191 protein-coding genes, 1 pseudogene, 1 riboswitch and 2 other annotated features (1 of these 195 cut by a window edge) are annotated in these 230,686 nt (G+C 67.7%); of the genes and pseudogenes, 81 read left to right on the top strand and 111 right to left on the bottom strand.

What is annotated here, in order from left to right:
• Positions 1-2,004: the 3' portion of a sensor histidine kinase gene (locus tag JS278_RS15505; RefSeq protein WP_147243250.1), read on the top strand. The gene continues 306 nt to the left of window position 1, outside the view; only the last 2,004 of its 2,310 coding nucleotides appear in the window; the start codon falls outside the window, past its left edge; its stop codon occupies positions 2,002-2,004.
• A 24-nt stretch (positions 2,005-2,028) separates the two neighbouring features.
• Here JS278_RS15505 and JS278_RS15500 read toward each other — a convergent pair whose 3' ends face one another.
• From JS278_RS15500 to trxA, 3 genes are all read right to left on the bottom strand, one after another.
• Positions 2,029-2,466 carry an OsmC family protein gene (locus tag JS278_RS15500; protein WP_114046389.1) on the bottom strand — a complete coding sequence of 146 codons (438 nt, stop codon included), beginning with the start codon at positions 2,464-2,466 and terminating at the stop codon, positions 2,029-2,031.
• Between the two features lie 156 nt (positions 2,467-2,622).
• A complete protein-coding gene (locus JS278_RS15495; protein WP_114045975.1) occupies positions 2,623-3,276 on the bottom strand; it encodes a hypothetical protein in 654 nt (217 codons plus the stop codon).
• Positions 3,273-3,599, bottom strand: coding sequence for a thioredoxin (trxA, locus tag JS278_RS15490; RefSeq protein ID WP_114045974.1), 327 nt, complete (start codon positions 3,597-3,599; stop codon positions 3,273-3,275). Before trxA ends, JS278_RS15495 begins: the two co-directional genes overlap by 4 nt.
• Before the next feature lie 290 nt (positions 3,600-3,889).
• On the opposite strand from trxA, the gene JS278_RS15485 reads away from it, so the two are divergent.
• Complete coding sequence (locus JS278_RS15485; RefSeq protein WP_114046388.1) at positions 3,890-4,726, top strand: pseudouridine synthase; 837 nt, start codon at positions 3,890-3,892, stop codon at positions 4,724-4,726.
• Here JS278_RS15485 and JS278_RS15480 read toward each other — a convergent pair.
• The 3 genes from JS278_RS15480 to JS278_RS15470 all read right to left on the bottom strand — a co-directional run bounded on the left by JS278_RS15480 (position 4,692) and on the right by JS278_RS15470 (position 8,720).
• Complete coding sequence (locus tag JS278_RS15480) at positions 4,692-5,969, bottom strand: glycosyltransferase (RefSeq protein ID WP_114045973.1); 1,278 nt, start codon at positions 5,967-5,969, stop codon at positions 4,692-4,694. The genes JS278_RS15485 and JS278_RS15480 overlap by 35 nt on opposite strands.
• On the bottom strand, positions 5,966-8,266 hold the full coding sequence (locus JS278_RS15475) for a DMT family transporter (protein ID WP_114045972.1): 2,301 nt from the start codon (positions 8,264-8,266) through the stop codon (positions 5,966-5,968). Before JS278_RS15475 ends, JS278_RS15480 begins: the two co-directional genes overlap by 4 nt.
• 76 nt (positions 8,267-8,342) lie before the next feature.
• Positions 8,343-8,720, bottom strand: coding sequence for a hypothetical protein (locus JS278_RS15470; protein ID WP_114045971.1), 378 nt, complete (start codon positions 8,718-8,720; stop codon positions 8,343-8,345).
• A gap of 452 nt (positions 8,721-9,172) precedes the next feature.
• On the opposite strand from JS278_RS15470, the gene JS278_RS15465 reads away from it, so the two are divergent.
• The 4 genes from JS278_RS15465 (at position 9,173) to JS278_RS15450 (ending at position 12,841) form a co-directional block, all read left to right on the top strand.
• Positions 9,173-10,090, top strand: coding sequence for a sensor histidine kinase (locus tag JS278_RS15465; protein ID WP_181833768.1), 918 nt, complete (start codon positions 9,173-9,175; stop codon positions 10,088-10,090).
• The gene (locus tag JS278_RS15460) at positions 10,087-10,770 is read left to right on the top strand and encodes a response regulator (protein ID WP_114045969.1); all 684 of its coding nucleotides are present in this window, start codon (positions 10,087-10,089) and stop codon (positions 10,768-10,770) included. Before JS278_RS15465 ends, JS278_RS15460 begins: the two co-directional genes overlap by 4 nt.
• A gap of 261 nt (positions 10,771-11,031) precedes the next feature.
• Positions 11,032-11,604 (top strand): NADPH-dependent F420 reductase, encoded by a 573-nt coding sequence (locus JS278_RS15455; RefSeq protein WP_114045968.1) that lies wholly within the window; start codon positions 11,032-11,034, stop codon positions 11,602-11,604.
• 19 nt (positions 11,605-11,623) lie between these two features.
• Positions 11,624-12,841, top strand: a complete 1,218-nt coding sequence (locus JS278_RS15450; RefSeq protein ID WP_114045967.1) for a multidrug effflux MFS transporter — start codon at positions 11,624-11,626, stop codon at positions 12,839-12,841.
• An 84-nt stretch (positions 12,842-12,925) separates the two neighbouring features.
• Here the strand turns inward: JS278_RS15450 and JS278_RS15445 are convergent, their stop codons facing one another.
• The 4 genes from JS278_RS15445 to nhaA all read right to left on the bottom strand — a co-directional run bounded on the left by JS278_RS15445 (position 12,926) and on the right by nhaA (position 17,921).
• Entirely contained in the window at positions 12,926-13,531 is a 606-nt protein-coding gene (locus JS278_RS15445; protein WP_114045966.1) for a hypothetical protein, read from the bottom strand.
• 124 nt (positions 13,532-13,655) lie between these two features.
• Positions 13,656-14,261 (bottom strand): TetR/AcrR family transcriptional regulator, encoded by a 606-nt coding sequence (locus tag JS278_RS16250; protein ID WP_220150002.1) that lies wholly within the window; start codon positions 14,259-14,261, stop codon positions 13,656-13,658.
• Positions 14,261-16,369 carry an MDR family MFS transporter gene (locus JS278_RS15435; protein WP_220150001.1) on the bottom strand — a complete coding sequence of 703 codons (2,109 nt, stop codon included), beginning with the start codon at positions 16,367-16,369 and terminating at the stop codon, positions 14,261-14,263. The genes JS278_RS16250 and JS278_RS15435 overlap by 1 nt, the downstream gene beginning before the upstream one ends.
• Positions 16,370-16,679: 310 nt before the next feature.
• Complete coding sequence (nhaA, locus tag JS278_RS15430; RefSeq protein ID WP_114045965.1) at positions 16,680-17,921, bottom strand: Na+/H+ antiporter NhaA; 1,242 nt, start codon at positions 17,919-17,921, stop codon at positions 16,680-16,682.
• 274 nt (positions 17,922-18,195) lie between these two features.
• Between nhaA and JS278_RS15425 the strand changes: the two genes are divergently transcribed.
• Positions 18,196-19,920 carry an NAD-dependent malic enzyme gene (locus JS278_RS15425; protein WP_114045964.1) on the top strand — a complete coding sequence of 575 codons (1,725 nt, stop codon included), beginning with the start codon at positions 18,196-18,198 and terminating at the stop codon, positions 19,918-19,920.
• Between the two features lie 31 nt (positions 19,921-19,951).
• Here the strand turns inward: JS278_RS15425 and JS278_RS15420 are convergent, their stop codons facing one another.
• Entirely contained in the window at positions 19,952-20,266 is a 315-nt protein-coding gene (locus JS278_RS15420; RefSeq protein WP_114045963.1) for a hypothetical protein, read from the bottom strand.
• Between the two features lie 139 nt (positions 20,267-20,405).
• Here JS278_RS15420 and JS278_RS15415 point away from each other — a divergent pair, with 139 nt between their 5' ends.
• On the top strand, positions 20,406-20,717 hold the full coding sequence (locus JS278_RS15415) for a hypothetical protein (protein ID WP_114045962.1): 312 nt from the start codon (positions 20,406-20,408) through the stop codon (positions 20,715-20,717).
• A 73-nt stretch (positions 20,718-20,790) separates the two neighbouring features.
• A complete protein-coding gene (locus JS278_RS15410; protein WP_114045961.1) occupies positions 20,791-21,096 on the top strand; it encodes a hypothetical protein in 306 nt (101 codons plus the stop codon).
• 81 nt (positions 21,097-21,177) lie between these two features.
• Here the strand turns inward: JS278_RS15410 and JS278_RS15405 are convergent, their stop codons facing one another.
• Complete coding sequence (locus JS278_RS15405) at positions 21,178-21,459, bottom strand: acylphosphatase (RefSeq protein WP_114045960.1); 282 nt, start codon at positions 21,457-21,459, stop codon at positions 21,178-21,180.
• Between the two features lie 188 nt (positions 21,460-21,647).
• Positions 21,648-23,810 (bottom strand): acetate--CoA ligase family protein, encoded by a 2,163-nt coding sequence (locus JS278_RS15400; RefSeq protein ID WP_114045959.1) that lies wholly within the window; start codon positions 23,808-23,810, stop codon positions 21,648-21,650.
• Positions 23,811-24,380: 570 nt separating this feature from the next.
• Here JS278_RS15400 and JS278_RS15395 point away from each other — a divergent pair.
• The 3 genes from JS278_RS15395 (at position 24,381) to JS278_RS15385 (ending at position 27,712) form a co-directional block, all read left to right on the top strand.
• A complete protein-coding gene (locus JS278_RS15395; protein WP_114045958.1) occupies positions 24,381-25,802 on the top strand; it encodes a phosphoglucomutase/phosphomannomutase family protein in 1,422 nt (473 codons plus the stop codon).
• Positions 25,803-25,962: 160 nt separating this feature from the next.
• On the top strand, positions 25,963-26,790 hold the full coding sequence (locus tag JS278_RS15390) for a hypothetical protein (protein ID WP_147243249.1): 828 nt from the start codon (positions 25,963-25,965) through the stop codon (positions 26,788-26,790).
• A 55-nt stretch (positions 26,791-26,845) separates the two neighbouring features.
• A complete protein-coding gene (locus tag JS278_RS15385) occupies positions 26,846-27,712 on the top strand; it encodes a CPBP family intramembrane glutamic endopeptidase (protein WP_181833767.1) in 867 nt (288 codons plus the stop codon).
• Positions 27,713-27,975: 263 nt separating this feature from the next.
• Here JS278_RS15385 and JS278_RS16120 read toward each other — a convergent pair whose 3' ends face one another.
• Entirely contained in the window at positions 27,976-28,113 is a 138-nt protein-coding gene (locus JS278_RS16120) for a hypothetical protein (protein ID WP_181833766.1), read from the bottom strand.
• A 49-nt stretch (positions 28,114-28,162) separates the two neighbouring features.
• Positions 28,163-29,430, bottom strand: a protein-coding gene (locus tag JS278_RS15380; RefSeq protein ID WP_425451451.1) for an IS3 family transposase whose coding sequence is annotated in 2 segments (ribosomal slippage) — positions 28,163-29,142 and positions 29,142-29,430 — 1,269 coding nt in all. Because the reading frame shifts where the segments join, the coding sequence is not laid out codon by codon here.
• Positions 29,021-29,149, bottom strand: a sequence feature (AL1L pseudoknot). It overlaps the preceding gene by 129 nt.
• Here JS278_RS15380 and JS278_RS15930 point away from each other — a divergent pair.
• Positions 29,429-31,192, top strand: a complete 1,764-nt coding sequence (locus tag JS278_RS15930; protein WP_147243248.1) for a hypothetical protein — start codon at positions 29,429-29,431, stop codon at positions 31,190-31,192. The genes JS278_RS15380 and JS278_RS15930 overlap by 2 nt on opposite strands.
• Before the next feature lie 10 nt (positions 31,193-31,202).
• On the opposite strand, the gene JS278_RS15365 is transcribed toward JS278_RS15930, so the two are convergent.
• The gene (locus JS278_RS15365) at positions 31,203-32,075 is read right to left on the bottom strand and encodes a hypothetical protein (RefSeq protein WP_147243247.1); all 873 of its coding nucleotides are present in this window, start codon (positions 32,073-32,075) and stop codon (positions 31,203-31,205) included.
• A 491-nt stretch (positions 32,076-32,566) separates the two neighbouring features.
• Here JS278_RS15365 and JS278_RS15360 point away from each other — a divergent pair, with 491 nt between their 5' ends.
• A complete protein-coding gene (locus JS278_RS15360; protein WP_147243246.1) occupies positions 32,567-34,432 on the top strand; it encodes a restriction endonuclease in 1,866 nt (621 codons plus the stop codon).
• 419 nt (positions 34,433-34,851) lie between these two features.
• Here the strand turns inward: JS278_RS15360 and JS278_RS15355 are convergent, their stop codons facing one another.
• Complete coding sequence (locus JS278_RS15355) at positions 34,852-36,273, bottom strand: FtsX-like permease family protein (protein ID WP_114045951.1); 1,422 nt, start codon at positions 36,271-36,273, stop codon at positions 34,852-34,854.
• Entirely contained in the window at positions 36,270-37,055 is a 786-nt protein-coding gene (locus JS278_RS15350) for an ABC transporter ATP-binding protein (RefSeq protein ID WP_114046386.1), read from the bottom strand. The genes JS278_RS15355 and JS278_RS15350 overlap by 4 nt, the downstream gene beginning before the upstream one ends.
• A 156-nt stretch (positions 37,056-37,211) precedes the next feature.
• On the opposite strand from JS278_RS15350, the gene JS278_RS15345 reads away from it, so the two are divergent.
• Positions 37,212-38,675, top strand: coding sequence for an NAD-dependent succinate-semialdehyde dehydrogenase (locus tag JS278_RS15345; RefSeq protein WP_114045950.1), 1,464 nt, complete (start codon positions 37,212-37,214; stop codon positions 38,673-38,675).
• Between the two features lie 16 nt (positions 38,676-38,691).
• Here JS278_RS15345 and JS278_RS15340 read toward each other — a convergent pair whose 3' ends face one another.
• Positions 38,692-39,126 (bottom strand): hypothetical protein, encoded by a 435-nt coding sequence (locus JS278_RS15340; protein ID WP_114046385.1) that lies wholly within the window; start codon positions 39,124-39,126, stop codon positions 38,692-38,694.
• The gene (locus JS278_RS15335; RefSeq protein ID WP_114045949.1) at positions 39,126-39,818 is read right to left on the bottom strand and encodes a hypothetical protein; all 693 of its coding nucleotides are present in this window, start codon (positions 39,816-39,818) and stop codon (positions 39,126-39,128) included. Before JS278_RS15335 ends, JS278_RS15340 begins: the two co-directional genes overlap by 1 nt.
• A gap of 162 nt (positions 39,819-39,980) precedes the next feature.
• On the opposite strand from JS278_RS15335, the gene JS278_RS15330 reads away from it, so the two are divergent.
• Both JS278_RS15330 and JS278_RS15325 read left to right on the top strand, forming a co-directional pair.
• Positions 39,981-41,111, top strand: a complete 1,131-nt coding sequence (locus tag JS278_RS15330) for a 6-phosphofructokinase (protein WP_114045948.1) — start codon at positions 39,981-39,983, stop codon at positions 41,109-41,111.
• A 101-nt stretch (positions 41,112-41,212) separates the two neighbouring features.
• Positions 41,213-42,871 (top strand): NAD-dependent malic enzyme, encoded by a 1,659-nt coding sequence (locus tag JS278_RS15325; RefSeq protein ID WP_114045947.1) that lies wholly within the window; start codon positions 41,213-41,215, stop codon positions 42,869-42,871.
• A 25-nt stretch (positions 42,872-42,896) separates the two neighbouring features.
• On the opposite strand, the gene JS278_RS15320 is transcribed toward JS278_RS15325, so the two are convergent.
• The 7 genes from JS278_RS15320 to JS278_RS15290 all read right to left on the bottom strand — a co-directional run bounded on the left by JS278_RS15320 (position 42,897) and on the right by JS278_RS15290 (position 50,641).
• Positions 42,897-43,568 (bottom strand): helix-turn-helix transcriptional regulator, encoded by a 672-nt coding sequence (locus JS278_RS15320; protein ID WP_114045946.1) that lies wholly within the window; start codon positions 43,566-43,568, stop codon positions 42,897-42,899.
• The gene (locus JS278_RS15315; RefSeq protein WP_114045945.1) at positions 43,565-46,285 is read right to left on the bottom strand and encodes a multicopper oxidase domain-containing protein; all 2,721 of its coding nucleotides are present in this window, start codon (positions 46,283-46,285) and stop codon (positions 43,565-43,567) included. The genes JS278_RS15320 and JS278_RS15315 overlap by 4 nt, the downstream gene beginning before the upstream one ends.
• Positions 46,278-47,357, bottom strand: coding sequence for a hypothetical protein (locus JS278_RS15310; RefSeq protein WP_114045944.1), 1,080 nt, complete (start codon positions 47,355-47,357; stop codon positions 46,278-46,280). The genes JS278_RS15315 and JS278_RS15310 overlap by 8 nt, the downstream gene beginning before the upstream one ends.
• 173 nt (positions 47,358-47,530) lie before the next feature.
• Positions 47,531-47,899, bottom strand: coding sequence for a DUF488 domain-containing protein (locus tag JS278_RS15305; RefSeq protein WP_114045943.1), 369 nt, complete (start codon positions 47,897-47,899; stop codon positions 47,531-47,533).
• Positions 47,896-48,384 (bottom strand): DUF309 domain-containing protein, encoded by a 489-nt coding sequence (locus JS278_RS15300; RefSeq protein ID WP_114045942.1) that lies wholly within the window; start codon positions 48,382-48,384, stop codon positions 47,896-47,898. Before JS278_RS15300 ends, JS278_RS15305 begins: the two co-directional genes overlap by 4 nt.
• Entirely contained in the window at positions 48,329-50,362 is a 2,034-nt protein-coding gene (locus tag JS278_RS15295; protein WP_114045941.1) for a heavy metal translocating P-type ATPase, read from the bottom strand. The genes JS278_RS15300 and JS278_RS15295 overlap by 56 nt, the downstream gene beginning before the upstream one ends.
• Positions 50,363-50,401: 39 nt before the next feature.
• Positions 50,402-50,641: a heavy-metal-associated domain-containing protein gene (locus JS278_RS15290; protein WP_114045940.1), complete on the bottom strand. Its 240-nt coding sequence runs from the start codon at positions 50,639-50,641 to the stop codon at positions 50,402-50,404.
• A 124-nt stretch (positions 50,642-50,765) separates the two neighbouring features.
• Here JS278_RS15290 and JS278_RS15285 point away from each other — a divergent pair, with 124 nt between their 5' ends.
• Positions 50,766-51,455, top strand: a complete 690-nt coding sequence (locus JS278_RS15285; RefSeq protein WP_114045939.1) for a Crp/Fnr family transcriptional regulator — start codon at positions 50,766-50,768, stop codon at positions 51,453-51,455.
• Positions 51,456-51,581: 126 nt separating this feature from the next.
• Positions 51,582-52,115, top strand: a complete 534-nt coding sequence (locus JS278_RS15280; protein WP_114045938.1) for a Dps family protein — start codon at positions 51,582-51,584, stop codon at positions 52,113-52,115.
• Positions 52,116-52,224: 109 nt separating this feature from the next.
• Here the strand turns inward: JS278_RS15280 and JS278_RS16115 are convergent, their stop codons facing one another.
• From JS278_RS16115 to JS278_RS15240, 9 genes are all read right to left on the bottom strand, one after another.
• Complete coding sequence (locus JS278_RS16115) at positions 52,225-52,398, bottom strand: hypothetical protein (RefSeq protein WP_181833765.1); 174 nt, start codon at positions 52,396-52,398, stop codon at positions 52,225-52,227.
• 12 nt (positions 52,399-52,410) lie between these two features.
• The gene (locus JS278_RS15275; RefSeq protein ID WP_114045937.1) at positions 52,411-52,698 is read right to left on the bottom strand and encodes a GNAT family N-acetyltransferase; all 288 of its coding nucleotides are present in this window, start codon (positions 52,696-52,698) and stop codon (positions 52,411-52,413) included.
• A 113-nt stretch (positions 52,699-52,811) separates the two neighbouring features.
• Complete coding sequence (locus tag JS278_RS15270) at positions 52,812-54,263, bottom strand: GNAT family N-acetyltransferase (RefSeq protein ID WP_114045936.1); 1,452 nt, start codon at positions 54,261-54,263, stop codon at positions 52,812-52,814.
• Positions 54,260-55,357 carry a glutathione S-transferase family protein gene (locus JS278_RS15265; protein ID WP_114045935.1) on the bottom strand — a complete coding sequence of 366 codons (1,098 nt, stop codon included), beginning with the start codon at positions 55,355-55,357 and terminating at the stop codon, positions 54,260-54,262. Before JS278_RS15265 ends, JS278_RS15270 begins: the two co-directional genes overlap by 4 nt.
• Before the next feature lie 33 nt (positions 55,358-55,390).
• Positions 55,391-56,440: a glutathione S-transferase family protein gene (locus JS278_RS15260; RefSeq protein ID WP_245935147.1), complete on the bottom strand. Its 1,050-nt coding sequence runs from the start codon at positions 56,438-56,440 to the stop codon at positions 55,391-55,393.
• Entirely contained in the window at positions 56,422-58,122 is a 1,701-nt protein-coding gene (locus JS278_RS15255) for an ABC transporter substrate-binding protein (protein WP_114045934.1), read from the bottom strand. The genes JS278_RS15260 and JS278_RS15255 overlap by 19 nt, the downstream gene beginning before the upstream one ends.
• Positions 58,123-58,196: 74 nt before the next feature.
• Positions 58,197-59,963: a dipeptide ABC transporter ATP-binding protein gene (locus tag JS278_RS15250; RefSeq protein WP_245935146.1), complete on the bottom strand. Its 1,767-nt coding sequence runs from the start codon at positions 59,961-59,963 to the stop codon at positions 58,197-58,199.
• A complete protein-coding gene (locus tag JS278_RS15245; protein WP_114045933.1) occupies positions 59,960-60,811 on the bottom strand; it encodes an ABC transporter permease in 852 nt (283 codons plus the stop codon). Before JS278_RS15245 ends, JS278_RS15250 begins: the two co-directional genes overlap by 4 nt.
• Positions 60,812-60,813: 2 nt before the next feature.
• Complete coding sequence (locus JS278_RS15240; protein WP_114045932.1) at positions 60,814-61,833, bottom strand: ABC transporter permease; 1,020 nt, start codon at positions 61,831-61,833, stop codon at positions 60,814-60,816.
• Between the two features lie 758 nt (positions 61,834-62,591).
• Here JS278_RS15240 and JS278_RS15235 point away from each other — a divergent pair.
• On the top strand, positions 62,592-63,017 hold the full coding sequence (locus JS278_RS15235; protein WP_114045931.1) for an iron chaperone: 426 nt from the start codon (positions 62,592-62,594) through the stop codon (positions 63,015-63,017).
• Between the two features lie 61 nt (positions 63,018-63,078).
• On the opposite strand, the gene modB is transcribed toward JS278_RS15235, so the two are convergent.
• From modB to JS278_RS15220, 3 genes are read right to left on the bottom strand one after another with little or no spacing between them, the layout of a single operon-like run.
• On the bottom strand, positions 63,079-65,079 hold the full coding sequence (gene modB, locus JS278_RS15230) for a molybdate ABC transporter permease subunit (RefSeq protein WP_342767043.1): 2,001 nt from the start codon (positions 65,077-65,079) through the stop codon (positions 63,079-63,081).
• Positions 65,080-65,136: 57 nt separating this feature from the next.
• Positions 65,137-65,952 carry a molybdate ABC transporter substrate-binding protein gene (gene modA / locus JS278_RS15225; protein ID WP_114046381.1) on the bottom strand — a complete coding sequence of 272 codons (816 nt, stop codon included), beginning with the start codon at positions 65,950-65,952 and terminating at the stop codon, positions 65,137-65,139.
• A gap of 13 nt (positions 65,953-65,965) precedes the next feature.
• Positions 65,966-66,373, bottom strand: coding sequence for a TOBE domain-containing protein (locus tag JS278_RS15220; protein ID WP_114045930.1), 408 nt, complete (start codon positions 66,371-66,373; stop codon positions 65,966-65,968).
• A 95-nt stretch (positions 66,374-66,468) separates the two neighbouring features.
• Between JS278_RS15220 and JS278_RS15215 the strand changes: the two genes are divergently transcribed.
• The 6 genes from JS278_RS15215 to JS278_RS15190 all read left to right on the top strand — a co-directional run bounded on the left by JS278_RS15215 (position 66,469) and on the right by JS278_RS15190 (position 72,033).
• On the top strand, positions 66,469-66,966 hold the full coding sequence (locus JS278_RS15215) for a MogA/MoaB family molybdenum cofactor biosynthesis protein (RefSeq protein ID WP_114045929.1): 498 nt from the start codon (positions 66,469-66,471) through the stop codon (positions 66,964-66,966).
• Between the two features lie 157 nt (positions 66,967-67,123).
• Positions 67,124-68,935: a substrate-binding and vWA domain-containing protein gene (locus JS278_RS15210; RefSeq protein ID WP_114045928.1), complete on the top strand. Its 1,812-nt coding sequence runs from the start codon at positions 67,124-67,126 to the stop codon at positions 68,933-68,935.
• A gap of 10 nt (positions 68,936-68,945) precedes the next feature.
• Positions 68,946-69,995: a hypothetical protein gene (locus JS278_RS15205; protein ID WP_114045927.1), complete on the top strand. Its 1,050-nt coding sequence runs from the start codon at positions 68,946-68,948 to the stop codon at positions 69,993-69,995.
• A gap of 53 nt (positions 69,996-70,048) precedes the next feature.
• Positions 70,049-71,449, top strand: a complete 1,401-nt coding sequence (locus tag JS278_RS15200; RefSeq protein WP_114045926.1) for a toxic anion resistance protein — start codon at positions 70,049-70,051, stop codon at positions 71,447-71,449.
• 46 nt (positions 71,450-71,495) lie between these two features.
• Positions 71,496-71,726: a ribbon-helix-helix protein, CopG family gene (locus JS278_RS15195; protein WP_114045925.1), complete on the top strand. Its 231-nt coding sequence runs from the start codon at positions 71,496-71,498 to the stop codon at positions 71,724-71,726.
• A complete protein-coding gene (locus tag JS278_RS15190) occupies positions 71,716-72,033 on the top strand; it encodes a type II toxin-antitoxin system PemK/MazF family toxin (protein WP_114045924.1) in 318 nt (105 codons plus the stop codon). Before JS278_RS15195 ends, JS278_RS15190 begins: the two co-directional genes overlap by 11 nt.
• Positions 72,034-72,059: 26 nt before the next feature.
• Here the strand turns inward: JS278_RS15190 and mobA are convergent, their stop codons facing one another.
• Positions 72,060-72,698, bottom strand: a complete 639-nt coding sequence (mobA, locus tag JS278_RS15185; RefSeq protein ID WP_114045923.1) for a molybdenum cofactor guanylyltransferase — start codon at positions 72,696-72,698, stop codon at positions 72,060-72,062.
• 198 nt (positions 72,699-72,896) lie between these two features.
• On the opposite strand from mobA, the gene JS278_RS15180 reads away from it, so the two are divergent.
• Positions 72,897-73,124 (top strand): AbrB/MazE/SpoVT family DNA-binding domain-containing protein, encoded by a 228-nt coding sequence (locus tag JS278_RS15180; RefSeq protein ID WP_114045922.1) that lies wholly within the window; start codon positions 72,897-72,899, stop codon positions 73,122-73,124.
• Between the two features lie 93 nt (positions 73,125-73,217).
• Here the strand turns inward: JS278_RS15180 and JS278_RS15175 are convergent, their stop codons facing one another.
• The 4 genes from JS278_RS15175 to JS278_RS15160 all read right to left on the bottom strand — a co-directional run bounded on the left by JS278_RS15175 (position 73,218) and on the right by JS278_RS15160 (position 75,837).
• On the bottom strand, positions 73,218-73,847 hold the full coding sequence (locus tag JS278_RS15175) for a flavin reductase family protein (RefSeq protein WP_114045921.1): 630 nt from the start codon (positions 73,845-73,847) through the stop codon (positions 73,218-73,220).
• Positions 73,847-75,058 (bottom strand): cytochrome P450, encoded by a 1,212-nt coding sequence (locus JS278_RS15170; protein ID WP_114045920.1) that lies wholly within the window; start codon positions 75,056-75,058, stop codon positions 73,847-73,849. Before JS278_RS15170 ends, JS278_RS15175 begins: the two co-directional genes overlap by 1 nt.
• 223 nt (positions 75,059-75,281) lie before the next feature.
• On the bottom strand, positions 75,282-75,581 hold the full coding sequence (locus JS278_RS15165; protein WP_114045919.1) for an addiction module antidote protein: 300 nt from the start codon (positions 75,579-75,581) through the stop codon (positions 75,282-75,284).
• Positions 75,574-75,837, bottom strand: a complete 264-nt coding sequence (locus JS278_RS15160; protein ID WP_281269236.1) for a type II toxin-antitoxin system RelE/ParE family toxin — start codon at positions 75,835-75,837, stop codon at positions 75,574-75,576. Before JS278_RS15160 ends, JS278_RS15165 begins: the two co-directional genes overlap by 8 nt.
• A gap of 230 nt (positions 75,838-76,067) precedes the next feature.
• On the opposite strand from JS278_RS15160, the gene JS278_RS15155 reads away from it, so the two are divergent.
• The 9 genes from JS278_RS15155 to JS278_RS15115 all read left to right on the top strand — a co-directional run bounded on the left by JS278_RS15155 (position 76,068) and on the right by JS278_RS15115 (position 86,559).
• Complete coding sequence (locus JS278_RS15155) at positions 76,068-77,384, top strand: nitrate/nitrite transporter (RefSeq protein WP_181833764.1); 1,317 nt, start codon at positions 76,068-76,070, stop codon at positions 77,382-77,384.
• Between the two features lie 18 nt (positions 77,385-77,402).
• Positions 77,403-81,176: a nitrate reductase subunit alpha gene (locus JS278_RS15150; RefSeq protein ID WP_114045917.1), complete on the top strand. Its 3,774-nt coding sequence runs from the start codon at positions 77,403-77,405 to the stop codon at positions 81,174-81,176.
• Positions 81,176-82,711 (top strand): nitrate reductase subunit beta, encoded by a 1,536-nt coding sequence (gene narH, locus JS278_RS15145; protein ID WP_114045916.1) that lies wholly within the window; start codon positions 81,176-81,178, stop codon positions 82,709-82,711. The genes JS278_RS15150 and narH overlap by 1 nt, the downstream gene beginning before the upstream one ends.
• 80 nt (positions 82,712-82,791) lie before the next feature.
• Entirely contained in the window at positions 82,792-83,418 is a 627-nt protein-coding gene (gene narJ / locus JS278_RS15140) for a nitrate reductase molybdenum cofactor assembly chaperone (RefSeq protein WP_114046379.1), read from the top strand.
• Entirely contained in the window at positions 83,415-84,131 is a 717-nt protein-coding gene (gene narI / locus JS278_RS15135; RefSeq protein WP_114045915.1) for a respiratory nitrate reductase subunit gamma, read from the top strand. Before narJ ends, narI begins: the two co-directional genes overlap by 4 nt.
• Before the next feature lie 103 nt (positions 84,132-84,234).
• Positions 84,235-84,867 (top strand): helix-turn-helix transcriptional regulator, encoded by a 633-nt coding sequence (locus JS278_RS15130; protein ID WP_342767042.1) that lies wholly within the window; start codon positions 84,235-84,237, stop codon positions 84,865-84,867.
• Positions 84,864-85,904 carry a GTP 3',8-cyclase MoaA gene (moaA, locus tag JS278_RS15125; protein WP_114045913.1) on the top strand — a complete coding sequence of 347 codons (1,041 nt, stop codon included), beginning with the start codon at positions 84,864-84,866 and terminating at the stop codon, positions 85,902-85,904. The genes JS278_RS15130 and moaA overlap by 4 nt, the downstream gene beginning before the upstream one ends.
• Positions 85,905-85,906: 2 nt before the next feature.
• Positions 85,907-86,146, top strand: a complete 240-nt coding sequence (locus JS278_RS15120) for a MoaD/ThiS family protein (RefSeq protein WP_114045912.1) — start codon at positions 85,907-85,909, stop codon at positions 86,144-86,146.
• A gap of 2 nt (positions 86,147-86,148) precedes the next feature.
• Entirely contained in the window at positions 86,149-86,559 is a 411-nt protein-coding gene (locus tag JS278_RS15115; protein WP_114045911.1) for a molybdenum cofactor biosynthesis protein MoaE, read from the top strand.
• 32 nt (positions 86,560-86,591) lie between these two features.
• Here the strand turns inward: JS278_RS15115 and JS278_RS15110 are convergent, their stop codons facing one another.
• A complete protein-coding gene (locus tag JS278_RS15110) occupies positions 86,592-87,287 on the bottom strand; it encodes a hypothetical protein (protein WP_114045910.1) in 696 nt (231 codons plus the stop codon).
• Positions 87,288-87,373: 86 nt separating this feature from the next.
• On the opposite strand from JS278_RS15110, the gene JS278_RS15105 reads away from it, so the two are divergent.
• Together JS278_RS15105 and moaC are read left to right on the top strand one after the other, a co-directional pair.
• A complete protein-coding gene (locus JS278_RS15105) occupies positions 87,374-88,621 on the top strand; it encodes a molybdopterin molybdotransferase MoeA (protein ID WP_245935145.1) in 1,248 nt (415 codons plus the stop codon).
• A gap of 44 nt (positions 88,622-88,665) precedes the next feature.
• Positions 88,666-89,097 (top strand): cyclic pyranopterin monophosphate synthase MoaC, encoded by a 432-nt coding sequence (gene moaC / locus JS278_RS15100; RefSeq protein WP_245935330.1) that lies wholly within the window; start codon positions 88,666-88,668, stop codon positions 89,095-89,097.
• A gap of 17 nt (positions 89,098-89,114) precedes the next feature.
• Here moaC and JS278_RS15095 read toward each other — a convergent pair whose 3' ends face one another.
• Both JS278_RS15095 and JS278_RS16625 read right to left on the bottom strand, forming a co-directional pair.
• Positions 89,115-89,615 carry a MogA/MoaB family molybdenum cofactor biosynthesis protein gene (locus JS278_RS15095; RefSeq protein ID WP_114046378.1) on the bottom strand — a complete coding sequence of 167 codons (501 nt, stop codon included), beginning with the start codon at positions 89,613-89,615 and terminating at the stop codon, positions 89,115-89,117.
• Positions 89,616-89,653: 38 nt separating this feature from the next.
• Entirely contained in the window at positions 89,654-89,785 is a 132-nt protein-coding gene (locus JS278_RS16625) for a hypothetical protein (RefSeq protein ID WP_281269206.1), read from the bottom strand.
• On the opposite strand from JS278_RS16625, the gene JS278_RS15090 reads away from it, so the two are divergent.
• From JS278_RS15090 to JS278_RS15060, 6 genes are all read left to right on the top strand, one after another.
• Positions 89,784-91,232: a catalase gene (locus tag JS278_RS15090; RefSeq protein ID WP_114045907.1), complete on the top strand. Its 1,449-nt coding sequence runs from the start codon at positions 89,784-89,786 to the stop codon at positions 91,230-91,232. The two genes, JS278_RS16625 and JS278_RS15090, sit on opposite strands and share 2 nt — an antisense overlap.
• 83 nt (positions 91,233-91,315) lie before the next feature.
• On the top strand, positions 91,316-91,975 hold the full coding sequence (gene yczE / locus JS278_RS16110) for a membrane protein YczE (RefSeq protein ID WP_181833763.1): 660 nt from the start codon (positions 91,316-91,318) through the stop codon (positions 91,973-91,975).
• Positions 91,976-92,089: 114 nt separating this feature from the next.
• Positions 92,090-93,604 carry an ATP-binding protein gene (locus tag JS278_RS15075; protein ID WP_114045905.1) on the top strand — a complete coding sequence of 505 codons (1,515 nt, stop codon included), beginning with the start codon at positions 92,090-92,092 and terminating at the stop codon, positions 93,602-93,604.
• Positions 93,605-93,700, top strand: a riboswitch (TPP riboswitch).
• Entirely contained in the window at positions 93,691-95,286 is a 1,596-nt protein-coding gene (locus tag JS278_RS15070; protein WP_114045904.1) for a bifunctional hydroxymethylpyrimidine kinase/phosphomethylpyrimidine kinase, read from the top strand. Its footprint overlaps the riboswitch before it by 10 nt.
• A 58-nt stretch (positions 95,287-95,344) precedes the next feature.
• Positions 95,345-96,004, top strand: a complete 660-nt coding sequence (locus JS278_RS15065; RefSeq protein WP_114045903.1) for a thiamine phosphate synthase — start codon at positions 95,345-95,347, stop codon at positions 96,002-96,004.
• A 157-nt stretch (positions 96,005-96,161) separates the two neighbouring features.
• Complete coding sequence (locus JS278_RS15060) at positions 96,162-97,097, top strand: SMP-30/gluconolactonase/LRE family protein (RefSeq protein WP_114045902.1); 936 nt, start codon at positions 96,162-96,164, stop codon at positions 97,095-97,097.
• Here JS278_RS15060 and JS278_RS15055 read toward each other — a convergent pair whose 3' ends face one another.
• The gene (locus JS278_RS15055) at positions 97,098-98,117 is read right to left on the bottom strand and encodes a LacI family DNA-binding transcriptional regulator (RefSeq protein ID WP_114045901.1); all 1,020 of its coding nucleotides are present in this window, start codon (positions 98,115-98,117) and stop codon (positions 97,098-97,100) included.
• Positions 98,118-98,279: 162 nt separating this feature from the next.
• Between JS278_RS15055 and JS278_RS15050 the strand changes: the two genes are divergently transcribed.
• From JS278_RS15050 to JS278_RS16105, 4 genes are all read left to right on the top strand, one after another.
• A complete protein-coding gene (locus JS278_RS15050) occupies positions 98,280-99,293 on the top strand; it encodes a Gfo/Idh/MocA family protein (protein ID WP_114045900.1) in 1,014 nt (337 codons plus the stop codon).
• Between the two features lie 34 nt (positions 99,294-99,327).
• A complete protein-coding gene (locus JS278_RS15045; RefSeq protein ID WP_114045899.1) occupies positions 99,328-100,128 on the top strand; it encodes a TIM barrel protein in 801 nt (266 codons plus the stop codon).
• Between the two features lie 42 nt (positions 100,129-100,170).
• Positions 100,171-101,634 carry a sugar porter family MFS transporter gene (locus tag JS278_RS15040; RefSeq protein WP_114045898.1) on the top strand — a complete coding sequence of 488 codons (1,464 nt, stop codon included), beginning with the start codon at positions 100,171-100,173 and terminating at the stop codon, positions 101,632-101,634.
• A gap of 255 nt (positions 101,635-101,889) precedes the next feature.
• Positions 101,890-102,876 (top strand): hypothetical protein, encoded by a 987-nt coding sequence (locus tag JS278_RS16105; RefSeq protein ID WP_181833762.1) that lies wholly within the window; start codon positions 101,890-101,892, stop codon positions 102,874-102,876.
• Positions 102,877-102,979: 103 nt separating this feature from the next.
• Here the strand turns inward: JS278_RS16105 and JS278_RS15030 are convergent, their stop codons facing one another.
• From JS278_RS15030 to JS278_RS14985, 10 genes are all read right to left on the bottom strand, one after another.
• Positions 102,980-106,237, bottom strand: a complete 3,258-nt coding sequence (locus tag JS278_RS15030) for a LamG-like jellyroll fold domain-containing protein (protein ID WP_114045897.1) — start codon at positions 106,235-106,237, stop codon at positions 102,980-102,982.
• Between the two features lie 194 nt (positions 106,238-106,431).
• Entirely contained in the window at positions 106,432-107,508 is a 1,077-nt protein-coding gene (locus JS278_RS15025; RefSeq protein WP_114045896.1) for an ABC transporter permease, read from the bottom strand.
• Positions 107,505-108,515 (bottom strand): ABC transporter permease, encoded by a 1,011-nt coding sequence (locus JS278_RS15020; protein ID WP_245935144.1) that lies wholly within the window; start codon positions 108,513-108,515, stop codon positions 107,505-107,507. The genes JS278_RS15025 and JS278_RS15020 overlap by 4 nt, the downstream gene beginning before the upstream one ends.
• Entirely contained in the window at positions 108,512-110,134 is a 1,623-nt protein-coding gene (locus JS278_RS15015) for a sugar ABC transporter ATP-binding protein (protein ID WP_245935143.1), read from the bottom strand. Before JS278_RS15015 ends, JS278_RS15020 begins: the two co-directional genes overlap by 4 nt.
• Before the next feature lie 4 nt (positions 110,135-110,138).
• Positions 110,139-111,215 carry an ABC transporter substrate-binding protein gene (locus JS278_RS15010; RefSeq protein WP_114045894.1) on the bottom strand — a complete coding sequence of 359 codons (1,077 nt, stop codon included), beginning with the start codon at positions 111,213-111,215 and terminating at the stop codon, positions 110,139-110,141.
• Positions 111,216-111,512: 297 nt separating this feature from the next.
• Entirely contained in the window at positions 111,513-112,532 is a 1,020-nt protein-coding gene (locus tag JS278_RS15005; RefSeq protein ID WP_114045893.1) for a LacI family DNA-binding transcriptional regulator, read from the bottom strand.
• 102 nt (positions 112,533-112,634) lie between these two features.
• Positions 112,635-113,927 (bottom strand): CHAP domain-containing protein, encoded by a 1,293-nt coding sequence (locus tag JS278_RS15000; protein WP_114045892.1) that lies wholly within the window; start codon positions 113,925-113,927, stop codon positions 112,635-112,637.
• Positions 113,928-113,995: 68 nt separating this feature from the next.
• Complete coding sequence (locus JS278_RS14995) at positions 113,996-115,738, bottom strand: hypothetical protein (protein ID WP_114045891.1); 1,743 nt, start codon at positions 115,736-115,738, stop codon at positions 113,996-113,998.
• On the bottom strand, positions 115,707-116,012 hold the full coding sequence (locus JS278_RS16245) for a hypothetical protein (RefSeq protein ID WP_220150000.1): 306 nt from the start codon (positions 116,010-116,012) through the stop codon (positions 115,707-115,709). The genes JS278_RS14995 and JS278_RS16245 overlap by 32 nt, the downstream gene beginning before the upstream one ends.
• Positions 116,013-116,254: 242 nt before the next feature.
• A complete protein-coding gene (locus JS278_RS14985) occupies positions 116,255-118,096 on the bottom strand; it encodes a hypothetical protein (RefSeq protein ID WP_114045890.1) in 1,842 nt (613 codons plus the stop codon).
• Positions 118,097-118,345: 249 nt separating this feature from the next.
• Between JS278_RS14985 and JS278_RS14980 the strand changes: the two genes are divergently transcribed.
• Positions 118,346-119,881 (top strand): C69 family dipeptidase, encoded by a 1,536-nt coding sequence (locus JS278_RS14980; protein ID WP_114045889.1) that lies wholly within the window; start codon positions 118,346-118,348, stop codon positions 119,879-119,881.
• Between the two features lie 115 nt (positions 119,882-119,996).
• Here the strand turns inward: JS278_RS14980 and JS278_RS14975 are convergent, their stop codons facing one another.
• From JS278_RS14975 to JS278_RS14965, 3 genes are all read right to left on the bottom strand, one after another.
• Positions 119,997-120,845 carry an aldo/keto reductase gene (locus JS278_RS14975; protein WP_114045888.1) on the bottom strand — a complete coding sequence of 283 codons (849 nt, stop codon included), beginning with the start codon at positions 120,843-120,845 and terminating at the stop codon, positions 119,997-119,999.
• 143 nt (positions 120,846-120,988) lie between these two features.
• Positions 120,989-121,672 carry an MgtC/SapB family protein gene (locus JS278_RS14970; RefSeq protein ID WP_114045887.1) on the bottom strand — a complete coding sequence of 228 codons (684 nt, stop codon included), beginning with the start codon at positions 121,670-121,672 and terminating at the stop codon, positions 120,989-120,991.
• Positions 121,673-122,105: 433 nt separating this feature from the next.
• Complete coding sequence (locus JS278_RS14965; RefSeq protein WP_114045886.1) at positions 122,106-124,265, bottom strand: alpha-galactosidase; 2,160 nt, start codon at positions 124,263-124,265, stop codon at positions 122,106-122,108.
• A 172-nt stretch (positions 124,266-124,437) separates the two neighbouring features.
• Between JS278_RS14965 and JS278_RS14960 the strand changes: the two genes are divergently transcribed.
• Positions 124,438-125,469 carry a LacI family DNA-binding transcriptional regulator gene (locus tag JS278_RS14960; protein ID WP_114045885.1) on the top strand — a complete coding sequence of 344 codons (1,032 nt, stop codon included), beginning with the start codon at positions 124,438-124,440 and terminating at the stop codon, positions 125,467-125,469.
• Between the two features lie 36 nt (positions 125,470-125,505).
• On the opposite strand, the gene JS278_RS14955 is transcribed toward JS278_RS14960, so the two are convergent.
• The 5 genes from JS278_RS14955 to JS278_RS14935 all read right to left on the bottom strand — a co-directional run bounded on the left by JS278_RS14955 (position 125,506) and on the right by JS278_RS14935 (position 131,877).
• Positions 125,506-126,228: a glycerophosphodiester phosphodiesterase family protein gene (locus JS278_RS14955; protein WP_114045884.1), complete on the bottom strand. Its 723-nt coding sequence runs from the start codon at positions 126,226-126,228 to the stop codon at positions 125,506-125,508.
• A gap of 320 nt (positions 126,229-126,548) precedes the next feature.
• Complete coding sequence (locus JS278_RS14950; RefSeq protein WP_114045883.1) at positions 126,549-127,367, bottom strand: carbohydrate ABC transporter permease; 819 nt, start codon at positions 127,365-127,367, stop codon at positions 126,549-126,551.
• A 1-nt stretch (position 127,368) separates the two neighbouring features.
• The gene (locus JS278_RS14945; protein WP_114045882.1) at positions 127,369-128,304 is read right to left on the bottom strand and encodes a carbohydrate ABC transporter permease; all 936 of its coding nucleotides are present in this window, start codon (positions 128,302-128,304) and stop codon (positions 127,369-127,371) included.
• 64 nt (positions 128,305-128,368) lie between these two features.
• Positions 128,369-129,628 carry an ABC transporter substrate-binding protein gene (locus JS278_RS14940; RefSeq protein WP_114045881.1) on the bottom strand — a complete coding sequence of 420 codons (1,260 nt, stop codon included), beginning with the start codon at positions 129,626-129,628 and terminating at the stop codon, positions 128,369-128,371.
• A gap of 11 nt (positions 129,629-129,639) precedes the next feature.
• Positions 129,640-131,877, bottom strand: coding sequence for an alpha-galactosidase (locus tag JS278_RS14935; protein WP_114045880.1), 2,238 nt, complete (start codon positions 131,875-131,877; stop codon positions 129,640-129,642).
• 269 nt (positions 131,878-132,146) lie between these two features.
• On the opposite strand from JS278_RS14935, the gene JS278_RS14930 reads away from it, so the two are divergent.
• Entirely contained in the window at positions 132,147-133,151 is a 1,005-nt protein-coding gene (locus JS278_RS14930) for a LacI family DNA-binding transcriptional regulator (RefSeq protein ID WP_245935142.1), read from the top strand.
• A 35-nt stretch (positions 133,152-133,186) separates the two neighbouring features.
• Here JS278_RS14930 and JS278_RS14925 read toward each other — a convergent pair whose 3' ends face one another.
• Positions 133,187-133,660 carry a hypothetical protein gene (locus tag JS278_RS14925; protein WP_114045879.1) on the bottom strand — a complete coding sequence of 158 codons (474 nt, stop codon included), beginning with the start codon at positions 133,658-133,660 and terminating at the stop codon, positions 133,187-133,189.
• A gap of 401 nt (positions 133,661-134,061) precedes the next feature.
• Positions 134,062-134,655: a hypothetical protein gene (locus tag JS278_RS15925; RefSeq protein WP_147243245.1), complete on the bottom strand. Its 594-nt coding sequence runs from the start codon at positions 134,653-134,655 to the stop codon at positions 134,062-134,064.
• Between the two features lie 715 nt (positions 134,656-135,370).
• Here JS278_RS15925 and JS278_RS14915 point away from each other — a divergent pair.
• On the top strand, positions 135,371-135,784 hold the full coding sequence (locus JS278_RS14915; RefSeq protein ID WP_147243244.1) for a hypothetical protein: 414 nt from the start codon (positions 135,371-135,373) through the stop codon (positions 135,782-135,784).
• 54 nt (positions 135,785-135,838) lie between these two features.
• Here JS278_RS14915 and JS278_RS14910 read toward each other — a convergent pair whose 3' ends face one another.
• The 5 genes from JS278_RS14910 to JS278_RS14890 all read right to left on the bottom strand — a co-directional run bounded on the left by JS278_RS14910 (position 135,839) and on the right by JS278_RS14890 (position 138,122).
• Positions 135,839-136,324 carry a GNAT family N-acetyltransferase gene (locus JS278_RS14910; protein WP_114045876.1) on the bottom strand — a complete coding sequence of 162 codons (486 nt, stop codon included), beginning with the start codon at positions 136,322-136,324 and terminating at the stop codon, positions 135,839-135,841.
• Entirely contained in the window at positions 136,321-136,608 is a 288-nt protein-coding gene (locus JS278_RS16100) for a type II toxin-antitoxin system TacA family antitoxin (RefSeq protein ID WP_181833761.1), read from the bottom strand. Before JS278_RS16100 ends, JS278_RS14910 begins: the two co-directional genes overlap by 4 nt.
• A gap of 185 nt (positions 136,609-136,793) precedes the next feature.
• Complete coding sequence (locus JS278_RS15920; RefSeq protein ID WP_147243243.1) at positions 136,794-137,210, bottom strand: hypothetical protein; 417 nt, start codon at positions 137,208-137,210, stop codon at positions 136,794-136,796.
• 70 nt (positions 137,211-137,280) lie between these two features.
• The gene (locus tag JS278_RS14895; RefSeq protein WP_114045873.1) at positions 137,281-137,778 is read right to left on the bottom strand and encodes a hypothetical protein; all 498 of its coding nucleotides are present in this window, start codon (positions 137,776-137,778) and stop codon (positions 137,281-137,283) included.
• Between the two features lie 122 nt (positions 137,779-137,900).
• A complete protein-coding gene (locus JS278_RS14890; protein WP_114045872.1) occupies positions 137,901-138,122 on the bottom strand; it encodes a hypothetical protein in 222 nt (73 codons plus the stop codon).
• Positions 138,123-138,374: 252 nt separating this feature from the next.
• Here JS278_RS14890 and JS278_RS14885 point away from each other — a divergent pair, with 252 nt between their 5' ends.
• Positions 138,375-139,574 (top strand): ImmA/IrrE family metallo-endopeptidase, encoded by a 1,200-nt coding sequence (locus tag JS278_RS14885; protein WP_220149999.1) that lies wholly within the window; start codon positions 138,375-138,377, stop codon positions 139,572-139,574.
• A gap of 17 nt (positions 139,575-139,591) precedes the next feature.
• Here the strand turns inward: JS278_RS14885 and JS278_RS14880 are convergent, their stop codons facing one another.
• From JS278_RS14880 to JS278_RS16505, 3 genes are all read right to left on the bottom strand, one after another.
• A complete protein-coding gene (locus JS278_RS14880) occupies positions 139,592-140,305 on the bottom strand; it encodes a hypothetical protein (protein WP_114045871.1) in 714 nt (237 codons plus the stop codon).
• Between the two features lie 399 nt (positions 140,306-140,704).
• The gene (locus JS278_RS14875) at positions 140,705-142,612 is read right to left on the bottom strand and encodes a GmrSD restriction endonuclease domain-containing protein (RefSeq protein WP_114045870.1); all 1,908 of its coding nucleotides are present in this window, start codon (positions 142,610-142,612) and stop codon (positions 140,705-140,707) included.
• Between the two features lie 273 nt (positions 142,613-142,885).
• Positions 142,886-144,022 (bottom strand): ISAs1 family transposase, encoded by a 1,137-nt coding sequence (locus JS278_RS16505; RefSeq protein WP_245935063.1) that lies wholly within the window; start codon positions 144,020-144,022, stop codon positions 142,886-142,888.
• Between the two features lie 353 nt (positions 144,023-144,375).
• On the opposite strand from JS278_RS16505, the gene JS278_RS16695 reads away from it, so the two are divergent.
• The 8 genes from JS278_RS16695 to JS278_RS14830 all read left to right on the top strand — a co-directional run bounded on the left by JS278_RS16695 (position 144,376) and on the right by JS278_RS14830 (position 166,203).
• Entirely contained in the window at positions 144,376-147,285 is a 2,910-nt protein-coding gene (locus JS278_RS16695; protein WP_114045869.1) for a helicase-related protein, read from the top strand.
• 184 nt (positions 147,286-147,469) lie between these two features.
• The gene (locus tag JS278_RS14860; RefSeq protein ID WP_425451448.1) at positions 147,470-152,077 is read left to right on the top strand and encodes a class I SAM-dependent DNA methyltransferase; all 4,608 of its coding nucleotides are present in this window, start codon (positions 147,470-147,472) and stop codon (positions 152,075-152,077) included.
• Positions 152,074-158,547: a DEAD/DEAH box helicase gene (locus JS278_RS14855; RefSeq protein ID WP_114045867.1), complete on the top strand. Its 6,474-nt coding sequence runs from the start codon at positions 152,074-152,076 to the stop codon at positions 158,545-158,547. Before JS278_RS14860 ends, JS278_RS14855 begins: the two co-directional genes overlap by 4 nt.
• The gene (locus JS278_RS14850; protein ID WP_114046375.1) at positions 158,540-160,867 is read left to right on the top strand and encodes a UvrD-helicase domain-containing protein; all 2,328 of its coding nucleotides are present in this window, start codon (positions 158,540-158,542) and stop codon (positions 160,865-160,867) included. The genes JS278_RS14855 and JS278_RS14850 overlap by 8 nt, the downstream gene beginning before the upstream one ends.
• Positions 160,854-162,881, top strand: coding sequence for a GNAT family N-acetyltransferase (locus JS278_RS14845; RefSeq protein ID WP_114045866.1), 2,028 nt, complete (start codon positions 160,854-160,856; stop codon positions 162,879-162,881). Before JS278_RS14850 ends, JS278_RS14845 begins: the two co-directional genes overlap by 14 nt.
• Before the next feature lie 1,623 nt (positions 162,882-164,504).
• On the top strand, positions 164,505-165,515 hold the full coding sequence (locus JS278_RS14840) for an McrC family protein (protein WP_114045865.1): 1,011 nt from the start codon (positions 164,505-164,507) through the stop codon (positions 165,513-165,515).
• A gap of 18 nt (positions 165,516-165,533) precedes the next feature.
• Entirely contained in the window at positions 165,534-165,887 is a 354-nt protein-coding gene (locus tag JS278_RS14835) for a type II toxin-antitoxin system RelE/ParE family toxin (RefSeq protein ID WP_114045864.1), read from the top strand.
• A gap of 1 nt (position 165,888) precedes the next feature.
• Positions 165,889-166,203 (top strand): helix-turn-helix domain-containing protein, encoded by a 315-nt coding sequence (locus JS278_RS14830; protein ID WP_114045863.1) that lies wholly within the window; start codon positions 165,889-165,891, stop codon positions 166,201-166,203.
• A gap of 636 nt (positions 166,204-166,839) precedes the next feature.
• On the opposite strand, the gene JS278_RS16095 is transcribed toward JS278_RS14830, so the two are convergent.
• Entirely contained in the window at positions 166,840-167,010 is a 171-nt protein-coding gene (locus tag JS278_RS16095) for a hypothetical protein (RefSeq protein WP_181833760.1), read from the bottom strand.
• A 220-nt stretch (positions 167,011-167,230) separates the two neighbouring features.
• On the opposite strand from JS278_RS16095, the gene JS278_RS14825 reads away from it, so the two are divergent.
• On the top strand, positions 167,231-170,671 hold the full coding sequence (locus JS278_RS14825; protein ID WP_114045862.1) for an AAA family ATPase: 3,441 nt from the start codon (positions 167,231-167,233) through the stop codon (positions 170,669-170,671).
• Positions 170,672-170,788: 117 nt separating this feature from the next.
• On the opposite strand, the gene JS278_RS14820 is transcribed toward JS278_RS14825, so the two are convergent.
• Positions 170,789-171,724: an NAD-dependent epimerase/dehydratase family protein gene (locus tag JS278_RS14820; protein WP_114045861.1), complete on the bottom strand. Its 936-nt coding sequence runs from the start codon at positions 171,722-171,724 to the stop codon at positions 170,789-170,791.
• Between the two features lie 117 nt (positions 171,725-171,841).
• Here JS278_RS14820 and JS278_RS14815 point away from each other — a divergent pair, with 117 nt between their 5' ends.
• Positions 171,842-172,522, top strand: coding sequence for a TetR/AcrR family transcriptional regulator (locus JS278_RS14815; protein ID WP_114045860.1), 681 nt, complete (start codon positions 171,842-171,844; stop codon positions 172,520-172,522).
• 18 nt (positions 172,523-172,540) lie between these two features.
• Here JS278_RS14815 and JS278_RS14810 read toward each other — a convergent pair whose 3' ends face one another.
• The 9 genes from JS278_RS14810 to JS278_RS14770 form a co-directional block, all read right to left on the bottom strand.
• On the bottom strand, positions 172,541-173,272 hold the full coding sequence (locus JS278_RS14810) for a hypothetical protein (RefSeq protein ID WP_147243241.1): 732 nt from the start codon (positions 173,270-173,272) through the stop codon (positions 172,541-172,543).
• A 223-nt stretch (positions 173,273-173,495) separates the two neighbouring features.
• Positions 173,496-174,266 (bottom strand): alpha/beta fold hydrolase, encoded by a 771-nt coding sequence (locus JS278_RS14805; protein WP_147243240.1) that lies wholly within the window; start codon positions 174,264-174,266, stop codon positions 173,496-173,498.
• Between the two features lie 8 nt (positions 174,267-174,274).
• The gene (locus tag JS278_RS14800) at positions 174,275-175,588 is read right to left on the bottom strand and encodes a M20/M25/M40 family metallo-hydrolase (RefSeq protein ID WP_114045857.1); all 1,314 of its coding nucleotides are present in this window, start codon (positions 175,586-175,588) and stop codon (positions 174,275-174,277) included.
• Entirely contained in the window at positions 175,585-176,991 is a 1,407-nt protein-coding gene (locus JS278_RS14795; RefSeq protein WP_114045856.1) for a M14 family metallopeptidase, read from the bottom strand. Before JS278_RS14795 ends, JS278_RS14800 begins: the two co-directional genes overlap by 4 nt.
• A gap of 72 nt (positions 176,992-177,063) precedes the next feature.
• A complete protein-coding gene (locus JS278_RS14790; protein WP_114045855.1) occupies positions 177,064-177,651 on the bottom strand; it encodes a TetR/AcrR family transcriptional regulator in 588 nt (195 codons plus the stop codon).
• 802 nt (positions 177,652-178,453) lie between these two features.
• The gene (locus JS278_RS14785; protein WP_114045854.1) at positions 178,454-179,815 is read right to left on the bottom strand and encodes a hypothetical protein; all 1,362 of its coding nucleotides are present in this window, start codon (positions 179,813-179,815) and stop codon (positions 178,454-178,456) included.
• Positions 179,816-179,955: 140 nt separating this feature from the next.
• Entirely contained in the window at positions 179,956-180,741 is a 786-nt protein-coding gene (locus tag JS278_RS14780; RefSeq protein WP_114045853.1) for a DUF805 domain-containing protein, read from the bottom strand.
• A 157-nt stretch (positions 180,742-180,898) separates the two neighbouring features.
• On the bottom strand, positions 180,899-182,233 hold the full coding sequence (locus JS278_RS14775) for a xylulokinase (RefSeq protein ID WP_114046374.1): 1,335 nt from the start codon (positions 182,231-182,233) through the stop codon (positions 180,899-180,901).
• 137 nt (positions 182,234-182,370) lie between these two features.
• Positions 182,371-182,997, bottom strand: a complete 627-nt coding sequence (locus JS278_RS14770; protein WP_114045852.1) for a M23 family metallopeptidase — start codon at positions 182,995-182,997, stop codon at positions 182,371-182,373.
• A gap of 143 nt (positions 182,998-183,140) precedes the next feature.
• Between JS278_RS14770 and JS278_RS14765 the strand changes: the two genes are divergently transcribed.
• The 3 genes from JS278_RS14765 to manA all read left to right on the top strand — a co-directional run bounded on the left by JS278_RS14765 (position 183,141) and on the right by manA (position 186,964).
• On the top strand, positions 183,141-183,950 hold the full coding sequence (locus JS278_RS14765) for a carbon-nitrogen hydrolase family protein (RefSeq protein ID WP_114046373.1): 810 nt from the start codon (positions 183,141-183,143) through the stop codon (positions 183,948-183,950).
• 382 nt (positions 183,951-184,332) lie between these two features.
• Complete coding sequence (locus tag JS278_RS14760) at positions 184,333-185,511, top strand: MFS transporter (protein WP_114045851.1); 1,179 nt, start codon at positions 184,333-184,335, stop codon at positions 185,509-185,511.
• Between the two features lie 106 nt (positions 185,512-185,617).
• Entirely contained in the window at positions 185,618-186,964 is a 1,347-nt protein-coding gene (gene manA, locus JS278_RS14755) for a mannose-6-phosphate isomerase, class I (protein WP_181833757.1), read from the top strand.
• 3 nt (positions 186,965-186,967) lie between these two features.
• Here manA and JS278_RS14750 read toward each other — a convergent pair whose 3' ends face one another.
• The 4 genes from JS278_RS14750 to JS278_RS14735 all read right to left on the bottom strand — a co-directional run bounded on the left by JS278_RS14750 (position 186,968) and on the right by JS278_RS14735 (position 191,555).
• Positions 186,968-187,954 carry a Gfo/Idh/MocA family protein gene (locus JS278_RS14750; RefSeq protein ID WP_114045849.1) on the bottom strand — a complete coding sequence of 329 codons (987 nt, stop codon included), beginning with the start codon at positions 187,952-187,954 and terminating at the stop codon, positions 186,968-186,970.
• A 137-nt stretch (positions 187,955-188,091) separates the two neighbouring features.
• The gene (locus tag JS278_RS14745; RefSeq protein WP_342767041.1) at positions 188,092-189,318 is read right to left on the bottom strand and encodes an ATP-binding protein; all 1,227 of its coding nucleotides are present in this window, start codon (positions 189,316-189,318) and stop codon (positions 188,092-188,094) included.
• 141 nt (positions 189,319-189,459) lie between these two features.
• A complete protein-coding gene (locus tag JS278_RS14740; RefSeq protein WP_114045847.1) occupies positions 189,460-190,290 on the bottom strand; it encodes a phosphoenolpyruvate hydrolase family protein in 831 nt (276 codons plus the stop codon).
• Between the two features lie 41 nt (positions 190,291-190,331).
• Complete coding sequence (locus JS278_RS14735; protein ID WP_114045846.1) at positions 190,332-191,555, bottom strand: Tm-1-like ATP-binding domain-containing protein; 1,224 nt, start codon at positions 191,553-191,555, stop codon at positions 190,332-190,334.
• Positions 191,556-191,664: 109 nt separating this feature from the next.
• Here JS278_RS14735 and JS278_RS14730 point away from each other — a divergent pair, with 109 nt between their 5' ends.
• On the top strand, positions 191,665-193,029 hold the full coding sequence (locus JS278_RS14730) for an aminotransferase-like domain-containing protein (RefSeq protein WP_342767028.1): 1,365 nt from the start codon (positions 191,665-191,667) through the stop codon (positions 193,027-193,029).
• 95 nt (positions 193,030-193,124) lie between these two features.
• Here the strand turns inward: JS278_RS14730 and JS278_RS14725 are convergent, their stop codons facing one another.
• The 9 genes from JS278_RS14725 to JS278_RS16230 form a co-directional block, all read right to left on the bottom strand.
• On the bottom strand, positions 193,125-196,397 hold the full coding sequence (locus JS278_RS14725) for a DUF5107 domain-containing protein (RefSeq protein WP_181833756.1): 3,273 nt from the start codon (positions 196,395-196,397) through the stop codon (positions 193,125-193,127).
• Between the two features lie 34 nt (positions 196,398-196,431).
• Complete coding sequence (locus JS278_RS14720; protein WP_114045843.1) at positions 196,432-197,697, bottom strand: cellulase-like family protein; 1,266 nt, start codon at positions 197,695-197,697, stop codon at positions 196,432-196,434.
• Between the two features lie 71 nt (positions 197,698-197,768).
• Positions 197,769-198,662 (bottom strand): carbohydrate ABC transporter permease, encoded by an 894-nt coding sequence (locus JS278_RS14715; protein ID WP_245935141.1) that lies wholly within the window; start codon positions 198,660-198,662, stop codon positions 197,769-197,771.
• Complete coding sequence (locus JS278_RS14710) at positions 198,659-199,555, bottom strand: carbohydrate ABC transporter permease (RefSeq protein ID WP_114045842.1); 897 nt, start codon at positions 199,553-199,555, stop codon at positions 198,659-198,661. Before JS278_RS14710 ends, JS278_RS14715 begins: the two co-directional genes overlap by 4 nt.
• 45 nt (positions 199,556-199,600) lie before the next feature.
• Positions 199,601-200,872, bottom strand: coding sequence for an ABC transporter substrate-binding protein (locus JS278_RS14705; RefSeq protein ID WP_114045841.1), 1,272 nt, complete (start codon positions 200,870-200,872; stop codon positions 199,601-199,603).
• A gap of 169 nt (positions 200,873-201,041) precedes the next feature.
• Positions 201,042-201,938: an AraC family transcriptional regulator gene (locus JS278_RS14700; RefSeq protein ID WP_181833755.1), complete on the bottom strand. Its 897-nt coding sequence runs from the start codon at positions 201,936-201,938 to the stop codon at positions 201,042-201,044.
• Positions 201,931-204,015 carry a glycoside hydrolase family 2 protein gene (locus JS278_RS14695; RefSeq protein WP_220149997.1) on the bottom strand — a complete coding sequence of 695 codons (2,085 nt, stop codon included), beginning with the start codon at positions 204,013-204,015 and terminating at the stop codon, positions 201,931-201,933. Before JS278_RS14695 ends, JS278_RS14700 begins: the two co-directional genes overlap by 8 nt.
• A 145-nt stretch (positions 204,016-204,160) precedes the next feature.
• Positions 204,161-204,760 (bottom strand): DUF4143 domain-containing protein, encoded by a 600-nt coding sequence (locus tag JS278_RS16235; protein ID WP_220149996.1) that lies wholly within the window; start codon positions 204,758-204,760, stop codon positions 204,161-204,163.
• A 158-nt stretch (positions 204,761-204,918) separates the two neighbouring features.
• Entirely contained in the window at positions 204,919-205,296 is a 378-nt protein-coding gene (locus tag JS278_RS16230; RefSeq protein ID WP_220149995.1) for an AAA family ATPase, read from the bottom strand.
• 248 nt (positions 205,297-205,544) lie between these two features.
• Here JS278_RS16230 and JS278_RS14685 point away from each other — a divergent pair, with 248 nt between their 5' ends.
• The 4 genes from JS278_RS14685 (at position 205,545) to JS278_RS14670 (ending at position 207,987) form a co-directional block, all read left to right on the top strand.
• Positions 205,545-205,895 carry a VOC family protein gene (locus JS278_RS14685; RefSeq protein WP_114045839.1) on the top strand — a complete coding sequence of 117 codons (351 nt, stop codon included), beginning with the start codon at positions 205,545-205,547 and terminating at the stop codon, positions 205,893-205,895.
• A 90-nt stretch (positions 205,896-205,985) separates the two neighbouring features.
• On the top strand, positions 205,986-206,198 hold the full coding sequence (locus JS278_RS14680; RefSeq protein WP_114045838.1) for a hypothetical protein: 213 nt from the start codon (positions 205,986-205,988) through the stop codon (positions 206,196-206,198).
• A 161-nt stretch (positions 206,199-206,359) separates the two neighbouring features.
• Positions 206,360-206,695 carry a hypothetical protein gene (locus tag JS278_RS14675; RefSeq protein ID WP_114045837.1) on the top strand — a complete coding sequence of 112 codons (336 nt, stop codon included), beginning with the start codon at positions 206,360-206,362 and terminating at the stop codon, positions 206,693-206,695.
• Between the two features lie 51 nt (positions 206,696-206,746).
• Positions 206,747-207,987 (top strand): IS3 family transposase gene (locus tag JS278_RS14670; protein ID WP_245935140.1). Its coding sequence is split into 2 segments (ribosomal slippage): positions 206,747-207,026 and positions 207,026-207,987, totalling 1,242 coding nucleotides; the frame shifts between segments, so codons are not numbered across the junction.
• Positions 207,025-207,159, top strand: a sequence feature (AL1L pseudoknot). (Overlaps the previous gene by 135 nt.)
• A gap of 66 nt (positions 207,988-208,053) precedes the next feature.
• On the opposite strand, the gene JS278_RS14665 is transcribed toward JS278_RS14670, so the two are convergent.
• The 8 genes and pseudogenes from JS278_RS14665 to JS278_RS14635 all read right to left on the bottom strand — a co-directional run bounded on the left by JS278_RS14665 (position 208,054) and on the right by JS278_RS14635 (position 216,747).
• The gene (locus JS278_RS14665) at positions 208,054-209,127 is read right to left on the bottom strand and encodes a hypothetical protein (protein ID WP_220149994.1); all 1,074 of its coding nucleotides are present in this window, start codon (positions 209,125-209,127) and stop codon (positions 208,054-208,056) included.
• A gap of 338 nt (positions 209,128-209,465) precedes the next feature.
• The gene (locus tag JS278_RS14660) at positions 209,466-210,473 is read right to left on the bottom strand and encodes an ABC transporter permease (protein WP_114045835.1); all 1,008 of its coding nucleotides are present in this window, start codon (positions 210,471-210,473) and stop codon (positions 209,466-209,468) included.
• The gene (locus JS278_RS14655) at positions 210,470-211,999 is read right to left on the bottom strand and encodes a sugar ABC transporter ATP-binding protein (protein ID WP_114045834.1); all 1,530 of its coding nucleotides are present in this window, start codon (positions 211,997-211,999) and stop codon (positions 210,470-210,472) included. Before JS278_RS14655 ends, JS278_RS14660 begins: the two co-directional genes overlap by 4 nt.
• A gap of 4 nt (positions 212,000-212,003) precedes the next feature.
• Positions 212,004-212,831, bottom strand: a complete 828-nt coding sequence (locus tag JS278_RS14650) for an ABC transporter substrate-binding protein (protein ID WP_220149993.1) — start codon at positions 212,829-212,831, stop codon at positions 212,004-212,006.
• Positions 212,832-213,023: 192 nt separating this feature from the next.
• Positions 213,024-213,965 (bottom strand): LacI family DNA-binding transcriptional regulator, encoded by a 942-nt coding sequence (locus JS278_RS14645; RefSeq protein WP_245935139.1) that lies wholly within the window; start codon positions 213,963-213,965, stop codon positions 213,024-213,026.
• 30 nt (positions 213,966-213,995) lie between these two features.
• Positions 213,996-214,070 (bottom strand): annotated as a pseudogene (locus tag JS278_RS16825) (hypothetical protein); the annotation flags it as partial.
• 275 nt (positions 214,071-214,345) lie between these two features.
• On the bottom strand, positions 214,346-215,272 hold the full coding sequence (locus tag JS278_RS14640) for a sugar phosphate isomerase/epimerase family protein (protein WP_114045832.1): 927 nt from the start codon (positions 215,270-215,272) through the stop codon (positions 214,346-214,348).
• Positions 215,273-215,316: 44 nt separating this feature from the next.
• A complete protein-coding gene (locus JS278_RS14635; RefSeq protein WP_114045831.1) occupies positions 215,317-216,747 on the bottom strand; it encodes a sugar porter family MFS transporter in 1,431 nt (476 codons plus the stop codon).
• Between the two features lie 217 nt (positions 216,748-216,964).
• On the opposite strand from JS278_RS14635, the gene JS278_RS14630 reads away from it, so the two are divergent.
• From JS278_RS14630 to JS278_RS16490, 4 genes are all read left to right on the top strand, one after another.
• Positions 216,965-218,134 carry a Gfo/Idh/MocA family protein gene (locus JS278_RS14630; RefSeq protein ID WP_114045830.1) on the top strand — a complete coding sequence of 390 codons (1,170 nt, stop codon included), beginning with the start codon at positions 216,965-216,967 and terminating at the stop codon, positions 218,132-218,134.
• 80 nt (positions 218,135-218,214) lie between these two features.
• The gene (locus tag JS278_RS14625) at positions 218,215-219,228 is read left to right on the top strand and encodes a LacI family DNA-binding transcriptional regulator (protein WP_114045829.1); all 1,014 of its coding nucleotides are present in this window, start codon (positions 218,215-218,217) and stop codon (positions 219,226-219,228) included.
• Positions 219,229-219,290: 62 nt separating this feature from the next.
• On the top strand, positions 219,291-219,641 hold the full coding sequence (locus JS278_RS14620; protein WP_114045828.1) for a VOC family protein: 351 nt from the start codon (positions 219,291-219,293) through the stop codon (positions 219,639-219,641).
• Positions 219,642-219,692: 51 nt separating this feature from the next.
• Positions 219,693-220,484 (top strand): hypothetical protein, encoded by a 792-nt coding sequence (locus tag JS278_RS16490; RefSeq protein WP_245935138.1) that lies wholly within the window; start codon positions 219,693-219,695, stop codon positions 220,482-220,484.
• Here the strand turns inward: JS278_RS16490 and JS278_RS16485 are convergent.
• The gene (locus JS278_RS16485) at positions 220,462-220,797 is read right to left on the bottom strand and encodes an acetamidase/formamidase family protein (RefSeq protein ID WP_245935137.1); all 336 of its coding nucleotides are present in this window, start codon (positions 220,795-220,797) and stop codon (positions 220,462-220,464) included. The genes JS278_RS16490 and JS278_RS16485 overlap by 23 nt on opposite strands.
• Before the next feature lie 574 nt (positions 220,798-221,371).
• On the opposite strand from JS278_RS16485, the gene JS278_RS14610 reads away from it, so the two are divergent.
• The 5 genes from JS278_RS14610 (at position 221,372) to JS278_RS14595 (ending at position 227,960) form a co-directional block, all read left to right on the top strand.
• Positions 221,372-222,673 carry a replication-associated recombination protein A gene (locus JS278_RS14610; RefSeq protein WP_114045827.1) on the top strand — a complete coding sequence of 434 codons (1,302 nt, stop codon included), beginning with the start codon at positions 221,372-221,374 and terminating at the stop codon, positions 222,671-222,673.
• 140 nt (positions 222,674-222,813) lie between these two features.
• Complete coding sequence (locus JS278_RS16090) at positions 222,814-222,981, top strand: hypothetical protein (protein WP_181833754.1); 168 nt, start codon at positions 222,814-222,816, stop codon at positions 222,979-222,981.
• 500 nt (positions 222,982-223,481) lie between these two features.
• Positions 223,482-224,966: a phosphatase PAP2 family protein gene (locus JS278_RS14605; protein ID WP_114045826.1), complete on the top strand. Its 1,485-nt coding sequence runs from the start codon at positions 223,482-223,484 to the stop codon at positions 224,964-224,966.
• A 246-nt stretch (positions 224,967-225,212) separates the two neighbouring features.
• Positions 225,213-226,580, top strand: a complete 1,368-nt coding sequence (gene dcuC / locus JS278_RS14600) for a C4-dicarboxylate transporter DcuC (protein WP_114046369.1) — start codon at positions 225,213-225,215, stop codon at positions 226,578-226,580.
• A 39-nt stretch (positions 226,581-226,619) separates the two neighbouring features.
• A complete protein-coding gene (locus tag JS278_RS14595) occupies positions 226,620-227,960 on the top strand; it encodes a lyase family protein (RefSeq protein ID WP_114045825.1) in 1,341 nt (446 codons plus the stop codon).
• Here JS278_RS14595 and JS278_RS14590 read toward each other — a convergent pair.
• Positions 227,941-228,798, bottom strand: coding sequence for a MurR/RpiR family transcriptional regulator (locus tag JS278_RS14590; protein ID WP_114045824.1), 858 nt, complete (start codon positions 228,796-228,798; stop codon positions 227,941-227,943). The genes JS278_RS14595 and JS278_RS14590 overlap by 20 nt on opposite strands.
• A 153-nt stretch (positions 228,799-228,951) precedes the next feature.
• Here JS278_RS14590 and JS278_RS14585 point away from each other — a divergent pair, with 153 nt between their 5' ends.
• Positions 228,952-229,662 (top strand): exonuclease domain-containing protein, encoded by a 711-nt coding sequence (locus tag JS278_RS14585; protein WP_114045823.1) that lies wholly within the window; start codon positions 228,952-228,954, stop codon positions 229,660-229,662.
• Positions 229,663-229,741: 79 nt separating this feature from the next.
• Here the strand turns inward: JS278_RS14585 and JS278_RS14580 are convergent, their stop codons facing one another.
• Positions 229,742-230,545, bottom strand: a complete 804-nt coding sequence (locus JS278_RS14580) for an ABC transporter ATP-binding protein (protein ID WP_114045822.1) — start codon at positions 230,543-230,545, stop codon at positions 229,742-229,744.
• Positions 230,546-230,686: the final 141 nt, after the last annotated feature.

Here is a 230,686-nt window from a genome sequence, read left to right as displayed (position 1 = left end):
GGCGTGCTCGTCGCCGCCCTGATCTGGCAGGTGACGCCGGGCCAACTCGCTCCTTCGCTGGCCCATTCCGCCATCCTCGCGGCCGCTGCGTCCTGGGCCTGCCTGGCCTGGCCGGTCGCCGTCGCCGACATCGCTGCGACCGTCGTGCTCGGTGGCTTCGTGCTGGTCGGCACCGACGCCCTGGGCTCGCTCAGCTGGGCGAACTCGGCCTACTACGGCGCCATCGGCATGGTGGCCACCATGAGCTGGACGGCCGTGGTCACCACGGTGCGGATGGCCCAGCGGGCCAGCCGCGAGTCGCGCCGCTCCGCCGAGGAGCTGATCCGCTCCGAGGAGGCTCTGGCGGAATCCAACCGCTGGGACGCCCTCATCCACGACAAGGTGCTCAACGCCCTGGGCACCGCCGCCAAGGCGATCCGGCCCGCCATCGAGAGGCCGGCCCGAATCCTGGCCCAGGACGCCCTCGACGCGCTGCGGCAGACCGGCGACCGGGAGCATCCCGAGCGGCTCGACCAACAGATCCGGCGGGCGGCCCACGCGCTCGGCCTGCACGCGGACATCCGGATCGAGGGGACGCCGTCGGGCATGGTGGCCGAGAGCTTCCAGCGGGCGGTCGGGGAGGCCCTCACCAACGTGGCACGGCACTCCGGCGTCACCGAGGTGACGGTCACCGGCGCCTTCAGCGCCGAGCGGGCCGAGCTGGTGGTCCGCGACGAGGGATGTGGATTCGACCCCGGCCTGGTGCCCGAGAACCGCCGGGGGCTGCGCGGATCGGTGCTCGAGACCATGGAGGCCCGCGGCGGTCGCGCCGAGATCGACAGCGGCCCCGGACGGGGCACCACGGTGACGATGAGCTGGCACGCCCCCGAACCCTGGACGGTGCGCATCAACGAGCTGGGCTACTTCCGGGCGATGGTGGCGTTCTTCATCCTCGCCCTGGCCATCAGCCTTTCGCTGGGCGTGCCGTGCAGCCCCTACGTCATCGACTGGCGGCTCGAGGATCTCGGCCTCACCGTGCTGGTGCTGTGTGCGGCCGGGGCGATGGTCTGGCCGCACCTGAACTGCTGGAAGTGCGCCCTGCTGGCCGGCGCGACGGTGAGCGCGCAGGCCATGATGCTGGGCAATCTGAACCTCACCCCCGAGATCGGCTGGCAGGAGTGGTTCATCGGATTCAGCCTCGGCGTCTTCACCCCGCTGGCCTGGCGCACCCGGCGCCGCCGCTGGTGCCTCTATGCCGCCCTGAGCTACCCGGCGGTGACGATCGGCGGCGCGCTGCTCGGCGGCTACGACGTCGGCTGGCTGATGTTCAGCAGGTTCAGCTCCTTCACCTTCCCGATCGCCATGTCGATGGCCGCGGCCTGGGCGGCCGGCAGCATGGACGCCGCCCTGGCCAGCGTGCGCGATTCGCGCACCAGGACCCTCGACGCGTTGCGGCGCGGTGCCCGGGCCGAGGCCGTCCGGGCGGAGACCGAGCGGCGTCTGGCCACCATCGAGGGAGGCCCGCTCAGGATGCTCGGGAGGCTGGCCGCCGGTGAGCGGATCGATGCCGCGGTCCGCCGTGAATGCGTGCTCCTGGAGGCCTCCACCCGCGACCTGCTGGTGGCCCCGTACATCGTCGACGAGGCGATGCGAGGCCTGTTCCGAGCCGCCCGGGAACGTGGGGCGACCGTCGTCATCACCGGATCGGACGCCGTCGACGCCGAGCATCAGGTGGTGGCGAAGACCTTCCAGGAGGCCTGCGGGGTCCTCGCCTCGTCCGCCGGCCGGGGCGCCCGGCTGACCTGCCGCTGGCATCCCGGATCGCCGCTGGGGGAGGCGACCGTGGCGCTGTCGGTGCCCTCCGGCACGGTGGCTTCGGCGGCGGGGCGGCATGCGGCGAGACCTGCGGCGCGGCTGGATGCTCTGGACATGCCGGACGAGGTCGCGACGGAGATCATCGATGCCGACGACGATGTGCTCATGACACTGCAGACAGCGGACGTGCGCCACCCGGTGGCCCCATGAACGCCGGCCGGGAAGGCCTGGACGTCAGTCGAGGGGCTCGCCGTCGGCCTTGAAGACGACCGGGGTGGCGGACTCGATGGTGCGCGAGACCGTGCAGGTCTTGTCGCGGGAGAGCTTCACCAGACGCTCGACCAGGCCGGCGGCCTCGCGGCCCTCCTCGGTGTCGGGGAAGTGGACGGCGAAGTCCAGGCCCACCGGATCGAGGCGGGAGGCGCCATCCGCATCGATGATCCTCTGGCCGGTGACCGTGACGTCGAACTGCTCGGGATCGGTGCGGCGGCTGGTGACCTGGTCGACGTCCACCGAGGAGCATCCGCCGATCGCGGCCAGAAGCAGCTCCACGGGGGAGAACTCCTCGTCGGCACCCGTTCCGAAGCGGATCTGCCCACCGCGGGCGTTCGTGGCGAGATAACGCCCGGTGGACCTGCGGGTGACGGTCACCTTCTTGGTGGCTGACGGCATCATGGCCTCTGTTTCCCCGGACCTGTGCCCGGAATGACGCTGACACTTCTCCCGGTCAGGAAGATGATCTCCGGCCGCCCGCAGCTCGGGCAACTCCCCCATTGTGCGCCCCGGGCAGACGGAACGCCATACAGGGGGCGGCGCGACGTCCCCTCGCTATGACGCCGCTTCCTCGCCGGTGGTCCAGGCCAGATCGGCGAGGTCCTGGCGGGACTGGTCGAGGAGGCCCATCACGAGGACCGCCGTGTCGTCCCTGAGCACCACGCAGCCGGTGTAGTTGTTGTCGGAACTGGTGCCGCACTGGGCGGTGCCCGATCCCTTGGAGAGTTCCTGTTCGGTCACCGCATTCATGGCGGCGTCCTTCATGAACTGCTTGAGATCGCTCTCGGGGCGGGTCATCAGGATGACGACGGCGTCCTTGCCGTCCTTGGCATAGGTGGCCGAGACGGTCGTGCGCCCGCTGCCGGCCGAGGGGCTGCTGGCCGAGTTCGGATCACGGGTGTAATTGCCGACCTGGACGGGGAGGGCCAGCTCCCAGGTCGACGAGGGCCGCGTCGTCGGGGTGGTCGGCTGGCTGGAGTTGATGAAATAGGCGGCGATGCCGGCCACGACGACCACCAGGACCACCACGAAGGTGCCGATCAGCAGGGCTCGCCGTGACGGCCCCGAACTGGAATCGGGCTCGGCCGCGCGGCTCGGACGTCGTCGCCGCGAATCGGAATTCTCGGGCGGACCGCCCGCACCTGCGGTGATGTCCTCGGGCTCCTCGGCGAACCGCCTTCCGCGGTCGGGGCGCTGTCTGTCGTTCATCCCGCACACTCATCGAGGACGCGGGCCAGAGCCCTGCGGGACGTCCCGCCCTGAAGGGATCTCACGACCCGGCCGTCCCGCCACACCTGGATGGTCGGCAGGGACAGTATCGCCTGGTCCGCGGCGATCGCCTGGTTGACGTTGGTGTCGACCTTCGCGAAGGTGACGCGGTCCCCGTAGGCGGCGGACAGCTCGTCGATGACGGGGGAGAGCTGCTTGCACGGCGCGCACCAGTCGGCCCAGTAGTCGACCAGCACGGGCGTCGGGGAGTTGACGACCAGCGATTCGAATGTGGCGTCTGTGACCTCGATGACCTGGCTCATGCACCAAACCTCTCCGGTGGGGGACCACCTGATCCTAGAGGACCGAGCGCGGGGCCCCAAGGACCGGGAGGCGATCGTGCGCGAGTCGCCGGTCCGGATCCTGCAGATCCGGGCGGTCAGCGGAGTGAGGCGAGGACTCGGATAGATTCTGCTGCGTGCCACCACGCTCCCCCCTGCCTCAGCGCCACGGGCTGGAATCGGCCTGGGTGCGCACCCCCGACCAGGGGGAGTGCCGGCGCCTGGCGGCAGATCTGGGGCCGGATCCCCGTGCCGGTGCGCCCTGGGCCGTGATGCGCGACTTCCTGGTGTGGAAGCTGCCGCGGATCGGTGCGGCGCGGATCGACGAGATGCTGGCCGAGGGCCTCTTCGTCGATGTGGACGGGCGTGCGGTCACGGCGTCGACCCCCTTCACGGCCCAGACCTTCGTGTACTTCCATCGCGACCTGCCGACCGAGACCCCGGTGCCCTTCCCGATCGGCATCCTGTACCGCGACGACCGGATTCTGGTGGCCGACAAGCCGCACTTCCTGTCCTCGATCCCGCGCGGCGCCCATGTCCTGGAATCGGTGGTGGTGAAGCTGCGCATGCAGCTGGGTATGCCGGAGCTCACCGTCGCCCACCGTCTCGACCGGGTCACCTCCGGGGTGCTGCTGCTCACCTGCCAGCGCCGCTGGCGCCGCCCCTACCAGGAGCTCTTCGAGCATCGCGGCGTCCACAAGACCTATCGCGTGGTCGCGCCGGTTCTGGATCTGCCGGCCGGAGGTGTCGAGGTCTCCAGTCACATCGTCAAGGAGCGCGGGGTGCTCCAGGCCCGGGAGGTCGACGGCGCCGAACCGAATGCCCGGACCCGGATCCGGCTCCTGGGCCGCCGGAGGGCCGGCGGGCGGGAGCTGGGACTCTACGAGGCCGAGCCGCTCACCGGCAAGACCCACCAGATCCGGCTGCACTTCGCCCGGCTCGGCGCCCCGATCCTCAACGACCCCTTCTACCCCGACCTGCTCGACGTCGCCCTGGACGATTTCTCGCATCCGCTCCAGCTCCAGGCCCACCGGATGTCCTTCATCGATCCGGTCGACGGCACCGAGCGGGTGTTCACCTCGCGGAGACCGCTGGCGGCATGGCGATGAGCTCCGCCATGGCGGCCGGGCGGCTCGGACGGTCAGAAGCTTGACGGTCCGCAACCCGTCCCGCAGGCTGCCGGCCCGTCGTCCGGGAGGACAGCGGGGTGAGACGACGGACCTGCCGGTACAGCCCCTCGAAGGTGTCCAGGGTGTGCTCGATCCCGTGCGGCGCGACGATCCGGCGTCCCTCCTCGGCCATCCTGTGGCGCAGCCCCGCATCGCCCAGCAGGGTGGCGAGCCGTCCGGCCAGGGCTGTCGCGTCACCGGGCCGGTACAGGAAGCCGTTCTCGCCGTCATGGACCAGATGGGGCAGCGCCATCGCGTCGGCGGCCACCACCGGCATCCCGGTGGCCATCGCCTCCAGAGTCACCAGGGACTGCAACTCCGCGGTGCCGGGCATGGCGAACACGCTCGCCCGGCCGTAGGCCTCGAGCAGCTCGTCGTCCGGCAGCTTGCCGAGGAACCTCACCCGGTCGGGGTCCAGATCCAGGTCGCCGGCCAGCCGCTCCCAGCCGGCGCGCGCCGATCCGGCGCCGACGATCTCCAGGCGTCCGGGCACGTCGTCGGGCAGCAGCGCCATCGCGGTGATGGCGTCCTCCAGATGCTTCTCCGGATCCAGCCGCCCCACGAAGAGCACCACCGGGCCGCCCGACATGACCCGGGGGATGCGGCGGTAGCGGTCGAGATCGATCCCGTTGGAGACCGCCAGCCCGTCGATCCCGGTGTTGGCGTACATGAGATCGACCGCCCGCCGCGTGGGCGAGGTGACGGCGTCGGCCTGGAGATAGACCCGCCTCAGATCGCGCCACAGCGCCGTGGCCATCGCCGGGCGCAGCGCCTGGGGGCAGGGCAGGTGGTCCAGCACGTTGGCGGGCATGAGGTGGTTGGTGGCCACGATCCCGATGCCGCGCCGCCGGGCCTCGACGAGCAGCGCGCGGCCCAGGAAGAAGCCGCTCTGGACGTGCACGGCGTCCGGCCCGGCGTCGTCCAGGAGCTGGCCCGCCGTGGCGCGCAGACCGGCCGGCAGGGCCACCGGGAAGTCCTGGTAGCCGGCGTAGCGGAAGGAGCGGAACCGGTGGACGACGACGCCTGCCTCGTCGATCATCCTGCCGGGGGCGCCGGTCGGGGAGGGGCAGGCCAGATGGATCTGGTGCCCGCGCGCCGCCAGCCCGTGGGCCAGCCGCCGGGTGAACTGGGCGGCGCCGTTGACGGTGGGTGGGTAGGTGTCGGTTCCGATGAGGATCCTCACGATGCGTTCTCCAACTCAGCCGGGCTCGTGATGTGTCGTGATCCCGCCCGGTCGTGGACGCCTGCCCGGCGGTAGACGTCCAGGACGGATGCGGTGAAGTGGTCTGCGGTGAACAGTTGACGGGCGGCCAGGGCCCGGCGGGAGGCCTCGATGACCGGGCCCGGGGACAGCGCCAGCGCGGCGAGAGTGCTCGCCAGGTCGGCGTCCTGCTTGTCGGCGATCTGCCTGCCGAGGACCTGCCCGCCGAAGGCTGGAATCCCGGCGCCGGGCAGGCCTTCGGCGGCGACCAGCCCCTCGGTGAGGGCCGGATCGCACCAGATGACGCCGCGCAGCGCGGTCACGGACTCGGCGATCGTCATCGGCTGGTTGTCCCAGCCGATCGAACTGAGCACGGTGACATGGCTGCGTCTCAGATGGGTGCCGATGAGTTCGTTCGGCAGGGCGCCGGTCAGGTGGATCCCGGGCCTGGCGTCGATCATCCGCGCCACCCGGCAGAACTGCGGGCCGGTGCCGATGAGGTCGACCCGCAGGTTGTCGGGCCCGACGGCGTCCAAGGCGGTCAGCGCCGCCTCGACGAAGGGCACGACCCGCTTCTCCGGGGCGAAGCGTCCGATCCACAGCACGCGCAGCGGGCCGTCGACCCTTGTCAGAGGCGCAGCATCCGGGTTTGCGGGAGCCGAGTTGGGCACGACGTCGATACGTGGCAGGTCGGACTTGCGCAGTCTGGCCGCCTGGTGCGCAGAGGGTGAGGCCACCCGGTCGACCCGGCGGGCCAGGGTCAGGGTCATATTGCGCAGGGCGGAGTCCCCGGGGCGCTCCGCAAGAATCTCCGCGGAGGGTTCCAGGCCGGTGACCATGCGGTGGAACCGCGGGACGACGCCGACCAGGATCCGCTGCACCGGCGCCCGGGTCTGCCAGAAGAAGGTGTGGACGGTCGCGACGGTCGGGATGCCCAGCTCCTGGGCCGTCTGGACGGCGGCAGCGGCCAGACCGAACTCGGAGTGGACGTGGACGACGTCGACGCCGTGGGCGGTGAAGGCCTGGCGCAGCCGGGCGCGCAGGCCTGCGGTGTTGCGGATCACCGGCAGGCCCAGGCCGGGGAGGGTGAGCGCGGCTCTGACCGGCATGGCGGTGACGCCGTCGCGCTCCCCGAGCCGGTCGAGTCGCCTGCTGGGTGGGTTGACCGCCAGCACGCGGGCCACGGTGGCCAGGGAGCGGACCTGGTCGGCGTAGGCGTTCTCGGCGCCGCCCAGGTGGGCCAGGGAGTAGTCGGAGACGACGGCGACGCTGAGGTCGTCGCGCCGAACATGGGGGGTCATGGATGCCTCCGGGGTGATCGTGGGTGTCGTGGTTGCGATGCGAGATCGGGATGTCTGAGGCCGTGGTGTCTGAAACCGGGAGAGGGAGGCGATGCCGAGGGCCGCGACGGCACCGCAGGCGGCCATGGCCGCGATGACCGGGGCCCCGGCGTCGGCCCCCTCGCCCAGGGCGACCATCCCGAAGACGACCGCGACGATCGGATCGATGGTGGTCAGCGCCCCGACGGTCACCTCGGCCCGGCCGGCCGCGTAGGCCTGCTGGACGATGAACCCGCCGATCAGGGCGGCCGCGACGATGCCCGCCGTGGTGAGCAGCACCGGGGCCGAGATGATCGCCTGCCCGCCGGCCAGCAGGGTGGAGACGAGCTTCACCAGGGCGGCGGTGACGCCGTAGAGGACGGCCCCGGAGGTGGCCAGCAGCAGGGCCCGGTCGCGGGGCCGGGCCAGCCGGTGCGACGCCGCCAGGACCAGCCCGACGATGGCGGCCACCATGGCGATGACGCCGGCGCGGCCCAGATCGGGGGCCTGCGGCGGGCCCGCGTGGCCGGCCGACAGCGCCGTGAATCCGGCCAGTCCGGCGATGGTGACCAGGATCGCCGCCCAGACGGCTTTTCGAGTGCGAGGGGGACGGGGACGGTGGCGGGAGCCGTCGATGCGTGCGGCCAGCAGCACCGACCACACGACGGCCAGCACCCCGACCGGCTGAACCACTGAGACCGGCGCCAAGAAGATGGCCGCGACGTTGAGCAGGGTACCGGTGACGATGATCGCCATCCCCGCCAGCCAGCGGCGATCGGTGAGCAAGGAGGTGATCTGGCGCAGGGTCATCGAGCCCGTGCCGGGCCGCCCTGATGTGACCGAGCTGTGTCGGACAACCGCGCTGTGCTGCACGACCGAGCCCGCCGCCAGGCCGAAGGAGCCCAGCACGGCCATCAGGACGGCCAGCGCGACGGTGATCTGCGGGGTGATCGGGCTCATACCTGAAGCCAACCGCCGATGCGTGGCCCTGCCATTGAAGCTGTCAGGTGAACCGTGGTGGGGTTAACCCGACAGCTCAGGCCAACCATTCCCGGATGGCCTCCTCCCAGGCCTTGTTCCGGTTGGTCTCCATGAACCCCTTGTGGTCGATCAGCAGGTAGATCCGGCCCTCGGTCGTGTCCACGATCAGGGGTTTTCCCGCGTCCAGCAGGCCGCCGACGAATCGACCGTACAAATCCGTGTAGGTGCGTGCGAGCCCGATGACCGCGGATCGGGGGAGTCTCAAGGGCCCGTCGGACCAGTCGTTCAGCACCAGGCGGTCGGTAGTCAGCTCAACGGTCCCCCGGTGACGGAACAGCACCTTCTGGCTGATCCCGCCGGCCGCCCTGTCACCGGCGGTCGCGGCTTCGAGCTCGGTTGCGTAGGCTCCCACATATTCAGCACTGCGAGTCATGGTTCTCTCCTGTCATTGAATGCGAATACCTCACAGTGTGGCCCGATCCGGAATGGGTTCATATTCGTCATCGGTGTGTGTTCACCCATACTTTCGGACGTGTTCACTCATACCTTGGTATGGGGTTTGACAGGGTCCGCCGATCCGGGTGGATCGACTGCACGGCATTGGTATGCTGGAGGAGTATGAGGCAGTCTCCGGTGGCGCGATCGCGTGCGCGCGATGCGGCCTCTAACGTGGTGATGACGGTGCTGGCCCTGATATTCGGCGTCGTCGTCGCGGGATCCCTTTCGTCCGGTCTGGCTCGATATCCAAGGTTTCTGAATATCATTGATGCAGGGTTGGCCGTCATCGGATTCGTGCTCATGTGGTGGCGACGTCGATATCCTCTATGTTTCGCGTTCTATGTCTTGGTGGTGTCGACATTCACTACATTCATAAGTGGGTTGGTCATGGTGGCTGTCTTCACCGTCGCGGAATATCGACGGGCGCCGTGGGCCATCGCCCTGTCGGTGCTGTTCTCCATGGCGGCCTGGCCCAACCTCATGCTGTACGGCAACCCTGCATCCTCGACAGGCCCCTGGATCCTCGTCACCCTTGTGCTGACCCTGTCATTCACCGGATGGGGGATGTACCTGAGGACCCGTCGCCAGCTCCTGGCGACCCTTGTCGACCGATTGGACCGGGCCGATGAGGAGCGGATCGCGGCGGTCGACCGGGCTCGGGCCGCGGAGAGGCGCAGGATCGCCCGCGACATGCATGATGTCCTGTCGCACAGATTCGCGGTGCTCGGTATCCACGCCGGCGCACTGGAGATGCGGCCGGACGCACGACCGGAAGAGATAGCCTCCTCGGCACGAGTGATACGCGAGACGGTCCACGACGGACTCGACGAGCTTCGCACCGCGATCCGGGCCCTGCGGGAGGAGCCGGAGGATCCTGCCAGAGCACCGGCTGCCCGTCTGAGCGACGTGCCGGAACTCGTCGATCGGGTCCGCCACACCGGGGGCGATATCGGGTTCAGCGCCGATGGGGTGGATCTCGGCCGGGCCGGTTCCCAATGCGGGATCGCGGCATACCGGATCGTCCAGGAGGGCCTCACCAATGCGGGGAAGCACGCGCCTGGAGCCCCCGTCCGGGTGGTGCTCGCCATGGCCGGCGACTCGCACCTGAGCATCGTCGTGGAGAATGAATGGACCCCCCCTCAGGAAGGGCGACCGTCCGGCGCCGGGGTGGGGCTTCTTGGCCTGTCGGAGAGGGTGGCCGCTCTGCACGGGACACTGGAGTACGGGTCGACGCAGCGGGGCGGATTCCGGATCTCCGCAGAGCTGCCTCTCACCTGGGAGGCGACAGATGAGGAACGGTCATGACTGACACGTCGGTGCGGGTGCTCCTGGTCGATGACGACGCCCTGGTGCGGTCCGGCCTGTCACTGATGCTGGGCGGCAGGCAGGATCTGCGTATCGTCGGCCAGGCCGGCGACGGGCGGGAGGCCGTCGCGGCTGTCGCCGCGGGAGGCATCGACGTCGTGCTGATGGATGTGCGGATGCCGGTGCTCGACGGGATCGAGGCCACTCGCGAGATCACAGGCAGCGGCGTCACGACGGACGTCCTCATCCTGACGACCTATGCCGAGGATGAACTGGTGCTCCGTGCTCTGGCGGCCGGAGCGGCCGGGTACATCGTCAAGGACAGCCCGCCGGATGAGATCGTGCGCGCCGTCCACAGCGTCGCCGCCGGAGACTCGGTGCTGTCGCCGGGGGTCACCCGTGCGGTTGTCGGCGCCCTGGGGCTGAGCGGCTCGGGCGGCGTGGGGGATCCCGATCGGCTGAGCGCACGCAGCCGGCTGGACGCCCTCACATCGCGGGAGCGGGAGGTCGCGGTGCGCCTGGCTCAGGGCGATTCCAACGCCATGATCGCCGCTCGGCTGTACATGGGGGTGCCGACCGTCAAGGCGCACGTCTCCAGCATTCTCACCAAGACGGCGACCACGAACAGGGTTCAGGCGGCGCTGCTCATCCACGACGCCGGGCTCGATCCGGAGCTCTGATCGTGTCCCGGCGATGTCGGGCCGGAAGGACTATCGTCCGGTTGCCCCCCGGTCCCCGTCGCTGGTTCCGGGAACCCCCGGGGCGGTTCGCCTGACCCGGGCCGCGCACCGATGTCGCCGGACCGCTCCCGAGATCGGTCCTGACGTCGGTGAAGAATCGCGGTTCAGGATTGATCCGGCCCTGTCTCTGGTTAGGGTCTGTACTGGTTGACGTATCACCGATCTCGTCGCCGGGCATCGCCCGGGAGAGGAAGCAGCATCATGACAAAGGTCACCATCTTCGGCGCGGGCAATATGGGCTCCGCGATCGCCTCCGTCCTCACCGCCGGCGGGGCCGAGGTCTCCCACATCACCAGCAGCGCCACCGGCGCGACCATCGACGGCGACGTCGTGATCCTCGCGGTGCCCTACACCGCCTTCGACGACATCGTCGCGAAGTACGGCCAGCAGCTCGCCGGCAGGGTCGTCGTGGACATCACCAACCCGCTGGACTTCACCACCTTCAAGCTGCTGCCGGCCGCCGACTCCTCGGCAGCCGCCGAGCTTGCCGCCAAGCTGCCGGACTCGACGGTCCTCAAGGCCTTCAACACGAACTTCGCCGCGACACTGGCCACCGGCCGGGTCGGTGAGGACATCACGACCGTCCTGGTGGCCGGTGACGACACCGACGCCAAGGCCCGGCTCGGTGAGCTGGTGACCGGAGGCGGTCTGAACGTCGTCGATGCCGGCGACCTGGGCCGTGCCCGTGAGCTCGAGGCGGTCGGCGTCCTCCAGATGGGTCTTGCGGTGGCCGGGCAGATCGGCTGGACCGGCGGCTTCGCCACCATCAAGTGAGTCGGGCTAGAGTCCTTCGGTGACCGATCCCCAGCAGTCCCAGGAGCAGCACTCCGCCATCCCGACCCTGAGCACCAGCCTGCTGGCCGCCCTGGCACTGCTCTCGGCGGCCGGGCCGCTGGGCACCGACATGTATCTGCCCACCCTGGTGAGGATGGCCGAGGAGCTTCACACGACCTCCTCGATGACGCAGTTCACGCTGAGCGCCTTCATGATCGGCATGGCCGCCGGCCAGCTGATCATCGGGCCGCTGTCGGACTCCTACGGGAGACGCCGGCTGCTCATCGGCGGATCGGTGGTCTTCTTCCTCACCTCGGCCGCCGCGGTCTTCGCGAACTCGATCGGGCTGCTCATCGGCCTGCGCTTCCTGATGGGAGCGGCCGGTGGTACCGGATCGGTGCTGTCGCGGGCCATCATCCCCGACCTGGCCCACGGCCGGGCGGCGGCCCGCGGGTTCTCGGTGATGATGGCCATCCAGGGGTTCGCCCCGGTGATGGCCCCGATCCTCGGCGGTCTGCTCGCCGAGCCCATCGGCTGGCGGGGCATCTTCGCCGTCCTCGCCGGGTTCAACCTGCTCATGGTGGCGGCCGCCGTGTTCATGGTCCCTGAATCGCTGGCCGCCGCACGGCGCGTCCCCGGAGGGCTGCGCCGCCTTCTCCCCAGCATCGCGATGATCTGCCGGCGCCGGGTCTACGTCGGCCACGCCCTCACCATGGCCGTGATGTTCGGAGTGATGTTCTCCTACATCTCGGCCTCGCCCTTCGTCCTCCAGCGCCAGCTGGGCCTGAAGTCGACGATGTACTCGCTGGCCTTCGCCGCCAATGCGGTGATGGTGACCCTGGCGTCGATCCTCAACACCCGGTTCATCAAGCACTTCAGTCTGCGCGCGATCGTGCGTACCGGTCTGACGCTCGGGCTGGTGGGATCGGCGGGGCTGCTCCTCAACGGCCTGTTCGGGCCGTGGCTGTGGGTCACCCTGCCGTTGCTGTCGGTCACCGTCTTCGGGCTGGGCCTGGTGATGGGCAATGCCACGGCTCTGGGCGCCGCCGAGGTGCGCGACGCCGCCGGGGCCGGATCGGCGTTGATGGGCGCCCTGCAGTTCCTGATCGCCGGGATCGTCTCACCGCTGGTCGGGCTCGGTTCCAACCCGGCCCTCACGATGGCCGTGGTGATGCTGATCTGCGCCGTGCTGGCCAATTCGGCCCACTACGTGGTGGCACGGCCGGCCTCCGACTGAGAGAGTCCGGATATCACTGGCTGGAGGGGTCGATCCACCAAGAATGTCCCGGATCCGCTGCCCGGGTGAGTGATATTCGCACCCTCACATCACTGACAGCCGCGGATCGGCGTCCAGAGCGTCGGCCAGTTCCCGGGTACCCGCCACGACGATGAATCCCAGGTCGGGCGGGGCCGAGACGATCCAGGAGTGGTCGTCGGGCCAGATGAGATCGGGAGCGTGGCGGAAGGGCACCGGCCCGCGGTCTCGTGCCCACTGGATCACCGGGGCCAGCGGGCCCCGGAACAGCAGATAGCGGTGCCCCGACAGCTCCAGACGCTGGTGGGTGAGATCGTCCATCCAGGCCGCCCGCTCGGCTCGCCGGCGGTCCCCGGAGCTCGAGATCCGGGCCCCGATGTGGACCGCCCCGGCCACCGCGCGGCCGAGTCGACCACCGGCCGGCGATCCGGTGCCGGGCACCTCCGCCGCCCCGCCGAAGATGCCCGGGTGCCCCTCCCACAGACCGAGACAGACCTCCCGCTGAAGATACGCCGGGGTCACCGCACGCAACTGCTCGACCAGCGCCAGGAGTGTGTCGCGGGTGATCCCCTCATCCCCGTGCGGAATCCTGCGGTACACCTCGAATCCCGTCGGGACGGCGTCTCTGAGCCAGGAGGCGAACCGCAGATCGTCGGTGCGGGTGGGGATCATGCCCCCAGTCTGGCGCGTCAAGGGGGGCCAAGAGAATCGACGGGTGCGCATATCACTAGCTGGAGGGCCGGCTACGACATGAATGGTGTGAATTCGGGCCTCGGGCTAGCAAAATGCGCACCCCTCACTCCGTACCGAGCCTCCCGATCTCCCTGACCGTACGGCGAAGCGATTCCGCGAGGTCGTCGACGGGGGAGGAGCCGGAGTGGATCACCACGCCGAAGGCGGTGAGCACCAGCGAGACCGCCAGCTCGGCGGTCCGTTCGTCCCCGCAGCGCTGCGCCGCCAGGGCCATGAGGTCCTTGCGGATCGCGCTCATCTGCGGGCCCACGTCGTCGAGCAGCGCGGGATGGTCGGCCACCAGCAGGCGCAGAGGGCCGATGTCCGGGGGGACGGCGACGTGGGTGGCCAGCAGGTCGCACAGCTCGCCGACCGGGTTCCCGGTGCCGGCCAGGAAACCGGCCCGCTCCTCCTCGCCCAGCGGATCGACGGTCACCCCGAGCACCGCCGCGGACTTCGAGGAGTAGTAGTTGAAGAAGGTCCGCGGCGAGATGTCCGCCTCGGCGCTGATCTCCTCGACGGTCACCCGGTCCAGTCCCATCTCCGCCGCCAGGTGCAGGGCGGCGTCGTGGATGGTGGCGCGGGTGCGTCTCTTCTTCCGCTCCCGCAGGCCGCCCACCTCAGAGCGGTCGGTGACCCGTGACGGCGTCCCGACCCCGTTCCGGGCCATCAGGCCGGCTCCGGCACGGCCCCACCCGCCGACGACTCGTTGCGCGCCCGATGCTCGGCCCGCTCCTCCAGCGCCGAGCGCTCGCGCAGCGGCGGCACCTTGAAGAACCAGGTGAGGATGAAGGCGAGCACGATCACCGACAGCCCGACCCAGTAGACCGTCTTCGCCGAATCGTCGAAACCGGTCATGAAGGGCTTGGTGAGCGCCGCATCGGCCCCGTTGAGGAAGGAGGTGTCGGAGGTGGATGCCGAGGACTGGCCGGTGCTCGCGGAGCCGCTGTTGATCTGCCTGGTCAGCTCGGGCACGACGGCGTCGACGACATGCCTGCGCTGGTCGGCGTTGGAGTAGTCGACGGCCAGCCTGCCGTCGATCACGCTGACATGCTGCGTGGTGGCCACCGCCTGGAGGGCCTTCTGCCGGGCGGCGGGGGTCAGCTTCGCCACCTGTTGGTCGATCACGGCCTGCAGGCGCGCCTTCTGGGCGGCTGACGCCGTGGCGCCGGCCTGTCCAGCGGCGGCTGCCTGGGCGGCAGCCTGCTTCTTGACGGCGGTGGTCACCTGGGCGCGCACCGCCTTGTCCACCTGGGCGTCGACCTTGGTGGTGGCCTGGTCGAGGCCCTTGGCGTAGTCGGCCTCGACCTTCGTGGTGATCGGGCTCCACATCTTGTTCATGATCGCCTTGTTGTTCGAGGCGGTCGCGACCTTCGGGTCGAGGGCGGCATTGAGCGCCGCGGTCATCGTCGGCTCGTCTCCCATGGCGTTCGTGATGTTCGTCGGCATCACGGAGAACAGCACTGACAGCAGCACCGCGGTGCCCATCGTCCCGCCGATCTGGCGGAAGAAGGTCGACGAGCTGGTCGCCACGCCCATGTCCCGGCCGGGCACCGCGTTCTGGCTGGCCTGGGTGAGAGCCTGCATGAGGAAGCCCAGTCCCAGACCGAGCACGAACATGCCGATCATCATGTGCCACAGCGGGCCTCCGACGGCCCACAGCAGCAGCAGGTAGCCGCATGCCGTCACCGCGGTGCCGACCTTCGGGAACCAGCCGTAGCGACCGGTGCGCATGATGATCTGGCCCGCGCTGATCGAGGAGGTCATGATGCCCAGCACCATCGGCAGGGTGGCGAATCCCGACTCGGTCGGCGTCAGTCCCTCGACGATCTGCAGGTAGAGCGGGATCGTCATCATGGCTCCGAACATCCCGAAGCCGACCAGCATGCCGAGCACAGACGCCCAGGAGAAGGCGTGGTAGCCGAACAGCCTGAGCGGCAGGATGGCGTCGTCGCCGACGGCGCGCTCGATGAGGATGAAGGAGACCAGGCCGACGGCCGAGACGACGTAGCAGGCGATCGAGCCGAGCGAGGTCCAGCCCCAGGACCGGCCCTGTTCGGCCACCAGCAGGAGCGGCACGAGGGCGAGGACCACGGTCGTGGCGCCCCACCAGTCCACCCGCGGCCGGTCGGTGGCCTCGAAGTGAGGCAGGTGGAGGAAGAGGAAGACCATCGTGATGGCGAGGATGCCGACCGGCACGTTGACCAGGAACACCCAGCGCCAGCCGGAGACCCAGAGAATCTGGTTCGCGTCGGAGAAGACGCCGCCGATCAGCGGCCCGATGACCGTCGAGATGCCGAAGGTGGCGAGGAAGTAGCCCTGGTACTTGGCGCGCTCCCGGGGGGCGAGCATGTCGCCCATGATGGCCAGCGGCAGAGACATGAGGCCGCCGGCGCCGATCCCCTGGAAGGCGCGGAAGCCCGCCAGCATGAGCATCGAGGTGGAGAAGGCCGAGGCCAGCGAGCCGAGGATGAAGATCCCGATCGCCAGGAGGAAGAGTGGACGCCGGCCGAACAGGTCGGAGAGCTTGCCGTAGATCGGCGTCATGATCGTCGAGGTGATGAGGTAGGCGGTCGTCACCCAGGCCTGCTGATCCAGTCCGTCGAGGTCGTCCCCGATGGTGCGGATCGCAGTGGAGACGATCGTCTGGTCCAGTGAGCTGAGGAACATGGCCGTCATGAGGGCCACGACCACGAGCATGATCTGGCGCTGGCTCATGAGGGGAGTTCGCTGCCCGGGCGCCGCGGGCACGGCTTCCGGGACGTCGGTTGAGGCCATCCGAGTACCTGCGATTCGTGAGGACAGGCACACCGGGGGGCCTTGGATCCGCAATGGTCGGCGAGGGCTCCCCGCGTCCCCGCGGATTGGGTCCGGCGCGGGTGCGTGCCGAACTGCCCTAGAACGTAGCTCAATATTGCAGTAGCTGCAATATTTCGGGGGATGTCGTCGCGGATTTCCTCCTCCAGCGGACAGAGGAGGGGAGGAGGGGGCGAGGAGCCGCGGCATTCACCGTAGTGGGACGTGGGTCTGTCGGGTGCGGCCGAAGCCCGGGCGCGCTCCTCCCGGGCACCTGCCCCAAGAGTCGGCCTCAGATCGGCCTGATGTCCTGATCGGGAATGCCGTCCTCGTTCATGTCCGGGCCACGGGCGGACCGGGAGTCGTGACGGAGCACGACGGCGCCGAGGATCGCTGCGATGAGCGAGCCCACCAGGATCGCGGCGCGAGCCTCGTCGATCGCGGTGCTGTCGGGGAAGGAGAGCCCGGCGATGAGCATCGAGACGGTGAATCCGATGCCGCACAGCAGGCCGACCGGCAGCAGGTCTCGCAGCCCCACGGCGTCGGGAAGCCGCAGCCCGGTCCACCGGGCCAGTGCCGCGCTGGTGAGCATGATCCCGACCGGCTTGCCGATCACCAGCGCTGCCGTCACCGCCCACACCAGCGGATGGGCGAACAGGCCCGCCTCGCCGTCGGATCCGGTCAGCGAGATCGGCACCCCGGCCGCGAAGATCGCGAAGACCGGAAGGGCGATGACATTGGAGAGGGGCTGGACGAGCTGGCCCAGCCGTGTCGCCCGCGACGCCATCTCCGGGGCCCGGCGCACGGCCGGCACCACCAGCCCGAGCGCCACGCCGGCGATGGTGGCATGCACCCCCGAGGCGTGCATGCTCCACCAGGCGATCAGTGCCACCGGGATGAGCAGCCACCAGCGCATTCGAGGACGTCGCACCAGCCAGGCGAAGACCGCCACCGCCGCCCCTGCTCCCAGCAGGGCGAGGAGATTGAGGCCGTGGGAGTAGAAGATCGCGATGACGAGGATGCCGATGAGGTCGTCGACGACGGCCAGGGTGAGCAGGAAGACCCGCAGTCCCGAGGGCAGGCCGCGTCCGGCGATCACCAGCACCGCCAGGGAGAAGGCGATGTCGGTGGCGGTCGGGATCGCCCAGCCGTGCAGGTACTGGGTGCTGGACGTGGCCACGATGACCGCGGTGTAGATGATGGCGGGCACCGCGACCCCGCCGCAGGCCGCCAGGATCGGGACGGCCGCCTTCCGGGGGTCGTGCAGGCTGCCGACCCGGATCTCAGAAATGAGCTCGAGACCCACGGTGAAGAAGAAGACCGCCAGCAGCCCGTCCTGAGCCCATTCGCCGACGGACAGATCCAGTCCGATCGATCCGGGGCCGGCAACGGTCTGCGAAAAGGCCCGGAAGGCCGATCCGGTGGGTGCATTGGCCAGCGCCAGGCCGACGACCGCGCCGATCAGGACGAGGACGCCGCCGGTGGTCTCCCGGTTGAGGAAGGCTCTGACGCGGGTGATGTTCGAGGTGGTCATCGGGCTCCTGATGCTCCGGGCATGGTGCTGCCGTCGTCACCCCGAGGTCACGGGGCGGTCGACCAGGCTTCCCGACACACCGTCGCCGAGACTAACATCCTGGTGCCGCACTTCCCCGCAGAACTCGGGCCTCACCGAAATCCGCACCCCGGCCCGTGCCCGGCATGACGCCGTGGTTGGATTGTCGTGACATCCTTCGCCGCCGATGGTCGTCGCCCCGGATCACGGGCGCCCCTTGGCGGAGGCAGGTCCGATCACGCGGAGATGAGCGACGATGACGACGGGATACCAGCCGAACGAATTCGAGTTCGGGCGCGATGACGACGGCGAGTTCGTCCGGGTGATGGCCCGGGGTCATCAGGTGCTCTCCTCGCCGGGCATCAACCAGGGGTCGGGATTCAGCCTCGAGGACCGCACCGCCCTGGGGCTCAACGGCCTGCTGCCGTCGGGGGTGACGACCTTGTCCGGCCAGCTCAAGCGGGTCTACGCCCAGTACCGGGCCCAGCCCGACGCGCTGAGCAAGTACCTGTACCTCAACTCCATGCACGACCGCAACGAGGTGCTCTTCTTCGCCCTGCTCACCGAGCACATCGAGGAGATGATGCCGATCGTCTACACCCCCACCATCGGGCAGGCGATCGAGGAGTACTCCCACTGGTACCAGCGTCCCCGCGGGGCCTTCCTGTCGATCGACAGCCCGGAGAAGGTGGAGGAGGCCCTCGCCGCGATGGGCCACCGGTCCGAGGACGTCGATCTCATCGTCGTCACCGATTCCGAGGGGATCCTGGGAATCGGCGACCAGGGCGTCGGCGGCATCGCGATCACCGTCGGCAAGCTCGCGGTCTACACCGCGGCGGCCGGGATCCACCCCCACCGCGTCCTGCCCGTGGTGCTGGACACCGGCACCGACAATCTCGAACTGCTCAACGACGACTCCTACCTGGGGGCCCGCCATGCGCGGGTCCGCGGCCAGCGCTACGACGACTTCGTCGACCGCTTCGTCGTCGGCGCCCACAAGCTCTTCCCGAAGGCGATGATCCACTGGGAGGATTTCGGCGCCGGCAACGCCACCCGCATCCTGGCCAAGTACCGGGAGGAGTACTGCACCTTCAACGACGACATCCAGGGCACCGCGGCCGTGGTCGCCGCCGCCGTGATGGCCGCCGTCAAGGCCTCGGGGACGCCGTTGAGCGAGCAGCGGATCGTCGTCCACGGTGCCGGCTCGGCGGGCATCGGCATCGCCTCCCTGCTGCGCCGTGTGATGATCCAGCAGGGGGTGGACGCCGAGGAGGCCAGATCCCACGTCTGGGGGCTGGGTTCCCGGGGACTGCTGCGCGAGGGGCTGAGGCTGCGCGACTTCCAGCAGCCCTGGGCCCGCCCGGCCTCCGAGCTGAAGGGCTGGACGCTGGACCGGAAGGGCCGTTACGAGCTGGCCGACGTCGTCCGCAACGTCCACCCGACCATCCTCATCGGCTGCTCGGCCCAGCCCGGCGCCTTCAGCGAGGAGATCGTCGGCGAGATGGCCGGCTACTGCGACCGGCCGATCATCATGCCCCTGTCGAACCCGACCCGCAAGGCCGAGGCGGTGCCCTCCGACCTGCTGGAATGGACCGACGGGAAGGCTCTCATCGCCACCGGGTCCCCCTTCGAACCGGTGCGCCACCGAGGCACCACCTACCGGATCGCGCAGGCCAACAACGCCCTGGTCTTCCCCGGGATAGGGCTGGGCGCGATCACCTCGCGGGCCTCCCGGGTCTCCGAGGGCATGATCGCGGCCGCCGCGACGGCACTGGCCCGGACCGTCAACGCCCGGACCCCGGGCGCCTCCCTGCTGCCCGACATGACGGCGTTGAGATCCATCTCGGCGCGGGTGGCGCTGGCCGTCGTGGAGGCGGCGCAGAACCAGGAGCTGGCGACCGTGGAACTCGGGACCAATCCCGTCCAGGCGATCTACGACGCCATGTGGCAGCCGCGCTATCCGCGCGTCATCGCGGCCTGAGGACCGTTTCCCGGTGCGCTCGTCCCCTGGCTCACGCGATCCTGCGTGCGCCGAGGACCTCCCGCGACTCGACTGACGGCGTCGCGGTGATCTCTGCGATCCGCCGCCCCGGACCGGCCCTGCGGGAGCGTCTCCGTGATGTGATCATCTGGGTGAGCCGACTCGCCGAGAGCCCGACGGTCTGGGCGATGGTGCCCAGCGGAACCCCGGATTTTCGGGCATCCTGGACGGCGCCCAGGAATCGGTCGGACGCCATGCTCTCGATCTTTCGAAGCCCCTGCAGCAACGCCGCTGACTCCCAGACCGCTTCGAGCGCGGCCTGCTGCTTCTCGTCAAGATCAGCCATGGGGCCAAGTCTAGGCGGGGCCGACGACGACGCCCGGTAACCACTGCTGTGAATGTCCTGAGCAGTGGGTGCGGCGGGTTTGCGCGATGCGTCACTCTGGAATCAGCAACAGCGGCAACGGTTCCGGGAGGCGACCCCGATGACGCAGCACCAGGATGGCATCGTCGACGTGCTCGACGTCGTGGTCGGGCGCGTGCTGGCGGAGATCGCAGCGGTCGACACCGATCCCGGGATCCGGCCGGACGCCTTCATCCGCGAGCGCTACCGGGGGTCTCGGGTCTCGGCCGGCGGCGGTGAGGTGGTGCGGCTGGAACTGGCCAGCGGCGTCGTCGCGACGATTCTGGTGCGCGGCCTGCGGATGGACATGGTGATCGAGGTGCGCGGGCGTCGCGCTGATCTCGAGGTGCCCCAGGGGAGGTTCGCCGACGCCCTGCTCAGGTTCGTGTCCTGAGAGGGGATCACCGCCCGGCAGCCTCTAATGTGGGAGTGCAGGTGAGATGCGGTGCGGATGCGAGGAGAGGGCGATGGCTGAGGAATTCACAGCGGATCGGGCGGAGATCGGAGCCCTGCTGGCAGAGGACCTGCCGCTGCTGCTGAGGGCGCTCCAGCTGTGGCTGGTCCAGCTGCAGAAGGTCATCGAATCCCTGGAGGGTGATCAGGGCCTGGACGAGGAGAGGCGTCGCCGGCTGGAGGTGCACCGGGCCGAGCGCACCCGGGTCCTGGACCTGGTGGCGTCGATCAGTGCCTCCATCACCGGGAAGAAGAAGGGTGATCTGACCAGGGAGGACGTCGCGGCGTCGCGGCGCTTCATCGCCGAGAGCTGGGGCTGAAAGGGAGTTGGCGGCTGCTGGTCGGGGTCCGCTGGGCAGGGCCCGCTGGGCACAGCAGCCGGCCGGCGGGTGGGGGTCCGCTCAGCCGGTGATCTCGAAGCCGCTCAGGCCCACGACGTCCCGCTCGTTGGTGTGCAGCCCGGTGACGGTGGCGCTGCTGGGGCCGTCATGGAGCCATTCGACCATGGCGTTGACGGCGTGTGCGGGCCCTTCGAGCTCGCACTCCACGGATCCGTCGTAGCGGTTGGCGACGGTGCCGCTGACGCCGAGTTGCTGGGCCTTGGCCTGAGTGAAGTACCGGAAGCCGACGCCTTGGACGATGCCCTTGACGACGGCGTGGACGTGAATGGTCTGGTCGCTCATGACCCCATGGTGCCCCGGAAAACCTCCTCCCGGAACTTCCCCGGAGACCTTTCGTCCTCCCGGACCTTCCCCCGGAGACCACTTCGGCAGTGAGTGTGCACTCTGGCAGTGGAATACCGCTGCCGAAGTGAAAACTCACTGCCGAAGTGGAGGAGGATCGGTGTCAGGAGGGGAGGCCCCTCCGCCGGTCAAGCCGGCAGAATCCCCAGGTGGGAGTACTTGGCCGGGGGGTTGGCCAGGGCGTCGCGATCGATGACGGCCCGGGCGTCCAGGGCGATGGCCCCCGACGGCGAGACGGTCAGCGGGTTCATCTCGGTCTCGGTGATCTCCGGGTGCTCGGCCACCAGGGTCGAGAACCGGGTGATGACCTTGACCAGGGCGTCGACGTCGGCGCCCTCGGCACCGCGGTAGCCCTTGATGAGCGGCCAGATGCGCAGCGACTCGACCATCCGGCGGGCCAGCCCGGCATCGACCGGGGCCAGCTGGAGGGCGGAGTCCTTGAGGATCTCGGCGGAGGTGCCGCCGGCGGCCACCATGATGGTCTGGCCGAAGGAGGCGTCGCGGGTGGATCCGAGGATCAGCTCGGCGTTGCCGGCCGAGACCATCTGCTCGATGACGACGCCCTCGATGCGGGCGTCCGGCTTGGCGGCCGTGGCGTTGGCCACGATCTGCTCGTAGGCCGCCCTGACCTCCTCGGCGTTCTTCGGGCCGACGACGACGCCGCCGACATCGGTCTTGTGGGTGATGTCGGGGGAGGCGATCTTCGCCACCACCGGGTAGCCCATCTCGTCGGCCAGCTTCGCGGCCTGATCGGCGCTGGTGGCCAGCCTCGGCAGCGCGACCGGGATGCCGTAGGCGTCGAAGAGCTCCTTGGACTCGGTCTCGGGCAGCAGTCCGGTCTCGGGCACCGAGGCGATCAGCTGGGCGGCCTTCTCGCGGTCGGGCGTGAAGTCGTCGGCCGGGGCGGGGATCGACGCCGCGGCGGCATCGACGGCGTCCTGGGAGGCGACCTCGTTCATGAAGGCGTCGACGGCGTTCTCCGGGAACTCGAAGGTCGGGATGCCCGCGGCGGCGAGCTTCGCGGTGGCCTTCTCGTTCTCCGCGCCGCCGCCCATCCACACGGCCAGCACGGGCTTGGTGGTGGTGGCCGCGGCGGCGATGACGGCGTCGGCCGAGCCGATGATGTCGGTCATGGCCTGCGGGGTGAGGATCACCAGGATGCCGTCGGCGTCGGCCTCGCCGACCGCCGCGCTGATGGCGGCCTCGTAGCGCTTGGCCGGGGCGTCGCCCAGCACGTCGATGGGGTTGGCGTGCGACCAGGCAGTCGGCAGCACCTCGTTGAGGGCGTCCAGGGTCGTCTCGGAGACCTCGGCCAGGCGTCCGCCGCGCTCGGCCAGGGCGTCGACCGACATGACGCCGGGGCCGCCGGCGTTGGTGACCACGGCCAGGGTGGGCTTGCGGGCGGGCCGGTCGGCGGCCAGCAGCTCGATGGTGTGGTACAGGTCGGAGATCCGCAGCACCCGGGTGACGCCGACCCGCTCGAAGGCGGCGTTGTACACCGAGTCGGCGCCGGCCATCGCGCCGGTGTGGGAGACGGCGGCCTTGGCGGAGGCGGCGAAGCGTCCGGCCTTGTAGACGATGAGCGGCTTCCTGGCGGTGAACTTCTTGGCCGCGGCGGTGAAGGCCTGGGCGTTGGAGATCGACTCGGCGTAGACGACGGCCGCGTGGGTGTCGTCGTCATCGGCGAGGTAGTCCAGCATGGCGGCCAGCTCGACGTCGGCGGCATTGCCCAGGGTGGCGATCTTGGAGAAGCCGATGCCCTTGCCGATCGCCCATTCGATGAGGGCGGCGGTCAGGGCGCCGGACTGGGAGACCAGGGCGATATTGCCCGGCTTGGGGGTGTGCGCCGCGAAGGTGGCGTTGAGCCTGCGCTCGGGCACCTGGAGGCCGAGGCAGTTCGGGCCGAGCAGGCGCATGCCGTTCTTGCGGCAGACCGCGACGACCTTGTCCTCCATGGCGCGGCCCTCGGGGCCCACCTCGCGGAATCCGGCGGCCAGGCAGACGATGCCCTTGATGCCGGCCTCGGCGCACTGCTGGACGACGCCGAGGACGCCGGCGGCGGGCACGCAGAGGATGGCCATGTCGGCGGACTCTGGAGTCTCCAGGACGCTCGGGAATGCCGGGACGCCGCCGATCGACTCGTGCTTGGGATTGATGGGATAGACGACACCCTGGAAATTGCTCTCCAGCAGGTTGCGCACAACCATGTGTCCGAGATTCGTGGGTTTGGTGCCGGCTCCCACCACTGCGACTCGGTGCGGGGCGAACAGACAATCCAGCTCAGCGCTCATCGGGCAAAGACCTCCATGTCATAATTTGTCACCCGGCGTCGGGTGCACGATCACTGGCACGGTATCACCGCGATTCCCCCGGCTTTCGAGGGGGTCGGGAGTTGGGCCGGTAGGGCGCGTAAACGCCCTCATCAGCAGCTTGAAGCGGATTGTTATCTGACAAATTATGTCGGCTTCTCATGTCCTGCCGGGGGTGACATGCCCTCACCCGGATGAGGCTGGCGATCGTTCTCGCCGAAGACCGATTCCAGGGACGTGTGGTATTGACACCGACCGGGCGAGCGAATTCGGAACGGTTGGCAAACGCATCCCGAGGGTCGTCGTCACCGTACCGGGCCGGTCCGGCGGCCACCGGGCGGGCGCCCGGCGAGATGTCCTCCCGAAATGTCAGGTCCTCGAGCGTCATACCGCGGATGGACCCGTGAGCCGACGAGCCGTGTCGACGGGGCCATGCCCTGCGCCGCCCGGCCGAACAGTTCGTGCGCAGACCGCTCAGCCCCGATGCGCGAACGGACGGTTCGGTGGCGCCGGATGTGAGCGTCCTGGCGATGCGCGGATTAGCGTTGAGGCATGGCTGATGAGATCGAGTTCGGTACCGGAGGGTGGCGGGCCGTCATCGCCGACACCTTCACCAAGACAAATGTCCGCCGCGTCGCCCAGGGACTGGCCGATCGCATCCACGACGAGCAGGTCGACGACCGCCCCGTAGTCATCGGTTACGACCAGCGCTTCCTCTCCCCGGAGTTCGCCTGGTGGGCCGCCGAGGTGCTCGCCGGAAACGGCATCGGCGTCCGCGTCATCGACCGTCCCGCCCCCACCCCCATGATCATGTGGACCGTCCGCGACAAGGGGTGCGCCTACGGGATGGCGATCACCGCCTCCCACAACCCGGCCACCTACAACGGCATCAAGATCTTCACCGAGGGCGGCCGCGACGCCGAGGTGGAGGTCACCGCCCCCCTCCAGGAGCACGTCAACCGGTTGACCGACGCCGACATCAGGTCCGTGGGCCGGGCCGAGGCGGTGGACAGCGGACTGGTGACGGTGCAGACCTCGATGAACTGGTACATCGACTCGATCCTCGACCAGGTGGATCTGGACACCATCCGTCACGCCCACCTCAAGATCGTCCTCGATCCGATGTTCGGCGTCTCCAAGACCTGCCTGCAGACCATCCTGCTCACCGCCCGCTGCGACGTCGACACCATCCACGAGCGCCGCGACACCCTCTTCGGCGGGCGCCTGCCCTCCCCGAACTCCAAGACCCTCAAGGCCCTGGCCGGCGTGGTGGTGGAGCGCGACGCCGATCTGGGAATCGCCACCGACGGAGACGCCGACCGTCTGGGCATCATCGACGACCAGGGCAATTTCCTGCATCCCAACCAGATCCTGGTCCTGCTGTACTCCTACCTGCTGGAGGAGAAGGGCTGGACCGGGCCCTGCGTGCGCAACCTCGCGACCACCCACCTGCTCGACCGGGTCGCCGAGGCCCACGGGCAGACCTGCTACGAGGTGCCCGTCGGCTTCAAGTGGGTGTCGGCCAAGATGGCCGAGACCGGTGCGGTGATCGGCGGCGAATCCTCGGGAGGACTCACCGTCAAGGGCCATATCGCCGGCAAGGACGGCGTCTACGCCGGCACCCTGCTGGTGGAGATGATCGCCAGGAAGGGCAAGAGCCTGTCGCGGATCTACGCCGACATCGAGGAGCGCTACGGCCACCTCGAGATGATCGAGGACGACTTCTCCTTCGCGCCCGAGGCCAAGGAGGGCCTCAAGAAGCGCATCTACGTCGACCAGGACCTGCCCGACTTCGGCGTCGAGATCGACCACGTCTCCGACATGGACGGGGTGAAGGTGTACTTCAGGAACGGAGGATGGATCATCGTCCGCTTCTCCGGCACTGAACCCCTGCTGAGGGTCTTCTGCGAGATGCCCGACGCCGCCTCGGCGCAGCGGTGCATCGACGCCGTGGTGGCGAAGTACAGGCTCTAACAGGCGAGGTGCGGAGGGACGGTGAGGCCAGATCCCAGATCGCTTGCCGATCTTGGTCTTACAGATCACAAGTAATCACATAAGGGCACCCGCTGTAGCGTCTGTTGAGACCGGTGGATCAGGTTTCTGGTTGAGGTGGTGATGGGGGTGTACTCGTGGGGTGAGTACGTCATGGAAGCAGGGTCCGGGTAGGGCCGAGTCGTCGGAGGAGCGGGAGACGCGGGCGGTGTTGTTGGAGGCCTCGCGTCGGGTGTTCGTGCCGATCCCCAAGGTCTTCGTGCAGCATCCTCGGCGTCCCGGGGTGGCCGACCGCCACGGGCCCCTGGCCGAGTTCGTGAGGGCGGGGGACCGGCGGGGCTTGTTGGCACTGCTGATGGTGCATGGGGCGATCAGCAGTGGGGCCGGTCCCGGGGGATTCAGTAAGGCGTTGCCGTTGATGGTGTGGGCCAGGGCCTTTGGCACGACGGTGGACGCTGAGCCGGTCTCGGCGCGGTCGGCGGCGACCCGGATCCTGGCCCGGTTGGAGCGCCGTCGGCTGATCGAGCGGCGCCGTGTGGGCCAGGAACGGCGGGTCCAGGTGAGGCTGTTGGCTGCTGACGGGTCGGGCCGGGCCTACACGAGGCCGCGGGGCACCAGTCCGGGCCAGCGGTTCCTTCGGCTCTCGCACCGGTTCTGGACCGAGGGGTGGGATCAGGAGCTGTCATTGCCGGGGATCGCGATGCTGCTGGTGGCGCTCCACGAGCGGCCGGGGTTCGCCCTGGCCACCGCACACATGCCTGCCTGGTATGGATTCTCGGCCGATACCGCCGAACGGGGGTTCGCCGAGCTGCGTGATCACGGCCTGTTGAGGGTGGAACGGCGATCTCGGCGCGATCCCCTGACCACCGAGTTCGTGACCTGGTTCAACCAGTACACCCTGGTGGCGCCGTTCGACCCCGCCACCGTACAAACCGACCAAGACAGGAAGATCCATGGCAATGACCGATAAGAAGAGCACCCGGTGGTACATGGGCGCGATCCTGGCTGGGACAGGAGTCTTTCTGGTGGCCCTGGCCGTCGAGCTGGTGGCCCAGGGCATCGCGTTCGGTATCAGGTGTCTGGTGCCGGGGTGGGCAGACAGTGAGGCATCACCGGCATGGGGCCGACTCGTCGGGGCTTTGGTCGGTGCCGTGGTGGCTGTGGGGGGTACGCGGCACTTCGTTGAAGGTCTTCGATTCGAGTGGCCGTCGCATCGCCGGGGCAGCCCTCGCGCGATCCTCGACGTGCTTCGGCAGGCCATCTCCAAGGTGGCGATAAGACAGCTGTGCGGCGGCTTCCTCATCGTACTGGCGGTGATGACGCTCTCGGTCGGGGCGATCAGCCTCGGAGGCGGCTGGACGTTCGGCGACAGGGCCTGGTCGTGGGGGATCCTCTACGGGCTCGGTGCTGGGTTGGGTGCCGCAGTGATCGAAGAAGTCTTCTTCCGCCGGACCCTGCTACGGGTGGCTCTCAGTCGGTGCCGCCGGGTCGTGGCGCTGGGAATCAGTGCCGCGGCCTTTGGGCTGCTTCACGGGGTGCCCCGATTGCTCGGGGGCATGGCATGGGGTGATGCCGCGTGGCTGACGATCGCAATCACTCTGGGGCCTGGAATGGTGCTGGGGGCGGCCTGGCTGGCCACCCAGCGGCTGTGGCTTCCGATCGGGATCCACGTGGCCTGGAACATCGGCGAGTACTCGATCCTGGGGATCAACGTGCCTGGTGATGCCGGCGGCCGGGGCGTGTTCGCCTCGACGTGGTCGGGGACCACATGGTTGACCGGCGGCCAGCTGGGACTTGATGCGTCACTGGTCACCCTGATCGCGCTCTTGATCGTCGCGGCCTTCCTGATGTGCTGGGCTCGTCATAACAGGCGCCTCGAACGGGCATCGTGAACCCCCAACGCTCCCGAACGTCTGGTTCTTCAGGGAACCGGGGCGCTGCGGGGTCTGGCACAGTCGCCGGGGCGGCTGGCGCTCCCAGGCCTCGAAGGCGGAGGGACTATAGATTTGGAGCTATTGGTGGAGCTGGGGGCGTTCCCGGCTGCCGGACATCCTGAGCGCTGTGACAGGGGGCGGGCAGAATCCAAGTGCTGCCGGTAGTGGCCCGGCGCTCCCGGTCGACTCCGGGACGTGAAGGGTGCCTGGGGCGGTTCGGTTCAGGATTCTTGTCGTGGGGGTGTGGGGATGGCCTGGTCGTCGAGGTAGGCGTCAAGCTCCATGAGGTGGCCGAGTTGGTCCTTCATCTCGTGGGTGGGCAGGGCGTCGCCGTCCCGGGCCGCGGGCGGGTGGGGCAAGGGTGCGATGCCAGCGAACTGTCAAGCCCCGGGTTTGGTGGAGGGTCGGTTATCTGGCGTTGACGGGTTCTGGGAGGGGTTCTGACGGGACGGGGAGTCCGTCGGGATGTGCGTCCAGGAAGGCCTGCGGGGTGAGGCCATTGAGGGCGCTGTGGGGTCGGAAGGTATTGAACCAGTGGACCCACTCGGCGGTCGCGATCTCGACGTCATCGATGCCGTGCCAAGGACCGCGGTTGCGGATCAACTCGGCCTTGAACAGGGAGTTCAGTGACTCCGCCAGGGCATTGTCGTAGGAGTCGCCCTTCGAACCGACCGAGGCCACAGCGTTCTCGTCCGCGAGGGCCTGACCGTAGCGGATGGCCCGGTACTGGACGCCCCGGTCGGAGTGATGGATCAGCCCGGTCAGGTCTGCGCCGTCCCGGTTCCGCTGATAGATACCCATCGTCAGAGCATCCAGCGCGAGGTCGGTGTGCAGGGACCTGGAGACTTGCCAGCCGACGATCTCCCGATTGAACACGTCGATCACGAAGGCGACATAGACCCAGCCGGTGAACGTCCGGACGTAGGTGATGTCGGCGACCCACAACTCGTTCGCAGCGAACGCTGCGAAGTGCCTGTTGACCAGGTCCTCGGGACACTGGTCCCTCGGCGCCGAATAGGTGGTGTTCGGAGCCTTCGCCCGACGGATCCCCTGCAGGTTCAGGTCTCGCATGAGCCGTTCGATCGTGCACCTGGCGACGTGCCCGCGGCACCGGGTGTCGGGTTCCCGGTTCAGCACGATGTGCATCTTGCGGACCCCGAACGCATCGAAGTTCTTGTGGTGCACCTCGGTGATCTCCTCCTTCAGAACCTCGTCACGCTGCTCGCGTCTGGAGGGCTGATGGTGCCGGCGGGCGTAGTACGTGCTCGGAGCGATCTGGATGTCTGCTTGGCGCAGGGTCTGGCAGATCGGCTCGACTCCGAACTCGTCGCGGTACTCGTCGATGAACTGACAGATCAGTAGGATGGGCGGTCGAGCTCCGCCGCGAAAAAAGCCGAGGCCGAACGCAGGATCGCGTTGGCCCGCCGTAGCTCGCGGACCTCCTTCTCCAGTTCCTGGATCCGGGCGGCCTCATCGGTCGTGGTGCCGGGACGATCACCGGCATCGACCTGGGCCTGACGGACCCAGCCTCGTAGCGTCTCGGGGTTAACTCCGAGTTGCTCGCCGATGCGGCGGAACAGGCCGCGCTGAGACGCCGGATCGGCCTCGAGAGCGTCCAGGGTCATCCGGGTCGCTCGTTCCCGGAGCTCGCCGGGGTACTTACGTGGTGCAGGCATGACAGAGAAGTCCTTTCCGTGGCTTCACTGCCTCCATCATCCCCGGGACGGTTCACTGACTGCACCAGAGGAGCTCTTGGCAAGGAGTCTTACAGAAGGTCGGTTGTATGACTTGCGTAGTGCTGTTTCTTCCGATGGACCTTATGCGGGGCGTGTTCCTGTCAGGGCTGCCGTGGTCCGTGCACTCATCTGTGGGATAGTCGCCTCCTGTCAGTACGCGGATCCTCGAGGACTACGGATCATCGGTGCGGTTCTTGATGAGCGACTGGATCTCGATGACATCACCTTCGGGCTGCCTTTGGTGTTCGTCGACTGTGAGCTGCCTTTCGGGTTCTCCGCAGTCAGATCGAGTCTGCACCACCTGCACTTCCGTGTGTCGATCCTCGCTACTCGGGAGGATACGAACGCAGTCCTGGACCTGGAGCAAGCCCGCATTCTCAACGACTGCGTCCTGGAGAGATGCCACCTCACTGCATCAACCCGGCTCGGTGCAGTGAGATGGCAGGGGTGTCACGTCGGTGGGCATTTGCAGTGCGACGCCGACATCACCAACACCGACGGACCAGTTCTGGCCTGCGACAATTTGACGACTGACAGCAACGTCACTGTGAGTGGAAGATGCAGGAGTACCGGAAATGATGATCTCGGCGCAGTGAGGTTGCACGGGTCCCACGTCGGTGGTCAGTTCCGGTGCAACGCCGACATCATTGCTTCCTCTGGACCGGCGTTGGTCTGCGACCATATGGTCACAAACAGCGACGTGATCCTCCACGGTTCTTGCGCAGGTGCTGGGAACCGTGGTGCAGTCCGACTGCCTGGGGCTCATATCGGTGGCCAACTTCAGTGCAGCGCCGACATCACCAATTCAGACGGGCCGGCGCTGTATGCCGACAACCTGGTCACGGAGGGCATCACAGCAGTTGATGGACGGTGCGCCGGAATCGGCCCGGAAGGTGTAGTCCGGTTGCTCGGGGCTCATCTTGGCGGACAGCTCCGATGCGGCGGTACGATATTAAACCCCGACGGGCTGGCGTTGGCTTGCGACAACCTGGTCGCTGGCAGCGACATGATCCTGAATGGCTCATACGGTGGCTGCGGGGACCGTGGCGTAGTCCGGTTGTTGGGCGCTCATATTGAAGGGCAATTGGTCCTGTCACCAGCCTTCATCGGCGATGAGCCACCTATCCGATGGCTGGTCCTGGACGGGCTCACCTACCCCGGACTCCCTACGCTCCGAATTGGGGAAGAGGAGGACCAGGAGAGGGCGTGGATCGATCTGCTGGCCAATCAGACCATCGAGTACGCGGCTCAACCCTGGCAGCAGCTCGCCGCGGCCTGGCGAGCAGCCGGTCATGACGACACAGCTCGTCGGGTCCTCATTGCCCAACAGGAGGACCGACGTCATCGTGCCCTTTCCCAGACCAGACATCCATGGCGGAATAAGACGATCGCCTGGCTGTCGAAGCACACGACCGGCTACGGATACCAGTCATGGCGGAGCCTGGTGATGCTCGTCATCGTCGCGGCCGCCTCGGTCGGAGCATCCGTGTGGTTCAGCTCGCCGGCATGCGGCAGGCTTGAGCGGGTAGAGGCTGGACTCGGATGGGCTGTGCCCATCATCTTCTCAGTGAGACATACTGCCTGCCCTGCCACAAGTCCCGGAATGATCATCACATCATGGGTGGCTCACATCATCGGTTGGACACTCGTCACACTGTTCGTCACAGGATTCACCGGCATCATCCGCAAGAGTCACGACTGATCATCTTGGGCTATGCCCAAGTGGGAGGCGCTCCCCATGTTGTGGTGGCGAGTCGATCGGCGTCATGCAGGAGTGCGGGCACGTCGAAGGTGGTGCCGATAAGCCGTGCGGTCGCGGTGACGGCGTCGATGGTGGTTGCTGCGGCGGTCAGGGATGTGGCAGCAGGTATGGGTTCATCGGGGTGGCTGATCTCGTGTGACAGCAGCCAAGTCCGGCTATGGCTGGCAGCTGAGGTGATGCGCCAGGCCTGCTCGGCGCTGGCGATGGGAAGTTCTTTGATCAGTGTCGTTGCGCTGGGAAGGGAGCTCTTGGCGCCGGTGTCGGGGTTCTGGAGGCTTCGGAAACGGCCGCCTTTTTCACGGTTGACGGTCCATCTAAGGGCTGTGGTGAGTTCCTCGAGCTCCTCGGGCAGGTGCGGGCGGCCGGCGCCGAGTTGTCTGTCCTGGGCCCACCGGTTCATGGGCGCCTCGTCGTTGAGGTCTTGCCACAGCATCAGTAGTGCGTGTTCCAGCAGGTGGTCCTGCTGGTCCAGGAGATAGTTGAGGCGGCTGGTGGACTCGAGGCAGACCCTCGCGCTGGCCAGCGCGCTGAGCTGGACGTTGACGCCTTGGGCGATGAGGACGGCTGTGGCCCGGGAGGAGTCTGCGATCGAGACCGATAGACAGCGCACCGCATCATTGATCCAGAGTGCGAGCTGGGCAATCGAGGGCGACTGGTCGATGTGATGCCTCACGAGGGTGTCCAGGCGTGTCCACCATGACGTGTCAGACGGTGCGCTGGTGACCCGTACGACGGCGTCTGCGGCCCGGACGGCGATTCCGGCTGCGTGTCGGGTCCGGGCGGCGGCGTCGCATCGTGGCTCGTTGCCAGGGGAGGATGTCACCCACCCACTATCCCAAGACCAGGGCATCGGAGAAGCCGATAACCCTCCACCCCAGATCATCCCGACGGGTTGTAGCCCCTTCACGAGGCTGTAAGGCAGGTGCTGCCGGTGGGCGAGGGGGTGAGTGATGCCGGGCCTGGGAGCGCAGTGGTGCGAGTTGGTTATCTGCTGGGGGTGTTTGCGCTGGTGGTAGGCCTTCGGGTCCGGGTTGCGGTGGATGGCGCTCCAGTGGGGTCGGGCAGCGCAATCTTGAGTCGCTTGTTGCCGGAGTGGGCGGGGGGGGTCTTCGTGGATCTAGGTTCCGGATCGCATGGCGCCTAGGGCGTAGGTCACGAGGTTTCCTGACTCAACCCGAACCACATGATTCGTACGGGTTGAAACCGCATGCAGAGCTGCAGCGGTGCGTAAAAGTTCAGATGTGGGTCCAATCCATCGAGTAGCGACCAGTTGTGTTCGGCGCTCGCTCTCGATGTTGCCGACCTCTCGTCGGTGTGAGCGCGCTGATCGATTCAGCAGCTCTCCGGTGTCGTGATCGAGGCGGGGCGCTAAGCCTGATGAGTGTATCGCCGCTGGATCGAGTCGGCAGCAGAGTCTTCTTCGTCGATACTTGGAGCATGGGATTGGTGGAGTGGACCCGGCTCGAGGGCGGTCAGGTCGAGGCGGTTGTTGCCATGTTTGTCAACCGGGAGCATCCGAATTCTGTGCGTATCACGCCGTCGCGCGGGGATGGTGGGGTGGACATCCTGGACCGCGGTGCTGGTCCCGAGGGCGGTGACGTCGTCTACCAGGTCAAGCGGTACACAGGCAAGCTTACGCCGCGTCAGAAGAAGGATATCGAGGACTCGCTGGAGACCCTCCAGGCCGAGCTGCAAACCGAGAAACGGTGGGAGAGCCTAACGGTTGAGGAGTGGTATCTGGTCACTCCTTGGGATCCGACGCCGGAGACGGAAACCTGGCTCCAAGGCCTCGGGCAGGCCGGCATCAAGAAGATCTGGCATGGCCTTACATGGGTCGATCAGCAGGCCGCGAAGTACGACGACGTCATCGACTATTACCTCCACGATGGCCGTGCGCTCGTCGAGAGGACGCACGCCGAAGTCATGGCGCTGCTCGGGACAGACCAGATCGGACCAGGCCTCACGGTCCCCGAGGTCGCGGAGCGGCTTGAGAAAGCCATCAAGACGCTCGATCATGATCCGCACTACCGCTACGAACCCCACTTCGGGGAAGGGACGCCGCCTCCACCACCGCGCGAGGGTGAGCGCCCTGGACTGGTCTTACACTGCATGGACGCCGTAGAGGGAGGTCGGTGGACGAGTGTGGACATCATCGCCCGATGTGCTGCCTCCACCGCCGAGCGACCCATCACTATCAAGGGCACCTTCAAAGCCGAACCTGACAGCGAGTTCGCCCGCCAGCTTGAAGACTTCCTCACCTACGGCGCTCCGTTCACGAGCCCGGAGGGCGCGTTCGACGGTGAGATCGACGCGCCTGGTGGCCTCGGCGGACCACTGAAGGGGGCAATCATCAGGACTGGGCCGACCGCACATCAGGATCTGGGCAAGAACCCTGACCTGCATCTGGAAGTGCTTGATCCCGAAGAGGCCGTTGTCGGAGAGGCTGACGTACGGCGTGTCGTCCGGAGCCAGGGCATTATGGGCGGGGCACGAGCGGTACTTGAGGAGACCAATGGCCTGTTCAGCATCGAAGACCGCTACGACCTCAAGAACAGCCAGGTCCACCGCTCACTGACTTTCGGCGACTTTGTCGGGCACCCGGTGGCAGTCGCATACGGCGCGATGAAGTTTGTCAGCCAGCTCCACTCACCCAACAGGCTGCGCATCAGTGTGCGCCATACCCCACCCGCGCGCGGCATCATCGACGCAAGCATCGGTTTCGACCGGCAGGGCGAAGCCCTCCAGTACATCGGCGCGGTCACCGGCGCCCTGGAGACGCTGGCTTTCCTGCAGCAGCACGCCAGCGAACTCATCCTCACACCCGAGTTCGGGACCCTGTCCCGTGAGCAGTTCAGCTCATGGCATCGTGCGGGAAAGCTGCTACGGGGGAAGGAACTGGCAGGGTCGTACCCCGACGGCCAGTGTCTTTTCGTTGAGCTTGGCTCGGAAGTCACGCCTACCGAAGGCGAGGATCTTCAGATTCAGCTGCCGCTCACAGTGTGTGTGGGGGAGCAGAAGGTTGATCTGGGTTATCAGGTCGCCGTACTGCCAACCCCCACGCTCCTCGAGCGTAGGAAGCGGGATGACGTCGTTGTCCATGCATTCACCACGCCGGACCGGCGGATTCGCTGGCGCCGAGATGACCCAGAAATTCCTAAAACAGCAACGAAGCAGCCATAATCACGAACAGGTACCTGATTTGACTGCTTTGAATTTTTCGGACATGCCCGAAAAACTCTAAGCAGTTCATTGCGGTGTCGTCGGCGATGCAGGTCCGCATGTGCCAGAACGGGTCACTGATAGTGCCGGCCGGGGTGGGCCAGGTGGCCTCGGCGAGGCGTGCCAGGGCCTGGTCGGGTCGATTCCGGCCGTGCAGGCGATGCGGTGCGGCGCCTCGGTCGCCTCGGGAGGGGGCTGGGGGCCTGTGGCCGGTTGTGGGTCATGGTGGGCCACTCGTTGTGGTCGCGGGCGCGCAGCTCGCCCGGTGAGGTTCTGAGCCTGGGTCAGGCTGCAGGCGCGGGCAACCCCCGCTTCCTCCCACGGCGCGCCGGCCGGATCCCACCAGCCGGAGGAGGGGATGGCGGCAGGCCGGGCGATGCCTACTCCACCCGCGCCAGACCGCCCTCCAGCACCCCGATCAGGGTGCCGCGGGTGGCCCGCAGCCCAGCGGCCACCATCCCCGCGCCCGCGGCGATCACCCCCAGGGTCACCGCCAGGGTGACCGGCGAGAGCACCAGTGCCGCCCCGACCAGGGGCAGCAGCACCACCACGGAGCTGGCGATCGAGACGGCCATCACGAACCACAGCGGTCCCAGCACGGCGTGGCGTCTGGCCTCCTCCTGCTCGGCCACGGTCATGCCGATCAGATCCAGTCCCACCTCGATGTCGCGGCGGTCCAGCACCGCCGAGGTCTGGTTGATGCCCACCGAGCAGGCCACCGTCGCGAAGGCGAAGACGATGGTGAGGATGATGCCGGTGCGGATGTCGGAGACCAGGATGGCCCCGGCCGGGTCGTCGCCGGAGTTCGAGGCCTGGCTCAGCAGCGCCACCCCCGCCCCGCCGGCCACGCCGACGAAGCACACCGACCCCAGTGCCGAGACCTGGCGCCACGCCGCCTTGGGGGCCTCCAGCACCATCCGGGCGGCCACCAGGGCCGGGGCCGTCCTCGCCCGGCGCAGCCGGCCGCGGAAGTACACCGACATGAGCCTGGGTCCCACGATGTTGATCACCGCCAGACCCGTGCCCATCGCGAACAGCACGAGTGCGAGCACGATGATCGGGGCGGCAGACGCTCCCAGCTTCGGCGCGATCACCGCCGAGCCGACGGCCACCACCAGCACCACCGCGCCCGCGACGATCCTCAGCGCCGAGACCCTCTGGGAGTCGGAGCGCATCCGCACCCCCAGCGGGGAGATCTCCACCCGCCGCAGGCTCACCGCCGAGCTGGCCAGCGCCAGCACCACCAGGGCGGCGATGACGCCGAGCAGCGGCCCGGGACCCAGCAGGAGGGACCCCACACCGATCGGCCCGCCGTTGAACGGCAGCATCCCCAGCAGCGGCAGGCTGACGGCGTACCCCGCCACCCCGGCCAGCGACCCCGCCAGGGCGTAGGCCCCGGACTCCGCCAGGGTGAGCAGCCGCAGGGTCCCCGACGTCGCTCCCAGCAGCCGCAGCGCCGAGAGCCGGTCGTCGCGGCGCCGTGCCGACAACCGGGTGGCCGAGGAGGCCAGCGTCACCAGGGGCAGCACCAGCAGCACCACGGCCAGGCCCGACAGGCCGCGGTACATCACCGCCAGGTCGCCGGGGATGCGCCAGAACATCGCGGCCCCGGCGGTCACGTCGAGGATGATCGTCGAGATGACGGCGAAGGCGGTCACCGGCAGCGCCCAGGAATGCCGGTCGGCCAGGGTGGGGCGGGCCAGCATCCGCAGGATCGGCCAGGTGATGCGCGCCGTTCCGGCTCCCGGGAGGTCAATCGCCTCGGGCGGAGTGGCATCCGTGGCTGGGGCGAGGCCGCTCATCGCACAGCCTCCTTCCGTCCCACGGGGGCCGGACGCCGCTGGTCGGAGACGATCCGGCCGTCGGCCAGGGTGAGGATCCTCCCGCAGGACCGGGCCACATTCAGGTCATGGGTGACGACGACGAGGGTGCGCCCACGACCGGCCGTCGACTCCAGCAGGGCCGCCATCACCTCGGCGGCCGTCCGTGAATCCAGCGCGCCGGTGGGTTCGTCGGCGAAGACGATCGCGGGGTCGGTGACCTGGGCTCGGGCGATGGCCACCCGTTGCGCCTGGCCGCCCGACAGCTGCCCGATCCGTCGATCCTCCAGCCCGGGCAGTCCCAGGGCCGCCATCCAGCGGGAGGCCTGGGCCTCGGCCTGTGACCGGTCGACGCCGTTGAGCATCAGCGGCAGCGCCACGTTCTCGACGGCCGTGAGCTCAGGCACCAGCATCCCCTGCTGGAACACGAAACCGAGGCGTTCGCGCCGCAGCCGCGCCCGGCCTGCGGCGTCCAGCCCGTCAACCCGGACGGGCCGGTCCAGCTGCAGTTCGATAGATCCGGAGTCGGCGGCGAGGATGCCCGACAGGCAGTGCAGCAGGGTGGTCTTGCCGGAGCCCGAGGGGCCCATCACGGCCACCGACTCGCCGGCTCCGATGACCGTGCTCACCCCGGCCAGCGCGCGGGTGGGCCCGTAGGTCTTCACCAGGGAGTCGGCGACGACAACGGGCGGGTGGCCCTCCCGGTCCGGCGCGGCGGGGGAGGGGCGGGTCTGCGGGGTCCGGGGTGACGTTCGACTGAGCATGGCCCCAGCCTTCCCGGGCGCGGCGTCGTCGCGGATCGTGCCCCGGAACCTCTTCCGGCCTCCTCCCCGGGGATGAGAGGGAGGCGCCGGGGTGGGGGACATCCCGCAGGTCCTGTCGGCTTCGACGCGGCACGGCACGGTCGTAACGTGGGCCCCATGACGACCATGGACCGTTCGCTTCCGCAAGACCTCCCGCATCAGTTGCTCATCGGCGGCCAGTGGGTCGACGCCGACGAGGGCCGTACCTTCGACGTCATCGACCCCGCCACCGAGGACGTGCTCATCTCCATCGCCGACGCCGGCCAGAACCAGGGCGTCGACGCGCTGGACGCCGCCGTCGTCGCGCAGGACGCCTGGGCCGCCACGGCCCCGCGCGAGCGCGCCGAGATCCTGCGGCGCGGCTGGCAGATCATCACCGACCGCAAGGACGACTTCGCCCGCCTCATGACTCTGGAGATGGGCAAGCCGCTGGTCGAGGCCTACGGCGAGGTGACCTACGGCGCCGAGTTCCTGCGCTGGTTCTCCGAGGAGGCCGTGCGCATCCGCGGCGACTACGGCATCCTGCCCGAGGGCAAGGTCCGCCAGCTCGTGATGAAGCGCCCCGTCGGCCCCTGCCTGTTCATCACCCCCTGGAACTTCCCGCTGGCGATGGCCACCCGCAAGTCCGGCCCCGCCCTGGCGGCCGGCTGCACCGTGGTGATCCGGCCCGCCTCGGCCACCCCGCTCACCACCCTGCTCTTCGCGAAGGCCATGCAGGACGCCGGACTGCCCGACGGCGTCCTCAACATCGTCACAGGCCGCGACCACGGCGTCACCGACAAGGTGCTGGCCGATCCCAGGCTGCGCAAGCTCTCCTTCACCGGGTCCACCCCGGTCGGCCGCCACCTGCTGGCCCAGGCCTCCGAGCACGTGCTGCGCACCTCCATGGAGCTGGGCGGCAACGCCCCCTTCATCGTCTTCGAGGACGCCGACGTCGACGCGGCGGTCGAGGGGGCCAAGGGCGCCAAGATGCGCAACATGGGGGAGGCCTGCATCTCCGCCAACCGGTTCATCGTCCACGAGTCCGTGGCCCATGAGTTCACCGAGAAGTTCACCCGGTACATGTCGGGCCTGGTGGTCGGCGACGGGATGGCCGAGGGCACCGACGTCGGCCCCCTCATCACCGCCGGAGACCGCGAGAAGGTGCACGGGCTGGTGGATTCGGCCCGCCAGGCCGGCGGGGAGGTGCTCACCGGTGGCGAGATCCCCTCGGGCAGGGGGTTCTACTACCCGCCCACGGTGATCGCCGGGGTGCCCGCCGACGCCGATGTGATGACCACCGAGATCTTCGGGCCGGTGGCCCCGATCACCACCTTCAGCACCGAGGAGGAGGCCCTGAGGATCGCCAACTCGGTGCCCGTCGGGCTGGCCGGATATGCGTACACCCGCGACGTCGACCGCATCCAGCGGCTGGGGGCGAAACTGGAGACCGGGATGGTCGGCGTCAATATCGGCGTCTTCTCCAATGCGGCCGCCCCCTTCGGCGGGGTGAAGGAGTCCGGTCTGGGGCGCGAGGGCTCCTACCAGGGGATCGACGAGTTCCTGGAGACCATCTACCTGGCTCTTCCCGACCCCTCCTGACGTCGATTCGACACCCTCACCACAGCCCCCACGACCGGACGGACAGCAGGGCGAGCAGCCCGGCCCAGACCATCGAGGCCATGGTGCCGATGATGAACTGCTCTATCGCCGCCTGGGACTGGCGCCGGGCCTGACCGGCGTCGGTCCCCGGGGCAGGAAGAGAGTGCAGCTCGGCGTAGCGGGCCAGGGTCTTCACCCCGGCGATCACGGCCACACCGCCGGGCTGCCCGGCCAGCAGGGACGCCGTGATCCCCAGGCGCTCCAGGTAGCCGATCCAGCGTCCGCCCCGCAGAATGCCGTCGTCGGTCTGCCGGGACCGCATCGCCGTCCACAGCGATCCCGGCCGGTCGGCTGCCGGCGTCGCGGCCCAGAACACCGCCCGGACGACGGGTGCTCCGCCGGGCACGGCGAGGACCGCCAGCGCCAGGGTGACAAGAACATGGATGAGCATCATCCCCCCTTCCCGGTACTTCTGGACACTGCACTTCTGGACACTGTCCTTTCGGACAGGGCCTCGGCGGCCAGATCGACCGCCAGCGCCCGCGTCCGCCGCAGGAACTCCCACCGCCGGGAGGTGAGCCTCTTGCTCACCGCCGGTGCGCTGATCCCGAGCCGTCCGGCGATCGCCGGTCTGTCCATGCCGCGATCGTAGAGGTCGCATACGTCAAGTTCGGCCGGGGTGAGGGAGGACGCCACCTCGGCCAGCACGTCGATCACCCGTGCCAGCCGTGTCGAGGCCGGGGGCCCGGCCAGCTCCACGAGCACCCCGTTGGGGGCCTTCTTCGCCCCGTCCACGGCCTGACGAGCAGCGATATAGGCCGGTCCGGCCGCCTCTCGGGTGGAGTCCGGCAGGGGCGTGCGCACCTCTCCCATGCCGATTCCGCACCACCACAGGCGCTGTCCGCAGACCGTCCAGACCGCGGCGACCAGGGTGGCCGGGTCGGTGGTGAAGGCCTGTATCTCGTCGCCGGCGGTGCGCTCGGGCGTCAGTGCCCAGTGCGGGCTCCCGGCGGGCGACGTCGGGTCCCCGACGTCGATCACGGGCAGCCGAGTCAGGGCGCGCAGCAGCCCCGGGACGAGGTCCTCCGACATCCTGCTGCGGCGCTGGTCCACAGTGAGCGCCCAGCCATGCATCGCACCCATGACGGCAAGAATAACCTGTACAGTTCACTACGTATATGAGTGAGCTATTCACCTCACTGGTACAGAAGTGACGGATACGGCTCACCCTCTGGTGGCTGGATCAGATCCTGACGAGTCGCCCGCGGGCATGGCAGGATTGCGCCCACCGAGACAGGAGGAAGCATGGCCAAGAAGAAGAAGGTCGGAATTCTCACCGCCGGTGGGGACTGCCCCGGCCTCAACGCCGCCATCCGCGGCTTCGGCAAGGCCGCCATCAGGCAGCACGGCATGGAGCTCATCGGCTTCCAGGACGGCGTCCGCGGGCTGGCTGAGAACCGCTACGTCCCGCTGGACGGCCGTGCCCTGTCGGGCATCCTCACCGTCGGCGGCACCATCCTGGGAACCAGCCGTGACAAGGTCAATCGCATGGTGGTCGACGGCGAGACCCGCGACATGATCCCCACCATCAAGGAGAACTACGAGAAGCTCGGGCTCGACGCCCTGGTGACTCTGGGCGGCGGAGGCACCGCGCGCAACGCCAACAAGCTCTCCAAGGCCGGCCTCAACGTCCTCCATCTGCCCAAGACGATCGACAACGACATCATCGGCACCGACGACTCCTTCGGCTTCTCCACCGCCCTGGAGATCGCCACCGACGCCATCGACCGGCTGCACTCCACGGCCCACTCCCACCACCGCATCATCCTCGCCGAGATCATGGGCCACCGGGCCGGCTGGCTGGCGCTCGGATCGGGCATCGCCGGTGGCGCCGACATCATCCTGCTGCCGGAGGTGCCCTACCATCTCGACGCCATCGTCGACGCCGTGGAGCAGCGCCGCAAGGAGGGGCTCAACTTCTCGGTGATCGCGGTGGCCGAGGGGGCGCGGAACGAGACCGATGCGCTGGCCATGTCGGGTGCCCAGGCCCTCGTCGACGAATCCAGGAACCCTGACACGAAGGCCGCCGCCAAGAAGGCGAAGGCAGATCTTGAGCGCTCGATGCGCGACAACACGATGAAGCTGGCCACCCAGCTGGAGGACGCCACCGGCCTGGAGTCCCGCGTCACCATCCTCGGCTACGTCCAGCGCGGTGGGACGCCGTGCGCTCAGGATCGCCTGCTGGCCACCCGGCTGGGCACCAAGGGCGCCCAGCTGGTCGATGACGGCGAGTTCGGGATCATGGTGACCGCCGAGGGTACCGGCACCGGCACGATTCCCCTCAAGGAGGTCGGCGGCAAGGTGAAATATGTGCCGCTGGACCACCCCTGGGTGGAGGCCGCCCGCTCTGTGGGCACCAGCCTGGGCGACGACTGACCTCCTGCCGATCCCTCGGGACTGAGCGCCGCCGTGGAGTTCCACGGCGGCGCTCCTATCGTTGTGGCCAGCAACGCACCTGCGACCGGAAGGCGACAACCATGGTAGGACGCCGGGACCAGCACACGCCATCGACGCCGACGGTGCCGCCGGCACTGGGAGATCCCGTCCTCAACCACGGGTCGGGATTCACCCACGCCGAGCGCTCCCGGCTCGGCCTGACGGGACGCCTGCCCACCGGCGTCCTGGATCTTCAGGAGCAGGCCGACCGCGTCTACCACAACCTTCATGAGGTCGATTCCGACCTTCAGCGCAACCTGCTGCTGGAGCAGGTGCACAACCGCAACGAGACCCTCTACTACAAGGTGATCATCGATCACCTGTCGGAGTTGCTGCCCATCGTCTACGACCCCACGGTCGGCGAGGCCATCAAGAACTACTCCGACGAGTACCGCGGGCAGCGCGGCGTCTTCCTGTCCATCGACCGCCCCGACGAGATCGAGGCCTCCTTCGCCACGCTCGGGCTGGGGCCCGACGACGTCGACCTCATCGTGTGCACCGACGCCGAGCAGATCCTGGGCATCGGGGACTGGGGCGTGGGCGGCATCCAGATCTCGGTGGGCAAGCTGGCGATCTACACGGCCGGGGCCGGCATCGACCCGCGCCGCACCATCGCCGTCTCACTGGACGTCGGCACCGACAATCAGCTGCTGCTCAACGATCCGTTCTACCTGGGCAACCGGCATTCGCGACGCCGCGGCGACGACTACCGCGAGTTCATCGAGCGCTACATCTCCACCGCCGCCCGACTGTTCCCCGATGCCCTGCTGCACTTCGAGGACTTCGGGCCCGATCACGCCCGCGCGATTCTCGACGAGCACGCCGAGCGCTACCGCATCTTCAACGACGACGTCCAGGGCACCGGGGCGGTGGTGATGGCCGCTCTCTATGCCGCGACCTCCGAGACCGGGATCCCCCTGACCGAGCAGAGGATGGTCGTCTTCGGCGCCGGCACTGCGGGGGTCGGGATCGCCGACCAGCTGCGCGACGCCATGGTCGAGGCCGGTGCGGATCGGCAGGAGGCGGCGTCGCGCATCTGGCTGGTGGACAAGCAGGGCCTGCTCTTCGACGACACCGACGGCCTGCGCGACTTCCAGAAGGCCTATACGAGGCCTGCCTCCGAACGGCCGGCGGGCGGGACGTCCCCAGGGCAGCTGGAGGCGATCCGGGCCGCGCGGCCCACCATTCTGCTCGGCACCTCCACCCGGCACGGCGCCTTCACCCGCCGGGTCGTGGAGGCGATGGCCGACGCCACCGGACGCCCGATCATCCTGCCGATCTCCAACCCGACCGACCGCGTGGAGGCTGACCCGCGCGACATCATCGAGTGGTCGAAGGGCCGGGCGCTGGTGGCCACCGGCATCCCGGTCGAAGCGTTCGAGTACGACGGGAAGGAGTACACGATCGGGCAGGCGAACAACTTCCTCGTCTTCCCCGGCATCGGGCTGGGAGTGGCGGTGAGCGGGGCCACCCGGGTGACGCCGGGGATTCTCGCCGCGGCCGCCCGCGGCGTGGCCTGGGCCGCCGACGAGGCCGGACGGGGCAGTTCCCTGCTGCCCGACGTGGAGAATCTGCGCGCGGTCTCGGCCACCGTGGCGCGGGCCGTGTACGAGCAGGCGGTGGCCGAGGGGCTCGCGACCCGCAGCCACGAGGACGTCGTCCAGGCGATCCAGGACGCCATGTGGTCGCCCCGGTACTGAGGGGCTCATGGGAGCCGGCCGGGGCTCAGCCGGCCTGATCCAGATCGACGAAGCAGATCCCGCCGGGGTGGGCCTCCAGACCGACCGGATGCCCCACGACCCCTTCGATGACGCCGCGGTGCAGCGGGCAGAGGAGGTCCGCGTGATCCCGGACGACGTCGATGAAGGGGCAGTGGCGCAGCGCGAGCCGGACGGCGCCGTCATCGGAATCGTCCGCGGCGGCAGCGCTGTCCCGATCTGCCGGGCCGTTCTGTTCCGCCGGACTGCTCTGTTCTGCCGGGCAGGGGGCGAAACCGATCTGCTCGAGGATCTCGGAGATGTCGACCCCGGCGTACCGGCGTCCCCACTCGACGCCGGCCTGGTGGGCCACGGCGACGGCGTCGTCCTGGCGGGCCAGATGGTCGACGAGCACCCCGGCGAGCATGTGATAGGCCCTGGGGCCGTCGGCCGGATCCGGGGCGAGGGTGAACATGGTGCGGGGGCGTCCGCGGGTCGCTCGCTTCTCCCGGCCCGTCCGGACCCGCCCCTCCTCGACCAGCCGGTCCAGATGGAATCGCGCCGTGGAGACGTGGATGGCGAGGTCCTCTCCCACCTCTGAGGCCGACGCCGTGCCTCCGCGCCGCCGCAGCGAGTCGACGACCCGGTCGGCCGGCGAATCGGTTCCGGGATCGGTGAGTCTGAGCTGTGTTCCGGTCATGAGACCACCTCGATGAGTCCTCGTGCCCCTCGCTCCATCTCGACGAAGGAATGATTGACGAAGGTGTAACGGCCCGGTTCCTCGAAGACCATCTCCACGAACCCTCCCTGGGCGCTCGCCAGGTCCAGGGCCTGGGATCCGCCGCCCTCGGCGTTGTCGGGGCGCAGCAGGTAGGCGCCCTCCTTGAAGACCGTGTCGAACTGGGTACCCACCACATGGAATGAGATACCACGACTCGGACCCGCGGCCAGCACCCAGATCCGGACCCGCTCCCCGACCTTCGCGGTGAGCGGGGCGAAGACGTACTGATTGGCATGCCCGTTGAACATGGTGAGATCGGGGGTCTCGGCGGCGATCTTGTCGGCATCGACCTCCTTGCCGTTCGCGGCGTCCAGGTAGGTCTCCGACTGCACCAGCAGGTACTCCCGGTCGGCCCGTGCCAGGTCGTGGGGCGGCACGACGACGGCCCCGTACATGCCGGCTGCGATGTGCGAACTCATCGGCATCGTCGAGCAGTGGTAGAGCCAGATCCCCGACCGGTGCAGGGTGAACCGGTAGTCCAGCGAGGCCCCCGGCGAGATGGTGCGCATCACGGCGTTCGGCGAGACGGTGCCTGCGTGGAAGTCGATGGAGTGGCCCATCGTGCCGCGGTTGACCAGGTGGACGTCCATCGTGTCACCCATCCGTGCGTGGATCGCCGGTCCCATCACCCGCCCGTCGTAGGTCATCGCCGTGATGGTGGCGCCGGGGGCCACCTCCTGGACCGACTCGGTGACGGTGAGGGTCATCGCGTGATCGCGGCCCGCCAACAGCGCCGGGAGTTTCGCGTCGCGGGTGCGGAAGCCCTTGCCGGGGGCCTTCGTGAGATCGACCTTCCGGCGTGCGGTCGCTGTGGATCCGGCAGCCTGCGAGGCCGCGGCACCACCGACCGTCACGTCGAGTTCCATCCCCATCGACCGGTGCCCGACGATGGTGCACCACCCCTGGGTGGGGGCGGTGATGATCCCGGCGTCGACCGTCTGGCTCTGCCCGGGGGCCAGTCGCCTCGACGTCGCCCCCGAGGCGAAGTACAGGTCGTGGGTCTGCTCGGGATCGGCGTTGTGCAGCTGGACCACCAGCCGGTTGCCGGCGGGCACCTCCACCGAGGACGGGTGGTAATGCATGTCCTTCATCGTGATCGCCACCGTGGTGGTGCGGCCGGTCGCGGTGGCCCCGGCGCCCGTCGACGAGGAGTCGGTGGAGGTGCCGTCGAGGCGGCGCCCCACGGCCACCGCGCCCAGCGCGGCACCCAGCCCGATCGCCGCTCCGGCGAAGGAGCGCCGGGAGGTCGGGGCGGTGGGCGCCGGGGCCGGATGGTTGGTGGAGGCGCGCATTTTGCTAGCTGGAGCGCCTTTTTCGCGCTCACGAGTTCCAGAACGGTCCTCGGGCGAGTGATTCGCGCGCCCGACGGCGGCCGCCCTCGTGGCCCGCAGCATCCCCACCCCGGTCTTCACCATCGCGACCATCGCCGGCAGGAATCCGGCCATCCCGAGGATCGCCAGCCCCAGCCCGATCCGGGTGGTCCACGTTCCGGTGGCCAGCGCCCAGATCACCAGGCCCGCGTTGGTGACGGTGGCCCGCAGCGCACCCAGGGTGTGCATCTTCGCGTTGGTGGCGCGCACGATCGCCGGCCCGCCGCCCATCACCATCGGCATGAGGTAGCTCATGGCGCCCAGCAGCAGCTGCAGCAGGAAGCCGACGACCACCGGCACGGTGAGCGCGGTGACGTCCTCCTGGAGGAGGTGATCGCGCTTGATGAGGATGGTTCCGGCCAGCCATCCCAGCCAGATCGCGAACCAGATGATCGCCGCGCCCATCGAGTACCCGGGGAAGTCGCGCGGGGGTTTCTTCATCGCGCAGCGCACCAGATCCACACCGACCACGCACAGCCCGGCCAGTTCGGCGAGCACTCCGGCCGCCTCGAGCCACCACCAGCCCCCCAGCGATCCGGCGGTCATCACCAGCACGGCGGCGCACATGATCCACAGCGCGCGCCTCCCGTTGCGGTCCTGGCTGGGCTGCATCCTGGTGCGCAGCACGGTGGGCCACAGGGTCACCAGGGTCCCGACGGCCGTCAGCCCCACGAATCCCATGATGTTGAGCCCCTGGTGGGCCATCAGCAGCCGGGTGCGCCAGGGCTCCTCGGGGGAGAAGGCCATGATCGCCCCGGCGATCGCGCCGAGCGGCAGCAGGCAGGCGGCGGCGCTGTAGAACCGGACGGTGGCGTCGAAGCGGCCCGGCAGCGCGCGGCGCACCTGCAGGCCGAGATCGATGGCGTACCAGCACATCGCCAGTCCCACGACGCTCGCCCCGGCCACCACCACCCACGGCCAGCTCGGCACCATGCCGACGCAGCAGGCCAGTACGCCGAGGTTGAGGATGCGAATCCTCCAGACCTGGCGCTTCCGGTCCATCTCGCCGAGTTTCTCGTGGAGGATCGACTCGGTGAAGTACTGCCCCCACACCAGGATCGAGGTGGTGGCCACGCCCAGGGTCACCATGTGCACCAGCAGCCAGCGCTGCTGGGGAATCCAGTGGCCGCCGATCACCACGGCCAGCAGCGCCACCAGCCACACCGAGACGGGCGCCGAGGCCTTGCGGTGCCAGGCGCTGCGGCGGGTCCGGTCGGAGCCCTTCGCAGTGGGTTCCTCGGCCGGGCGCGAGGTGATCTCAGGCACGGGTCCTCCTGTCCTGTGAATGGGCACTGTCCTGTGAATGGGCACTGTCTCGTGGATGCGCATGGGCGACGACGACGGCGATCAGGCTCAGCAGCGCGATCACATTGATCGTCCCACCGGTCTGTACGGCCACGGGACGTCCCAGGCCGTCCCCGATCCCCAGCCGGATCACCAGTGAGGCCTCCAGCAGCACCGCCGGCAACCAGAACCAGCCCGACCAGTCGAGTCGGATCCGCAGCACGGCGGGAAGGATGATCGGCGCGTGACCCAGGATCATGCCCATCACGAACCCCAGGAAGACGGCGTGGACGGCGGCGTCATAGCCGGTCCCGGTACCCAGCGGCCCGGAGAAGATCCACACGACGCCGGCGATCGCCAGCCACACATAGCCGGCCATCAGCATCCCGCCGATGTAGGCGGCCTGACCGCCGCGGCGCATGCCCACCCGGGCGACGTCATTGCCGATGAGCCAGACCGACATCACCACCAGCACCAGGCCGAGCAGCGGCCAGCCGAGGTCCGGGGAGGCCATCTGGATCACCAGCGCGGCCAGCAGGCACAGCGCGGCGGTGGGCAGGAAGCGGTTGCGGGTCATCGTCAGTCGCGACAGTTCGAGGCGCTCCCCGAGGATGGTGAGCACCAGGTAGCACGACAGCCACCCGATCACCGACCGCACCTCCATCCCGGCCAGCAGCAGAGCGGCCGCGCCGACCGCGCACAGTGATCCGGCGGCCTGGATGACGGTGGCGTCGTCCTCGCTGCGGCGCCACAGGGGGATGTAGATGGCGAGCATGCCGATCTGGGCGAGCAGCAGCAGCGCCAGCCCCACCTGAACCGGCGCGGGAGAGGCCAGCAGGATCGATCCGAGACCGGACGCCAGCGGGGCCGGATAGCCCCAGGACCGGTCCAGGGCGACCGCCCGCTCCAGGCAGATCACGGTGCCGATGAAACCGAGCACCATGAAGGGGCCGTGCCACTGCGACAGCCGGGCGGTGAGGACCGGCGACCACACGCCCAGTAGGATGAGGGCGCCGTCGAGCCCGGCGAGCAGTGAGAATCCCGCGCCGACCATCAACCAGGCCCGGTGCCGGCTGAGCAGGCCGGGGCGGTGCTGTGTTCGAACACGTGGGGTTCGAACACGTGAGGCCTGGACAGGGGCACCGGCGCGGGGGTCCCCCGGTTTTTGATCAGGCACTCCTCGAAAATATCACGAAGGTCGGGGGCCTCATCGAGCGGTGCCCCCGGTCAGGCGCCACCCAGCTCGTCGAGGACCTGCTTGAGCACGACCGCCTGGTTGTGCTCGCGGTCCTTGGCGCCGTAGAGCAGGGTCACCAGGTCGTGGCCGGCCATATCGTGGGCGAAGGTCTCGGCGGCACCGGAGGCATCGAGTTCTTCGCGGTAGCGGGCGGCGAACTCCTCGAAGCGGTCCGGGTCGTGGCCGAACCACTTGCGCAGCTCGTTGCTCGGGGCGATCTCCTTGCGGTGCTCGTCGAGGGCCGCCTTCTCCTTGCTGACGCCGCGCGGCCACAGCCGGTCGACCAGGACGCGGTAGCCGTCGTCCTGCGCCCCGTCGCGGATCTCGTCGCGGATGTTGGCGATCTGGAATGTCGTCATGATGATGCCTCCTGACGCAGTGTGACGGTGGCGCCGATGCCCTGACCTGCCTTCAGCCCCGCGACCGTCCGATCGGCCCAGTCGAGGACTTGGTGGACGTCCACCCCGTCAACATGGGCGGGCGCGGCATCCGACGCGTAGGGACGCAGATACTTGGCGCCGCGACCGATCAGCGTGATCGCGCCGGTCGTGTTGCCGCGCAATTGATGGGTGATGCCGACCGCCAGCTGGGCCAGCCCCTGCCACAGGTCCCGCTCGGCCCGGGGACAGGACTTCCACCGGGCCTCGAGCACCTCGTGGGCATGGAAGGGCCTGCCGCGATCCAACAGATCCTGTGCCATCTCCAGGGTCTCGGGCACCGTCAGGTTCAGATCCTCGGGTGTCACCGGGACGCCGTGCCGGTCGCGCGGCAGGGGCCGACCAAGGCCGTCACGCGGTCTGCTGTTGCGGGGACGCCCCTCGGCGTCCCGATCTCGATCCGCCATGCTCTGAAGTCTGCCACGGCTGGACCTGCCGCCCGGTCTGCCCCGTCCGCTCGGAGCTGTCGTGGCGGGCCCGGCGTCCCAGCAGCCGCAGGGCGTTGACGATGACGACCAGCACCGAGGCCTCGTGGACCAGCATGCCCAGCGCCATCGTCACCCCGCCGACCAGTACGCCGGCCAGCAGCAGGGTCACCGTCGCGACGGCGATGACGATGTTCTGGCGGATCACCGCACGGGTGCGACGGGCCAGTCTCAGGGACTCGGGCAGGCGGGTGAGGTCGTCGGCCATCAGCGCGATGTCGGAGGTCTCCACCGCCAGGGCGCTGCCGGCGGCCCCCATCGCCACCCCGACGTCGGCCGCCGCCAGGGCCGGGGCGTCGTTGACGCCGTCGCCGACCATGGCCACCACAGCTCCGGCGGCCCGCAGTTCCTGGACCGCCGAGAGTTTGTCCTCGGGCAGCAGGCCGCCCCGGGCGTCGTCGATGCCGAGCTGCTGGGCGACTGCGCTTGCGACCTCAGAGCGGTCGCCGCTCAACATCACCAGATGCCCGACGCCGGCGCGGCGCAGTCGGGCGAGGGCGGCCGGGGCGTCGGCCCGGATGGTGTCGGCGATCGCGATGACCCCGAGCAGCTCGCCGTCACGCAGGACAGTCACCGGTGTCGCTCCGTCGGCCGCCAGCCGGGCGGACGTCGAGGCCGCCCATCCGGCGTCGTGCTCGGAGCCCAGCTCCTCGCCCGCCAGTTCCGCGGTGCCCACGACCACCCGATGGCGGGTCTCGGGACGGTCCGGGTCGCCGACCTCGGCGGTCAGGCCGCGTCCGGGGATCGCCTCCGCCTCGCCCGGCACCCCCTCGGGGGCGACGCCGCGGTTCCGTGCGGCGTCGACGATCGGGTCGGCCAGCGGGTGTCCGGAGCCGACCTCGGCGAGGGCGGCCCAGCGCAGCACCTCGTCCTCGCTCCCAGCACCGTTCTCTCCAGCACTGTTCTCTCCAGCACCGTGGGGTACGACCTGCTTGAGCTCGGGGTGGCCGGTGGTCAGGGTCCCGGTCTTGTCGAGGACCACGGTGTCGACCTTCGCTGCGGTCTCCAGATGCTCCCCGCCGCGGATGAGGATGCCGTCGCGGGCCCCGCGTCCGATACCGGCGACGACCGCCACCGGCACGGAGATCACCAGGGCTCCGGGGCAGCCGATCACCAAGAGGGTGAGGGCCAACGTGAGGCTGCCGCTGGCCAGCCCGACGACGATCGCCAGGACGATGATGGCCGGGGTGTACCAGCGTCCGAACCGGTCCATCATCGTCTGGACTCGCCCGCGGGCGTCCTGGGCCTCCTCGACCCGGGCGACGATGCGGGCCAGCAGGGTCTGGGAGCCGACCTTCTCGGCGCGGACCTGGATCATCCCGGTGGTCAGCGTGGTGCCCGAGCGCACCTGGTCGCCGGGGGTCTTCTCGGCGGGCATGGACTCCCCGGTCACGGCCGACTCGTCGGCCGCGCCGGATCCGGAGACCACCGTCCCGTCGACCGGGACGGAGCTCCCGGCGCTCACGAGCACCACGTCGTCGGGCCTGAGTCTGCCGGTGGGCACCGTCTCGGTACGGCCGTCGCGCACCAGGACGGCCTCCTGAGGGGCCGAGTCCACCAGGTCGGTGAGGGCCGACCTGGTGCGTGTCATGGCCCCCTGTTCGAGGACGTGGCCGAATGCGAAGAGGAAGGTGACGGCCGCCGCCTCCCAGTAGTTGCCGATCGCCAGGGCCCCGATCGAGGCGATGGAGACCAGCAGGTCGATCCCGATCGTCCTGGTGCGCAGGGCTCGCAGGGCGGCCGCCGCGATCGGGACGGTCGAGATGAGCGCTGCGGCCGCCATGGCGATGTCACCGGCCGGCGCCCATCCGGCGCCGAGGCGTCCCATCGCGAGGGCCGCGAGGATGAGGATCCCGGCGGCGGCCAGTCGAGCCCCCGGGCGTCTGAGAGTGGACATCATCGTTCTCAGTCCCTTTCGGTTCACGGGTAGAGGGCGGTTTCAGAAGGCCGACGGGGTGGCGGGGTAGCCCAGCTTGCCGACGGCGGCGATCAGGTCGTCGACGCCGGTGCGGGCCTCGTCGTGGTCGGCCTCGATGCGTCCCGAGGCGAAGTGCACGGTGACGTCGCCGACGCCGGGCAGCTTCTGCAGGGCGCCGGTGACCTTGGCGACGCAGGAGGGGCAGGAGAAGCCCTCGGCGCGCAGCACGGTGTGGGTGGTCGTGATCTCGTCGGTGCTCATTGCTGTGTCCTTTCGTCATGCCGCCTGTCCCGGCGACACCTCGAATACTGATCCGGTCCGGCACCGCACTCCTTGACGCAGGTCAAGAAGGCCTGAAGCATCATTCGGCACTACCCTCGCGAGTGTGAAGAACCTGCCTCTCACCGACGTCACCGAGCACGTCAGCTGTGTGCGCCTGGTGCCGCTGTTCGGCGGTCTGAGCCCGGCCGATCAGGACGCGGTCGGCGCCCTGGCAAGGCCGACCGCGCTGGACCGCGGCCAGGCCTTCGGCCCGGCGACAGGGCGCCTGGCCGTCGTCCACCGGGGGCAGGTGAAGGTGTCCCGGATGTCGGCCGGCGGGCATGAGCGCGTGCTGCGGCTGGCCGGTCCCGGAGACTTCGTGGGGGAGGGGTCCTTCCTCACAGGGGAGGCGCCGACCTACCTCATCGAGGCCACCGCCCCCACCCGGATGTGCGTCTTCTCCCGGGCCGATCTGGCGCCCTTGATCGCCGCCCATCCGTCGGTGGCGATGGCGATGCTGCGCTCGCTGACCCAGCGGCTGGACGACGCCGAGCATCGGTTGAGCCTGACCAGCACGAGTCGCCCGGCGCGGATCGCCGGCTATCTGCTGGATCAGCCGGGAGTCGCGGGCCGGGGCGGCTACCGGGTGAGGCTGCCGATGGCCAAGAAGGACACCGCCTCGCTGCTCGGGATGACCCCGGAGTCGTTCAGCCGGGGGCTCGACGCCCTGCGGTCCAAAGGGTTGATCGCCACCTCGGGCCCGGAGATCACGCTGCGCGACGTCGACGCCCTGGAAGAGCTGGCCGCCGGCTGAGGGCGTCGGCCGGATCCGCCCGATCGCGACACGCCGAGCACTACGACACGGAATAGTGGGGCACGGGGAGACGTTCCACCCCACAGAGAGCGTAAGAGAAGCCAACGAGATAAGGAGTCAGGTCATATGACCGAGCAGTCCATCACCGTTCCGAAGCACGCTGGAGACACCCGGACAGCCGTCGAGAACGCTGAGCACGGCTTCCGCGCGTCCAAGGAGCTGAGCGACAACCTGCAGAAGGTGGTCGTCGATTTCATCGCCCTGAGCCTGGTCGGCAAGCAGGCCCACTGGAATATCGTCGGGCCGAACTTCCGCGACCTTCACCTCAATCTCGATGAGGTCGTTGACATCGCCCGCGAAGGGTCCGACGAGTTCGCCGAGCGTCTGCGCGCCCTGCACGCCACCCCCGACGGCCGTCCGTCGGTGGTCGCCGCCCGCACCTCCATCGAGCAGTTCCCGCAGGGCGAGGTGTCGACCCACGACGCCATCGACCTGATGGTGGCCGCCATCGATGCCACCGTCGCCACTATGCGCGAGGTGCATGACGCCGTCGACGCCGAGGATCCGACCACCTCGGACATGCTGCACGAGTACACCCAGAAGCTGGAGCAGCAGGCCTGGTTCATCAGCGCCGAGACCCGCGCTCCCGAGAAGGCCTGAGCCTGGTAGTCACAACGAGTCATGATGCGGCGGTGCCGCCGACCCGAACGGTCGGCGGCACCGCCGCATTCTGCGCGTCAGGCAGTGTTGCTGGCCAGGCCCGGAGCGATCAGGAAATCTCGTCGAGTGTGGATGCGGGCGGCTCACCGCTGCATCCGAGCATCAGGTCGACCTCTTCGGCGGGGACGGCCTTGATGCGGCCCGCGCGGAGGTCTGCGGTCCGGTCGGCGATGTGCTGCTCCCATTCCGTGAGGTCCGGGTCGCGCTCAAGATCGTTACCCACGGCTGCCCGCATTCAACCCCGGTGCACGAGGTCGGCGTAGTCGGGATGGCGCTGGATCCATGAGTCGACGTAGGGGCAGGTCGGCGTGACAGTCAGTCCGCGGCCCCGGATGTCGTCGAGGCCGTGGCGGACCAGTGCCCCGGCGACGCCCTTGCCCTCGTACTGAGGGAAGACCAAGGTGTGGGGCAGGTCGACGACGTCGCCCGTCCGCTCGTAGTCCAGGTATCCGGCGAGTTTGCCGTCCAGGCGCGCCTCGTAGCGGTGCTCCTCGGTGTTGTCGGTGATGGTGGGCGTGGCCATGTGTCCTCCTCCGTCGGTGTGTGGCCCAGTGTAGGGGCGCAATTTCTCGCTCCAGAACCGCATGATCGTGGTCGCCGACGTCGATCCGGGGGTTCTGGAACGAGAATTTGTCGCTACTTCACGGGCTCCCACCATGCGGCCCGGATGTCGTCGATCCCCTCGACCGGCAGCGCCGGTCCCCAGGGTTCGGCGAAGGTGCCGTCGGGGCCGGCGTCCAGGCCAGCCGCCACCCGGTCCCCGGCCGACAGCACCTGCGGGTCGGCGGCCAGTCGGCGCGCCCAGGCCCACAGGTTCGGGTAGTCGACCAGGGAGGCCGCGCCCCAGCCCAGGTGCGCCCGGTAGTGCAGGTCCCAGCCGAGCAGCAGCCCGAACAGGGTCAGGTCGGCGGTGGTCGGCTCATCGCCGAGCAGGAACCGTCGATCCGCCAGCCGGAGATCGAGCAGTCCTAGGCGGGCGAAGAGCAGCCGGGAGACGGCGTCGCGCACCGGTTGCGCGGTGGAGAACACCACCTCCTCCAGCGCGCCGATGAGCTCGGCGCCGATCACCTGCTCCAGGGTGTCGATCTCCTCGCGCCGGGCCGCCGGGTAGATCCCGCTCCCGGACGCCGTGGCCAGAGACCGCGAGATCCACGACCAGTCGTCGCTCACCAGGAGTCCCTCCCCGTCCAGCAGCACCGGCGAAGCCACCTCCTGCGACCATTCCACCCGAACCCATTCGGGTGCCGCGATACGCGCCCCCAGCACCGCCCCCCAACTGCGGGGAGAGGACGCCGGGGCCACCAGCCGCAGCCGCCGGTCCGGCAGCTCGGCCGGCCCGGGGCGCCGGGGCGCCTCGGGGTGGAAGCGGCCGGCGTCCTCAACCCCGGCGGGGCGCAGTGCGGTGATGCTCACAGGATCTCCTGGTCTCGGGAAGGGCGAATCGACGGCCGGCGCGGCGGCGCGTTCGATCGACGGCGGGTCGGCCACCGGATCGGGCACCCGGTAGGTGAAGCTCCGCAACCGCTGGTGGCCGTCGACCACAGCCGTCTCCTGTTCGATGCGCCGCACGAATCCGTAGTCGACATAGACCTTGTGGGCCGCGGTCATCTGCGGCCCGGAGTGGATCTCCACGGTGCCCAGCCCCAGCGATCGGGCGAGGTCCACGGCATGATCGGTGAGAAGCCGGCCCAGACCCAGACCGCGGCCCCGCGGTCCGACCCCCAGGATGTTGAAGGTGAAGGCGTCGGACTCCAGATACCGCGGCTGGGGTGTGAGGACGGCCGCCAGGACGCCGTCGTCATCGGCCACCACCCACACATTCGACGTCGCCGCCCGGGACTCGATGGCGTGCAGGCTCGCGATGTACTCCGGGGTCGACCAGCAGCCCGTGGTGAACGCCGCCTCCAGGACGTCGCCCACCTCCTCGTACTCCTCGGGCAGCGCGTGGCGCAGCACCAGGGGGCCCGAGCCGACCCGGGAGTCGCCCAGGACCTGCAGCCACAGGCCGACCGGGATCGGCCGCAGCGAGGCGATCACCTCGGGCGGATACGAGTGGGCGTCGATGACGGGCCTGACGGCGGTGCTCACTTCAGGTTCCACAGTTCGAAGGAGCCGCCCGATCCCGGGCCGGAGTACAGCGGCGAACCGGCCAGCTGCTCGCGCCCGCTCGGCTCGCGCCACGCCGCCAGGGCCTCGGCGGCGTCGGGCAGCTCGATCCCCTCGGCGAAGCCCTGTCCCTGGACGTACTCGCCCGAGGGTCCCGGCAGCAGGTTGAGGAAGTAGAGCTCCCGATCGTCGACGAAACCGTGCTGGAAGAGATCGCGGGCATATCCCCACAGATTCCCGAAGTCGGTCAGATGCTTGACGTCGTCCTCCCCCAGAATCGCGGCCAGCCGCGGACGGTAGCTGCGCTCGTAGGAGGACAGCGTCTGGAACAGCCGGATGTCGGAATCGGTGAGACGGTCGCCGAACAGATAGCGTCGCGAGTCCAGCCGGAAATCGTAATCGGCCAGGCGGGCCTCGAAGATTCCCAGCGCGGCCCGGGCGGCCTGCGGGTTGGTGGCGAAGATCACCTTGTAGGTGCCGTTGTTGACGTCGTCGAAGATCTGCTGGTTGAGCAGATTGATCTCCTCGCGCAGATCCTCGGGATACAGATCCGGGGCGTCGGCCTTGTGGAAGGGCCTCCACACGCTCGCAAGATCCAGATCGATGGTGTGGTAGGAGTTCGTGACCACTTTCCCGGTCTCGATGTCGATGATCGTCGGGGAGGTGCCCCGGCCCGTGAAGCCCGGGATGGTGCGCTCGTAGAAGGAGTTGAGCCGGTCCGACCCCCACTTCGCGACGACGTCGCCCTGGGTCTCGCTGATCCGCCATCCGGCGCCGTCGCGGCCGTAGAGCGGCACGAAGGGCAGGGCCTCCTCGAGGCCGAGCAGCCGGATCGCGATGAGCTGGCGCCTGCACCAGCCGCAGCTCACCGAACCCAGCAGCCGGTAGCGCCCCGGCTCGGCCGGGTACTGGCCCGGCCCCTCGCCGAAGCGCACCGGGAAGAGGTTGCGCTGGCGCCGGAAGGCCCCGTCGGGGGTCTGCTCGGTATTGGTCTCGGGGAACGCCTTGACCGGTTCGAAGGTCTTGGGCTCCTCGGTGTTGAGCTCGGTCTCGAAATCTGCGACGACGGCGGACATATCGTCTCCTTCTCTCGTTCTTCTCGGGTGGGGTTACAGGGACCAGTCGATGCGCGGCGACGGCGGCACGATCCCGGTGGGGTTGATGTGCAGCTGGGTGCCGTAGTAATGGCGCCGGATCTGGTCAAGATCGGTGGTGGCTCCGAAGGCCGGAATGGCGTACAGCCGACGGGTGTAGGCCCACAGATTCGGTAGGTCTACCAGGCGGTTTCGATTGAGCTTGAAATGGCCGTGGTAGACCGAATCGAATCGTGCCAGAGTGGGCCACAGCCGGATATCGGCCTCGGTGAGCCGGCCGCCGACCAGGAACTCGCGGCCGTCGGCCAGCAGCTCCTCCAGCAGATCGAGGGTCTCGAAGACCTCCCGGTACCCGGCCTCGTAATCACTCTGCGTGGTGGCGAATCCTGCGTGGTAGACGCCCTCGTTGAGGTGAGGGCCGACGACGTCGTTGAGGGCGTCGATCTCGTCGCGCAGCGGCACGGGGTACAGGTCGAGCCCCGGCTCGCCGGCCCACTGGTTGAACTGGGAACCCAGATCCAGGGTGATCTCCGGATAGTGGTTCGAGACCACCTGGCCGCTGCGGGTGTCCCACAGCACCGGCACCGAGACCCGCCCGGTGTAGACGCCGCCGGGCACCGAGGCCTCGTAGGCCTGGGACAGGAGGGCGAAGCCGTTGGCCCGGTCCAGGGTCTGGCCGAGGCCGCCGTGCCGCCGGGACGGATCAGCGCCGGCCCGGAAGGCCCAGCCGCGCCCGTCGCGGATCGGATCGACCACCGAGACGCCGATCACCTCCTCCAGACCCTTGAGCGCCCGCACGATGAGTGTGCGGTGGGCGAAGGGGCAGGCCAGGGACACGTACAGGTGGTAGCGGCCCGCCTCCGGCGGAAACTCCCCGTTCGGATCGATGCGGCCCCGGAAGGGGTAGACGTCGGCATCGGCCCCGGCGCCGAAGGGGGCTTTCCGGGCCTCGCCGCGCGGCTCGTAGATCGTCCCGTAGGTGTCGAAGTCGACGGGGCTCGCCTCGTGAACGACCGAGCCGGGGGAGTTGCCCTCGATGAGCGCCGTCACTTCGACGCCACCCACGCGGTGTAGGCGCTGAAGGGACCGCCGGTGGCCGGATCGGCCACGATCCCGGCGACCTTCTCAGCATTGTAGGCGTAGGTGTCCTGGGTCACCGCCAGCGGAAGGGCGTAGTACTTCTCCTTGGTGACGTACTCCTGAATGGTCTTGTAGGTCTTCTTGCGGGCCGCCGTGTCATTGCTGAACCGGGCGTCGTCGATCAATTTCTCGAGCTGCTTGTCGTTGTATCGTCCGCGGGCGATGTATCCGCGCGACGGATCGGACGAGTAGTACAGCAGGTCGAAGGGCACCACCGGATCGGCACCGCCGTAGGAGTTGTCGAAGATCTCGTAGTCGTTGGCCTTGGCGCGGTTGGCCTCGGTGCCCAGGTCCACCGCCTGGAACTTGTAGTCGATGCCGATATTCTGCTTGAGCGCCGCAGCCAGGGCCACATTGAGCTGGTCCCGGCTCTCGCGGACGTAGTCGGAGGCCGAGACGGTGCGCACCGTCAGCGTCTTGCCCCTCTTGGTGCGGATGCCGGACGCATTCTTCGTCGCCCAGCCGGCCTTGTCGAGCAGTTTGTTGGCAGCCGCCTTGTCGAATTTCAGCCAGTTCTTCAGGGACGGATCCTGGTAGGGGCCGAGAAGATTGTAGGGAGCCCAGGCGCGCTGATAGGTGCCGCGATAGATGCTGTTGACGATGGCGGTGATATCGGCCCCCTGGGCGAACGCCTGACGGACCCGGATATCCTCGAAGGGTGTCTTGGAGACGTTGAAGTACAGCGAGTACGGGGAGCCCGCCGCAGTGGCCCGCACATAGGCGAACCTCGGATTCGAGGTGAAGGTCTCCACGTCCAGCGGCTGGATGTCTGAGGCGACGTCCACCTGGGAGCGGGACAGTGCGCCGGTGCGCGCCGAGCCCTCCTTGAGGGTGCGGTAGGTCACCTTCTCGAGGTGGGCGGCCTTCTGGCCCTTGGCGATCGCGGCCGGCGCCCAGGCGTAGTCCTTGCGTCGGGTGAAGACGATCTCGGTGTTGAGGGAGTACGTGCTGATCGTGAAGGGCCCGGTACCGGCGATCTTCGGGCCGCCGGCCTGCAGCTCGTCCATGGACAGGGCCAGGCTCTTGGGGGAGATGGGGGCCGCGGTCACGCCTGCCAGCCAGGTGAGGAAGTAGTTGTCGGGCTTGGAGAGGGTGAATTTCACCGTGTACGGCCCGGTGGCCTCGTACTTCTTCAGGGAGCTGAGCGCGCCGGCCGCCGAGGTGGCGTACTTGGCGTCGGAGAGCTTGTCGAAGTTCTTGACGACGGCGGCCGCGTTGAACTTCTCCCCGTCGGAGAAGGTGACGTCGGTGCGCAGTTCCAGAGTGAGGACCGTGCCGTCGGCCGACGGGGTGATCGTCCTGGCGAGCCACGGCTGGTACTTGCCGTCGCCGTCCAGGAAGATCAGCGAGTCGAAGGCGTTGCGCAGGATCGGGCGGGCCTTGTCCTGGCCGTTGGTGTGCGGGTTGGCCGAGGACAACTGGGTCTCGATGGCCCAGATCAGCGCGCCGCCGTCGACGGGCTTGCCGGTGGGGGTTGCCGGGGAGGCGCTCGAGGATGATCCGCCGCAGGCGCTCAGGACCGGTCCGAGTGCGGCCAGGCCGGCGGCGGCCATGATGAGCGAGCGTCGGCCGACGGGGCGGTTGAACGGATCGAGGGGAGAGGTCATGTCGGATTCCTTGCGAGTGATGGCGGGGAAGGGGTGATGGGGAAGGGGGATACAGCGGAGGAAGGGACGCCGGCTCAGGCGTGCAGTCGTCCGGGCCGGGGGGCGTCGGTGGTGGTGAGCCGGGGGATCGCGGCCACCAGTTCCTGGGTGTAGGGGTGCAGGGGATGGGTGAAGACGTCGTCGACGTCGCCGGACTCGATGACCCGGCCGTAGCGCATCACCAGCACCTGATCTACGAGGTGGTGGACGACACCCAGGTCGTGGGAGATGAACACCAGGGCGGTGCCGGTGCGCTCGGCCAGGTCGGAGAACAGGTCGAGCACCGCGGCCTGGATGGAGACGTCCAGGGCCGAGACGGGCTCGTCGCAGATGAGCGCCCGGGGCTCCAGGGCCAGGGCGCGGGCGATGGCGATGCGCTGGCGCTGCCCGCCCGACAGCCGTCTCGGCGAGGCGTCGATGAAGCTCGGGTCCAGGCCGACGGAGCCGAGCAGATCGGCCACCGCCTCGCGGGCCCCGGTCGCGCGGAGACTGATGCCCAGCGGCTCGGCGATGATCTCGCCGATCGAGTAGCGGGGGTCGAAGGAGCCGAGCGGATCCTGGGAGATGAACTGCACCTGACGTCGCAGGTCGGCGTCCACCCCCTCCTTCCGGGACCACGGCAGTCCGCCGATCCTGATCTCGCCCTCATCGGGGAGGGTGAGATCCAGCAGCAGCCGGGCCAGGGTGCTCTTGCCCGATCCGGACTCCCCGACGATGCCGAGCTTCTGGCCGGGCGCCAGGGTGAGGCTGACGTCGTCGACGGCGGTGCGCGATCCCCCGCCGGGCAGCGGGTAGCGCTTGGTGACGCCCGCGGCCTCGAGCACCGGGGCGGCGTCATCGTGCCCCTCGGCGTCGGAACCCGTGCTGATCGGGGCTGTGCTGATGGGAACAGGGGAGCCCGTGGACAGCCGGGTGCCCCTGGTCGACGCCGAGGGGACCGCCGCCAGCAGCGAGCGGGTGTAGGAGTCGGCGGGGTTCGACAGCACCCGGGTGGTGGGGCCCTCCTCCACCACGACGCCGTCGTGCATCACCAGCACCCGGTCGGCGATCCGCGAGACCACAGCCAGGTCGTGGGAGACCAGCAGCAGGGCCGTGCCGTCTGCCCGCCTGGCCTCCAGCAGGTCGAGGATCTGCGCCTGGACGGTCACATCCAGGGCGGTGGTGGGCTCGTCGGCGATGAGCAGGTCGGGCCCGCCGGCCAGCGCCGAGGCGATCAGCGCGCGCTGCCGCAGCCCGCCCGACAGCTGGTGGGGGTACTGGCGGGAGCGGACCTCGGCGTCGGGGATGCCGGCCTCGCGCAGAAGCTCGTCGACCCGTCCGGGAATCTGCCGCCGACCCACGATCCGGTGGGTGCGCAGGGTCTCGGCGATCTCGCGGCCGACGGTGCGCAGCGGGTCCAGGGAGGTCAGGGCGTCCTGCAGGACGAATCCGATCCGGCGTCCGCGGATGTCGCGCCACTGGCTCTCGCGAAGTCTCAGGGCGTCGCGTCCGAGGACGCTGAACTCGTCGGCGCTCACCTGGGCGTTGTCGCCGGCCAGGCCGACGATGCTGCGCGAGGTGACGGACTTCCCGGATCCGGACTCCCCGACGATGGCCACGGCCTCGCCGGGATTGATGGTCAGCGAGATCCCGCGCACCGCATGCACCTCGCGGCGCCCGGTGAAGCGGACGTCGAGGTTGCGGATGTCGACCAGCGGCCTTGTGCCGGTCTCGGTGCTGTCGGTGTCCGCGCCGGCCGCGGCATCGGCCGCGTCGGGAACCACGCGGAGACGGTGACCTGGTCGGTTCCTGGTGATGCTCATGACGACCTTCTCTCGTAACGGGCCTGGAGGGTGCGGCCCAGCACGGTGGCGGCGATGACGACGACGGTGACGGCGGCTCCCGGGAACACCCCGAGCCACCAGGCATGACGCAGGTAGTCGCGGGACTCGGCGATCATGAGCCCCCATTCGGGATTGGGGGGCTGGGGGCCCAGCCCCAGGAAGCTCAGCGCCGCCGAGGAGACGATGGCCTCGCCCAGCCCGATGGTGGCGATGATCGGCAGGGAGCCCAGCGCGTTGGGCAGCACGTGACGCAGCAGAGAGCGGAACCCGGTGATGCCGTAGGTGCGGGCCTGTTCCACGTAGCCGGCCTGACGGGTGGTGAGGACCTGGGTGCGCACCAGCCGGGCGTACTTGGGAATGCCGGCGATGCCGATGGCCACGATGAGATTGGTGACGCCGGGGCCGGTCAGCGCGATGAAGAGCAGCGCCAGCAGCACCTCCGGGAAGGCCGCGAGGATGTCGACGGCCCGGCTGACGACCATGTCTGCCCAGCGGGGCGCGGTGGCGGCGAGGATGCCGAGCAGCAGGCCGGCCGCCAGGGCCAGTGCGGTGGCCCCCAGCCCGATGGACAGGGAGTAGCGCGCCCCGTGGATGATCCGGGAGAAGACGTCGCGGCCCTGCAGGTCGGTGCCGGCCCAGTGGGCGGCCGAGGGAGCCGCCAGGGAGGCGGTCGGGTCGGCGAACAGCGGGTCGGTCCGGACGAGCAGGTTCGGGACGATCGCGGTGACGGCGGCCAGACCCAGCACGGTGCCGGAGGCGACGATGGTGAGGTTCGAGCGGCCGGTGCCGGGGCGGCGGGCGGAGACGGGAAGTGTGAGGACGGCCACGGTCAGCTCCTGGCGGTTGAGGCGGCGCGCAGCCGCGGGTCGATGGCCAGGGCGGCGACGTCGACCAGGGTGGAGGCGATGACGAAGGCCGCGGTGGCGACGATGGTGACGCCGAGGATGAGGGGCACGTCCTTGACGTTGACCGCCTGGACGGCGATCTGGCCCAGGCCGGCGCGGCCGAAGACCTGCTCGACGACCACCGCGCCGCCGATGAGGCTGCCGATGATGAGTCCCAGCACGGTGATCACCGGGACCGTGCCGTGCTTGAGGGCGTGGCCGGCGTAGACGCGGGATTCCGAGAGACCGCGGGAGCGCGAGGTGAGGGCGAAAGGCTGTTCCATGGCCCGGTCGGCGCCGTCGCGCAGGATCTGCGCCAGGTAGCAGCCGATCGGAAGGGCCAGGGACAGGGCGGGCAGCACCAGGGCCTGCGGGGAGTTCGGGTCGACGATGGAGAACCAGCCGAGCTTGAAGCTGAGGACCAGCAGCAGCACGATCCCGATCCAGAAGGCCGGGGCCGAGAGCAGGACGAGTTCGATGACCTGGGAGACCGGCCGCAGGCGCCGCAGCCGGGTCGATGTGCCGAGGGTGATGAGGTAGGCGATGATCACCGCGCCGACGGTGGCTGCCCCGGCCAGTTGGAGGGTGGGGCCGATGGACTCGGCGAGCAGCTCGGTGACCGGGCGGCTGAAGGTGTAGCTGACGCCGAGATCGCCGGTGGGAATGCGCACCAGGTAGAGCAGGTACTGGTACCACAACGGGTGGTCGAGGCCCCAGCGCGCGATGGTGCGGGCCCGCAGCACCGGGTCGTCGCGGTTCTGGCCGAGCAGCAGGGAGACGGTGTCGCCCGGGGTGGCGTGGACGGCCAGGAAGGTCAGCGTGACCGCGGCCCACAGGACGAAGACGGCGCCCAGGATCCGGGAGACGATGAGGCGGATCAGGGCGGAGCGCTGTGCCCTGGAACGGGCTTCCGGGGCCTGCTCGACGGGGCCGCCGAGAGAGGTGTCGGAGACAAGATGCTGCATATGTGTTCCATCTGATGGGCCAGACCGGGGCGCCGCGGGGCGCACGGGTACTGGGTGATGCGGCGTGATGACGGGGGAGCGGTGCGCGGGAAGAGGTCAGCCCTGCGCGGCGGGTCTCCTGGGGTGCTGGGGTGCTGGCGTCTCCGGGGTTACCGGGGTTCAGCAGCTGGTGATGCGCTCGCCGGTGATGCGGCGGTGTCCGCGGATCAGCAACAGGAGGAGACCGGACACATGCACATACACATCTGGTGGCGGGCGGTTGGTGCCGTGCCTCCAGCGGTGCGCATCCTGGTGCTCACAGTGTCTCCTCGATCTGGGGTCCGGGACCCCACTGATGCCCGGTGGGTCCGGGCCTGACGTCACCGCTCTCGGCGACGTCAACGGTCACGCTAACGGCAGGGCCGCGGACGTGGCAAGCCACGTCTTGAAATGTGAGACCAAGTCTTGAAATATGGACAAGAACAACCTGGAACCCACGCCCGTCCACTCCTGGCCGGCCATGTCCCTCTCACTCCGGATCAGCCACCTCCCCGCCCTGGCCGGCCGTGCCCCCCACCCACCCTCACGCAGCGCCAGAGTTCGAACGCGGCGCCAGGTATTCCAGGCGGTGCGTTCGAACTCTGGCGCTGCGTGGATATCCCGTGGCCTGAACCGACGGCGACGGGGGCGAGGTGCCCCTTCCGGGCGCATAGGGTGGCGGACACCGGCCCGCGGCGAAAGCCCGGCCCGCAGGCCGAGGATCGACCGAGGAGCATGACATGAGCGGATTCAGTGACGAGGAGCGCGCCGCCATGAAGCAGCGCGCCGAGGAGTTGCGCACCACCAAGGGCCTCAAGGGGGCCGCGAAGATCGCCAAGGATCTGGAGGCCTGCGCCGCCGCCATCGACGCCCTCGACGGCGTCGACAAGGAGGTCGCGGTGCTGCTGCACCGGATCGTCTCCGAGGAGGCGCCCCGGCTGACACCCAAGACCTGGTACGGATTCCCCACCTACGCCGCCGACGGGACGAACATCGTCTTCTACCAGCCGGCGTCCAAGTTCAAGACCCGCTACGGCACGGTGAACTTCGACGAGCACGCGAACCTGGACGACGGCCCGATGTGGCCGGTCTCCTTCGCCGTGGTCGAGGTGGACGACGCCGTCGAGCAGCGGCTGCGAGAGCTGGTCAGGAGGGCCGTGGGCTGAGCTGCCGGGGCCGCCGCGTCATCGGCGCGCGGCCTTCGGTACCGGGCCCTCCGGCCCGTCCTCAGCGACCCGCCTGCGCCGGACCCGCCGGCACCGCCCGGACCTGGGTGGCCTTGATCGTGCACCACAGCGTCTCGCCCGGCGAGATCCCCAGCTCGGTCCAGGCGCCGATGGTCACCTGAGCCCTGATGGTCTCCCCGGAGTCCAGGGTGACCAGCACCGTCACCAGCCCGCCCGACTGCTCGACCCCGGCCACCGTCCCGGGCAGACAGGTGCGCGGTGATCCGGGGACCGGTTCGCGGTGCAGGGCAACGGTGCGGGGGGCGAAGACCAGGGCGACCTCGTCCCCCTCGGCGATGGTCTCCGCCCCCTCCGCCCCTGACGTCTCCTCCCCCGATCCCGTCACGGCCACCAGGCGCCGCTCCCCGATCGACACCGACACCAGATGGTCGCTGTCCACCTGCGCCCGTCCCCGGATCATGTTCACCCCGGCCAGCCGGGCGGTGAAACCGGTGGTGGGGGAGGCCAGCAGGGCCGATGGCGAGCCGTCGGCGACCACCCGCCCGCCGTCCATCACCAGCAGGCGGGAGGCCACCTGCACGGCATCGATGACGTCGTGGGTGATCAGGATCGCCGTCGTTCCGGTGGCCGCCAGTCGTCGGCGCAGCACCCGCTGCACCATCGCGCGGGACTCCACGTCCAGAGCCGCGGTCGGCTCGTCCAGGATGAGCACGTCGGGGGCCACGGCCAGCGCCCGCGCCAGTCCGACCCGGGCGGCCTGCCCCCCTGACAGCTCATCTCCGCGCCGGCCGGCCAGATCCAGGCAGCCCGCCCCCGCCAGCTCCGCACGGGCGATCCGGCGGGCCCGCTCCCGCGACGCGCCGTGGCTGCGGGGCCCGTAGGCCACGTTGTCGAGCACGGACATGTGCCCGAAGATCCGTGCCTGCTGGGTGAGCAGCGCCACTCCGCGACGTCGCGGAGGCAGAAGCACGCCCGCGCCGTCGACCAGCCTCCCGCCGATCCGCAGCTCTCCCGAGTCCAGCCCCAGCAGCCCGGTGATCACCCCGGCCAGGGTGGATTTCCCGGCGCCGTTGTGACCCATCACAGCAATCACCTCACCGGCGTCCACCCTGAGATCGACATCCCAGCCGCGCTCCCGGATCCGCCCCCGGACGCGCACCGAGCTGGGTGCTGACGTCGGCTCATCGGGATCCGCGGGGGAGGGGGAGACAGCCGCAGCGGGAGCGGCTGCCTTCGCGCCGAGGATCTTCGCGCCGAGAACCCCTGCACCGCGCCGCCTCCGCCGTCGTCGGGGCGTCCACTCGGTGAGGGCCACCACGATCGCCCCGACGACCACCAGCATCAGGCCCAGCGCCAGCGCGGTGTCCGAATCGGTCTCCCGGGCCAGGTAGATCTCCAGCGGCATGGTGCGCGTGGTGCCCTGCAACGACCCGGCGAAGGTCAGCGTCGCCCCGAACTCGCCCAGGCACCGGGCCGCCGCCAGGGCGGTGCCACGGGTCAGGGCCGGTGTCATGGTCGGCAGGGTGATGGTGGCCAGCACCCTGCTCGGCCCGGCCCCCAGCGCGGCGGCGGTCTCCTCCAGGCCCCACGGACGGGTGCGGACGGCCGACTCCAGGGTGGTGACCAGGAAGGGCAGGGAGACGAAGACCTGGGCCATCACCACGGCCACCGTGGAGAAGGCGATCGAGACGCCGGCGGCCTCCAGCCGGGCGCCGATCAGCCCGCGCCGCCCGAAGGTGGCCAGCAGCGCTATCCCGGCCACCACCGGCGGCAGGGAGAGCGGCAGCAGCACCACCACCCGCGCCACCCGCACACCCCGCCAGTCGCGGGCCAGCAGCAGCGCCAACGGGACGCCGAGCAGCAGATCGATGAGGATCGCGGACAGGCAGGTGCGCAGGCTCAACGACAGGGCGTCGCGCGCCGCTTCGGTGCCGATCAGGGCGGGCAACCGCGTCCACGGCACCCGCTGCCCCATGCCGAGCAGCGGCAGCACCAGGGCGCAGATGCCGGCCACCGCCAGGACGGCGATCCAGACCGGCAGTGGTGCCGGGTCGAGCGCCCGGCCGCGACGGGTCTCCCGCGTGATCACCACCTCCGGTCAGGATGCCGGTGAGAAGCCGGGGTCGGCCAGCACCTTCTGCCCCTGGGCCGACGTCACCTGGGCGATGAACTGACGCGCCAGGTCGGCGTTCTTCGAGCTCTTCGTGGCCGCGATGGGGTAGTGGTTGACCACCTTGTCGGCGTCCTCGATGGCGACGGCGGTCACCTTCTTGCCGCTGGCGGCGGCGTCGGTCCGGTAGACGATGCCGGCGTCCGCCTGCCCGGACTCCACCTTGCCGCGGACGTCGGTGACCTTCTCCTCCTCGCTCACGGGTGCCAGGGTGACGCCGAGCTTGCCCGCAAGCTCCTTGGTCGCGTTGCCGCAGGGCACCGCGGGGGCGCAGATCACCAGCTTCCTGCCGGTCAGCGAGGAGTCGAGGCCGGTGATCCTGGCGGGGTTGCCGGGCGGGGTGATGAGAATCAGCGTGTTGGTGGCGAACTCGGTGGTGGTCCCCACCAGGGAGGCCTTGGTGGCCTTGTCCATATTCTTGGTGTCGGCGGTCGCCAGCACATCGGCCGGTGCCCCCTCCGACAGCTGCTCGACCAGCGTCTGGGAGCCCTCGTAGGAGAAACGGACCGTGACGCCGGGATGGGCCTTCTGGAAGTCCTTCCCGATCTGGTCGAAGGACTTGGTCAACGACGCCGCGGCGAAGACGGTCAGGGTCGTGGGCTTCGCGGACGCCGGGGCTGAGGCCCTCGACGAGTCGTCGGCGCTCGAGCATGCGGCGACCGGGGAGAGAAGTGCGGCGGTGAGGGCGACGGCGAGGGCGGATCTGCACCTGAGGAGCGGGTGCCTGAGAATCGGGTGCGTCATCATCGGGTCTCCATCAGCGGGTGAGTGGTAGTTCGATCGATACGTTGGTGGCCTTGACCTGCGCGACGGCGATGGATCCGACCTCAAGGCCGAGATCGCGGACCGCCTCGGTGGAGATGAGGGAGACGATCCGCGAGCTCCTCGCGATGAGGTCGACCTGGCTCATCACCGCATCGGAGGTGACGGCGGTGACGATGCCCTGGATGTGGTTGCGCGCCGACTGGACGCCCGACCCGTCCTCCAGGCCTGGGCGTGCCCGCTGCTGGTCGGTGAGGAACCGGGCCAGGCTCGCACCGTCGATGCGCAGCCGTCCGGCGTCGTCCTTGGCGGCCTCGACCTGGCTCTGATCTATCCAGCGGCGGACGGTGTCGTCGGAGACGCCGAGCAGTGTGGCCACATCCGAGATGCGATGGGAAGGCATGGGCGACAATATACCGGAGATCCCCGTTGTAAATGATGGAATACTCCCGATACGAGGATCGACAGAGAGATGCCCGCCGAAGATGAGGAGAAGACATGTCCTATGACCTGACCGGCACCGGTGCCCGGATCATCGTCGTCAACGACCGGGTGATCTCCGGCGAGCGCTCCGACAAGGCGGGTCCGGCGGCCCGTGCCCGGATCGAGGAGGCCGGGCTCTCACCGGTGGATCTCGCGGTGGTGGCCGAGGACGCCGGGCAGGTCCGTACGGCCCTCGCCGCCGCGCTGGAGACCCCGGCTCGGCTCGTCCTGGTGCTGGGAGGTACCGGCTTCAACCGCCGGGACCGGGTTCCCGAGGAGGTGCGGGCCGTGATCGAGGTGGAGCTGCCGGGCATCGCCGAGCAGATCCGCGCCCACGGGCTGGAGAACACCCCGCTGTCGAGCCTGTCCCGGGAGGTGGTCGGCGTCACCTCGCGCGACGCCCACGGCGCCCTGGTGGTCGCCTCGCCGGGATCGAGGGGAGGGGCGTCGGACACCCTGGACGTCGTCGTCCCCCTGCTGCCTCACGTCCTCGCCCAGCTCGACGAGGAGTGAGGGCGGGCGTCGCCCGGGAGTCTCATTCGCCCCGCGGCTGCAACCCGTGTCACTAGACTCCCCCCAGAACTTCACACCGCCGGACGATCTGGGCCGGCGATCTGGCTGCCGGTTGCGGCTGTAGGCGCACCGAGACTCGACAGGAAGGACCGCCGCGATGCTCACAGGGAGAGTGCCCCTCAGATTCAGGGTGGCCGTGATCGCCACGGTGGCCGGGTCCATGGTCCTGGCCGGCTGCGGCGCAGGATCGTCGAAGAGCAGTTCCGGCGGCGACGGCTGCACCGACGTCGTCGTGGCGACCTCCTCGGAGAAGGTCAACCTCATGGAGAAGCTGGGGGAGAGGTTCAAGGACTCCGAGCAGGCCAAGGGGCTGGCGGGCTGTGCGACGATCCGGCCCGTGAACGTGGCCTCCGGCAAGGCCTCGGAGTATCTGTCGGCGTCCACGAAGACCTGGCCGCTGGGAGCCGCGGACGCCCCCGCGATCTGGTCCCCGGCCTCCACCGTGTGGACCGACCGCGTCACCTCCATCGCCGGCGACAAGGTCTTCACCGAGGCCAAGAGCTTCACCAGGACGCCTATCGTCTTCGGCATGCCCGAGTCGATGGCCAGGGCGCTGGGCTATCCGGGCAAGCAGATCAGCATCAAGCAGATCCACGACCTCATCAAGAACCCCAAGGGCTGGGATGCGGTCGGCAAGCCGCTGTGGGGCTCCTTCAAGATCGCCAAGACCAACCCGAACAGCTCCACATCTGGCCTGTCGACCCTCCTCATGCAGGCCTACGCCGCCGACGGCAAGCAGAAGGACCTGACCACCGACGACGTCGCCAAGGCCAAGACCTTCTCCCAGGCCTTCGAGTCCGGGGCCATCCACTACGGCGACACGACCGGCAAGGTGCTGGCGAACCTGGCCGACCGCAGCTCGGGGCAGGGATCGTCCTACGTGAGCGCGGTGGCGGTCGAGGAGACCTCGATCTACAACTACAACATCGGCAATCCGGACTCCCACACCGTCCAGCCCGGGGAGAAGCTCACCCCGCCCAGCGAGAAGCTGGTGGCCGTCTATCCCAAGGAAGGCTCCATGTGGAGCGACAATCCGGCAGCGGTGCTCGGCGCCGACTGGGTGACCGCCGAGCAGAAGGCGGCCGCCACGGCCTTCGTGAGCTTCCTGCACACCAAGGAGGCTCAGCAGCTCCTGCCCGACTACGGCTTCCGCCCGCTGGACAGCAGCGTCGACGCGAGCCGGAAGCTCAATGACAAGGTCGGCATCGATCTCAAGAAGCCCGCGGTGACGCTGCCTCAGCCCTCCGCGCAGGTGGTCTCGGCGGCCATCGACCAGTGGGCGCAGATCCGCAAGCCCTCGGCCGTGCTGCAGCTCGTCGACGTCTCGGGGTCGATGTCCGGCAGCATCGGCGGCGGGAAGACCAGGCTCGACGGCGCGATCGAGGGGGCGACGAGCACCCTGGGCGCGGTGCGCCCCACCGACGAGATCGGCGTCTGGGCCTTCACCACGGGTATGACGTCGACGATCGACGGCAGGGCGGCCCCGGGTATCGGGGTGGTCCGCCCGTTCTCGACCCTCGGCGCGGACAAGGAGGGGCTCAAGTCCGACATCCGCGACCTGGCCAACACCCGCCAGGGCGGCACCCCGCTCTACGACGCCGTCAACACCGCCTACGACTACATGAAGAAGCACGCCGAGTCCGGCCGCATCAACGCCATCATCGTGCTGTCCGACGGGGAGGACGCCGGCTCGAAGATGGCGTTGTCCACCCTGATCCAGAAGCTCAACGCCGACCAGAAGGAGGGCGGCGACGACAAGCCGGTGCGGATCTTCACCATCGCCTACTCGAAGAACGCCGACACCAACACGCTGGGCAGGCTGGCGAAGGCCTCCGGCGGACAGTCCTTCGACGCGACCGATCCGACGAAGATCACCGACGTCTTCCAGCAGGTCATGAACAATTTCTGAGGGGTACACGTTGGCTACCACACGATCGATCCTGGCCGTCGCCGGCGCTGCGATCATTGCCGCCGCGGTGCTGGGGGCCGCCCCGGCCGCGGCGGACTCCGGGGCCGATGCGGTCGTGACCGCCTGCGGCTCCCAGCCGGTGTGCCTCTACGGCGACGCCTCGATCTCGAACGCCCCCCGGCTGAGGAGTTCGCTGCCCGACGGCGTCCAGGTGGTCGTCATCCCCCAGCCCGACCAGGCCCAGAGCGTCTCCTCGAGTTCCATCGCCGCCGCCGTCAAGGACGCGGGCCGGGCGCGCACCGTCATCGTCATCGAGGACCAGCCGGCCAAGGACCGGTTCGCGGTCGCCTCCGATGACGACGCCGCGTCGATCAGCAAGGCGCTGTACGGGCAGAACGAGGCCGATGGCGGCGTCGCGGTGGCGGCCATCCGCAGCGATCTGGTGCCCCCCGAGACCGGTGGCGTCCCCCTCGGCGTGGTGGCCTCGATCATCACGAGCGTCGTCGTGCTGGTGGGCGGCGGCGTCGGCATCGTGGCCGCCCGGCGGCGCAGGGCGGTGCGCGGCGCCCGTCGCCAGCAGCAGGACAAGCAGCTGCGCAAGGATCTGGACGACGCCCTGGACGGCCCCGACGGCCGGTATGTGCGCGAGGCCGTCGACCGGCTCCGCGATCTGGCCGCCGGCTATCCGGGGATCGGGCAGCGCATCTCGGCGCTGGCCGGCCACATCACCGACCTCTTCGTGCGCGTCGAGAGGCGCGGCACCGACCAGCAGATGAGGCTGCTGCAGTCGCAGTACAAGGACACCCTGTCCAAGCTGCTCAAGGGGCTCAGCCCGGACTACTACGGCGACATCCTCGCCAATCCGCAGTACTGGTCGGGCCCCGAGGCGCGGACCGCGGAGGTCCATCGGGCGATCGACGCCGTGGACCATCAGGTCATCGACAACATCCGGCAGGTCAACGAGTCCCGCGACCTGGAGTTCCAGGTCGCGCTGGGATCGCTGGTGCGCGCCGTCGACGAGGCCAAGCTCTCGGACGTCTACAGCGACCAGGATGAATAGCAGCACCCGCAACACACCGGGCGTCACGCCCGCCTATCGAGTGGAGACAAGCCATGCCGGATCAGCCCGAGGACACAGTGCAGCCCGAGGAGACAGTGCAGCCGGAGGAGACGGTGGCGGTGGACTTCGCCGCCCTGCTGGAGCCGGGAGACACCCGCAGCAGCGAGGTCGCGGGCACCGCCCTTGAGGTCGCGATCGCCGCGGCGCCGGGGGCCGACGCCGCGGCGGCCACGCCCGAGGAGGCGAGCTTCCAGTTCCGCAGCCTGCTGTCGGACAAGCAGCTGGGAGATCTCAAGCGGGGAGCTCCGGCGCTGGCCGGGAAGTTCGTCGCCGACGCCAACCAGATCGTGAGCTTCGGCGGGCCGATCATGAAGAAGATGAACGACGCGTCCAGCCAGCTGCTGGAGGCCCAGCGGCACATCAAGGTGCCCCAGGCCGATCGGATCGTCAACGACATGCTGCGCGAGATGGACGGCTTCGAGAAGAAGTGGCGTTCGGTCAAGATCGAGAACGCGGTGGGCGCCGTCAAGGGCTTCTTCAAGAAGTACCGGTACACGCTGTCGACGATGGTGCGCGAGTCCAAGCCCATCTCCGACAAGATCGACCTGGCGGAGGTGAAGCTGTCCGAGATGGAGACGGCCCTGGCCGACAACATCACCCGCGGCCAGCTGCTGCACAAGCAGACCCTGGAGCACATGGACAATGTGGTCGCCGTGCTGGCCGCCCTGGAGCAGGTGATCGAGGAGCTGCGCGCCCAGTTCGACGAGGCGGATGCGGCGCTGCGCGCCGCCGAGGCCTCCGGGAGTCAGTCCGCCGACTACAAGGGAGAGACGATCTCGGCGTCCAAGCTGCGCGAGATCCACTCCGGCCTGTCGTTCACGCTCTCGGAGACCGAGAAGACATGGGCCGACTGGCGCACCCAGTTCTTCCTGGGATTCGCCCATGCGCCGGCCACCCGTAACCTCGTCGTCACGACCTTCGCACTGCGCCGCCGGCTGGCGGCCTTCCGCACCATGGGCCTGCCCTCGGCCAGGCAGTCGCTGGCGCTGTGGCAGCAGGCGGCCTTCGCCAAGGAGGGCGCGCAGTTGGGGGAGGCGGTGCAGGAGGGCACGAACAAGCTCATCCAGGCGGCGTTCACCGAGACGGCGAAATCGATCGACCAGGTGGCGAACGCCGCCCAGGCGCCGGTCATCACCGAGGAGACGATCTGGACGATCATCGACTCCGTGAAGTCCCAGTGCCATTCGATCGTGCAGGCGGACAAGGCCGGCCGGGCGCTGCGGGCACGCAACATCAAGGCCCTGGAGAACGGCGAGACGGCCATCGAGGACGCCGTGGTCGCCTCGCAGCGAGCCATCGCGGACGCCTCGCGGCGGGGCGAGGCCACGACGGCTTCGCAGGCGCCGTCCGGCGGCGACGCCGGGGACGACCTGCTGGGCAAGCTCATCGAGTGAGGAGGAGACGGCCCTGCGTAGGGCAGTGTGTCGTACAATATGTGTTATGGGAACGCTGACGATTCGCACGGATGAGAAGACCGAGGAGGCGCTCGAGGAGCTCACGGCCGGCGGGCTGTCGAAGTCCGAGGCGGCCCGCGCAGCCATCCTCGAGGCCGGTCGCGCCCTTCGGCGGCGCCTGATGCGCGAGGAGGCCAGGGCTCTGCGAGATGACCCTGAGGAGCGGGCCGCGGCCAAGGAGCTCGCCGCTGAGATGGACCAGATCAGTGCGTGGTGACATCTACCGGCTGAGATCTCCCCGTGATGCCCGCGGTCATGAGCAGGCGGGGCGCCGGTTCGCCGTCGTCGTCCAGTCCGACGACCTGCCCCTGTCGACCTGGCTCGTCGCTCCCACGTCGACCGGCCGCAGGCCCGCATCCTTCCGTCCCGAGGTCGAGATCGACGGGGTGTCGACCCGCATCCTCATCGAGCAGGTCACCGCGATCGACCCCGAGGTCCGTCTCGGTGAGTTCGTCGGCCGGCTCACGCGTGAGGAACTCGCCTGGGTGGACCGTGCGCTCCTGGCCGTCCTGGCCCTGGACTGAGGAACTCCTTTGCCGATCCGGCCTGATCAGGTGAAATGTCGACGCCACCAGGCCAGGTCCTCGGGGGTGTCCAGGTCCCGGCACAGGTCGGCGTCGACGGGGACGTCGATCAGCCTGAGGCGCTTCAGCACGCCGCGCACGGAGCGATTGTCGAGGCTCCCGGCCGCCGCCAGCACCTCGTCGAGGGGTCGGCGCCGGTAGGCCCCCTGCAGGTACTGGCGGAAGGGCTCGGGTTCGCCGCCCATCGCCACCGCTCCATCTGTGCCACCAGTACCACCCGCGCCATCCGTCACCAGAGCGTTCAGCAGCAGGGGCGCCCATCGGCGGATCCCCGGGGAGTCCACCGCGCACACCAGCACCAGATCCCCGTCCTCTGGCGGTAGGACCATATCGTCGGGCAGGAGCGCCAGCCCGGCGCCGATCCCGGCCAGCGGCCCCGATCCGGGCGGGGCCTCCATGGTGCGCAGCGTTCCGGCTGGCATCCGCACCGATGGGGGAGCGACGACGACGTCGTGGCCCTCCCGTTCTCCCCGCAGCGCCCGGATCGATCCGAGCACCAGGTCCAGCAGCCGTGCGCCGCCCAGGCGCAGGTCCGCCTTCGAGGCGCCGCCGAGCCGCTCGGCGGTGCCCCCGGCCAGGATCACGGCATCGATCCGATCAGTCATGCTCCCGATCATGCCGCAGGGGCGCATCGTGGTAGTGAGCGCCGCTCGCTCCGACCGTCTGAGTGGCAGGGTCCCGAAGGCGTGTAGGAAATGTGGGAAATGACGCCCCCACTTCCTACACGCTCTCGGGGTTCCCGGTCACCGCAATCGGTGGTGCCGCATCATGTAGGACACGTATTACGTACGGGGGCGAGGGCGATGAAGCTGAACAGCAGGGGACAGGTGACGATTCCCGCCGGGCTGCGCCGCAGTCACGGCCTGGTGGAGGGTGACGAGGTCGATGTGGTGGATGACGGTGGGACGCTGCGCATTGTGGTCGACCGGCCGGAGGAGACGCGCGGTGACCGGGTGGTGCGCCGCATGCGGGGGAGGGCGACGACCGCCAGGACCACCGATGAGCTGATGAGGCTGCTGCGCGATGAGTGAGCCGGCCCTGGACCTCATCACCCCGTAGCCGGAGATCTGTAGGAAATGTGGGAAATGACGCCCACATCTCCTACACGCTCTCAACCCGACCGGTCAGTTCACCCGGGAGACAGCCGGATTGCTGGGGGTCGGCGTCCTGAAGTTCTCCCCGACCTCCTCGCCCAGCCCGAAGTAGTGGCGGAAGTTCAGCACCAGCGGGTGCCACTTGTGGGCGTCGATGTGCCGTGTGCCGGGCACCATGAGCTCCGGGTCGGCGTGGATCGCCCGGGCCCGGGTCTGGGTCACCAGGAAGACGCCTCCGGCATCGGGCTCGGCCGCCACCACCTCGGCCTCGATCTGCAGAAGGCACTCGGCGACCCTCGGCGGCCCCACGCTGTCGGAGTTCTCGGCGGTGAGCCCGGCGGCGGTGAACTTGTCGGCGCAGTAGGAGTAGACGTCGCGCTTCTCGTCCGGCACAGGGTCGTGGCCGGTGAGCCGGGCCAGGGATTCCACATTGCGCCACAGCTGCGGCCCGGGCACATTGATGACCACCTCCCGGCGCTCCCGTAGATTCTGCGCGGTCCGGCTGTTGAGCTCCATGCCGAGCACCACCGTCTGCCCGAGGGCGAAGACCGAGGACATCGGCGCCAGATTCGCCGTGCCGTCGGGATTCAGCGTCGACAGCAGTACCACCGGCGTGCCGATGTAGAGGATGGGCGGATCGATGAGGATGTGTTCAGCCATCACTTCTCCTGACGGTACGGGCGAAGAATGATGCCGACGCGGGCGTATCCCCCGACCGGGCTCACCTCGCGGCTGGTGGGAATGTCCTCGCTGAGGGCGATCGAACAGGCCCCCAGCAGCACCTCGGCGAGCACGACGAGCTCCAGGGTGGCCAACGGCCTGCCCGGGCACACATGGGGCCCGACGCCGTAGACCAGGTTGTCTGCTGCGTGGCTCCCGGTCCTGATCTGGTCGGGATCGCCGAAGACCTGCTCGTCGCGGTTGGCCGCCGTCCAGTGGATGCGGACCCGCTGCCCGGCCTCGACGTGCTGCCCGCCCAGGTCGACGGGGCAGGTGGCCACCCGTCGGTTCGAGACGAAGGGATCGTCGCGGCGCAGCAGCTCGTCGATGATCGCAGACCTCTCGGCCGGCCCGGCCACCCGCATCCGCGCCTGGAGATCCGGGGCCGCGGCCAGTCCTTGGAGCACGACTCCCACGCAGGCCGCGATCGATCCCAGGTCGCCGCCGGTCCAGTTCCGCAGGATGGAGACCACCTCGGGACGGCTCAACGGCCGGGCCGGCTGGCCGTCGACCTGCACCGTGCTGTTCAGCAGCTCGGTGGTGACGTCGGTCTGCCCGTCCGTCTCGCCCGTCCTGGCGGAGACGACCTCCTCGATGATGGCGTCGAAGGCCGCGGCGACGCCGGCCGTGCGATCCCGATCGCCCGATCGGGTGGCCGCATGATTCTCGTCCATCCAGGCCAGCAGGCGCGGTTCCAGATCGGCGGGCCAGCCCAGCCACCGGGTCTGGGCGCGCACCGCGAAGACCGAGCCGATGCCTGCGACGGCGTCCACCGGCGTGTCACGGGGGAGTGAGGCAACCAGGTCCTCGGCGACTGTTCTCAGAACCGGCTCCAGAGCGGCCATCCGCTCAGCGCCGAAGAAGGGGTCGATGACCTGGCGGAAGGCCGAGTGCTGTTCGCCGTCCAGCCCGTTGGGCACCTGGAGGTGCGTCGAGACGGCCGAGGAGAAGGTGTCCGCGTCGCTCGCGACCCGGATGGCCTCGGCATGGCCCAGCACCACCCAGTCCCCCGACGCGTCGGCGGCCACAGCTGTGCCGCGAAGTTCCTCGGTGGCCTGTCGGGGTTCCCGACATTGCTCGTCGAAGGTGACAACGGTCGGGGCGGTAGTGGGAACGGCGCTGGGCACGGTGTGGGGTGCGGACTTCGGCACGGGGCCTCCTCCGGGGGCTGGGGTCGGGACGTCTCCGGAGAATATTAACGGCTTAACCCGTGAAATATCGAGCGGGTGTCCACGGTCCCGGGGGCTCCGCCGCCCGGATGGTCCCACGACGCGCCAGAACCTGCACGACGCGCCAGGTATTTCGGGCGACTCGTGCAGACTCTGGCGCGACGTCGGGCCGGCGCCACGACCTCCAGGCCGTGGTCCTGGGTGCTCAGCGGGCGGGCTCGAAGCGGAGTCTCAGCCCGAGCGCGCCGGCAACTTTCGTGATGGTGGCGAAGCTGGGATTGCCGTCGGCGGAAAGGGCCTTGTAGAGCCCTTCCCGGCTCATGCCGATCCGGCGGGCGAGCTGGCTGAGGTTGCCGGATCTGGCAATCGTGCCCAGTGCACGGGCGATGAGTGCGGGGTCATCGCTGTCCGCCAGGGTGGCTTCGAGATAGGCGGCGGCGTCGTCAAGGTTCTCCAGGTAGTCCGCAGTGTCGAAGGCACTGAACTGCTCTGCGTTCTCACTCATTGTTCCTCCACTCCTGGGCGATGCGGTGTGCCGTCTCTATGTCTCGTGCCTGGCTCGACTTGTCGCCACCGCAGAGCAGCAGGATGATCCGGGAGCCGCGCTGCAGGTAGTAGACGCGATATCCGGGACCATAGGGGATACGCAGCTCTGAGACACCGCCTCCGACCGGCCTGACGTCGCCCGGATTGCCCGAGGTGAGCCGATCAATCCGCGCGAGGATCCGGCCAACGGCTGCGTGGTCCTTGAGCTTTCGCAGCCACTGGTCGAATGTCGTGCTCTTGATGACCTGGACGATGTGTCAACTGTAGTTCACAGTGGTGTGCCACGCAATGCGCGACAGGAGTGCGGGTTCGGGGCCATCGCTGTCCACCAGGGGTGGGGGAGGGGGTGATCCGGGGGTGTTCGCACACCGACCAGGTTTTACCTGGTAATGTCCGGGTAAATTAGTTCGACCCGTCACGGAGGGGACAAGTGAGCAGGGGACAAGTGAGCACAGCGACGTCGCGCCACGTCATCGAGGACTGGAGCCCCGAGGAGAACTGGGACTCCCGCCGGGCCTGGCGCACCCTGACCGTTTCGACCTTCTCCATGGTCATCGCCTTCTGCGTGTGGTTCCTGGTGAGCGCCGTGGCACCGAAGCTCAACGCCATCGGCTTCGACCTGTCGAAGTCCCAGCTGTACTGGCTCACCGCCATGCCGGGCCTGTCGGCCGGCGTCATCCGGCTGGTCTACATGTTCCTGCCCCCGGTGATCGGCACCCGCAAGCTCGTGGGGATCAGCTCACTGCTCTACCTCATCCCGATGCTCGGCTGGTTCTTCGCCGTCCAGGACACCTCCACCAGCTTCGGGACCCTGCTCTTCCTGTCCCTGCTGTGCGGCATCGGCGGCGGCTCCTTCTCCGGCTACATGCCCTCGACCGGCTACTTCTTCCCCAAGCGCAAGCAGGGCACCGCGCTGGGAATCCAGGCCGGCGTCGGCAATCTCGGCATGTCGATCATCCAGCTCATCGGCCCCTGGCTGATGGGATTCGGCCTGCTCGGCATCACCTGGATCGCCCCCGAGCGGGCCGGTGACAGCCCGCTGTGGGTGCACAACGCCGCCATCGTCTTCCTGCCCTGGACCGTCCTGGCGGCGATCCTGGCCTTCACCCTGCTCAAGGACGTGCCCGTCAAGGCCAACTTCCGTCAACAGATCGACATCTTCTCCAACCCCAACACCTGGGTGATGACGCTGATGTACGTCATGACCTTCGGACTGTTCAGCGGCTTCAGCGCCCAGTTCGGGCTGCTCATCAACAACACCTACGGCGACGCCTCCGACCTGGCCGGCACATTCTCGAACCTGCCGGCCGGCGCCTCCTACGCCTTCCTCGGACCGCTCATCGGCTCCCTGGTGAGGGTCGCCTGGGGGCCGCTGTGCGACCGCTTCGGCGGGGCCGTGTGGACCTTCGTCTCCGGTATCGGGATGACGATCACTCTCGCCTTCTGCGCCCTGTTCCTCAACCCGACGTCGCCCGACCAGTTCGGATTCTTCCTGTGGGGGATGCTCGCCATGTTCTTCTTCTCGGGCATCGGCAACGCCGGCACCTTCAAGCAGATGCCGATGATCATGCCCGCCCGCCAGGCCGGCGGCGCGATCGGATTCACCGCGGCGATCGGATGCTTCGGCCCCTTCGTCATCGGCGTGGCGCTCTCGTCGATGTCGGCGTCGGTGTGGTTCTGGATCTGCGCCGCCTTCTGCCTGCTCTGCTCGGCGGTGTGCTGGCTCCAGTACGCCCGCCCCAGGGCTCCCTACCCCGGCTGACCGCAAGGAGATCCCGCAATGACGACCAGTCGCGATGAGAAGCAGTCCCCCCGGACGCCGGATGAGAACGGCGCGGGCTCGGCGCTGTTGAGAATGGGCAGCTGGCTGCGCCGCGGCAAGGCCTCCCCCGACACCCGCCAGCTCTTCCTGGAGGGCGGACGGGCGGCCGACGTCTTCTACCGGCAGCGCTGGTCCTACGACAAGGTGGTGCGCTCCACCCACGGCGTCAACTGCACCGGATCGTGTTCCTGGAAGGTCTACGTCAAGGACGGGATCATCACCTGGGAGTCCCAGGAGACCGACTACCCGACCACCGGCCCCGACATGCCCGAGTACGAGCCGCGCGGCTGCCCCCGTGGGGCGGCGTTCAGCTGGTACGAGTACTCCCCGACGCGGATCCGCCACCCCTACGTGCGATCGGTGCTGCTGGACGCCTGGCGGGCGAAACTGGCCGAGCTCGGCGACCCGGTGGACGCCTGGGGGGCCGTCGTCTCCGATCCGCAGCTGTCACGCGCCTACAAGAGCGCGCGCGGCCACGGCGGCATGGTGCGGGTCTCCTGGGAGGAGGCCACGCAGATCGTCGCGGCCGGCTACGTCCACACCATCAAGACCTACGGCCCGGACAGGATCGCCGGATTCTCCGTCATCCCGGCCATGTCGATGGTCTCCTACGGCGCCGGGTCCCGATTCACCGAACTGGTCGGCGGCACCATGCTGAGCTTCTACGACTGGTACGCCGACCTGCCTCCGGCCAGCCCGCAGGTCTTCGGAGACCAGACCGACGTCCCCGAGTCCGGCGACTGGTTCAACTCGCAGTACCTCATCATGTGGGGCTCCAACGTCCCGATCACCCGCACCCCCGACGCCCACTTCATGACCGAGGCCCGCTATCACGGCCAGAAGGTCGTGGTGGTGAGCCCCGACTACGCCGACAACACCAAATTCGCCGACGAGTGGCTGCGCGTCCAGCCCGGCACCGACGGGGCCCTGGCGATGGCGATGGGCCACGTCATCCTCACCGAGTTCCACGTCGGGCGCCGCGAACCCATGTTCATGAGCTACATGCGCCGCTACACCGACTCGCCCTTCCTCATCGAACTGGATCCCTATCAGGGGGACGACGCCGCCGCATCCGGCACCCGCATCCCCGGCAAGTTCCTCACCGCCGCGCACGTCGACGCCGCCACCCGCCCCGAGAAGCCGGAGTTCCGGCCCCTGATCATGGAGGCCGACGGCGCCGTCAAGGATCCCGGCGGCACCCTGGCCGACCGCTTCTCCGAGTCCGGGGCCGGCCACTGGAACCTCGACCTGGATGGCGTCGAGCCGGTGATGAGCGTCATGGACACCGACTCCTGGCAGCCCGTCGAGGTGGCGATGCCCCGCTTCGACCTGCCCTCCTCGCCCGGCCAGGTCAGCCTCGGCGCCGGGATCGTCCGCCGCGGCGTACCGGCCAGGATGATCGACGGGCACCTGGTGACCACCGTCTTCGACCTGCTGCTGGCCCGCTACGCGGTGGGCCGCGACGGGCTTCCCGGCGACTGGCCCACCGGCTACGACGACCCGAGCGCTCCGGGCACCCCGGCCTGGCAGGCCGAACTCACCGGCGTCCCGGCCGCCGCGGCCGAACGGATCGGCAGGGAATTCGCCCTCAATGCGATCGAGTCCGGCGGGCGATCCATGATCATCATGGGCGCCGGAGTGAATCACTTCTACCACGCCGACGAGATCTACCGGACATTTCTGTCGCTCACCAATATGTGCGCCACACAGGGCGTCAATGGCGGCGGATGGGCGCACTATGTGGGCCAGGAGAAGGTGCGCCCCTTCACCGGCTGGGCCAACTACTCCTTCGCCCTGGACTGGGCCCGCCCGGCCCGCCAGATGATCTCCACCGCCTGGTACTACCTCACCACCGACCAGTGGCGCTACGACGGTGCCCGGGCCGAGAAGGTGGCCTCCCCGCTGGGGGCCGGCACCCTTTCGGGGCTCACCACCGCCGACACCCTGGTCGAATCGGCGAAGCGGGGCTGGTCTCCCAGCTACCCCACCTTCGACCGCAATCCCCTCGACCTGGCAGACGAGGCCGCGGCGGCCGGCCAGAAGCCCGGCGACTACATCGCCGGCCGGCTGGCCGCCGGGACTCTCGGCTTCGCCTGCCAGGACCCCGACGCCGAGCAGAATCAGCCCCGCGTGCTGGCGAACTGGCGCACCAACCTGCTGGGCTCCAGCGCCAAGGGCACCGAGTTCTTCATGCGCCACATGCTGGGCTGCGATGACGACGTCAATGCCTCCGAGCTGCCCCCCGACCAGCGTCCGAGCTCCATGCGCTGGCGCGACGAGGCGCCCGCCGGAAAACTCGACCTCATGTGGACCGCGGATTTCCGCACGACGTCGACCACCCTGCATTCCGACGTCATTCTTCCGGCCGCCACCTGGTATGAGAAGCATGATCTCTCCAGCACTGATATGCACCCCTTCGTGCACTCCTTCAATGCGGCCGTCGACCCGCCGTGGGAGGCCCGCACCGATTTCGAGACCTTCCGCACCCTGGCCCATCTGGTCTCCCAGATGGCGCAGAAACATCTGGGCACCCGCACCGACGTCGTCGCGGCCCCGCTGATGCACGACACCCCTGACGAGATGACCAGCCCGGCCGGGGCCACCGGTGACGTCACCGATCCCGACACCGGAGAACGGCTGTGGATCCCCGGGGTCACCATGCCGAAACTCATCCCCGTGGAACGCGACTACACGGCCATCGGCGCCAAGTTCGACACCCTGGGCCCGCTCACCGGCACCGCCGGGATGGCCGTCAAGGGGGTCACCTTCCACCCCGACCAGGAGATCGCAGAACTGGGCCGGCGCCACGGCGTCGCCACGGCAGGCCCCGCCCAGGGCCGGCCGCTGGTCGACACCGATATCAAGGCGGTCGACACCATCCTGGCCACCTCCGGCACCACCAACGGGCGCCTGGCCACCGACGGCTTCACCCAGATGGAGGCCCGCACCGGCACTCGGATGGCCGACCTGGCGTCGGGATCCCAGGACCGCCGCGTCACCTTCGCCGACACCGTGTCCCAGCCACAGCCGGTGATCACCTCCCCGGAGTGGTCGGGCTCGGAGCACGGCGGGCGGCGCTACTCGGCCTTCGTGGTCAATGTGGAGCGCCACAAGCCCTGGCACACCCTCACCGGGCGGATGCACTACTACCTGGACCACGACTGGATGCGCGACATGGGGGAGAACCTGCCGGTCTACCGGCCGCCCCTGGACATCGCCCACCTCTACGGGGAGCGGCCGGTCGGCTACCTCGGACAGACCGCCGAGGGCGTCGCCGAGGTGGCGGTGAGGTACATCACCGCCCACAACAAGTGGGCCATCCACTCCCAGTACTACGACAACCCGCACATGCTGACCCTTGGCCGCGGCGGCCAGACCATCTGGATGTCGCCGGCCGACGCCGCCAAGGTCGGGGTGGCCGACAACGACTGGGTGGAGGCCTACAACCGCAACGGCACCGTGGACGCCCGCGCCATCGTCAGCCACCGCATCCCCGAGGGCACCGTGTTCATGTACCACGCCCAGGAGCGCACCATGAACACCCCGCTGTCCGAGCGCTCCGGCAAGCGCGGCGGCATCCACAACTCGCTGACCCGGATCATGCTCAAGCCCAGCCATTTCATCGGCGGGTACGCCCAGTTGAGCTACTCGTTCAACTATTACGGCCCCACCGGCAACCAGCGCGACGAGGTGACGCTCATCCGGCGTCGCAGCCAGGAGGTGCAGTTCTGATGAAGGTCATGGCGCAGATCGCGATGGTGATGAACCTCGACAAGTGCATCGGGTGCCACACCTGCTCGGTCACCTGCAAGCAGGCGTGGACCAACCGCGAGGGCACCGAGTACATGTGGTTCAACGACGTGGAGACCCGCCCCGGCGTCGGCTACCCCCGGGGCTGGGAGGATCAGGACAAGTGGAAGGGGGGCTGGCGGCGCACCGCCGGCGGCAGGCTCGTGCCCCGGCAGGGCGGACGCCTGGCCACCCTGGGCAGGATCTTCTCCAACCCGAACCTGCCCGGCGTCAACGACTACTACGAGCCGTGGACCTACGAGTACGACACCCTGCTGAGCGCACCGGCGTCGCGCACCACCCCCACCGCCCGGGCGACGTCCACCCTCACCGGGCAGCACAAGGACACCATCGCCTGGGGACCCAACTGGGACGACGACCTCGGCGGCTCCATGGAGACCCTCGACGCCGACCCCGTCCTGCACCAGATGAACCTCGAGGTCGCCAAGACCATCGAGTACACCTTCATGTTCTACCTGCCGCGGATCTGCGAGCACTGCCTCAACCCCACCTGCGTGGCCGCCTGCCCCTCGGGAGCCATGTACAAGCGGGTCGAGGACGGCATCGTGCTCGTCGACCAGGACCGCTGCCGCGGCTGGCGGATGTGCGTCTCCGGCTGCCCGTACAAGAAGGTCTACTTCAACCACAAGACCGGCAAGGCCGAGAAGTGCACCCTGTGCTACCCGCGCCTGGAGGCCGGCCAGCCCACCGTCTGCTCGGAGACCTGCGTCGGCCGGCTGCGCTACCTCGGAGTGCTGCTCTACGACGCCGACCGGGTCACCTGGGCCGCCTCGCAGAAAGACGAGCGCGACCTCTACGCCGCCCAGCGGGACATCCTGCTGGACCCCAACGACCCCGCGGTCATCGAGGCGGCCAAGGCCGACGGCGTCGCCCACTCCTGGATCCAGGCCGCCCAGGCCTCCCCGATCTGGGACCTCATCACCCGCTACCAGGTGGCCCTGCCGCTGCATCCCGAGTACCGCACCCTGCCGATGGTCTGGTACGTGCCGCCGCTGTCCCCGGTGGTCGACGCCGTCACCGCCTCGGGCTCCGACGGCGAGAACCACAAGGTGCTGCTGGCGGCGATCTCCCAGATGCGCATCCCGATGGAGTACCTCGCGGGGCTGTTCAGCGCCGGTGACACCGCGCCGGTGGAGAGGTCACTGCGCAGACTGGCGGCGATGCGCAGCTACATGCGCGACGTCTTCATGGGGAATGACGCCGACGAGACCATCCCGGAGGCGGTCGGCATGACCGGCGACGACGTCCGGGCCATGTACCGGTTGCTGTCGATCGCCAAGTACGACGAGCGCTACGTCATCCCCACCACCCGCACCGGGATGCCGCCGGGCATCACGGAGCTGGAGGGCTGCCCGGTCGACTACGATGTCGAAGCCTTCCACGGCGCTGCTCCCGGCGCCACGACCCCCGGGGCCGCACCGGCCGGCACCCGCACCCTGCCCTTGGAGGTTCTCTGATGAACATCTTCATGGGCGCACCGAGGATGCCGGTCGCCGCCTCGGTGGATGCCACACCCGACCAGCGACGGGTGGTGCAGATGGCCGCCGGGCTGCTGCTCGACTACCCCGGCGACGGGCTGCCCGGCGTCCTGGACGCCGTGACCCGCGACGCCGCCCTGATGCCGGGCCCGGCGTCCGGCGAGATCGCCGCCTTCTGCGCGGTGGCCCGCCGATGGGGGCTGCGACGTCTCCAGGAGCACTATGTGGAGACCTTCGACCAGCGGCGCCGCTGCGCGCTGTACCTCACCTACTACTCGGCCGGGGATACCCGCGGCCGGGGCGCGGCGATCCTCGGATTCCGCGAGATCATGGGCCGCGCCGGCTTCGAGATGGCCCGCGAGGAACTGCCCGACTACCTGCCCGTCGTCCTGGAGTTCTGCGCCCTCAACGAGACGGCGTCCGGCGACGAGCTGCTGCGCGCCAACCGGGAGGGCCTGGAGGTGATCCGCGCCGCCCTGGTGTCGGCGTCCAGCCCCTACGCCCATCTGCTCGAGGCGCTGTGCACCACGCTGCCGCCGCTGGACGACGCCACCCTGGCCCGCTACCAGGAACTCATCAACCAGGGCCCGCCCACCGAGCTGGTGGGGATCGCGGCCCTCGACGCGACGCCCTCCCCTGCGGCCCCCGCCGCCCCGTCCCCAGGCTCAGCAGGAGGCCGATCATGAGCACGGCGGAACTGGTGCTGTGGGTGGGCATGCCCTACCTGTCCATCGTCATGCTGGTCGGCGGGCTCATCTGGCGCTACCGCAGTGATCAATTCGGCTGGACCAGCCGATCCAGCCAGTGGAACGAGCCCGCGATCCTGCGCTGGGCCTCCCCGCTGTTCCATTTCGGGATGCTCTTCGTGTTCCTGGGCCACGTCATCGGACTGGCGATCCCCGAGTCCTGGACGTCGGCGGTCGGCATCCCCGAGGGCGTCTACCACTACATCTCGATGATCCCCGGGACGCTGGCCGCCGTCGCCACCCTGATCGGGATGGCCGGGCTCATCTACCGCCGCGTCGTCGTCAAGTCGGTGCGGCTGGCCACCACGACGATGGACATCGTGATGTACACCCTGCTGGGCATCGCCGTAGCGCTGGGATCCTGGGCCACGATCCACCAGCAGATCATCGGGGGCGGCTACGACTACCGCCAGACCATCAGCCCGTGGTTCCGCACCATCCCGCTGTTCCAGCCCAACCCTGCGCTGATGGCCACGGTGCCCCTCGACTACAAGTTGCATATCGTGGCGGCCATGATCCTGTTCTGCGTCTGGCCCTTCACCAGGCTGGTCCATGTGCTCTCGGCCCCGGTGGCCTACCCCACCCGGCCGGCCATCGTCTACCGCTCCCGCGACGAGAACCTGGCCGCCGGCCCCAGACGTCGGGGGTGGTGAGGTCTTGAGGGCATCCGGGATCGACCACATCCTGCCGGCGATCGGCTCCCTGACGCCGGCCCAGCAGACCGTGCTGGCCGCCGTCTCGGGTCACGACGACCCGGTGAGGGTCGCCGACGTGGCGCGCGAGTGCGGGCTGCACGTCAACACCGTGCGCGAGCCCCTCGACGTGCTGCTGGAACTGGGCCTGGTGGAGCGCGAGCGGATGCCCGTGGCCGGCCGCGGCCGACCGGCCTGGGGGTATGTGAGTCGTGCCCTGTCGGGCCCCGCCTCCTCGGTCGAGATGCTGCGCCATATGGCACGGTCGACCATCGCCTGGATGCGCGCCACCGCCGCCGATCCGATGGCCGCCGGGCGGGATCTGGGCCATCATCTGGGCGACGACGCGCTGGCCACCGCGAAGGTGCCCGATCACGACGTCGGCGAGATCTCGCCCGGTTTCGAGCTGGCCGCCCATATGACCAAGATCCGGGTCTTCCTCACCGCCTTCGGGCTGGCCGCCGAGCCGCACCCGGAGATCCCTACCGCCCTGGTGCTGCGCGACTGCCCCTTCGCCGATCCGGCCGCTCCCGACCCGGTGGCCTTCGCGATCCGCCAGGGGATGGTGGAGCGGGTTGTGGAGCGGACCGCCCGGGGCCTGGCCGCGCCCACCTTCCGCGACGGGGACGACCCGTGGGTGACCGAGGTGGTCCTCGTGCCGACCGGACCGGGGCGGATCCGGAGGCCGGCGTCATGAGCGTCTCCGCGCGGGTGGAGTCTCTGCCCGACCGGTTCGGCCGGGTGGCCACCGATCTGCGCGTCTCGGTGACTGACAAGTGCAACCTGCGCTGCACCTACTGCATGCCCGTCGAGGGCATGGTCTGGCTGCCGCGCGAGGAGCTGCTCACCGACGACGAACTGATCCGGCTGATCGGGATCGGCGTGAAGAGGCTGGGGATCACGAAGGTGCGCTTCACCGGCGGCGAGCCGCTCGTCCGCCCGACCCTGGAGTCTCTGGTCGCCGCCACGGTCGCGATGCGCACCCCCGACGGCGTCGCCCCCGCGACCGCGCTCACCACCAACGGCATCGGCCTGGACCGCCGGGCCGCCGGGCTGGCGGCGGCCGGACTGGGTCGGGTCAACATCTCGCTGGATTCCATCGACCCCGGCCGCTTCGCCGCCGTGGCACGGCGCGACCGGCTCGACGACGTCCTGGCTGGCATCGACGCCGCGCTGGACGCCGGGCTTTCCCCGGTGAAGATCAATGCCGTGCCGCAGCGCAGCTACCGCGACGACGCCCCCGAACTGCTGAGCTTCTGCCTGGACCGCGACCTGGAACTGCGATTCATCGAGTACATGCCGATCGGCGCCCCCGGCTGGTCCGCCGACGCCGTGATCAGCGCCGACGACATGTTCGACGCGCTGCGCTCGGCCGGATACACCCTGGCCGAGGATCCGGGACCGCGCGGCTCGGCACCGGCCCAGCGGTGGACGGTCACCGCCCCCGACGGGCGCACCGGCAGGATGGGGATCATCGCCTCGGTCACCCGCCCGTTCTGCGGGGACTGCTCGCGCACCCGGTTGACGGCCGACGGCCAGATCCGCAACTGCCTGTTCTCCACCCGCGAGACCGATCTGCGCAGCGCGATTCGCTCCGGTGCCGACGATGACGAGTTGATCAAGCTCTGGCAAGGTGAGATGTGGCGCAAGGCGGCGGCCCACGGTTCGGACGGGGCTCATGGGTCGGGGGGGTTCGGGGAATCATCGCGCCGGATGTCGGCGATCGGAGGATGATCATGATCATGCATTACTACGGCGGTGCGGGCGAGGCCGCCGGGACCGCAGAGGAGGCTGTCGACGCCGTCCCCGGGGAGACGGTGGCCGAGCTTGCCGACCGGTTGGTGACGGTTCATCCGGGGCTGGCCAGAACGATGGCCGTGTGCAGCTTCTTCGTCGACGGCGCCTCGACCCGCCGCGAGGACAGGCTGCCCGATGACGCCCGCGTCGACGTCCTGCCACCCTTCGCCGGAGGATGACGGTGCACGCACGGATCAGCGACCGTCCCCTGGCGGTCGAGGCGATCGCCGAACAGGCGGTCGACGACCGCAGCGGCGCGGTGGTGACCTTCACCGGCGTCGTCCGCGACCACGACGCCGGGCGGCGGGTCACCGCCATCGACTACAGCGCCCACCCGCAGGCCGAGAGCATGCTGGCCGGGCTGGTCGAGGAGTGCGCGCTGCGTGACGGTGTCCACGGGGCGGCGGCCGCGCACCGCGTCGGCCATCTGGAGGTCGGCGACCTGGCGATGGTGGTGGCGGTCTCGGCCGAGCACCGTGGTGAGGCCTTCGCCGCCGCATCCGACCTGGTGGACGCCGTCAAGGCCGGGGTGCCGGTGTGGAAATGCCAGTGGATGGCCGACGGATCCCATGAGTGGTCCGGGCTGCCGTGACCAGGGACCTCACTCCCGGCGCGGCGCGCAGATCAGATGAAGGATGTCCAGAGCGTGTCGGCGTCGATCAGCCAGTGATTGCGCAGGGTGAGAGCCCGCTCGGTGGCGGCGAGGATCCCGGCCACCACCATCGTGATATTCGCCCAGGCGGGCAGGGAGACCGGGGAGTCGAAGACGCCGAAGCGCTCCTGCACGACCTGCCAGTGCGAGACGAGTTCGAGTACCTGGGGCACCGACAGGGCGAGGCAGGCCAGCAGCACGATGATCGCGATGACGCCGATCGCCCGGCTCGTCGCGGGGAACCGACGCCCGAGCCGGGCCCGCAGGCCCTCGGCGGAGCGCGGGTGCGGGTTGAGCGCGCGCTCGGGTCCCGAATGGGGGACGAAGTGCATCCTGGTCAGGCCGTAGAGATTGGTGGCCGTCTCGATCACGCCGCCGGGGACGGGGAAGGCGGCCGGGAGGTTCGACACGTACTGCTGCCGTCCGTCGCGGAACAGGGCCGCCTGGGGGGTCTGCCTGCCGGCCTTCTCCTCGTCGCTGCTGAGATAGTCGGCCAGGTAGTTCACCTCGACGGCGAAGTCGACGTGCTCGTCGGTCGTGGTCTCGGGCAGCCGGGCGAGGAAGACGGTGCGGAACAGGATGTCCCACGGGCGGAAGGGCCTGATGGGGCGTCCACTGCCGGGATGGATCCTGGTGAGCTGCTTGTCAGTACGCGATCTGCGGGCCATGCGCTGCTCCGTCGGTCGGGACGGTGGATGGAACGGCCCACGGTAACCACTGACAGTGCCACCGAACTGGTGATCGGAGGATGGGGATGACGCAGTCCGAACAGTTCGTGGGGATCGGCGAGCACCGGCGTCTGGTGATGTCGCTGGCCCACGAACCGGCCGTGGTCGAGATGCCGCTGGAGCGGTGCCTGGGCCTGGTGAGCGCTGAGCCTGTCGCCGCGCGACTGCCGGTGCCGCCCTTCACCAACTCGGCGATGGACGGCTTCGCAGTGCGGTTCCAGGACGTGAGCACCGCGCGGCCCGATGCCCCTGTCCGGCTGCCGGTGACCGGCGACATACCCGCCGGATCAGCGGCCGGTGACCCCGTCGAGACCGGCACCGCCCGGCGGATCATGACCGGGGCCCGGATGCCCGCCGGCGCCGACTCGGTGGTGAAGGTGGAGCGCACCGACCACGCGCCCGGAGTCGTCGACGCGCCCGCCGAGGTGAGGATCTTCCAGGCGCCGGAACTCGGCGCCAATGTCCGCCATCGGGGGGAGGACCTCCAGATCGGTGATCCGGTGATGGAGGCCGGGCGGCTGCTCGACGGGGCATGTCTGGCGGCCGCCGCGTCGGTCGGGTACGGATCCCTGGCCGTTCACCCGGCGCCCAGAGTCGGCGTCATCTCCACCGGTTCGGAGCTGTCCGATGCCGGGAGCGACCTGGCCGCCGGTCGCATTCCGGACTCCAACGGCATCCTTCTGGCCGGGCTCGTGTCCGAGGCCGGCGCGGTGGTCGCCCAGCGGGCCCGGGTCCCCGACGACCCGGCCCGGCTGCGCGAGGTGGTCGCCGGCTGGGATGTGGACCTGGTGATCACCGCCGGAGGCATCTCGGCCGGTGCTTACGAGGTGGTGAGACAGGCCTTGCCGGAGCTGACCTTCCACAAGGTCGCCCAGCAGCCGGGCGGCCCGCAGGGGGCAGGGATCGTCGGAGCGACGCCGGTGGTGGCGCTTCCCGGCAATCCGGTGAGTGTCTTCGTGAGCTTCCACGTCTATGCGCGCCCGCTCATCGCCGCCATGCGCGGTCTGGCCGTCCCCGTCGAATCGCCGACTGTTCGTGCGACGGCCGGGGCCGGCTGGCGCTCCCCGGCGGAGAAGACCCAGTTCATGCCCATCCGGTGGGAGAGCGGCGAGGGGGAGGGCGGTCGCGTGGTGCCCGCCCACCGGCTGGGATCCAAGTCCCATCTGGTGGCCACTCTGCCGCTGGTCGAGGGGCTGGCGGTGGTGCCGGTCGGGGTGGAGGCCGTGGAGGCAGGAGATGGTCTGGAAGTGCTGATGACGAGGGGCGAGGTATGAGCGAGAGTCCGTTCACCCATCTGCGCGGGGACGGCTCGGCCCGGATGGTCGACGTCACCGCCAAGACCCCGACCGTCCGCGAGGCCACCGCCGAGTGCGCCGTCGTGTGCTCGGAGCCGATCATGGCGGCCCTGCGCGATGAGACGGTGCCCAAGGGCGACGTCCTGGCGGTGGCCAGGGTGGCCGGGATCCAGGCCGCCAAGCACACCCCCGACCTGCTGCCCCTGGCCCACCGGATCGGCGTCCACGGGGCCGAGGTGGACCTGTGGCTGGAGGCCGACCGGGTGCGGATCCGCGCCACGGTGCGCACCGCCGACCGCACGGGGGTGGAGATGGAGGCCCTCACCGCGGTGACGGTGGCGGCGCTGTCCGTCGCCGACATGGTCAAGGGGATCGACCGGGGATTCGCGATCGAGCACGCGATCATCACTCACAAGGCCGGTGGGCGCAGCGGGGACTGGACCCGCCCGGCGTAGATCTCAGCTGCCGACGCTCAGTGGTCCCCGCCGTCCAGCTGATCGAAGATGTGGCCGAGCAGTGGGCCGATCACGGCCACGGCGTCGCGCACCCCTCCGGGAGAGCCCGGAGCGTTGACGACCAGCGCGGCTCCGGATCGCCGTGAGGTGATGCCCACCAGGCCGCGCGACAGGCCGGCCGCCGGTGCCGCCTCGGCGCCGCGGGCACGGATCTGTTCGGCCAGGCCGTCGAGCCGGGCGGCGAGCAGCGGCCCGGTGGCCTCCGGGGTGAGGTCGCGCGGGGAGATGCCGGTGCCGCCGGTGGTGAACACCAGTCGCGCCCCGTCGTCCAGGGCATCGGTGATCGCCGCTGCGACAGGAGCCACGCCGTCGGGGACGATGACCACCTCGTCGCGCATCAGCGCCTGTTCCCCGTAGCAGGCCAGCAGCCGGGCGGCCAACGGGCCGGAGCGGTCGACGGCCTCGCCGGCGGCGCAGCGGTCCGAGACGGTGATGACGCGGGCTCGGACGGGGTTCACCGGGGCCACGTTACCGATCGGGCCGGGCCACCGGTGATTCACCCGAAGTCCTGAACCGCGGCGGCGCTCGTGAGATGGTGCCAGAAGGCGTCGGAAGCGGGGGCGGGCACGGCGTCGGCTCCCGAGGCCTCCGGCGCGAGTTCACGCAGACCAGCTGAGGAGAGCGTCATGCCCATCGATCCGAAAGGCACACCGACCAACGAGAACGGCTCACCGGCCATCAGCGAGGAGCATTCCCTCACCGTGGGCCCCGACGGCCCCATCGCGCTGCACGACGTGCACCTGGTGGAGACCCTGGCCCACTTCAACCGCGAGCGGGTGCCCGAGCGCAGCCCGCACGCCAAGGGGTCGGGGGCCTTCGGCGAGTTCGAGGTGACCGGCGACGTCTCCGCGTACACCAAGGCCGACTTCCTCCAGCCGGGGCGGCGCACCCCGATGCTGGCCCGGTTCTCCACCGTCGCCGGGGAGCAGGGCTCGCCCGACACCTGGCGCGACGTCCGCGGGTTCGCGTTGAAGTTCTACACCCGCGAGGGGAACTTCGACATGGTGGGCAACAACACCCCGGTGTTCTTCGTGCGCGACCCGATGAAGTTCCCCCACTTCATCCACTCCCAGAAGCGCCTGCCCGACTCGGGGCTGCGCAGCCCCAACATGCAGTGGGACTTCTGGACGCTGTCGCCCGAGACCGCCCACCAGGTGGCCTACCTGATGGGTCCGCGCGGCCTGCCGCAGGACTGGCGGCACATGAACGGCTACTCCTCGGACACCTACTCGTGGACCAACGCCGAGGGGAGGCTCCACTGGGTGAAGTGGCACTTCATCAGCGACCAGGGCGTGAAGAACCTCAGCAACGAGCAGGCTGCTGAACTGGCCGGATCGAATGCCGACTACCACCGACAGGACCTCTTCGACGCCATCGCCGGCGGCGACTTCCCGAGCTGGACGGTCAAGGTGCAGCTGATGCCCTACGAGGACGCCCAGAGCTACCGGTTCAACCCCTTCGACCTCACCAAGGTGTGGCCGCACGGCGACTACCCGCTGGTCGAGGTGGGACGGTTCACCCTCAACCGCAACCCCGAGAACTTCTTCGCCCAGATCGAGCAGGCGGCCTTCGCACCGGCCAACACGGTGCCGGGCACCGGGCTGTCGCCGGACAAGATGCTGCTGGGCCGGGCCTTCGCCTACACCGACGCCGAGCGGGCCAGGATCGGGTCGAACTTCGACCAGCTGCCGGTCAACCGGCCCGAGGTGCCGACGAACGCCTACACGATCGAGGGGCACATGCGCTACGAGCACTCGGGCGCCGCGCCGGTCTACGCCCCGAACTCCTACGGGCGCGACTGGGGCACGCAGACCGGCACCGCCGACGACTCGTGGGCCAGCGACGGCGACCTGGTGCGCGCCGCGGCCACCCTGCACTCGGCCGACGACGACTTCGGCCAGGCCCACTCGCTGGTGCACGACGTGTTCACGCCCGCCGAGCGCGACGACCTGGTGGACACCATCGTCGACCAGATCCTCAACCACGACGTCGTCGAGCCGGTGCGCTCCCACATCGTCGAGTACTGGACGAAGATCGACGAGGAGGTCGGCCGGGCCATCGCCGTCAGGATCTGAGGCCCGCTCCCGGCGCCGGGGGGCCGGCGGTCCGCACGGTGGCACCGGCGGGCCGGCCGGCCCGATCCGCCTATAGTCCTCGCATGGCATCGGGTACCGCCGCGGGTTTCGGGCTGCTGGGCGAGCGCAGCTGGCCGGTGCGGATCACCGCCCTGCTGGTGGGCCTGGTGCTGTTCGGCGTCTCCTCGGGCCTGATGATCGTCTCCGGGCTGGGCAACATGCCCTGGGACGTGCTCCACCAGGGCATCGCGGCGCACACCCCGCTGAGCACCGGCCAGGCGGCGATCGGGCTGTCGGTGCTCGTGCTGCTGCTGTGGATCCCGCTGCGCCAGCGGATCGGGCCGGGCACCGTGGCCAACGCCGTGGTCGTCGGCGTGGTGATCGACGCCACCACCTCCGTGGTGCGCCGGCCCGGCCCCCTGTGGGCCGACCTGACGATGGTCCTGGGGGCGGTGGTCCTCAACGGCTTCGCCACCGTGCTGTACATTTCGCCGGCCTTGGGGCCCGGTCCCCGCGACGGCCTCATGACGGGCCTGGTGGCGCGCACGGGGAAACCGGTGGCGCTGCTGCGGTCGGGGATCGAGGTGGTGGTGATGGCCGCCGGCTGGGCCCTGGGCGGCCGCCTGTTCATCGCGACCTTCGTCTACGCCTTCGGCATCGGCCCGGTGACCCGCCTCTTCCTCGGGCTGGCAGCCAGGGTGCTGAGCCCTTCATCGTCACTGAGCCCTCACTCGACTGACTGACGCTCTCAGTGACGAAAGTGACGCCCTCACTGACGAAAGTGTCCCCATCAGTCTAGGAACTGAGGCTCTCAGTGTATAAACTGAGGCCATCACTGAGAGACCTGAGGTGCCGCCATGGAAGAGATGGAGATTCTTGAGACCGTCAACCGCCTGCGCAGGCAGCGCAGCGATGACGCGACGGTGGAGGCCAAGAGTGCTGTCGGTGGGGTGCCGAGAGATGTCTGGGCCACGGTGAGTGCCTTCGCCAACACCGATGGAGGAGACATTCTGCTCGGTCTTGATGAACGTCACGAGTTCGAGCCCGCTCCAGGTTTCGACGCCCAGAGGACGATCGACGCCGTGGCCTCCGGACTCATCGAGAAGCCTGGAGAGAGATCGAAAGTCACGCCGGTACCGCCCAACATCCTGAACCGTATGACCGTGGACGGGGCCCCGGTGGTGAACCTGAGGGTGGATCCGATGCCGGACGCCCCGGGGCCGTGCTTCGTCACGGATCAGGGAATCAGCAAAGGTTCGTACCGAAGGTGGGACGACAAGAACGTCCGGCTCAGTGCATACGAGATCTACCTGCTGAGTCATCGCACCGAGATGCTGGGGACCGATCGGGAGGTCGTGGACGGGGCGACGGTCGACGATCTGGACGAGGATCTCATTCAGACGCTGATCGAACGCCTGAGGAGACTCGGCTCACGGGCGGTCTCGGGTGCCGAGTCCGAACATGAGGTGAGGGTCAGGCTGAACCTCACGGACAAGAAGGATCGGCCTCTGCTGGCCGGGATGCTCTCCGCTGGTCAATACCCTCAGCAGTTCTACCCGCAGCTCTTCATCGACGTGACCACCCACCCCGACATCCGGAAATCAGATCCGGGAGCCGCGGTGAGATTCGTCGACCGCCGCATCTGCGAGGGGCCCGTCCCCCTGATGGTCAAGGACGCCGTGGCCGCCGTCCTCTCGAATCTCCGCACGGTTCATGTCGTGGACGGGGTCTCGGGCCGTGATGTCCCGGAGATCCCGGTGGAGGTTCTCCGTGAGGCCATTACGAACGCTCTCACCCATCGGGACTACAGCGTCCAGGCCCGTGGACAGCAGGTCGGAGTGGACATCTACACCGATCGGGTCGAGGTGACCAGCCCGGGCGGGTTCTGGGGAGGCGTCACGGCGGAGAACATCGCCGATGGTGTGTCACGGTCCCGCAACGAGAGCCTGGCCAAACTGCTGACCTTGGTCCCGATGCCGGGCGAGGACTCCACGGTGAGCGAGAACCAGGGGTCCGGGGTCCTCCTGATGGATTCCGCGATGCGTGCGCGGGGCCTCCCGGCCCCGCGGTTCGAAGCCACCATCGACCAGGTGCGGGTGGTCCTGGTCCGGGGCGTGCAGACCGGCGGGGCCGTCCCGGAACTCACCGACAAGCAGGATGAAATTCTGGACGCACTCCGCGGTCAGGACCAGATGACGATGCGCGAACTGGCACAGGCCACCGGGCGCAGCGTGCCGGCACTGCGACCACAGGTCAGGGGCCTGGTGGAGGCGGGCCTGGTGGAGGCGACCGCTCCGGCGACCAGCAGGAACAGGGCCTATCGCCTTCCGGACGGGGGGAAGTACGACGACCGATACTCCGTGACATACTGAGCCCCGGACACGGGGTGCGCGATCGGATGCGCTGAGAACACACCCGTGGAACCTGATCTAGTTCGGACTAGCGAAGGGATGTCCCGGTGACCTCTCACCTCCACCCGCTCACAGAGCCTCCGGCCGCCCGCGTACCCCGCGTCCTGTCGATCGCCGGGACCGACCCCTCCGGGGGCGCCGGCACCGCCGCCGACATGAAGTCCATCACCGCGGCGGGCGGCTATGGCATGACGGTCGTCACCTGCCTGGTGGCCCAGAACACCACCGGGGTGCGCGCCATCCACACCCCGCCGGTCGATTTCCTCGCCGCGCAGCTGGAATCGGTCTCCGACGACGTCGTGGTCGACGCCGTCAAGACCGGCATGCTCGGCACCGCCGGGATCATCGCGACGGTTGAATCCTGGCTGGACGCCCACCGGCCCCCGGTGCTCGTCGTCGACCCCGTCATGGTCGCCACCAGCGGCGACCGGCTGCTGCAGCCCGACGCCGAGGAGGCCATGCGCCGCTTCTGTCGGCGGGCCACTGTCGTCACCCCCAACATCCCCGAACTCGCCGTGCTGGCCGGCGCCGAGCCCGCCGCCGACCAGGACGCCGCCGTCGCGCAGGCCCGGGAGTGGGCCGCCCGGACCGGGGTCGCCGTCATCGTCAAGACCGGCCATCTCGACTCCCGGCTCACCACCAACCTGTGGGTCGGCCCCGACGGAGTCCTCGCCGAGGCGCCCAGCAGCCGCGTCGAGACCACCAGCACGCACGGCACCGGATGCTCGCTCTCCTCGGCCCTGGCCACCCGACTAGGAGCCGGTGACACCCCCGTGCGGGCCCTGAGATGGACCACCGACTGGCTCCACGAGGCCATCGAGCACGGCGCCGCGCTGCACGTCGGCAGGGGTCACGGCCCCGTCGACCACGGCCACCGGGCACGGCGTCTGGCAGTCGCGGCCTCACCCGCACCCTGGCTGGCCGACGACGCCGTGGCGCCGCGACTCGAGGCCCCCGACCAGCTGGCGCCCGGCACCGAACCGGCGCCGGCGTCCATCCCCGCGGCCGGACCGTGGACCCGGGCCCTGTGGAGGGCCGGCAGCGACCTGGCCCGCAGCATCCACGGCGGCGGTTTCGTGACGGCGCTGGTCGACGGCACCCTGCCGGAGCATGCCTTCACCTTCTACCTGGCCCAGGACGCCCGGTACCTCGCCGGCTACGCGCGGGCCCTCGCCGCGGTGGCGGCCGGCTCCACCGATCCGGCCGAGGTCGCCGACTGGGCGGGAGGGGCCGCCACCTGCCATCTCGTCGAGGCCGAGCTGCACCGCGGCTGGCTGTCCGGGCGGTCCTGCGCCCCCAGCCCGGTGACCAGCGCCTACGTCGACTTCCTGGTGGCCAGGACAGTCCTGGACGGCCACACCGTCGGCGTGGCGACCGTGCTGCCCTGCTACTGGCTGTACGCCGAGGTGGGGGCCGCGATGCCCGGAGTCGCCGACGACCATCCCTACGCCGCCTGGCTGCAGACCTACTCCGACGACGCCTTCACCGCCGCGACCTGGATCGCCATCGGGCACGCCGAGAGGGCCATGACCGACGCCTCGCCCGCCGAGCGGGCCGCCGCGGCCAGGGCCTACCTCATCGCCTGCCGCCACGAGGCCGAATTCTTCGACCAGGCCCTGCGCACCACCGGGGCCCTCTCATGACGCCCGACCTGCCGCACGGCGCCGACCAGACACTGAACGATGACAAGGGGATACACGTATGACAAGCGCGGACGAACTCGACCTTCGGTGCTACCTGGTGACCTCCGGTCACGACCGGCACACTGTCGAGACCGCTGCCGCAGCCGCCGCAGCCGGAGCCGGGATGATCCAAGTGCGGTGCAAGGAGGCCGGCACGGCAGAGCTGCTCGAACTGCTCACCGCCGTCGCCGAGGCCGTCCGCGACGTCGCCCCGGCCACCCGGGTGATCGTCGACGACCGCGCCGACGTGGCCTTCGCCGCCCGGTACGCCGGCGCCCCGGTGGCCGGGGTGCACCTGGGCTGGGACGACCTGCCAGTGGCGGCGGCACGGGCGATGCTGGGCCCCGAAGCGATCATCGGGATGACCACCGGCACCATGGAGCTCGTTCAGGGCGCCCAGAAGCTGGCCGACAAGCTCGACTACATCGGCTGCGGCCCCTTCCGGCCCACCCCCACGAAGAACTCGGGACGTACCCCCCTGGGTCTGGACGGCTACCCGCCGCTGGTCGCCGCCACCGAGCTGCCGATGGTGGCGATCGGCGATGTCAGGCCCTCCGACGCCGAGAATCTGGCCGCAACCGGGGTGGCCGGGCTCGCGCTGGTGCGGGCGATCATGGGCGTCGAGGACCCGGCAGCGGTGGTCCGGCGGGTGGTGGCGGCGTTCCCGGAGGTTCGCTGAGACGATGGCGTGCGCATTTTGCTAGCTGGAGGGCGCGGATCGAAACCTCCTGTCCGGAATCGGGCCTCCAGCGAGTGATATGCGCATCGGCCCGTCGAATAGGCTGGCATCCGGTGCCGCCGCCGTGGGCGGCCTGTGAAACCGAGGAGCGTCGAACATGTCAGTGAAGGAACTCGCGGGAATCCCCGATCACGAGCGGACCGTCCCCGCGGAGGTGGCCGAATCCTGGTTCCAGGTCTCCCCAGACCCGAAGCAGCTCGAGGGGCTGTGCTTCGACCGTTCCGGCGACCTCTACTTCGTCGACGTCTTCGAGGGCAACGTGTACAGGCTGGCGCTCCCGGCCAAGGAGCTGTCGGTCGTCACCACCCTGACCGGGCAGAACCCCTCGGCCCTCAAGATCCACCGGGACGGGCGGCTCTTCCTGTGCTGCCTGGCCAATATGCGTGACAACGGCTCGATCATCGCGATGGCTCCCGACGGCTCCCACCAGGAGACCATCATCGCCCCTGACAAGGGATTCGTCCCCGACGACATGGTCTTCGACTCCGACGGCGGGTTCTACTTCTCCGACTTCACAGGACCGGTCTTCAACCCCACCGGCGGCATCTACCACGTGCCGGCCGACCTCTCCTCGATCACCCCGGTGGTGCCCCATCTGGCGACCCCCAACGGCCTGGCCCTGTCCCCCGACGAGCACAGGCTGTGGGTCACCGAGATGGCCGCCAACCGGCTGCACTGGATCCAGCTCGAGGACGACCGGGTCTCGATACCGCCCTACGGCACGTCGGTCCCGTTCACCTTCTCCGGCCTGGAGGGCCCCGACTCCTGCTCGGTGGACGCCGACGGCAACCTCTACGTCGCCATGTACGAGCAGGGCCGGGTGCTGTGCTTCAGCGCCGAGGGGGTGCTCGTGAAGCAGATCCTGCTGCCGGACCGCGAGACCGGCCACAACCTGCGCTCCACCCACCCGATGATCATCCCGGGTACCAGCACACTGCTCATCTGCACCAACGACTTCGACGGAGACCAGGGTTCCTGGATCTTCGCCGCCGAGGCGCTGGGCAAGGCACACAGCTCCTACCAGTTCTCCTGATCAGCCGGCGGCTGGCCCTGTTGTGGCGCGGATCGTCAACGTCACCGGCAGGATCGTCCCCCGGGGCTCGGACGCCGGACCTTCCGGACTCATCCGCTGCACCGCCCGCTCGGCGGCGAAACGTGCCAGGCTCATCGGGTCCTGGCGTACCGAGGTGAGCAGGATGGGCTTCCTGGAGGCGATCTGGGAGTCGTCGAAACCGATCAGCGACACCTCGCCGGGCACGTCGACCCCGGCACGGACCAGGACGTCGAGGACCCCCAGTGCGCAGCGATCGTTGAAGGCGATGACGGCGCTCGGCAGCTCCGGAAGGCTCAGGATCCGCTCGGCGGCCTCGACCCCCTCGGCCTCGGTCATGCCGCCGCGCGCAATGATCACCTCATCGGTGAGCCCCCGGGTCTCCGCGGCATCCTGGAAGGCGTGTTCGCGTTCCCTGCCGCCCGGGGACACCGGCGCCGACAGGAATGTGATGTGGCGGTGGCCGAGCCTCACCAGATGGTCGAGGGCCAGGCCCATCCCCTGGGCATCGTCGGACACCACCCAGTCGACCCCGGCCGAGGGACAGCGGCGGGCCACCGACACCACCGGGATGGTGCCGCCCAGCTCGATGAGCTCCTCCTCGGGCATGCGGGGGCCCAGCAGGACGAGGGCCCCGCACCGGTAGGAGACCAGGTCCCGAATCGCGACCGCCTCGTCCCTGGCCTCCGAGACGGCCGACAGGATCAGCCTGTTCGGCATCCCGACGGTCGCCGTGTACAGCCCGTCCAGCATCTCGCTGTGGAAGGGTTGGCGGGTCTGGAAGACCACGCCGATATTGGTCGACCGGGCGGAGCGGAGGGAGCGGGCACTCTCGTCACGGACATAACCGAGACGATCGGCCACCTCCTGGACGCGTCGTCGGGTGGCGTCACTCGCCCCGGGGGCACCCCGGAAGATGATCGAGACCAGGGACTGGGAGACCCCGGCCTCCCGGGCGACGTCGCGCATGGTGGGGCGGCCGGAGTCCGCGGCGTGGGGCATCTCGTCTCCTGTCTCAGGCGCTGATCAGTGTAGAGGACGAGGCGCGGCCTGTTGACATCCACGAAAGCATGTCCATACAATCAACTGGTACGTATTAATTATTCGATCCAGGCGGCGGCGCGGAAGCCGCCTCAGAGGTCGTGACGGGACGAGGGAGTCCAGATGACGAGAGTTGCTGTGGTGGGTGCGGGGCGGATCGGGCGTCATCATGCCCGGTTGTTGACGGCCGGTGAGGTGGCTGGTCTGGAGTTGACGGTGCTGGCGGATCCGTTCGCCCCGGATCTCGACGAGTTGGCGGCCGGGTTGGGGGTGTCCCGGACGGTCCGTGATCCTCTGGAGCTGGCCGGCGATGATGGGGTGGATGCGGTGGTGATCACGGCTCCGGCGAAGTTGCATCCCGAGTTGATCGAGGCCTTCGCTGGGGCGGGTCAGCATATTTTCACTGAGAAGCCGTTGGGGGTCGACGTGGCCTCGGCCGCCCGGGCGGCCGCTGACGCCGAGAAGGCCGGCATCGTGTTCCAGGTGGGGTTCAACCGCCGGTTCGCCGAGTCGTGGGTGAATGCGAAGAAGGCTGTGGAGGCCGGTGTGGTGGGGTCGGTGCAGCGGGTGCATTCGTTGACCCGGGATCCGGGTCCGTTCGGCGCCGATCCGGCGAGGATCGCTGCGGGGACGGTGTTCAACGAGACGCTGATCCATGATTTCGACACGATCTGCTGGCTCAACGCCGGCTCGGAGCCGGTCGAGGTGTATGCGGTGGCTGATGCGCTGGTGGCGCCGCAGGCCCGGGAGTCGGGGTTCCAGGACTCGGCGGTGGTGGTGATCCGTTTCGACAATGGGGCGATCGCCACTGCGGAGGCGTCGTTCTGTGCGATGTACGGCTATGACCTGCGCGGTGAGGTGTTCGGGTCGGCCGGGATGGTGCAGATGGGCGATCCGACGAACACGGCGGCCCGGGTCTTCGACGCCTCCGGCATGCATGCCGACACCCGTGGCACCGATGAGTCGCGGTATCACGGCGCGTATCGGGGGGAGTTCCAGGCCTTCGCCGATCGGATCGGTGGGGCGGATGTGGCGGTGCCCGGTGCGGTTGACGGGTTGCGGGCGCAGTGGATCGCGGCGGCGTCGATCCGCTCGGCGGCAGAACACAGGCCGGTGGGCATCGACGAGGTCAAGTGAGACACGAGCAGGAACAGACAGAGGAGTAAGTGCGATGGAGCATGTGACCAACAGTCCGTTCACGCTGGCGGCGTGCGCGGAGATGATCTTCACTGATCGGCCGTTCATCGAGCGGGTGGAGCGGATCGCGGCGCGGGGTCTGCAGGTGGAGATGTGGGACTGGACGACCAAGGATCTGGAGGCGCTGGCGGGGGTCGGCGCCGATATCGGGTCGATGACCGGCTACATCTCGGGCACGCTGACCGATGACCAGGGCATCGAGGCGTTCCTGTCCTCGGCCCGAAAGTCGGTGGAGGCCGCGAAGGTGATCGGGTGTCCGAGGTTGAACTTCCACGGGACCGGGCTGGGTGAGGGCGGTATCCCGGTGGAGCAGGTGGAGACCGTGACCGGGGCCATGTGGGCCAGGGCCGCCCTGACCATCGAGAAGCTCGCGGCGATCGGCCAGGAGGCCGATGTCGTGTTCTCCCTGGAGAATCTGAATCTGCCGACCGATCATCCCGGGGATCCGTTCTCCCATCCGGGTGATACCAGGGCGCTGGTGGCGGCGGTGGACTCGCCCCATGTGCGGATGAATCTGGATCTGTACCACGCCCAGCTGGGCGACGGGCGGTTGATCGACACCTGTCGTGAGTCCCTGCCGTGGATCGGGGAGATCCAGATCGCCGATGCTCCGGGACGTTGCCAGCCCGGTACCGGGGAGATCTGCTACCGCAATGTGGCCAGGGCGCTGGACCAGATGGGCTACGACGGGGTGGTGGCCATGGAGGCCTTCGCCTCCGCCGATTCCGATGACGCCCTCGACGACTTCATCACCACCTTCTCAGACCTCGACTGAGATCCCATTCCACCCGTCAACGACGACGCGAAGGACACAGAAATGACAGCACCCGTGGAGCCAGAGAGCTCCTCCACCCCCACCCCGGGCCCAGACGCGGCCGCCCCCGACATCTCCGTCAAGGGCACACACATGAAGAAGAAGAGCATCCACCGCGTCGTCTTCGTCGCGACCCTGGGCGCCCTGGCCTTCGGTTTCGACACCGGCGTGATCTCCGGCGCCATCCCCTTCCTCCAACTGCCCACGGTCAAGGGCGGCCTGGCCCTGAGCGCCGACCAGGTGGCCACCGTCACCTCGTCGCTGGTACTGGGCGCCGCATTCGGCGGCATCCTCTCGGGCAACATGGCCGACAAGGGAGGACGCAAGAAGACTCTGCTCATCCTCTCCCTGCTGTTCATCATCGGGGCCCTGGGCACCTCCCTGGCCCCCACCGCCACCGTCATGGTGGTCTTCCGCTTCATCCTCGGTCTGGCCGTCGGCGGCGCGTCGGCCACCGTCCCGGTGTTCATCGGGGAGCTGGCGCCCACCGAGATGCGCGGGATGCTGGTGGCCCGCAACGAGCTCACCATCGTCACCGGGCAGTTGCTCGCCTACACCACCAATGCGGTGATCGCCAACGTCTGGCCCGGGCATCCGCACGCCTGGCGATTCATGCTCGTGCTGTGTACTCTGCCGGCCCTCGGGCTGTTCCTGGGCACCTTCACGCTCACCGAGTCGCCGCGCTGGCTGATGTCCAAGGGACGCCGCGCCGAGGCCCGCGACGTGCTGTGGCAGCTGCGCAAGGGGGACGACGTCTCCGGAGAGCTCGACGCCCTCCAGGGCCACATCGACAACATCAAGCAGGAGTCCAGCACCCGGTTCTGGAGCGACCTCAATGTGCCGTGGATACGCCGGATCACCCTGATCGGCATCGGCTTGGCCTTCCTGTCCCAGATGACCGGCGTCAACTCGGTGATGTACTACGCGCCGATGATCCTCATCGACACCGGCCTGGGGACCAGCGCATCACTGGTGGCCACCATCGGCAACGGCGTCGTCGCGGTGTGCTCGGTCGCATTCGGGTCGATGGTCCTGCTGCCCAGGTTCCGGCGCCGTCCGATGCTGCTGATCGGGCAGGTCGGCGTCACCTGCGCCTTGGCGGCGATGGGCGCCGTGTTCTCCTTCGGAGCCGAGGGGCCGGTGCGCTCCTACCTGGTGCTGGCCTTCATGATGCTCTTCCTGTTCTTCATGCAGGGTTTCGTCGCGGTGATCTTCTGGCTCATGCTGGCCGAGATCTTCCCGCTGCGGATCCGCGGCAAGGCGATGGGGGTGGCCGTGTTCGCCAACTGGATGGCCAACTATCTGGTGGCGCGACTCTTCCCGCCCCTGGAGGCGGCCCTGGGCGGCGGGGTGTTCTTCATCTTCGCTGCGGTGAACTTCCTGACGGTGTTCTTCTATCTGAAGTTCATCCCGGAGACGAAGGGCCGTTCGCTGGAACAACTCGAGGAGGACTTCGCCTCGGCCTGAGGCTCGGCAGTGCCGAGGCAGGCCCCGAACGAACGTGTACCGAGGACCTGCTCCGGCGCAGCAGGAGTGTGCGACACGCCCCCCGGGGGGCGTGTCGCCTGTCCGCGAGTCGTGGATCCTGAGACGAAGAGGCCTGTCATCCTCAGGATCGGGGTTTGTACCAGGGCTTTTCGTAAGGGGTTTTCCCGGGTTCTGAGATGAAGCTGAGAGTGAGATAAACGTGATTCTGAGCTTTTGTCTGCTTAGACTGGGGTGGTGAAACAGCGTTGGATCGTCATGATCGCGGCGGCTATCACCCTTGCGGTGGCCGGCGTGGCGGGCGCTGTCGCCATCGGGACGCGCGACGTCAGCGGTCGCGGCGCCATGAAGGGGACGGGGGCCCCTCCGCTGTCCTCCCGCACCACCGCGGCCGTCGACGCGGACGAGGCCCGGGCCCCGCGCGCGGTCCGCAATCTCCGCCTGACGGCCAGTAACGCCTCCAGTTTCACGGTCGGGTGGGACGCCGGCGACGCTACCCTGACCTCCCTCTTCGAGGTCACCGTGCAGGGTGGGCCGACCAAGCGCGTCGGGGTGACCACCTTCACCTATCCGTGGCTCGGCGCCTCTCGGGTGGTCATCAAGGTGAGCGCGATCAGCGCCTCGGGCACCTACAGTTCACCGGCGTCATTGACCATCACGCCGTCGTCGGTGCCTCAGAAGCGGCACGACGACACTGCTCCGAGAGCCACTCCCGGGGCCAATGGCGGCCATGCCTCGCGCCCGGGCAGCGCCACCTCGAAGTCGGGCTCGACATCGGGTGACACCGGCTCGCGCAATCCCGGCGGCAATCCGGCCACCGGCAGCGGCAGCGGTTCGGGCAGTGGAAGTGGTGCGGGCAGCGGCACCGGCAGTGGTTCGGGCACCGGCAGCGGCTCGGGCAGCGGCAGCGGTTCGGGCAGCAGGCCCTCCACACCGCCCGGTCCCACACACCCGGGCGGATCGGGGGGCACCACCTCGCCCACCCCGAAGCCCTCTCCCTCCACATCTGTCGACCCCTCCTCCCCGGGCTCCCCGGGGGGGACGGGCGAGGCCACCCCTTCCAGCCCGAAACCCACCACGTCCTCCCCGGCTGTGTCTCCCGAGAGTCCCACCCCCGAGGCCACGACGACCGCCACTTCGGCGGGCGAGCCCGCGCGGACCGAGGCCGATACCGGGTCGGTTCCCTCCGGGGACGGTGAACCCTCTCCGGTCCCGGCCCGCTGACGCCGGATTCCCCGCTCAACGAGGGTTTACGTCCCGGCCGGGACGAAACACCGCGATGAGCGGGGAATCCGGGAACTGCGATCAGGCGGTCAGGGCCAGCTGATCACTTCGCCAGGGCCGCCACCTCCGCATCGGTCAGCGCCCGGTCCCAGATCCGGGCGCCGTCCAGGGCCCCGGTGAGGTAGTCGACCGAACTGCCCTCCCACTGGCCGCGGCCCAGAGCCACGACGCCGGTGCTCGGCGAGGCCCCGTGGGCGGCGACCGTACTCACCAGCTTGCCGTCGAGGTAGAGCTTCAGCTGCTGGGTCGCGGCGTCGCGCACCCCGACAAGGTGATACCACCTGCCGGTCTCGGCGGTCACCGGGGCGACGGCGCGCGGCCCGCCCGCGAACGACATCGCGAAGCCGTTGATGTCGGCCTGGTTGCCGTACTGGAGGAAGAAGGAGCTCTTCTGATCGGCCCCGTCGGCGCTGAGGAAGGTGGCGTAGCCGCCCTTGGAGGGCAGCGAGGTCAGTTTGACCCAGCTCGAGACGGTGTAGCTCGCGGTGGTGTCGAGCTGCTTGACGGTGGTCTGGGCCGACTGCTTTCCGGCCAGCACCAGCGAGTGGCCGGAGCCGTCGGCACCGGTACCCCAGGTGACGCCGTCACCCAGGTAGAGGGTGTTGCCGAATTTCGTCGAGTCCTTGGCGACCGTGCCCGATCCCTCATCCATCGACCATCGGGCGACGCCCTCCTTGCCGCCGACCGGCTTGTGGCTGCCGGGCGCCCCGGATCCGGCCCGGATCACCTGCTGGTTGGCGGCCCGCACCTTGGCCTTGTCCATCTTCTGCACCTGCCTGTCATAGGTCCACAGGCCGTTGACCTCGCCCTCGACGTCGGTGGTCTGGGTGTACACCGATCCCGACAGGTTGTTGCCGGCGGCCCTCACCAGAGCGGCGGTGTTCTTGACGTAGGCGGCCGTCAGAGCGGCGGAATCGGCCACCTCGCCGTACGGATTCACCGATCCACCGGGCCACACGTGGCCCGGCACCGACAGGGAGAACCCGCCGTGCTCGCCGTTGATGGCCGCCCTCGTGGCGTCCGGGGAGGGGAAGGCCGGCCCGGTGTACTGATGCCAGTCGATGACGTCGCCGGCACCCGAGTCGCCGTGCGAGTTGCAGCAGTTGACGCCGGAGTGGGCGTTGACCAGCCGGCTCGGGTCGAGCTTCTTGACGGTGGCCGCCAGTTCGGCGGTGCCCTCCTTGCTCCACTCGCCCCAGCCCTCGTTCATCGGGACGTAGCCGATGATCGAGGTGCTCCAGGAGTGCTGAGCGACGATTTCGGAGAGCTCCTTTTTGAACTGGTCGCGCGTCGCCGAAGTGGCGTTACCCCCGTTGTTGGCGGGCATGTCCTGCCAGACGAGCATGCCCTGCCGGTCGGCCTCGTAGTACCAGCGCGCCGGCTCCACCTTGATGTGCTTGCGGATGGTGTTGAAGCCGAACTCCTTGGTCTGCCGGATGTCCCACTTCAGCGCCTCATCGGTCGGCGCGGTGTAGACGCCGTCGGGCCAGTAGCCCTGGTCGAGGGTCGACAGCAGGAAAGTCGGCCGCCCGTTGAGCAGGATCTTGTTGACCCCGTCGACCTTGCCGATCGAGACGGTGCGCATCCCGGCGTAGCTGCTCACGACGTCGGCCCCGGACGCGACGGTGACGTTGTAGAGGTGCGGATCGTCGGGACTCCACAGGTGCGGGCGCCGGATGGTGACGTTGGCCCAGTCGCCGCCCTTGGCGGTGGCCCGGCCGACGACGCGGTGGCCGTCGCGGACCGTGACGGTGACCTTCTGACCGGCGAGCCTGTCGCCTGTTGTCAGCACCTGAAGCTGGCTCTTGGCCAGATCGGTGCGGTAGGAGACATTGGTGATCGACGCCGTCGGGGTGGGCTCCATCCACACGGTCTGCCAGATGCCTGACGCCGAGGTGTAGAAGATGCCCGACGGGTTCGGTGTCTGCTTGCCCCGGGGCTGGTCGCCGGTGGTGTCGGTCACCTTGACGACGAGCTCGTTGGTGCCGCGTCTCAGAGCGTCGGTGGCGTCGGCGGTGAAGGCCTCGTAGCCGCCGGTGTGATGGGCGACCTGCGTGCCATTGACGTAGACGGTGGCGTCGTAGTCCACCGCGCCGAAGTTGAGCTTGAGGCGCTGGTGGGTTCCGATCCGCCACGACGCGGGCACGGTGAAGGTGCGCCGGTAGGCGAAGTGGTCCTCATGGCGCCCGATCCCCGACAGCGTCGACTCGAGGGCGTAGGGGACGGTGACCTTCTCCTTGTAGGCGGCACCGGAGCCGTTGACCGGTGCCGCAGCGCCCTTGGCAAGGGTCGCCAGTCCCCACTGGCCGTTGAGGTTCCTCCACTGGGTGCGTACCAGCTGGGGGCGCGGGTATTCGGGCAGCGGATTGTTCTTGTCCACCTTGGAGGCCCACGGGGTCGACATCCGATAGGTCGACCCGTTGGTGGCGGGCAGGTCGAAGGCCTTCACCGCGGTGCCGCCAGAGGTCAGGGTGCCCTTGCCGTTGTAGGCCAGGCGCACCTGGACGCCCTTCTGGATCGGTGCCTGGACGCTCACGGTGAGGCGCTTGCCCGAGATGCCGGCCGAGGAGACCGGCAGCGCGGTGCCGTCAGCCAGGACGGTGAGCTGGGAGGGGTCCACCGATCCCGACAGCGCGGAGTCGAACTCCGCGCTGAGGGTGCGACCGCTCTCGGCCACGGCGATGTCGGCCCATTCCCCGTCATAGGAGGAGGGCAGTCGGAAGGCCGAGCCGGGGACGACCTGTCTGGCGATCCCGGGGCCCGCCCATTCCAGCTTGATGTTGGCCCCGCCGTCGTTCTGGAACTGCTCGAACTTGAACTCGTGGGCCCCTGAGGAGAGTTGGATGGACTTCGACGTCTGCGGCTTGTCCCACTGGTCGACCCACCAGTCGAAGACCTGGACGCCGTCGATCCACATCCGGAAGCCGTTGTCGCCGGTGGCGGTGAAGGTGTACGCCCCGGTGGTGGGCGCCTGGAGGGAGCCGGTCCAACGGACCCCGGCCTTCTCCTTGACCCCGGCGTAACGCTGGTAGTTCGGCACCATATTGGCGACGTTGAGGTTCTGCTCCACCACGGTGGCCTTGTGAGTGCCGAAGGTGAAGTCGGAGTTGAGCAGATAGTAGTCGGCCTGGAGCCCGGCGTGGGCTGAGACGGCCGACGGGGACGCCGTGGTCGGCGTGGTGGAGACAGTCGGTGTGGTGGAAGCGGTCGGCGTGGCAGTGGCGCTCCGGGTGGAGCCGGGCGTGCTCGCCTCGTCGGCGTTCGCCGCGGGTGCGACTGCGCCGAAGGATGTTGCGATCATGGCCAGGCTGACAAGCGCGGCCGCCGGTAGTCGGTGTCGTCTCATGAGTTTCCCCCTCGGGAATCAACGGTGATTCTCCGTATTCGGTTGTGGGTTCCCCATTCAGTTGTGTCTCCCGACGATCACTCACGCGAGACCCGTTCTGGCTCTCCCGATGCTGGAATGCGGTCTCTCGGGAGTGATCGTCGGAGGGTTCAGATCCCCGGTACCGCGGGTTCGGGCTCCGGGGCGTCCTTGGCGGCCTCCTGGGCGGTGGCGGCATCGCCCCTGTTGCGGGCCTGCATCCGCGACAGGTAGGTCTGGACCACCGCGACCACCACGAGCAGGACGCCGTTGACCACGGACTGCCAGTTGGAGTTGGAGAGTCCGAGCCGGTTGATGAGGTTGGCGACCAGTTGGAGGATCGTGATGCCGGCCAGCGACCCGATGATGGTTCCGGATCCTCCGGTGAGCATCGTGCCGCCCAGCACCACGGCGGAGATGGCGGTGAGTTCGAGGCCGACGCCCAGGGTGGTGACGCCCGAACCGGTGTAGGAGGCGGTCATCGCCCCGGCAAGTCCGGCGAGCATCCCCGAGACGGTGTGTGCGACGAGCAGTGAGCGTCTGACGGGCAGGCCCATCAGCCGGGCGGCCTCCTCCTGGCCGCCGATGGCCAGCAGGGTGACGCCGTAGGAGGTGCGCTTGGAGACGACGACCCCGATGATGAACAGGATCACCACCAGCCACACCGTGTTGCCGATTCCCAGGATGTTCCCGTTGGCCAGCGAGGTGAAGCCGGAGGAGGGGGCCACGTGGTGGGTGACCGATCCCTCGTCGGTGATGAACAGCACGAGTCCGCGGGCGAACATCATGCCGGCCAGGGTGACGATGAAGGCCGGGATCCTCGTGCCGGCGACGATCATGCCCTGCACCAGGCCGATGATCCCGCAGACCACCAGTGGGGCCAGCAGCGCCGGGATGAACCCGGCCGAGGAGGCCCATGCGGCGAGCACGCCGCCCAGCGCGTAGAGGGATCCGATCGACAGGTCGATGCCGCCGGTGAAGATCACGAAGGTGAGGCCGAGGGCCAGAGGAGCGTAGAAGGAGGCCTGGCGGGCGATCTGGCCGAGGTTGGATCCGGTGAGGAAGCCGTCGAAGGCCACGGCCATGACGATCACCATGAGGATCAGCACCGCCCAGGAGCCGTTGCGCTGGAGGAACCGGGACATCTGGGCGAGACGGCCGGGCCGCTGGGCCTTGACGGCGGTGATGTCAGCTGGTGTGGAACTCATGACTTCCGCCTTCCGACCTGGGTGAAGACGGCGGCGACGATGACGACCGCCTCCACCATCTGCGCCATCGAGTCCGGCGCGTTGTGCGAGACGAGGGTGGCCGCGATGAGCTGCATCAGCAGGGCGCCGGCCACCGTGCCGAGGACTCTCACCTTGCCGCCGTTCAGCGAAGTGCCGCCGATGACGACCGCCGCGATGGCGTCCATCTCCATCAGCAGGCCGACCGTCTTGGGGTCGGAAGCCTGGGTGCGGGCGGCGACGATGATCCCCGACAGGGCTGCCAGCAGGCCGTTGATGGCGTAGACGGCCAGCAGCACCGCCCCGATCCGCACTCCGGCGAGCTTGGTGGCCAGCTTGTTGGCGCCGATCGATTCCAGATTGAGGCCGAAGGTGGTGCGTCGCACCAGGAAGGCGACGATGAGCACCACGATCAGCCCGATGAGTACCGAGTAGGGGATGCCGAGAACTGATTCGGTACCCAGTGCGACGATTCCCGGATCGTCGATGGTCTTGATGGATCCGGCGATGACGTTGGCCAGGCCCCGGCCGCCGATCATCACCGACAGTGTGGCGACGATGGGCTGGAGGCCGACGACGGCCACCAGAAATCCGGCGAAGAGGCCGCAGGCGATGCCGAAGAGCAGGCCGATGAGGATGGCCGGCGCGGAGCCGTAGCCGATGTAGAGCGGTACGACGGCCGCCGAGAGTGCCATCACCGCGCCGACCGACAGGTCGATGCCCTGGGTGCCGATGACCATCGCCATGCCCATCGCCACGATGAGTGTCGGGGCGGTCTGGATGAGCTGGAGGCGCAGGTTGGACGCCGTCATGAAGTGGTCGGTGATGGCCATGTTGAGCAGCAGGAGGATGACCAGGGCGACGTAGACGCCGTACCGGGAGATCCAGGTCATCACTGCGGGGGAGGACTTCTTGCCGGTGGGCTCCTCGGGAGGCGGCGTCGCTCCCCTCGTCGACGAGCCGGTGGTGGCCCGGGATGTCGATATCACTGTGTGGTCGCCTCCCCGGCCTGGTCGGCCGTTTCCTGCGCATCGCCCGCCTGGTCGATCATCGGTTCGTCGGTGATCGACTGAGCGGGCTCGGTGCCGACGAGCACCTGCAGGAGGCGTTGATTGGTGAGTTCCTCGCCGTCGAGCTCCCCGCTGATGCGCCCGTCGCGCAGCACGACGGCGCGGTCGGAGCCGTCTGCGATCTCCTCGGTCTCCGAGGAGATGAGGATGACGGCGTAGCCTCTGGCGGCCAGGTCGTCGATGAGCTGCTGCACCTCGGCCTTGGCGCCGACGTCGATCCCGCGGGTGGGTTCGTCGAGCAGCAGCACCTTCGGATCGGTGGCGAGCCAACGGGCCAGCAGCACCTTCTGCTGATTGCCGCCGGACAGTTCGGAGGCGAGCTGTTCGGGCCCCGAGACCTTGATGTGGAGCCGGTCGATGTACTCCTCGACGAGTTTGCGGCTCTTGGCCGCCGAGATGACGCCGAACCGCGAGACCTTCTTCGGCACCGCGATCATGATGTTCTCGCGGACGGTGAGATCGGGGATGATCCCCTCGGCCTTGCGGTCCTCCGAGAGCATCGCGATTCCGGCGTCCATGGCGGAGTGGATCGAGTTGCGGCGCACCTTGCGGCCGTCGACCTCGACCTCGCTGGAGGTGGTGGGCAGGGCGCCGTAGACGGCCTTGACGGTCTCGGAGCGTCCGGCGCCGAGCAGCCCGGCCAGGCCGAGGACCTCGCCGGGGCGCACCGACAGGGATACGTCGTGGAGGCGCCCGGTGACGTTGAGACCCTTGACGGTGAGTTTCGGAGCCTCCTCGGCGGCCGTGTCGGTGCGTTCGAAGCTGGTGGCGCCCTGGTGGGCGACCTCCTCGATGTCGCGGCCGAGCATCAGCGAGATGAGCCGGCGTCGGTCCAGCTCGGCCATCGTGCCGGTGTGGACGACGCGGCCGTCGCGCAGCACGGTGACCTCGTCGCAGACCTCCCACAGCTCGTCGAGCCGGTGGGAGACGAAGATGAGGGCCTTGCCGGCGTCGCGCAGCCTGCGGACGATGCTGAAGAGGGTCTCGACCTCGCGGCGTTCCAGGGAGCTGGTGGGCTCGTCCATGATGACGACGTCGGCCTCGATGGTGACCGCGCGGGCCAGCGCGACCATCTGCTGGACGCCGAGTCCGAGGGTCTCCAGATCGGCGGTGACGTCGACGTGGAGGCCGAAGCCGTCGAGCACCTCCTGGGCTCTGCGGTCCATGGTGCGGGTGTCGATGAGTCCCAGCCTGGTGCGCGGCTCGCGACCGAGGTAGACGTTGCGGGCGATCGACAGCTTCGGGATGAGGTTCACCTCCTGGTAGACCGTCGAGATGCCGGCGTCCTGGGCGTCGGCCGGTCGGTTGAAGCGTGCGGGCTCCCCGTGCAGGAGGATGCTGCCGTCATCGGGCTGGTAGACGCCGGTGAGCACCTTGATGAGGGTGGACTTGCCGGCGCCGTTCTCGCCGATGAGGGCGTGGACGGAGCCGGGCCGCACGGAGAAGCTCACGTCGTCCAGGGCCTTGACGGTGCCGAAGGCCCTGGTGACGTGGTCCGCCTCGAGCGCCGGTCCGGAGCCCGGTCGGGATGCAGCCATGACGTCAGAACGCCTGACCCAGCTGGGCCTTGGCGTTGGCCGGGGTGTACTCGCCGTCCTTGATGATGATGTTCTCGGCGATCGCCTTGCCGTCGTAGAACTGCTTGAGGGTCTCGAAGACGAGGTCGCCGAACCGCGGATTGGACTCGATGACGCCGTTGTACTTGCCGTTGACGATGGCCTGCACGGCGTTGCGGGTGCCGTCGATCGAGACGATCTTGACGTCGCTGCCGGGCTTCTTCCCGGCCTCCTGGATGGCGGCCATCGCGCCGAGCCCGGACTCGTCGTTGAAGGCGTAGACGGCGTTGATCTCGGGGTGGGTCTGCAGCAGCTGGGCGGTGACCTTCTGGCCCTCGTCCCGGGAGGCGTTGGCGGTCTGCTGGGCGACGATCTTGATGTTGGGGTACTTGGCCTTGACCTGGTTGACGAAACCGTCGCGGCGCCCGTCGGTGACGTTGTTGCCGGACGGCCCCAGCAGGACGGCGACGTTGGCCTTGGAGTCGGTCTGCTTGGCCAGCGCGTCGGCGGCCCGCTGGCCCTGCACCTTGAAGTCGGAGCCGAGGAAGGCGACGTAGTCCTTGCAGACGGTGTCGGTGACCTTGCGGTCGATGGTGATGACCGGAATCTTGGCCTTGTGCGCGGCTTCGAGGGCGGGGGTGAGGCCGTCGGAGTTGACCGGGGCGACGACGAGGATGTCGACCTTCTGGTTGATGAGCTCCTGGATGTCGGAGATCTGCTTGGGGAGCTCGGAGTTGGCGTTGGTGACGACGGCGGTGGCGCCCGCGGCCTTGGCGGCGTCCTTGATGGACTTGGTCTCCGCGGCGCGGAAGGCCGCCGAGTCGGGCTCGGACTGGGAGAAGCCGATCTTGGCTCCCTTGAGGTCCACCTTCGGGACGCCGAGCTTGCTGTAGGTGCAGCCGTTCGCGGCGGTGATCTGGGACTGCGCCTGGGCCTTCTTCCCGGAGTCGGTGGAGGCCGTGGAGCCGGCTTCACCGGAGTTGGTGCATCCGGCCAGGCCGAGTGCGAAGGCCATGCCCAGGGCGAGGGTGGCCGTCCTTGAGTTCTGCTTCGAAGTGCGCATGATCTCTTCCTTGAGATGGGGACTGCGGTGTCGGATGACGAGCACGCTAGCAGTCTTCGACCGCATGTGTAAACGATGTAATGATTTCGTTGTAAATCCCTCCGACTACGGGGTTGTCAGGAGATCGTGGAGTGGGGACTTACGTCGTTGTAAGTCGTCGTGGGCAGTGTGATCGTGCCGACCGCCCAGCGTCAGGGTTTTCATGCGACCGCGCGGGTCGGCGCTGGGAACGCTCACCTTCAGCGCGGCCGTGTTCCAGCTCAGGCGGTCTTCAGGACGGCGAGTCGGGAAAGTTCCTCACGAACCGGCCCCTCCGGTGCTCTCCCGGATGGTGAGTCGCCAGGGGACCGAGATGTCGACTCCCGGCGGCGTGTCATCGGACGCAACGGCCTCGATCCGCCTCAGCAGCAGACGGATGGTCTCACGGGCGAGGAACTCCAGGTCGGGGGAGACGGTGGTGAGGCTGGGGGTGATGTAGCGGCCCTCGGGGATGTCGTCGATGCCGGCCACCGCCATCTCCCGGGGAACCGATATGCCTGCCTCGTAGCAGGCGCGGATGGCGCCGACGGCCATGGCGTCGTTGAAGCAGAACACGGCGGTGGGGGGCTCGGGCAGGCAGAGCAGGCGGTTCATCGCGGCGTGCCCGGCCCGGCGGGAGTAGCTGGGGACGCCCACGGCGAGTTCCTGATCGATGGGAATCCCGGCGGCGCGCAGGGCCTGCCGGTAGCCCTCGGCGCGCTGGAGGGAGGTGCCCCGGCCGGTGCTGAGCCCGATGGCCCCGATCCTGCGGTGGCCGCGCGCCAGCAGGTGGTCGGTGGCCTTGCGGGCCGCGCGCACCGAGTCGATGGCGACGTGATCGAGCCCGGTCGGGACGGGCTGCTCGCCGAGCATCACCATCGGCAGGGCTTCGGTCCGTTCGATGATCTGCGGGCCGGAGAGGGCCTGAGGGGAGAAGATGAGGCCGTCGATGAGCTGGTTGCCGACGCCCTGGAAGGCACTGCGCTCGAGTTTCGGGTCGGCGCCGGTGAGATTGAGCAGGGTGGTGTAGCCGTGTCTCTCGGCCTCGGCCCAGATGCGCGAGGCGAGTTCTGCGAAGTACGGGGTCTCGAACTCGGGGACGACCAGTCCGATGAACCCGCTGCGACCGCGCTTGAGCTGGCGGGCGGCGATGTTCGGGCGGTATCCGAGTTCCTTGACGGCGGCCTCCACGCGTTGGCGGGTCTCGGGCTTCACGTAGGGCTTGTTGTTCACAACGTTGGAAACAGTCTTGACCGAGACTCCAGCGCGAGAGGCAACGTCCTTGAGGCGTGCTGTCATGGCGTAGAGACTAACCCACGCTGACACCGCCGAGCTGTGCACGGGGCGAGGGTCCGGGGCTGCGGATGCAGCATTCGTTCAACGTTGGAGGCAGAAGGGGAGTCAGAAGTGGATGAACCCGTCGAAGCCGGAGCTGCCCCCGGATCGCCAGTCCACATGGGAGCGGGTGCCGAAGCCTCCGGCGACGTTGTAGTTGTACTCGGAGACGTTGATGGTCCCGTCCCCGTTGACGCCGGTCACCCAGGCCACATGGCCCGCCGAGCCGCTGGTGCGCCAGGCCACCGAACCCACCGCGGGGGAGGTGTTGACCGCGACCCCGATCTGGCGGGCGGCGGCTCCCCAGTTCACCGCGTTCCCGAAATGGACGCCGTTGGTGTCGTTCTGGAAGCTCGACCAGGAGGTGGTGGAGCGCACCTTCCAGGCGGCGTATGAGACGCACTGGCCCCAGTAGAAGCCCCACGGATCGACGCCGTTGTAGTTGGCCACCGCGGAGTAGGACCCGGCGGTGCTGGAGGATGCCTTTCCGGCACTGGAACTCGAACTCTTGCGGGCGGCGGCTCGTCGCTCGGCCGCGGCGGCCTGGCGGGCCAGCCGGTTGGAGGCCTCGATGGCGGCCTGGCGGGCGGCCTCGACCTTGGTCGTGAGGCTGGCGATCTGGGCGCGGTTCGACCGCAGCTTCGCCTGGGCCTGCTCGGCGTCGGCCTTGTTGAGCGCCACGGTGGCGGCCACGGCGTCCGCGGCCGACTTCGCCTCGGACTCCAGGGTCTTCGTGGTCTCCAGCTGCGACGCGGACTCGGCCTTGGCCCGGGTGGCGGCCTTCGTCGCGGCAGCCTGCTTCCTCTCGTCCGCCTGGAGCTTCGTCACCTGCTTGGAGATGCGATCCACCGCGTCCTTGCTGACATTCGTGGCCACCGAGGACCACTGGGTGCGCTGGTTGATGTCAGTGGTCGTCATATTGGTGGTGAACACCGAGACGCTCTGCAGCGGGCTGGACTGCTGCACCAGCCGGTTCATCGTGGTGGCGTAGCGCTTCCGGTCGGCGGCCAGCTGCTTCTTGCCGGCGGCGACGGCGTCATCGGCCTTCTTGAGGTTCGCCTGGGCGGTGGCCAGCTTGGCGCCCAGCTCCTCGTCGCGCTTGCGGGCCTGTGAGACGTCGGCGGTGGCCTGGCTGAGGACGGCCTGCTGGCTGGCCAGCCGAGCCTGCGAGGTGGTGAGGTTCTGCTGGGCGGTGGCGGCCTGAGCCTTGTTCGACGCCAGCGATTTCTGGGATGTCGCCAGAGCGGATTCCAGCTTCTGCTGGGAGCTGTCCTCGGCGTGTGCAGGGCCGGTGAGCGCTGCGGTCGCGGCGAGGGCCAGCACCACCGATCCGCCCACGATGCGGGGAAGTTTCTTCACCCGATCCGGTCTATCATCGCGATCCCGGCTCCCCGGGGACGCTGCTCGGCGTTTCGTCGATGTGGGCGTCAGTCGTCGAGGCCCTCGCTCCAGCCCTCATCAAGATCCTCGTCCCAGCGGGACTCCTCGAACTCCTCCTCCTCGGCATTCGCCAGAACGACCATCGCCCCCGATGCGACCGCCGCACGGGCACCCTCGGGGGCCCGGAACTCGCCCGAGGTCCTCCTCTCGAGGAGGCCGAGCTTCTGGAGCCAGGCGAGTCGGCCGAGAACAGCAGGCATGTCCAGGCGATCGTCCGGGTCCTGGGGGTCGGGCATCTCGAGCCCGTCGGTGGCGGCGACCAGGGCCATCCCGGCCGGCTTGACGGCACGCAGGCGCGTGATCCGCCAGTCACTCACGGTCCTGCGATCCATGCCGTGACTGAGTTGGATCGCGACGAGCAACGCGGCGAACTGCTCCAGGGTCTCCAGCGGCGGGCCCTCGCCGGCCAGCCATGCGGCGGCCTGCGGGCCGGGGTGCGCTCTGCTCGCGGTGATCTCGATGATGCCCGAGGCGCCCAGGGTCCTCCACCAGGCGTACAGCACGGGGATCTCGGACTGGCTCCGCGCATAGTGGACGGGGGGCTCGCCGAGGTCGGCATCCTCCAGAGAAGATCTCGGCGTCTCGGGCGTCCTGCGCACCCCCTCGGCGCGGATGCCGAGCATCGCGGCCACCGGTTCGATGTCGGCCAGCCGCAGGTTGCCCGACCCGGTGATCGGACGCCCGTCGCCCAGCCAGTCCAGGATGTCGCGTACCGCGGTGACGGCGCGGGTGGCCAGTAGCGTCCTGCGCCGGATTTCGGGGTCGACGTCGCGGGTGGCATCGATGGCGTCGGTCACCACCTGCTCCTCGTCCGATCCTCCGAGCTCGGCCTCGACGGCGTCATGGGCGAGCTCCCAGGCCTCCGGGCTACGGGTCCTCTCCCACTGGAAATGTACGTAGTCGTCGAGGGTGAGGAGCAGCGCCGTCGTCGCATCGGCAGGCGTCCCATCGTCGGCACCCATGTCGGCGACGACGCCGAGCACCGCCTCGATGTCATTCGGATTGTGCAGATCGATGCCGGCGACGCGGGTCAGCGCCAGCATCGACTGGAGCACCTCGACCTCCTCGTCGGCGCCGGGGCCCGCGATGGAGTCCTGCTCCGACAGCCAGGTGCGGAAGGCCTGCACCATCCTGTCGTCGGCCGGGGTGAACCCGGAGTAGCCGATATCGCGGTCGTGGGCGGCAAGCTCGGCGCCGGTGTAGTCGGCATCGGCGATGAGCAGCTCGCGGCAGGCACGGGGCACGCTCAGCCGCTGCCTCTTGGCGATGGCCGCCACGGACGCGGCGACGAGGGTCGCGGCGGCCTCGAACACCGCCAGGCCGCCGTGACGGATCGACAGGTCGTCGATCGATGCGTATGCGGTGTGCTGCCTCGCAGCCGCCAGCAGGTCGGTGGCGCAGGCGCGCACCGGACGCCGTTTCGAGGCGGCCCGGACGGGGGCCAGGGCCGACCGGTGAGTGCGGTCGCTGAACCAGGTCTCGAGAAGTCCGATGCTCACGCCGAGGACCTGCGGCATCGTCGGGCCTGCAGTCGAGTCGGGCTCGACGGCGTCCAGCACCGCCTGGGCCTCCTCGGAGCGACCGGCGGTGCTGGCCTCGGTGAATCGGCGCAGCACCGACAGGGCCCTGGCGCGGTCGGCCCCCGTGGGGGTGAAGAGTTCCAGACTTCTCAGCTCGGCCTCCGGATCGGGCTGCGAGTCAGGCTGGTCGGAGCTGGAGAACCACGACATGCATCGAGCGTAGTGGGTTCTCGGCCGGAATCACTCGATCCCAACGAGCCCGGAAGAAGCCGTTGTCGAGCCCGTCCAGGCCGATCGCGTTGCGGGCGTCGGTAGGGGAGAGTCGCTCGATCCGCGTGAACTGGAAACGCTCGGAGTAGGACCGTGCCTCATCGATCAGCACGGCCAGGCCGACGTGCTCCTCCCGGGCGGCCAGGGAGACGTCCTTGATGATCTTCCTCAGATCGGTTTCCAGGATCCCACTGTCGGCGCCGCCGCCGGTCACCCCGGACAGGTCGACTCCGAAGTTCCAGGTGCCTGATGCGTCGTAGGACGCCCTGAAGGACAGGGCCGTCTTCAGGGCTTTGAGCAGTCTTCGTCCGGCAGAAGGGCGACTGATGTCGGACAGCGGCTCGTAGAGCCCTTCCCCGATTATGACGATGTATACAAAAGAACAGTGCAGTATACGAGAACGTTATAAAGGGGTAGAAGGCGATAGGGACAGGAGTCACCCGGGTGTGGTCCAGCTCAGGTCCCCTCGCCTCTGGTGGCGACGTCCATGACGAGCATCGCCCCGCGCAGCACCGCGGACTTCAGACCCTCCGGGACCGCCGGCGTCCCGGAGGCGTCACGGGTCAGCAGACCCAGGAGCTCCAGCCGGGCCATCAGCTGCAGCGCCCGCGGCCGGAGGATCGTGCTCCTCGCATCGTCGGGGGCCCCGATGCCGAGTTCGGGTGCCGCCGCCGCTATCAGCATTCTGGATGCCAGGACCGCCACCGCCGCCCCGCTGCCGAACTGATCGTCGTCGAACATCCGTTCGCTGAGGAGGAATGAGACGAACAGCCCGTTGAGGGCCTCGGCGCCCTCGATCGGGGGCTCGCCTCCGTCGATCCACCGCCCGGATGCGGGGCCGGGGCGGACGCGGGTGGCCGTGGTCTCGAGGATGTCGCACCGGAGCATCGCCTGCCACCAGGCCCACAGCACCGGGACCTGGCGCATCGAGGTGGCGAAGAGGGGCTCCGGTTCGGGCAGTGGCTCGTCGGTGGCGAACCCGGTCGCCGGCACCTCGGCCAGGGGAGGCACCTTGCGCACCCCCTTGGCCCGGACCCCGAGCATCGCAGCCACCGGCTCGATATCGGCCAGCCGGAGGTTCCCGGACTGGCTGATCGGCCTGCTGGTGCCCAGCCACTCCAGGAGCACTGGCACCGCTGCGCTCACCCGGGTGTTCTTCAGTGCGGCGCGGCGCAGCTGGGGATCGACCGCCGTGGCGCGCTCGACGACGTCGGCGAGCTGACCGCCTCCGTCCCTGGCGGACAGGGCATCCTCGACGATGTCGTGGGCGCGGTCCCAGTTCTCCGGGCGCCTGGAGATCTCCCACTGGAAGTGGATGTACTCGTCGAGGGCGAACAGGCTCGACATCATAATGTCGTGGTCGTCCCGCCCGTCGCCGGTCCCCATGTCGACCAGGAGATCCACGGCGGTCCCGATGTCATGGGGGTTGCGCAGGTCGGCGCCGGATGTGCGCGCCAGGGTGAAGATCGCCCGCAGGGCGGTCGCCTCATCCTCCACGGTGGGTGCCGCGATCTGGGGTTGCCGGGAGAGCCATTCCTCGAACTCGGCCAGGATCCGGTCATCGGCCGGTGTCGTCCGGCCGGCCTCCTCCGCCCGTCCGTCGGGGGCGGCCACGACGTCGACCGAGGCGTACTCGGGATCGGCGATGAGGAGGTCCCGGCAGATGGCGGTCACCTTCCTGCGCTGGCGTTTCGCGATCGCGGCGATCGACGCCGCGACGAGCGTCGCCCCGCCCTCGAAGAGGATCAGCCCGCCGTGGGCGACGGTCAGCTTGTCCAGAGAGTCGAAGGTGGTGTGCCGGCGCGCGGCCGACAGCAGATCAGTGGCACAGGCGCGCACCGGGCGGCGCCGGGAGGCGACCCGGGTCGACGCGAGAGCGGTCCTCAAGCGTCGATCGGAGTACCAGGAGTCGAGGAGATCGAGGGTGACGCCGATCACATGGGAGATCGCGGGATGGTCCTCGGTCTCGTCAGTCTCCACGCCGTCCAGCACCGCCTGAGCCTCGTCGGCCCGTCCGGCCGCGGTCGCCTCGGTGAAGCGGCGCAGGACAGCCAGGGCCTGGGTGCGATGGGCGCCGGTCGGGGTGAACAGTTCCATATTCCGGCGCTCCATGGCCGGGCCCAGAGCGGCCCGGAGGGCGTCGATATCGACACCCTTCGGGTCGTTGATGTCGACTCCCTCGGCGGCCAGGAGGGGAGCGAGTTCCTGGAGGATTTCGTCGGCGAGTCCGGGGACGTGCTTCACGCCGGGCGGAAGCCTGGGAGGGTCCGGCTGGTCGGAGCTTGAGAACCACGACATGCATCGAGCGTAGTGGCTCGCGGGTGGGGAGTCCTCGGATCTGGCGGAGCCGTGTTCGGCTCTCCCCGGGTGGAGCAGGCGCTCCCAACACGCCGTCCCGGCGCCCGTCAGAGCTGGAGGACGGCGTGTTGGGAGCAATTTTTCCACAGGGAAAGCACAGGGTGCCTGGATGACGGGCCGCGGGCCGGGCCTAGAATCGGGCGGTGGGCCGAACCGGTCGGGCGCGGCCGCGAGTGAAGGGACGCCGAAGTGGGCTGCACAACCATCCTGGTGGGCAAGAGGGCGAGCTACGACGGGTCGCCGCTGGTGGCGCGCAACGAGGACTCGGCCAACGGCGAGTGGAACCCGAAGAAGATCATCGTCGTCCCTCCGGCCGATCAGCCGCGCAGCTACATCAGCGTCATCGGTCACCTCACCATCGAGCTGCCCCAAGACCCGATGCGCTACACCGCCGCCCCCAACGCGATTCCCGACGAGGGGATATGGGGCGCGGCCGGGATCAATGCCGCCAACGTCGCGATGAGCGCCACCGAGACGCTGACCACCAATGAGCGGGTGCTGGGCGCCGACCCGTTCGTCGAGTACCGGCCGGCTCACGGTCGCGAAGGGGCGGCTGATTACGTCCCCGAGAAGATCGGCGGGATCGGCGAGGAGGACATGCTCACCATCGTGCTGCCCTACATCCACACCGCCCGCGAGGGCGTGCTGCGGCTCGGCGAGCTGCTGGAGGAGTACGGCACCTACGAGATGAACGGCATCGCCTTCAGCGACGCCGACGAGATCTGGTGGCTGGAGACGGTCGGCGGCCATCACTGGATCGCCAGGCGGGTGCCCGACGACCAGTACGTGACGATGCCCAACCAGCTCGGCATCGACTCCTTCGACCTGGACGACGCCATGGGGGAGGGCCGCGAGCACCTGGCCAGTCCGGACCTGGCCGAGTTCATCCACGAGAACCACCTCGATCTCTCCCTGCCTGATCCCGACAACCCGCAGGAGACCTTCAATCCGCGCGAGGCCTTCGGCTCCCATTCCGATTCCGACCACGTCTACAACACGCCGCGGGCCTGGAACATGCAGCGGGTGCTCAATCCGCACGCCGAGGACTGGGACGGTCCCAGCCCCGAGCACACCCGGGCCTCCGACGACCTTCCGTGGGGCCGGGTGCCCGAGCGCAGGCTCACCATCGAGGACGTCAAGTACGTGCTGAGCCTGCACTACCAGGGCACGGTCTACGACCCCTACTCCAGCATCGGCACCGAGGAGCAGCGTCATCTGCTGCGGCCCATCGGCATCAACCGTCACTCCCAGCTGTCGATCCTCCAGGTGCGGCCCTACAAGCCCGAGTCCAGCCGCGCGATCCAGTGGGTGGCCTTCGCCTCGAACCCGTTCAACACCCTGGTGCCGATGTTCACCAATGTGGAGCGCACGCCGGAATATCTGGCCAACACCACCGAGCGGGTCACCACTGACAGCCTCTACTGGGCTTCGCGGATCATCGCCGCCCTGACCGATGCGCACTTCAACGACATCATCCCCGAGATCGAGCGGTACCAGGAGAAGACGCTGGCGGCCGGACACACCCTGGTGAAGCAGACCGACGCCCGGCTGGCTCAGGCCGCCATGGAGGCCTTCCCCGAGGACGACGCCGTGCGCCGACAGCTGGCCGACGCCAATGACGACATCGCCGAGTTCCTCCGGGCCGAGACCGACGGACTGCTGGGGCGGGTGCTGGAGGCCGCCAGCAACCTCATGACCAACCGGTTCTCGCGCTCCGACTTCTGATCCGCCGAGTAGTTGGGGGTGACTACGAGAGCTGCGCGCATTCTGCTAGCTGGAGCGCAGAATTCGGACGGATCATTGCCGAGACGGACCTCCAGCTAGCAATATGCGCGCTGCCTCAGCCCTGGGTGGGGTTGTGGAAGTGACCCGGGGCGGTGTCCGTCAGAGCCGAGAGCCCGGCCATCTCCTCATCGGTGAGTTCGAAATCCAGCTCAGCATTGGTGCGGATGTGCTCTGGCCCGACAGCCTTCGGCAGCGGCAGGACGTCGTTGCGGAGGCAGAACCGCAGGGCCACCTGGGCCGCGCTCACGCCGTGCGCCTCGGCGACCGCCCGCACCTCGGCATCCCCCAGCATGTCGCCGGTGGCCAGCGGGGAGTAGGCCTCGACCAGTAGTCCGTGGGACTGCGCGAAATCGGTGATGACCGGTTCGGTGAAGCCGATGTAGTACTGGATCTGGTTGACCTGCGGTGCCACCTCGGCATGGCCCAGCAGGTTCTCCATGTCGTGGACGTCGAAGTTCGAGATGCCGATCGCCTTGAGGCTGCTGTCGCCGTAGCCCTGTTCCAGAGCGCGCCAGGCGTCGATGTTGCCCTGGTCGTGGCGGGTGGTGAACTGGCCCCACGGCCAAGGGGCGTGGATGAGGTAGAGGTCGATGTAGCCCAGGTCGAGATTCGCCAGGGATTCGTCGCGGCGGGCGGCGGCCAGGTCGCGGGTCTTCGCGTCGGCCGGCAGTTTCGAGGTGATGAAGATCTCCTCGCGGGCGATCCCCGAATCGCGGACCGCCCGTCCGACGCTGCGCTCGTTGCCGTAGGCGTGGGCCGTATCGATGTGCCGGTACCCGACATCCAAGGCGGTCCGCACGGCGTCATAGGTGGCACTGCCGTCGGGCACCTGCCAGGTGCCGAACCCGACCTTCGGGATCTCAGTGCTGTTGGAAAGGGTGAAGGTGTCGGTCAGGATGCTCATGTCATCTCCTGTTCGTCGTGGGCACCTTACGTCGGCTCCCTGTCACGCCGGAAGATGCACAGTTTTCTCGATGATGCCACTCGCCGAGTGACATGTGCGCCTCTCCGTGGCCGGCCCGCTGGAGCGGTTCCCGGGGCGGTGACTCAGTCTCGTTCCTCGTCGGTGATGACCTCCACCGAGGAGACCCCGTCCATCGCACTGAGGTTGGTGACGAGGTCTCCGGTGTCGGCGGGGCCCTCCAGCTCCAGCACCAGCCGGGCCTGCCCGGCCTCGGGTCTCTTGGGTTGTGAGCGCTGAATCGCCCAGCCGGCCCGGGTGATGGTCGACAGCACGTCGCGCAGCAGGCCCTGCCCGTCCCGGTAGCTCACGTCGACGTGGGAGAGGTGTCGGCCCTGATCGGGCAGGTGCTTCTGCACCCAGTTGAACCCGAAGGTGATGACGAAGTGCAGGCCGGTGACGACGAGGGCCAGCAGCCACAGGCCCGCCCCGGCGGCGCTGCCGATGGCCGCGGACTCCCACACCGAGGCGGCCGTGGTGAGGCCGCGGACCCGGCTGTGCTGGGTGATGATGAGCCCGGCGCCCAGGAAGCCGACGCCTGAGACGATCTGGGCGGCCATCCGGGAGGGGTCGAGGGTGACGTTGGTGCCCAGGACGTCGAAGAATCCGTACTTGCTGACGATCAGGAAGAGCGCCGAGGCGACGCCGACGATCGCCTGGGTGCGCATTCCCGCCCCCTTGCCCCGGATCGTCCGCTCCAGGCCGACCAGCGCCGTGAGTGAGAACGCCAGGAGCAGTTCCCCGACCTGTAGATATCCCTGTCCGATCATGTGCCTACCTCCTTGACCTCAAGCATGATCGTCCTGTCCGGGCTCACCAAGAGAGGTCCGGATCGGGGTGCGGCCGCCAGGGATGGTCGAACATGCCACACCTCATTGACACGTAATTGACACGTGTGAGGCCGTGTGTTGGACTCAACGTGTCCGGAGGCTTCCGACGCGTGCTCAAGGCTGAGCCGCCACCGCTTCCCGACATCTGGGGAAAGCACTGATCATGGGGGGATCGGTTCTACAACGGCTCGACGAGCAGGTAGGGACACTGCCGCCAGGACGGGTTCCACGGCCACTGGCTGGTGCCCCCCCGAAGGCGCGAGCGCATTTTCTCGCTCCAGATGCCGGGATTCCATATCGCCGAGCCGGATCTGGGCCCTCTGGAGCGAAAAACTGTCGCCTCTCAGCGCACGCTGGAGACCACGGCCGTCCGTCACACCGCCCGGGCCTCCAGGATGAGCACCTGATCGGGGTTGAGCAGCGGAGTGTGGACGCCCACCTCGGCCAGCACCGAGCCGGGAAGCACCACTCCGTCAGGGATCTGCGCCCACGGCGGCAGCGCCAGACCCTCGGGGCCGCCGCCGACGAGCACCGCCCGGAGCCGGTAGTCACGTGTCGGTTCCAGGCCGGGAACCCTCAGCATTCCCCGCGGTGACAAGGGGGAGCGCTCCCGGGTCGCCAGCTGGAACAGCCCCGAGGAGCGATCCGCCGCCACGACCCCGTGCAGCCACATCGATCCGTCTGCCACATCCCGGCGCACGACGTCGCCGGAGAACAGTTCTCCCCGGTGCTCCTTGAAGAACTCCACCCACTCTGCCAGCCGGGCCATCTCATCGTCGCCGGCCTGCAACAGATCCCACTCGAAGCCGAGGTGGCCCCACAGTGCGGTGCCGGCCCGGAAGGACAGGTCGGAGACCCGCCCGGTGGTGTGCGAGCGCGGCGAGGCGATGTGCGACCCGAGGTACTCGGGCGCGGCGATCTGGGAGGTCCACCGCATGATGGACTGCCTCTCGTGCGGGTCGATGCAGTCCGAGGGCCACACCCGTTGCACATGGGACAGCATCTCCAGGTCGATCCGCCCGCCGCCGGAGGCGCAGGACTCGATCTCCAGTCCCGGGTGGGCGGCGCGCAGGGCGTCCATCAGCCGGTAGCAGGCCAGGGTCTGCCGGTGGACCGCCGCCCGCCCTCCGGCGTCCCCGGCCTCGATGAGGTCGCGGTTGTGATCCCACTTGAGATAGCCGATGCCGTACTCCTCGACGAGCCGGGAGATGCTGGAGCGCAGGTACTCCCAGGCTGCCGGCACGGTGAGGTTGAGCACCTGCTGGTGGCGCCACTCGGCGGGCAGCTCGTCGCGGGCGCGCATGATCCAGTCGGGGTGGGCGCGGGCCAGGTCGGAGTCGACATTGATCATCTCGGGCTCCACCCACAGGCCGAATCCCATGCCGAGCTCATGGACCCGGTCGACCAGCGGATGCAGCCCGTGGGGCCAGACGTCGGGGTCGACGGTCCAGTCGCCCAGTCCGGCCCGGTCGTCGCGACGCCCCTTGAACCAGCCGTCGTCGAGCACGAACCGCTCGACCCCGATGGAGGCGGCCCGCCCCGCCAGATCGAGCAGCGTGGTCAGGTCGTGGTCGAAGTAGACGGCCTCCCACACGTTGATGCTCACCGGGCGCTCGGCGCCGGGATGCGCGGACAGTGACCGCTCCCAGCGGTGCAGCTGGCGGGCGGCGTCGTCCAGCCCCTCGGTGCACTGCCCGTAGACCCACGGCGAGCGGTACGACTCCCCAGTGCTCAGGCAGACCTCGCCGGGCAGCAGCAGCTCGCCCCCGCCGATCACCTGACGCCCGCTGCTGGTGCGCTCCACCCACGTGCGGCCGTTGCCGGAGTGGCCGACGTGCAGTCCCCAGACCCGGCCGCGGCCGAAATCGAAGCCCTTCTCGCCGCAGAACAGCGCCATCGGGGAGTCGAATCCGGGACGCCCGTGGCGACTCTCGCGCAGCTGACACCCGACCTCCACCGCCCGGCGCTGAGGCACCCGTTCCAGTCCCCAGCGGCCGGCGAAGTCGAGGATCTCGGTGGCGGTCAGCGGCAGCGGCAGGGCGACCGACAGCTCGTCGAGATGGTAGGGCTGCTGGCCGGTGTTGGTGATCTCGGCGCCCAGCCGCACGAGCCCCTGGGGGAGTACTTCGAGGACCAGATCGACGTCGAGGCCCGCCTCGGCGTCGCGCAGTCGGTAGCTGATCCGGGAGCCCTCGATCTGCGCCCCGGTGCACATCAGCCGGGGAGCCCAGGCCGAGCCGTCCGCGCGGTGGCCGGACAGCCCGGGCCGGCCCATCCAGCCGCTGGATGCCAGGGGGATGACGCCGAGCCGCGGTGGGACGCTCAGCTCCCCGCCGTGCGCCGGCGCCACCGAGGCCGTGCGCAGGGCTTCCAGACCCGATGCCGGCAGCTCTCCGAGATCGGGGCCCCAGTGGAGGATCACGGGCTGGGATCCCGTGTCGGGGGAGGAGAGGTCGGCAGTGGTGTCGATGACCAGGGATGTGCCGCCCGCGCGAAGGTGGACGATCGGTGTCAGGCGGGGGTCCAGGTTCACGGCGGTGTTGCTCCTTGCTCGGACGGCGTGGCGTAGCTCCGGCGCGGTTGGGAACGGCCGGCCGTGGTTTACTCTACTCGGGTAGACGTTGGAATTCAGCGGTAGGGTTCCCGTGATCCGCCAATTCGCGGGACGTGGCCGACGTCGCCCATATCCACACCGAGGAGTGCATGTGTCCAGCGCCGAGAGCAGGCCCACCACCAGGGCGGATGTCGCTCGCCTGGCCGGGGTCTCGACCGCGGTCGTGAGTTATGTGGTCAACGACGGCCCGCGGCCGGTGGCCAGCGCCACGCGCCGCAAGGTCCTCGACGCGATCCGCGAACTCGACTACCACCCCAATCCCTCGGCGCGGGCTCTCAAGACCGGATCGACCGGCCTCATCGGCGTCGTCGTCCCCGAGATCCTAAACTCCTATTTCAGCGAGTTCGTCGACGCCATTGACGTCGCCGCCCGAAGCCAGCGGAAATCGATTCTGCTGAGTATCACCCATGAGGATTCCGGCACCGAGGCCGAGGTGATTCCGAACCTGGTGAGGCGCGGCGTCGACAGCCTCATCTTCAACTGCCGCCTGGTGAACGCCGAGCTCTACCAGGCAGGTGACGCCCGCACCCCCCGGGTGCTCCTGGACCGCGCCGATCTGGTCGGGGGGATCCCGGCGCTGGGAGCGGACCTGGGTCAGGGAGCCAGGCTGGCCACCGAGCACCTCGCCGGCCACGGCCACACCCGGATCGGCTACATCGGCGGGCCGCTGCCGGCCGATCGCCAGGACTACCGGCGTCAGTCCTGGCATGACGTCCTGACCGAGCGGGGGCTTCCGGTGCCCGCCCCGGCGATCACCGCATGGCGTCCCACCGGCGGATTCGAGGGGGTCCGGGAGCTGTTCGCCGGCCCCGAGACCCCGACCGCGATCTTCGCGGCCTCCGACCAGATCGCCATCGGGGCGATGCACGCGCTGCATCAGCTGGGGCTGCGGATCCCCGACGACGTCGCGGTGGTGAGCCTGGACGGCACTGCCGAGACGGCCTACTCGTGGCCGCCACTCACCACCGTCCGCCAGCCCTTCGAGGCGATGGCCGAGGCCGCCCTGGCCGAACTGGCGTCCGGGTCGGTCACGGCGCCGACCGAGCGGGAGAGGGTCCTGTTCCCCATGACCCTCCTGCTGCGGGCGTCGTGCGGATGCCGTGAGCAGGAGGGGCTGGGGTAAGCCCGTCGTCTTTTCAGGACGAACGCCGGGACGGCCTCAGGCCTGCAACTGATCGGCGACGTCGGTGATGACGCCGCAGCCCCAGTTGCGGTACTTGTTGGCGGTCGACAGGTCGTTGATCGTCCACACGTTGACCCCCAGCCCGGCCGCCAGGTACTGGTCGACCGTCTCGTGGGTGGCCAGGGCGGTGCTCGGGTGGATGAGGGTGGCCCCGCACAGGTCGACGGTGGCCCGCCAGTTCGCCCGCAGATCCCGGGCGTCGGCCAGCAGGGCCAGGGCGATCCCCTCATTGCGCCGCGAGACCTCGGCCAGCTGCAGCGGGGCGAAGGAGGAGATGATCACCTCGATCGACGGGTCGAGCCGGTCGAGCTCGGCCAGCGCGGCCTCGACCAGGGCGACGGCCCTCTCGCCGCTCTGCTGATTGCCCTTGAGCTCCAGGTTGAGATTCATCGGGTGCTCGTTGAGGAAGTCGATGAGCTCGGGGAGAGTCGGCGCCTGCTCCCCGGCGAATTCCTCGGAGAACCAGGACCCGGCGTCCAGCTTCTTGATGTCGGCGGCGGTGAGATCGTAGATCGAGCCGGCGCGGTTCGTCGTGCGGTCGGTGGCGGCGTCGTGCATGACGATCAGGGTGCCGTCGGCGACGATGTCGGTGTCGGTCTCGATCCACCGGATGCCCTTGTCATAGGCGCGTTGGAAGGCGGCGAGGGTGTTCTCCGGGGCTTCCCGGTTGAGGCCGCGGTGGGCGTGGACGTCGGTCATGTCTCTGATCCTATTCGTGGCGTCGTCGGGGTGGAGCTGATGCGAAAGGCTCCCCGGAGCCGTCGTGGCGCCGGGGAGACCTCATCGGGAAGGGCTGGTCGTCAGCCCGTCACTTCTTGACGTTCTGCTCGTAGTCGCTGTTGATCTTGGTCCGGGCGGTGGGGCGGTCTGGCACCCTTCGGCGAAACCAGTCTCCCGCTCAACGGGGGTTCTCGGCTCGTCCGGGCCGGAACACCTCGTTGAGCGGGAAATTCGTCTTCGGAAGCCGGCCTGGCCAGGCCCGATGCGGGCTGGAGTGATCCGCGGACGGCCATACGTCCTTACTTCTCCGCGCCGGCCAGCATCCCCTTCATGAAGTACTTCTGGAGGAACAGGTAGGCCACGAGCACCGGGATGACGCCGATGAGGGACGCCGCGATGGCGGCATTGGCGTTGGCTCCCTGGCCCCCGAAGAAGGAGGCGATGGCAGGAGCGAGGGTCCTCATCTCCGGCTGCACCATGATGTAGGAGCTCATCGCGAACTCGTTCCACACGTTGACCGCGGTGAGGATGATCACCGTGGCGCTGACCGGCTTGAGCACCGGCAGCACGATCCGGAAGAAGGCCATCAGGCGGCTGGCACCGTCGACCGAGGCGGCCTCCTCCAGTGTGACGGGCACCGATCGCAGGAACTGCGAGTACAGGAAGATCGCCTGCGGCAGCTGCACGCACAGCAGCACGATCACCAGGCCGGTGTAGGTGCTCAGCAGGCCCATGTCGTGCAGCAGCGAGTACAGCGGCACCAGGATGCTGAGCGGCGGCACCATCATCACCCCGAGGGTGAACAGCTCGAAGCCCCGGTTCAGCACGGTGCGGCGGCGTGCCAGCGGGTAGGCCGCCGCGGCTCCGATGACGCAGGTGAGCAGGGTGGTGGCCACGGTGACGACGGCCGAGTTGAGGATGGACCGCAGCACACCGCCGTCCCGGATCGCGGAGGCGAAGTTGTCTATCGTGGTGCCCGAGAACGGGAATCGCCACACCGACGAGACGTCGTCCTGGGATTTGAAGGCGGTCGTCACCCCGAAGTAGAAGGGAACCAGCTGGACGAGGCAGAACACCACCAGCACGATGCCGATAACAACCTTGACGCGTCTGGACATGTCAGCCCTCCAACTGTGCACGGCGACGGTCGAACCACCAGTTCAGGGCCAGCGTGAACACCGCGATGAGAATGAACAGGACGACGCCCTGGGCCGCCGCGTAGCCGGCGGACTGATTGCTGAAATATGTCGTCGTGATGAAGGTGGACACCGAGTTCGTCGAATAACCGGGGCCGCCGCCGGTGAGCACCTTGATGATGTCGAAGAGTTTGAATCCGCCGATGAGGTTGATCACCGAACTCGAGGCGAAGGCCGGCAGCAGCAGTGGAATGGTGATCCGGCGGAACTGCCGGAACCCGACCGCCCCGTCCAGGGCGGCGGCCTCCCTCACGTCGGAGCCGATGGATTGCAGACCCGAGAGATAGATGAGCATCGAGATGCCCACGAACTGCAACGAGTTGATGGCCACGATCACCCCGACGGCGAATCCGGAGTCCGACAGCCAGGACACCTGGGACAACCCGAAGGCCCCGAGCAGATCGTTGAGCGCCCCCTGGTCGTAGCGGAAGACCAGGTAGTACAAGGTGCCCATGACGACGGGGGACACCAGGACGGGCAGGTAGATGATCGCCCTGGCGACATTGCGTCCACGGATCGAGCTGTCCACCAGGACGGCCAGCAGCAGCCCGAAGATCTGCTGGAGGATGGTGCAGCCGAAGGCGTAGACGAAGGTGTTGCGCAGCGAGACGAGGAAGTTGGGATCGCTCCACAGCCGGGTGAAGTTGGCCAGGCCCACACCGGCGCGGCCTGGGGAGTAGCCGTCCCAGTTCGTGGTGGCGATGACGATGCCGTTGATGAACGGGTAGACGATGAAGATCGCGAACAGGAGCAGTGCCGGAAGGTACATGAGGTTGATCGAGGCGCCCCGGAATCTGCTCGATCGATGAGTGATCTCGGAGGTGCTGACCGGTGGAGGGGTGATGGCAGGTGAGGTCATGATGACTCACCCGGCCTGAATGCTGACGATGACATCGACATTGATGTGTTCCTTCTGGGAGGCATTACTTCTGCTGGCCGAACAGTGTCTTGTACTGCCGCCCGACCTCTGAGGCCGCCGATTCCGGCGTCGACTGACGGTTGATCACCGAATCGGTGGTGGTGATGAGGGAGGCGAACATTCCGTTGGGAAGATAGGCGCGGTCGAGATAGGGCTTGATGGGCATCTTCCGCGGCGCGACCCATTTGTCGTAGCTGGACTGGATCCGTCCGAGGTCGACGTCGACATTGGTCAGCCCCGAGGAGGAGCCGATGGAGCGCGACATCGCCTTGGCATTGGCGGGTTCGGCGAGGAAGGCCAGGAACTGCAGGGCGCGCTTCTTGCGCGGTGAGCCCTTCCACGCGGCGAAGGCGTTGACCCCCTCGCCGCCGACCAGGTACTGGCCGTTGCGGGTGGAGGGGAACGGGATGAAGCCCACGTCGGCCTTCTCGTTGAACGTCAGCGCTGTCGACAGCGTCGAGGTGTTGGCGGCCATCACGAAGGCGGCCTGGCCCAGGGCGAGTTTCCTGGCCTGGTCGTCGATCGAGGCGGAGACGTAGTCCTTGTTGAAGTATCCCGCCTGAGCCCAGCTGGCCACCGGTCCCAGCACGTTGGTGGCGTAGGCCGATGAGTCGAAGGTGCCGTGCTTCATGGCGTTGAACTCGCGCTCGGTGAATGCGTTGGCCGCGATCACATTGGCCAGATCGCCCGAGGGGCCGAAATCCTTGCCCGCGCTGTCGATCGGCGTGACGCCGGTCGCCTTGATCTTCGCGCACGCGGCGGCGAAGTCGTCCCAGGTCCTGATGCCGTCGGGATCGACGCCGGCCTTGCGCAGCACGTCGAAGTTCACCGACATTCCGGCCACCGAGTACTCGATCGGCAGCGAGTAGACGTCGCCGTTCGCGTCGCGCATGGTCTCGTCGATCAGCGGATCCAGGTTCTTCGCCCACGCCTGGTGGGTGAGCGGCTCCAGGAAGGGCTTGTAGCGCAGCACCGACCAGCCGTGGGTGGAGAAGACGTCGGGCATCTCCCCGGCGGCCATCCGGACCTTCATGTTGTCCTCGAAGTTGCTGGAGTCGATGGCCAGCTTCACCCGCGTGCCGGTCCTCTGCTCGTACTTCGCGACGATGTTCTTCATCTCGGTGTACTGCGCCGAGCCGGCGGTCATGTTGAGGTACACGTCGAGAGGCTCGTCGGCCTGTCCGCCTCCCGGGCTGCAGGCCGAGGTCAGCGTCAGCCCCACCAGGGCGACCCCGGCCAGTATCTTCCGTATGCCATGTCTCATGGCTGACTCCTTCAGTGTTCGGCGTCGTCGCCGGGTGACGTTGTGGGGGCGCCGGCCTCGGTGACCTCCAGAAGAAGCACCTGGTCGGGGAACATCGCGGGAGTGTGGACGCCGATCCGGGCCAGCGAGCCTCCGGTCATGACGACACCCGTCTCTCCCCAGGGCGGCAGCTCGAGTCCTGCGGGCCCGCCTCCCACCAGCAGGGGCGCTATCCGGTACTCCCGGTCCGCATCCAGCCCTGGAATGGTGACCAGTCCGCGCGGCGACATCGGGGAGCGGCGCCGGGTGGTGAGTTCGTACAGTGCCCGGGAGCGGTCGGCGGCCACGATGCCGTGCAGCCACATCGAGCCGTCGGCGACGTCGCGACGCACCAGGTCGCCGGTCAGCAGCAGCTCGCGGTGATCCTTGTAGAACTGCACCCACTCGCGCAGCTGAGCAAGCTCGGCGTCGTCCAGCACGCGCAGGTCCAGCTCGAATCCCATGTGGCCCCACAGCGCGGAGGCGGCCCGGAAGGACAGATCGGACATCCGGCCGGTGGTCTGGGAGCGCTGCGAGGCGATGTGGGTGCCCATGTACTCGGGGGCGACCAGCTGCTCGGTCCACCGCATGATGGCCTGACGCTCGTGCGGATCGATGCAGTCCGAGAGCCAGAACCGCTGGGTGTGGCGGATCATCTCCAGATCGATGCGTCCCCCGCCCGAGGAGCAGGATTCGATCTCGAAGCCGGGGTGGTCGGTGCGCAGCCGGTCCATCAGCGCGTAGCAGGCGCGCGTCTGCTCCCCGACGACCGGGCGGCCGTCGAGGGCCGGGTCGCCGGCATCGACGAGGTCGCGGTTGTGGTCCCACTTGAAGTAGGCGATGCCGTAACGGGTGATGAGGGCGTCCAGCCGGGAGCGCACATGCTCCCAGGCCGCCGGGATCGTGAGATTGAGCACCTGCTGATGGCGCCATTCGACGGGCAGGTCGGGTCCTGCGCGCAGGATCCATTCGGGGTGGGCGCGGGCCAGCTCGGAGTCGACGTTGATCATCTCGGGCTCGACCCACAGGCCGAACTGCATGCCGAGACCCTGGACGCGGTCGACCAGCGGATGCAGGCCCTCGGGCCAGACCTGTGGGTCCTCCTCCCAGTCGCCCAGGCCGGCCCGGTCGTCGCGGCGCCCCAGGAACCAGCCGTCGTCGAGCACGTAGCGCTCCACGCCGACCGACGCCGCCAGATCGGCCAGTTCCAGCAGGCCGGGCAGGTCGTGGTCGAAGTGCACGGCCTCCCACACGTTGAGGGTCACCGGCCGCGGGCCGCCCGGGTGGGACGGCAGGCTCCGCTCCCAGCGGTGCAGACGCCGTGCCGCGGCGTCCAGCCCGTCGGCCCGCTGGGCGTGGATCCACGGGGAGGTGTAGGTCTGGCCGGCGGCGAGCCGCACCTCTCCGGGCAGCAGGAGCTCCCCGCCGCCTATCACCTGGAGCCCGTTGTTGCAGCGCTCCACCCAGGTGCGGTGGTTGCCGGAGTGGGCGACGTGGAATCCGAAGACCTCGCCGTCCTCGAAGCCGAATCCGGGCTCGCCGCAGTACATCATCATCGGCGCGTCGAAGCCGGTGCGGCCGTGACGTCCCTCGTGGAGATGGACGCCCAGGCGCACCGGTAGGCGCTGCGGCTCGCGCTCCCGGCCCCAGTGCCCGGAGAAGTCGAGGATCTCGGCTGCGCGTACCGGCAGCGGCAGGGCGAGGGACAGCTCCTCGAGGTCGTAGACGTCCTCGGCGGTGTTGGTGAGGCTGGCGCGAGCACGGATGAGCCCCTCGGGCAGCAGTTGCAGATCGACGCCGACGTGGATGCCGGAGGCGGGGTCGGACAGTTGGTAGTGGATGGCGCCGGGGCCGGCGGTGACGGTCCGGCCGGTGGTGGTGGGACCATCGGGCTCTGCGTCGTCAGTGGTGAGTTCCACGGAGTCGGTGTGCAGCCGGGGCGCCCAGGAGGAGGGGCCGGCGGTGCGATGGCCGACCAGCCCGGGACGGCCCATCCAGCCGGTGGAGGAGAGCAGGATGAGGCCCGGGTGGACGCGCTCGTCGGGGGAGTTGCCCACCAGGGGCGCCTCGACCGCCGTCGACAGGCCGCGGAGAGCTCGGGGTGACAGGTGGCCCAGGTCGGCGGTCCAGGCGATGACTTCGGGCGGGCCTCCGGCGGGGGTCTGTACGACGAGGGAGGTGCCGCCGCCGCGCAGGTGGATCAGATCGGTGCGGTTCGGGTCGAGTTTCACGGGTGCCTCTGTTCTCGGGGGCTGATGGTCTCCAGAGCTGTTCAGCGCCGGTGGCGCCGGGGTGTCAGGCGGCTGTGCCTGTTGGGTGGAGAATCTACGTCAGGAGTAGATCAATGTCCAGAAAATCTATAAAAGTCGTAGCCATAGCCATATATTGAGAATCCGTCACGAGTAGATGAGCGGCCGCGGCACGGGTTCCGGTGGTCATGAGAGAATCCGCTGGTGGGGGGTGACCGGCCGTCGGTCGCCGACGGTGCCGAGGAGGCCCTGTGAGCGTGAAGCCAGCGAGGCCGGCGACCCGTACCGATGTGGCGAGGCTTGCGGGCGTCTCGACGACGGTCGTCAGCTATGTCATCAATGACGGTCCCCGCCGCGTCACGTCGCGGACCAGACAGCGCGTCCTGGATGCGATCGAGCGTCTGGGCTACCGGCCGAATGCGAATGCCCGGGCGTTGAAGACGGGGGAGACCGGCCTGATCGGGATGGTGGTGCCCGAAGTGGTCAATGCGTACTTTGCCGAGTTCATCCAGGCGCTGGACCGGGCGGCGCAGACGATGGGGAGCTCCATCCTGCTGGGAATCACCTATGAGGAGGCCGGCAGGGAGGAGCGGGCGGTGCGGTCGCTGGTGGATCGCGGCGTGGACAGCCTGATCTACCAGGTCGATCTCGCCGACCAGCGGCTGTACCAGCTGGGCGGCGGGGATCTGCCGCGCGTGCTGCTGGACCGGTCGGACGTCGTGCCCGGGATGGCGACGGTGGGCGCGGACACGGAGGCCGGGGCGAGGGCCGCCGTGGAGCATCTGGTGTCGCACGGCCACGAGCGGATCGGCTACGTCGGATCACCGATGGCCGGCCGAAAGGTGGATCTGCGCCGCGTGGTCTGGGACGAGGTGCTGCGCGAGCACGGGTTGCCGGGGGTGCCGCCGGCTCTGACGAGTTGGAATCGCGAGGGCGGCTACCGGGGGGCGAGGGAGCTGATGGCCTCCGATGAGCCTCCGACGGCAATCTTCGCGGGATCGGACCTCATCGGAGTGGGGGTGCTGCGCGCCCTGCACGAACTGGGGATGGACGTGCCCGGCGATGTCGCGGTGGTGAGCTTCGACGGGACCGCGGAATCGGCGTACTCGTGGCCGCCGCTCACCGCCGTGCGCCAGCCCTTCGAGGAGATGGCCCGGCGGGCTCTGGAGGTGCTGTCCGAGCGGGGGGAGGCGCCGGGGAGCAGCGTGTTCCCGATGCAGTTGATCGTGAGGGGATCGTGCGGATGCCAGGGGTGAGGTCGGGAGGCAGGGGGCTCACTGCCTCCCAGGAATCATCGCCGCCGCGCCTGGACCGCCTCGACGATCGCCAGGATCAGGGCGACAAGACCACCCTGGATGGCCAGGGCGCCGGTGACGGTGGCGATCACTTCCACCACCGGCTCGGGGATGCTGAAGATCTGGAGCGGCGCCGGGACGTTCCCTTGGTCGGTGGCGTCGCCGATGCAGAACGGCAGGATGACGGAGCCGATGTAGTGCAGGAGCAGCGGCCAGCAGGTGAGCGGGCCCACCTGCTGGGTGCCCAGGGCCTTGGCGCGGCTGCGGACAGCCACCAGAATGGCGACCTCGACGATCACGATGACGGGGAGCGCGTACAGGGCGAACAGGAACCCCCACCCTTGACGGGTGACCAGCAGCAGGAGCGGCAGGACGATGATCGCCGGGATCAGGCACCAGTAGAGGGTGCCGCGCCAGGCATGCGCCGGCCGGGTCGGCCGTTGCGGTGTGGTGGCCTGGTAGCCGCTCATTGGCGTCTCCTCATTCGCGTCCAGACAGGTTATCGCCAGCCGCGTCGCAGCGGATCCGCCCCTTCTCCGGCCGGGCTGTGACCAGGAATCACCATTCGGTGGGGGTCGTCGTCTCCTGGAGGACGAAACACCCCGTTGAGTGGTGATTCCGTGGCGTCAGTGGATCACCGGCGCCACGTAGTGACAGGCGACGTGACCGGCCCGGTCCGGGTACAGGGAGTTGAACGCCGCTCGGAAGGCCACCGGGTCGAAGGCCGCCCGAAGTGGTCGGTGCCCTCCAGAGCAGGTCTATTGCCCGCGGCAGCGTCATGGCGTACCGTGTGGGCTACACCTACCGTTACGACGGAGCGGGTAGAGGGCCTTGGAACCCCAGCCGGACGACTGGATCCAGGGCCTTTCGTTCACTCCGGAGGCAGCGAGGACGGTGTGGCACCTGAGTAGATGATGCGTGCGCGCAGGGGGTCCAGAAAGGTCGGGTCACCCCGCCGGTCGGCGTTGACGGCTCCGAGGATAGCGTCTGCGACCCAGAGCAATGGTTCGTCACCACCACGGCAGTGCCTGATTCGAATCCTCCTGTCGAGACTCGAATTCTGAAGCGCAACGATGTGCGCCCTGTCCTGCTTGTCCTGATGAGGAGAACGAGTCTCGAGAACAAGATCGAATGCCCCGAGTCCGACGAGCTCCACATACAGGCATTCCAAGCACTTTCTCCGGAACCTCTCTGTCTTCGGGCTTGGTTCGCTGATGTGGCTGATGATCGCAGACATGTGCTCGAGTGAGGCCAGAGTCTCAACTATGCGCGCTCGAGAGCGAAGGCTCTCAGCTGTCCAGTGCAGCTTCTTCTGTCCGGGTCTGAGTAGTGGAGCGAGGGTGTCGCGTGCTGCTTCTGTGTCGGTGCTTCCGACCACGACTGCGCAGACCAGGTACTCCTGCCGATTATTGGGGCGACCTGAGGAGGACTCGTCTATGTATGCGCAGTAATGGGACTGATCCACGGAGAAGAGTATAGCGACAACGGCTGATGATCCTGCATTCATCAAAGCGCCGGTTTGCGTCTGTATTCGGGCCAAAAGTGAGGGGCGTTGAGAGGTGCGATTGGACGTCGTCTTCGTAAGGTCCAGCGCCCGCAGTGACGTCCTGAGGAGAGCCGGGCCAGCCCATCCTGACACCTGCGCTCCCTCGATGGGGCCCGGCATCGCCGGATCGGCCGACGGGCTGGAGGTGAGGACTCCGTCCGGCATCGAGAAGGTGGTGGCCGACACCGTCATCACCACCACCGGCTACGCCTCGTACCGGCAGTTGTGGGAGGCGATCGACGGTTCGCCGGTGCCGAAGCATCTGCTGGATGATGCCCGCCGGGTCTCGAACATTGTGTGCGATCTGGGACGCCTACGAGGTGGCCTCGAACATCTGATCCCGGGCAGGGCCCTTGGCATGGGACGAGAATCCCGCTCAACGGAGGCCCCCGGCGCGTTCGGGACGAAGATCCCCGTTGACCGGGAATCTCGTCTCGTTGTGGCCGGTTGCGCCCAAGTGGGATGTCGCGAGACTCGTGGTCGCGGAGACGGGAGGACCACATCGGTGACTCTTCCCGGCTCTTGGCCCTCCCGGACGCTCGCTCGGAGTGGCGGCGTCGGTGCTGCGGAGAACCAACAAAATTCAAATCGTGTCGGGGGTCACAAGACCGTGGATCGCACTGATCATTGAAGTATGAGAGATATGAGAGGCAAGAGGTTCAGCGAGACTGACGTGATTCTTTCGACCTACGGGCCGATCGAGAGGTTGTGGCTTCGACGAACGAACGCGTCCCTGGTGAGCCGCCATGAGGAGGAGATGCGATCTCCGAGTGAGATGTCAGTTGCCATTGACGTGATGCGGAGGCTGGGCTCCGACGTAACCTCACGCACGTCCACGGCCCTCTGGAAGATGGCCGCTGTTCTTGTCGCTCTTCTGACGACGGTGGTGACGACTGCATCCATGGGCGTGTGGTCGCTATCAGACCTGACGTTCCTGATCGGCATCGTGCTCGTCATGGCCGTGGTTGCCACAGCTCCAGTCATCAGTGGATTCAGCCCGGTGTCACACATGACGCGAGAGGTTCTGCAGCATCGATATGAGCGATGAGCCAGAAGTTGAGCCCGGGCATCGAACTGCCTCAGACGAGTCGGCAAGATCCGATCAGGCTGTCAGCTTCACCGCGAACAGGTCGTGTCGGGCCTTCGACTGCCAGAAGCCCAGGTGTGTGTAGAAGCGCTCGGCCTCTTCGTCAATGGCTTCGGCGACGAGGGCGCGAGCGCCGAGCACGCGGGCGCCCGCCTGCGCATTCTGCAGGGCGTCGGCGACGAGGTCACGTCCCAGACCGGTACCGCGTGCTTTGGTGGACACGGCCAGTCGGCCCAGAAGGACCACCGATATCGGGTCTGGTGCGTTACGCGCGAGCCATCCTCCGCCGACGTCGCCGTGCACGACCGACCATGCGGCCAGACTGTAGAACCCCGCGATCTCACCAGCGTCCAGATCGATGCTGACGTAGGTGCGCGAATCCCCCGAGCGCTCGTTGCGCAGAGCCCGGCCTGCCAGCCACATGTTCAGGGCCTCGCTGGCACATTCGAAACCGGCAACGGGGTCCTCGGGGCGGATCGGTCGCGGCTTGCCGGGTCTCACGATCTCGGCTTGCCCCAGGCCGGTGTGTGCCCTCGCAGGGCCGCGAGCTCGGGGTTGTCGGGACGGTCGAGGACGTCGAGGAAATCCTCCCAGGCCTCGTGAGAGAGCCGGATTTGGTGGGCCTCCAGGACGTCGCGACGTGCCGCGGGCACCACCAGCCCGAGGACGTAATCGGTCAGATTCGTCCCTGCCAGTGATGCGGCCTCGTCGAGAAGTGCGCGCGTCTCCTGCGGGAGGCGTAGGTCGAGGCGCGCGTCCCTGGGGGATTCGGCAGCGGTACTCATGCAGGTAAGTGTACGGAGCTGGTCCGTACGTATCAATGGGTAGCAATCAGAGGGCGCCTTCCCTGATGGCGAGCTGGGGTCAGGAGTCCTTCCTCCTGCCCTTGATGATCGTGACGTCGCCCAGGCCGACAAGAGCTGGGCCTCTGCGCCGACCTGACTCAGGACGGCGAGGAAGTCCTCAACGCTCATGAGGCATCCTCGGCGCTGGAGGGCTCACTCCAGCCGCGCCGAGAAGTCCGGTCTTTCCATGCGTCAGATGGTACGAATCTGAGTGGTGCATCGGGAAGTACCGGAGGACGCCAGTTCTGAGAACGCCCCGGCGGCGGATGGCGCTCATGCCCACTGCCATTCAGGGGTTCAGCCGAGGTCAGTGGCACCAGTGAGTGCGTCATAGGCGCGGTGCTTGTCGATGCGAAGGTGATGACATGGGAGAGGTAGTCCGGGGCGTCCTCGTCGAGCACCATCGGGACGTCCCCGGCCCGGGCGAGCATGGCCCAGGCCCACGGGATCCATTCCTGCCAGTCTGGATAGCTCAGTGTCTGCTTGACTGCGATACGCACGTCCACGGGGATCTGAACTTCAGCCTGCACGTCGGTGTCCATGACTGGATCATGTCCGGGGCCTCCGACAGTTTCGGGAGGCGTTCGGCGAGGTCGTAGACGTGGGTTCGGCTCATGCGCGGTTGAGCGCATCGGCGCTGATGTACACGCCGCGGCGGCGGAAGGCGGATGGAGACTGCAGGTTGGCTTCGGCGTAGAAGGCTGGCGACTGGGACGGATACCAGCGCTCGGTGCGCCGACTTGGATCCGACGCCCAGGCAGGTGCTGTCCATCCGTCCCGAGAGGCCAGGTGTTCGGCCAGGGCCGCGAAGGCTGCGTCGAGCTCGTCAGCGCCGGTGCGTCGCGGTTCCCGCTCGAAGATGCGGGCGCCCAACGCGGTGCCGCCTCGACGGACCGCCGAGTTGTAGTCGTCGAGGGTCTGGAGGATTCCGAAGCGCCAGCCTGAGTTCAGCGACTCGCCCCGGGCGATCATGCGAGCCACCTCGGTAGCCTCATCGGCGGCGTCATGCGGTAGTCCTGTTCCGTATACGGCCGCCCAGTCGGGATCCGGCTTGGCCGTAGCGCGTGCGATGAGCTCACCCACCGTCATCTTGGTGCCCTTGAACGCCATAGCCCTCTCCTCCCTCCTGCCCTCCAGCGTACTGAACCGGGCGGAAACAGGTCTGTATGTCGCGACCGTCCCGTAAGGATGCGGGCGAGGCTGCCCCGGCGGCGAGGCGAGGAGGTGCGGGGTCAGCGGTTCCGGCGTTCTGGGAATGCAGCCTCGATGATGTCGATGAGTTCGCCAGCACGCGCGCTGTCCAGCTGGATGCTCTGGCTCATTTTCGGTTGGCTTGCTCGTTGGTCGGAACCGAATGTGCTCAGGTGAAGCAACCGGGCTCCGCCCGAGCTGACAATCCGGTGCTGGCAGTCAACCTCCGTCGGGTGCACCTTGACGTTCTGCTTCGAATCCATGAAAGCGCGGATCCGGGCTATGATCCCGTCCTCGTGTTGTGAGCGTGTAGTTGAACTGTAGAGCGGCTCTGGCCTTCGTCGACGAGGTTTGACGCCTCGGCGGCCAGGCAGGAATTTGGCTGCCTGACTGCCTCAGCTACTCCAGGCTGGGCGACGTCAGGCGCACCCATCGTGATGTGTCCCTGCTCCCAGGATCTTGTTCCTGTCCGTGGGAGCTGGGATGCTTGCCTGCACAGGCGATGAGGAGGGGCCATGACCGCGCGCGTCGATGTGCCACGACCCGTCCTGGAGTGGGCACAGAAGCGCAGTCGCCGTGCTCCGGAGGCGATGAGGAAGAAGTTCCGTGACTGGGACCGGTGGCTTGTGGGCGAGGCCCGGCCGACGGTGAATCAGGCGCAGGATCTCGCGGAGTTCACCCATGTCCCATTTGGGATGCTCATGCTGCCTGAACCTCCGGAGGAGCGTCTTCCGATCCCGGATTTCCGCTCGGGGCCAGAGGCACACCGCGAACCGAGTCAGGAACTGCTGCAGACTGTGTATCTCGCGCAGAGCCGGCAGGCTTGGTTCGAGGACTACTTGGTGCGGATCGGGGCAGAGCCTGTCGAGTTCGTCGGATCCGCGAGAGGAATGTCCGCCGACCAGGCAGCGGCCCTGATCTCTGATGCCTTGGATTACGGCCCGGAGGATCGATCTGCGCTCAGAGACGCGAACGGAGCGAGGAAGTACCTCGTCCAGACGTTCGAGAGCCTTGGTGGGCTGGTGTCGGTGTCTTCCATGGTGGGGAACGACACCCACAGGCCACTTGACCGAGAAGAGTTCAGGGGGTTCGCGCTCCATAGCGATCTGGCTCCGTACGTGTTCGTGAATGCCAAGGACACCAAGCCCGGTCAGGTGTTCTCTCTCCTCCACGAGTTCGCGCACGTCTGGCGAGGTGAGACAGGACTCAGCGACGCCGAGGCGATGATCGCCGAGGACAGGTCTCCGGTTGAGAAGTGGTGCGACCAGGTTGCGGCCGAGGTCGCCGTCCCACGTAGAGATCTGGTGGCAAGAGCGGATCTGAGAGCGGATCTCACAGAGGAGCTCGAATGCCTTGCAGACTTCTACAAGTGCTCCACATTGGTGGTGCTGCTCCAGATGCGAGCTGCCAAGCTGCTGCCGCGTGAAGGCTTCGACCTGCTGTACGAGCAGGAGGTCAGCCGACTCATGGGCTTCATCGCGGAGAAGACTGCTTCCAAGGGTGGGAGCTTCTACAGCAACCAGCCGCTGCGGATCGGCGAACGACTCTCACAGGCATTAATCAGTGACACCAAGAGGGGCGAGACCCCACTCCCCGATGTGATGCGCCTCATGGGTCTCGGATCTGTGAAGGGCTTCGACAAATACGCCGACCGACTCGAGGGGCAGCTGCCCCTCGATCACCGTGAAGGAGGTGCGTACGCTGCGAGTACATGATTCTGAATAACTTGCGATTATGTATCTGAAGTGAGTGCCTTCTCGAATTCGCGCCGAACCTTTTGAAGTTCTCGCTTGGAAGAGATATCGAGGATGTCGTATATGTTCCAGACTTGGAACGCGCGAAAGCGTGGAAGCCACAGCCCGATATTTCGAATTTCGAAATAGTCGGTAAAGTCCAAGAGTGAGTATCCCAGCAACTGAAAGAGAGCCTTCCGAATCCATGAATTGGTAAGGTTCTTGGTAGTCTTGCAGTCGATGAGAGTATCATCGATGATCCAGTCAGCATCCGCGCCTCCGACGCATCCACTACCGCTGAATATGGGGTTGGGTTCGTATGGCGCTCCGGATACAATCCTCTTCCGCCACTCAGAGATCTGCTCTTCAGCGTCAATTCTAAGGGCTTGAAGGTCCGAGAGTTGGACTGGGTCAATGACATCGATCAGATTGCCGCCGGAATTCACAACTTCGACGAACTGATGACCGAATCGACTCTCCATGACAGTTGGAATGGCGTTTCGACGCATGCTCTCACACCAAGCGAATATGATTGCGGCGGTGTCACGGCCGACGGGGTCGTTGCTCGCGTAGAGGTACTCTGCTTCTTGGAAGGTCCTAGTTAGCTCCTTTGCTAACTTGTTGCCACCCTCTGTATGCGGGCAGCTAGAACAGAATATGCTGAGGCCACGGTATGCGACCGTATCCCTCGGGTAAAGGACGTCAAGCATCATTCGTGCTCGGTAATCAAAAGCTGTGCCGATAAGAGTAGAGTGACTCGTAAGGCTTGTGACACTCGGGGGTACCGAAACAACGACATCATGAGACTTGAGGCGGTCGAAGTGCAAGGCTGCGGCTGCGTTCCGTCCGGCTGCGCCTCGAGTTCCAGCATCTGCCAGGATTGGAGCGTGGCCATGAAGGAACCGGTAAGCGCGAGACGTACTGTCTTTCAATTCTTGAGTCAGGGACATTCAATCTCCTTAAGGTGAGGGCCGTCCAATAGTGTCTGCTTCGCTTCTTTTTAAGGGCCTCGTCGAGATGATTGTGAAGAACATTCCTCAGTAGACCTCGATTATTAGTCAGCACCTGGAAATTCGCTACCGTCGATAGAGCAGAGTTCGCCGATGTGTCGCTCAGACCGCTTCACTGCCGAGGAACTGGATCTCCTCCGGGTCCTCGTCGATGACCTCAGCCTCGGTCGGCTGGTCAACGATCACCGCCTTGCCGATCGCCTCCTCGATCATTGAGACCAACGAAGCCTGCCGCGCAGTCATGAAGTCCTCAAACTTGTCAGCACGAAGGAGGCCGGGATCGATGAGGTGGGTCCGGAGGCGCTCATCAAGGACACCATCCGGATCAGCCCACTCCACAGAGAACTCCGACTTGAGCTTCGCCAGGTAGGAGCTGGGCGCCACACCGCCGATGATCCGGTTCGTCCGAGCAGAGATCGGCGTCTTGTTGATGATCGAGTCGTAGACCGTGGCCGGGATGCCCTGCTTCTTGCACCAGTCCTTCGGGAAGATGTGGTGGATGTCGACGTTGTCGTCGAAAAAGATCGTCTGCGAGAACTCCTGACCCGTACGGAAGTCCTGTGCGTGCTTGCACGTCAGCAGTGCGTTGACGCCCTTGTACGCGGCGGACACCCGCATCCGCATTGTCTCCAGGCGGTCGGCGCGGACGGTCGCCTCATGCACTGTTGTGGGAATGGGCCCGCCGCGGACCCAGGCCACCACCTCAATAAAGTCGCGCGCGATCCGTGTTTCGGTTGATGATCCGTACAGCTCGCCGAACACGCCGTTCCAGTACCACTGTCGGATCTTCTCGGCCGCCGCGGGGGAGCCGGCCTCCTTCCCCAGCTCCGCCAAGATCGCGGCGAGCGGGGCGACTTGGCTCTGGTAGGGGAGATCCTTGACGCGGTAGATCCCCGATCGGACCAGGAACTTCGCAGCCTCCATGAAGCCACGTTCGACGCGGTCCTGGTACTGGAGGTAGGCGGCAAGGGGGAGGTCAAGCAGTGACTGCCGTGTCGCGGAGACTTTCGGCAGTTCTTTGCCTGTCTTTCCGGCGTCGGCTGCCGCATTCCTCACATCGCGGGTGTGGAAGAGCGAGATGGCCTGCATGAAGTCGGTGCTACCCACACCTGAGAGCACGCCCTCCGGCGATGACGGGAGCCGGAGAGCGCTCCGGAACCTGTCTTTCCTGCCGTCGGTGCTCTCCGTGCCGAACCAGTCCTTGCGCAGCTCGTGGCCATCGGCCGCGTACATGGCGGTGATCAATTCGAAAGCGTCCAGTGGCTTGCCGCCGGTATTGACCTTCTCGAAGACGACGCACACGGCCTCTTTGCTGGTGGAGGCGTCCAGTGCGATTACCGGAATGAGGTAATCCTCGAAACTCTTGATCACGCCGGCGTTGAATGCCAGCATCTGCTCATTCTGGGCGGGGAAGGCCTCGAGGTTCTTCATCGAGTGCTGGACGAACTCTCCGTACCAACTGCTCCAGTCCAAGACCTGATTGAGGGGATACATCCAGTTCTCGAACTCCTTCTCCCGCGACGAGAGGTCCAGTTCGACGGTTCGCCCGAAGTTGGAGGTGATGAGCCGGCTCTCAGGGACGCTGACGACCGCTTCGTCACGGTCGACGGTCGGGTCCAGACACTTCTTGATATCGAGGTAGAACCACCTCTTGACCTTCTGACGCCGTGGCGTGATGGTCTCGACGACCTCCTTGCGCGCCATGACCTGGTAGAGCGAGGTGAGGCGCTGCTGGCCGTCGAGCAGCAGTTCGGAGGGGTCCTCCGACGGCTCCGGTGAGCCCTCAAGGCGCCGTGGCCTGAAGGCCACCGATCCGCCGGTCTTGAGCGTCATGATGGCGCCGACGGGGAAGCCCCGCGAGATCGAGGCGATGAGGCTGCGGATGCGCTCCTCGTCCCACACCCAGCTGCGCTGGAAGTCCGGGAGCTGCAGTTTGCCCTTTCGTGCGTCACCTAACAACTCCGTGAGGTGGCGGGGGCTGGCATCAAAGCTGGTCTTGGCCTCAGGCATGTCGATACCATATCGGCGCCTGCTGACGTCTTCACAAGGGTCACGGGAATCCTCCCGGCAGGGATGGTCTGTCGGTGAGTGATCTGGGATAGTCAACGGCGCAGAGCCACGTACCCGGATTCAGGCGTACAGGGCCGGTGACGTCATCTGACTCGAGCTGGTCGGGCAGCGCGAAGGCCAGGCCCCACGAAACCGCAGGTGTCCTGGCCTTTACTTCCCCAACCCGGCAGGGCCCCGGAAAAGTCGCGTCTCCTCCCTGTGGTGTTGTTGTGTTCAGAGTGTGAGGAGCATGTTGCAAGTGGCGAGTGGGTCCCAGGCGGCCTGACGGGTGGCTTGGGCCATGTTGGTGGCCCCGGTCAGCCGGTGGATGCTGATGGCCAGGTTGCGCAGGCTGGCCATCACGTGCGGGCCCTGGCCGGTACGGATCTGGCTGCGGTCCTCGTCGAACGTGACGTCGCGGACCCAATGGAGCCGGTTCTCCACGCCCCAGTGACCCCGGATCCAGGTCGTGATCCGGGCCGGGGAGGCGGCCGGCAGCCTTGCGGAGGTGATCAGGTAGACCACCTCGACGGTCTTCTTGCCGCCCCTGGTGGAGATCCGGCGCAGCTGGGCGATCTGGGAGGCGCCGGGGAACCCCAGATCGCGGGGGGCCTGGATCACCTTCAAGCTCCGCCGTGTGCGGCGACCGTGGAGCTTCTCCACGCTCACGTGGCCGACGGGAACGTGCTTCCAGGGCTGGCCGGCCAGTCTCCTCAACAGGGTGGGCTGGTTGGACTTGACGGTGAACACGTAGTCCGCCCCGGCGGCCAGGATCGCGGTCGCGGAGGCGGTCTGGGTGTGCAGCGCGTCGGCGGTGATCACCGCCCCGGCGGCCCGAGAGCCCAGGGCGGCGATCATGGCGGGCAGGGCGGGGATCTCGTTGGACTTGGCCTGGACCTCCTCCTGGGCCACGACCGTGCCGGAGGCGTGGTCGAGGCCGGCGACCAGATGGCGGGCCCGCTGGGTGGTTGAGCGGGAGCCCCGCAGTGTCTTGCCGTCGACCGCGATGACCCGGCGCCCCTCGACGGTGGTGGTGCGGGTCCAGGCGTACAGGCACAACTCGGCGTCCAGCATCGCGGCGTCGATGCGCGCGAAGAGTTTGCGCAGGGTGGATTCGCCGGGGGCCGATCTCAGCCCGAACTCCTCCAGCGCCGCGGCGGTCAGTCTGGCGGCCCATTCGCCGGTGGCGGTGAATCCCCGGCAGCCGGCCATCGCCGCTGAGACCGCGACCAGAAGCAGTCCTGGCAAGGGGTATCGCTTGCCGCGGGGTTTGCGGGGGTCGGGGATACGGGCCAGGTGATCGGCCAGCCGGGCATCGGGTGGGGGCGTGTCAAGGGTGCGTGCAGACACTGCGCTGGGAGAGGATGGCATCGCGGGCGGGGTCCTTATGGCTGGACGGGTTGTAGGAGTACTTCCATCCAATCCATGGCGGCCTCGCCCGCCCACCAGACACGCCGAACCTGGCTCAACCCCTAGTCACAGCACACACGACCGACTTTTCCGGAGCCCTGCCCAACCCGGCGGGCGGGGGCTCATTCACTATGGAAGCGCGTTCGCTGGCTGTAGTCAAGGAGTTGGCGGCCGGAGTCCACAGGGGCCCGGCGACGGTGACTGGATGCGCACATCCGCCCGCACCACCCGCGATTCTGCGCGCCTCCCCGCGCCCCAGCCCGTCTGCCACTATGCTCGCGGTCGTCTAACAGCGCTGTTCACAAGGGGAGTCGATGACCGCTACTGACCTCAACGTCGCACCGGGGTCAATCGTCCTGGTCCGAGACGAGGAGTGGCTGGTCAACTCGGTGGAGCAGACCACGGACGGCCAGCTTCTCCACGTCACCGGCATGTCCGAACTGGTCAAGGGCACCACGGCCAGCTTCTACCCCAGCATCGACACCGAAGCCAGCACTCTCGACCCCCACGACGCCACCGTCATCGCCGACGACTCCTCCCACTACCGCAAGGCCCGCCTCTGGCTGGAGTCCACGATCCGGCGCACCGCCACCCCGCTCACCGACACCACGCTGACGGTTTCCCACGGCGCCCTGGCAGACGAGCTCCCGTACCAGACGTCGGCAGTCGCGAAAGCTCTCGACCCCTCCAGGCTTCGCACCAGAATCCTCCTGGCGGACGCCGTCGGGCTCGGCAAGACCCTCGAGATCGGCATGATCCTCTCCGAACTCATCCGGCGCGGCCGCGGGGAACGCATCCTCATCGTCTGCCCCCGCCACGTCCTGGAGCAGACCCAGAACGAGATGTGGTGCCGATTCGACATCCCCTTCGTCCGCCTCGACTCGCTGGGCGTCCAGCGGGTCCGCCAGAAGATCCCGGCCAACCGCAACCCGTTCACCTACTACAAACGGGTCATCATCTCAATCGACACCCTCAAGCAGGACCGCTTCGCCACCGATCTGCGCAAGCACCATTGGGACGCCGTCGTCATCGACGAGTCGCACAACGTCACCAATTCCTCCTCCAAGAACAACCAGCTGGCCACCGTCCTCGCCCCGAACACCGACTCCCTGATCCTCGCCTCGGCCACCCCGCACAACGGCAAACCGGAATCCTTCGCTGAGCTCATCCGGCTCCTGGAACCCACTGCCGTCACCCCGGCGGGCGAACTCAACGCGGCAGACGTCAAGAGGCTCGTCGTCCGACGCCATCGCAACTCCCCGGAGGTCGCCTCCACCGTCGGCGGCGAATGGGCCGAACGCCTCGACCCCAACAACGAGCTGATCACAGCCTCTCCGCAGGAGGACGCCGTCGCCACAGAGCTCGCCGAGGTCTGGCTTCATCCCGAATCCGGCGTCTCCCCCTACTCAGGCCAGAAGACCGTCGGCCTGTTCCCCTGGACCCTCGCCAAGGCCTTCCTCTCCTCCCCGGCCGCCCTGCGCGACAGCATTGCCAATCGGCTGGATCCACACAACAAATTGGAGAGCAATCGGCCGAATGCGACCGAGGTCAAGGCATTGAATCGGCTGGCCGATCTCAATGTCGCCACTTTCGACCATTCAGCGAAGTACGACGCCCTGGTCAGCTACCTCAAGAAGATCGGCATCAAGAAGACCTCAAGGGAACGCGCGGTTGTCTTCTCCGAACGCGTCCCCACCCTCCACTGGCTTCAGGAGAAGCTCACCAAGGACCTCAAACTCAAGCCCGATCAGGTCCAGATCCTCCACGGCGGCATGACCGACGTCGACCAGCAGAGCATCGTGGAGAGTTTCAAACAGTCCAACAGCCCCATCCGCGTCCTGGTCACCGGAGACGTCGCCTCCGAGGGCGTCAACCTGCACCTCCAGTGCCACGAGCTCATCCACTACGACATCCCGTGGTCGCTCATCCGCATCGAGCAGCGCAACGGCCGCATCGACCGCTACGGCCAGCGCCACCGCCCGCAGATCACCACCCTCCTGCTCAACCCGAGCACCGAGACGTGGGGTGGTGACGTCGGTGTCCTGTCCAAACTCCTCGACAAGGAGGAGAAGGCACACGAGGCCCTGGGTGACGCCGCCTCCCTGATGGGCGAGTACTCGGCCACTGCCGAGGAGAACGCCATCCGCGACGTCCTGGCCCACAAACGCGAGTTCGACGACGTCGTCAAGGATCCCGAGGAGCTCGACGCCGATCCTGCGGACTCCCTGACGGCCTGGCTCGACGCGATCGGCGCCGGCGAGACCCCCGCACCCGCGGCACCCACCACCCGGAACACCACGACCACAGATCCGCTGTATCTCACCGACGCCGACTTCCTCCGCGACGCCGTCGACGACTACTACGGCAAAAATCAGGCCCAGAAGCCCGGCGAGGGCAATTCCGGCGGCATCAACTGGAAAGAGTTCCCCGAGGACCACCTCATCGAATTCACTCCGCCGGCCGATCTCAAAACCCGCCTGGAAGTGCTCCCCGACTCCTACCTCAAGGACCGTCGCGTCCTCACTGACATCAAACTCGCCACCAACAGCACCGAGGCGAACAAGCTGCTGCGAGCCGCCCTCAATGACGAGAACGGCTCCTCCTGGCCCGAGGCCCACTACCTGGGCCCCCTCCACCCGGTCCTCGACTGGGCCGCGGACCGCTGCCTGGCGGCACTCTCCCGCAACCAGGTCTTCGCGGTGAGGGGCGACGTCGACGTCCCGACGGTGCTCGCCCTCGGCACGGTGACCAACAAGCGCGGCCAGGTGGTCTGCGCGGTCTGGATGTCGGTTCCCCACAACCCCGACGACCCCTTCGCCTCCCTCGCAACAGCCCAGCCGCACGACTCCAGCGCCGACATGTTGCGTGCGGTCGGCTTCGGCCAGAGCCGTAACAATCCCGGCGGTGTCGCCGATGTCGAGAGCCTCCGGAGCCTCATCCCCGAGGCGGTGGTAAAGGCCGAGAAGTATCTCGGTCTGGTGGCCGATTCCATGACGAAGGACACCACGAAGCGCGTCCAGAACTGGAGTCAGCAGGTCGACCAGTGGTCCGCCGCCGCCGACCAGCTCCCCATGCGCACCACCAGCGTGAAACGCCGTCGCGTGGCTGTGGACCGGGAGAAGGCACTCATCGCAGAGATGGTGCCTGATCAGCGGCTGGTCCGCCCATTGCTCGTGGTGGTCCCCGAGAGCACCCCGGCAGCCCAGAACCAGGATGGTGAGTGAGATGGCCTCCAGCGACGCCCTCCGCGTGGTCGAGGACTGGATCAGCGAGCACTACTTCACCTCCGACGCCTCCAACGAGACCTTCCACAAGAGAGTCCTCGAACGCCGCAAGGCCTGGGACGCCTCCGAGGAACCCACCTCCAAGTCCGCCATCACCAGCACCCGGCGCGATCTTCTTGCCGCGATGAGCGCTCTCTACCCGGATGCCACCAGTGGCGAGGCCCTCACCAACGGGGCCACACGAACCAATGGCGACGCGCAGACAGCGCTCATCGACGACGACCTGCGCGGCACGGCTGCCGAACTTTACGAGAATCTCCGCACGGCGCTCGGCTACGAGACCGGTGAATTCCACCACGACGACGCCTCCGCATCGCCAGCGTCAGCCGCCTCAGCCACATCTCACAGCCCGGTCCGCCGCTACGCCGCCCACGGCCTGTCCGAATTCCCCTTGGCGATCGTCGACGCCGTCCCTGTCCAGACCCTGGAGGACCTCTTCCTCAAAGGCGCCCCGACACTCCTGTCGGAGTGGACCCCCGATGACGAGAGCGACCCGCTCACCTCGGTCTCCAAGACCCTCTCTCAGCTCTTCACGCCTCGCGACGGTGATCCCGCCGAGTTCGCGTTGGTGATGGCCGGGCGCTGGCTCGTCGTCGCCGAGGCCGCCAGATGGCAGCAGGGCCGCTATCTGGGCATCGACCTTCAGACCGTCCTGGACCGCAACGACACCAAGCGAGCCGGCGAACTCGATACGGCGATCACCTGCATTGACGCCGAATCCCTGGCGCCAGATCAGGATGGCACAATCTGGTGGTCCGAGACCCTCGAGGATTCCACGAAACACACCGTCGGCGTCTCCGCCGATCTGCGCGAGGGTGTGCGCACCAGCATCGAGGTCATCGCCAACGAGGTGGTGAACCGGCACCGCACAATGAACCTGGATCCGTTGACCGACGATCAGGCCCAGCGGCTGGCCAACCAGGCCCTGCGATTCCTCTACCGCATCCTCTTCCTGCTCTATGCCGAGGCCTCCCCACAGCTCGGCATTCTGCCGGTGGGCGCTCCCGAGTATGAGGCGGGCTACTCGGTGGATCGTCTGCGCGACCTGCTCCAGGTGAAGCTCACCAGCCAGCGCTCCAAACAGGGCACACACATCTACCAGTCCCTCGGCACGCTCTTCGGGCTCATCGACCACGGGCATGACGCCGGCGCCGCCAAGACCGATGAGGCTCAGGGCGACGACGAGTCCGGCGAGCTCCAGGGCCTGGAGTTCCAGAGCTTGCGCGCCGACCTCTTCAAGCGCGAGGCCACCGCGCTCATCGACGACGTCGGCCTGGGCAACGAGGCACTCCAGACGGTGCTCGCGATGCTGTTGCTCACCAAGGAGAAGAAGGGACGCGAACGCGGCTTCATCTCCTACGTGGAGCTCGGTATCAACCAGCTCGGTGCCGTCTACGAGGGCCTCATGAGCTACACGGGGTTCTTCGCCACAGAGGAGCTGTATGAGGTGGCCCACGACGGCGACCCGAGTAAGGGCTCCTGGGTGGTGCCGATCGACCGGGCCGACAGCATCGCCGAGAAGGACTTCGTCATGGTCGACGATCCCGACACCGGCGAGCGTGTCCCGCGCCGCTACAGCAAGGGCGAATTCGTCTTCCGGCTCTCGGGCCGGGAGCGTCAGCAGTCGGCCTCCTACTACACACCGGAGGTCCTCACCCGGTTCACCGTCGGTCAGGCCCTGGAAGAGCTCCTGGATCAGGATGATCTGACGACGCCGGCCGACACGATCCTTGATCTCACCATCTGCGAGCCCGCACTGGGCTCGGGCGCATTCGCGATCGAGGCCGTGAACCAGCTCGCCGAACAGTATCTGGAACGCAGACAGAACGAACTGGGCGAGCGCATTGACCCGGAGGAGTACCCGCAGGAACTGCAGAAGGTGAAGGCCTCCATCGCCCTGCACCAGGTCTACGGGGTGGATCTCAACGCCACCGCCGTGGAATTCGCCGAGATCACTCTGTGGCTGTCGTCGATGGCCAAGGGATTGCAGGCCCCCTGGTTCGGCCTGCACCTGCGTCGCGGCAATTCATTGATCGGGGCCCGACGAGCCGTGTACCGGCGCGACCAGATCATGAGCAAGTCCTGGTTGACGATGCCGCCCACCGATGTGGCGCTCACTGATATTGACGCCATCGTCAACGGCGACCGAGACGGGCTCACCGAGGCCGCCGGGAGGATCCCGCATTGGCTCATGCCGGCTGCTGGCTGGGGCTCGACCGCGGCGTCCAAGGAGGCCAAGAAGCTCGTTCCCGACACCGTCAAGGCCATCAAGGCCTGGCGACGCCGCGCCACAGCAAAGCCCACCAAGAAGGAGGTGGACCGGCTCATTGATCTCGGCTACCAGGTCGAAGAGCTGTGGACGATGGCCTACCGTCGCCTCACCATCGCCAAGCAGCAGACACGCAGGGATATCCCGCTCTGGGGGCAGGAACCGAAGAACGCGCCCAAGACCTACGTGACCAGGGAGCAGATCGAGCAGAGTCTGTCCGATCCCGACGGCGCCTACCAGCGGCTGCGCCGTGTGATGGATGCCTGGTGTGCCCTGTGGTTCTGGCCTCTGACGACATCGGTGACGCCGCCTGAGTTCGACGAGTGGCTGGCCGTCGCCGAGCAGATCCTCGGGACGCAGAGCAACAGGTCACGCAAGGCTGCCGAGCGCGGGGCGGAGAGCCTGGCCCCGGCCAACGAGTGGGAAGGCCTCGCCGATCAGGAGAACTTCGAACTCGCCGGTGCCGGAGCCGCGCCGCATGTATCGGATGTGGTCGCCGAGCATCCGTGGCTAGGGGAGTGCGAGCGCGTCGCGGCCCAGCAGGGCTTCTTCCACTGGCAGCTCGACTTCGCCACCGTCTTCGGGAAGGGAGGCTTCGACCTCCAGCTCGGAAACCCTCCGTGGGTAAGGCCCATCCTCGACTTGGATGCTCTGCTGGCGGAGGGAGATCCGTGGTGGATGCTCGAACACAAGCCATCAGAAGCGGCACGAGACTCCAGACGTGAGCTGACACTGAGTCACGAAGGAATGATCGACAGCGTCGCCGACGGAGTGGGGGACATCGGAGGAACGTCCGGATTCGTCGGGGATCCCACAAATTATCCGGTATTGGAAGGTCTTCAGCCAGATCTGTACCGATGCTTCATGTCGCAGGTGTGGGCACACGAGTCGGTCCGAGGGGTAAGTTCCCTTATTCATCTCGACACCCATTTCACTGACGAGAAGGCGGGAACTCTACGTAATGAGTGTTATGTTAGACTCCGTCGTCATTGGCAGTTTATCAATGAGATGAAGCTCTTTGAGATTCAGAATGAAAAGACATTTGGCGTGAATGTCTATGGAACCCCCGGAAGATCGGTGTCGTTTGATCAAGCAACAGCGATTTACATGCCGAACACTGTGGAGAATTCATACCGCCACAATGGTGGTGGGGATGAGCCGGGGTTCAAGTTCCAAGGCCATTGGGACACTCGACCACATCGGTCCCGTATTCAACGGGTCACGGATGAGACGCTGACCATCTGGCGTGATCTGCTGGAGAGCCCTGAGACGTCGGCGAGGCGCTCCCGGATGGTGTACACGGTGAACCGCGGCATCGCCGATGTGCTGGCGAGGCTCGCTCACGCAGACCGCATCGGTTCGCTTGGATTGCGGTTCTCGCCGGGATGGCACGAGAAGAACGACCGTACGAGAGGGTACTTCATCCAGGGGTGGGGTGTGCCAGCGGGTTGGGACGATGTTATTCTTCAGGGTCCTCATCTGTTTATATCGAACCCTTTTTACCAGATTCCAAACAAGGAAATGAAGAACAATCGAGACTGGTCATCTGTTGATCTCGAGCGATTGGTTGGCGACGCTATCCCCGTAACCGCTTATGAGCCTGCTGGCGATCTAGCGAGATATGATCATGCGTACACTCATTGGAATGGGGATCCGGCACGGAATCACTATCGAGTCGCATGGCGAGCAATGGCATATAATGTTGGCGAGAGAACACTCCTTCCAGCCGTGATCCCCCCCGGCTCTGCACACGTCGATGGTATTTTTGACGCGTCATGCGATGAAGGAGCATCGTCAATTATCGGCGTGGGCTCAGCGTCGTCGATTCTTTCTGATTTTCTTATACGTGCAGTTCCAAAAAGCACGATAAGAACTGCCGCTTTCGAGCGCCTTCCTCTCCCGCCACTTGACCATGTCCTCATCCCGTCCCTGATTCTCCGGACCCTGCGACTCAACTGCCTCACGAACGCGTACGCAGATCTGTGGGCCGAGTGCTGGGACCCAGCCTTCCAAACTGACCATTGGACCTTCACCGACTACACGCACGCCTCACTCGGGGAGGGGGCACCCGACTGGTCAATGGCCACCCCGCTGCGCCGTGATGCGGACCGGCGCCAGGCGCTCGTGGAGATCGATGCCCTCGTGGCCCTCATGCTGGGTATCCCCGCCGAAGAACTCTGCACGGTCTACCGCACCCAGTTCGGGGTCCTCTACGACTATGACCACGGGAAGAGCACAACGAAGTACATCTACGACGCGAACGGCCGGGTGATCCCCAACACCGTCTATCAGGCGTGGAAGAAGAAGGGCGACAACCTGTCCTGGTCTGATCGCACCGCGACCAACGCCTCGGGCTACGAGTACACCTACGACCTGCCATTCCGGACCTACGATCGCGAGGAAGACATGACCCGGGCCTACCGCGAGTTCGAACGACGTCTGGCGGGGATGGATCGATCATGAGCGAACTGCTTCCACCGCGCGAGGCCCGGAACCTCCAGCACAGTCTGCTGGAGTACCTCACCACCACCTTCGCCCTGGCCGACGGTGATGCCCGCAGTGCGCTGGAAGCATTCCTCAACGACCCCGTCAACGGCCTGTTCAAGGGGCCTTACATCCGCACCAGCCTGCCCTTCCAGGCGGCGCCCAGACGCGCCGCCGACGGGCTGGCGTGGATGCCTCCTGACTTCAATCCCTACATCCACCAGGCACGCGCCTTCGCCCGCCTGAACTCGGCGAACCGGCGTCCGCTCCCGACCCTGGTGACCACCGGCACCGGATCCGGCAAGACCGAGGCCTTCACCTACCCGGTTCTCGACCATGCCGCCCGGGCTCGCCGTTCGGGTCAGCGTGGCGTCAAAGCGCTGTTCCTCTACCCCATGAATGCCCTGGCCACCGACCAGGCCTCGCGCCTCGCCCGGCTCATCAGCGCTCCCGGCGAGAACCCCTGGGGCGGCGTCACCGCGGCCATCTACACCGGCGAACACAGTTCGCGGACCAGGGTCAGCGCCGACGGTCTCATCGGCGACCGCGGCGTCATCCGCTCCGACCCGCCCGACATTCTGCTCACCAACTACAAGATGCTTGACCAGCTCCTCCTGCGCGAGGCCGACCAAGCTATTTGGGCCTCATCGGCCGACAGCCTGCAGTACCTCGTTCTCGATGAGTTCCACACCTACGACGGAGCCCAGGGCACCGACGTCGCAATGCTCCTGCGGCGCCTCGGCCTGACGCTGCGCGCCAACTCGGCGCATCCCGAGAACTGGACCCGGCCGCTCGGCAACGTCACCCCCGTCGGCACCTCCGCCACCCTCGGAGGGGGCTCCGACGACGGTCGCGCTCAGATGGTTGATTTCGCCAGCACCATCTTCGGCGAACAGTTCGACCAGTCCTGCGTGGTCACCGAGTCCCGCCAGGATGTCGACGAATGGGCCACCGGCGCCGCCGACGAGGTGGCCGCCATGGGCCTGGCGCCGGCTCCTGTCACCACCAGCGGCGCCACCGATATCCACCGCGCAGCCGACAATGCCGACGATTCCGCCGCCATTTGTCACGCCGTCCTCAATCGGATGTACGAGCCCACAGATCTGGACCGTGACCCGGCCCGTCCGAAGACCGACGACCATGCCGGCCTTCTTGCCCTGGCCCGCGCCCACCCCCTCGTCCAGAAACTCATTACGGCCACCCGCGACGCCACCCACGTCGACGCCCTGGCCGACGATCCCGAGCTCTTCCCCGGCGAATCGGGCAGCAAGGGTCACGGGGACCGCGTCGCATTCCTGCTGGATCTTGTCTCCGCTCTGGCGCATCTGCGCGCCTTGCCTAACCGCAACGTCGTCTCCACCGAGACCCACCTGTGGATCCGCGAACTCTCCCGCATCGACCGCGAGGCCACCACCGGCGTCCGCTACCACTGGTCCGACGACGGCGCCCCCACCACCGACGCCGATGACCCGACCGATGAGGAGCACTACTGGTTCCCCGCCGTCTACTGCCGCCACTGCGGGCGCTCCGGGTGGGCGGTGCAGCTCGCCAACACCGGCACCGATCTGGCGGCCCGCGACGACGCCATCCGGCGCAACCACGCCAACCACAGCGACAAGATCCGGGCTCTCATCAGCGCCCGCAACGAGGCCGAAGCAGCACAGGACGGCCAGGACCCCGGCGCCGGCCGCCAGCTTGTCTGGTTCAGGCCCCGAGGCAGGAATTTCTCCACCCAGCCGCCCGGCCTCGACGATGACGACCTCGCCGAGCAGGACTACCGCGAGGGCCTCACCCTGCCGGTGCTCATGCTCACCGGCGAGAACGCCGGCGAGGACTCCCAGAACGACGTCTGCCCCTCCTGCGGCCAGCGCGACGGGATCCGCTTCCTCGGATCGGCCGTCGCCACCCTGCTGTCGGTCACCATGTCCAACCTGTTCGGCAGCCAGGAGCTGGATCCTCGCGAGAAGAAGGCGCTGGTCTTCGCCGACTCCGTCCAGGACGCCGCCCACCACGCCGGGTTCATCTCCGCCCGGTCCCACGCCATCACCCTGCGCGCGGTGCTGCGCGAAGCTCTGGGGGACGAGTCCCTCAGCCTCCCCGAACTCACCTCCCGCGTGCTGGAACTGGCCCGAGACGACCGCTTCCGCCGCTACCGGCTCCTGCCTGCAGAGCTCGCCGGCGAGGAGAACAAGGCCTTCTGGACGTCGCCCACCTGGTCGGGCATCCCGGACGCCGTGCGCCGCACGGTGAGCCGACGTCTGCGCTTCGACGCCATCCTCGAATTCGGCCTCTCCGGCCATTTCGGCCGCACCCTGGAACGCACCGGATCAGCGTCCGCCACAGTCGAGGCCACGCCGGAAGCGCTGAGCGGCATCGCCCGCAAGGTGCTGGCCGAGTTCGACGAGGATCGGCTCGGCGATCCGATGGCAGCCAGCACTCCCGAGGACGTCCAGATCCGGTGGGTGCGGGGCGTCCTGGAGCGGATGCGTACCCAGGGGGCCATCGATCACCCCTGGTTCAAGAAGTTCATCGAGAACGACGGGCGTCGCTTCTACCTGTGGGGCGGACGCCCCCGCGGAGAGGGCATGCCGGCCTTCCCCGCCGGGCGTGCCACACCCGGATTCCCCTACGTCGGCGGCGGAGCTGCCCGGTCCTGGGATGCTGGGCGCTCCCGGGGCGTCGGCAACCGGATGGAGCTCGACCCGGTCACCGACACCCAGTCCTGGTACGCCGACTGGACCCGCCGCGTCCTCGGGGTACCGGCCAGACTCGGCGGCCCCCTGGCCAAGGACCTGCTGGCCCGACTCGCGGGACAGGGGATTCTCGAGGCGGTACAGACCAGAAGCAGCGGGCGCACCGTCTACAAGATCCCCGCCGACCGCATCGTCATCGAGCCGGTGTCCGATGAGGACCTGTCACAGTCCCGGGTGTTCCTGCGCTGCGACGTCTGCCAGACGCCGTGGTCCGGCGCCCCCAGGACTGTCGAGGAACTGGAGAGCGGGCCCTGCCTGTCGGCCAAGTGCTCCGGCCATCTGCGGGCCGAGGCCGGGGACCCGGGCAACGCCTACCGGCACCTGTACGGCTCCAGCGACATGCGCCGGGTGATCTCCCGGGAACACACCTCCCTGTTGAGCACGAAGACCCGCGCCGAGTACGAGACCGCCTTCAAGAACGGGTCCGATGATCCCGCCGCCCCCAATGTGCTGGTGGCCACCCCGACGTTGGAGATGGGCATCGACATCGGCGACCTGTCGGCTGTCTTCCTGGCCGGACTGCCACGTCACGTCGCGAACTATGTCCAGCGGGTCGGACGCGCCGGGCGCCTCACCGGCAACGCCCTCGATATGGCCTATGTGCGTGGCCGCGGCGAGTTCCTGCCCAGACTGGGCGAGCCGGAATCCCTCATCAACGGCGACGTCATGCCACCGGCCACGTATCTTTCGGCCGAGGAGATCCTCAAACGCCAGTACCTGGCCCATGTCGCCGACGGACTGGCCCGCGACGATGTCGACGCCCATCATCCGCGCACCATCGCAGTCGCCATGAACGCCGAGGCGGGCGGATACCTTGACGGGCTCATCCGGGCGGCCGAGGAACCCAGCCGCCTCGACGCCTTCCTGGCCACCTTCGAGCATGTGGAGTCCTCCGCCGTCGATGCACTGCGGGCCTGGGCGGCGTCCGGCGCCGAGCCGACCCACAGCGCACTGGCCGCCATGGTCTACGAGGCCTCGCGATCATGGCGCGAGGGCCAGGAGACCCTGCGGCACCGTCGCAGCGAGATCGAGGCGGTGATCGACGACCTCCACCGTCATGCCGAATCGCCCACCGCCACCGTCGACGACAAGGAGGCGGAGCGAACCGCGAGATCGGCCCTCGCCCTTGTCAGACGACAGATCGCCGAGGCCGGCACCGAGTACTGGATCTCCGCCCTGGAGGAGTACGGGCTGTTCCCCAACTACACGCTGCTGGACGACTCGGTGACCCTCGACGTCGCGATGAGCTGGTACAACCCCGATTCCGGGTCCTACGAGCACGAACCCGACAGTTTCCAGCGGGGATTGGCTGCGGCGCTGCGCGAGTTCGCCCCGGGGGCCACCTTCTACGCCCACGGCTACGCGGTGCGGATCGATTCGGTGGAGCTGGGGCCCGACGCCACCCAGGTGCGCACCTGGGTGTTCTGCCCCCAGTGCGGCTTCGGCAAGGATCTGGGGGTGCACGGCGTCGAGGAGACGGTGACCGTCTGCCCGCGCTGCGGTTCCGAGGGCATCGGGGACTCGGGCACCCGGGTGGACGTCGTCGAGTTCACCAAGGCGTCGGCCAATGTGAACCGGGATTCCTCCAGGATCACGGACTCCTCCGATGAGCGGACCCGGGTCAGTTTCAATGTCATGCTGGCCGCCGACGTCGACCCGGCGCGGATCACCCGTCAGTGGTTCGTGGAAGGCAGGGAGTTCGGGGCGAAACTCGTCAACGCAATGACGCTGCGCTGGCTCAACCTGGGCCGGCGCGTCGAGCAGGGGCCGCGGCGCGAGATCGCCGGGCGGGACTACGTCGCACCCCTGTTCCGGGTGTGCGAGGGATGTGGCCACCTCGACACCGAGTCGCGGGCCAATTCCCGCTCCGAGCATGCGCCGTGGTGCCAGTACCGCGACGAGCCCCAGGAGCACAACCGGGCAATCGCGCTGTCGCGCACCATGACCACCCAGGGGGTGCTGCTGCCGCTGCCGTGGAGCGTCACCACCGGCGACGAGTTCGCCGTGCCGAGCCTGGCGGCGGCCGTGCTCATGGGGCTGCGGAACGAGTTCGGAGGATCCCCCGACCACATCGGTGTGGAGGTGGTGATCGATCCGACCACCCCGGGCGCCGAGAAACTGCCCGCCCTGCTGCTGCACGATCTGGTGCCCGGTGGGACGGGTTATCTGGCGAAGCTCGCCAACCCGGATGACGTGTGGCGGATGCTGTACAGCGCCTGGCGCACGGTGCACGACTGTCCCTGCCAGAACGAGGGGGCCCAGCAGGGGGGTCGGCTGGCCTGTCACCGGTGCCTGCTGCCCTATGCAGCGCCGTGGGAGGTGTCGCGCGTCTCGCGGGTCTCCGCCGAGAGGCACCTGCGTGAGCTGCTGACCGGGAGCTTCACCGGCGAGGACCCGAGCGAGGAGATGGGATGGCAGGTGACGAACCTGCCGACCTCCATCGGCCCCGGCGACGAGTCGGTTCTGGAGCAGAGATTCCGGGCGGAGCTGGGCGCCCGGCTGTCCGGGCTGGGGAGGGTGACGGAGGTGCCAGGGGCCAGCGGAAACGTCATGGTGGCTCTGGCCGGGGAGCGGATGTTCCGCATCCGTCCCCAGGTGAATGTCGCCGGCTCCAAGCCGGACTTCGAGCTTGTCGGGTCGGGTGTGCCTCCGGTGGAGATCTTCACTGACGGGCGCCGGTACCACGCCTCGCCCGAGCACAACGGGGTGGCCGACGACGCCGTCAAGCGGGCTGCGCTGCGGTTGGAGGGCAAGCAGGTGCTCGGCGTCACGATGGCCGACTGCCAGGATGAGGCGGACCTGCGCGAACGGGGCGTTGCTGTTGCGCGGCCGGCGTGGCTGGACGAGCGGGTCACTGGTGGGCTGCGCGGGCGTGCTGGCTTCAGCCAGGATGCCGTGGACGCGCTGGCCGGCGGGCCCTTCGCGTACCTGAGCTATCTGGTGTCCGGCGGGAGCCGGGCAGACCTGGCGAGGTTCTCCGACGTCGTGCCCGCCTACTTCATGGGTGCCGGGCGTCGGGTGTACCTGGCTGAGGGGACGACGCTGACCCGGGCCGCCGCGGAGCTGATGTGCGGGGCGCCGGCGGTGGCGTCCACGTCGTCGGCCACCTTCTGGTGGAAGCGCGACCAGATGGGAGTCCTCGTCACGTTCCGGGGTGGGCAGCGGTTTGACGTGTGCGTCGTCCTGGACGATCGCGACCCGGCGGCCGACGGGTTCGAGGAGGCGTGGCGGGAATGGCTGCGGATCTCGAACGCTCTTGTCGCGCGGTCTGAGGATCGGGTGACGGAGATCGTCACTGTGGTGTCTGTCGCTGCGGAGCTTGCATCGGCGGTCGAGCCCGAGCATGAGCCTGAGGTGGCCACTCGGCCGTCCGAGCGCGTCGACGTCGTCGACCGTGGTGTGGGTGGAGTCGATGTCGCGGTGGAGCTGCCGCCTGAATGGGCCGGGGTGCTCGCCGATGTCGACGGCAGCCTGGACGAGCTTGTGCGCGGACTGGCGGATGCCGGCGTCCCAGTACCCGAGACCGGCGAGGAAATTGCGGGCATTCCCACAGAAATGTCGTGGCCTTCTGCCAGAGTAGTGGTGCTTTTCGAGGAGCAGGAGGGGGACGCTGAGGAGTTGCGCAGTGAGCGGTGGACGTTGGTGCCCGCAGACGTGGACGCCGTGGCCGCGGCAGTGAGGGGGAATGATGGCTGAGTCGACGTTGATCATGACCAAGCAGGCCAACGATATTGACGGGTCTGTGAAGCAGAAGGCGTACACCTTCCTGCAGAAGCTCATCAACGACGACTCCGCTCCCGGGCTGCATATCGAACCGATTGTCGGCGCTGTGGATCGGCGGGTGCGGACGGGCCGGGTCGACGACAAGTACCGGGCCGTGCTGTTCAAGCTGGCGGGGGAGACGCCGACCTACGTCGTCCACGGCATCTGGATGCACGACGAGGCGATCCGCCAGGCCAGGATCACGAAGTTCCGGATGAATCCGGTGAATGGTGTGGCCGAGATCATCCAGGAGGAGGCTGCTGCCGAGCCAGAGACGCAGCCTGAGTCTCGGCTGGCCGTCGTGGAGCCTGAGGTGGCCGCACCGGCTGAGGAACCGCCGCGTCCGCAGCCGCTGTTGAGCGTGTCGATGGCCGAGCTCGTCGAGCTCGGCATCGACTCCCGGCTCGCCCAGCGGGCTGTGCAGATGACCGATGACCGAGCATTCAATGCGCTGGTGACGCCCTCGCCGACCTCGCAGTTGCCGACCTGGCAGTCGGAGGCGCTGCTGGCGCTGGCGACCGGGAGCTCGCTGGACGACGTGCGGCGGGACCTGTTCGAGGCGCCGGAGGAGGTCGCTGCTGAGGGGAGGGTTGATTCGGCGCCTGAGGAGCCTGTCGTTCCTGGATCGGACCAGGAGCTGATCGCCGCTCTGAAGAAGCCGGCCAGCCAGATGCAGTTCGCCAAGATCAAGGGCGCCGACGAGCTGCGCCGGGTGATCGAGGACGGCGACTTCGGCGCGTGGCGGGTGTTCCTTCATCCGGTGCAGCGGACGTGGGTCCAGAAGAACACCAACGGGCCGCTCCGGCTGGCGGGCGGAGCCGGGACCGGGAAGACCGTGGTCCTGGTGCACCGGGCGCGGAGGCTGGCGAACGATAGGCCTGATGCGCGGATTGTGATGACGACGTTCACCAGGAATCTGGCTGATGATCTGGCGAGCAGTCTGAAAAGTCTGGATCCGCAGGTGCCGCAGGTGGGGCTGGGGGAGAATGGCGTCCATGTGACCGGGATTGACGCGTTGGCGTCCGCGGTGATTCGCAGTGCCCAGCCGGGGGAGCTCGCCGCGGCGGCGCAGAAGGTGCTGGGTGCCGCGCGGGCCGATGTGGGCGGGCGTGTGGACAATCACCTGTGGGGGACGGTTGCCGGTGAGGTTTCCGAGCTGCCGGAGAAGCTGAGGAATGCGCGGTTCCTGGAGTCGGAGTACGAGATGGTTGTGCTGCCGAACAGGATTGTGGACGAGGCCGGGTATCTGCGGGTGCGCAGGCCGGGGCGGGGTGTGCGACTGAACAAGGGTGTGCGGCAGGCGGTGTGGCAGGCTGTGGCGAGGTATCGCGAGGAGGAGGCGCTGCAGGGGTGCGCTGACTTCGCGGAGAAGGCGGCCATTGCTGCTGAATGTTTGAAGGCTCGCGTGGCCGATGGGGGTCATGTCGCCGATCACGTGCTGGTGGATGAGGGACAGGATCTGAAGCCGAGCCACTGGATGCTGATCCGGGCGTTGGTGGGGGCGAGGGCCAATGACATCTTCATCGCCGAGGATGGGCATCAGCGGATCTACGGGCAGAAAGTGGTGCTGTCGCACTACGGGATTGAGACGCGAGGGCGGTCGCGGCGGTTGACGTTGAACTACCGGACGACGGCGGAGAATCTGCGGTGGGCGACGGCGAGGTTGAAGGGGCTGGACTACGCGGACCTCGACGGGCAAGAGGACACCGTTGATGGGTACCGGTCCGCCAGGCATGGGGCCGAGCCCGTGGTGAAGTCGTGTTCCGGGCTGGTGGAGGAACTGGACGTCACTGCTGAGGTCCTGAGGGGCTGGATCTCCGAGGCCCGGCAGAGTGGACGGTCCGAGGCTCTTGCGGTGTTGATGCGGGACAAGCAGCAGCGGGACCGCGTGGTGTCCGGACTGAATGAGCGTGGGGTCGCGGCACGGGCTGTGGACCGCGGTGGCGTCGGGGCGGGCGGTGTGGATGAGCCTGTGGTGATGACCATGCACCGGGCCAAGGGAACCGAGTTCACCAAGGTGCTGCTGTTCGACGTGGACCTGGAGGGAGCTGGGAGGATGTCCCACGGTTACGACTTCAGTGAGGAGGACCAGGCCGACGCCCAGAAGAGGGAACGCTCCCTCCTCTACGTCGCGGCATCAAGGGCAAGGGATGAATTAGCAATTGTTCACAGCTTGAAGAAATACAGAGGGCGCAGCGAAGCTAGAGGTCCGGAAAAGAATCAGAATAGGCCGGTACATAATGATCAGGATTAACATCCTTGAACCATATCAGGATGCGCTGCTGCGTCAGGTTGTGCAATTAGGCGACCGAAATCGGCGGACTCTTGGTCTCCTACCCCGGGGTGCATACGAAGAGTACGCCAAGTCGGGAAAGATCATCGTCGCTTTAGATGGCGATAAACTGATTGGCTACGCTGTAACGGATTTGCCACTAAATCGAATTCGACTCGTCCAACTCTGTGTAGACGAATCAATCCGAAGGACTGGCATCGCCAAAAAAGTAATTGACTACATAGCCGCATTACACCCAGGTCGAGAGGGAATACAACTTCGCTGCCGCCGTGACTGGCCGGCAAACGAATATTGGGAGTCACTCGGGTTCGTTGCAAGATCTAACCAACCGGGGCGAAGCAAGAGCGGAGAACAGCTCACGACATGGTGGATGGACTTCGGGAAGGACGACCTATTTACTACCGACTCCGACCTCAACCGGCGTCTAGTGGTGGCAATAGATACGAACGTGTTTCGCGACATTGTCCAAAATGATCGCGGAGAAGGTGCGATTGAGTCGCGCGCACTTGAAGACGAGTGGCTCGATGATCAAATAGAGCTGAGACTGATTGCATCTAGCGTTAACGAGATGAATAGGATTCCGGAAGCAAGCATCAGAGAATCACTATTAAGCAGCGCTCACAGTCGGAATTATGAGATCTTGGCAGCTTCTAGCCCGGAGGATAGAGTTCAGCTTGAGGACCAATTGCAAAAGCTTATGAGCCGAATACCTAATGATGTAATAGAACATGATCCAAGTCTTAAGAATGATGCCCGCCTCTTTCTTGAAGCATCGGTCGCGCAAGCTGATGCATTCGTTACGAGAGACGCTGCAGCTCTTAGGACGCTAACACGCGCTGCCGATGGCATAAGCACAATATGGCTGTCGACTCCTACTGACTTGATTGTTCATTTGGACGAGCTTCGAGACAACGCCAACTACTCGCCAACCTCTCTTAAGAATAGCGGCTATACGACATCGGAGCTCTCTTCAAAGGAAGAGGACGACATAAGACCTCTACTTAATAGCGCAGAGGGAGAACGGCTAACCGAACTTCGAACGAGAACACGAAGGGTTGGAGCGAGAGTTGGCGCAGGCGGGGAGAGACGAATCATACGAAACGGCGAAGGCCAAGTTGTTGGAGCCGCGTTCGCGATTCATAAACCCGACGGAGAGCTCCGTGTTGATGTTCTTCGAGTCGCCCACTCAAGGCTAGACAAGACGCTTGCTATACAGCTAATCCACATACTCCGAACCTGGGCGATAAGAGTCAATGCTTCAACGCTGATGGTCACGGACACGCGCATCGGCGACGTCGTGAGGTCGGCGCTGTTGGAGATGGGATATGAGAGGGCCCCCGGTGGATATAGAGCTAGGGTATTTAAGGGGCAACGAACTTGGTCTGAATGCATAGACTGGTTTGAGCGTGAAGAAGGATCGCCGGCAATTGAAGATGGAGAGAAGTCAATTCAGAGAGCCGCGTCAGTCGAGAAGAGCCAGTGGCCGTTGAAGATAGTCGACTCACTGATCCCATGCTATCTCGTTCCAATTCGGCCAAGGCTTGCTGATGCATTATTTGGTTGCCGTGATGCACTTTTCAATGACGATGAACTCCTACTTTCGTGGGAGCAGGTCTATTATCGGTCGAGTCACGGATGCAGAATTTCGGCTCCTGGGCGAATCTTGTGGTACTCGAGTACGCCTGCCAAGGAGGCGCTCGGGGTGTCCCATTTGGAAGACGTTCTGGTAGGAAACCCCAAGGTTCTTCACAGGCGATTCCAGAGGATTTCGCCATTGGATCTTCAGGCGGTAGAGTCACAGTTTGGACCCGACGGGAGAGTGATGGCTTTGAAGTTCTGCGACACAGAGTTGTTTTCTAAACCTGTGCCGCTTCCAAGGCTACGTCAGATCGACCCCAAATTGGAGCCGTTGCAATCGCCACGGCGGGTGGACCCCGGAAGTTTTTTTGCTGTTTATGGGGAGGGGATTGTATGATGAACAGACGAGGGATGGTGGCGCCCGAAGTCGAATGGCCCGCCTCCAGCGGCCCCGTTTCCGGATCAGAGCAACATACCGCTATGTTGGCGTCTATAAAGCCCCGATTTGCATCGGCCATCATGGATGGGTCAAAAAAGGTCGAGTTTCGAAGGCGATCTCCTCGTTGGCTACCTCCGACTATGGTGGTGTATGGTTCCGGTAAGATGGGTTCTGTACTCGGGTCGGTAGAAATTCTTAATAAGACTATCGATCGTCCTGAGGCGATCTGGGATAGATATGGAAATGCTTCCGCCATGTCACGAGAAGAGTTTGATTCTTATTTCTCCGGGTCGGAAATAGCCGTGGCATTGGAGCTGGGGTCGGTGAAAACTGCTCGTCGGACGATTGAGCTTGATCGGCTCAGAGAGATGGGGCTTGAACCGCCCCAGAGCTGGAGGTATGTGAGCGCTCATAGGTATTCGGAACTGATGGAGGCGACCTGGACGGTTGTGGCTGTCGATTGACTATTGCCAGCCGTTTCACTGAGGACTCGAGGGCGAGTCGATCCTGATTTCTTCGTAGAGGTCTGCGACGTTCCAGGATCTCCCATGGTTCAGGATGACCGTCGGAGCTGGTCGTGGCCCGCCAGTATCACGACACTCACCCCCCTGCCGGGTGCGCGTTCTGCTTTGCCCTGTAGGCCTTGGATGCTCTTGGTGATGATGCACGACGTGAAGGCTCGTGCTGCTACCGGGCACGTCGGCCCCGAGTTCTAGGAGTTCAAACACGCACACTCAACATCGACAGCACGATTGCGGACCGTGGCCGCGGACGGGTCGGCACATAGCTGGCGAAACAGTGGTTATTTATCCCCGTTGCAGATCCTTCGGCTGAGGAGTACTTGTGATTCGCCTTCGCATGGGCCGTGGAACCGGAATGCACGCGACCCAACGGGAGATCATGATGTTCGAAGGTACACCAACAGATTTCTGGGCGCCACTGGATCCCCACGGCGCACGGGGCGTCGTCTGGATTCATTCCTACCTAGCCGCCTCGGCCTCGCACGTTTAAAACAGTTGTGACGCGATGTGCTTGACCGACAAGCCTTGATGCCCGTCACCGCCTGAACGGCTGCAGTGTCGGAAAGTCAATCAGCGCCCCGCAAGAGTTGTGCTTCCTTTCTGAGGGATCGTTGTGATCAGAGGCTGCCGAGCGGGGTGGAGGCGGTGGGTGGGCCCTGGTGTCCTGACTCCTAAGCTTCTATTTGTTCGTTGGTGCGGTTGAGGATGGTGAAGTAGGAGGCCACGGCCGTGAAGGTCATCTCGGCGGTCTTTGTTCGGATGTAGGGTTTCGGGTCGACGTTCCACCGGTTGACCCGCTCTGGGTCGAGGAGTAGGCTTTGACATCGGTTCTGTGCTAGCCAGGGCTAGGATGGGAGCCCCCAACGAGTGGAATTCCCGAATAGGGTTGAAGCCAGTGCGCGGGCATAACTCCTGGGGCGTCGGGTTGTCATGACAATCCGACGCCCCAAACTATGATGTCGCATGACTTAGTGGTGGCCGTATTGGCGGTGCCGCCCGCTACGGACTCGACACTATCCGGGCCCGCGTCGCCGCGAAGACCCAGTTCGCCGGGCTGCAGGTGATCATCCAGCCGAAGATCCCCATCGACCGGCTCATATTCCGCATGGGATACGCCCGTCGCCCGCGATTCTGGCGCGGCGACGTCGTCACCCTCGGCACCGAGGACGACCTGCCGCAGGCCCTCACCCGCGCCTTCATCCGGCTGGCCACCAGGGCTCTGGATCAGGGCCTGCTCAAGGGCTACCAGGAGATCGAGGCCCGTCTTCCGGTGCTGCGGGGGCGGATCCGCGAGGCCGACCAGATTCGCCACCACTGGGGTCGTACCATCCCGCTCGAGGTGCGCTACGACGAGTTCACCGTCGACATCCCCGAGAACCAGATCCTCTTGGCTGCCACTCTGCGGCTCTTCAAGCTGCCCACCACCCGGCACAAACAGCGCGCGGCCCTGCAGCGGCTCCGTCTTCAGCTCACCGACGTCACTCCACCATCGGCCCGCCCCACCTGGACACCGAGCCGCCTCAATGCGCGCTACCAGCCGGCCCTGGAGATCGCCGAACTCATCCTCGCCGGGAGGTCCTTCGAACAGCGGGCCGGGGACGTGAGGGTCACCGGATACCTGTTCTCCATGGCGAAGATCTTCGAGGACTTCGTCGCCGTCGCCCTGGCCGAGGCGCTCAAACCGTATGGCGGCAGGGCGTCGTTCCAGTACCCGACTCACCTCGACGATGGTGACCTGGTTGACGTCCGCCCGGACTTCGTGTGGCTGCGCGAGGGCAGGCCCGTCATCGTCGCCGACGCCAAGTACAAGGCCGAGAAGCCCGCCGGATTCCCCAACGCCGACCTGTACCAGCTGCTCGCCTACTGCACTGTGCTGGATCTGCCCGTCGGCCACCTCATCTACGCCAAGGGCAACGAGCCGTCGCGCCAGTACACGGTCCGGCGCGCAGGCACCCGCCTCGTCGCCCACACCCTGGACCTGTCCCTGCCGCCGGCCGACCTCCTGGCATGCATGGGCGCCCTCGCCGACAGGCTTATGGCCGGTGTGCAAACCCTGGCACGCAGACCATAAAAGGTCTAGAATGCCGACATGTGGGTCGTCGATGTTGCCCTGATCCAGGACTGGCTCGACGACCTCGATCGTGCGTCCTGGCGACAGGTGATCGCCGCACTGCAGGTGCTGCGAGATCACGGTCCACAGCTCGGCCGTCCACTCCTGGACACTGTGGTCGGTTCGAGACACACGAACATGAAGGAACTGCGACCAGGATCTGCTGGGCGCTCCGAGCTCCGGATCCTGTTCGCATTCGATCCGCGTCGTCAGGCGATTCTGCTTGTGGCAGGGGACAAGCAGGGGAACTGGTCGCGGTGGTACAAGGAGAATCTTCCGGTCGCAGACGATCTGCTCGATGAGCATCTTCGTGCGTTGAGGGAAAGGCGATGACATGTCTCTGGCACTTGATGAATATCTGGCCAAGCATCCAGTGACGCCTGAGGATCAGGCGGCGATCGACGCCCACAAGGCGACCATGCTTGCCGAGGTCCGCGCGTACCGTTTGCGCGAGTTGCGGGAGCGAGCCGGGCTCACCCAAGCCCAGCTCGCCGAGCGGATCGGAGTTGGACAGCGCCAGGTCTCGAAGATCGAACGAGGCGACCTCGACAGTGCGCGCGTCGGCACGATTCGCAAGTACCTCGAGGCAGTCGGGGGACAGCTCGCAGTGGAGTACGTCAGCGGCGACGAGCGCCTGCAGGTCGCTTGAAACGCGCCTCACCGCTCCGTTAGGGTCACGTCGTGACAAGGGCGGTGGCCTTCGGCACGCGCCTTGCTGATTCCGGCGGAGGATCTGGTAGAGGCCTGGGACAACGCGGCGAACGTGGGAGTCCGTGGAGCGGCGGTCAGGGCGGGCAACCGCTATCGGGTGAACATGGCCACGCTGGCCCGACGCCTGACCGAGGCCAGGGTGATGGATTGGGATACTGCCGATCAGGTCCGCTCTGCCTCCCGACACCCTGTGGGGTGCGATCTCGTGACCTGGGTGGTTGATACCGGGCCGCTGAGCCACTTCGCGAAATCCGGATGGCTCGGCGTCCTGAAAAGCCCCTGAAGATGCTTGCACCGGGCTATCACGTCGTTACCCCTGAAAGGTCCGTCGTGAGCTCAAGATCGTAGGACCGAGCCAGATTCACCTGCCGCCGATACTGCAACAGCAGTGGAGCGAGAGTAGTGCCCCTTATGAGGGGTGTAACCCGCTGGTGACCCGAGCGAACGCGAGCCCCGGGCCCTGTCGTCCGGCAGGATATCCCGAGGCTCACTTCCTGATCCCTCGCAAGGGGGGCTGTGCAGCCATGGTATTTCCCCGGCCCCGCCGGCGCACAGCCGCGACCCTGACATGCATTCACGGTCCCAGAAGGGCGATCGGCACCACCTGGATTCCGTCCGGCCGCGTGTAGGCGTGTTGACCGGCGGTGATGACGGCAAGCGATGCGATGCGATCCTTCCCGAGCCGCTCGCGCAGCCACAGCAGATGGCGCACCTCGCGCGCCTCGACCGGCGACTGAAGTTTCACCTCGGCGGCCAGGATGCGGCCGTCGGAGTCGCGGAGCCGGTCGCTGTAGGTGTGACAGGATCGCAGGCCTTAGGGTTACAGTTTCGCCGGCGTTGAGGTGACAGATCTGGGCGTCGTCCCTTGCCCCGGACATGGAAACGGGCACTGTCCGACCCACCTGTTAGCGTGACACCGTCACAAGGGCCGTGGTCCAGGCGCCCGGTCCGGGATGGGATGGGTAGTGAGCACGGTCCGGGTAGGCAGTGGGTTCCGCAAGAAGAACCTCGTCGAGGCCATCACATCGTCGTCGCCGGGCGACGTCCTCCTCCTGGATCCCGGCGTCTACCCCTTCCCCGACGGGTTCCAACTCAAGGCACTGACCCTGCGCGGCGTCGGCGAGCGCGGCTCCGTCGTTCTGGACACCACCCTCGACGTCACTGGGCGGGCGGCCCTGGCCAACCTGACGGTCCGCGCCCCCGCCTTCAAGAATGCGATCATCGTCCGCAAGGGCGCACAGGCCCTCCTGGACGGCGTCGACATCGTGGCCGAACCGGCCAGCGACAAGGTCGGCATCTGGGTGACGGGAGGCATCCTCGAGGCCACGTCATGCACCGTCGGCCGTGCCCGGGCGAACCGTTCCGAGAACACCATGCTGTGCGCCATCAAGGCGGACGCGGCCGCCCGCGTGCAGCTGGCGCAGACCTCCTGTCCGGAGTCCCAGGTCTGGGTGCTGGGCGCCTCGAGCGCCGCACTGTCGCACCTCTCGGCTGGCCAGCTCTACTTGGAGGGAGGCAGCCGGGTCTCCTCCCGAGATCTCGTCATCCTTGGGAACGGCCTGCGCCGGCGCCAGATCGTCGTCTCCGGGCAGTCGACCTGCGAGCTCGTGCGGCTCCACACCTCCAGCCAGGCCGAGGCCTTCTGCAAGAACGGCTTCCTGCGCCTGGCCCTGCACACCACCGGGGATCCTCTTGAGCGGGCGTCCCTGCCGGTCATCATCGAGGGTCGGTCCGCCGTCGATGCCCCGGCCGAGACCGCCCACGTCGTCGACCCGACGCCGCCGGAGCCGGAGCCGTACCGGCCCAAGACCGTCACCTGGCCGGCCGGAGCCGACTGGCAAACCCTGACCCAGGACCTCAAGATCGACGACACCCTTCTGCTGGAGGAGGGCGAGCACACCATCCCGGAGACCGTCCAGCTCCAGTTCGACATCCTGGGGAAGGGGCGCCCCGAGAAGACCCTGCTGAAGGTCGAAGGACTCACCGTCGACGACGGGGCCCGTCACTCCCTGTCGAATTTCACTCTCCAGGGACTCCCCGAGTACAACGCTCTCAGCGTTCGGCCCGGCGGCGAGCTGACGATGTCGTCGGTCACCGTGCGCAACGACTCCGGGCGGACGGTCTACACGGTGTCGGTTCAGAGCGGCCGACTGAACGCCCAGGGGTGCGATATCGAGTGCCTCGGCTGCATCGACGACGGCGTCACTCAACTCTCCGGATGCACCTTCGACGCCGTCAGGATCGAATCTGGCGACATGACCATGGACAACTGCCGAGTCATGGTCGACGGCCATGACAACTCCACGACGGTGTCCGGCGGCCGGCTGACGGCCGATGGTTCCGATCTCGGGAACCTCGTCGCCGACGGCGGCACCGCCGAGCTGTCCTCCTGCGACGCCCGCGTCCTCTACGCCCTCGACGGCGGCCGCATCACCTCCGACGACGAGGTGCGCCACACGCCGGTGCCGGGCTTCTTCAACTGCGTGGTCGACGAGAGCGCCTCGGTGATCCTTCACCGGCTGGTATGCCCGGACGCCGAACTCGCGATGAAGGTCGAGGGCACACTGCGCGTCAACGAGATCGAGGGCACCCGCCAGGGCTACATCGATCTGGCCCAGGACGCCGACGTCGACCTGCCGGACTGGATCCAGCGCCGTGACCTCGACGACAACCCGCTGGCCCAGATGCGAACGGCCTCCGACCACGCGGACCAGCCCCTCCCCGCCGGTGGCGACACCGACGTCCCCGACCCCTCGGAGCAGTCGACGCAGACCGGGAAGGCGGCGTCCTCCCAGGCCCCCGACGATCCGATGGCGCGGATCGACGCGCTCACCGGGCTCGACTCGGTCAAGGCGCAGATCCGCCGCTTCCTGCGGACCGTCGAGTTCAACCAGCAGCGCGAGGCCCAGGGTCACCACGGCGTCGAGATGACCCTGCACTCGCTGTTCCTCGGCAGCCCCGGCACCGGCAAGACCACCGTCGCCCGGCTCCTCGGCCAGGCCCTCGCCCAGGCCGGCGCGATCAGCTCCGACGTGTTCGTCGAAGTCAGCCAGGAAGACCTCGTCTCGCCCAATATCGGGGAGACGCCGCAGAAGACCCGCGCAGTGCTCGAGAGCGCGCTGGGCGGCGTGCTGTTCATCGACGAGGCCTACAGCCTCTACCAGGAGGCCGGCAGTGGAGGCTACGGACCCCAGGCCGTCGACACGATCCTCAAATTCATGGAGGACCATCGCAGCGACATCATGGTGATCTTTGCCGGCTACACCGACAAGATGCAGGACTTCCTCAACATGAATCCGGGCCTGCGCTCCCGGGTCACCAACACCTTCGAGTTCGAGGACTACACGCCCGACGAGATCGCCCGGATCGGCCTGTCGATGCTCGCCGACGACGGCTGGAGCGTCAACGCCGAGCTGTACGCATCCGTGGTCAAGAGGAAGTATGCGCGGACCTCCGACCACTCCAACGGACGCTGGATCCGCAACCGGAACCAGGAACTCATCGGGGTGGTCATCGACCGGTACGCAGAGTCTGGCGGGGACGTCTCCACCATCCTCGACGAGGACCTGCACACCTTCTCCGGCGGCGACGCCGCATCCCGCCGCGAGAGCGTCGACGAGCTGCTCGGGCAACTCGACGCCATGGTCGGGCTGGCGCCGGTCAAGGCTTTTGTGCGCGATCTCGTCGTCCAGATGCAGGCCGATCAGCAGCTGGCCCGGGCCGGGCGCCCGGCCTCCCAGCCGACCTACCACATGGTCTTCGAGGGCAATCCCGGCACGGGGAAGACGACGGTGGCCGAGATCGTCGCCAAGCTGTTCCACGCTCTGGGGATCCTGGAGAACGCCAACGTCAAGACCGTCGAGCGGCGCGATCTCGTCGGCGGCTATGTGGGGCACACCGAGCAGCAGACCGGCCGGGCGATCGACGAGGCGATGGGCGGCGTCCTGTTCGTCGACGAGGCCTACCAGCTCTCCGTCGAAGGATTCGAGCGCGACTTCGGCAGGCAGGCGATCGAGACCCTGCTCACCGCCCTGGAGAACAAGCGCTCGAGTTTCGTGGCCATCTTCGCCGGCTACACCGAGCAGATGGAGCGCTTCCTGGATCAGAACCCCGGGCTGCGCTCGCGGATCCCGCACACAATCGTCTTCCCCGACTACACCTCCGACGAGGTGGGGCGGATTGTGGTGGCCCGGATCGCCGCCGACTGGAGCGTCAACGAGGAGCTGCTGGGAGACGTCGCCAGCTCCAGATATGCGGCGCTGGGGGAGCGGGACCGGTCGAACGGTCGCTGGGCCAGGAACTTCACCGAGCAGGTGGAGCTGGCGCACAAGCGGTGGATCGTGCAGCACCCCGACACCGCCGAGCTCACCCGGATCTCCGACGAGGTGGTGGAGGGGCTGATGTAACCGTGCCGGAACGGACCCGCCACAGAGTGCCGCTCATGGCGGCGTCCACCGCGGTGGTCTTCGGCGCCCACGAAGCCGAGCTGGCGGCCACCGGCCGGGCCTTGGCGCAGTGGCTCGTCAACGGCTGATCGAGGCCCTCAGGGCGTCGTCCCAGGGACTCGGGGCCAGCTGCCGGACCCCCGCGAGGCGACCGTCGCGCAGGATCGCGGGGCGGCGCCACAGGTAGGACTGGTTGTGAAGTTCCCGCGCCATCGGGTGCAGATGGGACGCGGCGGCCAGTGGCCAGCTGGGGACGCCGGTGAGGCGCGGCCGGTTCCCCGTAAGGGCCGCGACCCTTCCGGCCAGGTCCCGCATCGACTCTGCCGGGAGACTCGGCGCATGCAGGACGGCGTTCCCGTCGGGGGCGAGGGCCTCGGCATGGTCAGCGGCGTGGATCATGGCGCGGGCCATGTCCGGAAGATAGGTCAGCGAGTGGGGCAGGCTCTGGTCTCCCAGCAGGAAGCCCCGCTTGCCCCGGGCGATCGGCCCGATGACCGACAGCGTCGCCACCGAGCTGCCCGAATCGGCGGTCGGGCCGAAAAGATCCGAGGCGACCAGAGACAGGGTCCTTGCCGGATGCGCCGCGCGGGCTGCCAGGAGTTCGGCGCGGACCTCGCCGAGCGGCGAGCAGGGGACCGGTGCGTGCTCCCCGGCCGCGTCTTCCACGAGATTCTCGGCGCTGTGGCCCCAGGCGTAGACCGATTCGGGGAAGACGACCGGCACGTCGCGGACGGCCGCGGCATCCATGACGGCCAGCTCCCGGCCGGGCAGGGTGGCCCGCCAGTCCTGGGCGTCGTAGGCGGCATGAATGCAGTGGAGGACGGCGTCGACGCCGTCGAGCTCGCGCTCGAGCAGCGCAGAGTCCCCGGCGTCACCGGCGATGACCCGCGCTGACGGTGCGCCCGGAATGGGCTTCTGGCTTCGGCGGATGATCGCGACGTCGTGGCCGGCGTCGATGAGCTGCTGTGTGATGACGGAGCCGATCTGGCCGGCACCGGTGATCAGGTACTTCATGACGACCTCCTCATTTAGTGAGCGGTGCTCTCTGTTCTGGTCTCCAGAGTAGACCGCGACGATGACATGAACAAGAGCACTGCTCACTAATCGCTTCCGACGTGCCACACTGAGGACATGCCCCGTGTTCACCGGACCCACGCACAGGCACGCGCCGAGATGACTGAGGGGATCCTGCGCGCAGGGCGCGCCCAACTCGCCGAGCGCGGCGCCGACAAGCTCTCTCTGCGCGAGATCGCCCGCGAACTCGGGGTGGCGTCCTCGGCGGTCTACCGGTATGTCAGCAGCCGCGACGAGCTGCTGACCATCCTGCTCATCGACTCGTTCACCGATCTGGCCAATACCGTCGACGCCGCGCTCGACGGCTCCGAGTCGTCGCCGGCAGGACAGCTTCGCACCCTCGCCGAATCCATGAGGGCCTGGGCGCTCGAGCATCCGGCGCAGTGGGCGCTGCTGTACGGGTCCCCGGTGGCCGGATACTCCGCCCCCGAGACCACGGTGTCGTCGGGGATTCGCGTGATGCGTCGAGTCGCCGAGATCCTGGCACAGGGATCCCGATCGGCCTCGGCATCCGGGCTCTCAGCTGGATACGAAAAGGCTCTGCGGGACGCGATCGAGGAGACCGATCTCGACATGGATCCCTCGACGCTCGCCGAGGCACTGGTGGCGTGGATGTCGCTCGTCGGCGTCATCAGCGGGGAGGTCTTCGGCCAGCTCGGTGCGGCGCTGGCCGCCTTCGGCCAGGAGAGCCTGGATCAAGAGTTGCGCAGCATCTGCCAGCGATTCGCGCTGAGCTGACGTCGACGAGCGTCAGCCTCAGACGTCGAACGGGCCGGTCTCGGCGAACTGCTGCCACCGGCGTCGGCCCACCCACAGCGCGATCAGTGCGGCGATGATGAACAGGACGCCTGCGAGCACCGAGACGCTGAGTGTGCCGGCAGTCGACGGGGATCCGACGGGAACCGGGATGGCGTAGGTGACCAGAGAACGGCCGACTGTGACCCCGACCGCCGCCCACACCGATCGAAACACGATGGCAAAGGCGACGATGGCCAGGCCCACGCCGATCTCGGCCGGAAGGCTCGGCAGCCACGCGGCGAGCTGCATGCTGTACATCCCCTGACCCGGCCTGGGGGTGAAACCCACCAGGCTGGGAACCACCGCGACCACCACGACCGCAATCAGCGGACGCGCCGATATGCTGCGCAGGAGGTATCCGCACCACAAGGTATTGCCTCCGATGCCGATCAGGATGGACACCAGAGCCGCGTATGCGAATCCTGAAATGATTTGTGATGCCGGTGCGCCGGAGTAGATCCATTCGAGCTCGATCCCGGACAGGAATCCGAGGCCGTGGCCGATGAGAATGGCGAGCGCGCTCGCCGCCAGGGCGACGACCAGGCCGATCAGAGCGCCGATGAGCCCGCGGCGCCACCCGCTGTTCAGGCCCAGGTTGCGGATGCCGCGATGGTCGACGAAGCGGACCAGCAGCCAGGCCGCCAGGACGCCCAGAGCCGCTGTGATGAGGTAGCCGAATGTCTGCAGCACCGTGAGCCAGGTGGTGTCGGAACCGGTGTATGTCGGTCCGGAGATAATCCGTCTGAATAACGCATTGAGTCCACCGCTGATCACGCTGATGATTGCCGCCGACACGACCGTGGCCACGACAGGTACCCAGATGGGACGGTTGTTATCCGGAAGTTGGTGTTCAGATTCGATCCCCGCTTCGTTCCCCATGCCTCGACGTTAGCAACGGCAATACGGGGCACGATCACTGGGTCGCGTCGAACACCTTGTTCAGCGTCTCGGCCGACGGGGCGTGAACCCCGCCGCCGATCTCCTCGAAGCTGGTATCGGGCAGTTGTGCGGCCAGCCGTCGGGCCGCCGAGATCGGGGCGTTGACGTCGTCGGTCCCGTGGATCCAGAACACCGGCACTCGTACCGCGACGGGATCGAGACCCCACTCGCCGAAGACATTCCGGTAGTCGGCGACCATCCCGTCGGCGCCCGGCCTCAGGGCGTCAACCAGGGCGGGATCCTCGGGCACGCCCTCCAGTGTTCCGCTCAGGATCGCGTCGCGCACCTGCCCGACAAGACGCTGCAACTCGACGGGATCATCCACGGCCACCCGCAGCTGCTGGTTCACCGGGATGAGCGTGGTCGCCTCGGCGTCTGTCATGGGCGCGATGCCGGAGAAGATTGACAATCCGGTCACCATCTCCGAGGCCGCCGCCCCGAGAGCCAGGGCGTAGGCCGCCCCCGCCGAACCGGCCACCACGGGAACCGGGCCCCAGCCGCGCCACCAGCACAGGTCCAGGAGGTCCTCCGCGTAGTCGGACAGCGTCATTCCCGGCCGCGCGCTGCTCAGGCCGTAGCCGGGTCGATCGGGCGCGACGAGACGCAGCCCCCGGGCCAGCGCGAAAGGCTCGTACTTGGCGGCGCTCAACCGGCCGCCCGGCGTCCCATGCAGGAACAGGACCGGACGGCCGTCGGCCGCCCCGAACTCCTCCCACGCCATCGTCCGGCCATCGGGAAGGGTCATCGTCCGGGTCACCTGGCGCCTGCGATCCTGCGAAGCATTCCGGCCTCCGCCTCGGCCGCCGCGACCAGCGTCCGCAGCGACACCGACTCGTCTGCGCCATGAGCCGCCGACGACGGATCCTGCACTGCCGTGATCACCGGTTCGATCCCCGGGAAGCGCTCGGTCAACGTCTGGATGAACGGGATCCCACCGCCCACGCCCAGCGTCACGGCGTCCCGCCCGAATGACTCCGACAAGGCATTCAGTGCCAGATCGCTCGCCGAACTCGTGCCGGAATCCGACCATCCCCGCCCGCCGAGCAGCACCTCGACCGACACCTCGGCACCCACCCGATTCTGCGCCTCCAGGCGCGCCCGCAACGCCTCCTCGGCGTCCTTCGGTGACACTGTTGGAGGCAGCCGGAGGCTCACGACAGCCCGGGCCTGCGGGGTCAGCACCATCGACGCCGCATCGGTCCTCGGGGCGTCGATCCCCAGCACGGTGACCGACGGCCGCGTCCACAGGTCGGCGGCCAGCTCATCGGATGCCGACCGCAGATCATCGACCGCACCGGCGGCCACGGCGATCTCCTCGGCGCTCATTGCGGCGCTGGGATCCCTCGGGTCCGGATCGGCCGCGATCCCGGGGATCGCCGCCCTCCCGGCCTCATCGGTGAGGCTGTCGAGCAGGTGCACCAGTACCCCCAGAGCATCGGGCAGGACGCCGCCGTAGATCCCCGAATGCACCGCCCGGGCGGCCGTCCGCACGCCGATCCGCACATTGAGGATGCCGCGCAGAGACGTCGTGATCGCGGGCGCATCGACGCCGGCATTGACCGCGTCGGGGGCCAGGACGACGTCGGCGCGCAGGGTCTGCGCATGGGCGTTGATGATGGCGCCCAGAGTGGGGGAGGCCACCTCCTCCTCGCCCTCGACGAGCACCGCCACCGAGACCGGAAGATCCTCGCCCAGCAGACGCAGCGCCTCCAGATGCACCGCCACCCCGGCCTTGTCATCGGCGGCTCCACGGCCATAGGCACGTGTGCCGTCGATTGTGAGCTCGAAGGGGTCGGTGCGCCAGTCATCGGCCACCGGCTGGACGTCGTGATGGGCGTACAGCAGCACGGTCGGTGCACCGGCTGGGCCCTCACGGCGCCCGATCACCGCCGGGGCACCACCGGCGGAGACCACCTGCGTCTCCACCCCGACCTCGCGGAACAGGGCCGAGACCTTCTCGGCGGAGGCGATGACGTCGCCGGCCCGGGACGGATCGGCGCTCACCGACGGGATCGCCACGAGCCCGCGGAGATCGGCCAGCATCCGGTCCAGATCCGCGGTGCTCACTGCTCGGCCTCCAGATTCTCGATCGCCGCGACGCCGGCCGCGATCTGAATGCCGGACACGACGTCCACCCCGTGGAATCGGTAGTGGTAGCCCTCCAGGAGCGCCTCGAAGGCGTCGAACCTTCCCTGAACCTCGCCGACAACGCCGTCCGGAGCGTCGTTGCCGCGCAGCGCTCCCAGCAGCATGCCGAGCGATCGCAGCGGGACGCTCAGACTCAGCATGAGCCGCCAGCGCCGTACGTCCTCCTCGGTCGCCGGGTTCGGGCCGTCGGGGGAGCCGGCCAGCGCCGTGAGCATCGCCGACAGCCCTGCCAGCATGCCGATGGAGTCGCGGACCGAGCGCGCCCGGGCGTCGGAGGAGGGCAGAATGGCCGCGTTCTGCTCGCAGAAGGCGGTGAGCCAGTCGGCGATCTCGCCCAGGCGGTCCGCGGCCTCGGTGGAGACGTCGGCCAGGGTTTGCCCGGGCTCGGGCAGGGCGTCGATCGGCGACCACAGGGGGACCTCGGTGACGAGCGATACGGCGCCGTAGCGCAGCGACCAGGTCATCGCCGACTCGCCCATGACAAGGATGTTCAGCGGGTGGTCGGATGTCAGGTCGAAGAGCGGGCCGTACATGTCCGCGATGCTCGGCAGGCCGAAGACTCCGGGGGCGACGGGCTGCTCGCCGGGCGCGTCGATGGGGGCGGGCTCAGCGGGGATGGTGAAGGCGCCCGGGAGGGTGGAGAGTGCTCCGGCGAGCGTCTTGGTGCCGCCGATCTGGTGGATGTACATGCCGCCGACCTCGGCGTTGTGCAGGGACATCACGATCTGCGGGCGGCTGAGGTCGAGGGCCTTGCGCAGGGCGTCGCCCTCGGGGAGCTGCGACTCGCGGCGGAATGTCGTGTCCCCGGCCTCGAGCTCGAAGGGCATGTCCCAGTCGCAGAACTCGCTGCGGGCGGGGCGGTAGAGGTTCTCGTAGTAGCTGCGCAGGCCGCCCGCGTAGCTGGGGAACCAGTGCTCGTTGGCGACATGGGAGTCCGGGTCGACGCAGACCATGAGGTCGAACCCGATGGTGTCGAGGTACTGCGGGTGGGCGGCCAGGGCCTCGGCCAGGGAGACGACGGTGGAGACGCCGACCGGCTCGTTGGCGTGGGGGCCGGCGTACCAGAAGGTGCGCCGGGAGGTCTCGCCGAAGCGGTAGAGGTGCAGCGGCCGGTGCTCGCGGGACTCGCCCACGGTCACGATCTGTGCGCCGGCCTTCCGGGCGGCCGCCTGGACGCGGGCCTCGGCGTCGGTCGATGTCAGGAAGCGGTTGACGATGGGGGCGGTGAACAGTCCCCGCCATCGCTGGGGGAGGGCGTCGTGCAGCAGCTGGGTGGCGGGGGTGTCGTTCGCCTCGACGGGGAACGGGTGCTCCTGGATCATCGGACGCTCCGATCTAAACGAGAAGTCTCTCGTTTTATTGAACGTCGGATGGATCAGAGGCACAAGGGGGTATCAGTCCTTGGACGGATCGGGGGCCTCGAGGAGGGCCAGGAACCGGTCGACCGACTCGATCGCATGGTCGGGGACGCCCTGGCCCAGCGAGACGAGGTAACTCCAGCCGGCGACCAGGGCGGTGAGGCCGTCGGTGGCAATGCCAGAGTTGTCGGGGTCGGTGGTCGGGCTCACGAGGCGAGCGAGGGTGGCCTCGATGGCGTCGTGGAGAGTCGATGAGGAGAGAGTGTCGGCCGGGCGCCGGTGTGTGCGGGCGACCAGGCCGAGCTCGACGTCGAGCCGGGCCGAGCGGTATCCGTCGGGAGTCTGCAGGAATGCGATGAGGTCGCGGAGGCGTGCCCGCAGCTCCGGCAGGGAGTCGGCGTCGAGCCACTGCTGGCGGGCCTGGAAGGCGCGGGTGACGAGGACGTCGAGGAGGTCCTCCTTGGAGGGGAAGTAGGCGTACAGGTTTCCCATGCTGACGCCGGCCCGGCGGCACACCGCGGTGGTGGAGAACCCTGCGACGCCGTTGTCGACGAGCACCTCCTCGGCCGCGGTGGCGATGTGCTCGCGCCTGGCCGCCAGATGCTCGCTGCTCCTCTTCGGCATGCGGTCTCCTCCTCCACGTGTCCTCGATCTGGAGCGTATCGGGGCCCGTGGGTGGGGGTGGGGAGATCGGTGGGGGTGGGAGATCGGGATCAGCCACGGTGTGAAGTTCTATGCCTCCGAATGTTGCTGATAGTGCCTTGGGTCATCAAGAACAGTAATGGGATGCACGGCACAATGAGCATGGCTGAGACCGATACTTCTATGGTCCAAAGGGGGATGGTCGTACCTTCAGCTGTGAAAATTATCGTTCCAAAGATTCCGAATGACCATCCAAAGACTGAAACAGACTTTCCTACCCCGTCGATTCGCTGTGCCCAATTCTCGGTTCTATTATGAGTCGCGGCTTGCATGAACTGCCCGACTCCGGCGAATACGAGTCCTCCGATTATGTATGCAGTGAGTGTCGAGCGGAGAAGCTCTTCTGATGCTTTTTGATCAAGGAGCCTGATTGAGGACACGTGTGACACTGCCCAACCCAGGACGTAAGCGGTGGTCGCCAGGAAGAGCCAAGGATGATCACGGATCGTGTGCCACCACGAACTCGCCCGAGTCTTGTTTCTGATGAATCTCGCGAAGCTTGGCCACGGGGCCGTCACTATGAATCCAATAGAGATGACGAGTAGGAATGCAAGAACGCGCTGATGGAACACGATTTTGGTGATGGCCTCTTCTGTATCGGGCAACTAACTATTGGCCCACTGAAAGTCACGTTCGTGGTGGAATCTGATGGTTGCTGAGGTGGAGGAGACGGGGGGCTACTGTATCGGCTGGTCCTCGCACCATCAGACGTTCTCGTGTTGGCTCAGATAGTGACGGCACCGCTGAAGACGAGGTCGACTCTCTTGACGGTGCGAGATTCGGTGCGCGGGCGATCGGTCCCAAGCCGGTTGGGCTCCTTGTCGGGCAGGCCCACAGTGCGGCCCCGGGTGACCTGCCAGCGCCTGCCGGTGCGGTTGGTCCACTCGTAGACGCCCGGCTCGGGCTGGTCGACTTTCCAGAGTCCGGCGGTCTTGGCGCGGTGTTCCCTCCGGGCCAGCGGCCCGAGGTTGGAGACGCGGGTCTGACCGGGCGGTGCCGGGGAACCCGGCGTCGACCGCCGGTAGGCCACGGTGTGATCCAGATCGGCGCTGCGGGACCTGGCTGTCGAGAAGGGGAAGACCGAGCAGTCCTCCCGGATCACCAGCTGACGCCGGAGGCGGTCGGGGATCTCGTAGGCGTCCACCGCGGGGTCACCGGCCAGGTCGGTGACCGGCAGCACGCGGATGCGGTGGTGGCCGAGAAGATGGGCCAGCTGGTCGACCAGCACCGGGCCGACGTCTCCGCACCGGGCGAGGACCCTGGCCACATTCGCGTCATCGGTGGCTGTTGTGTCGAGGGCTTCGGCGGCGATATGGACGACGACGTCGGCCAGAGGAAGGGCTGGTGACGGGTTGGGTGCGGTGGCGTCGGGGAGCGGGGGTGTGGCCAGCATCTCCAGTGCCCGGGCCCGCAACACTGGCAGCGGATCCTGGGCGCCCTCGAGGATCATCTGGTCGACGATCATGTCGAGCGAGGCACCCAGCGTGAGCGCTGCGGCGGTGTCCATCCGGGCGGTGAGCACCGAGGTGGAGTCTCCCAGATGGCGGATCGACACGAACCGGTCGCGCCGGGCGGTCTCGGCCCGCCGTCTGGCCAGGTCGGCGTCGACGCGCACGACGAGGCCCGCCAGGCGGCGTCGGATCCGCGGCCAGGGCACGGCACCCCACACCGACTCAAGCTTCCCGTCGACCCACAACGCGGCGTCACGAGAGAGGTCCTGGCAGGCCAGGGCGACCTTGCAGGCCTGCCACGCCTCCACCCGCAGTCCGTCGACCGCGGCCCACAACTTTGGATGACGGGAGCGCAGGTTGGCGACGTCATGGATCAGGCTCCAGGCCGCCGGCTCACTCAGACCCAGCAGCGCGCCCATCTCCAGGGCCACGAACTCGCCGATGGAGCCGGCACCGGCGGCCCCTGCCGAGACCACCCGTTCGGCGGCGGGAGAATCCACCAAGGGTTGGGGTGCGGGGTAGGTGTCGATCATCTCGGCCACCGCCAGCAGCCGGTCGGCCTGGGCGCGACGCACTGCGGTATCGGCGTCGACCAGTCGGTCGCCCGCCGCCCTGAACCGCGTCATCGCCTCCATGGATCAAGCCAACCAGCCGGGTCTGACAGTTCCTGGCGACAGAACCCCCAAAATCCCAGAATGTGGACACCTGGTTCTGGGAGATTTGTCGACACGGCGACGAGTCCCCGTCTGGCCCCGCGACGGGCAGCGCTGACCCCTCAGTTCCCGGCGGGGAGTCTCCCGGTGTCGAATCGCTGCCAAGCGCTCGGGCTCGACGGCAGAAGAAGAAAGATCACCAGGACCACGGCTCCGATGTAGGGGATCCACGACAGGAAGAAGGTCCCTCCGGACTTGCCACTGTCGTGGAGGCGTCGCCAGGTGATTGCGAGGTTCGGAATAAGGGTCCCAACCATGAAAGTGAAAAGAAGCAGGGCCAGAAGCGCGCCCTTGGTGGCTGTGCCGTCGTCCATGTCCGCGAGGCGGGCGCCGTAGAACATGCCGGCGCCCGTGACCGCGTAGTACACCAAGTCAAGTGCAAGGATGACGAGGGTGGTGAAGAGCACCGAGAACCAGTACTCCGACCTGGAGGCCCGCCCGCTGAAGACGGAGTAGTTCTTGAAGAAGAGCTTGATCGCCCTCCCGAATGACACCGAGGACCGGGGGCGTCCCGCAGCGGGTGCCATCAGGCGGTACACCGGCGGCTGACCGGGCGCCTGGCCGTAGCCGCTCGTCGGATTGATGGGGAACGGAGTCGGATAGTACGGATCCGAGGCGGGTCCTGCGCTCGGCGGGGCAGGCGAGTCTTGCGGGAACTGGGCGTACGGAGAGGACTGCAGGCCGACCGGTGGCTGCTGGGAGTAGGGGGCCGGCTGCGGTTGCCAGGTCTGGCTGTTCTGGACGTCGGGGCTCTGGGGAGGCGTCCCCCAGGGCCGGCCGTCGGGGCGAAGGGTCGCATCCGGATCCTGGAACTGAGGGTCGTAGTACCTCCACTGCTCATTCGACATGTGCGTTCGCTGACTCCTTCTCCCCGAGGTGGCCTGGCTGTCAGAGACGACCGCCGTCTGAACGCCATCGACCGGATGATTCGGCGTGACCGTATCGCAACCGACCCCCCACTTTCTGCGTTGCGCCGGGGAGAGGCCCCGACCTGCGTCCGAGCGACTACTTCGCGATCACCCGGGCGGCCTGTTTGGCGGCTCCGATGGCCACGTACTCGCTGGTCTCGGGGAGCGTCACCTCGGCGTCAAGATGCTCGGCGGCCAGTTCCTGCACGGCTTTCGACTGCGCTCCACCGCCGACCAGCAGTGCCTTCTCGACGGGCACACCGAGGTTCCGTACAGCGTCCAGAGCCCCGCGCATGAGGTCCAGCAGGCCCTCGACGGCCGCCCGCGCCATGTGTGCGCGGTCGGAGTTCGCCAGGGTCATGCCGGTGATCGACGCCGTGGCGTCGGGCAGGTTCGGGGTCCGTTCCCCCTCGAAGTACGGCGTCAGCGTCAGTCCGCCGGCATCGGGCACTGACAGGGCCAGCTCGTTGAGCTCGGCGTAGTCGGCGCCGATGACCGATCCGATGGCGTCGATGATCCGCGACGCATTGAGGGTGCAGGCCAGTGGCAGCCAGCGGCCGGTGGCGTCCGAGAAGCCCGTGACAAGGCCTGACGGGTCGGCCACCGAGCTCTCGGAGACGGCGGCCGCCACACCGGAGGTGCCGATGGAGATGAGTGCCCTGCCAGGCGCCAGGTCGACGCCGAGGGCCGAGCCGGCGTTGTCGCCGCAGCCGGGGCCGAGCACGATCTCTCCCCAGCCGCGGGCGGCGTCTCCGTGGCCGGCGACCTGCCAGGGCTCCAGGATCTGCGGCAGGATGATCTGCTGCGCGGCGTCCTCGGTGATGTGCAGCGCACGGGCGAGGATGTCGTAGCGGTAGACCGGCTCCTGGCGGTCCATGTACCCGGTGCCCGAGGCGTCGGAGCGGTCGGTGACCAGATCGTGAAGGTCCGTCGAGCCGGAGATCCGCCAGGTCAGCCAGTCGTGGGGCAGGCAGATCGCGGCGATGCGCGACGCGTTGTCAGGCTCATGATCGGCCAGCCAGCGCAGCTTCGTGACCGTCAGCGACGCCACCGGCACCGACCCGGTCGCATCGGCCCACCACGCCGCTCCCAGCTCGTCGACGAGGTCGGCGGCGGCCTGCCCGGACCGGGTGTCGTTCCACAGCAGGGCCGGGCGGATGACAGTCCCGTCGGCATCCAGACAGACCATGCCGTGCTGCTGACCGCCCACAGACAGGGCGGCGACGTCGTCCAGCCCGCCGGCGTCATCGACCGCCTCGAGGAATCCCTGCCACCAGTACTCGGGATTGATCTGCGTGCCGACGGGGTGCGTGCCGCGTCCCTGGCGGACGATCTGCTCGGTGGTGGGGTCGAGGATCGCCACCTTGCAGGACTGGGTGGAGGTGTCCACCCCCGCCACGTAGGGCCGCTGCCGATCTGTCTGTGTGCTCACGTCCACTCCATCTCCAGTGATCGCCGGTGGTTCCTCGCACGTGCGTCAGGACGCGCACGTCCTTCCTGGCCATCCTGCCGCGCGGACTTCCTCGTCACCTCGAAGCGTCTGGGGATTCCCGCGTGGCCGGCGGTCCACTACCGGCAGTCAACGATCTCGCGGTTGTGGGGCAGTGATCCCTTGAAGGTCATCGGGACCGGGCGGGCCGTCCGCGGATCGGGACCGTCCATCGCCTGAATATGCACGTGCGGCTCGGTGCTGTTGCCGGTGTTTCCGCAGCGGCCGATCCGCTCGCCGGAGCGGAGCTGTTGGCCGATCTCGACCTCGATGCTGCCGTGACGCAGGTGGCACAGGGCCACAATCGCTCCACCGCCGGGCCCACCGCAGTCGATCAACACGTGGTTGCCCGCCAGAGCCTTCCACCCCGACGAGATCCGATTCCGCTGGGTCGCCGCGTAGCGGATCGACGGGAGGCCTCGATACGCCGGATGGTCGAAAGCGGCGCCTGAGACGGCCACGACGACGCCGTCGGCCGGAGCCAGGACCGCCCGCCCGAAGCCCGTGAACCGTTCCGGGGGTTCAGGCCGCACCAGAGACCCGAGGGTGACGGGCGCGGTGCGTCCCCTGGCGTCGACCGGCAGGAAGTCGATGGCCAGCGCGGTGGCGAAAAGCTCCGTCCTGTGACTCGGAACCCGGTCGGCGGGGCTGTTGTGGGCGATCCAGCGCCCGGTGAACGGGTATTCGAGGCTGATGGTGGCGGTCATGGAGCCCTCCCCGTGCCTGCAAGTCCGAGGTTGTGTAGGAAAGTGGTTCGTCTACTGACCAGCTTCCTACACACCTTCGGGGTCATAAGGCTGATGGCCATACGGTATGGACACGAGACGAGCACATGAGTCGGGAGGACGAGATGCGGACAGCTCTCATGCAGGTGATCACGGGACGCGACGTCGCCGCGAACCTGGACATCGTCCGGGACCGGACCGCCCGGGCGGCGGACGCCGGGGCCGAACTGGTGATCTTTCCCGAGGCGACGATGCGGGCCTTCGGGCACTCGCTGAAGGGCGTCGCCGAGCCCCTCGACGGTCCCTTCGCCAGCGCTGTGCAGGAGATCGCCGCCCGGCACGGCGCCACCATCGCCCTGGGCATCTTCACCCCCGGCGATGGTGGCCGGGTTCGCAACACCCTGCTGGTCGCGGGCCCCGACGGCATCCTCGCCGCATACGACAAGATCCATCTCTTCGACGCCTTCGGGTTCGCCGAGTCCGACACTGTGACGCCCGGTTCCGAGCCGACGGTCTGCCGGATCGGAGGTGTACCGGTGGGCCTGGCGGTCTGCTACGACGTCCGATTCCCGAACCTCTTCGTCCGCCTGGCTGACGCCGGCGCCAAGGTGATCATCCTGCCCGCATCCTGGGGGGCCGGAACCACCGACGAGCAGCGCGCCGACAAGCTCGACCAGTGGCGTCTGCTCACCCGCGCCCGCGCTCTGGACTCCACCTGCTTCATCGTCGCCGTCGGTCAGGGAGACCCTGCGACCATCGGCCAGGAGCCGTCGGGGGCCCCGACCGGCATCGGCCACAGCATGGCGGTCGCCCCGGACGGGTGGGTGCTGTGCGAGCTCGGCGACGGCGTGGAGTTCCGGGTGATAGACATCAACCCCGACGGGGTGGTCCCGATCCGGGCCGCGATCCCGGTCCTGGAGAACCGGAGGATCTGAGAGCGCGCGATGCACAGTTGCCTCGCCTGTGCAGATCGACGACACCACCGGCAGCTCCGGTGGAGGGCATGCCATGACGGGTGCGCATATCACTAGCTCGAGCGCCCTTATCGGGAAGTTTCTGTCGTTTTCGGGCCTCGAGCTAGTGATATGCGCACCCGAAACGTAGTGGCGAGGTGGGTGAAGGGGCCGGGAGAGCGCCCAGGGCATGGACCGGTCGCCGATCCACCACTGCGGTGAGGCAGGATCGTGATGTTGTCATCGAGGACGGAGACAGATCACGGCCAGCTCAGACCCCACGGCGTCGCCCCCGGACGGCACCCCCGGGCCCCTGGCGCCCCGCCGTTTCGGCGCACTGCGTCAGAGGGACTCGCGCCGGTACATGGTGACCGCCGGGCTGTCCATGATGGGCGACAACGTCGAACACGTCATCACCTACTGGATGCTGTGGCAGGCCTTCCACTCGCCCGCCCTGGTCGGTTTCGAGGTGGTCAGTCACTGGCTGCCCTTCCTGCTGCTCGGCGTGCCCTTCGGGGCGCTGGCCGAGCGCTACGACTGCCGGCGCCTCATCCAGGTCTCGCAGCTGCTGTTCATGTTCGTCTCCTTCAGCTGGGGCGTCCTGTTTCTCACCGACTCCCTCCAGATGTGGGAGGCCTGCGTCCTGCTCGTGCTGCACGGATGCGCCGGCGCGCTGTGGGGGCCGGCCGAGCAGCTGATGCTCCATGACTTCGCCGAGCCCGAGGATCTGCCCGGCGCCGTTCGCATGAACGCCACCTTCCGCAGTATCGGCGTGCTGTGCGGGCCCGTCGTCGGCTCGGCACTGATGCTGATCCTCGGGCCCACCTACGGCATCTTCGCCAATATCGCGCTGTACCTGCCGATGACCCTCCTGCTGCTGCGCACCCCGCAGACCGGGCATCTGCGCAGCGGGTACTTCATGGATCATCGCCCGGGCCTCCGCGAGACCTTCAGCGTGCTGGGCACCGTCGCCCATGATCGCGTGCTCTTCGGCATGATCATGCTCGCCGGCCTCGGCGCCCTGGCGATCGGCGGTTCCCTGCAGGTCTCGATGCCGGATTTCGCGACCGGAAACCTGTCGGTCGGGTCCCGGGGCCTGGGCTACGGCACACTCTTGTTCGCCGGCGGGGTGGGCGGTGTGCTGGGTGGTTTCCTCCTGGAGGCGACGGGACGGATCCGCCCGACGGTCAGGGTGGTGGTGGTCTCCTCGATCCTGTTCGGGCTGACCACGTTCATCGTGGCCACCACCCACTTCTATGCGATCGCCCTGGTGGCTCTGGCGATCGGCGGGTTCGCCAACCTCGCCTCCAACACGGTGAGCCAGGCCATCGTCCAGCTGCGCGCACCGGTGGCCGAGCGCGGCCGGGTCGTCGGCGTCTACTCGATGTTCGGGTCCGGACTGCGCACCGGTAACGGTCTCACGCTGGCGTTTCTGGGCGCGCTGTGGGGCATTCCGGTGGCCGTCGCGATCGGCGGGGCCTTCCTGGTGGTCGCCACTGCGGCGCTGGCGCTGCTGATGCGCCGCCCGCCGAGGCGGGGCTGAGGGCCCCAGTGCTGATCGTGGGGAGCGTCGATCAGGGATAGGCTGACGGGGTGGCCCGACCTGAGGCATGGGCGTTCGCAACGGGAATGATGGAGAGCTGTCCAGAATGACGGGACTGTCGGGCAGGGGCCCGCTGATCGAGCTGATGAACGCCCCGATGCGCTACGCCTGGGGCGGCCACGGGCAGATCCGCGCCCTACTGGGAACCGGCGGTGCGCTCATCGAGCCCGACGGGCCCGGGGCGTTGGAGGCCGAGCTGTGGTTCGGAGCGCATCCGGCCGGCCCCACCCGCGTCGCCCAGCCCGATCTGATCGGCGGGGCGGCGAATCTGGCCGAGTGGATCGACGCCGACCCGGGTTCGGCTCTCGGGGAGCTGAGCGACGGCATCCGCGGGGAGGGCGCCCGGTTGCCCTACATCATGAAGGTCCTCTCGGCCCGCGAGCCGCTGTCGCTGCAGGCCCACCCGACTCTTGACGAGGCGCGCGAAGGGTTCGCCCGTGAGAACGCCGCCGGCATCGCCCTGGACGATCCGCAGCGCAACTTCAAGGACCCCTGGCACAAGCCCGAGCTCATCCTCGCACTGACGCCGACCATCGAGGCCGTCTGCGGATTCCGTGATCTCGCCGAGGTCCGCGGCCTGGTCGCCGGGATCACCGATCTCCTCGCTCAGGACGGTCATGCCGACGCCGGCTTCTCGGCCTTCGCCGAGATGGTGGCCGGCGTCCATGACGCCGGTAGTCTTCGCGAGCTCGTCGCCTGGATCCTGCGCGACCGCGACCATGACGGCATCCGCGTCCCGGCCCGCGAGGACCCGCAGATCGCCGCGGCCGTCCAGGCGGTCCACGCATGGGCCAACTCACCGGAGGCGGCGGCCGAAGACACCACCAGGCAGGCGCGCAATGTGCGCCGCCTCGAGAAGTTCTTCCCCGGCGACCCCGGCGTCCTGCTGATCCTGCTGCTCAACCACGTGTCGATCCCTCGCGGGCAGGCCGTGTTCGTCCGCGCGGGCACGCTGCACTCCTACATGGAGGGCCTGGGCATCGAGATCATGGCGGCCAGCGACAATGTGCTGCGCGGCGGCATCACGCCCAAGCACATCGACGTCGACGAGCTCCTGAAGGCTCTCGTCTTCGCCCCGGTGCCCGATCCGATCCTGCCCGCCCACCAGCTGGCGGACGGGTCGACGCTGCTGGCCCCCGGCATACCGGATTTCCAGCTGCGGCGGATCACTGCCGACGACGGGGCCGCGAGGCAGGTGGAGGTCGACGGCGCGACGCCGACGATCGCCCTGTGCCTGTCCGGCTCGGCCCGCGTCACCGGACGGCTCACCGGGGGCGAACTGACCGCCGGTCACGCCGTCTACCTGCGACCGGGGGAGGGGGCCGTGACGTTGGAGGGTGCCTTCGACGTCGTGCTGGCCTCCCCTGGCTCCCCGCAGGTGGACGGCATGTGAGGCTCATCGATCGACGCCCGGGTAGCGCACCCCGATCTGCCTCCTGATCTCGTCGAGGGTGCCCATGATCGCGACGGTCTCGTCGATCGGCTCCAACTCGCTGGAGGTCCGGCCCTCGCGCAGGTACTGCTCGGCGGCCAGCGCCTCGTACTGCATGCCGCGGCCGGCGACCGGTGCGTCGTAGGACTCGATGACCTCGCCGTGGCGACCCACCAGCCGGAAGGTGGTGGCGGTGTACCAGACCGGGTCCAGATCGATGCGGGCCTCGGTGCCCAGGATGTGCGCCTCGTTGGGGCCGGCCGTCCGGGCCGAGGAGATGCTCGTGGAGATCGCCCCGTCGGCGTGGGTCATGGTGACGACCACCTCGGTGTCGGCGCCGGTGGAGCCGAGGCGGCCGGTGGCGGTGATCGTCTCAGGTGCCCCGAGGATGTCGTGGGCGAAGGAGACCGGGTAGACGCCGAGATCCAGCAGCGCCCCACCGCCCAGCTCCAGGGAGTTGAGGCGGTGCGTCGGGTCGGTGGGCAGGGCCTGGGTGTGATCGGCGATGACGGCGCGCACCTGGCCGAGCGTCCCGGACCGGATGAGTTCTCTGATCCGGATCATGTTCGGGACGTACCTGGTCCACATGGCCTCCATGAGGAGGAGCTTGTTGGCGGCCGCGAGATCCCGGAGGGCCGCCGCCTGGGGCTGGGTGAGGGTGAAGGCCTTCTCCACAAGGACATGCTTGCCCGCCTCCAGCGCCAGGGCGGCGTGCTCGGCGTGGAAGCCGTGCGGGCTGGCGACGTAGACGATGTCGACGTCTGGGTCGGCGACGAGGGCCTCGTAGGAGCCGTGCGCGGCCGGGATCTCGAACTCGTGGGCGAATGCGTCGGCCGAGGCCTGGGAGCGGGATCCGACGGCGGCGACATCGAGCCCCGCGGTCCGCAGATCGGAGGTGAACATGTGGGCGATGCCGCCGGTGGCCAGGATTCCCCACCTGATGTCGTTCATCCCGCCAGTCTGCCGCACAAGTTCAATGCGTTGCCCGAAGCGCTGTCGAGTTGATGCTGGTCATTCCGCATCAACTCGACAGTGGTTCCCAGGGCACCGTCGATGCTGCCGCTGAGCCCCTCCAGACGCCGGCCCTGCTACGGGCCGAGCAGGGCCAGCGGTACGACTGCAATCCCGTCCTCACGTCGATACGCATAGGGCCCGGTGTTGAGGACCACCGCGTCGGTCAGGAGCGGGCCGACCTGCCCCCTGAGCCAGTGAAGGTGGCTGACGTCGTCGTCGCTGACCGTGTCTGCGAGCTTCACCTCTATGGCGATGATCCGGCGGTCGTCGGTCTCGACGACGATGTCCACCTCGTGATCGCCGTTCTTGGTGCGCAGGTGGCCGATCGAGGCGTTCATCGCCTCGGCGTAGACCCGAACGGACTGAACTGCCAGCGATTCGAACAGTGCCCCGAGCCAAGTGCCCGTGGACGGTGCGACCACGTGCCCTTCTCCCACCAGAAGACCTTTCGCCCCGACGCCGACGAGGCGCGCGGCCAACGCAGGATCAACGAGATGGTGCTTCGCCGAGTTGGTCAGTCGTTTGAGCGGGGCGAAGACAGGTGTCCATGCTTCGACCGGATCGAGGATGAACAGGCGCGTGAGATGTTCCCTGTACGCATCGACCGTCGCCCGGGCAGGCTTGAGCGGTTCGCCGGCCGTGGCGGCGTTGAGGATCTTCGTGTAGTCGGTGGTCGAGGACGTCGCGGCCGCATAGGCGCGCAGCCATGCCAGAAGAGTGCCCGGTCGCCGGATCGGCATGCCGTTGTCGGGCAGCTCCCTCTCGACTATCCGATCGAGATAGCTGTCGAGGAGTCTGTTGCGAGCCCTCTCGGACGCATCCCTGATACCGGGCAACCCGGACCTGAGAATCTCCGTGACGTAGTCCTTCACACGGAGATGAGTTGATCCGGAGATCGGTGGGTTGCCAGCGTGGAGCGCACGCAATGGGACCGTCGGTTCTTCGAGTCCTCTCTCGGCCAGGGACATCGGTCGCATCGTCATCCTGACGATGCGACCAGCCCCGCTGTGGATTCGGACACCCGGCGCCAGACTCGCCGATCCCGCCAGAAGGAATCGTCCTCCGTCGTACGGGGCGTCGTCCACTGATCGACGCACCCGCTCCCACACCTGAGGTTCGAGCTGCCACTCGTCGATGAACACTGGCGGTTCCAGATCGGCCACCAGGTCGTAGTTCGCGGCTACGCTCGCGCGGCTCCGCGGGTCGCTGAGAGTCAGAATGTTGGCCGCTCGGCGGCTCGCCGTGGCCGTCTTCCCGACTCCCTTGGCGCCCTCGAGGGCGATGGCCGGAAGATCTGCCATCTCTGTGTCGAGGATGTCGTCGAGGATGCGTCGGCGGTACTCCATGATGGGAACCTAGCACCGCAGGGCATTCGAATCAGGCATCTCGACGGAGATCCATCAGGCATCTGGACGTAGGCCTGTTAGGCATCTGGACGAGGGTCAGTCCTTCCGGAAGGTGATGGCCTTGAAGTCCTCGGTCTGCTTCCTGATGCCGGTCTCGGCGGGGAACCGCTCGATCGAGGAGGCGCCGTAGAAGCCGACGATCCCCTCGGTGTGGTCGAGCACGTACTGGGCGTCCTCCGGGTTGGCGATCGGCCCGCCGTGACAGAGGCACAGGATGTCCGGGTTCACCGACTTGGCGGCGTCGGCCAGCTCCTGCACCTTGACCGCGGCCTCCTCGATGGTCAGCGCAGTCTTCGCGCCGATGGTGCCCGATGTCGTCAGGCCCATGTGCGGCACCAGGATGTCGGCTCCGGCCCGTGCCATGTCCTTGGCCTGGTCGGTGTCGAAGACGTACGGCGAGGTGACCAGGTCCAGCTCCCGGGCGGCCCTGATCATGTCGACCTCCAGCCCGTAGCCCATCCCGGTCTCCTCCAGGTTGGCCCGGAAGGTGCCGTCGATCAGGCCGACCGTCGGGAAGTTCTGCACCCCGGCGAAGCCGGCGTCCTTGACCTGCTGGAGGAACCGCGGCATCGACCGGAACGGGTCGGTGCCGTTGACGCCGGCCAGCACAGGCGTGTGCTTGACGACCGGCAGCACTTCGCGCGCCATGTCCATGACGATCTCGTTGGCGTCGCCGTAGGCCAGCAGGCCCGACAGGGACCCGCGCCCGGCCATCCGGAACCGGCCCGAGTTGTAGATCACCAGCAGGTCGATGCCCCCGGCCTCCGCCGATTTCGCGGTGATGCCGGTGCCGGCGCCACCGCCGACGATCGGCGTCCCAGCGGCCACCTGGGCGCGGAACCTGTCGAGAATCTCTTGACGTGACATTGCATCTCTCCTTGTCATTGCGGAAATCAGAATTGCGAAAGTCAGCGGTTGGTGATCTGGCGGTGAAGCGCCTCGGCCATCGCTCGGCCGAAACCGGGATCGTTGACGGCCAGGTCGAGTTCGTTGAGGCCGACATGGCTGCCGGACAGCCCCTCCCGCAGCGCGGCGAACAGGGCCTCGTCGGCCTCGGCGTCGCGGAAGGGCTGGCCGTCGACGTCGATCCCGCTCACCCCGCGCAGCGGCAGGAACAACTGCGCCGGCCCGGCGGCGTCGCGCAGCTTCCTGGCGATCCGGCGCCCGAGCTCGACCATCTCCTCGGGGCTGGTGCGCATCAGGGTGACGGTGGGGTTGTGGACGTACAGGTTCCGGTCGTCGAACTTCGGCGGGACGGTCTCGCGCGGCCCGAAGTTCACCATGTCCAGGGCGCCGACGCTGACCACCTGCGGGAGGCCGCGTGCCCCGGCGGCCTCCATCCGGTGCGGCCCGGCGGTCAGCACCCCGCCGACCAGGTCGTCGGCCAGCTCGGTGGTGGTGAGATCGCACACCCCGGCGAGCAGGTCGGAGTCCACCAGTTTCTCCATCGCCCTCCCACCGGCGCCGGTGGCGTGGAAGACCAGCACCTCGTAGCCCAGGTCGGTGAGCGTCCTGCGCGCCTCGTCGGCCGCCGGCGTCGTGAGACCGAACATCGTCACCCCGACCGGGGGGTTGTGGTCCTGCTCGGGGGCGGCCGGTCGCGCCTCGTAGGCCCTAGCCATGCCCGTGATCGCCGCGCAGGCGTTGCCGAGCACCATGGTGGAGATCGAGTTGATGCCGGCGACGTCGACCACCGAGTACATGATCGCGACGTCGGACTCGCCGACGTAGGGCTGCACATCCCCCGACGCCATGGTGGAGACGAGCAGTTTCGGGAATCCTACCGGCACGGCCTGCATGGCGGGTGCGGCGACCGAGGAGCCGCCGGAGCCGCCGATGGACAGGAATCCGTGGATTCTGCCGGAGCTGGCGAGGTCTGCGACGACGGCTGCTGCACCGCGCCCCATCACCCCCATCATCTCGCCGCGGTCGCGCCGTGCCCTCAGCTGCGCCGCGTCGGCCCCGGCGGCGGCGATCACCTGGTCTGAGGTGACGTCGGCCAAGGGGCTGTCCGAGAAGGAGCCCACGTCGATGAGGACGACGTCGATCCCGTCGCCGGTGAGCCGGTCGCGCAGCCAGCTGAATTCATCCCCCTTCGTGTCGAGAGTTCCCATCAGGGCAACAGTGGTCATGCGCACTCCTTCGTGGTCGTTCACCCCGACGGTAGAAGTGGGCCCTCGCACAGACCGGGCCAATTAGGGAGAAGTGGCCTGATTGGCTCATCTCGGCGATACTCGGGTCATGCCGAAGATGGATGCCGCCGAGCTCAGCCGGATGCTCGGCGACTGGGCCCGGCCCGGAAGGCTGCTGCCCGATGCGCTGGCTGCGGGGCTGCTGGAACTCATCGACGCCGGTTTCGCCCCGGCGGGCAGTGTGCTGCCCGCCCAGCGCGACTGCGCGAAGGCGCTGGGCGTCTCACGCAGCACGGTGGCCTCGGCGTTCGCGGAGCTCGAGGCCCGCGGCTACCTGGCGTCGACGGTCGGATCGGGGACGCGAGTGCGATCGGGGCGGGCGGCGGTCGCGACCAACGGGCGACTGTTCTCCTTCACCCATTCGGCCCCCGGCGTCATCGACCTCTCGACCGGGGCACTGCCCGCCTCCGAGGTGGCCAGACGGGAACTCGCCACCGGCGTCTCGGGACTGGACGACTACCTGGAGACCGACGGCTACTTCCCTGCCGGGCTGCCGGTGCTGCGCCAGGCGATCGCCGACCGGTTGACCCGCGACGGCATCCCCACCGTTCCCCAGCAGATCCTCATCACCAGCGGCGCCCAGCAGGCCACCTACCTGGCGATGCGCACCCTGGTCTCGCCGGGGGACCTGGCCATCGTCGAGGACCCGACCTATCGCGGCGGGTTGGAGGCACTGCGCACTCTCGGGGCCCGGGTCCAGGGAGTGCCGCTCAGGAGCGAGGGGATCGACGTCGACCTGCTCGGCCACGCTCTTGTCCGCAGACCTGCCGTGCTGTACTGCCAGACCGGCATCCACAATCCGACGGGGACGACGATGCCCCGCGGCACTCGGGCCGAGGTGGGGGAGCTGGTGAACGGGGCCGGGACAGCCGTGATCGAGGACTGCTGCTCCTACGACCTGACAAGAGGCCCGGGCGTCGCGCGGACGCTGGCCGGGCACGTCGGCGATGATCTCCTGGTGATGATCGGATCTCTGTCGAAACTGTTCTGGGGTGGGTTGAGGGTCGGTTGGGCGAGGGCCGGGGCGAGCCGGATTCGCCAGATCCTGGAACTGCGCAAGGCTCAGGATCTGGCGACCTCGGTGATGAGCCAGCTGCTGGCGACCCAGCTCCTGCGGCATGCTGTGGAGGCGCGCCGGGAGCGGCGGCAGATGCTGGCGTCACGGCTCGGTAGCACCCAGGAGGTGGTCAGGGAGATCTTCCCGGGGTGGCGGTGGGAGCCGATCCGGGGCGGCACCGGGCTGTGGATCGACACCGGTGGAGACGTCCTGGCCCTGGCCGAGCCGGCGAAACGGGCGAAGGTGAGGCTGGCGCCGGGCCCCAGTTTCTCGCCCCAGGACGGCCAGCGGACGATGCTGAGACTGCCCCTGTGGCACGATCCTCAGATGCTGGCGGAGGCGCTGGGGCGGATCTGACGACATTTTCGCTCCCCAGAAGCCCGGGATCACCGACTCTGGCGTCGGGATCCGGGTTCTGGAGAGAAAAAATGCCGGACGGGGCAAGGGGAGAATCAGGACCGTGCTGCGTGCCACCTCTCCAGCTGGGACCGGATGGCAGCGGCTTCCCGGTCCCTGGCCGCCGAGGGCGGCTCGTGGAAGACCAGTAGCTCGGGCAGGCTGGTGGCGAAGAAGTCGACCTGGACATCGGCCGTCTCATAGGTGGCGAGCCACGCCTCCATGTCACCGGCCAGTGCGTCGGCCTCCTGCTCGCGCCCCAGCCGCACAAGCGCGTACGCCGCATTGATGGAGCTGACGCTGAACGGCTTCTCGGCCATATTCACGAAATCGCGGGTCGAGGAGGCAGCGGCCTGCCACCGGGATGACGCCCCATCCCGGTCCCCGGCCGCGGCGAGGGCGTCGCCCAGTGTCAGGTTGATCTCGGCGATATTGGCCAGCTCGTGGCGGCCCTCACCCAGGGAATGTGGCGGATTGATCGACGAATCCATCACCGAGACGGCCCCTGCGGCCCGCCCGGCGGCGAGGAGTTCGCGGGCCAACGCTGTGTTGGCCCGGTCCCATGCCGCCAGGACCTGGCCCTCGCCGCCCTCCCAGGGCTGGAACGCGCGACCGGACAGGAACTCGCGCGCCTCCCGGGTCCGGCCCACGTCCAGGAGCAGGTGGGCGAAAGCGACAGCCAGATCGTCCCGGGCCGCCACCAGCTGCGGAACCGCCTCGAGAGACGCCAGCCTCGTCTCAGAACCGGCCCCTGCCCGGGCCGCCAGCAGGTCGGCCTCGAACCTGAGCTTCGCATCCTGCGGTGCGAGCGCGATCGCCCTGTCATAGTGGAGCGTCGCCCGCTCCACGTCTTGGACGACGTTGTAGGACGCGATGCCGAGATTGCGGTGGAGCACGGCCGCGAGTCCCGCACCGGCCCCCCGCGCGATCCCCCCCTCCCAGCTCGCGATGGCGTCCTCATGGCGCCCGTGGGCGTACAGCCAGTGGCCCTGCAGGCTCACCGACAGCGGGTCGGTGGGGAATTGCGCCGCGACGATCCGCAGCGCGCGCTCGTCGTCGAGTCTGGAGGGGTGGGCGGACGTGATGTCCAGACCGTTCGCCCGGTGGACCGCCTCGGCCGCGCCACCCCGGTCTCCGTCGCTCAGCCGGAGGGTCGCCAGATGAAGGCAGGCGATCGGTCCCACGTTCACCTGTCCCGACGGCTGCCGGGGGGCGAGATCGACAACCGCCTCGAGGGCCTTGGCGGCACGGTCGGCGAATCCAGCGTTCGCGTACTCGAGGGCCACATCCAGCATCACGGTGGCATCGGCGGTCGCCGCGTCGCCGTTCAGATCGCGCGCCCAGGCGTCGAGCCCGTCGACCTCCAGAGCGGCCGTGATCGTCGCCCGGCTCTCAGCCGTTCGGTCCTGAGCGGCCAGCACCAGGGCCAGCAGATCCAGGCTCTGCAGGTGATGCGCATCGATCTGCAGCGCCTCCCGCAGCAGCGTCTCCGCGACGTCGAGTGCTCCTTGGCGGCAACGGAGCTGGGCCAAGGCGAATCGTCCTGAGACCGAGTATCGCGCATCCCAGGCGGACAGTGCGAAATCGGTGGCGGCTTCGGGGTCGCGGTCGTCGCGGGCCAGTGCCAGGCCGAGCCGGTAATGAGTCTCGCCCGAGACCGGGGTCGAGGTCCACCGTGTGGCGAGATCGGCACTTCGCCGAAGGAGAGCGATTGCCGAAGAGTAGTCGGCCCGGTCGTAGGCTTTGGCGCCCAGTGCTGTGAGTGCGCGCGTCTCGTCGGGGTCGCGGTCCAGCGCCTCCTGGAAATACGGGACGCTCGATCGTGTGGCGTGCCGGTACTGGTCCAGGTACCAGCCGATGTGGATCAGCTCATCGATGCTCGTCACCTCCTCAGGGGCCGGAGGAGCGACGGCCCTCCGAGCCGGTATCACATGATCCGGATGCTCCGGGCCGGCCAGCCGCACGTGCGCGAGGACCCGGCCACCGGAGCGCACCTCGACGGTCAACTCGTCGACCTGCGCTCCACCAGGCATCAGCGACTCCCATGTGTCACCCGGAGCCAGGCCGAGATGCTGGTTGGCGAGGGCGGCACCGTCGGTCCCTTTAACGACGACCTGCCCGTCCGGGAGGGCGTCCGCGGCACAGACCCGGATACTCACCTCGTCGCCCTCGGCACGTGCGCTCACCGCGACATGCCGGTCGGCGAACTGGACGGGACCCGTGCGGTGGATCGGGTACCACGTCTCGATGAACCTCTTGCTCTCGCCGGGGGCGAGGATCGCGAAGTCTGGCTGGTTGTCCGTGTACATGCCGGCCATTAACTCGACGTAAGGACCGTCATCATCGGTGAGCTGACGGTCCCAGGCCCATCCGAACGGGGCGTTTCCCCAGGTCCACTGCTTCTTGCCCGGGGAGAACTCATGGGCGGCGACGTGGACGAATCCGGCATCCCTGTCGTGGTCGTAGCCGCCGAAGAAATCCTGAGAGCTGCCCAGCGCCATGTACGACGTCGGTACCGGAATGTTGCGGTACCAGTCGATCCGGTCGCCATCGGGCCGCTCAACCGTGGCCCGGGTTGAGTAGTCGATGCCGTAATAGGGCGCGTCCGGCTTCGGGAATGACACGACAGCACGCTTCGCGTGATCGGCGACGCTGGTGACGTCACCGGGGAAGAACGACTGGTAGTCGTCGTTCACCGCGGCCGCGACGTTGGCCCACCACAGGAAGGTCTGGGGTACTTCACTTCGGTTGTAGAGATGGGCCTCCACCTCGATCCGGGAGCTGTCGGGGGTCAGCCGGATGCCGTGCATGCCTTTCATCCGCGCGAACGGATCGTGATCCGAGCACCATACGGTCGCGGTTCCGTCCGGGGCACGTTCGATGGAGGTGTCGGTGGGAAGGTAGGTGGCCGGGCGGTGGTGCTGGGGCCAGTTGAACTCGATGCCCCCGGAGATCCAAGGGCCGGCCAGCCCCACGAGGGCGGGCTTGATGACGTTGTTCCGGTAGAACAGGTCGTAATCGGCGGACTTGTCGTAGGCGATGTGGAGGCGCCCGCCGAGCTCCGGAAGAATCACGAGGCGAAGCCAGGCGTTCTCCATGTGGATGGCCTGCCACTGCTTCGGCCTCTTCTGCCGGGAGATGCGCTCGTGGAAGGGCAGCGGGTACACCCGGCCGGAGGATCCTTGGTAGACCCGGTTGTCGAGGAATTCGGGGTAGGGACCGGGATCGACTGGGTCGTAGGTGTCGATGGCCAGGGGGGCCGACCATACGGCCACGCCATTCACCCAGGCGTCGCGGGGGGCTTCAGGAAGGGAGATCCTGGAATTCATCAGGTGTGTCCTTGAGGGAGTGTCTGGCAGGGATTCAGCGGGACATGAAGCGGGCGTTGAGGGTCTTCTGGAACTCGACGTTGCGCCAGCCGGAGGGGTGCTGGGGCGCTGAGTTGGAGCCGGGGAGGGTGGCCCAGAAGCCGAGGCTCCGGCACAGCTCGACGGCGCGGCCGGCCAGCACCTGGCCGGCCGGCCCGTCCTCGAACTCGGCCTCCAGCGGCGTGTAGCCGATCCATCCCTCGCCGACCGCGGCGGGCACGTCCCGGTGGGCCGCCTCGGTGGCGAAGGCCTGCAGGCGCATCCGGATCCGGTCGCGCATCGAGCGCACATGCTCCTGATAGTGCTCATAGAGCCATGCGTCCCAGGCCACGGTGTCGATCCAGTCGTGGGCGTAGAACATGTTGGCGCCGATACCGGTGGCCTCCAGGCGCCACGGCTCGATCGCGGCGGGCCACTCGGACAGCTCGGGCGCGTCGTCGCGGAGGAGCGACCTCAGTTCCGGGCTCGGGAAGGCGTCCGAGATGTCGCGGGTCCCGGCCCATTCGTCGATGGCCCCCAGCACCCCGTACACGTAGATGTGAGCGTGCAGCACCTGCGCGTTGCGCGGGATCGCGGCCATGTCCAGAAACGGCGGCTGGCCGTAGCACACGGTAGACAGCACATCCGGGTGGTCGTTCTGGAGCACGTCGAGGGCCGACCCGATGAGGTCGTGCTGGGCCCAGCAGACGTCCTGGCCGGGGGCTGCGACGTCGGCCAGGTGGCTCAGGTCCACCTCGTTGTGCAGCTCGACGTAGGCGATCCGGTCCTTCAACCCGTGGGAGTCGAGCCAGGACACCATCGCCGACTCGGCCTTCGCCAGGGCCAGGTGGCGCTGCTGGGCGGGGATGCCGCTCAGCATGTCCCACCAGGACCGCTCGGCCAGGAAGGCCGGGCTCTGCTGGTACTCCCACGACGAGATGATCACGTACATGTCGTGATCGCGGGCCAGGCCGAACAGCTCCAGAAGACGGTCGCGCAGGTCCAGCACCGCACCGCCCCGGGCGTCGTACCATCGCGTGCGCTGGCCGACCCGCCCCCCCATGTTGGCGAACGCGAGGGCGTCGCAGGCGATGTCGTGCTCGCCGAACAGCAGCAGGGGGGCGGCGCAGATGCGCACTGTGTTGTAACCCCGCTCCACGGCCTCGGTGAAGGCCCGGTCCAGGTCATGGAAGGGCTCGCCCGGACAGGTACGGGTGTACCAGGAGAAGTCCCAGAGTGTGACGGTCAGGGCCTCGGGGAGGTGCGAGGGGATTCGCATCATGATCCTTTTCTGCGTGGTGTCGATATGGAGCAGTCCGGAGTGGGGGACCAGGCCGGTGTGAGGACCAGGAATCAGCCCTTGACGCTGCCCTGGGTGAGCCCGCCTCTCCAGAAGCGCTGAAGGGCGACGATCGCGATCATCAGTGGTACGACGGAGATGAGCGCGCCGCCGATGGTCATCTGGTACAGCTCGGGGTGCCTGTCGGAGACGCTCTGCCAGCCGACCAGTCCCAGGGTGATCGGATAGAGCTTCTGATCCGACAGCATCACCAAGGGCAGGAAGTAGTTGTTCCAGACGCCGACGAACTGGAACAACAGAACGGTGACCGCGGCCGGTGTCATCACCCGCAGGGCGAGGGTGGAGAAGATCCGGAACTCTCCGGCTCCGTCGATTCGGGCGGCCTCGAGGACGCTGTCGGGCACCGCGGCGTCAGCGTAGATGCGGGCCAGATACACGCCGAACGGACTGGCGAGGGAGGGCAGCAGGACTGCCCAGATCGTGTTGGTGAGGCCGGCACCGCTCATGAGCAGGAAGAGCGGCAGTGCGAGCGCAGTGCCCGGGATCATGACGCCCGCCAGGAAGACGTTGAACAGTGCGGTCCGCCCCCGGAACTGGAATTTGGAGAGACAGTAGCCGCCCGCCATGGCGAGCAGGGTGGCGATGACTGCGCTGACCCCTGAGTACAGCAGGCTGTTCCCGGCCCACCGGAGGAAGATCCCGTCGTCGTAGTGGAGGACGGCGAGGAGGTTGCGTCCGGGGTGGGGATTGCTGAGTCTCAGACCGGAGCTTCCGAAGAGATCGCCGGTGTCCTTGGTCGCGGCGATGATGAGCCAGTACACGGGGAACAGGAAGTAGATCGCCGCGACGGCCAGGCAGGCCGTCATGATGATCTTCGCCGGCGTCGATGCCTCGGTGGCCTTGCGCCGGAGTCTGCGCGGACCTGATTTCTGGGTTGTGGCGCTCACTGTTCACTCCTGTTGGCGATCTTGAGGAAGCCGAAGGAGAATACGCATGCGACGAGAGCGAGAAGAACGGACTCTGCTGCGGCCAGATTGGTGTTGTTGTTGACGAAGGCTTCGTTGTAAGCGGTGAGGTTCGGGGTGAATGTGCTTGTGATGGATCCGGTGAGGGGTTTGAGGATAAGGGGTTCGCCGAACAGCTGGAGGGTTCCGATGATCGTGAAGACCGTCGTAAGGATGATCGCGGGACGGATCAGCGGGATCTTGATCCGCAGGATGGTCTGCCAGGCGGATGCGCCGTCGACCGAGGCGGCCTCGAACAGGTCTGCGTCGATCGCTTTCAGCTGTGCGACGACGACCAGCATGTTGTATCCGGCGAACTCCCAGATCACGATATTGGCGATCGACCAGAGGATGCTCCCCGCCGCGAGGAAATCGGGTACGACCCCGATCTTCTCGCCCATGGAGATCAGCGGGCTCAGGCCCGGCGTGTATAGGAACCCCCACAGGAGGGAGGCGATGACTCCGGGAACCCCGTAGGGAAGGAAATAGGACGATCGGAAGAACGGCACCCATCGGGCCGAGGCGGAATCGAGCATGAGGGCGAGAACGGTGGCCAGGATGATCATCACCGGAACTGCCACGATCGCGAAGATGAGGACCCGGCCGATACTCGAGACGAAACCCGGCTCGGCGAGCGCGCGGCCGTAGTTGGACAGGCCGACGAAGTGCTCGGCGCGGATACCGCGGCCCAGCGGGCCCTCGTATCTGACGCTGAGCATGCTCTGGTAGATCGCGACGATGATGGGCAGCACGATCATGGCGGCGAAGACAAGGGTGAATGGACCGAGAAGACCGAAGATGGCGAGTCTGCGCCGAGTCGAATTGCTTCTGTGCATGTCGGAGCTTTCTGCTTGGATGTAATAGCGGCATGTGGGGCGGGGTCAGCCCTCGACGGTGAGGCCCTTCGCCCGCAGGTCCCGCACTGTTTCCTCCTGGGCCTTCCGGACCGCTCCGGCGAAGGAGCCATTACCGGCCACGGCCGCGGCGAAGGCGTCATTGAGGTGGGCGTAGGTGTTGGCGGTCGTCGGCCCCCACTGCCACTTCGTGTCGATATTGGCGTCGGCCTCGATGAAGACGTCGCGGCCGGCGTTCTGCCCATTCAGGAACGGGTCGGCCTCGTCCAGGGCGGTGCCCTTGGAACCGCCCTTGACGGCTGGCCATCCGGCGCCCCCGGCGATCAGGATGTCGATGCTCTCGGGGGCCGTGTTGAGCCACATCGCGAACTGCGCGGCCTCGGCCTGATGCGGGGAGTTCGCGAAGACCCCCGTCGCCGACCCTCCCCAGTTCGCCGACCGCGGCGTGTCCGAGGCATCCCACTGGGGCAGCGAGGACAGCGACCATTTCCCCGACGTCTTGGGGGCATTGCCGGCCAGCATCGACTGGCCCCACTGGGCCGAGGGCCAGGTGGCGATGTTTCCGTTCTGCAGGTCGGCGTACCAGCTGTTGGAGAAGTCAGGCATCGTCGCGATGACACCGCGCTTGCGCAGATCGTCCCAGTACTCGGCGACCTTGATGGTGGTGGGGGTGTCGATGGTCACCTTCCAGGTGGATCCGTCGACGCCGAACCAGCGGGCCCCCGCCTGCCACGCCAGGGCGGCGAACCACGCGGAGTTGCCCGGGGGGAAGGTGCAGATGTAGCGCTTCGGGTCCGATCTGTGAATGGCCTCGGCGGCGTCGGCGAATTCCTGCCAGGTCGTCGGCGGGTCGAGATGGAGGGTGCTGAAGATGTCCCGGCGGTAGAACAGGCCCATCGGCCCCGAGGCCTGGGGCACGGCGTAGACGTGCCCTTCGAAGGTGCACTGCGCCAGCTGCCAGTCCACGAACCTCGACGCGATCCTGCGCATACCCAGGGGGCCGAGGTCGGCCATCCCGTTCTCCAGTACGAGGCCGGGCAGCTCCTGGTACTCGACCTGCGCGACATCGGGGCCGCCGCGGCCGCCGCGGATGGCGGCGTACATCTTGGCGTATGTGCCGTTCGAGCCGGCCGGAGTGTCCTGGAGGTCCACCTGAATCTGCGGGTGGGTCCGGTTCCACAGCGCCACCGCCTTGTCGATCCCCGGAACCCAGGACCAGAACACGAGCGTCGCGCCGGCCCGGTTCTCGGCGCCGGTCCCGCAGCCGGCGAGAAGGGGCGGCGCGGCGGCCAGAGGCATGGCGCCCAAGAACGTCCTTCGTCTCATAGTTGTCTCTCCGTTGAGTGTGAGTGCTCCCGGGAGGGGTCTCCTGCCGCTCCCGGACAGCAGTCACACTAAGCAGGGGGAGACGCCGTCAACAGGCACCCTTCAACGCCATGCCTGGACAGAACGACGATGGACGAGAGGTCTATCCCTTGTCCTGTCGGCGGTACTTCGAAGGACTGATGCCATGGAGCTTGCCGAACTGCCTGGCGAAGTAGAAGGCGTCGTCGTAGCCGAGTTCGCGGGCCACGTCGGCGACTGGGCGAGACGTCGTGTCGAGCAGTTCGCGCGCTCGCGCCATCCGCAGCTGGATCTGGTACTGGTTCACCGGCACCTTGAACCGCTGCCGGAAGAGGGCGGCGAAGTGGGAGGCGCTGAGCCCCACGGTCGATGCGAGCTCGCTGACCGTCGGGCGATTCCCCAGGTTGTCGCGCAGCTGCTGTGCGATGGTGTCGAGCAACTCGTCGGTGTCGGCATGGGACTTGTGACTGGTGATCAGGGAGGTCATGAGATGCCAGGCGATGCCGGAGGCTTCCAGCAGGCGCGGAGCGGTGGTGTCCCTCTCCATGACGGAGATGAGTTCTGTGGCGAGCGCGGCGAGATGGTGCAGGTCCCCGGGGACCTGCACGGGCGACTGCGTCGTCGCGCCCGTCGCCTCGACCAGGATGGGTACCGACTCCCCTGAGATATGGATCCACCAGAGGGTCCAGGGGTCTTCAGGGTCGGCTCCGTATGAATGGGGAAGATGGGGCGGAAGAATCGCCACCTCCCCCTGCCGGACGTCGAAACGCCCCGCAGGGGTGGCGCACCAGCCACGGCCGCGGACGCAGATCATCACCACTGCCTGACTTATCGGCCGGTGACGTATCCGGCCGTGGCCTCCCGCCCGCGGGAAGTAGCCCGCATCTGTGACGAGGAGTTCGCGGGTGACCGGGGTCGCCAGTGCCGCGCGGACCAGCGGTCGGGGGAGCACGAGCATCCGCTGCCCGGGGAAGCCGTCCCTGATCAGCTCCTGCTCGTCGACGTGCGGTGCATCATCCATGATCCGTGTCCGTTCGTGCCCCTGGCGCAGCATCGGGCCGTCGGGACGGTCTCAGGATCGCAACTTCCGGAAGGCGTCGTATGCGAGCTTCCGGGTCTGCCCGTCGAAGGCTAGCAATCCCATTGTCGAGATGCCATTGTACTGCTGGTTGTAACCGGCACGTTGCTTGTAGTCCTTGAGGACCCCAGAAGCAGTATCCGCATACGGTGCTCTGGCGGGAGGCGATCAGGCTCCAGTGATCCTTGAGATATGAGGCGTGCCATTCCTCGGTGCCTTGCGTTTCCGGGCTCCCATGTGTTCCTGCAATGGACCACGAGCCGTTCTCCGTGATGAGAATCGGTTTCCCTGGATGTTTTGAGGCGACCGCGTCGACAGCCGGTCCGAGATCCTTCGTGGCCCCGTAGAAGTATCCGAAATACTCGTTGAAGCCGATGACGTCCGCCAGGTCGAAAGCGGGGTCGTCGGTGGATGACGAGGCCCAGGTGACAGGGCGCTTCTGGGTGTCGACCGAACGGATCGCCTCCTTCATCTGCCGGAGCCACGAGGTGTAGACGGAGGCCGATCCGGCATCCATCTCGGACTCGTTCTGGAGGCCCCACAGCGCGACGGAGGGATGGTTGTGATGGATCCAGGCCGCGGTGACGGCCATGGCTCTTGTGAGCCCGTAGGTATCGGTCTGCAGCTTCTCCTGTCTGGTGTTCAGCCACATGGTCTCCAGGTCGTCGAGGATGAGCACCCCGTTCCTGTCCGCCCATTCGTAGACGTAGGGGTGGCGTCCGTAGACGCAGTTCCGGATGAGGTCGACCCCCAGAGTCTTCATATGTTCGAATTCGTGCCGGTACTCGGCGATAGTCATCGCGCGCCCGTGTTGTGCGGTCTCCTCATGCCAGTTCATCCCCTTGAGGAAGACTGGATCGCCGTTGAGGAGGAGGCGCCCGCCCTCGACGCCGATCTCGCGGATTCCGTACTGGGTGGCGAGAGAATCAACCGGCCGGCGCCGGCTGTCCGTGAGGATCGTCGTGGCCCGGTGCAGAGCGGGGTTCGTCCGGGTCCACGGTGTGAGCCGACCGGTCGGCCTGGAAAGGCTGAAGGCGGCCGCGCTGCCCGCCGGCACGGTGATATCCCGGGTGGGCCAACCGGGCTCGCGGACGCGGATCGTGCCGTGCCAGGGATTCGACGACTGGTTCTCGATGATGCAGTCCAGCCGGACGGTCCTCGACGTCGGCGTCATGAGGAGCTTCGAGATGCTCACTGCCGGCGCCCCCTCGAGCCACACCGGCCGGTAGATCCCGGCATAGGGCCAGTAGTCGACCGGCTTGTACGGAACCGCGAGGTCATCGGTCACGGGGGAGGCGTTCGTGGCGTAGTCGAGGTACGAGGCGCTCCGGAAGGCCCGCACTGCCAGGACGTGATTGCCCGGGGCGCACAGCTTCTCCGGAATGGTCATCGCGAACGGGCCACCGGCGCCCTCATGCTTTCCGAGATGGAAGCCGTCGAACCATACGTCTGCGGAGTACCCCACACCGAGGAAATGAATCCGCTGGATTCTCCCATGCCATGAGTTCCCGAGGACGATCGTGCGACGGTACCAGCCGTACCCGTCGGTGAATGCGGTTCCTTCTCCGAAGTGGGTTCCGTCCAGTGAAGGGAATCCGGGGGTCGAGATGAGATCCCAGGTACCTGGAACTTGGGTGGGCTGCCATGTGGAGTCGTTCAGGTCCCTTCGGTACCAGCCCTCGGTCCTGCCGACGTCCTTCGGATCGAATCGGAATTTCCACGCCCCGTCGAGATGCAGGTAATTCCGAGTCGGGGAGTGGTTGCTCCATCCGTCGAAGGAGGGGATGACATGCCCGTATGCGAAGGCGACCGAAACGCCGTTGAGCGAGCGGACGTGGGTGCCGGAGGGTTCGGCGTCGGGATGGGGATCTGTCCGGGGTGTGGCGTCGCCCCGGGTGGGCGCCGCCACGGCGGTCTGCGGGAATGCAGGGAGGAGAACGGCGGCGGCCGTGGCCGCGGCCCCGGTGAGAACAGCGCGTCGTGAGGGTTTCGGCATCGCGGGGTGATCGGCTGGGGGCACGTGAGTCTCCTTCGTCTCTGCGTGCCAGTGACGGTAGGCGGTTCGCCCCGGACGCAATACGTACTCGGCATCGGTGTTACTGGACAGAACGACTGTGACGTGCGATGTGGCGCGCCAGGCCGGAGTCTCCAGGCCCCGACCGTAGTCAGCTCCAGAGGACGTCCATCGGGACCGCCTCGATCCTGTCCCCGAAAGGGGCGGCTTCCGGCCCGGTGTGGAGTACGAGGCCCCGGACGAATCGGGCACCAAGCTTCTCCCGAAGCATCGCCAGCCACTTGGCGTCGCGTCCACCGACGTTCGATGTCGCCTTTACCTCTATCCCGGCCACCCGGCCGTCCCCGCTCTCCAGAATCAGATCGATCTCGCCTCCCATGCGATCCCGGTAGTGGTACATCCGGGTGTTCTCCTCAGCCCAGGCGGTCCGCTTGCGCAGTTCACTGGCGACAAATCCTTCAAGTAGATGCCCCGCCACATCGCCGCTCGCGGTGGGTGAGGCGCCATCGGCGGAAACGTTGACCAACCGGGCCGCCAGCCCGGTATCCAGGAGTGCGATCCTCGGTCTGGAGATGGCACGCCGCGTCAGGTTGGTGGACCATGCCGGTATTCGCTGGATGAGGTAGAGGGTCTCCAGGAGGTCGAGTAGCGGCCTCAATGTGGAGGCCGGTACACCGACGTCACTGGCGAGGCCGGCGACGTTCAGTTCCTCGCTGTTCTGCGCGGCGAGCGCTCTCAGTGTTCCGGGCAACTCGTCCAGCCGTTGACGGGTGGAGATGTCCGGGGCGTCCCGGTGGATAATGCGTCCGAGGTAGTTGTCCAGCCAACTGTTCCGGCGTCTTCCCGGGGTTCTGGCCAGCGCCTCGGGATATCCGCCGGAGATGGCGCGGCCGAGATAGTCGCGCCGGGTCAGGGCGCTGGTGTGGCCGGCAACTTCAGAAGGTCCTCGGATCCAGTGAGCAGGAACTGCCCGGGTCGAGGATCGCGATCCACAACGAGCTTCAGGGCAAGCACGATCCCGGGTACCCGCTGTACCTCGTCGATGGCCAGTAATCCATCCCCCGTCGTCCGGAGGAAGCCTTGGGGGTCGGCCTGGGCCGCTTCGCGGGTCAGCCTGTCATCGAAGATGACGAACCGCATGCCGATTTCGTCCGCAATGCTGCGGACAAGTGTGGTCTTCCCGACCTGTCGTGCGCCTTGGACGACGACGACCCGCGTATCACCCAGCGCTTCCAGGATGCGGTCCCGGGTAATGCCGTTCCAGGTGGGAAACCATGGTGTGATCATAACTTTGGCTCGTGGATTCGCAGTGGTCCGCTCGTGGATCCGCCACCGGATCCTGGCGACTGTGTCGGCTCGTAAATGTACGTCTTCTTCGTCTCGTCCGCGCCAGCGGCAGCAAGCGGTTCACAACCCCGAGAGATACCTGCTCGGCGTCGAGGTGACTGGACGAGATGATGGTGTTCCAAGGTGGGAGGCAGCGCTGGTGGGCCGCCCGTGCCGTAGGTTCCTCGGATCAGTCCGAGGAGGTTCTCATGAGAGTGATGAGCATCATCGCCGACATTCCCGTTCCCGACATGGAGCGCGCCCGCGCTTTCTACACCGACTATCTCGGCCTCGGTGAGGAGGAGTTCAGTCTGGGGTGGGTGGCCCGGCTCACCCAGCCCGACACCAGAGCCAGTCTGCAGATCCTCACCGCCGACGCCACCGGACCCGAGAATCCCGCGATCTCGGTGAAGGTGGACGAGGTCGAGGCCGCATACCGCGAGGCTGTCGATCGCGGCTATGAGATCGCCCATCCACTCACCCAGGAGCCCTGGGGCGTCTACCGGTTCTTCGTTCGAGGACCCGGAGGAGTGGTGATCAACATCGCCCAGGACCACTAGGCCGGGCCCTCGCCGTCGATAGCATCCACAGGTGGGCACTTCGCACTACCTGATCCCGGTCTCCCAGACTCCGGACGCCGCAGCATCGCGATGCCGTCGAGGGCCTTCCCATGGGTGGGTATCGGGTATCCGGTGGTCACGATGCCGGTCATCCCGGGTGTCACCGAGATGACGACATATCTCGGCGCGCGGGATCCGTACCGGTTCACGGGATCGGTCTATGACGCAGTGCTGACGGTCATTCCGTTCCTCCAGATCATCGCCCTGGCATGGGGGGATCATCCAGGCGGTGCGGATCGGTAAGGTGCGGCATCGTCTGGCGAGATCGCTGAACGGCGTCATCCCCCCGCCCGTCGACCACATCAACAAGGTGCAGCTCGACGACGCGGCCTTCTGCCGGCGTGACGACCGGGCGCCCAGCCGTACGGACTCTGGTGAGATGGCAGGCGAGGATTCTGAGGTTCGTGGACGATTCGGACGCCGATGCCTTCTCGTGGTCCTCCCCCGAAGACCTGCGCCGCGTCTTCGAGGACCGGCAGCGACCGCGCAAGGGTCTGATGGCTGGCACGACCCTGCTGACCTGCCTGTGGGTCGTACCCGCCTGGCACATGCTCGCGGCGGCCGGGCCGTTGCTGCAGCTTCCCGGATCGGTGGGTGCGGTCGTCGGACTGGGCGTGCTCCAGATCGCCGCGCTGTTCACGATCGCCGGGATCCGCAGCAGCATCGACAGCCGGTTCCGCAAGCGGATCCTGGAGCTGCGACGCAGTGCGTCCCTGACTCCAGGATCCGCCCGAGGCTGAATCGTGTCGGGTTTGATGGAGGGTAGGAACACCCGGAAGGAACCCGCCATCATGGCAGCACCTCGTAAGTACCCCGCTGAGCTCAAGGAGCGAGCGACGCGATTGGCGATTGACGCGCGGAAGGATCCCGCGACGCGTGCCGGCGCTTATCGGCGTGTCGGCGAGCAGCTCGGCGTCCATCCTGAAGCGTTGCGCACGTGGGTGAAGCAGGCCGAGACTGACGAGGGCCTGCGTCCCGGCCGTACGACGGACGACGCCGCCCGGATCATGGAGCTGGAGCGGGAGGTTCGTGAGCTGCGGCGAGCGAACACGATTCTGAAGCAGGCGTCGGCTTTCTTCGCGGCGGAGCTCGACCGCCCCTCCCGATGAGCGAACGCGTCCGGTTCGTCGCGGAGCATCGCGACGAGCACGGGGTCGAGCCGATCTGCCGGGCGTTGGAAGGAACGCCCGCCCAGGTCGCCCCGTCTACGTTCTACGCCGCTGTGGGCCGCGCGCCCTCGGCCCGGTCAGTCCGGGACGAAGAGCTGCTGGTGATGATCCGGAAGATCCACGCCGACAACTACGGCGTCTACGGGGTCCGGAAAGTCCATGCGCAGCTGCGCCGGCAGGGCGAGAAGGTCGCCGAGTCCACGGTCCGTCGCCTCATGCGGGAGGCGGGGCTTCGCGGAATCTCGCGGGCGAAGGGCCCGCGGACGACGAAACCGGCTCCGGAGACCGGGCGCCCGCTGGACCTGGTCAACCGCCAGTTCGTCGCGACGCGTCCGAACGAACTCTGGGTCGCGGACATCACCTATGTCCATACGTTCTCCGGCTGGGTCTACGTCGCGTTTGTTCTCGACGTGTTCAGCCGGCTCGTCGTCGGCTGGCAGGTCTCCACCCGCCTCTATACCGATCTCGCGCTGGACGCATTGACGATGGGGATCTGGCGTCGCCAGCACGCCGGCGACGACCTGACCGGCCTTATCCACCACTCCGATCGGGGCGTCCAGTATCGAGCCATCCGCTACTCGGAACGCCTCGCAGACTGCGACGCTGTCGCCTCCGTCGGCTCCAAAGGCGATAGCTACGACAACGCGATGGCCGAGGCCCTGAACTCGCTCTACAAGGCTGAGCTGATCCGCAACCGCGGCCCCTGGACCGGCATCAACGATGTCGAGATCGCGACCGCCGAATACGTCGACTGGTTCAACAACCGTCGCCTGCACGGCGAGATCGGACACGTCCCACCCGCCGAGTTCGAAGCGACCTACCGCGCCACAACGCGCGAGCTCTCACTCACCGAAACCAACTAAATCAGCCTCCATCAAACGCGACACTTGACAGGCCCTTCACGGGCCCGAACGCCCGCCCCCCACCGTCTACTGACCCACAGTCACCGTCACCGGTGTCGCCAGCTGGTCGGCAATCCCCTCCCAGGTCTGGGTGAAGGGACCATAGGCGGTCTTGATCGGCACCCCGACCGGGAGTTCGGGGCACTCATTCTCACCGTTGGAGCCCCAGTTGACCCAGCCGGACTGCTTTCGCTGGACGATCTGGAAGGCTCCGGAGGGGCGTCCTGTCCACCAGATCATGGCTCGGTCCTTGGTGGTGCTGAACTCCACCGATTTCTGAACCGGCCCAGTGAAGATCGTCTCATCAGGTACCGATGACACGTCAACCGGACGGGTGTCCAGCACCCACGGCCGATCGGGAGCATCCGCCAGAACATGTGCCGAACGGCGCACCTGGGCCAGTCGCGTAGTGATCTCGTCCTCGGGAAGGGCACGCTCCCAGGCACTGAACAGGCGCCAGTACAGATCCCAGTGGGCAGATTCCATCCCGCTGCCGAGCTGCCGGCGGAACTCCTCGAACTTCTGCGATCGGTCCTGCTGCCCGGAGGCCGTCCCGATAACCTCTTCGACCTCGTCGGCCAGTTTCATCGCGTACGGATCGCCTGCCCGGTACCAGGTGCCGGATTCAGAGGCGAACCGGTCGAAGACGAGTTCGCCGGGTCCTCCCTCGAACTCGTCGCCGACGGTGATCTTGTTCGTGATGGATCGTCCGTTGATGACGGTCTGGAAGTCGTCCACGACATACCGTCGCTCGAAGTACGGGGTCCCCAGGGTGAAGATCCAGTCGATCGCATAGGACTTCCCCTTCAGGTCGTCGATCAGGCCGTCCGGGATGGTTCCGTGGAGCCGGTAGTGGTGGAGGACGGGGCCGGCCTCCACGGCCTCGATCGATACCACGGAGTGTTCAGGAGGGTTGATGAGACCGTTCTCCGGGGTGAAGAACGGTCCGTAGAAACCGCCTATCGCATTGTTTCCAGATGGCAGCAGATCAATCCCCTCGTAGTGGGCCGAGAAATGCCTCAACCCCCACTTGGAGGCACCGGTGCCCATGGCCGTGCCGGTGCAGAGTTCCAGGTCGAAGTACCCCGTGTCCAGCCGCACGAAGCCATCCTCCTCCGTGGGCGTCAGAGTCCGAATTCCTTCCGCTTCAGGGCTGCCGGAATCCAGGGGGCCGCCAAGCTCCAGCGTCTGCTCGCCGTCGAGATCCAGGACGGCGACGAATGTTGTCGACCTCTGATCCGACTGGTGGTTCAGGCGCTGACACAGGACGGGGTCACCACTGGCCGTGTGCGCGATGTGGAGTGGATGGGGGAGGGCGCCGTCGACCGTGAAACGGACGGGTTCGGCCGTGCGATGGCCCGGAAGCGGGTCAGAGATGGCAATTCGTGTGGTCATGAGCTCGCTCTCAGTCGGGGAGGACGCATGGTGAGTGTCCACGATCAGGAGGCTATCTTCGCGGCCTTGCGCCGGAAGGTGAACCGCCGCTGCTTGAGGCTGTCGATTGACACCGCGATGATGATGACGATCCCCTTGACGAGGAGCTGGGTGAAGAAGGGGACATTCATGAGAATGAGACCGGTGGACAGGACCCCGAGAATCAGCGCGCCGATGAAGGTACCGATGACCCGGCCTTTGCCGCCCGCGAGGCTTGTACCGCCGAGGACGACTGCGGCGATCGCATCGAGCTCGTAACCGTTGCCCGCGGTCGGCTGGGCGGAGACGACGCGCCCCGCGAAGATGACCCCGGCCAGCCCCGCACATGCACCCGCGATGACGTATACCGAGGTGAGAATCGCCTTCACGTTGACACCCGCCAGGCGTGCCGCCTCAGGATTGCCGCCGACAGCGTAGACGTGCCGACCGTATCGGGTGCGCTCCAGGAGGAACCAGGCCAGTACGTAGACGATCAGCATGCAGATCACCGGTGCCGGTATGCCGAGCAGACCGCCGTTACCGAGCCCGCGGAAACTCAGGTTCCCGTCGACGATCGGCTGACCGCCGGTCATCGTGTAGGCCAGGCCGCGAAGGAATGTCATCGACGCGAGGGTGACGATAAATGCGGCCAGAGTCATGTAAGCGGTCAGCATGCCGTTGATGAGACCCGCCGCAGCTCCGGCGAGCACTCCGATCAGCACCGCGAGCGGGGCCGGCACCCCGGCCATTGACACGAGCACGCTGACGACGCCCGACACGGCTACTGTCGACCCGACCGACAGGTCGATTCCCGCGGTGATGATGACGAAGGTCATGCCTGCGGCGAGAATCGCGTTGATCGAGATGGACCGGGCGATGTTCCAGATGTTGTCCACGGAGGCGAAATTCGGCGCTATGGCCGCCATCAGGGCGACGAGCGCGACGAGGACCAAGAGGATTCCCCAGCGGTCCCACCAGGTGGCGAAGTCGAAGGGTTCCCGCTCGCTCGGGCGGGTGGTCGTTGCTGTGCTCATTTCTTTTCCTCTCGCGTGGCGGCGGTGCCAGTTGCGTGGAGCATGACGTTTTCTTCGGTGGTGGTGGCGGAATCAAGATCGGCGACGATCCGCCCGTGGCGCATGACCAGGACCCGATCGCTGATGCCGATGGCTTCCGGCAGGTCGGAGGAGACCACGAGGATCGCCTTGCCGGCTTCGGCCAAGGAGTTGATGGCGTCATAGATCTCGCTCTTGGCCCCGATGTCGACCCCGCGGGTCGGCTCATCGAGGATCAGGACGTCGGAGTCGGCCATCAGCCACCGGGCGAGGACGATCTTCTGCTGGTTGCCTCCCGACAGTGCGCGTGCAGGCAGGTCGATTGCGTTCTCGCGCAGGTTCAGGCGCTTCATCTCCTGCTTGGCGGCGGTGCGGGCCTTCCTCGCCTGCATCACGCCGCCGGGAGAGTACGTCGGCAGCGTGCTGATGGAGATATTGCGCTCCACGGACTGCTCAGGGAACAACGCCTGTTCCTTCCGGCTCTCGGGCACCATGGCGATGCCACGATGGATCGCCTCTGAGGGCCGGCGGGGAGGGGTGCTCCGTCCGGCGACCTCGACGGTTCCGCTGAACGCCGGGTCGGCGCCGAAGATCATGCGGACCAGTTCGGTCCGCCCGGAGCCGATAAGGCCGGCCATCGCCACGACCTCGCCGGCACGCACGCTCAGGCTGGCTGGGCCGGCCGCCGCGCCGGTGAGATCATGCACCTCGAGCAGCACCTCTGACGGGCTTCGCCTCTCGTGCCCGTAGAGGTCGACGACGTCACGGCCGACCATCATGCGTACGACGTCGGCGGGTTCAATCGTCTCCTTGTCGCGGGTGCCGACGAGACCGCCGTCCCTGAAGACGGTCACGCGATCGGCGAGCATCCACACCTCCTCCATGCGGTGGGAGATGTAGATGAGCGCCACCCCGTCGTCGCGCATCTTTTGGATGAGCGAGTACAGCTGCTCAGATTCCGTGCGTGACAGGGCCGCGGTGGGCTCGTCGAGGACGAGGACGCGCGCGTTCTCACTGACCGCGCGCGCAATCTCGACCATCTGCTGGCGCCCGACGCTCAGCCGTCCCAGAGTCGTGCGGGGATCGATCTCGGCTCCGATCAGGGCGAGCTTCCGGCGAGCCTCTGTCAGCATCCGCCTCCTGTCCAGGGCCCCGAGCCTGCCACGCGGTTCGCGTCCGAGGGCAAGGTTCTCCGCCACGGTCATGTCAGGAACCGTGTTCAGCTCCTGATGGATGATGGCAATGCCATGGCTGACGGCGTCAGCGGGAGATGAGATCTCGACGGCCTCGCCGTCAATGAGGATGGTGCCGGCATCACGGGATTCATTTCCGGCGAGGATCTTCATCAGGGTCGATTTTCCCGCACCGTTCTCGCCCATGAGGGCATGGACCTCGCCGGGATAGGCGTCGAAGTCGACGGAATTGAGTGCTTGTGTCGCACCGTATCTCTTGGAAATGCCCCTGAGCTGGAGAAGGGGCGTCGCTTCAGGGAAATTGTGTGTGGACATGCTGTCACCACCCCGGGTAGGTGTTGATGGTTTCGCGGGTGTAGAGCTTGCTTGGAATCAGGATCTTCGGGCTCTTTGGGGGATGTCCTTCGATAATGCCTTGAGCGGCTTTGACTCCTTGGCGCACCATCTCCGCCGGATTCTGGGTCGCGAAGCCGATGAACGGCGTGTTCTTCCGCTTGAGTTCAGCCACACCCTCAGGACTGCCGTCAATGCCCGTGACGATGATCCGGTCCTGGAGGCCGGCCTGCTCCACGGCGAGCACCGCTCCCAGAGCCGAGGGGTCATTCATCGCCCAGATCCCGGTGACGTCGCGGGCTGAGGTGAGCATGTCAGTGGTGACGGTGAGGCTCGAAGCGCGGTCATTGTTGGACGATTGGTGGCCGGCGACCTTGATGCCCGGATATTTGGCGAGCACGTTCTTGCATCCCTTGACCCGGTCCCGGATGGTCTGCAGGGGAGTCCCGTCGACGATCAGGATCTTTCCCTTGCCGCCCATTTGCTTGAACAGGTACTCGGCGGATTTCTCGCCGGCCTCCACGGCGTTGGTCATGGCCGTCGCGTCGGCGCCCTGCGCGGCGGAATCGACTCCGATGACGATCATGCCGTGGTTCCTGGCCTTGCGGAGCGCGGGTGCGATGCCCTCGCTGTCGATGGCACTGATGATGACCAGGTCGATGCCCTGGAGCACGAAGGAGTCGATCTGCGAGTACTGCTCGGCCAGGTCGAGCCGAGCGTCCTGAACGTTTAGGTTCGCGTTGAGCGAGGCGGCGGCCTGTCGTGCACCCTTCGCCATAGCGGCGAAGAACGGATTGGACATGTCCTGCACCATGAGACCGATGGATTCGATCTTCCTGGTGCGAGGCTTCACGGCCTCGTCCCCGGTGGTGCATGCCGCGAGTGGGATGGATCCGAGTAGGGCTGCGCTGGCGCCGAGCATGGCGCGTCTGGAGATATTCATGACTTCCTTGTCAGGGGTGCGACGGGAACGGGCGTTCATTGACCCGGCCGCGTCTCCGTTGGGCTATCGCCGTGAGGGACAGCCACAGGATTCCCGGATGCGCAGGGTCGCCTGGGTGATCAGACGATCTGCGGGGGTGTAGATGGGGCCGGTGACGCCTCCTTTCACTCGTCCAGTGGCGGGCTGCCGATCGATGAGGTCAAGTGCGAGTTCCGCTGCGCGCCGTCCGATGGCGTCGGCGTCCTCGTCAACCACCGTCATCGGTGGCTTCAGCAGGCCCGCCCATGCGAAGTCGTCGAATGCCACGACCGCCACGTCGTCCGGTATCAGGATGTGATGGTCGGCGAGACACTGCATGATGCCCTGCAGCATCGGTGCATTTCCGGCGATCAATGCGTCAGGAAGGGGATTGCGCTGGAGATAGACATTCAGATTCGCGGCCGCCGACTTCGGGTCGTTGTCGGACTCGGCGACGTGCAGGACTGCGCCGACCTGCTGGGCTGCTGCTCGGAGACCGGCTTCGCGCGGTGAGCGTGTCGTCCAGCGGCCGGGATACATCAGTGCCAGCCATGTCCTGTAACCATGGATGCCCAGATGCGCGCCGAGGTCCTCGCTCGCCCTGACGTTGTCGGTGGTGACACTGGCGGCGTCTTGGACCCCGGCCGGCGGAGGCGAGTCGACGAAGACTACGGGAACATCCCACCGCCGCAGCAGATCGAGGTTGTCGGTCGAGAGAGGCAGTGTCGAGATCACGGCCGCAGGCCGTGCTCCTAGGATGCTCTGGATCGTGAGGTCCTCGGCCGCCTGGGTGAAGTGTCCCTCTGCCGCTATATCGGTGACCATCGCGGTGTGTCGAGAACCTCGCAGCTCTGCGTGGATGCCTTGGACCATGTCAATGTAGTAGGAGTTGACGGTGCTCGCGGTGATGACGGCGATACCGCTCTGCTCGTTGCGTTTGAGGTCGCTGGCAGCTCTGTTCACCACGTATCCCAGATCGTGGGCCACGGCCTGAACCAGCTCGCGGGTGCCCTCTGCCACGCCGGGTTTCTCGTTGAGCACCTGCGAGACCGTCCACAGGCTCAGGCCGCTCTCGCGGCTCACGTCCGCCATCGTGGGTTTCGTCATCGAAATCACCTCCCTAAGCGTTTAGGTAGATACAAAGGTAAGGCTTTCGGGCGGGACCGTCAAGGGTTCGCGTTGACGGGCGTCCGTACCCCGACCGAAACGGTCGATACCCAACCCGGGTGACGGAGAGGAGGCGCCCCACTCCGCGGACAACCATCCGGCGGCTCATCGTGAGCAGAAGAGGCCGCCGGCGAAGACGCAATGCTCCGCCGGCGGCCGGGGTGCGGCGGCTACAGGGGCTGCCGCCGCAGGTCGATCGATCACAGACTCCCGAGGTTGCAGCCTGCCAGGTACTCGCGGGTTGCGATGGCGTTGGGCAGCGGGAAGGCGGGATCGACGGGGTAGAGATCCTGCTCCACCACGACGTTGAGCTCCTTGTCGAGGCCGGCCAGGGCGTCGATGAGGGCCACCATGTCGGGCTGCCCCTTGGGCGGGGTCACCGAGACGCCGTGGGCCACTGCCTCGCCGAAGGACCAGTTGTTCCGGTTGGTCTCGGCCAGCACGTCCTGGTCCATGGCCTTGATGTGGACGAAGGAGATCCGGCTGGCGTGATCGGCGATGACGCGGATCGGGTCGCCACCGGAATACACGACGTGGCCGGTGTCCAGGCACAGGGACACCACCGAGGGATCGGTGTCGGCCAGCATCCGGGTGATCTCCTCCTCGGTCTGGATGTAGGTGTTGCCATGAGGATGGACGCCCAGGGTCATGCCGTAGTCGTCGCGCAATATGGCGCCCACCTTGTTGAGGCCCTCCATGTAGACCTTCCAGGCGTCGTCGGCGATCGTGTCGGGCTCGATCTGCTCGGAGGTCTTGTAGTCGATGAAGGGCGTCGGCAGGTAGACCAGATGCTTGGCCCCCAACGGGGAGACGGTCCCGGCGACGGCGCGGATGTCGCCGATCGTCGAGTCCCAGTCCTCCCTGTGATGCAGCGGGCCGCCCTGGGTGCCGGCGACCACGGTCAGCCCGCGGGCCTTGGTCTCCTTCCTGAGGATGTCCGGATCGGTGGGGAAGAAGCCGTAGGGGCCCGTCTCGATGTTGACGAATCCGGACTCGGCCATCTGGTCGAGCACTGTCAGTGGGGGCAGCTGCTTGTCGTCGTCGGGGAACCACACCCCCCACGAGTCGCAGGCGACGCCGACTGACAGCTTCGCGTACTTCGGATCGGTGGAGTTGGCCTTGGACATGGTTGTTTCCTCTCGATTGATATTCGGGGTGGGCGATTCTGGGGTCAGGCGGCCGCCTGGGCGGGTTGCTTGCCGTCTCCTCCGGCGGCGAGTTCCTCCTCAAGGCGCTCGAGGGTCTTGCCCCTGGTCTCGGGCAGGCACTTCTGCTCGAAGATGAGGGCGATGACGTTGATGACGGCGAAGATGAAGAAGGTGTGGCCGCCGATCCTGTCGAGCAGGATCGGGAAGAAGAACGTCACCAGGCCGTTGGAGATCCACTGGCAGAAGATCGCGATGCCCATCGCCAGGCCGCGGACCCGAAGTGGGAAGATCTCCGACATCATGAGCCAGAAGACGATGGAGCAGAACATCTGCATGAAGCAGAGGTAGACCAGCATCATGGCGAGGATGACGTAGCTGCGCCAGGTCGCCTCGGGCAGCATGAACGCGAAGGCCAGTAGGACCTGGGAACAGATGATGCCGACCATGCCGATCTTGAGCATCGTGCGCCGGTTGGCCCGCCCGATGATGCCCAGGCCGATGGCCACGGCCAGGACGGAGACGATGCCGTTGGCGATGGTGGCGACCAGCGCGGCGCTGGTGCCCAGCCCGGTGGACATGAGGACGGTGGGGGCGAAGTACATGATGGCGTTGACACCGGTGAGCTGGATGACGATGCCGAAGCCGATCCCGATGAGGGTGATCCGCTTGATCCATGGCGTGCCCAGATGCTGACGTGAGTGGGCCTGGGACGCGGCGGTCTCGGTCACGAGCTGGTCGATCTCGGCGAGTTCCTTAGTCGGGTCCTCCTCGCGCAACTGCTTGAGGACATCGAGAGCCTCGCCGTTGCGGCGCTTCGTGACCAGCCAGCGCGGGGATTCGGGGACGAAGAAGGTGCCGATCCACAGGGCGACGGCGGGGATGGTGGCCAGGCCGAGCATCCAGCGCCAGGCGTGGGACGGATCGCCCCACACGCCGAGCATGGCATTGGTGGTGTAGGCGATCAGCTGGCCGGTGACGATCATCAGTTCGTTGCGGGAGACCAGCGGTCCTCGCCGGTTCGCGGGGGCCAGTTCCCCGATGAACATGGGGACGGTCGCCGAGGCTCCGCCGACGGCGAAGCCGAGGACGACCCGGAAGGCGATCATGACAGGCAGGTTGGGTGCGAGGGCTGTTCCCAGGGCTCCGATGAGGAAGACGATGGCCAGCCACTTGATGTTGTGACGGCGCCCGTACATGTCGGAGAGTCGCCCGCCGCCGACTGAGCCGAAGGCGGCGCCGAGCAGCAGTGAGGCTGTGACCAGTCCCTCGGTGAGGGGGGTCAGGGCCAGCCCGCCCTGTTCGGTGGGCAGTTTCATGAAGGGCAGCGCGCCCGAGATGACGCCGGTGTCGTAGCCGAAGGCCAGGGCTCCGAAGGTCACCACGAGAGTGGCGACGTTGAGGCGTCTGCGGACCTTCGTCCGATGCTCCGGAGTGCCTGGTGGGGTCTCCGACATGTTGGGCTGTCCTGCGCCGGAAGGGCCGGGGCTACTCTGCCCCGTTGCTTGTGAAGTCATTTGTCATCCTCTTCGATGCGACCGTTGACCGTCTGGATTATCACGTGCTAACATCTGACACGTCAAGACGGTACGCGGGATCTCGAGGCGATGTCAAGGGTGATCCGCACATCTCACAAGAGCCCGTCTAGCGCTCCTCATCGAAGAAGGGAAGACAATGTCCGAACAAATCAACGTGGCTCTGGTCGGCGCCGGTTATGCCGGTCAGTCGCATGCCTACGGCTACCAGAACGCCCAGATGGACGACGAGCTCAACGGCGTCAAGGTCGTGCTGCACACCGTCGTCGATCCCAACGAAGAGCTGGCCAGGCAGGTGGCCGGCAAGTACGGCTTCCTGCACACCGCCACCGATATCCAGACCGTCCTTGACGATCCGGAGATCGACGCGGTGAGCATGGCTCTGCCGAACCGGATGTACGTCGACATCGTCCCCAAGGTGGTCGCGGCCGGCAAGCACATCTTCTGCGAGAAGCCCCTCGGCCTGGACGCCGCCGAGGCGGAGATCATCGTCAAGGCGGCGGAGGACGCCGGAGTGGTCAACGCCGTGGGCTTCTCCTTCCGCCGCATCCCCGCCCTGGCCGCACTGAGCGAACTCGTCGCCGACGGCACCCTCGGTGAGATCGAGTGGTTCCGCGCCTACTACTACGCCGACTACGCCGCCAGCCCCGAGGAGCCGCGCACCTGGCGCTACGTCCAGGAGCAGTCCGGCGGCGGAGCGGTGGCCGACATCGGCGCCCATACCCTCGACACGGTCCGCTACGTCGTGGGCGACATCACCGAGGTCACCAGCGCCCAGCTGACCACCGTCATCACCGAGCGCCCGATGCCCGCAGGTGGCATCGGCCACGCGGTGAAGGCCTCGGCCACCGAGCGCGGCCCGGTCGACAATGACGACATCGCCAACCTGTCGGTCAGGACCTCCTCGGGCGCGGTGGGCAACGTCACCCTGTCGCGGATCGCCTGCGGGGTCCCCAACGACCTGGGCATAGAGGTCTTCGGCACCAAGGGCCACGCCCGGTTCGCCTCGGCTCAGATGGACCAGCTGGTCGTCTACGAGAACTCTGAGGCCAGGCCCGGCTTCGACGGTGCCCGCACCATCGTCGCCGGCCCGGACTTCCCCTACTTCGGCACCACGGCCGCGATGCCCGGCCGCGGCGTCGGTACCGGGTACGGCGAGGCCTTCATGGCCGAGATCCAGGAGTTCGTCAAGGCCGTGGTGAAGGGCCAGAAGGTCACCAACCCGTTCCGCGACGCCATCGGGACCATGAAGGTCATCTCGGCGGCCCAGAAGTCGGCGGCCGACGGTCACCCCGTCGCCATCGACTGACGAGCCGGTCCGGACCCTGTAGCGTCGGCGTCCGTGAAGACCATGCTGCTCCCGCGTCGCGATGACGCCCGGAGATCATCATGAGCCCCACCGGACGCCGGCGTTATGTCACCCAGGCCGATGTGGCGCGCAGGGCGGGTGTGTCCCGGCCTCTGGTGTCCCTGGTGATGCAGGGATCCGAGCACGTCTCCGACGACAAACGCAGGCGGGTGCTCGCAGCGGCGGCTGAACTCGGGTATCTCAACAACGGCGTCGCCACCTCGCTGGCGGGCAACCGCTCCCGGATGGTCATCGGCTTCCTCGCCCAGTCCCTGGCCAACCCCGTCTTCGTCGACGTCTACGAGAATCTCGATGAACAGCTGAAGCCGCAGGGCCACAGCGTCGTCGTCATGCAGGGCGGATTCGATCCCGACGAGGAGGACCGTAGCCTGCGCAACCTCGTGACCCTGCGTCCCGACGGCCTGGTCGTGGTTGGCTACGCGGGCTCGACGTCGGCGCTGGAGGCAGCCGTCAACTCGCTGCCGGTGGTCGCTGTCACCCGGCAGATCGAGATGGACGGGGTCTCATCGGTCTACAGCGACGACCGGCTGAGTTCTGAGCTCGCAGTGGAGCATCTGGCCGGCCTGGGGCATCGCGACATCGTGCATCTGGCGCTTCCTGCCGATATCCCCTACGAGGAGCGGGCCGACGGCTTCCGGGAGGCGATGAAGCGCCGTGGGCTGCCCGACCGCGTCGTCCACCCCCAGCTCAGTGCCGCCGGGGCCACGCGGGCCGTTGACGCTCTCGTCTCGGCCGGGACGCTGCCGACCGCCCTGTTCTGCGGCAACGATGTGCTGGCCACCGGTGCCCTGGCGGGTCTGTCGGCCCACGGTCTGGAGGTTCCCGGTGACGTCTCGGTGGTCGGCCATGACAACACCGCGGCGGCGGCCCAGTCCGGTCTCACCTCGGTCGATCAGCATGCCGGGAAGCAGGGGCGTCTGGCCGCCGACGTCCTGATGCGGATGATCGAGCGTCGGGATCTCCCCTCGGCCACCGAGAAGCACCGGCTCAGCCCGAGAATGAAGATCCGTCGCTCCACCGCGGCGCCCCGCTGACTCGGCCAGGCCGGGTGGCCTCGGGCGTCGTAGGTTCTGGGGATCGACCTGAGGAGGTTCTGATGAAGGTGATGAGCATCATCGCCGACATTCCCGTTCCCGACATGGAGCGCGCCCGCGCTTTCTACACCGACTATCTCGGCCTCGGTGAGGAGGAGTTCAGTCTGGGGTGGGCGGCCCGGCTCACCCAGCCCGACACCAGAGCCAGTCTGCAGATCCTCACCGCCGACGCCACCGGACCCGAGAATCCCGCGATCTCGGTGAAGGTGGAAGACGTCGAGGCCGCATACCGCGAGGCTGTCGATCGCGGCTATGAGATCGCCCATCCACTCACCCAGGAGCCCTGGGGCGTCTACCGGTTCTTCGTTCGAGGACCCGGAGGAGTGGTGATCAACATCGCCCAGGACCACTGAGCGGGCCCGCGCCGCTCCGGCATCGATCATGGTGCCCGATACTCTGCTGCCATGAATGCGCCTCGCTATCTGGTTCCGGTCTCTCAGACACCCGATGCGCCGTTCATCGTGAAGCCCTCGAGGATGTTCCCGTGGGTGGGGATCGGATATCCACTCGTCGTCGGAATCGGGCTTCCGGGCGCGGCATGGGTCGCGGAAGATGTGCGAGGCCGACTCATGATCGACTCATCCGGATATCTTTCTGCGCAGGCGGTCATTCTCCTTCTCCAGGTGTCCGCCCTGGTGTGGGGAATCGTGCACGCTGCCCGGTTGGCAAGGGTGAGGCGACGCCTCGCACTCTCTCTCGACGATGTGGCGCCTCCGCCACCCGATTACATCAATGCCGTGCAGCTCGATGACGCGCGGCTGTACCGGCGCGATGACCGCACGCCGGTGGTGCGGGCTCTCGTGGCAGGGCTGGCATGGGTGTCAAGATTCCTCGACGATCTCGGCAGAGGGGCCGATGACTTCACCCCCGCGCCGAGTTCCGGCCAGATCCAGCAGACCTTCAATGCTCGCAGAAGCCCGCGGCGGGGATTCGTGTCCGCGATCTGCCTTCTGACCCTGGCCTGGCTGGGCCTCACCGTCCTCACATTCGGGCCGATATCCGACCGCATCCCAGGGGACGCATCACTGTTGATCGTGATCGTGGCGTCGGGTGCGGTGCAGCTCGGAGTCCTGTTCATCATCGGTGGGGTTCGCATGAGTATCGACTCCAGTTTCCGAAAACGGATCTTCCGGCTCCGTCGGGAGTCCGCCGCCTTGACGGCACGTGCCCCAATCAAGCGATCTCGGCATCCCTGAGCCGCTCGTGCAGTCCGCCGTAGACCTGCACGCCGTTCAGATAGGTCTTCGGGACCTTGCAGGTGATCGTGTAGACCGAGTCCACGGCCTGGGCCACCGGCGTCGTCGCCACCTGGGCCACCAGCTGGTAGGCGTCCATCTTCGACAGGCCCAGGATCTCGGCGATCCAGAACACCATCTGGGTGTGGGCGATCCGGAAGGCGTCCTCCATCGGCTTGGCCGAGCCGGTGGTGATGATGAAGTCGTCGGACTCGATGCGGGGCCACGGGGTGACCACGTCCTTGACGAGGTCGAGGATGATCACCGAGTCCATGGCGCATTCGACCGCCGTTCCGCAGGCCTCGCCCCTCGCCCTGCCGGGCGTGGCCGTCACCGACGCTGAACCCGGCCCCGGGCACATTCACCCCGACATAACAGGTGACGCCGGTGCGCATTTCCGGGGTGTCCATATTGCCTCCCCACGGTCCCGGGGCCAGTGACGTGCGCACCTCTCCCAGGCCGGGCGCCACCCCGACGGTGCCGTGCATCGGGTCGAGCGGGAAGGTGCGCGAGGCCTCCGAATCGACGGCGTTGTAGGTGACGGTGCGGTTGGCCTTGTCGATGGGGTAGTACCAGGTCTTCTCCGGCAGCGGGTCCTGCAGGGTCGCGGTGTCGGGGGTCGACGTCAATGACCCGAAGTACGGCATATTCGCCGAGACCCCGGGTCGGGGTTCCAGTCGATGGGATGGGTGAAGCGGGGGATGGACATCGTTGCCTCTCAGGTCTCGGAGGAGGCGGGGCGTCACCATCCTCGCAGCCGGGGGGGTCGTGGCCGATGAGCGACAGGCCTGGTGGCGTGTCAGGCTCGCGTGTCAGGATCGGAGGGGAACCGGGAGGAGGACCGCGCCATGGATTCCGATGCGCCGTCGCTGTTCGAGGACGAGTCCGCGCGCCCGCTGGCCGACCGGATGCGCCCCACATCGCTGGATCAGGTGGTCGGCCAGGACCATCTACTGGGCCCCGAGGCGCCCATCGGGCGGATGGTGGCCGAGCGCCGTCTGGTCTCGATGATCCTGTGGGGCCCGCCCGGATGTGGCAAGACCACCATCGCCCGGCTGCTGGCCGACGCCACGGACCTGGTCTTCGAACCACTGTCGGCCACCTTCTCCGGCGTGGGCGACCTGCGGAAGGTCTTCGCCGCGGCGGGGAAGCGTCGAGAGGCCGGGCAGGGGACGCTCCTGTTCGTCGACGAGGTGCATCGCTTCAACCGTGCCCAGCAGGACTCCTTCCTGCCCTACGTCGAGGACGGCACGATCACCCTGGTCGGCGCCACCACGGAGAACCCGAGTTTCGAGCTCAACGGCGCTCTGCTGTCGCGCTGCCAGGTCTACGTGCTGCGCCGTCTCGACGAGGCCGCGCTGAACACGCTCATCGAACGTGCCGAGGCCCTCACCGGAACTACCCTCGACATCGACGACGACGCACGGGCGTCGCTGGTCGCGATGGCCGACGGTGACGGGCGCTACCTGATCAACATGCTCGAGCAGCTGTTCGCCCTGCACCGGCCTATCGACACCTCCGCCCTGGCAGAGGTGGTGCAGAAGCGCGCGCCGCAGTACGACAAGGCCCAGGAGGGCCACTACAACCTCATCTCCGCGCTCCACAAGTCGATGCGCGGCTCCGATCCGAACGCCGCCCTGTACTGGCTGGCGCGAATGCTCGACGGCGGGGAGGATCCGCTCTACATCGCCCGGCGGGTGGTGCGCTTCGCCACCGAGGACGTCGGCATGGCCGACCCCCAGGCCGTCCAGCAGGCCTTGGCGGCGTGGGACGTCTACGAGCGGCTCGGATCCCCGGAGGGGGAGCTGGCGATCGCCCAGGCGGTGGTCTACGTGGCCACCGCGCCGAAGTCGATCGCGGTGTACCGGGGGTTCGGAGAGGCGCAGAAGCTGGCGAAGCGAACCGGATCCCTCACCCCGTCCGCCCACATCCTCAACGCCCCTACCGGCCTGATGAAGCGTCTCGGCTACGGCGAGGGCTACCAGTACGACCCCGACACCGAGGAGGGGTTCTCCGGCGCCGACTACTTCCCCGACGGCATGGAGCGCCCCAGGCTGTACCGGCCCACCGGCAACGGCTACGAGCAGGTGATCGGCCAGAAGATCGCCGAGTGGGAGGCGATGCGGGCCCGCAGGCACCACGATCCGTGAGGGCCGCCGGCTCAACGCCCTCCGTCTCCGAGCTCTGCGACAGTGGGTGAGCCGTTCTGGTGTCCGGGTGAAGCCGGGCGAGCGATCCTCGGCAGGTTGCCGCCTTCCAGAACGCGATCGGCTCGTCGTCTCCGGAGAGGATGCTGGCGGCCCGTGATCTGCTCACCCGCGACGGTCGGCTGACGGTGGCCGGCTGGCTGCTCTTCTCCGAGCGGCCGCAGACACTGTTCCCGAGCGCGATCGTGCGGGTCCTCAGATACGCGGACACGGAACGCGGTACGGGGGCCGGTATGTCGCTCTACGAATGAGGGGACGTTCGCTGCGAAGGATCGATACCGGAGCAGATCACCCAGGCCGCCGAACTGATCGAGGGCCTGGTCAACGCGATCCTGCACAGGTCGTACTCGATGGCCGGAGATCACATCCGCGTCGAGATCTTCCCGAACCGTGTCGAGATATCGAGCCCCGGGCGAAATCTACGCGTGCTCCAGGACAATGGTCTTGTGGTCTGGGAGGGGCAGGGCCCCCGGGATCCTCGGGCGTCGTGGCGACTGCTGTGACCTGCTGCAAAGAATTTGACAGTAGATCTTTACAGTAGATGTTCGCGTGTCGGATCGTCGCCTGTCAGAAACCGGCCGGTAGCGTCACCTCTCAGATGCGGCGGCTGGGGCGCCTCAGGCATCGACCGACGGTGGGGCCGTCATCTCAAAGGACTCGGGGCGTCCCAGGTGGGTCTCTGTCCGGTCGCCGGCATCGGGGAAGGGCTCCGACGAGGGAGCCGGAAGACACATCCGGAGGTTCAATACCCATGAGGACGCAACGCGGGCATCGTCGCCCCCTGAGAATCGGAATCGCCACCGTGGTGGCCGGCGCATCGCTGCTGGCATCGGGCGGCGTCGCCCAGGCCGCCGAGTATCCCAGCGACTCCACCAAGCCCGACCTGGTGAAGGCTCTGCAGGGCTACTACAACGCCTGGCAGCCGTCGGGCAAGCACGACATGCACGGCCGGGTCGTCAACCCGAGGGTGACCAACTGGAACGACCGGGTCACCAGCTGGATCAACCAGAACAGCACAAAGGACCAGCAGTTCCGGGCGCTGCAGAACGCCATGTACCTGGCGGACGACCGGTCCGGCTACGACCAGTCCACCAGCATCGCCGACGGCCTGGGGCAGACCATCGGCCGTTACTACGCCGAGGGACGCAGGAACGGCAGGCTGCCCAAGGTCGACGCCCTGCTCAATGCCACCGACGGCACATCCGGGGCCTACATCAACACCGACACGGCGAAGGACGCCTTCTACCACCCGCGGCCCTACCTGGCAGCCGATCCGAGCGTGCCGGCCATCCCGAAGGAGGACGAGGCCTGCGCTCCCAGCAAGGTCAACGCGTCCTCCTACGTGTCCACCAGGAAGGGCCACCAGTGGGCCAATCCGGACGGCAGCCTCAAGATCACCCGGCTGGCGCCGGTGGTCGACCGGACCCACCAGTTCTCCAACTCCGACGTCGTGCTGTGGCCGGCCTACGGCGACACCGGGCTGTGCACCGGGGGATCCTTCCCGAGCGGCCACACCACCACCGTCTACCAGGCCGGGATCACCCTGGCGACCCTGCTTCCCGAGTTGGCTCCCGAGATCCTCACCCGGTCCTCGGAGGCCGCCAACAACCGCATGACGGTGGGCGTCCACTACTCACTGGACATCATCGGCGGGCGGATCTCCGGCCAGGCGGCGATCGCCTCACGGGCCTCCGACGCCACCTACCGCAAGCAGGTGCTGGAGCCGGCCCGCGCCGAGCTGAGGGCCTACCTGGAGAAGCGCTGCGGGACGCCCCTGGCCCGCTGCATCGCGAAGGACAAGCCGTACAGGAACAACCCCTACGGCGGTAAGGCGATCCCCGGCGGCACCGCCCAGATCGTCTACAACAGGCAGTCTGCGGTGAAGGTGTACACCGAGCGGCTGGAGTACGGCCACCAGCCCACCCAGTCGACCAGGCTGGCGCCGTCGGTGCCCACCGGGGCGGAGAACCTGCTGCTCGACGTGTACCCGGGCCTCAACGCCACCCAGCGCCGGGCGATCCTGGCCCAGACCGAGACGAGGTCCGGGCAGCTGCTCGACACCACGAAGCTCGCCCTGGACGGGAAGGCCCCGGGCTCCTGGCAGCGGCTCAACCTGGCCGCGGCGATGTCGGCCACCGTGCGGGTGGATCGGAACGGCGCGGTGAAGGTGATCTCCACCGGAGGCCAGGCCCGGGTGATCAAGGACCGGGTGCCGGCCGGGGCGGGGGGCCGCTGATCCAGGGTCTGCTGAATGAACCCTGCTCAACCGTTGTCGACTTGATGCTGGTCATTCTGCATCAAGTCGACAACGGTTCGCGCGGTCTCAGGATTCTCGGTCGCGCCGGGCAGCTGCGATCACTGGGAGCGGACCGGGGCAGTGACAGATCCCCTCGCTGTTGTTACTCTACTAACAGTGGGACGCCGCAAGTGATAGCAAACTTTCATCGACGATCGTGACGGCGGCCCGGAAGGGGTGAAGACCGTGCCAGTCTTCTTGGCCGCATTCGCGCTTCTGGTCACCATCGGTGTCGGCTACCTGTTGATCAAGGGCCAGAAGCCCGTCATCGTGCTCCTGCTGTCAGGGTTCGTGCTGGTTGCGGTGTCCACGGCGCTTCAGCCGGGATTGGAGATCCTGGACGAGAAGGACTCCTCGGGTTCGCGATGGCTGGACATCATCGGCCTGTTCGAGAACGTCGCGGGCAGTCAGCTCACCAGCGTCGGCCTCATCATCATGGCCGCGGGAGGCTTCTCGACGTATATGAACAAGATCGGCGCCTCCCGAGCCCTGGTCGAACTTCTGTCGGCGCCGATGGCCCGCATCAAGCACCCCTACGTCCTCCTCATCGTCACGTACTTCATCGGTGCGGCACTGTTCATGTTCATCCCCAGCGCCGCCGGCCTGGCGATCCTTCTCATGGTGTTGCTGGTGCCTGTCCTCACCGCCGCCGGCATCACTCCGGCGGCTGCGGCCGCGGTCATCGCCACGGCCTCGGCCCTCCCCATGGGACCGGCATCGGGCACCTCGGTGCTGGCCGCCAAGACCGTCGGCCTCTCGCCGGTGGTCTACTTCGTCCAGAATCAGCTCATCGTGGCGATCCCGACCGCCATCGCCGTCGCCGTGACCCACTACTTCATCCAGCGGCACTACGATCGGCGCGGTCTGGAGAGCTACAAGCCCACCGAGGTCAAGGGAGATGACGCCGCCGAGGCCGGCCCCCGCTGGTACTCGATCTTCCTGGTGCTGCCGATCGTCCTGCTGATCGTCTTCAGCCCACTGGTCAACGACAAGGTCGAACTCACCACCGTCGGCGCCTTCATCATCGTCTGGCTGCTCGCGATGATCTGCGAGATGATCCGCAACAGATCGTTCAAGAAGGCCGCGGACGCCTCGGTGGCGCTGTTCACCGGGATGGGCAAGATGTTCGGCGGCGTCGTCGCCCTCATCATCGCCGCCCAGATCTTCGCCGAGGGTCTCACCGCCACGGGCGCCATCGATCTCCTCGTCAAGGGCGGTGAGAAGCTGGGCGCCGGTATGGCGATCATGACCGTCGTCTTCACCGTCATCGTCGGACTGGTCACCTTCCTCACCGGCTCGGGGGTCGGCGCCTTCTCGGCGTTCTCCGGTCTGGTGCCGGCGATCGCCAAGGGGCTCGGCGGATCGGCCCCGGCCCTCATCACGCCGATGGAGTTCGCCAGCGGCCTGTTCCGTTCGATGTCTCCGGTGTCGGGAGTCGTCATCGCGGTGGCCGGCGGCGTCGGCATCAGCCCGATGGAGGTCGTGCGGCGCACCCTGCTGCCGATGATCGTGGGAGCCGTCGTGATGATCGCGGCCAGCCTGATCCTGCTGTGACCCCGGCGGATCCACGGAGAACCTGAAGAAAGGATGACGATGGGAATCGGAGCTCTCAACTCGCAGATCTACAAGCGCGGCTACGTCACCGAGGAGATGGAGGCGATCTGGACAGAGCGTGCGCTGGTCGCCCGGATCTTCGACGTGGAGGCCACCCTGGCCCGGGTGCAGTCCGACCTCGGCATAGTCCCCGCCGACGCCGCGCGCCGTATCCGTGAGACCGCGAAGCTCTCGGACGATCTCATCGCCGATGTGGAGAGCGGCAAGGTGGGCAACCCGTTGGTCGCCGTCCTGGACGCCCTGCGCTCTCGCGTCCCGGAAGAGTGCCGCGGGTGGGTGCACTACGGCGCCACGACACAGGACGTGCTGGACACGGCCCGGGCCCTTCAGATCCAGCGGTCCACCGAGCTGATGCTGGCTGAGGTCGAGCAGCTCATCGGCCAGGTGTCGGAACTCTCGCAGCAGCATGCATCGACCCTCATGGTCGCTCGCACCAACGGGCAGCACGCGCTGCCGACCACCCTGGGGATGCGATTCGCCCGATGGCTCGCAGAACTGCGCCGCTCCCGTTCCCGTCTGATCGACATGCGGGGGCGTACCGAACTCATCCAGTTCTCCGGCGCCGCCGGGACATATGCCTCTCTGGGCGACGACGGCCCTCGCGTCTCCCGTGGGCTGGCGAAGGCCCTGGGGCTGGTCTTCGAGCCGATCCCCTGGCACGCGGCGGCCGATGTGATGGCCGAGGTGGCCAGTACCGTCGCGATCCACGGCCAGACCCTCGCCAAGATCGCCGAGGACCTGTTCGACATGCAGCAGACCGATACCGGCGAGGCTCACGAGGCCGTGGACGCCCACTCCTCGGGCTCCTCGACGATGCCCCAGAAGCTCAACCCGTTCACGACGATGAAGACGTCGGTCGGAGCCAGGCTGGCTGCCGGGATGGCCGCCACCGTGCTCACCCAGCCGCCGGCGTCCTACGAACGCGACCATCGGCAGTCCGAGGTGCAGCGCGATCTCATCCCGCAGATCTACGTGGCCGTGGAGGGGGCGTCGGCCAAACTCATCGATCTGCTGGGGAGGATCCACTTCGAGACCGAGGCGCTGCGTCACAATCTCGATCACGAGGGGGTGCTGCTGATGACCGAGGGCATCATGATGGCGCTGGCGCCGCGTCTGGGGCAGGAGGGCGCCCATGACCTCCTTCAGACTTTCGCCGCCGCACACCGGTCGACGGGGGTCTCGCTCGATGACTTCATCGCTGCCCGTCCCGACATCGCCGGACGCATCGAGGGCATCGACATCGCCGGCCTGTCACAGCCGCAGGCCTACATCGGCCTGTCCGAGCGGATCTCCCGGCAGGTCAGCGGTCCGGAGAGATGAACAGGCCCAGCTGATCGACGCCGTCCTCCAGGCTCCGGGTGCGCTGCACGGTGCGCTCGGGGGCCCTGGTCTCCATCGCTGTCAGCAGGGACTCCAGAACCAGCAGCATCGTCCCGCGGCTCTTGAATCTCGGCGTCGGATCGGTGTGGACGAGCAGGACGTGGTCGGCGTAGATGCGCAGCGGGCTCGTCGCGCGGTTGGTGAGCAGCGCGGTGGCCGCGCCCCGTTTCCTGCCCATTCGCAGTGCGATCTCAACGGGCTTGGGGTGGCGGTCGAATGCGGTGGCGAAGATGACGGCGTCGGAGGTGATGTCGACCAGCTCGTGGGGATTCATGTCCGCGCCCGGGAGCAGGTGGACGTTGCCGCGGTGGTACTTGCTCAGCAGGTAGAAGTACCGCATCAGTGCGCGTCCGGTCGCCGCCGAGGCCAGGAAGAGTGGTCGGGTCTCATCTGCCAGCAGGTCGGCGATCCGGTCGAACTCGGCCGCCGAGGTGACGTCCAGCGTCTTCCCGATCTCGGCGACGGCCGCATTGAGATGCTGCGCCAGCTCGGCCCCGGGGCCTTCCGGGAGAGGCTGGTTCTGCCGTTGCAGGGGCCGGTCGAAGTTAGCCTCGACTTCGGCGCGGATCGAGGTCGAGAAACCCTTGAAGTCCTCGTAGCCGAGCTTGCGGACGAACCGGGTGACGGAGGCGACGCTCACGCCGGCGCCCGTTGCGATGGCCTCGAGATTCTGAAAGGCCAGGTTGGGGAAGGACGACTCGAAGTAGCCCGCGAGGGCGCGATCCGCGGCGGTCAGCCCATCGAGCGACGCGATCCGCGCGAACAAGTCCTGAGTCACGTTCCTGGCCTCCTGAGCGGTGCGTTCGCTGGTGTCAGCCTATCGTCGTGGCCATCGACCATCTGGATGACGCGGTCGCCCAGCGGGCATGGACTCATCCAGGAATGTCGGTGGCGTGGGGCACAGTAGCGGTCATCCGACGAAGGAATGACTGTGAACTGGACTGAAGCGCCCTGGTTGGGGCTGGACACCGAGACCACCGGCGCGAACCCGGCCCACGACCGCCTGGTCAGCGCGGCGCTGGTGCTGCGTCGGGGCGGCGCCAGCGAGGACGGGCCGGACGAGCCGCGCGCCTGGCTGGCCGATCCCGGCGTCCCGATCCCCGAGGACGCCACCCGCATCCACGGCATCAGCACCGAGACCGCGCGCTCCCAGGGGCGCCCGGTGATCGAGGTGCTCGACGAGGTGGCCGATGCACTGGTGGCGCACTGGTTGCAGGGTTGCCCGGTCGTCATCTTCAACGCCCCCTTCGACCTCACCGTCCTCAACAGCGAACTGCGCCGCCACCAGCTGGGGTCGCTGGAGGAGCGGCTCGGCGGGGCACCGGCTCCGGTGATCGATCCGCTGGTGCTCGACCATGCGCTGGACCGCTACCGGAAGGGCAAACGCACTCTGGCGGCGATGACGGCGGCCTACGGTGCGGCGCTGTCAGAGCGGGCGCACACCGCCGAGGCCGACGTCACGATGATGCTCGACGTGCTGGCCGCGATGGCCGCGAGATATCCGCAGGCGGCGACCATGAATGCAGCCCAGCTCCATGAATACCAGGTCGCCGAGCACCGGAAATGGGCCGACAACTTCGGTTCCTGGCTGCGCTCGAAGGGCAAGCCGGACGACGTCTCCCGCGCCTGGCCCCAGGAGTGAGAGCGCTGAATGTGTTAAAAAAGTGCCGGAATTTTAACACGTTCCCGCGACATGTTACGCGCGGTGACATGTCGCGACCTCAAGATCCTCGCCGGGAGGTCCGGGCGGTCCAGCGTCCGTCCCGGAACTCGACCTCGATCGGATAGTCGAAGGTCCGGGAGACGTTGCTGCTGGTGAGCACCTCGTCGGCCGGGCCCGCCGTGACCACCCTCCCGTCGGCCAGCAGCAGGGCGTGGGTGGTGGTGGTCGGCAGCTCCTCCAGGTGGTGGGTCACCAGCACCGAGGTGAGCCCGGGATGGGTCTCCGCCAGCAGATCGATCGTCTCCAGCAGCTGCTCCCGGGCGGCGACGTCCAGTCCGGTGGTGGGTTCGTCGAAGAGCATCAGTGCCGGCTCGGCGATCAGCGCCCGCGCGATGAGGGCCCGCCCCCGCTCGCCCTGGGACAGGGTCTGCCAGCGGTCCCCGGCGATCCTCGAGAGCCCCAGCTGCCCGATGAGATCGGCGGCCCGGGCCAGATCGGCCTGGCTCGGCGTCCACCTCATCGGCAGCAGGACGGTGCCGGTGATCCCGGTGAGCACCACCTCGGTCGTCGTCATCATCGGCCGCACCCGGTGCCGCGGGTCCACATGCCCGATGTGAGGGCGCAGCGCCTGCAGCTCCACCTTCCCCAGCTGATGGCCGAGCACCTTCACGGTGCCCGTGGTCGGGTGGACCATCGCTCCGCAGAACCCGAGGATGGTGGACTTCCCGGCGCCGTTGGCGCCCAGCATCACCCAGTGCTCGCCCCGACCGATCTCGAAGGAGACCTCGTGGAGGATCTCCTTGCCGTTGCGCCGGAAGGTGACGTCCTCCAGGCTCAGGACTGCAGGTGACGAGATATCCACCGTGATCTCCTCCGATCGGCCATGGGTCCCTACGACGGTACGGCCTGGGTCCGCTCCTCCCGCGGGACCGTCCACTCTCCGACCGGTCTCCCCGTCGTCCGGAAGGCCATAGTCTGGAAGACAGAACCCAGAATGGTCGGA

The sequence above is a fragment of the Acidipropionibacterium virtanenii genome, assembly GCF_003325455.1.
Taxonomy (GTDB): domain Bacteria; phylum Actinomycetota; class Actinomycetes; order Propionibacteriales; family Propionibacteriaceae; genus Acidipropionibacterium; species Acidipropionibacterium virtanenii.
The sequence above is the reverse complement of the archived record's forward strand: the minus strand, read 5'-3'. Positions and strand labels throughout refer to the sequence as shown.

What these genes read in the sequence shown, in the direction of transcription:
- JS278_RS15415 (WP_114045962.1), top strand. Translation starts at nt 20,406, where the DNA reads ATGACGCAGCACCAGGATGGCATCGTCGACGTGCTCGACGTCGTGGTC.
- JS278_RS15280 (WP_114045938.1), top strand. Translation starts at nt 51,582, where the DNA reads ATGACCGAGCAGTCCATCACCGTTCCGAAGCACGCTGGAGACACCCGG.
- JS278_RS14650 (WP_220149993.1), bottom strand. Translation starts at nt 212,831, where the DNA reads ATGGTGCAGGACATGTCCAATCCGTTCTTCGCCGCTATGGCGAAGGGT.
- JS278_RS16505 (WP_245935063.1), bottom strand. Translation starts at nt 144,022, where the DNA reads ATGCCATCCTCTCCCAGCGCAGTGTCTGCACGCACCCTTGACACGCCC.
- JS278_RS15030 (WP_114045897.1), bottom strand. Translation starts at nt 106,237, where the DNA reads ATGATCGCAACATCCTTCGGCGCAGTCGCACCCGCGGCGAACGCCGAC.
- JS278_RS14975 (WP_114045888.1), bottom strand. Translation starts at nt 120,845, where the DNA reads ATGAGCATCCTGACCGACACCTTCACCCTTTCCAACAGCACTGAGATC.
- JS278_RS15470 (WP_114045971.1), bottom strand. Translation starts at nt 8,720, where the DNA reads ATGACTCGCAGTGCTGAATATGTGGGAGCCTACGCAACCGAGCTCGAA.
- trxA (WP_114045974.1), bottom strand. Translation starts at nt 3,599, where the DNA reads ATGAGCCAGGTCATCGAGGTCACAGACGCCACATTCGAATCGCTGGTC.
- JS278_RS14835 (WP_114045864.1), top strand. Translation starts at nt 165,534, where the DNA reads ATGTGGGTCGTCGATGTTGCCCTGATCCAGGACTGGCTCGACGACCTC.
- JS278_RS14655 (WP_114045834.1), bottom strand. Translation starts at nt 211,999, where the DNA reads ATGTCCACACACAATTTCCCTGAAGCGACGCCCCTTCTCCAGCTCAGG.
- JS278_RS15340 (WP_114046385.1), bottom strand. Translation starts at nt 39,126, where the DNA reads ATGCTCATCCATGTTCTTGTCACCCTGGCGCTGGCGGTCCTCGCCGTG.
- narI (WP_114045915.1), top strand. Translation starts at nt 83,415, where the DNA reads ATGAGCACGGCGGAACTGGTGCTGTGGGTGGGCATGCCCTACCTGTCC.
- JS278_RS15920 (WP_147243243.1), bottom strand. Translation starts at nt 137,210, where the DNA reads ATGGACACCGACGTGCAGGCTGAAGTTCAGATCCCCGTGGACGTGCGT.
- JS278_RS14595 (WP_114045825.1), top strand. Translation starts at nt 226,620, where the DNA reads ATGGGAATCGGAGCTCTCAACTCGCAGATCTACAAGCGCGGCTACGTC.
- JS278_RS14860 (WP_425451448.1), top strand. Translation starts at nt 147,470, where the DNA reads ATGAGCGCTCTCTACCCGGATGCCACCAGTGGCGAGGCCCTCACCAAC.
- JS278_RS14700 (WP_181833755.1), bottom strand. Translation starts at nt 201,938, where the DNA reads ATGGATGATGCACCGCACGTCGACGAGCAGGAGCTGATCAGGGACGGC.
- JS278_RS14785 (WP_114045854.1), bottom strand. Translation starts at nt 179,815, where the DNA reads ATGGAGGCGATGACGCGGTTCAGGGCGGCGGGCGACCGACTGGTCGAC.
- JS278_RS15220 (WP_114045930.1), bottom strand. Translation starts at nt 66,373, where the DNA reads ATGCCTTCCCATCGCATCTCGGATGTGGCCACACTGCTCGGCGTCTCC.
- JS278_RS15120 (WP_114045912.1), top strand. Translation starts at nt 85,907, where the DNA reads ATGATCATGCATTACTACGGCGGTGCGGGCGAGGCCGCCGGGACCGCA.
- JS278_RS15400 (WP_114045959.1), bottom strand. Translation starts at nt 23,810, where the DNA reads ATGAGCGCTGAGCTGGATTGTCTGTTCGCCCCGCACCGAGTCGCAGTG.
- JS278_RS15425 (WP_114045964.1), top strand. Translation starts at nt 18,196, where the DNA reads ATGACGACGGGATACCAGCCGAACGAATTCGAGTTCGGGCGCGATGAC.
- JS278_RS15055 (WP_114045901.1), bottom strand. Translation starts at nt 98,117, where the DNA reads ATGCCCCACGCCGCGGACTCCGGCCGCCCCACCATGCGCGACGTCGCC.
- JS278_RS14705 (WP_114045841.1), bottom strand. Translation starts at nt 200,872, where the DNA reads ATGCCTCTGGCCGCCGCGCCGCCCCTTCTCGCCGGCTGCGGGACCGGC.
- nhaA (WP_114045965.1), bottom strand. Translation starts at nt 17,921, where the DNA reads ATGACCACCTCGAACATCACCCGCGTCAGAGCCTTCCTCAACCGGGAG.
- JS278_RS15250 (WP_245935146.1), bottom strand. Translation starts at nt 59,963, where the DNA reads ATGAGCATCACCAGGAACCGACCAGGTCACCGTCTCCGCGTGGTTCCC.
- JS278_RS15005 (WP_114045893.1), bottom strand. Translation starts at nt 112,532, where the DNA reads ATGACAGCACGCCTCAAGGACGTTGCCTCTCGCGCTGGAGTCTCGGTC.
- JS278_RS15395 (WP_114045958.1), top strand. Translation starts at nt 24,381, where the DNA reads ATGGCTGATGAGATCGAGTTCGGTACCGGAGGGTGGCGGGCCGTCATC.
- JS278_RS15345 (WP_114045950.1), top strand. Translation starts at nt 37,212, where the DNA reads ATGACGACCATGGACCGTTCGCTTCCGCAAGACCTCCCGCATCAGTTG.
- JS278_RS14815 (WP_114045860.1), top strand. Translation starts at nt 171,842, where the DNA reads ATGCCCCGTGTTCACCGGACCCACGCACAGGCACGCGCCGAGATGACT.
- JS278_RS14760 (WP_114045851.1), top strand. Translation starts at nt 184,333, where the DNA reads ATGGTGACCGCCGGGCTGTCCATGATGGGCGACAACGTCGAACACGTC.
- JS278_RS15305 (WP_114045943.1), bottom strand. Translation starts at nt 47,899, where the DNA reads ATGACGACATTCCAGATCGCCAACATCCGCGACGAGATCCGCGACGGG.
- JS278_RS16625 (WP_281269206.1), bottom strand. Translation starts at nt 89,785, where the DNA reads ATGACGCTCTCCTCAGCTGGTCTGCGTGAACTCGCGCCGGAGGCCTCG.
- JS278_RS14955 (WP_114045884.1), bottom strand. Translation starts at nt 126,228, where the DNA reads ATGACCGACGTCCACGCCCACCGCGGCCTCAACCGGGAAGCCCCGGAG.
- JS278_RS15180 (WP_114045922.1), top strand. Translation starts at nt 72,897, where the DNA reads ATGAAGCTGAACAGCAGGGGACAGGTGACGATTCCCGCCGGGCTGCGC.
- JS278_RS15150 (WP_114045917.1), top strand. Translation starts at nt 77,403, where the DNA reads ATGACGACCAGTCGCGATGAGAAGCAGTCCCCCCGGACGCCGGATGAG.
- JS278_RS15320 (WP_114045946.1), bottom strand. Translation starts at nt 43,568, where the DNA reads ATGACCGGAACACAGCTCAGACTCACCGATCCCGGAACCGATTCGCCG.
- JS278_RS16090 (WP_181833754.1), top strand. Translation starts at nt 222,814, where the DNA reads ATGCTGGCGGCCCGTGATCTGCTCACCCGCGACGGTCGGCTGACGGTG.
- JS278_RS15195 (WP_114045925.1), top strand. Translation starts at nt 71,496, where the DNA reads ATGGGAACGCTGACGATTCGCACGGATGAGAAGACCGAGGAGGCGCTC.
- JS278_RS15045 (WP_114045899.1), top strand. Translation starts at nt 99,328, where the DNA reads ATGGAGCATGTGACCAACAGTCCGTTCACGCTGGCGGCGTGCGCGGAG.
- JS278_RS14875 (WP_114045870.1), bottom strand. Translation starts at nt 142,612, where the DNA reads ATGCCTGAGGCCAAGACCAGCTTTGATGCCAGCCCCCGCCACCTCACG.
- JS278_RS15465 (WP_181833768.1), top strand. Translation starts at nt 9,173, where the DNA reads ATGGTGGCTGTCTTCACCGTCGCGGAATATCGACGGGCGCCGTGGGCC.
- JS278_RS14630 (WP_114045830.1), top strand. Translation starts at nt 216,965, where the DNA reads ATGTCCGAACAAATCAACGTGGCTCTGGTCGGCGCCGGTTATGCCGGT.
- JS278_RS14845 (WP_114045866.1), top strand. Translation starts at nt 160,854, where the DNA reads ATGATCAGGATTAACATCCTTGAACCATATCAGGATGCGCTGCTGCGT.
- JS278_RS14610 (WP_114045827.1), top strand. Translation starts at nt 221,372, where the DNA reads ATGGATTCCGATGCGCCGTCGCTGTTCGAGGACGAGTCCGCGCGCCCG.
- JS278_RS16230 (WP_220149995.1), bottom strand. Translation starts at nt 205,296, where the DNA reads ATGATCACACCATGGTTTCCCACCTGGAACGGCATTACCCGGGACCGC.
- JS278_RS15455 (WP_114045968.1), top strand. Translation starts at nt 11,032, where the DNA reads ATGACAAAGGTCACCATCTTCGGCGCGGGCAATATGGGCTCCGCGATC.
- narH (WP_114045916.1), top strand. Translation starts at nt 81,176, where the DNA reads ATGAAGGTCATGGCGCAGATCGCGATGGTGATGAACCTCGACAAGTGC.
- JS278_RS15105 (WP_245935145.1), top strand. Translation starts at nt 87,374, where the DNA reads ATGACGCAGTCCGAACAGTTCGTGGGGATCGGCGAGCACCGGCGTCTG.
- JS278_RS15075 (WP_114045905.1), top strand. Translation starts at nt 92,090, where the DNA reads ATGGAAGAGATGGAGATTCTTGAGACCGTCAACCGCCTGCGCAGGCAG.
- moaA (WP_114045913.1), top strand. Translation starts at nt 84,864, where the DNA reads ATGAGCGTCTCCGCGCGGGTGGAGTCTCTGCCCGACCGGTTCGGCCGG.
- JS278_RS14890 (WP_114045872.1), bottom strand. Translation starts at nt 138,122, where the DNA reads ATGGATTCGAAGCAGAACGTCAAGGTGCACCCGACGGAGGTTGACTGC.
- JS278_RS15355 (WP_114045951.1), bottom strand. Translation starts at nt 36,273, where the DNA reads ATGAGCGGCCTCGCCCCAGCCACGGATGCCACTCCGCCCGAGGCGATT.
- JS278_RS15330 (WP_114045948.1), top strand. Translation starts at nt 39,981, where the DNA reads ATGGCCAAGAAGAAGAAGGTCGGAATTCTCACCGCCGGTGGGGACTGC.
- JS278_RS14915 (WP_147243244.1), top strand. Translation starts at nt 135,371, where the DNA reads ATGAGAGATATGAGAGGCAAGAGGTTCAGCGAGACTGACGTGATTCTT.
- JS278_RS14680 (WP_114045838.1), top strand. Translation starts at nt 205,986, where the DNA reads ATGCCGTCGAGGGCCTTCCCATGGGTGGGTATCGGGTATCCGGTGGTC.
- JS278_RS14720 (WP_114045843.1), bottom strand. Translation starts at nt 197,697, where the DNA reads ATGATGCGAATCCCCTCGCACCTCCCCGAGGCCCTGACCGTCACACTC.
- JS278_RS15065 (WP_114045903.1), top strand. Translation starts at nt 95,345, where the DNA reads ATGACAAGCGCGGACGAACTCGACCTTCGGTGCTACCTGGTGACCTCC.
- JS278_RS15200 (WP_114045926.1), top strand. Translation starts at nt 70,049, where the DNA reads ATGCCGGATCAGCCCGAGGACACAGTGCAGCCCGAGGAGACAGTGCAG.
- JS278_RS15500 (WP_114046389.1), bottom strand. Translation starts at nt 2,466, where the DNA reads ATGCCGTCAGCCACCAAGAAGGTGACCGTCACCCGCAGGTCCACCGGG.
- JS278_RS14970 (WP_114045887.1), bottom strand. Translation starts at nt 121,672, where the DNA reads ATGATCGGACAGGGATATCTACAGGTCGGGGAACTGCTCCTGGCGTTC.
- JS278_RS14940 (WP_114045881.1), bottom strand. Translation starts at nt 129,628, where the DNA reads ATGAGACATGGCATACGGAAGATACTGGCCGGGGTCGCCCTGGTGGGG.
- JS278_RS15110 (WP_114045910.1), bottom strand. Translation starts at nt 87,287, where the DNA reads ATGGCCCGCAGATCGCGTACTGACAAGCAGCTCACCAGGATCCATCCC.
- JS278_RS15300 (WP_114045942.1), bottom strand. Translation starts at nt 48,384, where the DNA reads ATGGCGGATCGAGATCGGGACGCCGAGGGGCGTCCCCGCAACAGCAGA.
- JS278_RS15930 (WP_147243248.1), top strand. Translation starts at nt 29,429, where the DNA reads ATGACAGAGAAGTCCTTTCCGTGGCTTCACTGCCTCCATCATCCCCGG.
- JS278_RS14780 (WP_114045853.1), bottom strand. Translation starts at nt 180,741, where the DNA reads ATGTCGAATGAGCAGTGGAGGTACTACGACCCTCAGTTCCAGGATCCG.
- JS278_RS14740 (WP_114045847.1), bottom strand. Translation starts at nt 190,290, where the DNA reads ATGTCACGTCAAGAGATTCTCGACAGGTTCCGCGCCCAGGTGGCCGCT.
- JS278_RS15290 (WP_114045940.1), bottom strand. Translation starts at nt 50,641, where the DNA reads ATGAGCACCGACGAGATCACGACCACCCACACCGTGCTGCGCGCCGAG.
- JS278_RS14985 (WP_114045890.1), bottom strand. Translation starts at nt 118,096, where the DNA reads ATGTCGTGGTTCTCAAGCTCCGACCAGCCGGACCCTCCCAGGCTTCCG.
- JS278_RS14795 (WP_114045856.1), bottom strand. Translation starts at nt 176,991, where the DNA reads ATGATCCAGGAGCACCCGTTCCCCGTCGAGGCGAACGACACCCCCGCC.
- manA (WP_181833757.1), top strand. Translation starts at nt 185,618, where the DNA reads ATGACGGGACTGTCGGGCAGGGGCCCGCTGATCGAGCTGATGAACGCC.
- modA (WP_114046381.1), bottom strand. Translation starts at nt 65,952, where the DNA reads ATGACGCACCCGATTCTCAGGCACCCGCTCCTCAGGTGCAGATCCGCC.
- JS278_RS14605 (WP_114045826.1), top strand. Translation starts at nt 223,482, where the DNA reads ATGAGGACGCAACGCGGGCATCGTCGCCCCCTGAGAATCGGAATCGCC.
- JS278_RS14725 (WP_181833756.1), bottom strand. Translation starts at nt 196,397, where the DNA reads ATGAATTCCAGGATCTCCCTTCCTGAAGCCCCCCGCGACGCCTGGGTG.
- JS278_RS14855 (WP_114045867.1), top strand. Translation starts at nt 152,074, where the DNA reads ATGAGCGAACTGCTTCCACCGCGCGAGGCCCGGAACCTCCAGCACAGT.
- JS278_RS15435 (WP_220150001.1), bottom strand. Translation starts at nt 16,369, where the DNA reads ATGGCCTCAACCGACGTCCCGGAAGCCGTGCCCGCGGCGCCCGGGCAG.
- mobA (WP_114045923.1), bottom strand. Translation starts at nt 72,698, where the DNA reads ATGACTGATCGGATCGATGCCGTGATCCTGGCCGGGGGCACCGCCGAG.
- JS278_RS15495 (WP_114045975.1), bottom strand. Translation starts at nt 3,276, where the DNA reads ATGAACGACAGACAGCGCCCCGACCGCGGAAGGCGGTTCGCCGAGGAG.
- JS278_RS14750 (WP_114045849.1), bottom strand. Translation starts at nt 187,954, where the DNA reads ATGAACGACATCAGGTGGGGAATCCTGGCCACCGGCGGCATCGCCCAC.
- JS278_RS15475 (WP_114045972.1), bottom strand. Translation starts at nt 8,266, where the DNA reads ATGAGCCCGATCACCCCGCAGATCACCGTCGCGCTGGCCGTCCTGATG.
- JS278_RS14635 (WP_114045831.1), bottom strand. Translation starts at nt 216,747, where the DNA reads ATGTCGGAGACCCCACCAGGCACTCCGGAGCATCGGACGAAGGTCCGC.
- JS278_RS14895 (WP_114045873.1), bottom strand. Translation starts at nt 137,778, where the DNA reads ATGGCGTTCAAGGGCACCAAGATGACGGTGGGTGAGCTCATCGCACGC.
- JS278_RS15325 (WP_114045947.1), top strand. Translation starts at nt 41,213, where the DNA reads ATGGTAGGACGCCGGGACCAGCACACGCCATCGACGCCGACGGTGCCG.
- narJ (WP_114046379.1), top strand. Translation starts at nt 82,792, where the DNA reads ATGGCCGCCGGGCTGCTGCTCGACTACCCCGGCGACGGGCTGCCCGGC.
- JS278_RS15015 (WP_245935143.1), bottom strand. Translation starts at nt 110,134, where the DNA reads ATGGCTGCATCCCGACCGGGCTCCGGACCGGCGCTCGAGGCGGACCAC.
- JS278_RS14925 (WP_114045879.1), bottom strand. Translation starts at nt 133,660, where the DNA reads ATGAGCGGCTACCAGGCCACCACACCGCAACGGCCGACCCGGCCGGCG.
- JS278_RS14735 (WP_114045846.1), bottom strand. Translation starts at nt 191,555, where the DNA reads ATGACCACTGTTGCCCTGATGGGAACTCTCGACACGAAGGGGGATGAA.
- JS278_RS15060 (WP_114045902.1), top strand. Translation starts at nt 96,162, where the DNA reads ATGTCAGTGAAGGAACTCGCGGGAATCCCCGATCACGAGCGGACCGTC.
- JS278_RS14770 (WP_114045852.1), bottom strand. Translation starts at nt 182,997, where the DNA reads ATGACCGCCACCATCAGCCTCGAATACCCGTTCACCGGGCGCTGGATC.
- JS278_RS16485 (WP_245935137.1), bottom strand. Translation starts at nt 220,797, where the DNA reads ATGGACTCGGTGATCATCCTCGACCTCGTCAAGGACGTGGTCACCCCG.
- JS278_RS16100 (WP_181833761.1), bottom strand. Translation starts at nt 136,608, where the DNA reads ATGAGTACCGCTGCCGAATCCCCCAGGGACGCGCGCCTCGACCTACGC.
- JS278_RS15445 (WP_114045966.1), bottom strand. Translation starts at nt 13,531, where the DNA reads ATGATCCCCACCCGCACCGACGATCTGCGGTTCGCCTCCTGGCTCAGA.
- JS278_RS14730 (WP_342767028.1), top strand. Translation starts at nt 191,665, where the DNA reads ATGCCGAAGATGGATGCCGCCGAGCTCAGCCGGATGCTCGGCGACTGG.
- JS278_RS16490 (WP_245935138.1), top strand. Translation starts at nt 219,693, where the DNA reads ATGAATGCGCCTCGCTATCTGGTTCCGGTCTCTCAGACACCCGATGCG.
- JS278_RS15025 (WP_114045896.1), bottom strand. Translation starts at nt 107,508, where the DNA reads ATGAGTTCCACACCAGCTGACATCACCGCCGTCAAGGCCCAGCGGCCC.
- JS278_RS14945 (WP_114045882.1), bottom strand. Translation starts at nt 128,304, where the DNA reads ATGACCTCACCTGCCATCACCCCTCCACCGGTCAGCACCTCCGAGATC.
- JS278_RS14685 (WP_114045839.1), top strand. Translation starts at nt 205,545, where the DNA reads ATGAGAGTGATGAGCATCATCGCCGACATTCCCGTTCCCGACATGGAG.
- JS278_RS15295 (WP_114045941.1), bottom strand. Translation starts at nt 50,362, where the DNA reads ATGATGTCCACTCTCAGACGCCCGGGGGCTCGACTGGCCGCCGCCGGG.
- JS278_RS14880 (WP_114045871.1), bottom strand. Translation starts at nt 140,305, where the DNA reads ATGATGCTTGACGTCCTTTACCCGAGGGATACGGTCGCATACCGTGGC.
- JS278_RS16250 (WP_220150002.1), bottom strand. Translation starts at nt 14,261, where the DNA reads ATGGCCCGGAACGGGGTCGGGACGCCGTCACGGGTCACCGACCGCTCT.
- JS278_RS15265 (WP_114045935.1), bottom strand. Translation starts at nt 55,357, where the DNA reads ATGTCCGCCGTCGTCGCAGATTTCGAGACCGAGCTCAACACCGAGGAG.
- JS278_RS14830 (WP_114045863.1), top strand. Translation starts at nt 165,889, where the DNA reads ATGTCTCTGGCACTTGATGAATATCTGGCCAAGCATCCAGTGACGCCT.
- JS278_RS15175 (WP_114045921.1), bottom strand. Translation starts at nt 73,847, where the DNA reads ATGGCTGAACACATCCTCATCGATCCGCCCATCCTCTACATCGGCACG.
- moaC (WP_245935330.1), top strand. Translation starts at nt 88,666, where the DNA reads ATGGTCGACGTCACCGCCAAGACCCCGACCGTCCGCGAGGCCACCGCC.
- JS278_RS15040 (WP_114045898.1), top strand. Translation starts at nt 100,171, where the DNA reads ATGACAGCACCCGTGGAGCCAGAGAGCTCCTCCACCCCCACCCCGGGC.
- JS278_RS15275 (WP_114045937.1), bottom strand. Translation starts at nt 52,698, where the DNA reads ATGGCCACGCCCACCATCACCGACAACACCGAGGAGCACCGCTACGAG.
- JS278_RS14640 (WP_114045832.1), bottom strand. Translation starts at nt 215,272, where the DNA reads ATGTCCAAGGCCAACTCCACCGATCCGAAGTACGCGAAGCTGTCAGTC.
- JS278_RS14820 (WP_114045861.1), bottom strand. Translation starts at nt 171,724, where the DNA reads ATGAAGTACCTGATCACCGGTGCCGGCCAGATCGGCTCCGTCATCACA.
- JS278_RS14950 (WP_114045883.1), bottom strand. Translation starts at nt 127,367, where the DNA reads ATGTCCAGACGCGTCAAGGTTGTTATCGGCATCGTGCTGGTGGTGTTC.
- JS278_RS15410 (WP_114045961.1), top strand. Translation starts at nt 20,791, where the DNA reads ATGGCTGAGGAATTCACAGCGGATCGGGCGGAGATCGGAGCCCTGCTG.
- yczE (WP_181833763.1), top strand. Translation starts at nt 91,316, where the DNA reads ATGGCATCGGGTACCGCCGCGGGTTTCGGGCTGCTGGGCGAGCGCAGC.
- JS278_RS15235 (WP_114045931.1), top strand. Translation starts at nt 62,592, where the DNA reads ATGAGCGGATTCAGTGACGAGGAGCGCGCCGCCATGAAGCAGCGCGCC.
- JS278_RS14625 (WP_114045829.1), top strand. Translation starts at nt 218,215, where the DNA reads ATGAGCCCCACCGGACGCCGGCGTTATGTCACCCAGGCCGATGTGGCG.
- JS278_RS16695 (WP_114045869.1), top strand. Translation starts at nt 144,376, where the DNA reads ATGACCGCTACTGACCTCAACGTCGCACCGGGGTCAATCGTCCTGGTC.
- JS278_RS15215 (WP_114045929.1), top strand. Translation starts at nt 66,469, where the DNA reads ATGTCCTATGACCTGACCGGCACCGGTGCCCGGATCATCGTCGTCAAC.
- JS278_RS15050 (WP_114045900.1), top strand. Translation starts at nt 98,280, where the DNA reads ATGACGAGAGTTGCTGTGGTGGGTGCGGGGCGGATCGGGCGTCATCAT.
- JS278_RS15460 (WP_114045969.1), top strand. Translation starts at nt 10,087, where the DNA reads ATGACTGACACGTCGGTGCGGGTGCTCCTGGTCGATGACGACGCCCTG.
- JS278_RS15485 (WP_114046388.1), top strand. Translation starts at nt 3,890, where the DNA reads ATGCGCGACTTCCTGGTGTGGAAGCTGCCGCGGATCGGTGCGGCGCGG.
- JS278_RS15310 (WP_114045944.1), bottom strand. Translation starts at nt 47,357, where the DNA reads ATGGTCGGCGCGGGATTCTCACTGCTCGCCGGGCTCGACGGCGCCCTC.
- JS278_RS15420 (WP_114045963.1), bottom strand. Translation starts at nt 20,266, where the DNA reads ATGGCTGATCTTGACGAGAAGCAGCAGGCCGCGCTCGAAGCGGTCTGG.
- JS278_RS15255 (WP_114045934.1), bottom strand. Translation starts at nt 58,122, where the DNA reads ATGACCTCTCCCCTCGATCCGTTCAACCGCCCCGTCGGCCGACGCTCG.
- JS278_RS14850 (WP_114046375.1), top strand. Translation starts at nt 158,540, where the DNA reads ATGGCTGAGTCGACGTTGATCATGACCAAGCAGGCCAACGATATTGAC.
- JS278_RS14885 (WP_220149999.1), top strand. Translation starts at nt 138,375, where the DNA reads ATGACCGCGCGCGTCGATGTGCCACGACCCGTCCTGGAGTGGGCACAG.
- JS278_RS14620 (WP_114045828.1), top strand. Translation starts at nt 219,291, where the DNA reads ATGAAGGTGATGAGCATCATCGCCGACATTCCCGTTCCCGACATGGAG.
- JS278_RS15090 (WP_114045907.1), top strand. Translation starts at nt 89,784, where the DNA reads ATGCCCATCGATCCGAAAGGCACACCGACCAACGAGAACGGCTCACCG.
- JS278_RS15010 (WP_114045894.1), bottom strand. Translation starts at nt 111,215, where the DNA reads ATGCGCACTTCGAAGCAGAACTCAAGGACGGCCACCCTCGCCCTGGGC.
- JS278_RS14745 (WP_342767041.1), bottom strand. Translation starts at nt 189,318, where the DNA reads ATGGCAGATCTTCCGGCCATCGCCCTCGAGGGCGCCAAGGGAGTCGGG.
- JS278_RS15165 (WP_114045919.1), bottom strand. Translation starts at nt 75,581, where the DNA reads ATGAGTGAGAACGCAGAGCAGTTCAGTGCCTTCGACACTGCGGACTAC.
- JS278_RS14995 (WP_114045891.1), bottom strand. Translation starts at nt 115,738, where the DNA reads ATGTCGTGGTTCTCCAGCTCCGACCAGCCTGACTCGCAGCCCGATCCG.
- JS278_RS15405 (WP_114045960.1), bottom strand. Translation starts at nt 21,459, where the DNA reads ATGAGCGACCAGACCATTCACGTCCACGCCGTCGTCAAGGGCATCGTC.
- JS278_RS15350 (WP_114046386.1), bottom strand. Translation starts at nt 37,055, where the DNA reads ATGCTCAGTCGAACGTCACCCCGGACCCCGCAGACCCGCCCCTCCCCC.
- JS278_RS14805 (WP_147243240.1), bottom strand. Translation starts at nt 174,266, where the DNA reads ATGACCCTTCCCGATGGCCGGACGATGGCGTGGGAGGAGTTCGGGGCG.
- JS278_RS14660 (WP_114045835.1), bottom strand. Translation starts at nt 210,473, where the DNA reads ATGAGCACAGCAACGACCACCCGCCCGAGCGAGCGGGAACCCTTCGAC.
- JS278_RS15240 (WP_114045932.1), bottom strand. Translation starts at nt 61,833, where the DNA reads ATGCAGCATCTTGTCTCCGACACCTCTCTCGGCGGCCCCGTCGAGCAG.
- JS278_RS15335 (WP_114045949.1), bottom strand. Translation starts at nt 39,818, where the DNA reads ATGGGTGCGATGCATGGCTGGGCGCTCACTGTGGACCAGCGCCGCAGC.
- JS278_RS14790 (WP_114045855.1), bottom strand. Translation starts at nt 177,651, where the DNA reads ATGCCGAAGAGGAGCAGCGAGCATCTGGCGGCCAGGCGCGAGCACATC.
- JS278_RS15210 (WP_114045928.1), top strand. Translation starts at nt 67,124, where the DNA reads ATGCTCACAGGGAGAGTGCCCCTCAGATTCAGGGTGGCCGTGATCGCC.
- JS278_RS14710 (WP_114045842.1), bottom strand. Translation starts at nt 199,555, where the DNA reads ATGCACAGAAGCAATTCGACTCGGCGCAGACTCGCCATCTTCGGTCTT.
- JS278_RS14765 (WP_114046373.1), top strand. Translation starts at nt 183,141, where the DNA reads ATGCGGACAGCTCTCATGCAGGTGATCACGGGACGCGACGTCGCCGCG.